Genomic DNA, 163,142 nt, shown 5'->3' on the forward strand with positions numbered 1-163,142 from the left:
CACCGCAACGAGCCGAAAAACTAATCGTTCCAACAGGTCACAGAAAGCCGCAAGTAGACAGCGATCCAGCGCTTTAAACGGAACCCCGCCGACCGGAGCCAGCGGGGCCTTGAAATGCTGTTTTCAAACAGCCTGTCTGTGAGGCAACAGGCTTCTTTGAGAACTTCCTGAGAGTGTCGATGTTCCGCCCGAAAAACAAAAAGCCCAAGGCCTCGAGGTAGCGGGCGATGGGCCCAAAAAGACGCCGCCGAGGCCTTCGTGCATGCTTTCGACAGTTGACCAATTGGAACAAATACCGGCCTCGCGCGTAATCGGTGCGCAAACTGGGGAGATTAACAAATGTATGTCGGGGCGGTTCTGGTCGTTGAGGACGAGCCGCTAATCCTGCTCGATCTCGAATCGGTGTTAGAGGAAGCCGGCTTCGAAGTAGCGTCGGCCCCAGATGCCGCACAGGCTATCGCGGCTTTCGATGCAGCCCCGGACAAGTTTAAGGGCCTCATTACAGACGTCCGCCTAGGGGCCGGCCAGTCCGGTTGGGAGGTAGCCAGGCATTTGCGGCAAGCCAACTCAACCATTCCCGTGATCTACATCAGCGGAGACAGCGCCATTCACTGGGGCGCTGAGGGTGTGCCTAGTAGCGTGATGATCACGAAGCCGTTCGTCCTGGCCCAGATCATCACGGCTCTTTCCACGCTGCTGAACGAGCAGCCGACCATCGACCCAAATAACTCTACATCTCTTTGACGTTGGTCGTATTCGGCTGCTGCCAACAAAAGAGCCCGCCATCGGGAACGATGGCGGGAGCTTGGGTGGCTGCTCGGTGAGGGGAGCCGAGCAGGATCAGAACTTCCACCGTCTGCAACGGGTTCCAGCCTGGCACGCAAAAAAGCCCGCCACCTTTCGGCAGCGGGCCAGCTTTGGCGGAATCACTGGGTACAGTGATCTCGCCGAACGTCGTCGGTGCGAGATTGTTCCAACGGTCAGGAAAAATGCCCGCCCGAAATGGGATACGGGCGGGCAGGGTCTGGAGTGCGCCGGGATCAACCAGCATAGGGTCAACGATCGGCGCAATGGCCGGTTGCCGCTCATTTAGAAAATTTGAATTTTCGGATAGCGGCCTATAATTCGTCAGCCGGCAAAACCCACCCCTCTTTGCCGGTAGGCCCGGCGGTCAGTCCCCGAGCCCCCCGCTATGGCCGCCGGACCACGCGCTACAACGCGGCCTTGAGCGCGCGGTCCTGCCAGCGGATTGTGTTCACCCAGAAGCGGACAGTCAGACTTTCTGTCCATCACCAGGGCCACGCCCGGAGCCGCGAAGGGCATTCCCAGCCACGACATCGACGGCACCGTGCCTCATCGAACGTGACGAGTGTCAACTTGGGTCGTGAGCCGAAATTCAAATTTAGACACTCGGCTCATGCCGCGCCAGCGCACTTCCTGGAACCAGATCCATCGCCCCGCATTCTGTTTGGATGGGTAGGGTTGAAGGAGCGCAGCGTGAAGGCTTTGTTGGGAATCGCCGGAGGTTTCTTGCTGACGCTCGCGGTCTTCGCCAGCGGCCTTGCATTCGCCGCATGGCTTCTCGCGGCCAAGCCCGTGCAGCAAGCATCGCCCAGCACCAGCGTCGCTGATCTGTGGACCAGGGACGCGCGGCCTGTGAAGACGGCGGCACAGTCCTTCGAGCGCATTCCGGCTGAGCAGGCTGAGATACCCGACGCCTCCGCCATGGCGAAAGCGCTACCCGACCCCATCGTGACTTCCGCCGTCCAGCCTTCGACAGGCGAGGTCAAGGCAACAACGGCCGAATTGCCGGCCGCCCATGTCGAATGGTGCGCGAGCCGCTACCGGTCCTACAACCCCGAGGACAACAGCTACAGGTCTTACACAGGGCGGCAACGCCCATGCATATCGCCCTATTCCGCCACAGCGCAGCCGCCCGATGCCGTCAGCTACGTTGAGGCAAACGATGCGTCGATGAATGGATACGTTCCGACGGATGAGTGGGCGACGGCGGAGGGCAGCCCCCAGCTTTCGTCCGACCACATTGACTATTGCTTCAGCCGTTACCGCTCCTTTCGGCCCGAAGACAACACCTACCAGCCCTATTCCGGCGGCCCGCGCAGGCAGTGCCAATAGCGCTGGTCGCTCAATCTCTCCATGAACGCAAAAGGCCCGCCACCTTGGGTAAAAGGTGACGGGCTCCAAAGTCGCCAGCAGAGGGACATTAGCTGGCAGAGAGGTAACTTTCTGCAGAAATATTAGTTGCGTCTAAAATAATAAACTCGCCTTTGGCTAGCCCGCCGGCCGAAGCCAGCGGGCGTGGACGACGTTCTTAGCGTCGGGAGATGAGCAAGCAGAGCTCGCGGAGGTCGCGATCATAGGAGCCAGAGCTGCTCAGCACGTCCGCGCAGCGCTTCTTCATCCGCGCTAGTTGGCTGTCAGGCATGTCGGCGACGACACGTGTCAGCCTTGCCCTGCTGGGATTGGACGCGATGCTCGAGTTCGTCGGATTGGTTGGATTGGTGCCAACGCCGGCACCAACGCCGGTCCCTACCCCTGCACCGACGCTATTGGCCCCTCCTATATTCGCACCGGCACCGGCAGTGACGCCGCCAGTCCCGCCGACATTGGCGCCAGCACCTGCATTGACGCCATTGCTGCCACCGACAGAAGCACCGAGGCCAGCGCTGGCTCCATTGGAACCGCCAACATTTGCGCCGCCGCCAGAGCTAACCCCGCCGCTGCCGCCGACTGAGGCGCCTGTACCAGCGTTGACCCCGCCTCCACCGCCAACTGAGGCGCCAACGCCAGCATTGATACCGCCGCCGCCACCGACTGACGCGCCGGCTCCGACGCCTATGCCCGCAGTATAAGCCGGGAACGACAATGAGATTGCAAGTATGCTGCCAGCCAAGGTCTTGGCCAGACTTCTGTTCAGGGAGTACATGCGATCCTCCTTGGTTGCCTTAAACAGCCGTGAATGACTGTGCAGGAACAACTTGCGAAGGGCACATTAGCGCCATCGCATAAAAACTTACTCGGGAGCATGGCTTTCGAACCATCAATGCAGCTGTCTCAATTTGATTCGAACCTTCGGCAATAAAAAAGGCCCGCCGCCTTTCGGCAGCGGGCCGGGGTCTGGCATAGGCCTCGCCCCGCCCGGGGCGGACAAACTCGGCCAGCCAGCCTGTGACCGCGCTTTCGGAAAAAGCCCGCCACACCATTCGGCGGGTGGGCAAGAGGCAGCAAATGGGAGGTGATCGGGGTCACCTTTGCCGCGTATCAGAACGCCGGGCGGCAGGCATAGTTCCATATGGCTGGCGCCCTACTCTCAAGGCAATGCGTCACCTTCGAAGCGCGAGATCCATGGCCTTCTCCAAGTCGTCGTCGAAAAACGGTTTGGCCAGGCGGGTTGCGGTCGTCTGTGTCCCGGAAGGAAGCTCGGCATAACCCGTCGCGAGAATTACAGGCAGGTGCGGGCGCTCGGCTCTAACCAGATCAATCAGTTCGACGCCGGTCATGCCTGGCATAGCATGATCCGTGATGAGCAAGTCCAGCTTCGGCTCCCCCCTGAGTACTTCCAGCGCACGTACCCCTGAACTTGCTTGGGAAACGGAATGTCCAAGATCCTCCAGCATCGCGACGGTGTTCATCAGCACCAGAGCATCGTCGTCGACAGCCAGGATTGTAAGTGGTTGCCGGTTCGTGCCGGGCATCTGCGGAGCAGGCGTGTCATCTGCAGGCCGCGACGACATCGCCGCCGGGAGCCAAATTTCCACCTTGGTGCCGGCACCGGGTCGACTGTCAATCATAAGCCGGCCTCCGGACTGTTCGGAATAACCTTGCGCCATCGCGAGGCCTAGGCCGGTCCCTTTACCTACGCCTTTCGTCGTGAAGAACGGTTCGGTCGCACGGGAAAGTGTCGCGGCATCCATCCCTTGCCCTTCGTCTTTCACGGAAAAGCGGACGTAGCGACCGGCTTTAGCTTGTGATCGTTGAAGACGTCCAGTTCTTCAGCGTGAGCGCTTATAACAAGCGATCCTCCAGAGGGCATGGCGTCGCGCGCGTTGACCGCGAGATTTAGAAGCACGGACTCCAATTGGTTGGGGTCAGTGACGACATTAGGCAGTGACAACGGAAATTGGGTTAGGATTGCGATCGTCGGACCAATTGCCCTTTCAAGCATATCCGTCATCCCACGCACGAGATCGGGAATCGAGACCGTTTGTTGATCGAGATCCTGGCGGCGAGCGAACGCCAGCATCCGCTGGGTGAGCGTTGCTCCTCTAGCAGCGGCTTGCGACGCGTTATCCAAAAGCGAGAGAAGCCTGGAATCATCCGAGACGCGTCTACGTATCATGGAGAGGCTGCTCTGGATCACCATCAGAAGATTGTTGAAGTCGTGCGCTACGCCTCCGGTAAGCTGGCCAATGGCTTCCAATTTCTGGACCTGAAAGAGCTGTTCTCGTGTTTGCTCCAGCTCCCTTAGCGCCTTGCTGCGCTCCGTCACGTCGCGGGTGATCTTCGCAAAACCGATCAGTTCCCCGCCCTCATTTCGAATTGCATCGATGATGACATGGGCCAAAAATGTGCTGCCGTCTTTGCGCACACGCCAAGCTTCGCGCTCGAAACGCCCCTCCTTGGCAGCAGTTGCAAGACTCTCTTCCGGAGCGCCGGCCTTTCGATCGGCCTCGGGATAAAAGCGCGAGAAATGCTCGCCAAGAATTTCGTGCGCCTTATAGCCTTTGATCCGCTCGGCGCCCAGGTTCCAGCTGCTCACAAAACCCTTCGGATCCAACATGTAAATGGCGTAGTCAGCGACGCTCTGGACCAAAATCCGGAACTGTTCTTCGCTGCTCCTCAGCGCTTGTTCAGCGCTTTTCCTTTCCGTTAGGTCTCGCGTGATCTTTGCAAACCCGACGACTTCGCCATCTGTGCCGCGGACGGGATCGATAACAACATGCGTCCAGAACTCGGTGCCGTCCTTGCGGACGCGCCAGCCCTCGGCTTCGAACCGACCTTCCGTTGCAGCCGTCTTCAGCGCCATTTCGGGCAAACCCGCAGCTCGGTCGGCCGGCTTGTAGAATGTGGAAAAATGCTGGCCAATGATTTCGTCAGCGGTGTAGCCCTTGGACTTCTCTGCGCCTGGGTTCCAGCTGATGACTGTCCCGTTCACGTCGAGAAGATACACCGCGTAGTCGGTAATCGATTCAACAAGCACACGAAACCGATCCTCGACCGGCAGAGACGAGGCCGTCCGTACGATGGGGGACTTTTGCAAAAGGTGCTGCTCCAAACGTCAACTAGCTGAAACGCTATGAAGCGCTTCCGGTTCCGACATCAAGGATCAACGAAATGGCGCTTGAACGAAGCGCTGTATCCGCAGCGGCACCGGTGCCAGCCATCATTTCGCGACTTGCTGGCTACCGCTCAGTCGACCTCGATAATCTTTCGTCCTGGTGTCTTGACGGCGCCTCGACGGCGTTTGGCCGGAGCCGTCTTTTCGACAGACGCTTCCACGGAAAGGCGCTGCTCTCGCAGTCGCGCCGTCTTGGCATCTCTCGCTAGGCGCTCAGCCTCGATCGTCAGTTTCGATTCGCGATCAGCGCGCTCAATCCGTTCCTTGTCGACGCGTCGTTGGGTCATGAAAGCCTCCACCGCCAGAGACCATGAATTCCTAGCCGGCAAAAATGTTCCTAAATCCATCAGCTGGTCGACTGACGCGGCTCGCTCACGCCAGTTTCGTCAACTTCCGCTTCCATCTGGTCGCCGACCAACCTGGCCTTGTCCGCGCCGATGATGGGTTCACCATCAAATCCCTGCAGCCATGCATCGGCGTATTCGTCCCAGACCTCGGGCACCACGCGCTCCTTGCCGTCCTTTCGAGCCTGCACGCCGTACATCCAAGCGTAGGTGATGCGCTCCTGGTCCTTCTTAGCCAGGGCCATTTTCGTCTACCTCCACTCCTCTCCTCGCGAACCCGAAATGCCCGCCTCGGTTTGTTTTGCCCCACCCCGAGACGGGCTGTGGAAGCTGTAGAGGCAACTTCCATGCCTTGGCCACGGGAGCAAACCAAGGCACAGTCAAAACTTCACTCCAATGAGAATGTTCCTCGGCGAATATTAGCAATCTTTTGACAGCCAAACCGACCGGTCCAGAGCGCGGTCGCCACTCTCCGAGCCATAAACAGGGTGCGCCGATCAATGCCAGTTTATCGCTGACCGTCCGGAACAAAGCCGACTGGCGCAGGTTAGGCCCTTAGCACATGTGTGCACAAACAAGGACCTATCCCATGAAAACCCGCCTACTTTTGGCCTCACTGGCCACAGCTACAGCTATGTCTTTCGCCCTGCCCGCCCTTGCTGCCGACAGCGCGCAAGACTTTGTCGACAAGGCCGCGGCAGGCGGAATGTTCGAAGTGGATTCCAGCAAGGTTGCCGAAACCAAAGCACAGGACCAGAGCGTCAAGGACTTCGCGCACAAGATGATTGACGATCATGGTGCGGCCAACGCCAAGCTCGAGACAATCGCCGGCGAGCAGAAGCTAACAGTCCCGAAGGAACTGGACGCCAAGCACAAGGGCGATGTCGATACTCTGCAAAATGGCAAGGATCCGATCGACACACCCTACGTCCAAATGCAGCGCGATGCGCATTCCGATGCGGTCAAGCTGTTCGAGAGCTACGCCAAGGATGGCGACAACGCTCAGCTGAAGACCTTCGCCCAGGAGACAATCCCGACACTGAAGATGCATCAGGAAATGATCGAAAAGATCGCGTCCAAGATCGATGACAAATCGGCGGCCACCTCCTCGACGACCCCGGCCGTAGCCACCACCGACACCGCGAACCCCTCCGCTCCCGTTCCTGGTGCGAACAGCTTCACCGAGGATCAGGCCAAGGATCGCATTCAGGACGCCGGCTTCTCCGATGTGTCCAAGCTGGCCAAGGATGATCAGGGCATCTGGCGCGGCCAGGCGAACAAGGGCGGCAAGACCACGGCAGTAGCGCTCGACTACCAGGGCAACGTCGTTGCCGGCACCAACTAACCAAACAGAAATCAGGAGATCCAAAATGAAAACCGTGACCGGACTATTCGACAATTATGACGACGCTTCCGATGCCGTTGGCGAACTGGAAGCGACGGGCATTCCGCATTCCAACATCAGCATCATCGCCAACAATGCGGACAACCGGCGCGACCATGACGAATCCAAGGCTGCGGACGATGCAGCGGGCGGCGCCGGACTTGGTGCCGTTGTCGGCGGCGCTGGCGGACTGCTGACCGGGCTTGGCCTCATGGCCATCCCGGGCGTTGGTCCGGTGGTGGCCGCCGGATGGTTGGCTGCCACTGCAGTCGGTGCGGTTGGGGGCGCCGTCGTCGGCGGCGCTGCCGGCGGCATCGTCGGAGCCCTCACTGATTCCGGCGTCGCAGAGGACGATGCCCACGTCTATGCAGAGGGTGTGCGTCGTGGCGGCACGTTGGTCACCGCCAAGGTAGACGACCCGCTGGTGGCAAACGCCGAAAGGATTCTGGGGCAGACCAAGTCCGTGAACCTGGAAGAGCGTCGTGGAGAATATCGGGCCGGCGGATGGACAGGTTTCGACGCCGATGCCGAGAACTACGCCTCGAATGAAATTGGGCGAGACGGCGCTCGTCGCGTCAATCGCATCTAACCGCGCGAAACTTCCCGGCCGGAACTTCGACCTTTCGGCCGGGAAACCTTCTTGGCATCAAGCCTTGTCGGTCTTACCCAGCCAAAGAGCTTTTGAGCTAACGCATCAAACCGGCTGCGCGCAGAGCGTCCTCAATCACCTTGGTAATGCCTGTGGCCGAACCGCCGCGAGCATCAGGCTGAGGCGCCTTTGCGGCATCGGCGCGTACTGCTCGCGGATTTTCCGCAGGTGCATAAGTCCTCACTGCTTTGCCCGCCGATCTTCCCGGCGCTTCCCCAGATCTGGCTTCAGTTCGGCTTGTAAGACCCCAGAAATCCGCAATATGGCGTGTTGATGAAATGCCGACGTTCAGCATGAATGGGGCGGCAACGCCCAAGCCATCATCACCGAGCGTCTGCAGTGGCGTGCCATGGCCCATGCCGGCAATCGTGTATTTCTCGATCAACTCCTTGCCGTCCGCGCCGCACCACACCTGACGTATCTGTCGATCGACCGTTTCTTTTCGGGTGGGGCTGGCGCCCACGCCGTGAACCGCTTGCCATTGGGCGAGAATGGAATCCGCGTTCGACGCGACCACGGTGGTGTCGGCCGCGCCCTGCCAGATTGAAATCTTCGGCCAAATCCCTTTGTGGGGCGAAGCTTCCGCAAGGCGCCTTTGAAGTTCAGCCTTCGAAGGGCCCCCATGGCCACGCATACGATCGAAGGCTTCCGGGATCGTCGACGCGCTGCCGTAGGCGAGCCCTGCTATGATTGCGCCGCCAGCGAACACTTCCGGATATGTTGCCAACATTGCCGCCGCCATGGCGCCGCCGGCGGAAAGACCCGTGATAAAAATGCGCCGGTCGTCGAGGCCATGCTTTGTCACCATGGCTTGGATCATCTGGCGGATGGAGAGCACTTCTCCACGGTCGCGCCTGATATCTTCGGGCACGAACCAGTTGAAGCAAAGATTGGGGTTGTTGCCGCGCTGCTGCTCCGGAAACAGCACTGCAAAACCCTGGTCGGTCGCCAGCTTCGACCATCCAGATCCATGATCGTACCCATCCGCCGTCTGCGTGCAGCCATGCAGGACGACAACTAACGCCGCTCCCCGCGGGAGATTCTCAGGTGCGTAGAAGCGCCCACGCAAGGCACCGGGATTGGATCCGAAACCGGCTATGTCGGACAAGCGGTCGTCGCGGTGCGCGGACAAACCCGGCCGGCCACGCATAGCGGTCAGGCGAGTGATTGTATCTGAGAGGTTTCGCAAATCGAGATCCTTAGCCGCCAGGGTGACGAAAACCGCGCACGATAATGCACAGGCAACAACATCGTTGCTGCACTGCACAATAGCAAGCTTACGTGAGGTCATAGTCCAGCCGGCTCATGAGCGGCTCCGGTCGGCCAAATCGACTTTGTACGGAACCCCGAGCCCTCGCGTTGGAGCCCAATTGGACGGCATTCGGCTTATTCGAAGGAACCAAAGTCGCGGGAAGAGCTTCAATCATTGAGCGCCCCGACAGCGCGCATCGGACATGCAGGAGGAACGAATGGGGTTTTTCGGCAAGGTGTTCTCGGGCCTAACCGGCAGGAGAGCCGATGACAAAAAGACCACAGGGGACATGCGCAAGGCGACAGGCGCCGGGCCAGCCATAGCGGCGCACTCCAAGGACGCAAGAACCTCCGCTGCCACCGGGCAAAACCAGCAAGCCGCGCGGAAGAAGGCGCAGAAGTAACGACGGAAATGGCTTGATGCCATGCACGGGCACCTGCCTTGCGCAGTGGCAGAGGGGAACCGACCTGCGAGTTTGTTGTTGTCCTTCACACACCGGAGACAGCACCATGCCGAAGGACCAGACCAAATCCCAGGATTCCGACCGCGAGGCGATGCACCTCGCCGAGACGACCGACGTGTCGCCGAAGCAGGCGAAGGATCTTTTGCGCGAGCATGGCGGCGACAAGAAAAAAGCCACCGAAAAGGCCAAGAATTTCAAGGCTGAGGGATAGCGGTGCAAGCGGCGCACAAAGGCAAGTTGACACTTGGTCAGGCCAAACGGTCTTTTGCCGCATTGGCCGCCCAAACGGGCATCCCGGTTGAGTATGGCGCAGAGTGAGGCGCTATGCCAAGGCCGATGAAGAAGCCGGTTCCGAGAGCACCCGGTTTCTGCTTGGCCAGGGCCTGCAACTGGTCGCGAATGAGATCGAGCCCGCCCGACGGCAGCAAACAGCCCAGATAGGCGACATGATCCGCGACTGTGACAGGATCCACGACGAAACCATAGATCGAAATGAGGGCCGCCAGCGCCGGAAAGCGATTAACCCTTCGGAGGCGAATGCCCCCGAGGGGATGGTAGCGCTTGCTCAGTTCCTTATTGGATGCACTCGGAAAGAGCCAGCCACTGGACTGCACCCCTGTGGCAGGCTCGTCAGGCATTACCGGCCCCGACCGAGCAACGCGTCAGCGCGGCGCCACCAACTGAACTTGTCTATCTCGTCGTTCTCCTGAGATGGCCCGATGTTGCTAGCGGAATTTAACCCAACTTCACCTTCGGCTCGCGCGCCCACCAGCGCAACTCTCCAAGCCTTGCAACAAAGCCCGAAATATCCTTGGCCGATCCAAGGGAGATAACCGCCTCATCTTCGACAACTCCGACCTTAGACAACAGCGGAGCTGCCGCCTCGACGAAGCCGATGAACTTGCAATGCGCGAACGCATCCGCGACGAAGTCGCGGGCGGTCGATTCCTTCATCAGGTCGTCCATCGCAGGCTTTGCCGGCAACAGCGCGATGGCGTCGTAGAGAACCGATGGCGCGCCCGATATCATCTGGTGCGCATCGATCCAGCTGCCGTCGCTGGCCTTGGCCCCGCCGACCTTCGGCGCGATGATCTCGAAGCTTGCGCCAGCCTTGGTCAACGCCTGCTGCATGCCCTTCAGCAGGCCGGCGTCTGTCCCGTCGGTCACCAGGATGCCGAGCTTGCGACCTTCAAAACGACCAGGTCCGTTCTTGAGGATGCTAAGCGAATCCAAAGCTGCGAGATCCCGGCGCGTTGCCACTGCCGCATCGGCAGGCTTCGGCATAGCCTTCAGACCGAGCGCGTCCGCCACCTTGCCGGCCAGCCCATCGTCGATGTTCAGAAGGTGGGAAACGATGCGCTCGCGAATGACCGGGGTTTGCACCTTGCTCAGCTCAAACGTGAGCGCCGAGGCGATGTGCGCCTGCTCTACGGGGTGCTGACTGATGTAGAACTGGCGTGCCTGGCTGTAGTGATCGGCAAAGGTTTCAGACCGCAACCGGGCCTTTGGGCCAGCTTCGACTTCGTCAAAGGACCGGGCACCCCTAGCGGGCGATTCACGTGGTCCTTCGTCCCATGAATTCGGCTGGTAGTTGGCACGCCCGACCGGGTTGCGCATCGCCATGTGTCCATCCTGTTGAAAGTGATGGAAGGGACATTTGGGTGCGTTGATCGGAAGGTGGGTGAAGTTGGTGCTGCCCAGCCGTTTGATCTGCGTGTCGAGGTAGGAGAAATTTCGGCCCTGCAGCAGCGGGTCGTTCGAAAAGTCTACGCCGGGCGGCACGTTCTGCGTCATGAACGCGACCTGCTCGGTCTCGGCAAAGAAATTGTCGGGCATACGATCGAGCACAAGACGGCCAACCGCGATCGGCGGCAGCACCTCCTCGGGGATGAGTTTGGTGGGATCGAGGATATCGAAGTCGAAGCTGTCGGCGAGCGCCTGATCAAACAGCTGCAGTTGCAGTTCCCATTCGGGGAAGTTGCCGGCGTGGATGGCGTCCCACAGGTCGCGGCGATGGAAGTCGGGATCCGCGCCGTTGATCTTGACCGCTTCATTCCAGGCGACGGACTGGAGACCGAGCTTCGGCTTCCAGAGGAACTTGACGAAGGTCGATTCATCGTTGGCGTTGAGCAGCCGGAACGTGTGAACACCAAAACCTTCCATGAAGCGCAGGGAACGCGGGATCGCCCTGTCTGACATCGCCCACATGATCATGTGCATGCTTTCCGGAGTGAGCGAGATGAAGTCCCAGAAATTGTCATGCGCTGTCTGCGCCTGCGGGAAGTCGCTGTTGGGCTCTGCCTTGGCGGCGTGGATCAAGTCGGGAAATTTGATCGCATCCTGGATGAAGAACACCGGCATGTTGTTGCCGACGATGTCCCAGTTGCCTTCTTGCGTATAGAGTTTGACGGCGAAGCCACGCACATCCCGGGCAAGGTCGGCAGAACCCTTGTTGCCGGCAACGGTGGAGAAGCGGACGAAAGCCGGTGTCTTTTCGCCGGCGCGCTGGAAGATGTCGGCACGCGTGTATTTCGCCAGCGATTCATAGGTTTCGAAATAGCCGTGCACACCATAGCCACGGGCATGGACGACGCGTTCGGGGATCCGCTCGTGATCGAAATGGAAGATTTTTTCGCGGAAGTGAAAATCTTCGAGCACGGTCGGTCCACGTGGGCCGATCCTGAGCGAGTTCTGGTCGTCCGCAACCGGCCCGCCCTGGGCCGTTGTCAGCACCGGTGTCGAGCCGGATGCGACCTGATGCAGTTCTCCGCCAACGCCACGCGCCAGTTTCTGATCATGAATTGTCGCAGCCGTCCCGGCCGATTTGGATGTTTGCTTCGCCATGCTGGAAATCCCTTGAGGTGAACGCGCAAGCTGCACTGCTTGCTCAATGTCCCGAATGGATTTGCGTTCCTTCTCGATTCCAGATCCTTAAACGACGAAGGCCGCCCGGTTTTGCCGGCGGCCTTTCATTGCCCTCAAAGGGCGAATGCGGTCAGAAGTTCTTGTTGATCGCGGCTGCCGTCTTTTTTGTCGCATCCTTGACGGCGGACTTCGCCTCGCTACGCCTTCTGAACCTTGCCGTTGGCTTCCCGCGCGGCGGCCTTCAGCCCACAGATGGTCATTGCCGACGGCCTTGCCGACGCCTTCCTTGGCTTTGCCTACTGCCTGATTGGCGCGACCCGAAGCCTAGTCGCTGGTGCTTCCCATGGAATTTTCCTCTTCCCGCCTGGCTTCTTGGCGGTACGACGACGTTTGAAACCGGAGAAGGCTGCTCGGCAGATAGGCGCTGCTCTCGCAGCCGCGCCGTCTTGGCCTCTCTCGCCAGACGCTCAGCCTCAATCGTCAGTTTCGATTCGCGATCAGCACGCTCAATCCGTTCCTTGTCGACGCGTCGATGGGTCACGAAAGCCTCCTTGGCCGACCGACCTGAATTCTCGTCCGGCTGAAATGTTCCTTCACCGGATCGAGACGGTAAGCCCGGCGGCGACCCTACGGTTTACGGGCAGTCAGAATGTGTGCTTCCCGCAATAGCGACGCCCAGCTGTGCACACCCAAGAATGCGATTAGCTCGCGGGCTTGCGTTTCCGTGATGCCAGTTTCATAGGCGACGCGCGACAGGATCGTCCGGCTTGCTGGGCGCTTTGCCCTGTTCGTCAGTCATCATCGTGTCCCTTGACGACCCAACGACAGGGCAGAGGCAATGGTTCCTTCGCCGGAATGACTCGCTAATCCTATCCGGAAGCGTACACTTCCTTTGGCGCTCGATATTGCAAGGCAATGGGCGCTTGGAAGAGTCGATCACGCTTTCGCCCTACTCGGTAAGGGATTGCGGATATGAGGACTCTCTGGGGCATTGCCGACCCCGAACAATTGACTGCACTCGCTAAGCTCTTAGAGGAATACGCCCAGGACATGGGTATCTCCGGCGATCAAGAAGCACGCGACCGTTTGGCCGAGCGTATCCTCGCACTGTTCAACCAGGGTGCGACACCTCAGGAAATCAGACGGCGCCTGAATTCCAGTCCCGCAGCGCCTTCGCCTTAGGTCGTCCGGCCGCGGGTGGGTGTTGGTAACGAATCGAGGAGTGAAGGCTCATCGGTCTTCTGGGAGGGATTTGCAGCCGGCAGTTCACCTTCTGGCGTCAGCTTGTCGACTGCTTCGGGCAAGTCTTTCGTGATCCTGGCAATCAACTCATCGCGCGACAGACCGGTCTGCATCGAAAGAGAAGTGAGGGTGTCCTCGTCTATTGCCGTTTCCACGTCTTTCGGTTCGATCGGCTCGTTGGGTCCGGTACGAACCCACGAATCTACCTTCGACCCGACTCCTGCATTTCTGAAGCGGTCTAGGATGTCTCCAAGCGCCGTTCCGGACACACCCTTGGACAGCTGATCCATAAGCCCGCCTTGCGGGTTGTTGGGATCGCGATTTCCTGCACCGCGGATCAAGTCGCCGATCTTGTCGCGATTTTGGTAAGCCAAAATGCCGAGCATTGCGACAGCCAGTCTTCCCAGATTTGCCATTGTTTTCCTCCCTTAGGTCACAAAGGAGAAGGTTCCGTGCTCGTAAAGGTTCCCTCTGTTCGATCCCGGTAGACTTTTTCACACGAGTCCCGCGCTGGCCGGTCTCCTCCCGAACGCGTGGCGCAGTTTCGCCTCGCCCTCACATGACGGACCCGAGCGGTGAGGCCTGGCTTGACCCACTCGACGCTTGGGTCCGCCACCGCGGCAGGAATACCCGCGGGCCGTTCGGCACGACCGCGCTATGGACGCCTGAAGTCGCCGTGTCTAATGCCCCCGGGTCGCTTCCGGCGCTCGCTCGCCGAAGAGCTTCCGAGCGCCGCCGATCGCATCGCGGGCCATCGCAAGCCAGGCGTCCAGGTTGCGCACTTAAAGGCTCTCTAATAAAACATTGATCAGATAAACGAAGGGCCAGCATATGACCGACGAAGCCGAACATCGCGCCGTTGAGCTGGCTGAACTAACCGTCGAAATTGTATCGGCATTTGTAAGCAACAACTCAATACCAGCAGCAAGTCTGCCGGACCTGATTGCCTCGGTTCACCGGTCATTGTCCGGCCTAAGTCAGCCAGCGCCACCCGAGCCGCAGAGACCAGCGGTCAATCCTAACAAGTCCGTGTTTCCCGATTACATCGTAAGCTTGGAAGACGGCCGCAAGTTCAAGTCCATGAAACGGCACCTCGGATTGCTCGGCATGACACCAGAGGAATACCGCGCCAAGTGGAGCTTGGCGCTTGATTATCCAATGGTCGCCCCGAATTACGCCGCGAAGCGATCAGCCCTGGCGAAGGAATTTGGTTTGGGCCGTAAGGCTGCGCCTGACGCGCCAGCCACTAAGGGGCCCGGGAAGCGGAAGGCGAAGTGACCCGTCTAGCTATCGCCGAAGATCTTGAAAGCGCCGCCGGCGGCGCTGGCGTGAGGCTCAGGAAGGCTTAGGCTCGGGTTCAGGAGGCGGCGCGTCGGGTCGGGGCAATCAGACGATTGCTCACACGGAGAGGGCCTATCGCCAACGCCGCCATAGCGTTCCACAAGTTTGCGAAGCCGTAGGCGAAGGCGGACAGAAGCGCCAGGATAACCACCATTCGGACGGCCATACGGGATTGTAGCAGCATCATCCCGCGTTGGATGCCGCAATCCGCCGCGCTAACGCCGACCCACAAGATGCTGCGAGACGTGGTCGGCTAAGCGAAAACGGAGTCTGGTTTCCTCTTTTGTGTCTTGGCCATGGAACCAGCCGAGCTCGCTTCCGTTGCTGTAGGGCGAGTCTACCGACAGAGGGATAAACCGTTATGAAAACATCTACATATGCAGTTATCGCGCTGCTCGCCAGTGCGCTTTTGGTATCGGCCTGCGCAAACACGATCCGTGGCGTCGGCAAGGATGCCGCCAACACCGTCAACGCTACCCAGAACGCCGGCAAGAGAGTTGCCACCGCCGCGAACTAGCCTCGCGGTGCTCTGCCTACGTGAAATGGCCGCCATGATTGGGCGGCCTTCTTCTTTTTCAGGCCGAAGCGGGGACGGGCACCTGCCACGTCGGAAAAAATCTAGAGGGATGCTAATGTTGCCTCAAGTCGTTCCACCGCCCGCTTTGTCCATGGTGGTTTGGCGAGCCTGTTGTCTACCTGCTGCGACGTGGTTTGGCGGCGGCCAGCTTGTCTCGCTTGCCCTCTCTAGTTCCAACAATCTGATGTAGTAGGTATCAAAGGCCTCGCTGTTCTTTCGCTCCTTTCTCAGGAGATAAGGATACGACAGCGCAAAGGCCAAAATCGTGATCAAGCAGATCGGGCCCGCCATGTGGTTGCTGCCTGCAAGCCAATAGAAAACTGCAACCACACTGCCGGCTATCGCCGCCTGCTTGCATTGGCGTTTGCTGTGATCACCCTTCCGGGGGCGCTATGGGCGTCCACCCCGCCTATATTCGCCGGGATCCATAAAGTTCCCTGACCACAAGTTACGTTTGAGAATGCGGGCTTCGCGCTCTTCGGCAAGGTATCGAGGCGCTTGTTTGTCGGCGACCGCCAATCCGTGTTTCACCAGGTCGCGTCCGAGATCGATGCTTCCAACGAAGCAGACGCCGACATCGTTGTCATAGCGGTCCTTGCCTTCGATGGTGCAGGATACATCGCTGGAGGCAATGAGATGGCGAATGTCGCGCATACCTGCCGCAGGGCCAGATTTTGTCAGCGGCATCAAAACACGCCTGCGAAAGTTCGGGGGCATCGATACCGAGCAATTGAACGCGTTTTTTGTCATGCCAAAGCGTGTCGCCGTCATGAGCAAACCAATGCTCTACTGCGGACACAGGGCCACAGGTGACCACGAAGGCGAGAGCGAGGATTAACCTACCCACGGCTAAGCCCAAATGAATGTGATTATTGCGCCCTTCTCGACGTATTGTTAAGCTTGGATCACGCGAACCGAATGGCAAAGATGAGGCTAACATCAGGCTATGGATAATCTGTAAATGAACCTCCTCAACGCTTCGCGTTCGGCGTAATTTCCTCAACCCGCAGCTTGTCGCCGATCTCCTTTGCTAGAGCGAACGCCTTCTCCTTGTCTTTCGTGGTCAGCACCGTGCGCCAATGCGGCTTCTCGAACACGCTCCACATAGGTTTGTCACCTCCCTGAAAAGCCCGCGTCTCGTTGCGGAAAACGCGGGCCGATCAGGTGGTGCATTTTCCCGATCTTCGGCCAGGGATGGGGTCAGCATCGCCAGCCGCAAGCACCAACTTTTAGAGGTCGCTAATGTTCCGTCAAGGCCTGGGGGCCGCACCTGATCAAACCGCAGATTTTGCGGAATAAAGCCCGCTGCTTAACGGTGACTGGCCTCTTCAAGGCACGAGAACGCGAGGTACCCACCCTCATGGCACTTGAACAAATTCTGGTCTTGTCTGCCGTGGTTAACCATGGGCTCCTGCCTTGCTCGCCATATCCAGCAGCGCGGGCATTGAGGCGTATCGTCTATAAGGGGCTGATACGTATCTAGGCGGGCACAGGCAGCGACCTTGTCGTCCAGATCGGATTCCAGTTTTGCCTTGGCTTCATCGTGCAGGTCCAGCCGGCCTTCTTCTTCTCGTCGAAAGCCAACCGTTCGGCGTCGCGCGTGAGGGTTTCCCTGAAGCGGAACATTGCTGATGGAGTGCAAATGACGCACGCGGAATGCAAGATGGCCCTATGAGGTACACCCGAATGAGGTACAGCGAGCCTCACGGTGGCGGGGGCTTTTCAATTTAATTCGCACACGGCCATTTGAATTGCGGCGCGGACCCATACTGATTACTTGCCCGGCATGGTCAAGATGAAGCTCACGATCTGGATCGTGCTGGCGGTAGTAATCGTGGTCGGCATATATCTGTTTTTACAAGCGGACGCGCCCGATTGGTCATCGCGCCTTTGATCGCCGCAACCCAGCCGTAGGGGGCGCACCGATACGGGCCCCAGGAACCCATTGTTGTTAGGGCCGTTGACTATGCATGACCCAACAATTTGGTGGGGTGCCTATCAAAGGCGTCCGTGGTGTTCGCGTCGTTCATACCGTTCTGGAAATGTGCGATATCCTCACAGACGGCGATTGGCCATCTGGCGGACCTAAGTTCCTCGCCGCTCTGGCCGCCCTGGTAGAGGAACGTGTCGGCCGATGCAGCCCGAAACAGGTTCGAATTGCATTCATTAGCGCGGCGCTGGAAGCCGATGTGCTACCGGAAGCATTCATGCAGAATTGACGTCACTTCCTGCGAAGGGCCAGCAATCTCCCCACCGCTGGGAGGGTTGAGACACTTCTAAGCTTCATCGCACGTCTAAGCACTTCGTCCACATTGGCAAATGCGAACCCATCGCCATCGGAGGGAGATGAAAAAGCGCCCATCATACGCCGTCTACAGGCCGCCAATGGTCGGGTTTCCGTTTCTGGCTGTCATTCTGGCGGTTGACGGTACAGCTACGGCCCGACCATTTGAAACGGCTGAAGACGCCGCTGCCTTCAACAGGCTGATGGCAGAGATTGAGCATTCCGGCAAAACAGGGAATTGACGATATCCCCACACCACGAAGTCGCGACCGCACCATATGACTCGCTAACGGACTGTCGGAAGCGTACAATTCTTTGTCGCTCGATCTAGCAAGGCAACGAGCGCTTGGAAGCCAAATCAGGTGCTCCCGCCCAACTGCGCTGGGAGGCATTATGGCTCAAGTCGAGAGATGCGATCTCGTTTCCGCCTTCGATTGTGATGTCATTCGCGAGGCGTTCAAAAAGTCCGTCGTCGAAGAAAGCATTCCAGCCGATCAATGGCGCAATCATGCCGCAAGGCTGATCCGCGCTTTCACCGGAGTGGAGGATATTGACCCGTCCATGCTGGACTGGGTAGCGCGGAAGTAGGCGCTACCCAGCCGTAGGGGCCGCACCGGTCCTGTGGTGTTCCACGGAATAAATTCGACTCCCGTCCCGTCACTTCCCGCACCGCCTTCAACAGCACCTCATGTAAGACGCGAGTCTGCCGGCAGTGCTCGCAATGCGGCGATATGAACGGCTCCACGATGCTCCAGTGCAGCGCTTCCGCTGCCACCATGGCGCACGGCGTCGTCTTGCCAACGCCAGCTCCGATCTCGATGAAGTTGGCTACTGCCGAAGTCGAGAAAGGCCGAACCTCCTTCACCCACCTATGTGCCGGTTGCCACAATGTCGAGCCACAGGGTGGGACCAAGACGGGGCCGAACTTGTGGAGCGTCGTCGGCCGCGATAAGGCCTCTACGGCAAAAATGCGTTACTCCGACACCTTGCTGGGCTGGGAAGGCGTGTGGACTTACGAGGACCTGAATAAATATCTGCTTGAGCCCATGGTCACTACGCCGGGCGTCTACATGGAGATGCCTGGTGTTCCGGACGAGACCGAACGGGTCAACGTCATCGCCTACTTGCGCACACTCAGTGACAAGCCGATCCCGCTGCCCTAACCCGGCCTACCGGTCGATCTGGGTCTCTGAAAAAGCAAAAGCCCGCCACGGAGGAAGCCATGGCGGGCCCCGAGATGGCGGAGCTTGTGTGGGTGCTCGTGGAGTGACTGCCGAGCAGGATCAGAACTTCCACGTTCTGCAACGGGTTCCAGCCCTCGCGCACAAAAAAGCCCGCCACCTTTCAGCAGCGGGCCAGAGACGTGGAGTGCTGGGCATCAAGCCAGCATAGGTAAACGAGCGGCGTAATGGCCGGTTGCCGCTCATTTAGAAAATTTGAATTTTCGGATAGACCGCCTATAATTCGTCAGCCGGCAAAACCCACCCCTCTTTGCCGGTAGGCTCGGCGGCGGTCAGTCCCCGAGCCCCCCGCTATGGCCGCCGGACCACGCGCTACAACGCGGCCTTGAGCGCGCGGTCCGGGCGCGGCACACCTGCCAGCGACACTACTGTCCCGGCTCGCAAGCGGATTTGCGTTCACCCAGGCGCGAACAGATCAGACTTTCTGTCCATCACCACACCGCGAGCTGCAGCTCTCTGTTCTCCGATCAACAATGGGCCAGTGGCGAAAAATCGGATCTGGCCAGCACTCCAGCTATCCTGGCAAAGCTGACAAACGCCCGTCGCGCCTGTTCGGTCGTCATTTGCCCGGCGATTGCGGCGTTGCAGCTCCTCACCGCGCAGCTGTACACCGGTCCCCGACGGGCCTTCGGCCATTGATTCAAGAATACGGGCGCCTCCCGCACCGAGTTGATGTCGTGTCTCACGTCATTGGTCTTAACCTGCACGGGGGCAAGAAAAGCCAAACTGGTCATTTGTTACCTCCCTGGGGTTGCAAGGTTGATTCAGCATCCCTTGACGGCTCTCTTTCGTTTGAGACTGTTGGATGTCATTTGACCATCCTCGCTATCTGCGAGAGCCGGGGCTCAACGATCCCGGCCCTCCTTCGCGACCGTCATTTGCTGCCATTGATTGCAATGCGCTTAGCGTTTACCTGCGCCACTTTGGTCTTCGGCAGTGTCACGGTAAGCACACCGTTCCTGAACGTGGCCGCCACTTTGTCTTCTTCAACCTCACGGCCGAGACTGAAGCGCCGCTCAAAGCGCCCATAACAGCGTTCGCTGAACTGGCGGTCCTTATCCTCGGTCTCTGCTTTCTTCTCGCCGCGAAGCGTCAGAACGCCGTCATCCAGCATGACCTCGACGTCGTTTTCATCAAGGCCCGGGATTTCGGCCGTCACGCGGATTTCCTTATCGGTTTCCGAGAACTCCACGCTTGGCCAAGTGCCGTTAAGAGGGGGCACGCGGCCCAGAACCGAAGGCGTGTCAAAACCGCGGAACACCTCGTCGAATAGCCGGTTGACATTGCGGTGTAACGACAGGAACGGATCCATGTCGTCACTGCGATAAATGCGCGGTGCCTGGCTGCCGCCACGGCTCCAGGGAATCAAGTCACGTACGCTCATTTGTCCTTCTCCTTTTCGTTTTATGGTCGCACCCAGACTCCACCCACGACAGGACGGGATGTCTGCTGCAGGCCGACCAACAAAGATCAGGCCGCGCTTTCAATGTGCTTGGAGGCCGCCTTCTTGTCGGTCTCGACATTAATCGCGATGCGGCGCGGCTTCATCTCCTCGGGAATCTGCTTCTTGAGGTCGATGATCAGCAGACCGTTTTCGAGCGTTGCCCCGACAATGGTCACATGGTCGGCAAGTTCGAAGCGACGCACGAACGACCTCAACGCCAAGCCATGATGGAGGTACTGAACCTCGTCGTTATCTGTCTTGGCGCCCTCGATCACGAGCATATTTGGCTCCTGCGTGATCGTAAGCTCGTCTTCACCGAAACCGGCGAGCGCGAGGACAATGCGGTAGGTGTCTTCGCCGAGCTTGGCAATATCGTAAGGCGGCCAGCTATCCGCGTTCTGCGGGGGGCTGGCGTTTTCAAGCAGGTTGAAGATGCGGTCAAAGCCGATGCTCGACCGATAGAAGGGGGAAAAGTCCAGGTTCGTTCTCATAACTACATCCTCGTTGGAGCAACATAGATACGAGGGAACGCCAAGAAGCCTGGCGCTCCCTGACACATCGGCCCCTTACGTGGCGACCGACGAGAATGAATTGGGAATTGACTTCCGCCGCGTCAAGAGGGTCCGCCAAGGCAGTTTCGCGACCGCCTTCAAATGGCTGGGTGGCAAGCGTTCCATCGAATACCCATCTGCTCGCTGGTATTTCGAACGGAGGAAAAGGATGACCATGACACGCCAAGACGTTGTCTCGGTCCTCGGATCCATAGACGGCGTGACGATTGCGGAGATCATCGCGTCCGGTGCCTCGCTCGAGGAATTGAGAGAGGCGTGGGCCTGGGCCTTTGGTGATGAGGCGCTGATGAGCCAGGGGCGACCGCTGCCGGGAACCCGGGTAGCAGCGCTAATCGACCTTATCGAGCCCGATGACTAAGGCGACCTGGCAGATCCGGCCCAGGTGCATCCGGGCGAAGCGTGAAGATGCCGCCGGCGGCTTGCTATTCAGGCAGACGCGCTTAATCCCGCGATCCGCTTGGTAGTTTGTCTGTGCTGACCGCACCTATATGAACAGACAACGAAAAGGGACTCGGCTTTCCGCTCCCCATGCCCCGGTGACGAACCGCTTTGATGCTGCGGCGGTAGATTGCTGCCACAGTATTAACCCTGACTATCTAAAGATGGTCTACTTTGCTGATCTTCGGCCCTGTCATCCAGTGCGGCGCTGCGGGCAGATCCTCGATGACGGCGACCCTGCGTGCCCAGATCGTAAAGGCCCTGTTCGCCGCCTCGACAGGCTTCCGGCCATCGTACGCGGAGTAGCATGCATCCGACGCCGCAGCGTGGAGGAGGCCGCGCCTTTCAACCGGCCATTCTTCCAGAAACTCTATCGCATCCATGACACAGCCGATCTTTTGGACAACATGGCCCTCGTCTCTTACGAAAACCGGTTGTTTGAACGTCGCGCTTTCCATAGTGACCTCCCTTCAAATCATGGGGCAACCGGATCCTGCCTCACCGTGCGCGGCTCCTACAAACGAGGCCGGTGAGCTTGGCGAACGCCACGGCAAACCGCGGGGGAAACGGGATATCAAAGAGCATCGTTTCCATGCGATCCTTCCGCTCCTGCTCAACTCGACATCCGGCAAGCCGCGCTGGACACATAAAAAGATTGGAAACGCCTCTTTTCAGTTCAAGGGGAGCGGACCCGATGCCGGCAAATGAATTGTGAAGATGCCGTCTTACGCGGGCTCGCAGCACGCGGTAGTTTTCGCAGCGAGGGCATGGAGTCAACGGCGCAGTGTTCTTCGACAAAGTTCGTTCCACGATGGTCTCTGTTCCTAACAATATCCTTGGCGTCTTTGGTGTTGTCGTGACCCTTTCGGGACTCAACTGCAAAAAATTCGCGGAGTTCGGACCGAATCTCCAGACCTGAAAATCGCGCGCCCTGGCAAAATAGCTCCATAAATTCAGTCGCTAGCACTCTGAAATGCCGAGTGCCAAAATTTTTCGGCCACCTCTTGAAACTCAAACATGCAAAACTCGGTCGATATGCGCGCGATGCCTGTAGAAGGGTCGCGGCGCCCCGCACCTGCCCGATATTGCCGGTCCGGTGTGGAGGAACTTTTAAAAATCTGTTTGTCCTGAAGGAGAACGACATGACGTTCCGTCCACTGCATGACCGTATCCTGGTTCGCCGCATCGAGGTCGAGGAGAAGACGGCCGGCGGCATCATTATTCCCGACGCTGCCAAGGCGAAGCCGCAGGAGGGCGAAGTCGATGCGAGACGTGGTCGACTAAGCGAGAGCGGCGTATAATTCGCCAGCCGGCGAGTGCCCCAACCCCGCGCCGGTCAGGCCCGGTGATCTTACCCCAACCCGCCCATGACCACCGGGCCGCCATCACGAGAAAAACCTCGCTGGTGACAAATCTATATTACATTAGAGATCACGCAATTGAGACTGAAGTCCTTGGCTTCCCGGCTCTAAAGACCCACGACCGCGCTATGGACGCCTGAAGTCGCCGTGTCTAATGGCCGGCTCGACGGACATGCTCACGGCGGCCTGTAGGCCGCTTCCTCTTCGAGTTTCCCAAGTTTTTCCCTGATCTCCTCCGGCTCGGCATGCTCTAATCCAACCACGTCGTTTCTGGTTTCCTCCAGTGAAACGATGATCTCATCGAGTTTGGCGTGGATGGCGGCGGTGTCGCGATAGCCTTGTATAAGGACGACACCAGTGATCACGATGGCGGCAACCGATAGGGCATAAGTAACCACATTTGTCAGTCCAAAGGGCACCAGGGCGGTGCACAATACCATGGCTATGAGCATCACGTAGAAACCCGGTGGCCGAGATAGAAAGTCGGCCGCCATGAAAAGGAACCGATTCATATCCTGGCCAAAGTCAACAAGGCGATCATTGGAAATCCAATTTAACGTTGAGAATGGGAAAAACGCAGGCGTAAATTCACGCTCAAACGTCCGGCGGGAGCGAGCCCGGTGGCCTCCCCATTTCCTGCGCACAAAGAACTGCCAGCCAGTCGGCCGACCTAATGCTGGCTGGTCGCCTCCGAGTGGTTGGGCTATTCGGCTGCCTGCAGATTGATTTTGTTTTCCGCCATTTCGGTGAGCTTGCGATCGGTCGCCTGCTCTTCCTTCAGGTTCTTGGCCAGCACATTGGCGCAGTCAGTACGGCCTAGCTGCTTCGCCCAGGCGATGAGCGTGCCATAACGTGTCATCTCGTAGTGCTCGACGGCCTGTGCTGATGCAATCAGCGCCGCATCGAGAACCTCCTTGTCGTCGACGTCGCCGCTCACATCGTCGGCTTCCTCGAGAATGCCGTCGATTGCAGGGCAGTTGACCTCCTTGGCCTTGACGCCATGCAATTCGAACACCTGTTCGACGCGCTCGATATGGCCCCTAGTCTGGTCCAGGTGTTTTTTGAATCCGGCTTTCAATTGCGGGTCGGTTGCCTTGTCGATCATCTTCGGCAGCGCCTTTTCGATCCGCTTTTCAGCGTAATAGATGTCGCGCAGCGTGTGCACGAAGAGATCGTCGAGTGTTTTGATGTCCTTCGAAAAGAAGCCCATGGCCTTGCCTTTCATTGCTCTTAATTTGATTTCGGTGGCGAGTTTACGCGCCACCCGCTAAGACCGGGATTGGCCCGGCTTGCGTGGTCAACGTGCCGATAGCGGAGGGGTTCCTCCCGGGACGAAAGGTCAGTGCTTTTTTCGAAAACCTGCGATCCTCCGATAAGGAGCCTTTGTCTCGTCACACGTTAAGGGCAGCCTCCGTCTCGAAGAAAATATTCTTGGCTCATCGTCTTGCTGCTACTGTCTTCAAAGGCCGATGCGGGAGCCGAAATCATTGCCGACAGCGTCCCCAAATGGAGTTTGGTTTTTCTCAAGAACGGTTGGAACTCACGCTTACCCTTTTCGTTCAGATCGTTTCAAAAGGAGAAATGGCCATGCCACGAGGCGACAAATCGAAATACACAGAAAAGCAGGAACGCAAAGCCGACCACATTGCCGAAGGCTACGAGAAGCGTGGGGTTTCCGAGAAGGAAGCCGAGCGCCGGGCATGGGCAACTGTCAACAAGGACGATGGCGGCGGTAAGAAAGAGGGCGGCTCCGGCCGTGGCAAGCACACAGGTCATCCCGCGGCCCACAAGGGCGGTGAAGCTGGCGGCAAGGCATCCGCCGCGCGCTCTGCTGCGAGCCGCTCGCAGTCGGCGAAGAAAGCTGCGGCCACGCGCAAGCGGAATGGCGAACATCGAGCCCATTGACCGCGACTTGAACCCCTCGAAAACTCGGCGCCCCTTTGATTGACCACGCCCGATCGGTCGACGATCCAGTTCAGGCGTATTTCAAACCCAGTTCGAAAGAACCGTCTCCATCTCCACGGTCTCGACCTGCTGTGCGAACCTCTGGTGATAGACGGTGAGCAGTGCGTCATGCGTTGCATCTGAAGAACTGCACAGTGCGTCTGTGACTAGGACCACGCGATAGCCGAAATCGATGGCACCGAGCACCGTTGCCAGAACACACACATCGGTTTCGCCGCCGGTGATGACTAGCGTGTCGACGTCACACTCCCTCAGAAAGGATTTGAGGCGACCTTCGAACCAAGGCGAGTAAATGCACTTATCGATGACGGCAGCTGGCGGGCAGTAGCTGGCCAATGTCGGCAAGAGTTCGATCATATCGGGACCGATATTCTCGACCGTCATCGATGCCCAGCGCTCGTAGTAGCGTTTCCATGTCCCCACACCCTGCCCCGGCTTCAGCGCAGGCAAAAAGCGCGTGAAGACTGTCTGCGGCGCGCGTCTCTCTACCAACCTCTCGATCTGCGGGAGTACGCGGGTGATCCAGGGAGTCGCCCAACCCGATGGCTCAGCAAACAACCGCTGCATATCAACACAGATATGCATGGATCGCTCGCCCAAGGGACCATATGCCAGACCTGGCATTGACATCAGCACCTCCCGACCAACGGTGCCTTCTTGATTACTCCCCACCGCGGTCAAGGACACGAAACGTCACTTGTGCGGACTCGTTCCTAAGCCAGGTACAAGGAACCGACTCGGCGAGCCGGCGTCGCAGAGGTTGTCCTGAAGGTCTGGGGCTCTGCCGGGAGGGCTAACGGGCCTGCCGCTCGCCGGGCGAAAGAGCAATACCCCTCCACGAAGCTCGCGCGACGAGGCGTCGAACCGCGGAAGCGATTTTCGGGTCGAAACGCAGTCACTTCTGGTCGATCGTCTCGACAGCGTCAAAGACCCAGTGGCCCTGCTCAATTTAGGATCGACCAGTCTGGACGCGTTGCGCTGCGTGAACTTGCTCTGCAATCTTGGCCGCCCAGTAGAAAATGCTCACTGCGACTGTCAGGAGCTGACTCGGACGACCAGCATTCTTTTGTGTCATCCGCAGTAGTCGCTTCCACCTCCTGCTTGATGTCCCGCCACGACGTCAAGCCCGAACGCAGGCGCGACGCACCGAACCCGCAAAAAACCAGGCACTGACGGGACTTTGCGGGCAAGGCAGCCGACTCCTGCGCCCAGTTCGGCGACCTGCCGCTAAGGAGCTTGTTCTGCGGGTTCCGCTGCCTCTCGACATCGAGAGTGTCGCGTTTCGCTTCAGCGTGCGCGAGGACATACACGGACGGCGCGTCCCAGGCGCCGAGGGTATCTTGCCGCCTGTTATCTTGAGTGGCGACCTCGGTATGCCCTCGCCTAAATCGTACTACCGGGCGTCACCTTAGCTGGAAAAACTTCCTCAACGCCAAAGCGGGGGACCAACGAAGCCAATAGCCCCCGCCAAATCGTGTTCTACATCCCTCCGAAAAAGGTCAAATGGATTTAGCTGTCTCAGGTGACCTCAGTGCCACATCCTCTCTCTGAGCCATCTGAAAAACCTGTTTTCATTGATCGTCCGGCGCACTCTTGCAGCAGCCCATTGCCCTCGCATCGTGGTCCCGACATGACAACTGCAGACGATATCGTGCAATTGCCAATCTGTCAGTTCGAAGAAGCGCTTTGCTTCCCCATAGGTATCATTCTTCAGGCCCAGTGAACGCAGTATTGGATCCTCGAAGGCCACCGTGATCGGCGAGTTCTCACTGCGTGCTGCGTCGCGGTCTTCCCCCCTCTGATGCTCAGTGCCGGTAAGCGCTCCTAGGCGCCGCTCGGGATGTTCTTCCAGCAGGTCTGCCCAGCGCTCCATGCGCTGCTGCCGGGTCATGATCGGGTATGTCGAAAAGGGTTCCACTTCTGCGATTGTCTGCAGCTGGTCTAGGGTTTGGTGTTTCATAATCGGCTCCTTTGATCGAAATCCCCTTCCCAACAAAAATTATCGCGCCCGGACGCGCTGACAAGAGCAGGCAGACGGCATCTCAACAGACAATCGCGGTTGCCAATTTTGACTGACACTTCGCATTGTGGGGCAGTCGGAGAAAACTCCTTAGCCTCGCAGGCGGGACCGTCGATTCATCCTTCATCGTTTGGGAAAGATCGCCCTTGGCGCCCGCGCCGATGACGCGGGCTACGTGCGGCTTCACGGCCCTGATGGCTGGTACCGGCACGACTACGAAGACAGCTAACAGATTGGGCCGACAAAATCCGAGCCAGCGGCGCAAAGAGAGCCTGGGTTTATTTCAACAACGACTATGAGGGCTTTGCGCCGAAGAATGCCCTTGCAATGCGGCGCTTGCTAAAGAAACATACCTCAGACTGCGCTTCCCGTTGCCAATCCGGAAATCCGCCCCCGTGAGTAGCCAAAGTGCGACTGCCATGAGCCAAGGTTGCGCGCCAGGTCCGCATAATTTGCAGCGTCGCTGGACGGTTAAATGTGTGATCTAGGAAGGCGTCCTCATTCCGGACAGCACCTTCTTCTTCATCGATTATCCAGCAAACCTGCCAGGAAGGCGCGTTGAAGCGCTGCGAAATCTGAGTTCTGCACAGCGTGCTGGAAAAAGCCGCCATGATGTTGAGGATTTACTCGGGGCGGTCGCCACCATCGCTCGCACCCCTCATGTAATCGCTAACCGCAGCCATAACCGCTAGGAACGCAGCAGAGTATCTAGCGAATCCGAAGGCCTGAGCCGCCACAAGCTTTGCGCCATGCAAATGCTGACTGAAAAATTCGGAGGCTGCTTCCTGGACTTCGCCCGACGCTTTCCCGAACAGCTTACGTTCCGTTGCGGTTGGATCAAACGACCGGGCAATCACGTGGCCAATCAACAACCCTCCAACTGAACCGGCGAGCACCTTGGTCCGAGCGGCGTTGGTGACGGGCTGTCGTGAGGGTTTCGCCCTTGGAATAGTCGCCCCGCCCGGGCCATCCGGTGCCAGATGTGTTTCAGTCGCCCAAGGAAATCCATTGGGGTTCGTCGGCGGTTTGCGGCTGTCAACACTTCTTCTGCCCGCATCAAATACCGCCACCGCGCCGAGTGCTACTGCAGCCGCAGTGCCGCCGTTTTCTTTGATGGCGTCTGACACACCACTCACCGCCTCGGCTACCTTGTCCTTGGCATACCGCGTAGTCACGTCGACCAAATGCCGGGGTTGCAAGCGGCGGCTTATTTCACTGACCGGGCCGAACAGGGCCTGACGTTCGGCCCTGCTTTGCGCCATGATCTCGTGGAGGTCATCGTTGTGTGGTGCCATAGCGTATCCCCTGCTTCAATGCGGCTATATCGCTTCGCACCTGATTTACGGTCTCGACGGGAGTGATGGTCCAGCCGATAAGCGCCCGCTTCGCCAGGTGAAGGGAGAGCAAACCTCCGCCAAACAAGACGATGCCAACTGCCAAGCAGGCGACTATGGGGCTGATGCCAAGATGGATCATCACCAGAATCAAGAATTGGACCATGGCAAACGATGCCAAGACAAACAGGGCAACAGCCGCTATCCCACAGGCGCCGGACGAGACGATTGTGGAAGTCTTGCTCTTCATTTCCGCCTCTAGCAGGCGCAAATCCAACCGGATCAACGATGCGAATTTTTCGAGCGCCTCGTTGACGATGCTGCCGAAGGGCCGGCGATCGATACCATCGTCCATCTAAGCAAGCCTCTCAGGAACGATCCGAGCTTCGCATGAGGCGGGTCAGCATCACGCCGGCGAGGATCCCGACTCCAAAGAACGCCGCCGGTTGGCGCTGCGCGAATTTCGTAACGGAGTCGAGCAGTTCGCCGACGTTGCGGTCTCTGACGTCGGTGGAGATTCGTTCCACACCTTCCGCTGCACTCCGCACCATGCTCGCGACCTGAGGCGATTGTTTTTCGATCCCGTCAGCGGCCTCCTTGACGGAGTGCGCGATGTTGGCAATCGCATCGGCTCCGGCAGTCTTGTTGGACTCGACCGCTTCCTTGAACGCACCAGCGGCGTCGGAAGCGACAGAGCCGGCATAGTCCTTAGCGTCGGTCGACACTGAGGCCGCAGCGCTTTTCAGGTGGGCGGCTGTCTCGGCCGCGCTCGTCTTCAATTTGCCGAGCGCCTCCTTGCTTTTGCCGGCACGGTTGGCATCAGCTTGCCATTGATTCTCGTTGGACAGACCCGATCCGAGAAAGTCGTTTGTGTCTGACGTGTTCACGATGTTTCACTCCTGTTGTGTAGAGTGGAACTTCGCCACAAGCCTGCGGTTCCTGCGTTTGCAGAATAATCCTGTTGCGCCTGCCCAGCGCCGCGAACGGCATTGGAGGCGGTCCTAACGTCTAACCAATCACCTCTGTCGGAAATGACATCGCGAGCAATCGACAAGGCTTACGCAGCGCTTCTTGCGAGCTCGCCAACTGGTACAAATCAATCCGGGGCGGAAGGATCTAACATGAAGCGGGTATCGGCTCGCCACCGTCAATTTTTCAGAGGGAATGCTCGACCATTCCCAGCACCAAGAAATCCTGGCCACGGAAGAGCCGTGCGTCATGCGACCGGGCTGAACGATCTGGCGCCTTTCTCGTTTTGGCGCACCGTCACATCTCATCAGTGGAATCACGGGGAACAAAGCTCGGCCGTCTTGGATACGTGATAGGGCCCGCGCCAAGGAGGGACCGATGGCGCGGGCCGGCCTATGTTTGCACATCAGCCTGCGACGGAGCCAAGCAGCGGCATCCGAAGCACTAATTCAACTATCCGGAATTGCTAATGTTCCGCCTTCGCGATTCTCGCCAACCAGCATTCCCTCTAACTGGCTCGCGTCACGATCGACGCGAGCCAGGCCGAAAGCTCTACTTGCCAAGAATTATGCGCTGCTTGTCGCGATTCTGGGCATAGGTGCCCTTGTCGTAGGCGGCCTGCGCTTCGAGCTGCGCCTTCGTAAGGTTTGTATAGAGGTAGCGGTTGCCGTTCTTGTCGGTCATGAACTTCAGCTGCTCCATTCCAACCGCGACCGACTTTTCTCCGATGCCAAGGAAACCACCGACGTCGACAACGATGGCATCAACCTTCTTGTCTGTGCTCAAAACAACGTCGCCGATCTCTCCAACCTTGGCATCATCGGCGCCGTACACGGTGGTTCCGATCAAATTCTCCGCGCTGATCTTATCCGCTGGCATCTCGGTCAGCGCCGACTTGTCAATGGCGGCGGTGGCGGTGTTGTCAGTGGCAACCGCAGGCGCGGCAGTGGGGGTGGCGACTGTGTCATAGGCCTTGGTGTCGAAGTTGGCCTGGGCCTGGAGATCTTCCTTTGTCGTCTTGGCGACCAACCACCGGCTGCCGTTCTTCTCAACCCATTCAGCCTTGCTGAAATCATAAGCGACGTTCTTTTCGCCAATCCCCAGGAAGCCTCCTACACCAATGATGATGAACTTGGCTTTACCGTCCTTGGCGAGAACAATGTCATTAACGTCACCGATCTTCTCGGCATTGTCTGCAGCACTATTGTAGACCGCAGTGCCCATGATCTTGCTCACGAGGCTCCCGTCAGGGGCCATCACAGGCTCGGTTGCAGCAGCATTTTGCGTTGTGTTGGCAGGCTTTGTGGCATCTTCAGAATGGGCGCCCGATACCAGCAGGCCTGATGACAGCAGCGTGACCACGGCGGTGGTGGTCAAAAGTTTGCGGATCATGGTATGTTTCCTTGTGCGTTTCGTTGATGCACGCCGCGCTCGGCTGAACCCGTGCAAGGCGGCTGGGCGCGGCATCTATGCACAGTGACAACGAGCCTCTCGTGGACAAGTTCCGTTTCCGCAGACCTGTGGTCTGCGCGTTGATATGGATTTTCCCGAACATGCAAGTCCGGGCCGAGATCGAGTTGAGCGGCGAGCTTGCCCTACCGTGCCTTGATTGCCTTAGACTGGTGAAAGATGCTCTCGATGAGATCCTTTTCGCGGAATGGCTTGCTTAGTAGGGGACGTCCGACGGCCGATCGGCAATCGCGCTAGCATACCGCTAGCCAATCCGAGATCGGGCCGCCCTGGGCTGTGGGCCAGAACGTCTGTTTTTGCCGGCAGCAATCTTATGCAGGTCCCGCCCTCCCTTCGAACTAGGGTTTGGTCGTGGGCGCACCATCGGGGTTAGGAAACGACTGCCTGTCGGACCCGTGCGACATGCTTGATTGAACTTGCGCCGAAAGGGGCGAATGTTCGAAAAGTTCAATCTCGAGATGTTGGATCTGCCTGAGGCTTCGCTACGCGGCTCGGGGCCACTGCTTCTGTTGCATGGCCACCCCCGACCTGCATGGTGGAATCGTTCTCGATCTGTCGGCAATGAACCATACGTCATTGACCCCGTGTCCCGCGCCGCTGAAGTCGAGGGCGGTGCATTGCTTGGGCATCGAGCAAGTGGAGGCAGCAGCTAACCGGCGCATGGCAGACCTCCAGCCGATGGGCAGGCGCGGGAAACCGGAAGAGGTAGCTGCTCTTGTGTGCTTCCTCTTGTCCGATCAGGCTAGCTTTATTACTGGAAGCTACCATCTGGTGGACGGGGCTTACACCGCCCACTAGGTGGATGGTCGCGTCAAAGCGCAGAACGACGAGCAAGCGTGGCGACCCAATTGAGCTTGTCAGCCTTCTGGGTGGCCGCAATTGGTCGCTCATGCGAGAAGCCAGGTTGCTGAGCCGAGCCGCTGGACGGCGCTATACGATTACAGGCAAGGCAGAACACGGGGTTTTCCTCTGACTGGTCTATACCATCCCCGCGCAACCCAACCCCTCCGCCGCTCGTTGACCCATGTTGGTTGATCCCCAGCACTCCAAGCCCGTTGCCGAAAAGTGGCGGGCTTTTTTGTGCACAAGAAGGGAACCTGTTGCGGAAGGTGAAGTTCTGATCATGCTTGGTCCCCTCAACCAGGCACAGAGAAAAAGGCCCGTCACGGCTTCCTCCGTGGCGGGTCTTTTGCGTTCCTATGGCCGGGTTGCTAGGCCATCTAATCAACGAGCACGATGAACGGTCTGTGCTTCGGCCGTTCGTGCCAAATGACCTGTCGCAGATCGCGCATGTCGACCATCTGGCCGCAGATTGGACAGGGATTTGTCCTGTTCGTCGGAACGGTCGCCCCCGTGACGCTTACCAGGAATTGGCGGTCCAAGGTCGGATAGCCTCGTCATCTCGCTCGAACATCCTGTCGCGGTAAAGGTTCCGATCGGCCGCCCGGTCGATACCGCGACTTCAGGATCGGCCGTGAAGAGATTGGCGCCACGGCCGCGTAGCTTCAGCAAGATCGAGCTGTCTATGTGGCTATGAAGCCTCCTCAAGCCGAGCTCGTTGTAGACATGGCCGGTCGAGCCGGGATTGATGCCCGATATGACGACAGTCGACGCGCCGCTGTTGAATGCATAGAGCACAGCGTTGATGCCGTTCGAAAACTTCCGTGCATTGTCCAACTCGCTGTGGCGCGTGCCCATGACCGCCTCGTGCAGGGCAATGCGCTGGTACGTGCTAGACAGAACCACCACGGCAGATGCAAACTTGGTAATGAGAGCCATCCGCTCAAACGTCGCTGACGTCGGGATGTTCCGTCAAATGGTTGCGCCAGTTGGGACGGGCTAGGGTTGGCGCGGGCCAAGCGGACATCGCGATTTTGGGTATTCTGGATCAGGATACCATGAGGAAGGTAATGATTGTGGTTCAGAGTAATGGAAAACTGGCCCGGTCGCGGCCCAGACGACCACTGGCGCCAAGGATAGCGCAAAAGCCCAAGTGCGCCCAGTTGCGTGTGCGACCGCGTTGGCGACCAGATTGAACGTCTTTTCCATTTTTACGGCTCCAACGCTCCTGCCATCGGCGCCAACAACCCGTTGGACATGCAAGCGTTCCGGATGGAACCTCCGGGTTGAGCCGCACTGGACCACCACGCTCTGTAGCCGAAGCGGTTAGCGCATTCTTGCGAACGTATTGACGGGCTTAGTCCATGATTGCCCGGCGCCGCCGTTCGTTAATAGCCCCCTATAATCGGCAGGATCTCTCCGGTGATGTAGCTCGAACATTGCGGCGACGCCAAAAAGACATAGGCCGGGGCGATTTCTTCCGGCTGTGCCGGCCGCTTCATAGGTGTTTTCGCGCCGAACTGCGAGACATCGTCGGCCTGCTTTTCAGACGGGTTGAGCGGTGTCCACACCGGCCCCGGAGCCACTGCATTGACGCGAATGCCTTTGCCGATAAGGTTGCCTGACAGCGCTCTTGTGAAGGCGTGAATACCGCCCTTGGTCATCGAGTAGTCGATCAGTTCTTTCGAACCGTCTATTCCGGTTATAGATCCCGTATTGATGATTGCTGAGCCGGCCTTCATATGCGCCACCGCCTCTTGGGCCATGTGGAAATAGCCGTAGAGGTTGGTCTTCAAGGTGGTGTCGAAATGCTCCTCAGTCAGGTCGGCAAAATCCATTGAATGAACCTGGAATGCTGCGTTGTTTACGAGCACGTCGAGGCCTCCCAGTTCCTTGACCGTGTTGGCCACAGCTCTGCGGCAGAAGGTTCGATCCGCGACATCTCCTCGGATGGTGATGCAGCGGCCGCCTTCGTTTTCCACCGAGTGTTTCGTTACCTCGGCGTCGCCATCCTCCGACAGATAGACGATCGCAATGTCTGCGCCTTCGCGCGCGAAAAGGACGGCGACCGCACGCCCAATGCCGGAATCACCTCCGGTGACCAGCGCCACCTTGCCCTCGAGCTTGCCAGAGCCGCGCCAGAACGGTGCATCGTATAGCGGCGCCGGCTTGATTTCTGCTTCAGGGCCGGGTTTCGGATGATGCTGCTTTGGAAAGGGTGGCGCCGGGTATGCTCGCGCACCGGCCTGCATGGCGCCGTCGGATGTCGATTTTGGTTTCATTCGATCGTCGGCGTCGACCTTGCGCTGTATTCGCCGCTGTTTTCGGACGGTCGCTGACGTGTCGGTTTTCTTATCGCTCGGCATCGATGTCTCCTCAGTTGCGGAGGAACAACGTGCGTTTTAGGAAAAGGTTGGCTGTGCCAATTGGAAAAATGCTCGCTGAGCGCCCGATACCAGCAGCCTGTCCAATGGAGCCTGGAAAACCCGCCGCCGCGACCTTGGTTGTTCGCCGCGCCATCAGTTGCACCAGCCAAGGCCGCCTGGTCCCGTTCCGTTCGGCATAGCGGATGACTGCCATCGCTCCGACGACGAGCAGCTGGCGCAGGTAGCGATTACCTGCCTTGGAGATGCTGCTGAGCTTCTCCTTGCCCCCGCTCGAGTTTTGCTTCGGCACGAGCCCGATCCAAGCCGAGAGGCATCGCCCCGACTTGAATGCGTGCGGATCGGCGACGGTCGCAACGAACGCACTCGCCAGCAGCGGGCCAACGCCCGGAATCTCCATCAACCTGCGACGTTCGGTCTCTCGCGCACTCGCACGGACCCGGCGATCGTTTTCGAGGATCTGTTCCTTCACGACACGAAGCTGTGCTTCCAGCATCCTCAGGCAAAGCCGTGCGTCGGCCGGTATCCTGGCATCGTTCTCGTCGTTGATGACCACGAGAAGTTGCTCAATTCCATTACGCCCGATCGGCGCCACGACCCCGAACTCGGATAGGTGCGCCCGCAACGCGTTCGATATCTGTGTCCGCTGGCGGTTGAGCATCAATCGAACCCGGTGCAGCATCATCACACTCTGCTGCTCGGGCGACTTCACTGGCACGAAGCGCATAGTCGGTCGTGTCACGGCCTGCAGATGGCTTCTGCATCTGCAGCATCATTCTTCTGCCGCTTCAGATAAGGCTTCACATACTGTGCCGGCAGCAGCCGCACATCATGGCCACGTGCAGTCAGTTCTCTCGCCCAATAATGCGACGAACTGCAGGCTTCGATTCCGACCAGGCAACGCGGCAGGCTCTCAAAGAACGGCAGCACACGCCCACGCGTCAACTTCCTGCGAACTGCAACCTCACCAGCCGCATCCACGCCGTGGACTTGAAACACGGACTTCGCAATATCCAGACCGACCGTCATAACGTTGCTCATCATAGCGCTCCTCCATCTCTGATCCCCCGAACATACCGCAGGGAGGGAGGAGAGCCGTCCACCGCATCACAAGCGGACGATCCGGTTCTAACCGACGTCTGCGGTAAGCTGTCGTTCGGAAACCAACCCACAATCGGTCGTCGCACTTGTCAAAGGTGCCTCCCGTACGAGTGCCGACCTCATCGTTGGCGACTAGCTCAGTGTCAGATCTTCACAAACCGATAGGCGAAGCGATCGGTCTGGCCCTTGATCGAGGGATCGAACACCTTGATCGAATGCTGATCGTCCTTGTTCGCGAGCATGGTGCTTTCCGCGTCCAACACGAAGCCGGCCGCCTCGACCTCCTCGCGAACGGATGCAGGGTCGATCCGATGCAGCGCCTGAGTATCGCTCGTGCCCGACCCAGCGGCGGCGGCGTGGTCGACGATGACGTAGGACCCACCGGGCTTAAGCCGCTCGTAGACAGCTCGATTGAAGTCGGCCGCCGTCGCACCCTTGTTCTGGATTAGGGCGGTGTGGAGATCGTGGTAGAACAGGTGCAGCCACAGCACATCCGCTGGCTGTGTGGCCTGCGGCATCGCGACGAGGTCCGCTGAGACGGCTTCTACGTTCTCTCGGCCCGGCTCCTTCGCGAGCGTCCGCATGCGCCCAACCGGATCGTTCTTGAAGTCGGCGACTTCGGCCGGCACGAAGCTGTAGACCCGACCTTCGGGGCCCACGACGTCGGAGAACAGGCGCGTCCAATCGCCGTCGCCTGGATAGACGTCAATGACAGTGGAGCCCGCATCTACACGTGCGAACCGGATCAACTCGGATACCTTGGATTGGTCGTACATCGGAATCTCCTTTACGGTTGGGCATTAGACGAGCGCGTGGCGTACAACGGGGCGATTTTCGGCTGATCTAACGTCGACCCCGAACCGATGGCCGAAGATGGCCAGCGCTGTGCAGTCCCGGCCGCGCCCACCTGCGCGGCGCGCGCCAGTGCTTGTGTGTCGACGTATTCCCGGATGTTGGTCAGTCTACCGTCCCGGACGGTGATGGCGAAGATCCAGTCGTCCTCGAACGTCTTGTTCGTGGCTTTGATCTTCCCCCTCGCGAAGCCGACGACCAGCACCCGGTCCCCCTGCGCTACGAATTCCCGGGGTTCGGTGGACGTTTCTATCGACTTGGATGCCGTCTCAAGCAAATCCGCCAGCCCGGCGTGTCCATGGCGTGTTCCGGCCAGCGGCCAGTCCTCGCCCGGAATGATCCACTCGATGTCTTCGGCGGCCAGCGCAAGCAGAGCCTCCCTGTCGCCACGGCCGATCGCGGCGAAGAAGTCCTTCACGGTCTGGATGTTCTTCTCGATGCTCATGGGGATTTCTCCATTTCGCACGGATCGCATCGCGCTCGATCCGATCCGTGCATCGCAGCTCTGCTGGTGGGCACGTCGTGTTCATCAGGCGAACTTGACCAGGTCCTTGAAGACCAGATGACCCCAGCTGTTTCCGCGCCTGGACTAGCAGCCCACCTTCCGACAGCCCGCCAAGTTTGATCGGCGAGAAACCGAGCTTTTCCGCGAGCGCAGCAATCTCCGCCGCGGCAGCGTCATCGTCGCTCGCCAGCAACACGACTCTCCTGCCACCATGCACGGCCGGGTCTTGGTCAAGGGTGGCAGCGATCAAATGGTTGAAGCCCTTGACCAACCTTGCACCTGAGAAAGTCTGCGCGATGAATCTGGAAGAAGGCTGTCCTTCCAGTTCCTCAGGAGGCACGCCGTAGGCATTGGTCACATCGACGATGGTCTTCCCTTGCCAGGTTGACAGCGCCTTCGCGACATCTGGGTTCGCTTCGAAACGGGCAGCCAAAAAGATGATGTCCGCCTTGACCGCTTCCGCCAGTGTTTTGGGGAGGATCGTGGGTCCGATCGCGGCCGCGTCGGATGCAAAGCTTTCCGGATCGCGCGTGGTCGCAACGGATACTTCGATGCCCTTGCGGGCAAACGCCTTGGCGAGAGCGTGACCGATCTTGCCGAAACCGATAATTGCGTAGCTCATAACGTTCTCTAATCTTGTGCTGCCCAGTTCAGACCTGGGCCATGCCGCCATCGACCGCGAGGTCGACGCCGGTGATGAAAGAACTTTCGTCGGAGGCGAGGAACGTGACCGCAGCCGCAATTTCCTCCGGTTGGCCTCTGCGACCCATCGGTATCTGTGAAGCAAACTGGGCGGCCGCTTGCTCGGCTTGCTCAGGGGTGAGGCCCGTCGTCGTCTCTAGCGCGGGAGTCTCGATCGGTCCGGGGCTCACCGTATTCACGCGAATTTGGCGGTCTTTCAGCTCCAGTGTCCAAGCGCGCGCGAAGTTGCGAACAGCCGCCTTGCTCGCGGCGTAGGCGCTAAATCCGGGCACCCCCAACACGTTCGCGACGGAAGATGTCAGGATGATCGAGCCGCCGTCTTTGAACAGGGGAAGGGCCTTCTGCACCGTAAAGAACAGACCCTTCACGTTCACATCGAAGGTCTGATCAAAATGTGCCTCAGTGGCGACCGCGAGCGGTGCGATTGTCCCTGCGCCCGCGTTCGCGAAGAGAATGTCGATGTGACCATGTTTCTCTTTCACGACGGCATAGAGGTGGTCCAGATCTTCCAAGCGCGATACGTCGCCGACGACCGTCGTAACGTCTCTCATGATGAAGGTAGCGGCCTCCTTCAGCTCTTTCTCTCTTCGCCCGGTGATCACGACGTGCGCACCTTCTTCCACGAAGCGCTTGGCTGTCGCTAACCCGATCCCACTGCTTCCGCCCGTGATGACCGCGATTTTACCCTCGAGTGCTTTCATGATCTTTTGTCTTTCGCTGTGTGTGAGCTAGGTACGGAACCGCGCCGAGGTCAGAGTTGGGCCAGGCCGCCGTCGACGGCGACTTCGCTGGCGGTCATGAAGCTGCTGTCCGGCGACGCGAGGAAGGCGGCCACGGCTCCGATCTCCGCCGGGTCGGCCATGCGCTGGAGCGGGGTCATCGCGCCGTAGGCCTTCTGCCCCTCCTCGCCCAGCGCCTCCTTCGCGAGCTCGGTCGCCGTCGCTCCGGGCGATAGCACGTTTACGCGGATGCCAGTGCCCTTCAGGTCCTCGGCCCAGGTCCGCGCGAGGTTGCGCACGGCCGCCTTGCTCGCGCTGTAGGCAGTGAATCCCGGGGCGCCCGTGGTGCCGGCGCTCGATCCGGTCAGGATGATCGAACCGCCCGGGCCCATCAGCGGCAACGCCTTTTGGACCGTGAAAATCGTACCTTTCACATTGGTGTCGAAGGTTTCGTCAATGTGCTGGGCGGTCATCTGACCGAGCGGGAGCGGGCCTCCGGCCCCGTGGCGAAGACGATGTCGAGGCTTCCGCGCTCGTGCTTCACCGCCGCGTAGAGCCGGTCGAGGTCGGCCTCATCCGAGACCGAGCCTTTCACCGCGCGGGCATTGGGCCCGAGGTCCGCCACAGCGGCGTCGAGCGCTTCCTGTCGGCGGCCGAAGATGAAGACGAAGGCGCCCTCCTCGACGAATCGCTTTGGTGCGGCGCGGCCGATGCCGGTAGCGCCGCCGGTGATGACGGCGGTCTTTCCATTCAATCTGGTCATGACGTGCATCCTTCCAGGCTTCCGCCTTGGTCATTCGGGAACGCCCCGAAGACCTTCAAGATGGGGCTGCCGGGCTCAGGCTTTGAGTGAGGAAGCACGCACACCGGTGGTGCGAAATCGATCCGGTATGGCTATCAACGGCAGCCGCGACGATAAGGTTCCGCTGCTCGGGATTGGGCCCGCTCGTTGACAAGTGTTATGGGGGCCGCCCTGTACTGTTGTACGATAGGGTAGGGCTTGGTAGGCGCACCGCACGGTGCGGGATTGCACCATGATCGACTGGGATGACGTTCGCTACTTTCTTGCCGTCGCGCGTGGAGGCTCGGTGCGGGCTGCCGCCGAGCGCTTCGGTGTGAACCACTCGACCGTGCTGCGACGCATCGCCCAGCTCGAGGAACGCCTCGGGGTGCACATGTTCGAAAAGCTGCCKTCGGGCTACCGCCTGACGGCYGCGGGCGAGGAGGTCCTCGAGTTCGCGGACCAGATGGAAGCGTCGTCGCACCTGCTGGAGACGCGCGTCTTCGGGCGCGACCAGAGCGTGCGCGGGCTKCTGCGGGTGACGCTGGCACCGCCCCTCGCGACACACCTGCTCATGCCGGACTTCGCCGATTTCGCKMGTYTGCATCCGGACATCGAGATGGARATCTTGTCGTCCGGCGAGCTGGCAAATCTGACCAACCGAGAGGCCGACGTCGCGATCCGCGTCGTCTACGACCGCAAAACCCTGCCGCTCAATCTTCACGGCCTGAAGGGACCGGAGCTGTTCGGCGGCGTCTACATGTCTCGCGATCGACTAGCCGCGTGGCGTGCGGGCGCGCCTGATCCCATCCGCTGGATCGTCATAAGCATTCATGGAATTCCGGATTGGGCCAGCGAGGGTGAGGTTCGCACGACGGGGGTTCCATTCAGGACCACGGACGCCGAGGCGCAGATCGTTGCTGTACGGCAAGGGCTCGGCATGACGACACTGCCGTGCTTCGTTGGCGATGCCGACCCCCTACTGGTGAGGGTGCCGGGTACCGATCTGCACATGTACGGAACGCTCTGGCTTCTCACGCAGGGGGAGACACGCAAGACGAAGCGCGTGCGGCTCTTTACCGAGTTCGTATCCCGCAGGCTCGCCGCGTACGCTCCACTTCTCGCGGGGCTGAATGGAGGCGAGAACTTACGCCGACCCCGGCTTGATGACGATCCGACGATGTACCGATGAGCACCCCTTCGGGACGATCAAGCGCATGTCGGGCGGTGGAAGGTTCCTCACCAGGGGCTTAGGGCGGTGAAGTCGAAGCGGCGCTCTCAATCCTCGCCTTCAACATCCTCCATGCCGTGAACGCCGGAGGCTATCACGACACGCAGGTGCAGCGGCCTGCCTTGCCGGGCAAGCGCTGATATCGGAGTCCCAGCGGACCGAAGATGTGCTATGATCGGCTCCGCGCGGGGCCATGACCGGAACTCGAAAACGGAAAACTGTCCCTGGTCGCCATGGTTTGTTAATCGGGTGCCCGGATTGTGAATTCGAGGCGGATTGAAGCGCGACCCCAAAAAGGCCATGCTTTGCCCGGAAAGATCGAGTCTACGCCAATCCCGCTGACGCGGAGATGGCGCCTGGCTGAAAGGGATACGATGCAGCAAGGACGTGCGCGCTGGCTGACAAGGCTGGCAATTGTGACAGGCATGGCGATCTCGGCTTTGCCGGCCTATGCCAAGCAAACCGCCGAACCGGTCAAGATCACGTCGTTCTCGGGTGCCTATCTGGCCGCCCGGATCGCCGAAGGCGACAACGACCTCGACAGCGCCATCGCCTATTACAAGCAGGCATTGGCCTTCAATCCGAGCGACACCGGACTGCAGCAGAGCCTGATGCTGTCGCTGATCGCTCAAGGGCGCTTCGACGAATCCCTGGTCTATGCCGACAAGCTCAAGGAAGTTCCCGATGTCGAGCGCTTCTCGCGCCTGGCGCTGGCGGTCGACTCCTTCCACAAGAAGGATTTCACCAAGGCACAGTACTGGCTCAAGCTGTCGCTGGAATCCGATCTCGACCGGCTGATCTCTGGCGTCATGTCCGGCTGGGCCCAACAAGGCGCCGGCCAAGCCAGCGATGCGATGGCGTCCATCGACAAGTTGCAGGGGCCGGACTGGTTCGGCCTGTTCAAGTCCTTCCATCGCGCGCTGATCGCCGACGCGTCGGGCATGCCCGAAAAGGCCGAGGCGATCTACGCCGCGACGATGCAGGATACGGCCGCCGGTGGTGCGGCTCCCGAAACCTGGATGCGCAACGCCCAGGCCTACGCGTCGTTCCTGGCCCGCAAGGGCGACAAGGACAAGGCACTGTCGGTGCTCGATCAGGCCGAGGCGTTTGCGCCGGGCAAGCTGGAAATCGTCGCCTTGCGCGACAAGATCAGCAGGGGTGACAAGGTTGCGCCGTTCGCTGCCGGCCCGTCGGACGGTGCGTCTGAGATCCTGCTTAATCTCGCCACGGCGCTCAATCGCGGCGGTGGCGAGCCATTCGTCCGTCTTTACCTGCAGTATGCCCTGGCCCTGAAGCCTGACAGCGACGCAGCCCTGGTGCAACTCGCGGCCGTTTCCGAACAGTTGAAGGACGGCGAGGGCGCCATCGCGCTCTATCGGCGCATCCCCGACTCTTCGCCGTTGAAAGAGCTTTCGGACCTGCAACTCGGCCTCAACCTTGCCGATCTCAATCGCCAGGACGAGGCGATCACCCATCTGAAGGCTTTCGTCGACGCGCATCCCGACGACATGCGCGCCTATCTGGCGCTCGGCGGCGTCTATTCGTCGAAGGATGATTTCCGCTCGGCGGCCAATCTCTACGACAAGGCAGTCACGGTGCTGAAGACGCCGACTGCCGCCAACTGGAACATCTTTTACCAACGCGGCATCGCCTATGAGCGGCTAAAGGAATGGCCCAAGGCCGAACCGAGCTTCCGCAAGGCGCTGGAACTGTTCCCCGACCAGCCGCAGGTGCTGAACTATCTCGGCTATTCCTGGGTCGACATGAATACGAACCTCAAGGAAGGCCTGGCGATGATCCAGAAGGCCGTCGATCTCAGGCCGAGCGACGGCTACATCGTCGATTCCCTGGGCTGGGCCTATTTCCGCCTCGGCCGGTTCGATGACGCGGTGCGCGAGATGGAACGCGCGGTGTCGCTGAAGCCGGAAGATCCGGTTCTCAACGATCACCTCGGCGACGCCTACTGGCGTGTTGGCCGCAAGCTGGAAGCCACCTTCCAGTGGAACCAGGCGCGCGACCTGAAGCCGGACCCCGATGTGCTGGCCACATTGCAGCAGAAGCTGATGAAGGGCCTGCCGCCCATCGAGTCCAACACCGCGCAGGAAACCCCGAAGGTCAAGCCCGAGCCGGTGCCAGCCCCGAAGGGGTGAAATCGCTTCTTGAAATGCAAACGGGGCTCTTTCGGAGCCCCGTTTTCGTTTGGACGTCCATCCGTCCTAAAACTCAACACGCGCCAGTGCGCCGGAAACTGCCTCAGAACATCTTCCGGTAGACGATGAACCCGGAGCGTTCGCCGACCTTGTCATAGAGCTTCATCGCCGTGTGATTGGTCTCATGCGTCAGCCAGTACACCCGCCCCGAACCGGCGGCCTGGGCACGCTCGTAGACGCCCTCTATCAGGGCCCGGCCGATGCCTTTGCCGCGCGAGGCCTCTGTGGTGAAAAGGTCCTGCAGGTAGCAATTGGGCGAGATCGCCGTGGTGCTGCGGTGAAAGAGGTAATGCACGAGGCCGAAAAGCTGTCCCTCGCTCTCGGCAACCAGCGCATGCATCGGCTCATAGGCATCGAAGAAGCGCGACCACGTCATCGCGGTGATCTCGCTTGCCAGCGCCGTGTCGCCCGAGCGGCCGTAAAATGCATTGTAACCGTCCCACAGCGGCATCCATTGGTCGAAATCCTGCCGGGCGATGGGACGGATGATGGTGGAACTGGGCATGATTGAACCTGTTGTCCTGACACTTTGCGGCATGAGCAGACCGCAGGCGCCCATGCCCGGCAATGGGCCAGTCGCTCGCAAAGCTTTCAACATGATCGGCGGGCTCGTTAGGTCCGCACAGGTGCGCCTTGCTTGACGCTACGCCGCCGGGTCTCTAGGACGTGCCGGCAAGCTAGCCTTTGCTGCCGAGGCCCCCGTGACGATTGAAATCCCGACGATTGAAATCCCCGCCCATATGCACCCCAGCCGCTCGTTCCAGGGGCTGATCCTGACCTTGCACAATTATTGGGCGAACTATGGTTGCGTCATCCTGCAGCCCTACGACATGGAGGTCGGCGCCGGCACCTTTCATCCGGCGACGACGCTGCGCGCGCTCGGGCCAAAACGCTGGAACGCCGCCTATGTCCAGCCGTCGCGCCGCCCCAAGGATGGCCGCTATGGCGAGAACCCGAACCGGCTGCAGCATTATTACCAGTACCAGGTGATCCTGAAGCCGAATCCGCCGAACCTGCAGGAGCTCTATCTCGGCTCGCTGGCGGCGATCGGCGTCGATCCGCTGCTGCATGACATCCGCTTCGTCGAGGACGACTGGGAAAGCCCGACCCTGGGCGCCTGGGGGCTGGGCTGGGAGTGCTGGTGCGACGGCATGGAAGTGTCGCAGTTCACCTATTTCCAGCAGGTGTGCGGCATTGAGTGCGCCCCGGTGGCGGGCGAACTGACCTATGGGCTGGAGCGGTTGGCCATGTATGTGCAGGGCGTCGACAATGTCTACGACCTCAACTTCAACGGCCGCGAAGGCGCCGACAAGGTCACCTACGGCGATGTCTTCCTGCAGGCCGAGCAGGAATATTCGCGCCACAATTTCGAATACGCCAACACGGCGATGCTGCTGCGCCATTTCGAGGACGCCGAGGCCGAGTGCAAGGCGCTGCTCGATGCGGGTGCGCCGGCGTCCAACGACAATCTGCCGATGCACCGTATGGTCTTCCCGGCCTACGACCAGTGCATCAAGGCCAGCCATGTCTTCAACCTGCTCGACGCGCGTGGCGTGATTTCGGTCACGGAACGGCAGAGCTATATCTTGCGGGTGCGCAATCTGGCGAAGGCCTGCGGCGAGGCGTTTTTGAAGACGCAGGCCGGTGGACTGGCGGCCTGAGTTCAGGCACGCTTCATCACCTTGAGGCAAGCGTTGATCGGCAGCACGTTCTGACCGCTGGCACCGTCGATCGTGCGCAGTGCCTGCCGTACGCCCGGCATCGAGAAGGCGCCGTGAGCCTGCGCGGTGAAGCAAGCGCTAAGCGCGAGGATCTGCAGAAGTCTGGATGCCGTTTTCATGGTCGTTTAGCCAATAGTTCCCTACCTGAGCGTGGGTCGCTTCAGCGCTGCGTTCGGTTCATGGAAATCTTTGATCGAAGGACGGGCGGGTTCGCCTCGTCCCGACAGGGCGGCCAAAATTTCCGGAAAGGGTGACAGCGGCCAGCCGAGTTGCTATGCCCCGCGCGGACCATCTTGCCGCGTGAGCCCCATCCATGCCTGACCTGCTTCTAGAACTTCGCTCCGAGGAAATCCCCGCACAGCCGCGCGCCCGCAGCGCCGAAGGCGCGAGGACGCGCAAAGAGGGAGAAGGCGTGCGGGTGGAGAAACTCTGATGCCGGATTTGTTGCTCGAACTTCGCTCCGAGGAAATCCCCGCGCGCATGCAGCGCAAGGCGGCGGGTGATCTCAGGAAGATGCTGACCGATGGTCTGGTCGAGGCGGGGCTGACCTATGAGGCGGCGCGCGAGTACTGGACGCCGCGGCGTCTGGCGGTCGATATCAGGGGCCTGACCGCGCGCTCGAAGGATATAAGCGAGGAGATCAAGGGACCGTCGACGACGGCGCCCGAACAGGCAGTCCAGGGTTTCCTGCGCAAGGCCGGGCTTTCGTCGATCGCCGAGGCGCATGTCCATTCCGACCCGAAGAAAGGCGATTTCTACGTCGCCCACATCTCGAAGCCGGGCAGGGCATCGGAAGAGATCATCGCCGAACTGGTGCCGGGCATCATCCGCGGCTTCCCATGGCCAAAATCGATGCGCTGGGGGCCGGCCTCGGCCAAGCCCGGCTCGCTGCGCTGGGTGCGGCCGCTGCAATCGATCCTGTGCACCTTCGGCCCGGAGACCGAGGAACCGGTGGTGGTCGATTTCGAGATCGACGGCATCCGTTCGGGCAACATCACCTATGGCCACCGCTTCCATGCGCCTGGCGCCATTACGGTGCGCCGCTTCGACGACTATGTCTCAAAGCTGGAGGCGGCCAAGGTCGTGCTCGACGCCGACCGGCGCAAGGAGATCATCCTTGCCGACGCGCGCAATCTCGCCTTCGCCAACGGGCTCGATCTTGTCGAGGACGAAGGGCTGCTGGAGGAAGTCTCCGGGCTGGTCGAATGGCCGGTCGTGCTGATGGGCGAGTTCGAGGAGGCTTTCCTGGCCATTCCGGCCGAAGTGATCCGGTTGACCATCCGCGCCAACCAGAAATGCTTTGTCACGCGGCCGCAGGGTGCTGCCGAGGGTCTTTCCAATCGCTTCATCCTCACCGCCAACATCGAGGCCAAGGATGGCGGCAAGGAGATCGCCCACGGCAACGGCAAGGTGGTGCGCGCCCGGCTGTCCGATGCGCTCTATTTCTGGTCGACAGACCAGGGCGATTTGCCGGACCTCCATCAGCTCGCGGCATCGGCGGAAAAATTCGGGCTAAATCTCAAGAAGCCGCTCGACCAGCGCATGGCGCGCCTCGACCATCTCGGCGTCACCTTCCACGCAAAGCTCGGCACGCAAGGTGAGCGGGTGGAGCGGATTGCCCGGCTTGCCGAGGAATTGGCGCCGATCGTCGGCGCCGATCCCGCGCTGGCGCGCCGCGCCGCAGTTCTGGCCAAGGCCGATCTCACCACAGAAGTCGTCGGCGAATTTCCCGAACTGCAAGGCGCCATGGGCCGCAAATACGCGCTGCTTCAGGGCGAGCATGCTTCGGTCGCCGCGGCGGCGGAAGAACACTACAAGCCGCAAGGCCCTTCCGACCGTGTGCCGAGCGATCCGGTATCGGTCGCTGTCGCGCTAGCCGACAAGCTCGACACGCTTGTCGGCTTCTGGGCTATCGACGAAAAGCCGACAGGGTCAAAAGATCCCTATGCGTTGCGTCGAGCAGCGCTGGGTGTGGTCAGGATCATACTGGAAAACAGGGTCACGCTTTCCCTGGGCGACGCTATTGCAGCGGCAGTCTCCTCGGCGCTCGCCGCATATGAACGACTGGGCGAGGGGGCTGAGAGCCGTGGTGTGGTCGCGATGCTCGATTCCCGTATTCGCGACTACAAGGGGGCAAGCCAGCTGTTGTCGGAAGCGGGCTTGATCTCCAGGTTGTTGAAGGGCGGGCTGGCCAACGCAAGTTCGGAAACCTTTGGCTCCGCCGATCAGGAACGAGAGTTTTTCGATGGCCAGCGTGTGATGGAACTGGAGGCATCTCTGTCGCCATTCATCGCCGACCTCCTCGCCTTCTTCCATGACCGCCTGAAGGTGTACCTGCGCGACCAGGGCGCGCGGCATGATCTGATCGACGCCGTCATCACACCGCAGTCGGACGACCTGCTGCAGATCGTGCGCCGTGTCGAGGCGCTTGGTTCTTTCCTCAACACCGAGGACGGCAGGAATCTGCTCGCCGGCACCAAGCGCGCGGCCAACATCCTGGCCGCCGAGGAGAAGAAGAAAACGGCGGTCGCCAAGACTGTTGAGCCGGCGCTGTTTCGCGAGGATGCCGAGAAATCGCTGTTTGCGGCGGTGAATCAGACTGAGAAGCAAGCCGGCGAAGCGATTCAAAACGAAGACTTTTCCGGTGCCCTGCTGGCGCTTAGCGTGTTGCGCGAACCGGTTGATTCATTCTTTGAGCATGTTCTCGTGAATGATGAGGACGAGGCCGTGCGCGCCAACCGCCTGGCGCTCCTCGCCCGCATCCGGGCGGCCACCGGTCAGGTCGCGGACTTCTCGAAAATCGCTGGTTGAGGCCTGAAATATTCTGAAGATGGGCCCTTCGAGCCGGCTTACAGTCATATGACGATGATCTCTCGGTGGCAAAAGGGACATGTTCCCCAACCCACGGAGGCTTCCATGAATTCCGATCACGAAATCGAAGTGACAGAAGAAACCCCGGCTCCCGCCGAGGCGCTTGAATCCGCTTCCGAAACCGCCCTCGATCACGCTGCCGCCGCCACGGTCGAAGCGGCCGATCTGTCGGATGATGACGAAGACGGCGACGATGAAGAAGGCGAAGAGTCTGACAAAGACGACGCCGAAGCCGCCACGCTCTCGGATGACGACGAAGATGAAGAAGACGAGGAAGACGAGGACGAAGACGACGCCGATGACAGCGTGAAGGCTGAAGGCGACGAAAAGAAATCCGAAGAAGAAGAATCCGAAGACGACGAGTCCGAAGAAGGCGAAGACAAGGAAGAAGCCGCCTGATTTTAGGCCGCCGATCTATTGATTGATGAAAGGGCGGCGCTGACGCGCCGCCTTTTCTGTCAGATGCCGACCTGTCAGTCTTCCCGGAAGCTGACTGGGTCAGGCTTCCCGGAAGCTGACGGGTCAGTCTTCCAGAATGCTGACGCGCACGCTGTTTTCGTAGACGTCGACCTGGATCAGCGGCTCGCCATTGACGATGGCGCGCTTGGTCGAGGAGCTCATCGCGCCGGAGCGCTCCAGCATGCGCTGCAAATCGGCGCGCTGGTCGTTGGTCCTGAACCAGCCATCACCCTCGTCATCGCGGTCGCGACGGTGGAATTTGTGCCAGTTGGCGCGGTCCTGCCGTACGATCTGCGCCGCAGTCTCCAGTGCATAGCCGTCACTCGCCTGATGATCCCGATCGGAAATGCGCGCGACATAGGATCCCAGCATGTCATCGGCTTGGGCCGCGCCGGCGCCAAACAAGGACGCCAGCAGAAGCCCGGCCGCAGTGACGGTTTTGAATTTTCTCATGATCAGCCCCCCTTACCCCAAATGACAAAAACCCGTCTACCATGGCCGCTTGACGAAATTCGGACAGTGGCACCCAGCGGCGAAGAACCAGGACGGGTTTGCCTGCCAATGGTGCGCCGGGCGCCAGACCCCAGTCAAGTCGCAGTCCAGCCTCTAATTGGCTTTGCTGACCCCGCGAACGGGCTGGGTTGTTGCTCGTGCGGGTGCTTTCGGTGGCGAGGCCGAGTTTGTGCCGGCGTCTCCCGCAGGGGCGGCGGAGGCTGTAGCCGTCGCCGGCGCAGGTGCGGTACCCGTCGCCGGCGCGGTGCCCGTCTCTGGTGCTGCGGCTTTCGCCGAGGCGGCGCTTGGCGCCGGCGCCGAGAAGGCCGGACCGACGATCCCGCCGCGAATGACCATCGGGTTCTGCTCAAACCCACGCCTGGCCTCCGGCTTGTCGGTGATCGCCGACACCTTTTCATAAGTGACGTCGGGCTGCGCTTCGCCGAGCCCCACCATCGATTGCACATTGCTGGCCTTGGCGGTTTCGGCGGTCTTCAGCGGTTTGGCGGCATCGAGCTTGATGATGGATGGCGTCGAGGAGGGCACGCCGGGGAAAACCAGCGACGAGGCCTGTGCCCCGCCGGTCGTCACCACAAAGACAATCCCCAGCAGCATACGCACAGACACGATGATCGCTCCCCTTTGCCCAGAAGCCGCACAGTAGCGGGCCGGAATTGATGCCGGCTTTCGCGGGAACGTAGCATTTTAGCGATTGATAAATCGCCAATGCCCAGATTGCCCGACAGCGACTTGTCGCAACAGCCGACTTGCCCAACAGCCGTCATCGTACTACGCAGCCGGCATTTGCGAGGTGACGAGAGTGGCTGAAATACTTGCCGTCGGCGAGGCGCTGGACCGGGCGCTGGCGCTGCTCCGGGACGGCGATGTCGTCGCCATCCCGACCGAAACGGTCTACGGGCTTGCCGGCGACGCCACCAACGGCATCGGCGTGGCGCGCATTTTCGAAGCCAAGGGGCGGCCCCGCTTCAACCCGCTGATTGCCCATGTCGCCGACATGGCGATGGCCGAGCGCATAGCGCTGTTTGATCCGCTGTCAAAGAAACTGGCGCTTGCGTTCTGGCCGGGTCCGCTGACGCTGGTGCTGCCGCAGCGACCCGGCAATGGCATCCACCCGCTGGTCACGGCCGGGCTCGATACGATTGCCTTGCGCATGCCAAGAGGCTTTGGCGGCGACCTCATCGCCCGCCTCGGCCGCCCGCTTGCCGCGCCCAGCGCCAATTCATCCGGCAAGATCAGCGCGACCACGGCGCAAGCGGTGGCGGCGGATCTCGGCGCACGCATAAAGCTGGTGGTCGATGGCGGAGCGACGCCGGTCGGGCTGGAATCGACCATCGTCAAGGCCGAAGGGGAAAGATTGCGGCTGCTCCGGCCCGGTGGCATTGCCGCCGAAGACATCGCGGCGGCAATCGGCATGGGGCTCTTGCGTGGCGGTGCCGCCGGCGTCGAGGCGCCGGGTATGCTTGCCTCGCACTATGCGCCTGACGCCGCGATGCGGCTCAACGCCGGAACAGTCGGTGAGGGCGAAGCCCTGCTCGGCTTCGGCAGCCAGCGAGCCGAAGGCTGGCGACACGCCGCCGCGTTCGTCAATCTGTCCGAGACAGGCGACCTGCGCGAAGCGGCGAGCAATCTTTTCGCTTGTATGCAGGCACTCGACAGCAGCGGCGCACGGATTATCGCCGTCGAGCCGGTTCCCTTCGACGGGCTTGGCGAGGCGATCAACGATCGGCTCTCGCGCGCCGCCGCCCCTCGTGACAACATCTTGGCAGCAACGTAGTTTTCCCCATGACCGAAATATCAGAGAAACTCGATCCCGCTCTCATCGATCGCTTCGCGGCGATCGTCGGTGACAAATACGCGTTGCGCGACGAGCAGGACATCGCGCCTTACCTCACCGAGCGGCGCGGGCTTTGGCATGGCACGACGTCGCTGGTGCTCCGGCCGGGCAGCGTTGAGGAAGTCAGCCAGATCATGCGGCTGGCAACCGGGACGGGAACGCCAGTCGTGCCGCAAAGTGGCAATACCGGACTGGTCGGCGCCCAGGTGCCGGACAGATCCGGCCGCGAGATCGTGCTGTCGCTGTCGCGGCTGAACCGCATCCGCGAGATCGATGTCTTGTCCAACACGGTGACGGTCGAAGCCGGCGTCATCCTGCAGACGCTGCAGGAAGCTGCTGATGGCGTCGACCGGCTGTTTCCGCTGTCGCTGGCCGCGCAAGGCTCCTGCCAGATCGGCGGCAACCTGTCGTCCAATGCCGGCGGCACCGGCGTGCTTGCCTATGGCAATGCGCGCGAACTCTGCCTTGGGGTTGAAGTGGTGCTGCCGACAGGCGAGGTGTTCGATGATTTGCGCAAGCTGAAGAAGGACAATACCGGCTACGACCTGAAAAACCTGTTCGTCGGCGCCGAGGGCACGCTAGGCGTCATCACAGCCGCCGTGCTCAAGCTGTTCCCGAAACCGAAGGGGCGCGAGGTGGCTTTCGTCGGCCTGTCATCGCCGCAAGCAGCGCTCTCCCTGTTCAGCCTGGCGATGGACCGCGCCGGAGCAGCGCTCACCGCCTTCGAACTGATCGGCAGGCGCCCGTACGACTTCACCCTGGCGCATACCCAGGGCGTGGTGCGGCCGCTGATCGAAGATTGGCCGTGGTATGTGCTGATGCAGATTTCGTCCGGCCGCTCATCGGAGGATTCGCGGGCATTGATCGAGGAGGTGCTCTCGACTGGTCTCGAACAGGAGTTCGTCGGCGACGCAGTCATTGCCGCAAGTCTTGGGCAGGGCGATGCCTTCTGGAACTTCCGCGAGCTGCTGCCCGAGGCGCAGAAGCCGGAGGGCGCTTCGATCAAGCACGACATTTCCGTGCCGATCGCTTCGATCCCGCGCTTCATCGAGGAGGCCGCCGGGGCGGTGGCGTCGGTCAGTGCCGGCGCCCGCGTGGTCTGCTTCGGCCATATGGGTGACGGCAATCTGCACTATAATATCTCGCGGCCCGTCGACGGCGACGACGAGGCGTTTCTCGCTCTCTATCATCCAATGAACAAGGCCGTGCATGACGTGGTGCGCAGCCTGCACGGTTCGATCTCGGCCGAGCATGGCATCGGCCAGTTGAAGAGGGACGAACTGATCGCCACCGCGCCACCGATGGCGATCGAGCTGATGCGCCGGGTGAAGGCTGCCTTCGACCCAGCCGGCATCATGAATCCCGGTAAGGTTATCTGATCCTTTCGGCATCTTGTGGCTGGTGGCATTCCGATAACCATCCCGCAGATCAGCAAAATTTAACCGACTTTCTTAAGCGGGGCGGTAAGGTGCCCGCGCTACTGTCTGCTCACAAACGAGGCTGGAAAAACCGGCCCGGAGAGAACCGGACACCGGCTCTCAGGAGACAGACAGGAAGGCACTCTATGAACACCGGACTGAAGCCAGTCTGGGCCGGACGCAACATGCGTCTCGACCCATTCCGCCTGCCGCAAGTGGTGAGCTACGCCACACGCGACGACTACGGCGACGTGACCTTTACCATCGACAAGCGGGGCGCAGTGATCCGCCGCATGCTCGAGATGAGCGGTTTGCCGGCGATCATCGCGCTGCCAGCCAATGCGTTTCGCGGCGTCGCCGCCCGTGCGATGGAGGATCCGGACGGCAATGTTACGGTGACCCTGGAACTCCTGCACAACGATCCGATGCTGTCGGTGCCGCTGCTGGTGGCCGATGATCTCGAAGATGTCGCCGCCGACTGGCGCGCCTGGGCCGACGCCTACCGTCTGCCGATGCTCTTGATCGAATCGGACGGCGTTGCCCGTACCCTGGAAGAATCGCTCGGCGCCGCCATCAAGACGCTGCCGCCGCAGGATCGTCGCAAGGGCCGCGTTTCGCACATGCGCCGCCCGCGCTTCCTCGCCCGCCGCAGGGCCGGCGATCTCGGTCTCAGGCTGGTCATCGACGGCCAGGAGATCATTTCGCGCGAATAGGAAGAGCTTGGCGCGTTCTTTCTTCTCCCTCTGAGGGAGAAGGAAAAAAGCCGCTAAACCAGTGGCTTCAACGCCACCCACACAGCGCCGCCGATCAGGCCAAGGAAGATCAGCCAGCCGACCTGGTTGTTCGACCGGAACAGCCGCAGGCACTGGTCGGGATTGTCTATATCCAGCACGGCGATCTGCCGGGCCATATGGGCGCCGGCGGCGATCAGCCCGGCCAGCGCCACCACCGGAGCCTGTGCCGACGCGAAGGCGATGGCGAAGCAGACCAGCGTGCCGCCATAGAGCCCGACAAGCCATGACTTGGTGTTGTCGCCGAACAGGCGTGCCGTCGAGCGTACGCCGACAATGGCGTCATCTTCCTTGTCCTGATGCGCATAGATCGTGTCATAGCCGATCACCCACAGGATCGAGCCGATATAGAGCATGATGGCGGGCCCATCGAGATCGCCGAACTCGACCGCCCATCCCATCAGCGCACCCCAGGAAAAGGCAAGGCCTAGAACCAGTTGCGGCCAGTTGGTTATCCGCTTCATGAACGGATAGACCGCGACGATGGCCAGCGAGCAGATGCCGAGCAGAATGGCGAAACTGTTGAACTGTATGAGCACCACCAGGCCGATCAGCGCCTGCAGGACAAGAAACACCCATGCCCGCCGGCGCGTGGTCTTGCCCGACGGCAGCGGTCGTGACCGCGTCCGCTCGACCTTGTTGTCGATGTCCTCGTCGACGAGGTCGTTGTAGGTGCAGCCGGCGCCGCGCATGGCGATGGCGCCGATCAGGAAAAGCACGAGATACAATGGCGCCGGCAGCAGCGAGAGCAGCGGATCACCGGGACGTGGATAGGCGCTCGCCGCAAGTGCCGCCGACCACCAGCACGGCCACAAAAGCAATTGCCAGCCGATCGGCCTGTCCCACCGGGCAAGCTGCGCATAGGGCCATATCGAGCGCGGCAGCACGCGATAGACCCAATGGCCGTTCGGTGCATCGGCGACACGGCCCTGGGCCGCTTTCGACTGGATCGGTTCCATGCTGCTGGATTGGCAGCAGACTGGAAGGCCGTCAAGCAGTCTCGCTTGCGGACGCGAAGATGTCATGAGAGGCGAACCAATCCTTCGCGACCTCGATGAACGCCAGCGCCGCATTGGAGACGCGCTGGTGCGTGTCATAGGTGAGCAGGATCCGCTGCATGGGCAGCGGATCGGACAACCGTTTGCAGACGAGCGGCAGGCCGTCATAGCTGCGGTCGCCATGCGGGCGGGTGTAGCTGACGGCGACTCCGAAGCCATTGGCGACCATGCTGCGCTGGAGCTCGAACGAACTCGTCGTTGTGTCCGCCACCGGGGAGAGACCGCGGCTGCGGAACAGGTCGAGCATGTGCTGCCAGCTGTGCGGCTGGTCTGTCGTGATCAGCGGATAGGCGGCCAGATCCGCAAGGCTGACCTCGGAACGATCCGCTAGGGCATGGCCTGCCGGCAACAGCGCATGCGGCCGAAGCTCGCGCAGCAGGATGCGGGCAAAATGTGTCGGCAGGCTGAGGTCGTAGGTGAGGCCGAGATCGATGGCGGCGTCGCCGAGCCGCCGCCCGAGCGTTTCGAACGTCTCGTCGCGAACGACAATTTTCACGGCCGGATAGCGTTCGGAGAAGGCGCGGATCAGGGCCGGCGCAAAGAAAGGCGCCAGGTCCTCGAAACATCCCAGCACCAGTTCACCGCCGACGGCCGATTTGCTTGAACCCAGGCCGACGAGTTCGTCCGTTTCGGTGAGAACCTGTCTTGCCTTCGCCACGACAGCGCGGCCGAACGAYGTCGGCGACACGCCGCTGCCTCGCTGGCGGACGAACAGCTTCTGGCCGAAATTCTTTTCGACAGCGTCAATGGCCACCGAAACCGAAGGCTGCGAGACGTTCAGCATTTTCGCGGCGCCGGTGACGCTGCCATGACGCGCAACGGCGACCAGATAACGCAGCTGCGTGAGGGTCACATTCATAGGGTGATCCTATATATCAAATGAGAAGTTATTATTTTACTGAATGAAAGCGGGTTGCGATAGTCGGTCATTCCAAGAGGAGAACGCGATGGCTTCCCAGACTGAGACCCAGACAATCGACGCCCAGATCATCGACGCAAAGACGATCGCCGATTACCAGCGCGACGGTGCGGTTTGCATCCGCGGTGCTTTCAAGGGTTGGGTCGACACAATTGCCGCCGGCATCGAGCGCAACATGCAGAACCGCAGCGCCACCGCGTCTGATATCGCCAATGGCCGCGGCAGTTTCTTCGACGACTATTGCAACTGGGAGCGCATTCCCGAATTCGTCAGCGTGGTGCGGGACTCGCCAGCCGGCGAACTGGCAGCGGCGGTCATGCAGTCGCGCACCGCGCAGTTCTTCCACGATCACGTTCTGGTCAAGGAACCCGGCACGCAGAAGCCGACGCCCTGGCACCAGGACATCCCCTACTACTTCGTTGATGGCCGGCAGACGGTGAGCTTCTGGATCCCCATCGATCCGGTGAAGGAGGCGACGCTGCGCCTGATCGCCGGCTCGCACAAATGGGACAAGATGATCCTGCCGGTGCGCTGGCTCGACGACAGCAATTTCTATGCCGGCGACGGCGACTATCTGCCGGTGCCGGACCCGGACAAGGATCCGTCGATGAAGGTGCTCGAATGGGAAATGGAACCGGGCGACGCCATCCTGTTCGACTTCAGGACCGCGCATGGCGCGCGCGGCAACATGACCTCGGCACGGCGCCGGGCATTGTCACTGCGCTGGGTCGGCGACGATGCGCGTTATGTCGAGCGGCCGGGACGCACCTCGCCCCCCTACCACGGCCATGGCATGCAGCCGGGACAGAGGCTGCGCGAGGACTGGTTCCCGGTCATCTTCCAGGGCTGAGCGGCAGCCAGAAAATCGTCGGCGGTGTGCACCGCCGATTTTCGGCAGGGGTAACGTTCCCGTGCGCAAATCCGATCAAAGCACCCTGATGCCTTGACCCATCGTGCAGAGAGCAATAGCGGGTGCTCTGCAGGTTAATAGGCATCACGAGGTGGCCATGAACGTTCTTCTTCTCGGCTCCGGCGGCCGCGAACATGCGCTCGCCTGGAAGATCGCCGCGTCGCCGTTGTTGACAAAGCTCTATGCGGCTCCCGGCAATCCGGGCATCGGCGGCGAGGCCGAGTTGGTGAAGCTGGACATTACCGATCACGAAGCTGTTGCCGCCTTCTGCAAGGACAAGAAGATCGACCTCGTCGTGGTTGGCCCGGAAGGGCCGTTGGTCGCCGGCATCGCCGACGATCTGCGTGCGCAAGGCATTCGCGTCTTCGGACCTTCCAGGGCTGCCGCCCGGCTGGAGGGCTCGAAGGGGTTCACCAAGGATCTCTGCGCCAGATACGACATCCCCACCGCCGCCTATGGCCGTTTTGGCGATCTGGCGTCCGCCAAGGCCTATGTCGAAAAGACCGGCGCACCGATCGTCATCAAGGCCGACGGCCTGGCGGCAGGCAAGGGCGTTACCGTCGCCATGACGCTGGACGAAGCACTGGCGGCGCTCGATGCCTGTTTCGAAGGGTCCTTCGGCGCCGCAGGCGCGGAAGTGGTGGTCGAGGAATTCATGACTGGCGAGGAGGCAAGTTTCTTCTGCCTCTGCGACGGCACCACAGCGCTGCCCTTCGGCACCGCGCAGGACCATAAGCGCGTCGGCGACGGCGATGTCGGCCCCAACACCGGCGGCATGGGCGCCTATTCACCGGCGCCGGTGATGACGCCGCAGATGATCGAACGCACCATGCGCGAGATCATCGAGCCAACCATGCGCGGCATGGCCGAACTGGGCGCGCCTTTCGCCGGCATTCTCTTCGCCGGGCTGATGATCACTGACAAGGGGCCGAAGCTGATCGAATACAACACCCGTTTCGGCGACCCGGAATGCCAGGTGCTGATGATGCGGCTGAAGGACGATCTGCTGGTCCTGCTCAATGCGGCAACCGACGGCCAGCTTGCACACACTTCGGTGCGCTGGCGCGACGAGGCCGCACTGACCGTGGTCATGGCGGCCAGGGGCTATCCAGGCACGCCGGAAAAGGGATCGGTCATCCGCGGCGTCGAAGGCGCGGCGGGCGACGGCGTCCAGATATTCCACGCCGGGACGGCCATCAACGGCGGCGCGCTGGTTGCCAATGGCGGCCGCGTCCTCAACGTCACGGCATCAGGCGCAACGGTCGGCGAGGCGCAGAAACGCGCCTACGCCGCGCTCGACCGGATCGATTGGCCGGATGGATTCTGCCGTCGCGACATTGGCTGGCAGGCCGTGGCACGCGAGCAGGCAGACTAAAGTTCTGCGACGGTAGCTTATCGCAAACCGCGATCGATCTCGGTCGAAGCGGTGCTGAGCGGATCGGCGGCGGCAAAGGCGGCGTCGAGTTGCAACGGCGAACGCTGTTCGGTCCGCTTCCAGGCGACATATTGGACAATGCCGAAAGTCGGCCGCTGCGGCACGGTCTTCACGACAGGCATGCGGAATCCGTCCCGGAACTTCGTCCAGCGCGTGCCCAGCGCCGCGACCATATCCTCGAAGGTCGGCGGCGCCGCCACCGAGGCGTAGGTGATCGTGACATTGCCGGCGAGGCCGGCTTCGCGTGAGACCGGCAGCGGTATCGAGGCGAGATAGTCAGGCGGCACGTCGATGAGACCACCGAAAGGCCATTGCGCGCGCAGCGTGGCGGCGTCCGTCGGCGCGACATTGACGTCGATGTCCTTGGGCGTGCCGGCGACCCTGTAAGGGCAGCGGAGCCGGCCGCAATTGGCTTGCGCCGAGAACTGCCACAGCGCGTAGCCCTGCCAGTTGCCCATCGGAAAATGCACGTCGATGTCGGGCTTGTAGCGGGCATACCAGAGCGGCAGCCGCGACAAGAGCCGGTACCTGTAGCTGTTGTCGGCAATGTACTGGGCCGTCTTGCCATTGGAGTAGAGCACCGGGAAGCGGCCGATGCGCCGATGCACCTGGCGCACGAACTCCTCGGCATCTTCGAGCGACATCCACTGCGAAGGATCATTGCCCTCGATGTCGAGAGCCAGCAGGTCGTCAGGCGCGGGTTCGGCGAAATCGAGGAAATTATTGGCCTGTTCGACCGGATTGCCGGGGCGGGCGAGGTGATAGGCTCCCCATTTCAGGCCGAGCGCCTTGGCGACCACCTTGCGTGTCTGGAACAGTTCGCGCGTCACCGCGTGGCGTTTCCACAGCGCCTTGCACAACTTCACCTCGGTGTCGTCGCCGAAACAGAAATAGGGTGGCGGCAATCCGTCGGATGCCTTGTTGATGAAGCCGACGATCCGCTTGTCGGTGGCAAGTTGGGCCCAGTCGATGGAATTGTACTCGTAGGCGTCGACGACCAGGGCGCGGTCAGCGTTCTTCCACGGCTCGGAAAAATCCGAGGCTTTTGCCACTGATATCAGAGCCATCATCGCCGCGAGAGCGATCGCTGAGCGGCGTAGAAGATGCGCCGGCGTTTTCAAACAGGGAATCCCCGTTAACCAAAGACAAATTCTGGACCGCTATGGTTAAGGAAATGCTTCCGCGGGGCTGGCGCCGGCAAAGCTATCGTCTGATGAGTGGCTGAAATTCAAACGGGTCTGGCGCCGGCTCTTGCCGCAGCGTGCCCTCGGCGACGCGTTTGCGGTGATGTGCGAGGGAGCATTGCGGCGAGCATAATATGCCGCGATCCGACCAGTAGGCGGCGCCGTTTTCCAGTCTGCCCTGATGGTACGAGAACCCTGCCGCGCGATAGGGCAGGCCGCATTCGATGCATCGATAGGCATCAGGTCTGGCAAGCATGGGTGGTTCCGGTCTGTCGGTTCGGGTCTGTCGCCGGTCGACTTGATCCGGCGTCGATTGAATTTAATACGTGTCGGCGCGATTGCAAAATCCACGTGACAAAGTTTGACGTTTACGTAAAAAATGCCTGTTCGGTATAGCGAATGTTCACAGGTGTTTTCGTGTGTTCGCACTAGTACCTTGAATCCATTGCATTTTATGCCTCGGTACCCTATGCAATGTTCGCGTGTGTTCACACGTGCCCGGCATTGTGCAGGTGCATTTTGTGGGGTAAATCGTGGGGTAGAAGGATTTGACGTTATGGCAAGGGGCATCAATCGACTGACAGACCGAGAGGTCAAAGCGTTCAAGGGGCCGGGCAGAATCGCCGACGGGGGAGGGCTTTATTGGAACGGCGCGACCTGGGCCTTCCTTTACACGTCCCCCGTCACGGGGAAGCGTCGCGAGGCCGGACTAGGATCGGTCACGCTTGCTCAAGCGCGTGAGAAGGCCAAGGGGTATCGGGACGTACTGGCCACAGGCGCCGATCCCATTCAAGCTGTGAGACAGGCGAAGCAGGCCGGTGTCACGTTTGGGGAATTGGCTGCCGACACACTGACGGTATTGAAGCCGAAGTGGCGTCATGTCCAGCGCGAGGTCACGAAGTGGGATCGAGCAATCGAAGCCTGCAAGCCCATTGTGAACACGCCAGTCAAGGATGTTAGCGTTGACGACATAACGGGCGTGCTGAAGCCGTTCGATGATCGAGTTCCGCAGAAGCGTTTCGTGCTGTCTGTCATTCGGCGAGTGCTCGATGTCGCGGTCGCCAAGGGCCTGCGCGCTGGCAACCCTGCCGTCGCCCGCATCATGGACAAGGTCACACCGCTCGATCACACGACCAAGCACAATGCGTCGCTCCCGTACCGTGAGGTGCCAGGCTTTGTGAAGGGGCTGCAAGCCAAGGACACGATTGCATCCCGCTGCCTTGAGTTCATCATCCTGACAGGGGTCCGCAAGACCGAAGCCACCGAGATGACCTTCGCCGAGGTCGATCTGGCTGAAGGCGTTTGGCACATTCCCGCGTCCCGCATGAAGGCCAAGAGGCTGCACGACGTGCCGCTAACCGAGAGGGCTCTCATCATTGTCATGGAACAGCAACTGCGCCACCCGCAGTCGAAGTACGTGTTCCCCGGCAGTCGCGGGCAAAAGACAGCCGAGCACCTGTCGGCCAGCGCCTTTCTGCATCTGACGCCCGATGGCGTGACCGTCCACGGCTTCCGCTCATCGCTGCGCGAGTTCCTTGGCGACGAGACGGACGTGTCCTACGAAACCGCCGAGGAAACGATTTCCCACCGGGTTGGCGATCGCACCGCGTCGTCCTATCGTCGCGCTTCGGGCCTCGCCAAGCGACTGGCTGCATTGACGTATTGGCACGACTTCGTTTTGTCGAAAAACGTCGGACACCCCAAGATCGCGCAACCACTTCAACTGGTTCAGGAGGCCGCAATATGACTGCCCCCACAAATGCTCCCGAAACGCTGAACGTAACTGACGCACTCGCGCTGTTTGGGGGCGGTCGAACGCGCTTCTACCAGCTCCGCAAACTGCTTGGCGTACAACGCATCCCAACGTCGAATGAACACCGGCCCTTCTACCGGCGCGAAGACATACTGGCGATGAAGTATGCAGCGCCTCCTGAAAGCGGACTGATCGAGGGCTCTCCCGAATGGATCGCCGAGATGCATCGCCGCGCGAAAGAAGCCGCTGAGGCGGGGGGCGAACCGGGACTGTAGGGTCGCAGACGGTAGAAACGCGTTTCGTTGTCGGGGTACCTCGCATACGTCGCGACGACGCGAACCTGTCACGCCGCACTGTCTGACGGGTACGCACCCCCTTGCCCATCATCGAACACCCCATGTGGGCAGCCTGGCGCTGATCTTGTTGCGAACCGATCGAGTTCCTACCTGCTTGTCGCAAAGCGGAGGAGATACCGATCATGACACTGGACGATCTCGACAAGATTCTAGGCGAGCTTGAGCCTGGCAAAGGCGCTCGCGTTCCGTATGACGTTTACGGATTGCTGTTCCCACCCGGCGAGCCGGATGATGGAGCGCGAGGCCGGGCTAAAAACTTCGCTAATGCGCGCAACGTCAAAATAGACAATCGCGCAGACGATAATGCGGTGTGGTTCTACAAGGAAGGTTGATGGCGCGCGCCTTTTCGTAAATTTTACGAATCTGCGTTTAAGCCTGCGGTGTCGCGGTAGCTGGCGCACTAATCGAGGTGGCGCAGCGCTTTTTCGGCGTCGGGCATCAGTGCGCTATAGCGTTTTGGCGGCGAGCGACTTTCGTAGGTTTGTAGGATGCTCATAGGTGGCGGGTTCCCCTACGAGATTATTAGGTAAAATCAATCAGTTATGTGTATATATAGGTGTGTGTGTTGGGGGATACATGTAAGCATGAAAACGTATTATTTAGGCCCACAGGGAGGGGTGACCTATCGACCCTATCGACCCTACGAGCCGCGCCTCTTTCGCGAAAAGCGACCAGCGCAAACTATGCCAATGCGCCACAACGCCCCTGTATGACTTCGACATCGTACAGGGCGATTTCACGCTAGCTCGCACCTTTGATCCTGCGATACCTGTTCATCAACGTCTGCGAATCCACCTTGTAGACGATGCCTCGCATGTTGTGCTGCTCGCGGGTCGAGGCAGCGGCAACCTCCATGACGCCATCGGCGATCAACAATCCTATGGTGTCAGCTACCAGTTGCGCCTTGCCCTTGCCAACTTGTGGCGTGAACTGCTGACCAGTGGCCATGTCGAGGAACCATCCATGGGCGACATACCCGTTCCGTCGGCCAAGGGAGGTCAGTCGCGAGTTGGTACTGGTCGGAAACCGCTCCTGGAGCGCTATGATCAATCGCGACACTCGCTGCTCATCGCCACGGCCGATCTCGCCAGCTACGAACTTGTGGTGGAGCATTGAGCGTTCGGCGAAAACCGTCACGAGCGCCCACTTCATATGCTCGTCACCAATGATCGGCTTCGCATGGTTATCGGCAATCGCGAGTGTCGCTGCGATGGTCCACGCCTGCGCATCTGACCGATTAAACAAGTTATACCGAAGGCGATCGGCATACCGTGAAAGGCGCTCCATCACTTCGGTACGGTAGGCCCGTAAACGCCCGTGAGCTTCAGGTGAAATGCATACCTCCGTCAACGTCGGTTCAGTAGCCGCAAAACCGTTATGCGTTGCTGCATGCTTCACCAGCGGCGAAAGAGCCGTGACCAATTCGACACTGAATTCTCGGGCCATCTTCTCGTTGAACGGTCCGCGCCAATTACGTGTGCTGTCCCAGACGTTGAAGCGTGAGAGAAGGCCATCTTCCGATGCTACCTCGTCAATGGCGCCGTAGAAGCGCTCCGGCTGCCCTTCGGCGATGACCGTGAGCGATGGCATTATGCAGAACCCACTGCTGTCCTCTTTCTTTGAGTGGACGTGCGGTTGAATTCTGCCATCGACGCCGCTCTTGAAGCGCATATCAAGGAGGGCTTTCTTCTTCCCCGATCCATGCGAGTCGCTTTGCGACATGTCTTCGAACAGGAAGGAGGCCTCGTTAAAGATGCACTTCTGCCGCGGGGCATTACTCATATGCTTGTAGATGGCCGGTTCCGATGCGAACGATGTCGGGCCGTGAATACCTGCCGCCACCGCGACGTTCATCCCCAAGTGCGCCGATAGTTGTGTCTCAAGTCGGTTCGTCGCCTTAACCAATGATTCCTTACTGCCACCGGTTTCGAGAGGCGTCATGATGTAAATATTCACGCCCATTCCGTTGACGTGGTAGCTGCGCTGCGCATAGCCAGCGACCTCAGCAATCGCCGACGCAATCGCGAGCGTCTGATTTGGGTATGGCATCATCAGATAAGTCTCGTATGCCAGACGCCCAGTGACACCCGGAGGCCAGGTCATGACGAATGCTGGCGTGGTATCGTAAGCGCGCCTTAGGTGCTCGGCGTCTGCATCCTCGACGGACTGCGGTGCTTCGTAAATCGGCGGGGGTGGTGGCGGGATTGTATCGGCGGCCAAAGCCGCCTGCCGTGCCAGTTCGTAGGGGTCACCTGACATGGGTCACCCTTGACATGCGAGGGCATTATGTATATACATATCAAAGCCTTGAACTACCCCGTCCACATGACGCTGCTAACGTCGGGCGGGGTTTTTCTTGTGGCGTTGAAGGATTTTGATAGCGGTCAGTTCGCAAGCGCCATAACGGCCGACCGCGCCGACGGATTCTACTCAGCGGCTGTCGCGAGGGCAACTTTACGATACGGCTTGCCTGCTACCTCGGTGCCCAGCATCGGCACGCACCACACCACACCGTCAATGGTATGTTCGCTGATCGTTGGCGCTGTCGGTATCGCACACAATGATGGCGCGTCGTCGCGCGGCACAAGAGCGATCTCGTACCCCGGCGCGAGATATCGAACCATCTTGTCGAGCGTGCTGATACTCGGTTCCTTAAGGCCGCCACGGACAAACTGATACAGCGTCGCGGATGCTATATCCATCACTAGGCCAACTTCGCGGAAACAACGCTGATCCATGTCCGTAAAGATCTTGCGCAAGCGGGCAACAAGATCATCCTTATTCGCGGCGTCAGAAAGATATGATGGTGTATTTCGGTCAATGCATGGAAGCATTGGTTTAAACCTTTCGTCGTGCTTACGATTTATTTAATCGATCATAGGGTATGCCCTTGCGAACGTCAACATGAATTGTTAATATACTGCAATGTATCGCCGTAATATAGTGTAAAATTGCTGATAAATCGAAGGGAAATACTGCCAATGTCAACCAAGCGCAAAAAGTATGAAGACCTGCTGAAAATGGCGCCTCGACATCTCCTAAACGCCATCACCTGCGCGATAAAATGCCTGAGAGTATCGCTTGCCCGATATTCGGGATCATGCTGATGTTTGATCGAAAGTTTCCCGTTGCACTGAAACCTGCCGATCACGAGCACGCGTCGGCCTTCATTCGGTTTGAGAATTGTCAGGACGTGCTCATTGCTTTCCATGTGGACGATAAGAGCTTCTCGATCAGTCCAATTCGAGAGACGGACAACTCATGGGCATGGACTCAAAAGTGCGACACCTACCCTCCACTGCCAAATAGTGATGTGCGTTGGCTAAGGGGATGGAAGAAGCAGATCGCGTTCGGCAAAGGCACAGTGCAGTGAGGACCCACACCATGACCGTCTTCGCCCAAATCCTCGACCCACCATTCTTTCACGTATACCCGCTGCCCCTGTCAGCATACGGCGTCAGGAAGGACCTGCCTTTCGAGGCCGAGCACGTCATCCAATACGCCCGCTGTGAACGCGAGGTGATGGCGCAGGTCAGCGAGATCAACCTCGATAGACTCGGCCACCTCGACGTCTACATCGACATCTTGCAGGGCGATTGCGGCGTGCAGGGACTTTGCGCCGGCAACTCGGTGTGGGTTCAGTTCCGTCTCAGCGATTGCGCGCCGCATGTCAGGCCCGCCATGCTGCAAAACCTGCTTGATTTGCATCTCGCCGCAGGCGTCAACTTGCGCACGATGCAGCATCAGAACGAAATCCTTCACAGGCCTTTCCGCATGTCAGTGGCGGTGCCTTGTCAGTGATCGACCGCCCACACAGCAGCGATCCAGTCGCCCTCGCCGAGCAGGCAGTCCGTGACGCGCTCGCACGGGACGCATTCGTACAGGCGCGCATCGACAGCATGCCGGCGCAACTGCGGGCCTTCCCACACTGGGGGTTCTATCGTGCTGACAAGGCCCCGCGATCCGCGACAGGCATCAAGTTCTCAATCAACGACCCGGCGTCCTGGGCGGCGTATGACACCCTGCGCACAGCGCGCTTGCCGGATGGCGTAGTAGGCCCGACCTTCGTCCTGACTGACGCCCTTAATCTAACAGTGATCGACCTCGATGACCCCGAGCGCGCCTATGCCCGCGATGACCTCGACATCACACCCGAGCGCAGGCAGTTCTTGATCGATGCGGCGAACGAATGGATCCGGCGCATACTGATTTGGGCAATCGCTGCCGGTGCGTGGATCGAGCGTTCCAATTCAGGGAAGGGTTGGCACATTCTGGTCTTCGGCCCAGCACCGGAAGCTAAGTACGCGATTGGTCTTGTCGGGCACATCTATCGCGTCGGCCACGTCCACATGACCGGCGATCTGCATCCGCAATCGGCATCGATAATCCCACATGCTCAACCCGCGCTGGACGAGCTGATCGCCTTTGCGCTTTCCCGCGATCTGATAAGGCCGATAGTCGGAAGCGATGGCAATGACGCCCCTGTACGTGAGGGAAATGGTAGGCGTCTCGATCTCACCGACGCTCAATGCATTGAGACGCTCAACAGCTTGGGTCGTAAGTTGCTCGACGGTCCGGGGCAGGGCAACTGGTCAGACGAAACGTATCGTCTGATCCTCGACCTCGACAAGATCACGGGCGATCCGGTGCAGGTGCACCGCATCCTGTTTGCCTCCAAGCGCATTCGCAGCGCCGGTACGGCGGCCAACGGTCGAGACCGTTATGAGCGAACCGACGAACAGTTCGGCGTCATGCTGGCCAAGGCGCGCGCAAAGAACGATAAGCGTTCGGCACTCTACGAATGCATCGACGGTGTCTGGCAACTTCGTACAGGGGGCATAACCTTCGATGCCGCCTCAGTGAAACCCCGAAAGCAGGAACCTAACCCATGACCCGTGCTTCAATATTCGCCCCAATTCTTGGGATCGCAATTTGTGCCATTCTGACTATGTGGCACGCCTACCAACACGTCTTTTCATTCGACATCAAAGGCGCGATGGGCGGGTATATCCACGGCGACATCCTGCTGCTGTTGATTGGTTTGGTTCTGTGCGGCGTGCTGTACATTGTCTCTGGGCGCATTCCTGACTGACTCTTCGACCCTCGACCTCAAACCCGATCGCATCACCCTGCGGTCGGGTTTTGCGTTGCGTACCACTCACAGGGAACCCCTTGACCGTGTTTCGATGTCGCGACGTACAATCGTACCCCCATGCGTTGCTAACCCTCACGCCGACCGCGCCCGCGCCGACGCATACAGCGTCCCACAGTCGACCTCCCTGTGTCGCGCGACATGCGGGCGCGCCCCCCAACATGCTCGCTCGCTGTGGGCGACGGACGACAGGGCTCTAGGCGCTCTGGTCAATAGTTGCCGATTCCGGTAACTGTTCCAACGGCGTGGGGGAGAGACAAAGTTGTCCTATTCAGTTCGTCACCAAATATTTGTCAGTTCGACGTTTACCGACTTAGTCAGTGAACGAGCCGAAGTCATTCAAGCGATCTGGGAGCTCGACTGTATCCCAACCGGAATGGAAGCATTCGTGGCCTCCAATGAGAGCCAGTGGGATGTGATCAAGCGAGTGATCGATGAATGTGACTACTACGTGCTAATAATAGGCGGCCGCTACGGTTCAGTTGCCGACGAGGGAATAAGCTATACCGAGAAAGAGTACAGATATGCCAAGAAAATTGGGCTTCCTGTGTTGGCTTTCGTTCACGGTAAGCCGGATGAGATTCCAGTTGGAAAAACCGAAAAGGATGAGAAATCGCGCCGGCAGTTGGAAGCCTTCCGAACTGAGGTAATGACTGGTCATCCGATCAGGAAATGGGCCAGCGCATCCGAGCTAGGTGGCCTCGTTTCGCGGTCGCTGGTTCGCGAAATCAGGGTCAATCCGCGTCCAGGTTGGATTAGAAATGACGGGTCGTCACCAATTGCGCTTTTGGAACAAATAAGCAAATTGACCGACGAGAACCGGCAATTAAGAGAAGCCGTCGGAAGTCAAGACTCAAGTGATGAAGACGAAACCCTTGAGTCGGGGACTGATCAAATCGAAATCAGGGGCTCTCGAACAATAAGGAGCCAGATCTCCGGATTTGATACCAAGTCTACGAAATGGACGGCGAAAGTATCGTGGAATGACATATTTCGCGACATTGGCCCCGCGCTGATAAACGAGACAACGGAGGGAGATCTTCAAAGCCTACTAGCCCGGTTCAACGGTTACGACCCCGAACCAGAGGGGTGGGAATTGTTCGGCCGCGCGTCCATAGAACTAGAATCGTGGAATGAGGTGATAGTTCAATTTCGGGCGCTCGGTTTGATTGATCAAGGAATCAAAAAACGAGGGGTGAACGACAGGGGAAGTTATTGGCGCATCACTGCAAAAGGCGACAAGGCCCTAGTCAACCTTTTGGCCCGGCGGCGAAAGCCTGATCCCAACAACGACTTCAAGGATATTTTGGGCTGAAGGCCAACTCTAACAAGGTGGCTTACCGCAGTGGATGGACATCTCACGGCTGCTAAACATGCCTTCATTGCGCTGGTGCTTGCAGCTGCGGCCTTCATTTATCTGGCAATTGGAGAGATACAAAGAAACGTAGATTACGAAACTAAATTGCAGCTGTCACTTATTTTGGCTGCTCGCGATATTGCTGCCGGTATGTATAAAACACAACCGGCCACGGATAAAGATATTTCCAATTTTTCTGACGAGTTAGGAGATCAATACCGAAAGCTCTATATAACTGCTTTGAAAAAAAGGGCCGCGAAGACAGGGGAGATTCCTGAATTAACCGAGATTATGAAAAGTTTCGGAGCTGCTAAGAACGATTTGGGAGTAATCATACGCGATATACCGTTGCCATACTCGAGATTAAGAAAGTGTGACGCACTTTTAATACAACCAGATACATATTTCTTTTTCTACAACGTAAATTTTTCGTATTTTTCCGATTTGGGTGAAATATATAGTCGCAACGTGAGATACCTGATCTTCAACAATTATTGCCAAGAGCATGGGTATAAGAGATTCTTTGCACTAATTGTTCCGTCCAGCAGTGGTACGACGAGTTTGGCGCTGCCGCGATCAGCATTGTCCATATTTCCCGGAATTTTTCGTTTGGTAGAAGGGGCCAAATTATATTTAGCCAAGGAAGATAAGGAAAAGTTGCTACCGGATAGAGTTAAGAAAGGTTTTCCCTATGATGAAGATTTATATGTATTAGACATTCGGGCGATTGAGCTTATATCTATAGATATGCTTGGAAAGATTGACGGTAAATATTATTCTGTAGATGAACTGTCTAAATCATTGATCAATATGTACGATAAAGATCACATCAGAACCTCTCTTGGTGGGATAGAATTCAGTTCTCTCGATTTTTTAAGGATCGTTCCGGTATGGATGTTTCTAGTATCTTATTATTATTGGCGTCAACTTCGAGCATTGCAAGCGCAGAGCCTAGACGATCAAACATGGGCGCCGCTAGATACAGATGATTTGATTGGGGTGGCCGTTTCGTATCTGTGGGCTTTTACGCCGGCGATAGCAACGGCGTTAGTCTACGCAATGTACCCGTCGGTTTTCAAATTGGGAGCAGTTATTTTTGGTTACGAGATATCCCCAATCGGGGTATTGAAATGGCAGTTGAAAGAATCGCAACCATTCGCAAGTTACCAAAAAGATTACATTGCAATAGCAACTCTGTGTGCCCTCGCCTTGAACGCTCTTACGCTATACCTGTGCACGGTCTTATCGATTAGTATAATAAAAAGACACCAAAAGGTTTCGATACGCAAAACTATTAATAATATATCACGTAATGTTTGGATTTTGGTGCGACGTTGGCGACACTAAGACGTCAGGATGAGCGGATAGGTTGCAACCGAGCTAGGCACTTCCTTCTGTCTCACGGGTCCTCTAGCAGCCTATCTCCGCTGCGATGATCGGCAGCATGGTGACGGTCGGCCGGAAGGGATCAACGTACATGAGCCCGTCTGAACCGCGTCCGATATGATGCGACAACCACGCATTGAGCGCCTCGTTAGGGTGCGACGGCAATGGGGTGCCTTTGTCGAGGTAGTCGGTCACATCCGCGACATCGGCCTTGAGTGCCTTGGCAAGCACGTCGGCGGGCCAACCAGCTTCTTTGATCGCCAGATGCACCATGGTTGGGCCCACCCAGGTCATGCGCGCCTCCGAATACCGAACATGCCGCCGGGTTCGACACGTGCAGGGGTCGGCGTTGCAAGGCGTGGGTCAACGAGCGTCGGCAGCGCGTCCTGCGGAACGCGTTCGGGCGCATAGTCACCTAGTGGGTGCGGGTGTACCGGGCCGACAGGCAGATCGGTACACGCCAGCGGCAGGGATTTGACCTCGGGCGCAGCGGGACGAATGCGTCGCCAATTATTGTCAATGCCGCTAAGCGAATATTCGCCCCGCAGGAAGCCAGCGATCATGTCCAGCTGTTCGTCGGTGATCGCGCCGCCGGCCTTGAAACGTTCGATGATCACGGGCGAAATCTTCGTCGCCTCGACTATCATAGGAACAGGATAACCCTCCACGTTCAGCGTTGCGCGGATTCGGTTGGCACCTTGGCCAAGGCGACTTGCGCCCAACGGCTTCTCGATGGTGCCTTGTATCTGGGTCATTTGGGTTCCTCTTCGGGAAGGGGTTGGGTGTCGGCCTCATACAGTGGCGCGACGGGCTCCGGGCACTTGGGTTCGATGCCGCAGGTGTTGGGGTTCTGTGCGAACGTGCTGTCCGCCGGCCTGATGTCGCTGTGGGGTGAAGGCGTGACTAAGTGAATCTTGATCATAGCAAGGCCTCGAGCAGCCTGATGTGACGCTGGATGGCTGCGAACTTTTGGACGATGGTGTCGGTGTATGCAGCTTGCGCCTTGATGAACGGGGTGAGATCGATTGGGTTGTACGGCGCGCGGGTCACCACCACGGTCTCGACGTTGCAAGGGTTGTTGGTGATGCTGAGTTCGGTCAGACTAGCGCGCGTCACCTGCGCATAGGCGGTTTTGCCTTTGCCGATGATCTCATATGCTTCGAGCTTACAGCCGACGCTGAACGCCTTGTACTCAGCATACCTATCCTCGACTACGACCTCGGCCCACATACCTTGCGGGCGCCATTCGAGATTCAAGATGCGCCCCGCTGGTTCGTAGGCCCGCCCGAGTTCGCCATCACGGTGCGAAGCAAATAGGGGCGGCATGGCCTTGGGGATGACAATTGACTTGTGCTGGAAGGCGCAATCTTCTTGGTCGATTGCCGGGGTTGATGCCCATCCAGCGAGGCGGATCATTTAGGCCAAACCTCGGCGAATGGCATCCTTGACCTGCCTCGCATGTGCCCTGCCGTCGAATTTCTCGGAGGGGTCGTAGATATCAGCCTTGGCCCGGTCGAGGTCGCGCTGCATACGGAGCGCGTTCGCCTTGATCATGTCGGGGTCACTGTCGGGCGGGCCACCTGCACCGTCACTCTTTAGGCGTGCGAGTTCGACGCGTACTTGTTCACTGGTCAATCGGGCCATTTTTGTCCTCATGGAAATTGGCGGGGCCTGCCGCGCTACAAGAGTTTGGCAGGCCCCGTTTGTCGCGCTCGACGGTAGGAGACCCGAGCACCCGGAGCGCGGTCTTGTCGCTCATGCGAGCGATCGGAATCGGGGCACCGAACAGGATCATGCCTGCGAATGGTGGGATGGGTGTTATTGGATTTGTTTGCATCTGATCACCTTGCCCCGCAGTGCACCTTGTCGGGGTGGGACGCCGCATTTCCGTCAGCAACGCGGCGTCCCGGGGACGATGGGTGCAGTGCAACGTGACAATGACAGTATAACTGCCATTATGTCAATGTAGATTCTCGTTGCCATCCGCAAAAATACAGTAAGACCGCGTTGCGGGCAACATTTATACTATGTTACACACGGGTAGCACTTACGTACAGGGGCGATCCCGTGCCATTCCCTATGGTCTTTAATGCCTGTATCTTGATTGATATGCCCGCTGGGCCGGTCGAGTATGACGCCAAGTTTTGCAGGAAGGTCATTGACCACTTGGCAACAGGCGTCGGCATCCTGTCCTTCGCCCGCGAGATCGGCGTGACGAAGAAGATCATCAACGTATGGGCGAAAGAGCATCCCGAGTTCAGCGATGCATTGGAACGGGCGCATGCCGCGCGTGCTGCCTATTGGGAAGATCAAATCATCGCCTGTACCAAGGCCGGCAAACCGTCCACAGGAGCGCAGTGGATGCTGAAAAACATCGATCCGGATGAGTACAAGGACAAGACCGAAATCCAGTCCACGAACTTCAACATGAACGTAAATCGAGATGACACCCGAAAAGCAATCGAAGGCAAGTTTGCTCGCATCATGGAGCATCGAGCAGCAGAAGAAATTCCTCGACAGCTTGACCCCGGATGAAACCGAGTACCTTGAGCATGACTGGTCGTTTTGGGGCCGTCCCGATCAGCAGATGCCGACGATACGGGGCTGGTTCATCTGGTTGATCATCTCGGGCCGCGGTTGGGGCAAAACCCGTACTGCGGTCGAGAACATATCGCAGATGCTTCGCGGACCGACGCCTCACATGGCTCCAAAGGGCGCGCCGAAGTTCCTGACCATCATCGCAGACTCGCCAAAGGACATGCGCGAGTACTCGATTGAAGGGCCTAGCGGGTTTCTCAACGTCGGCCCTGCTGCATACCGCCCGCTGTACGAGCCATCCAAATCGACATTGACGTGGGCGAATGGCGCAAAGGCCGTACTGTATTCCGCTGAGGATCCAGAATCGTTGCGCGGTGCCTCGGGGTCATTCTTCTGGTGGGACGAGCTAGCGAAATCACGCTACGCCGCGCTCGGGTGGGAAAACCTCATGTACGGTATGCGCGAAAGCAATCCGCGCGGCATCGTCACGACGACACCGAAACCACTCGCGCTACTCAGGGCGTTGATTGCCAAATCATCGACCATCGTCACCAAAGGCTCGACGTGGGACAACAAGGAAAACCTGTCCGGCGTGTACTTCAAAGAGGTCATCGCCCCGCGCGTCGGAACACGACTGGGTAGGCAGGAAATCGATGGCGAGATTCTTGAGGAATTCGAGGGCGCGCTTTGGGATTCCAACGTCTTCGACAAGCACCGCGTGACGCTTGCGCAGGTCCCGGATTTGCAGCGGGTTGTAGTCGCGGTCGATCCATCAGGCGGTGGCGACTTGAAGGGAATCATTGCGGCAGGCCTTGGCGTTGATGGTCGCGGATATGTCCTTGCTGATCGAACGTGCGCTCTGCCTCCGAACGGGTGGGGCAGGCGGGCAGTCACCACCTATTCCGAGTTCATGGCCGACTGCATCGTTGCCGAGGTCAATTTCGGCGGTGAAATGGTCCGCCACGTCATCGCGACTGTTGACGAGAAAGTGCCATACAAGGAGTTGCGGGCATCGCGCGGTAAGGTAGCTCGCGCCGAACCGGTATCCGCCCTGTACGAGCAAGGCCGCGTGTCGCACGTCGGCACGTTCAACGAGCTTGAAGATCAATGCACCCAAATGACCAGCAACGGCTTTGAAGGTGATGGATCGCCCGACCGTGTGGACGCGCTCGTATGGGCGCTGACCGAACTGATGCTTGGCGAGCACGACGATTCCGACAACTGGGAAATGGTCCAGGTCGCGGACGGCACCTTCGACTGGCGTCGCAAGGGCACTCACATACAGAGGCGCGAGAGTGCTTCTGCAGAGGACATGCTGAACGCTCTTGCATCAGACGCTTCGCCCAAGCCGCGTCCGTTCAACGCCTTCCAGCAGAAGATCGACGAACTTGATCCATCGCTCTACGGGATGTGGAACGGGCGAGCTTGGGTGATCAGGTCGCAGGAAACGCCTTATAGGTAGAGGTGCGAGGGGCAACAAGCGCCACCCCTCGCGTTAGTCAGTTAAAGGGCGTACTCAGGAATCGGCTGCCTCTGAGGCTCCTGATCTTTGACCCATTGGTCCTGTTCATTCACCCACTGGGGAACTGGGGGAGCATTCGGATCGAAAGGCTCAAGCGGTTCATCGACCTCAAGGATATTCAAAGGGCCTGATTTGCCGATGATCTGCAAGCGTACGCCGCGCTCTTTAACGGCGCTTATCAACTTGTCGTAGAGTTGGGGATCGTCCTTTAGGTGTTGTCGCAGCAGATCGCGAAGCACGCTGATGTCGTCCTTGGTCATCACCGGCTTATTGGAAGGCTTGGGTATGGGGTCGGGTTGTGGCTTTTTGTCAGGCACGGGTTTTGGTTTCGGCGGTTGCTTGAGTATCTCCTTCATCCGTTTGTGCGACACGGGACCCGCTTCTGCTTCCTTCAATGCCTTCTCTACCTGCTCAGGCGTGTTCTGCTGGCGCGATAGGTCGATGAGCGAGGAGAGAGGCAGATTCGTAAAATCTACGATTCCCCTGCCTTCGCAAAAAAGGGCTATGCGCATGTAATTTCCGACAGTGGGAATAGACAGAACGCGAAGCTCTTCTCTGACCCATTCAAGCCACACGTGCTCGTTTAGGTCAGCCTTGATGTCGAGTAGGATCCTGCCGATCCTGACCCGGCTCCCTGACTCACGCCCGAGTAGACCGTGGATCTCGGCGACTTGCGGCTTGAGCGCTTCGCGCCATTTATCATTCAGAAGCTTCGCCTTCTTCGAGGCTTTGAAGTTTCGGCCACGTGTTTTCTTCACCATTTCAATTCTCCTTGCTTGGTTGTCATTCGCAAAGGCAGGGTATTTGAGCTAAGCCATTGAAACAAATCAAGATTTTGGCTTGAACAGCTCCGAACATGTGGAGACATTGGTGAACACAGGTGAACACTCGACCTGCGGGCCGGATGGTTGGTTTGAAATAGTCTGAAACAATTGGTGATCGGGGCGTTCCGCTGGGGTAGCTAGTGGCTGGCGTAGCGGCTCGTGCTAGATGTTGTGCATTCGTACAGGGGCGCGTTGTGGGGTGACCCAGAACCCCATTTCTTTAACATATTGAGTGTGTTCAGGAATAAGTGTTCACACGACGTTTACGTAAAAAGAAGATGGTAGGCCGCCGCTGAAAGGCGGATGGTTTTGCGGCAGTGCGGGTCCTAGGATCGGTGGGCCTATATCAGGAGGAGGGAGCGGCATGTATCGGGCACCGGTCGAGGATATCGCTTTCACGCTCAAGCACGTGGCTGGTCTCAAGTCCGCCCTTGATGCCGGCACGTTCGGCGATCTCGGCGAGGATCTGGTCGATGCCGTTCTTGGCGAGGCCGGCCGCTTCGCCACCGACGAAGTCGCGCCACTCTACAAGATCGGCGATGAGCAAGGTGCGGTGCTGAAGGACGCTATCGTCACCACGCCGCGCGGCTGGAAGGAACTCTATCGCCGCTGGATCGACGGCGGCTGGAATGCGCTGTCCGGGCCCGAGGAGTATGGCGGCCAGGCGTTGCCGACCATGCTTGGCGTTGCAGCGCTCGAAATGTGGAACTCAGCCGCCATGGCCTTCGGCATCGGCCCAACGCTGAGCATGGGCGCTGTCGAGGCGCTCGACAAGCACGCCTCTGAGGCACTCAAATCGAAATATCTTGAAAAGCTCGTCTCCGGCGAATGGATGGGCACGATGAACCTGACCGAGCCGCAGGCCGGCTCGGATCTCGCTGCCTTGCGCGCCCGCGCCGAGCCGGTGGGTGATGGCACCTATCGCATCTTCGGCCAGAAGATCTTCATCACCTATGGCGAGCACGACTTTACCGACAACATCATCCATCTGGTTTTGGCGCGGCTGCCCGATGCGCCGGCCGGCACGCGCGGCATATCGCTGTTCCTGGTGCCGAAATTTCTGGTCGGCGACGATGGATCGCTGGGCACGCGCAACGACGTCTTCTGCTCCGGCCTGGAGCACAAGCTCGGCATCCACGCCTCGCCGACCTGCACCATGATCTATGGCGATGGCTTCGGGGGCGCTGCGCCTGGCGCCATCGGCTGGCTGATCGGCGAGGAGAACAAGGGCCTGGCCTGCATGTTCACCATGATGAACAACGCCCGCCTTTCCGTCGGCATGCAGGGTGTCGCGGTCGCGGAAGCCGCCACGCAGAAGGCGATCGCTTATGCCAATGAGCGCCGGCAAGGCAAGGCGGCAAGCTACGCCGGCGCCGGCATGGCGCCGATCGTCCATCATCCCGATGTGCAGCGCACGCTCCTGACCATGAAGGCGCTGACGCAGACGGCCCGCGCCATCAGCTACTGCTGCGCCCATGCCATCGACCTGGCGCGCGTATCGGCCGGCGATGAGGCGGCGCATTGGCGCGACCGTGCCAATCTGCTGACGCCGCTGGCCAAGGCTTTCTCGACCGATGTCGGCGTCGAGGTTGCCTCGCTCGGCCTCCAGGTGCATGGCGGCATGGGCTTCATCGAGGAGACCGGCGCGGCGGCATTCTACCGCGATGCGCGCATCGCACCGATCTATGAGGGCACCAACGGCATCCAGGCGATTGATCTGGTCATGCGCAAGCTGCCGCTCGGCGGCGGCGAACACGTGCATGGCTTCATCGACGAACTGGCGGCGGTCGCCAATGCCGTGCGGACATCGAATCTCGAGGGTTTCGGCCGCACCGCCGATGCTCTCGACAAGGCCCTCGGTGAGCTCAGCGAAGCGACCCGCTTCCTGCAAAAACGGTCCGTCGATGGCCGGTCGGACGAGGCGCTGGCGGGTGCTACGCCCTATCTCAAGCTGATCTCGCTGGCTGCCGGCGGGGCCTATCTGGCGCAGGGCGCGCTTGCCGATCAGGGCCGTATCGCGCTTTGCCGCTTCTTCGCCGAAAACCTGCTCGGTGAGGTCAGTGCCCTGAAGGACCGCGTTGTCGATGGCGCCGAAAGCCTCGCCGCTGCCGGCAAGGCGCTCATCTCTGCCTGACGTTCACAAGGAAAAACCCGTGACAGACCATATCCTCGTCGAGCGCCAGGGCGCCATCCAGATCATCCGCATGAACCGCCCGGACAAGAAGAACGCCTTGACGCGCGCCATGTATGCGAAAATGTCGGCCGCTCTGGCCGAAGGTGACGCCGACCCGGCGATCCGCGTCCATGTCTTCCTGGGCGTGCCCGGCGCCTTCTCCTCCGGCAACGATCTTGCCGATTTCATGGTCGTCGCCACCGGTGGCGACGGCGGCACCGAGGTCTGGGACTTCCTGATGGCGCTGGCCAAGGTCGAGAAACCCATTGTCTCCGGTGTCGACGGCATCGCGGTGGGCATCGGCACGACGCTCAACCTGCATTGCGACTTGACCTTCGCCACGCCGCGCACCGTGTTCAGGACGCCTTTTGTCGATCTCGGACTGGTGCCCGAGGCGGGCTCCAGCCTGTTGGCGCCGCGCATCCTGGGGCAGCAGGGTGCTTTCGCACTGCTCGGCCTCGGCGAGGGCTTTTCGGCCGAACGGGCGAAAACCGCCGGCCTGATCTACGATGTGGTCGAGGAAGACGCGCTGGAGGCCTCGGTGCTGGCGGCGGCCGGCCAGATCGCGGCCAAGCCACCTCAGGCCTTGAAGATCGCGCGCGACCTGATGCGCGGCTCGCGCGACGACCTCCTCGCCCGCATAGGCGAGGAAAGCGAACATTTTCGCGAACGGCTGAAATCAGACGAGGCGCGCGCCGCGCTCACGGCGTTCATGACCAGGAAGAGGGCCTGAACCTCCCTTTAGGGATAAAGCCTCGTCTTGTCCCAACCGCCTTTTGCATCACGCGAAAAGACCACCCGGTCATGTAGCCGAAACGGCCGGTCATGCCAGAACTCGATGGTCGTGGGCACGATGCGGAAGCCCGACCAATGCTTTGGCCGTGGAATTTCGCCGATCGGATAGCGCGCTGTGTATTCGGCCACCGCCTTTTCCAGCGCAAAGCGGCTTTCCAGCGGCCGCGACTGTTTCGAGGCCCAGGCGCCGATACGGCTGCCGCGTGGCCGCGTCGCGTAGTAGGCGTCGGCTTCGGCGTCGCTGACGATCTCTACCGGGCCGCGAATGCGCACCTGGCGGCGCAGCGACTTCCAATGGAAGCACATCGCCGCCTTCATGTTGCCAAGAATCTCCTGGCCTTTGGCGCTCTCGAAATTCGTGTAGAACACAAACCCGCCTTCATCGAACCCCTTGAGTAGAACCATTCGCACATCCGGCATGCCGTCGGCATCGACGGTCGCCAGCGCCACGCCGTTTGGGTCGTTCATTTCGCTCTTGGTGGCGTCCTCCAGCCATGCGGCAAAGAGCCGAAACGGCTCCGCCGCCTCGGTAAAGTCACTGCTTGTTAACTCTGTGTCACTCATAGTTTTTCTCAAATCGTTACGAGGCGGGGGAGGTTGCAGATTGTCGCGTATCGCGCAAGCTTTTGACAGCAGGCAAAGCGGCCTAATTGCTTCAGCCAGCGCCAAAGCCGCGATCATGATGATCGCTCTGCCGCTTGCCGCCTGCGGCGCTGGTGGCTTCAGCCTGGAAAAAGCAGAAGTCGACCGCTCGATCCTGACCAGCAGCACGTCCGTCCCCTCCGCGCCGGTGAGTTCGGATCGCGACTCCGACCAGACGACGATCGGCAATGCAGTGTCCTCGGCCGATATCGAGCAGCTCGGCGGACAGGCCGTGCCGTGGGCGAATGCAGGCACCGGGTCGCGAGGCTCCATCACCGAACTGGCGGAATCAAAGGACAAGGGCCAGACATGCCGCCGTTTCAGGGCCTCGCGCGAGAGCTTTGATGGCGTTGCCATGTTCGAAGGCGAACTTTGCCTGGCCAGCGCCGGCGGCTGGCACATGCAGGACTTCAAGGCGCTCTGATTTTCCGTTTTTGATATGCTGCTCGGCCACTGGAATTTCTTCCTATGCGAGCGCATATAGGGGGCAACCAGAGACTCACTCCTTTTCCAGGGCAGTAAGCATGCGCGACCCCTATGAGGTGCTGGGCGTTGCCAAGAACGCATCGGCCAAGGACATAAAATCGGCCTACCGGAAACTCGCCAAGAAGCATCATCCGGACCAGAATCCGAATGATCCCAAGGCGAAGGACCGTTTTGCTGCGGCCAACCAGGCCTACGAGATCGTCGGCGACGAAAAGAATCGGGCCGCATTCGATCGCGGCGAGATTGATGCCGACGGCAAGCCGCGTTTCCAGGGCTTTGAGGGCGCCGCCGGTGGCGGTGATCCGTTCGGCGGGTTTCGCCGGCAGCAAGGGGCCGGTGGTTCACGCTTCGAATTCCGCTCCGGCCGTCCGGGCGGTGATCCGTTCGATGGCAACAGCGATATTTTCAGCCAGATTTTCGGCGACGCATTTTCGGGCGCGCGCGGCCCCGGCGCGGGCGACCGCCGCCAGCCGGCGACCGCTGCCGACCTGAATGTGACGCTCGACGTCACCATCGAGGAGGCGGCAACCGCCGAGAAGGTGACGGCGATGTTCCCCGACGGCCGCAAGGTGGCGGTTAAGCTGCCGGCGTATGTCGAGGATGGCCAGACCATCCGGCTGAAGGGGCAAGGCGAGCAAGGGCCGGGCCAGCCGGGCGATGCTCTGGTCAAGGTCCATCTGCGCCGGCACCCGCGCTACCGCATCGAGGGCCGCGACCTGCATGCAGATCTGCCGGTGACGCTGGCGGATGCGGTGCTCGGCGCCAAGGTGCCGGTCGAGACGCCGACCGGCAAGCTCGCGGTCAACGTTCCCGCCTGGTCGAACTCGGACAAGGTGCTGCGGCTGAAGGGCAGGGGCCTGCCGGAGAAAGCCGGCGGCCATGGCGATCTCTACGCCCATGTGCGGATCATGCTGCCGGAAGGCGGCGATAGCGCGCTCGAAGCGCTGCTGCGCAGCCAAAAAGGCTGATTGGCGGCTTTTGTCCCCCGAACTGTCCGGTTTGAACGCTTGAAGGGGCAGTGTGCCTGTGCGATAGGGCACTCCACAAAGCTGAAAAATCTTGCGGAGAGCGCTGACATGGCGGGTGGACAGGGCCTTATGGCCGGCAAGCGCGGCCTTATTCTTGGCGTCGCCAACAACAGATCGATCGCCTATGGCATCGCCAAGGCGTGTGTCGACCATGGCGCCGAGATCGCGCTCACCTACCAGGGCGAGGCGTTCAAGAAGCGTGTCGAGCCGCTGGCGGCCGAACTCGGCGCGTTTGTCGCCGGCCATTGCGACGTCACCGATCCGGCCAGCCTGGACGAGGTTTTCGCCAGTGTTGCCAAGCATTGGGGCAAGCTTGATTTCCTCGTCCACGCCATCGCTTTTTCCGACAAGGACGAGTTGACCGGCCGCTACGTCGAGACGACGCGCGACAATTTCCTGCGCACCATGGACATTTCAGTCTATTCCTTCACCACCATCGCCAAGCGTGCCGAAGCATTGATGAGCAATGGTGGCTCGCTGCTGACGCTGACCTATTACGGCGCCGAAAAGGTCATGCCGCACTACAACGTCATGGGTGTCGCCAAGGCGGCGCTCGAGGCCAGCGTGCGTTATCTCGCGGTCGACCTCGGCGCCAAGAAGATCCGCGTCAACGCCATTTCTGCGGGCCCGATCAAGACGCTTGCCGCATCAGGCATCGGCGACTTCCGCTACATCCTGAAGTGGAACGAATACAATTCGCCGCTGAAGCAGACGGTGACGCAGGAGGAAGTCGGCGATTCCGGCGTCTATTTCCTGTCCGATCTGTCGCGTGGCGTCACCGGTGAAGTGCATCACGTCGATTCAGGCTACCACGTGGTCGGCATGAAGGCCGTCGACGCGCCGGATATTTCGACGGTCAAGGATTAACGTCCACCAACCGTCGTCCGTCCCGACCCCGTACCGGAAGACCTGATGTACCCGCTGGTTTATATCGTGCGCCACGGCCAGACCGCGTGGAACGCCGAATCCCGGCTTCAGGGGCAGGCCGACACCGACCTCAATGCGCTTGGCCGCGAGCAGGCGACCGGAAACGGTCATCGGTTGGCCGAGGTGGTGCAAAATCCCGCGGATTTCGATTTCGTCGCCAGCCCAATGAAGCGGACGCGCGAGACGATGCAGCGCATCCGCGCCGCGATGAAGCTCGATCCGGATGCCTACCGAACCGATCCTCGCCTGGTCGAAGTCAATTTCGGCGATTGGCAGGGTTTTACCTATGCCGAGCTCAAGACGCGGTATCCAGGCGCGCGCCGGACACGCGCGCTGGACAAATGGAACTTTCAGCCGCCCGGCGAGGGCGCTGAGAGTTACCAGATGCTGCTCGAACGGGTGAAACCCTGGTTCGACGCGATCCAACGCCAGACGATCTGCGTGACGCATGGCGGGGTCATGCGGGCTCTGTTTCGCTTCGTGCTTGGAGTGGCGGAGGACGAGGCAGCGAACCTGGAGATACCGCAGGACCGCGTGCTCAGGCTGCAGGGTGACCGCCTGGAGTGGCTGTCGCAGTCCTAGCCAGGACGCTTGCCTAGCCAGGACGCTTGTTCATCCCAGGGTTTGGAAGGCTCCCAACTCTTGACCCGGTCGTTCCGATGAACGTGTCATTCGATGAAGGTCACCACACCCGTTTCAAGATTATAGATTGCCGCGACGATCTTCAGCTTCCCGGCCCCGGTGAGATCGGCCAGGAGCTTGCTTGAAGCAGCCAGGCGCCGCACAGTCCTGCGCGCGCTCTCCCTGGCGGTGTTGTCGACGAAATCGCCTGCCTCGCTCCGCGCCGCGATCGCCGCAGGCAGGATCGGTTCGATCATCGGGCCGATCGCGCCCGGATAGGTCGCGTTCTTGGTGACCACGTCGCAAGCCGCCTTGACGGCACCGCAGCTGGTGTGCGCGAGGACGACGATCAATGGCGAGCCGAGCACCGCCGCGCCGTATTCGACCGTGCCGAGCGTCGCGGTGTCGGCGAGGTTGCCGGCATTCCGGGCGACGAATAGCTCTCCAACGCCTTGGCCGCCGAAGATCAACTCGGGCGGAACGCGACTGTCGGCGCAACTGATGATGGTAGCCCAAGGCGCCTGATGCCCGGCGACAGCCTTCCGCTGCGCGGCAAGGTCGATCGAGCACAGTTCCGGGTGGCTGACATAGCGCTCGTTGCCGGATTTCAGCGCGGCGAGCGCTGCATCAGGGGACAATGCCGGCGCAGCACTCTCTGCCGCACGCGCGGACCACGAAGCTCCACCAAGACCGATCGCAACGAGCCCCGCCGCGCCGACCTTGAGGAAATCCCTCCGGTCGACCCCTTCGCCTTCGCAGTCGCTGCACATTGTTCGGTCCCCGCTCGCATCTTCCACTTGATGGCTGGATCTGCGCGCAGAGATTGCTACCAACGGACTGCGTTGGCAAGCGCGCCGTGCGGGGCCGGAAGGCGCTTATTCGGTGTCGGGCAATTGCATGTCGGTGACGATGTTTTCGCCATTGGTCTCATCGTAAGCGATGACGACATCCATGCCCGGCTTCAGCGAGTCGAGGTCTGTCTCGGCATTCAGCTTGTAGGACTTTCCGTCATCCAGCGTCAGCGTCGCCGTGTCCTTGTCGATCTTCTTGATCAGGCCTTCGGTCTGTCCGGCGAAAGCGGCGGTGGAAAGCAGCAGCGTGGCGGCTACGGCGCCAATCAGGGTACGCATAATCGTTCCTCGTTATCATTGCACCGGCATGGGCGGCGGCAGGCGATGGAAGAGAGCAGAAACCAACCGAATGTGTCAAAACTAAATCCGCCAGATCACAGTTTGACCACTGTGAAAAACGCCAATAGAAGGCGGGCCACGGCGCCGAGCGTCCTCCTGGAGCGCGAAGGACGCCGTGGCACTTTTTGATTTGCGCATGATCCCTTGCGAGAACGGCTTCGTTTTTCGGGTCATGTGCTAAGCTGGCTCCGATGCCGGGCAGGGTCATTTCATGTCTCACAACACGTTCGGCCACCTTTTCCGCGTCACCACCTGGGGCGAAAGCCACGGCGCCGCACTCGGCTGTGTGGTCGACGGCTGTCCGCCCGGCATCCGCTTCACTCTGCGAGACATCCAGGCCGAGCTCGACAAGCGCCGGCCGGGCCAGTCACGCTTCGTGACCCAGCGCCGCGAACCCGACGAAGTGAAAGTGCTGTCGGGCTTCATCCTCGACGAGGACGGCGAGACGATGATCACCACCGGCACGCCGGTCTCGATGCTGATCGAGAACGTCGACCAGCGCTCGAAGGACTATGGCGAGATAGCCCGCCAATACAGGCCGGGCCATGCCGACTACACCTATGACGTCAAATACGGCCTGCGCGATTATCGCGGCGGCGGCCGCTCCTCGGCCCGCGAGACGGCGGCACGCGTCGCGGCCGGGGCCCTCGCCCGCAAGGTGGTGCCCGGCATGGTGGTGCGCGGCGCGCTGGTGTCGATGGGCGAAAAGTCCATCGACCGCGCCAACTGGAACTGGAACTTCATCGGTGACGCGGAAAATCCGTTCTTCACTCCCGATCCGGCGTCCGTTCCCGTCTTTACCGAGTATCTCGATGGCATCCGCAAGGCGGGGTCCTCGGTCGGCGCGGTGATCGAGATTGTTGCCGATGGCGTTCCCGCCGGCCTCGGCGCGCCGATCTACGCCAAGCTCGACCAGGACATTGCCTCCGGCCTGATGTCGATCAACGCGGTCAAGGGCGTCGAGATCGGCAACGGTTTCGAGGCCGCCCGCATCACCGGCGAGCAGAATGCCGACGAGATGCGCATGGGCAATGACGGCAAGCCGGTGTTCCTGTCCAACAATGCCGGCGGTATCCTCGGCGGCATCTCGACCGGCCAGGCGATCATCGCCCGTTTCGCCGTCAAGCCGACCTCGTCGATCCTGACGCCGCGAAAGTCGATCGACAGGGACGGCAACGACGTCGAGATCATGACCAAGGGCCGTCACGATCCCTGCGTCGGTATCCGCGCCGTGCCGATCGGCGAGGCGATGGTTGCCTGCGCCATTGCCGATCATTATCTGCGTCATCGGGGACAGACAGGTAGGGGAGTAGGGGAGTAGGGGAATATGTCACGCTACCCGCCCGAGACAGCCATTTTTTCCTTTTCCCTACTCCCATACTGCCCTACTCCCTTATTCCCCTGCGAGTGAAACGAGCGCCTATGCCTTACGATCAGAAGAAAATCGTCGAAGCCTTGCGCGCTTTCGAGCGCGGCGAGATCGTCGTTGTCATGGACGATGATGGACGCGAGAACGAGGGTGACCTGATCGTCGCCGCCGTCCATTGCACGCCGGAGAAGATGGCGTTCATCATCCGTCACACCTCCGGCATCGTCTGCACGCCGATGCCGCGCGAGGAGGCCAAGCGGCTCAACCTGGCGCCGATGGTGGCCGACAATGATTCCGCCCACACCACTGCCTTCACCGTCAGCGTCGATTTCAAGCACGGCACGACAACAGGCATTTCGGCCGAGGACCGCACGCTGACCGTGCGCAATCTCGCCAACGGCAATGTCGGCGGCTCGGATTTCGTCCGCCCCGGCCACATTTTCCCGCTGATCGCGCGCGAAGGCGGCGTGCTGATGCGCTCGGGTCATACCGAAGCCGCGGTCGATCTGTGCAAGCTCGCCGGTCTGGCACCGGTCGGCGTCATTTCGGAACTGGTCAATGACGACGGCACCGTCAAGCGTGGCCCGCAGGTCTCGGCCTTTGCTGAAGAGCATGGTCTCAAACAGGTTTCGGTCGCCGACCTCATTGCCTACCGGCAACGCAAGGAAACGCTGGTCGAACGCGTGGCTTGCTCGGAAATCGACACGCTCGGCGGCAAGGCGCAGGTCTTCACCTACACGCTGCCCTGGGACCCCATGCATCACGTCGCCATTGTCTTCGGCGACATCCGCGACGGCGAGGAGGTGCCGGTGCGCCTCCATTCCGAGGATGTGGTGACCGACGTGTTCGGCACCAGCCACCGGCTCGACGGCATCATGAAGGCGATGGGCGAGCGCAGGCGTGGCGTCATCGTCTACCTGCGCGAGGGCTCGGTCGGCGTCGCCCATCAGGAGCGCAAGCGGCCTGCGAGCGGCGACCGCGAGGATCACGAAGAGGCGCGCCGCCGTGAGAACGAATGGCGCGAAATCGGCCTCGGTGCGCAGATCCTCAAGGATCTCGGCATTTCCTCGATCAATCTGATCGCTTCGCGCGAACGCCACTATGTCGGTCTCGAGGGCTTCGGCATCCATATCGCCAAGACCGAGATTCTCTGAAGGGCAACTGCTGGGGATAGAGCCCAGTCTGTTTGAAACCGGGCCCTTCGGGGGATCATTCGGCGGGAACGGCGCCTGCTTCACATCCTTCCAAGGCGCATTCAGGCGTGGCCAGGCTGCGCTGACCAAGCAACACGGTGACCAGCGCGATCGTGCCGGCCGCAACCGACACCCAGAATCCGTTCTGGGCGCCGAACGCATCCACCACTGAGCCGGCCGCGAACGAGCCCAGGGCCATGCCGATGCCGATCCCGGTGGTCACCCAGGTGATGCCCTCGGTCAGCATCGCCTCCGGCACATGCCGTTCGATCAGGCCGAACGCCGTGATGAAGGTCGGCGAGATCGCCACGCCGCTGACGAAGACGGTCAACGCCAGCAGCGGCACCGTGCCGGCGGTGAGCGGCAGCAAGGTGCTCAGCGCGATGATGGCGATTGCGATGGCAAGCTGGCGTTGCAGCGGTGCTTTCAGGTTGAGCGCGCCGACGATGATGCCGAGCACGAACGATCCCAGCGCGTAGACACCAATGACTAGGCTTGCGGCGCCTGGCTGGCCAAGTTCCTTGGTGATCGCCACGGTGCTCACTTCCGTCGTCGCGAAGGTCGCGCCGATGAAGATCAGGGCAAAGGTGATGATCTGCACCGGCCGCAGGCGGATTGCCGAGCCGCGCGACCCATGTTCCACCGGCCGCACTTGCGGCTCGGTTGAGCGCTGCAAGATGAACGCCGTCGAACCGAAAGCGAGAAACAGCGTGCTCGCCAGCATTCCCGCTTCCGGGAACAGGGCGGCACTCAGGCCGACCGACAGCGATGCGCCGGCAATGTAGACCAGTTCGTCAGCAGCCGACTCGAAGGCGAACGCGGTGTTCATCTCCGGCCGTCCGCGAAAAATCTCGGTCCAGCGTGCGCGCACCATTGCCGGGATGCTGGGCATCGCCGCCGCCAGCAGCGCCGACACGAACAGCGTCCATACAGGCCAGTCCTGATTGGCCGCCGCAATCAGGACCGCGAAAGCGAGCACCGAGATGATCGTGGCGGGCACGACGATCCGCGTCTGGCCAAGGCGATCGACAAGCCTTGATATTTGCGGCGCCACGAAAGCGTTGGCCAGCGCGAATGTCGCGGAGACCGCGCCGGCCAGCCAGTATTCGCCACGCGTCTGCGACAGCATCGCCACGATGCCGATTGGCGCCATCGCGATCGGCAGCCGCGCCATGAAGCCCGCTGCTGCAAAGCCCTTGGCGCCAGGGGCGCGAAAGATCTCCGAATAGGGATTTTGCATGGTCCGGTTCCTCGACAAGGACGGATTCGACAATTACATACGATGCGTATGATTGTTAGATAGATCATACGCGGCGTATGTCAATTGGCATACGAAGCGTATGTTGGTAGGTCCAGGAGCCATGCACAAACCTCGCAAGGAGATGATCGCAGAGACGCGCGCCAAGTTGATCGCGGCCGCCCGGCATGCCTTCGGCACGATCGGCTATGCCCAGGCGTCGATGGATGATTTCACCGCTTCGGCCGGGCTGACACGTGGTGCACTCTATCATCACTTCGGCGACAAGAAGGGCTTGCTGCAGGCGGTCATCGCCGAAATCGACGGTGAGATGGCGGCGCGCGTGAACGAAGTGGCGTCGAGAGCACCGACCCGCTGGCAGCATTTCGTCGACGAATGCACGACCTATATCGAAATGGCGTTGGAGCCGGAAATCCAGCGCATCATGTTCCGGGATGGCCCGGCCGTGCTGGGGGATCCTGCACAATGGCCGAATGCCAATGCATGTGTCGGTTCAATGACCGATCATCTGACCAGGCTGCAGGAGGAGGGCGTGGTCGTTCCCAGCCTCGACCCCGAGACTGCCTCGCGGCTGATCAACGGGGCGAGCAGCCAGGCAGCGCAGCGGATCGCCAATTCGAGCGACCCCGAAGCGACGTCGAAGAAGGTGGTGGCGGCCTTCAAGCAGTTGCTCGAAGGCTTGCTCAAGAAGCAGGGTTCCCAGCCGGTCTGAAATCCCCTTGCTGGTCTGGCGCGCCACTCCCACGATTGACAACAGCCGGTTTCAGCGCATCCTCTCGCGCCATCTCTGAGGGGAGATTCGGGGCATGTGGGATTTCGATATCAGCAGGTCGGTGTCCATCATGATGCGGACCTGGCCCTTCATTGTCTTTCGCATGATCGTCTATTTCGGCATCACGCTGGCCTATATCGTGGCGACCGGCACGGGCGCCTCCGTTGGCTACGGCGTTGGCCATATTTCCGCCGATCCCGACGGGCCGCTGTCCTTTGCCTTGTGGGGCGGCGTGGTCGGCTTCGGCGTCGTCTCGATCGCCGTCTACTGGATCCGGGAATACATCCTCTATGTCGTCAAGGCCGGCCATATCGCCGTCATGGTCCATCTGGTCGACGGCCGCGACATTCCCGACGGCCAGGACCAGATTGCCTATGCCAAGGACATCGTGACCCAGCGTTTTGCCGAGGCCAACATCCTTTTCGTCGTCGGCCAACTGGTCAAGGGCGCCATTCGCGCCATCACAGGGCTGCTCGGCGGCATCGCCGCCTTCCTGCCGATCCCGGGCTTGAACGGCCTGGTCAGCTTCGTCAACACGGTGATCCGCCTGTCGTTGACCTATGTCGACGAGATCATCCTCGGCTACAACATCCGCATCAATTCATCCTCGCCGTTCGAGACTGCCCGCCAAGGCGTCGTGCTCTATGCCCAGAACGGCAAGATCATGGTCAAGAACGCCGTTTGGCTGGCGGTCATCATGTGGGGCGTCTCGTTTGTCATTTTCCTGCTGATGCTGGCGCCCGCCGGCGCGATTCTTTTCTTCATGCCCGGGCAGCTTGCCGGCTGGGCCTTCGTGCTCGCCATCGTCTTCGCCTGGGCCTTCAAGGCGGCGTTCATCGAACCATTTGCCATCGCCTGCCTGATGCAGGTCTACTTCAGGACCATCGAGGGCCAGGTGCCCGATCCCGCCTGGGACGCCCGGCTGGCCGAGGCGTCGTCGAAGTTCAGGGAACTCAAGGACAAGGCGCTGGCCTCCTTCGGCGGTTCGCGCTGGGGCACGGCCGGCGCGACGCGCTGATCGGCAGTGGTCGCCGGCGCGGCATCGACCCCGTTGAGGCGCGCCACGGTCGATTTGAGCAACGCTTCACCTTGCCCGCAAAAGGTCTCGCTCATGATCAGTTCCGGCAGCGGCAAGCGGCGGCCCCAGCCATGCGCTTCGAGGTCCGGCTTTGGCGCGAACTCGGAAACACGGCCGACGCAGAGATAGGCGACCGGCGTAACATGCTCGGGAATTGACAGCAGGCTTTTCAATGCCTGCGCCTCGATGATGCTGACCCAGCCGACCCCGACACCCTCGGCGCGCGCCGCCAGCCAGAAGTTCTGCACCGCGCAAACCGTGCTGTAGAGGTCCATCTCCGGATTGTGCCAGCGCCCCAGCGGCGAACCCTTCGAACGCTGCCGGTCGCAGGTGATGCAGATGTTGAGCGCGCTTTCGCAGATGCCTTCCAGCTTGAGCTTGCGGTAGAGCGCCTGTCGTTCTTCCGCGATGGCCGGCAGTTCCTGCTCTCGCGCCGCCAGGAACAGGTCACGCACTTTTTCCCGTCGCTCGGCATCGCGAATGACGATGAAATTCCAAGGCTGCATGAAGCCGACCGACGGCGCATGGTGCGCGGCAAGCAGCAGCCGCGCCAGCACCTCATCGTCGAGCGGGGCTGGCAGGAAATGGCCGCGCACGTCGCGCCGCGTGAACATGGCGCGATAGACCGCATCGCGCGCACTCTGGTCAAATCCGTCGCCAACAGAGGCGGTCATGTGTGTTGGCATCGCGTGTCCCCTTGCGATTGCTGTGGATGTCTTCCGCCTGACCATGCGGATGACGATGCCTGCCAGGCCGGTCTTCTGGCTTGGGATCAACCCGCGTCCGGTGCCTTCCCGTCATCGACAGTGGCATTTACCGGCGCGGTCCCCCTTACAGCGTTGGGCACGCCACGGAGTTCAACCGTGTTCCCGATTCTCCCGCTTGCGGCGGGCACCAGGCAGTGGCGGCGACCTTACGCCGAAGCGCTGACGACGCCAATGCCTGCAGCGACACCAATGGACGCATGTGTGATTTTCCCCAGCCATCAGGCCACAACGCATGGCCATCGCGACGTCGGGGCACTAGATAGGGAAGATGACCACACGTCTCTATACCCATCCGATCTTCCTTGAGCACATCACGCCCCCCGGTCACCCTGAGCGGCCGGATCGCTTGCGCGCCATCGAGCGGGTGCTTGACGATGAAGCTTTTGTCGCGCTCGATCGCATCAAGGCGCCGGAAGGCGACGAGGCCACCATTCTCTACGCGCATCCCGCCGATTTCGTCGCCCGCGTCCGCGCCGCCATTCCCGACGAGGGCATCGCCCGCATCGACGCCGACACGTCAGTCAGCCCGAAGAGCTGGCAAGCGGCGATAACCGCGATCGGCGCCGCCAACGCCGCCGTAGACGATGTCTTTGCCGGCCGCGCCGACAACGTCTTCGTCGCCGCGCGGCCGCCCGGCCACCATGCCGAAAAAACCACGGCCATGGGCTTCTGCCTCTTCAACACGGCGGCGATCGCCGCGCGCTATGCGCAGAAGAAACATGGCGTCGAGCGCGTTGCGGTCGTCGACTGGGACGTCCATCACGGCAACGGCACGCAGGACATTTTCTGGGACGATCCGTCGGTGCTCTATTGCTCGACGCACCAGATGCCGCTTTATCCCGGCACCGGGGCGAAGAGCGAGACCGGCGCCGGCAACATCGTCAACGCGCCGCTGGCGCCGCAGACCGGCAGCGAGGTTTTTCGCGATGCCTTGCTGTCGCGTATCCTGCCGGCGCTCGACAATTTCGCGCCCGACCTGATCATCATTTCGGCGGGGTTCGACGCGCACCATCGCGATCCGCTGGCCGAGATCAATCTGACCGAGGATGATTTCGACTGGGCGACCGGCCAGCTGATGCAGCGCGCCACACGCCACAGCGGCAACCGGCTCGTCAGCCTGCTCGAGGGTGGCTACGATCTGCAGGGACTGGCATTTTCGGTCGCCGCCCATGTCGGGCGACTGATGAAAGGGTGAATGATGGCTGGAGAGACCAACGAAGACGTCAAGGCGATGAGCTTCGAGCAGGCACTCGACGCGCTGGAAAAGATCGTCGATGATCTGGAGCGTGGCGACGTGCCGCTCGACCAGTCGATCAGGATCTATGAGCGCGGCGAGGCGCTGAAGGCGCATTGCGACCGGCTGCTGAAGGCCGCCGAGGACAAGGTCGAGAAGATCAGGCTGTCGCGCGACGGCAAGCCGGTTGGAGCCGAGCCGCTCGACGCCGACTGAGTCATGCTTCCCGAACGATGGTCTTGCCTCACCGGCTTTTGGACATGATCATAGTCGAGGATAGCAGCCGTCCCGATTGAAACGGCTTCAGGACAAGAGGAGGTTCGGAAACGATGTGCAGAAACATCAAGACCCTGTTCAATTTTGATCCGCCGGCAACCAATGACGAGGTGCGCGACGCCGCACTTCAGTTTGTCCGCAAATTGAGCGGAACGACGCGACCTTCGAAGCAGAACCAGCACGCCTTCGATCATGCGGTCGAAGCCATCGCGGCATCGGCGCGTGAGCTTCTCGATTCCCTCGAAACCCATCAGCATCCTCGCAATCGCGAAGAGGTGGCCGCCAAGGCGCGCGCGAAATCAGCGATCCGTTTTGCCTGATGCGACAAGCAGGCACGGCCGCTGACAAGGAGAGTCCATGAGCTTCTTCCCCGGGAAAGACCCTGAAGTCGGCGACGCCTTTGCCAGCGACCAGATCGAGCTGATGGTCATTCCGAACGCCAAGGACATCGGTGGTTTCCAGGTACGCCGCGCATTGCCGACCGCCAAAAGACGGCTCGTCGGGCCTTTCATCTTCTTCGACCGCATGGGCCCGGCGATCCTGCGCGCGGGCCAGGCGCTCGATGTCCGTCCGCATCCGCATATCGGGCTGTCGACGGTGACCTATCTGTTCGACGGCAAGATCAGGCATCGCGATTCACTCGGCACCGAAATGGTCATCCAGCCCGGCGACGTGAATTTGATGACCGCTGGCCGCGGCATCGTCCATTCCGAGCGCACGCCGGAGGAATTGCGTGGCGCGCCGATGTCGGTCTCCGGCCTGCAGACATGGCTGGCACTGCCGGACGGCAAGGAGGAAGTGGCACCGGTTTTCGAGAACACCGCTGCCTTGCGCCTCCCCGAGATCGATGCCGAAGGCGTCACCGGGCGCGTCGTCATCGGCGACTTCCAGGGACTGCGGTCGCCGGTGAGGGCTCACTCCGAGACGCTTTATGCCGACCTCAGGCTGGCGCCGGGCGCCAGCGTGAAAATCCCGGCCGATGCGGAAGAGCGCGCCATCTACACGCTGGAGGGCGACGTTTCGATTTCAGGCGATGTTTTTCCAGCCGAGCGACTGCTGGTGTTCCGGCCAGGCGACGAGATCGTCGTATCGTCGGAAGGCGGCGCCCATTTCATGCTGTTCGGCGGCGCCTCGCTCGGCTCGAAGCGTTACATCTGGTGGAATTTCGTCTCGTCCTCCAAGGAGCGCATCGAACAGGCCAAGCAAGAATGGAAGACGGGCCGCTTCGATATCGTTCCTGGCGATGAGGAAGAATTCATCCCGCTGCCGGAAAGCTGATGCATGTCGCCCAAAAGTGACCCGGTTTTGGGAGAACGACATACATAAGGCAAAGACCTAAAGCCTGATCCGCGTCACTGACACGCATTTACTTTCGCCGGCCGGCGGCCTATCTCGCCCATGAACAGAAAGCCTGAGTAGGCCTACCCTTGAACGCAACGCCGCATACGCCCCTTCTCGACAAGGTCCGCATCCCGGCCGACCTGCGCACGCTTGCCGAGAGCGAATTGCCGCAACTGGCATCCGAGCTTCGTGCCGAACTGATCGACGCGGTGTCCCACACCGGCGGCCATCTTGGCGCCGGCCTTGGCGTGGTCGAGCTGACAGTCGCGCTGCATTATGTCTTCAACACCCCGGATGACCGGCTGATCTGGGATGTCGGCCACCAGGCCTATCCGCACAAGATCCTGACCGGCCGTCGCGACCGTATCCGCACCTTGCGCCAGGAAGGGGGCCTGTCCGGCTTCACCCGCCGCGCCGAGAGCGAATACGATCCCTTCGGTGCCGCTCACTCCTCGACATCGATATCGGCCGGCCTCGGCATGGCCGCCGCCCGCGATCTCTCCGGCGGCCGCAACAACGTCATCGCCGTCATCGGCGATGGTGCCATGTCGGCCGGCATGGCATACGAGGCGATGAACAATGCCGGCGCGCTCGATGCCCGGCTGATCGTCATCCTCAACGACAACGACATGTCGATTGCGCCGCCGACCGGCGCGATGAGCGCCTATCTGGCGCGTCTGGCCTCGGGCAAGACCTATGTCGGCCTGCGCGACTTCGGTAAGAAACTGACCTCTTATCTCGGCAAGCGCGCCGACCGTGCGATCACCCGGGCGGTCGAGCATGCACGCGGCTACGTCACCGGCGGCACGCTCTTCGAGGAACTCGGCTTCTATCACATCGGCCCGATCGACGGTCACAACCTCGAGCATCTGATCCCGGTCCTGAAGAACGTCCGCGACAATGGCGAAGGCCCGGTGCTGATCCATGTCGTCACCCAGAAGGGCAAGGGCTACGCGCCGGCTGAAGCCGCCGCAGACAAGTATCACGGCGTCAACAAGTTCGATGTCATCACCGGAGCGCAGGCGAAGGCGCCGGCCAACGCGCCGGCCTACACCAAGGTCTTCGCCGAAAGCCTGGTTAGGGAAGGCCGCGAGGACGACCGCATCGTCGCCGTCACCGCAGCCATGCCGAGCGGCACCGGCCTCGACCTGTTCGGTGAAGCATTTCCCTCGCGGATCTTCGATGTCGGCATCGCCGAACAGCACGCGGTGACCTTCGCCGCCGGCCTCGCCACCGAAGGTTACAAGCCGTTCGCCGCGATCTATTCGACCTTCCTGCAGCGCGCCTACGACCAGGTCGTCCACGACGTCGCGATCCAGAAACTACCGGTGCGCTTTCCCATCGACCGCGCCGGCTTCGTCGGCGCCGATGGCGCCACCCATTGCGGCGCCTTTGACACCACCTTCCTGGCAACCTTGCCCGGTTTCGTGGTGATGGCAGCAGCAGACGAGGCGGAACTGCGCCACATGGTGCGCACCGCGGCAAGCTATGATGACGGCCCGATCGCCTTCCGCTATCCGCGTGGCAACGGCGTCGGCGTCGACATGCCGGAGCGCGGCGCGGTGCTCGAAATCGGCAAGGGCCGTATCGTCAGGGAAGGCACCAAGGTGGCACTCCTGTCCTTCGGCACGCGGCTGCAGGATTGCCTGATCGCCGCCGAGGAGCTTGGCGCGGCCGGGCTTTCCACCACGGTCGCCGATGCCCGTTTCGCCAAGCCGCTCGATGAGGATCTGATCCGCCGGCTGGCCCGCTCGCACGAGGTTCTGGTGACGGTGGAAGAGGGCGCCGTCGGCGGCTTCGCCAGCCATGTGTTGCAGTTCCTCGCCCATGAGGGCTTGCTTGAAAGTGGCCTGAAGGTACGCCCGCTGGTGCTGCCCGACGCGTTCACCGACCACGCCAAGCCGGAAAAGATGTATGCCGATGCCGGGCTTGATGCCGCCGGCATCGTGCGCACGGTGTTCGTCGCGCTTGGCCATACAGCCCGCGCCCAGCGCGCCTGAATCAATATCTCAAGGGCTTGAATCAGTTTGCCGGCTTGATGCTTTAACGCATTGTTAACGCTGCCGTTTGGCGCTTTGCTTACCGTGTCTCTTGGACGTTTTTCAACGGCGCCCTGCTAGATCGTGACCAGGCAGGGAGACAAAAACAATGAGAACGCTTCTGTGCGGCGTGGCGCTTTCAGCGGTCATCGTCGCGCCGGCCGCCGCCGAAACGCGCTATGATCGCAGTCTCGAAAAGGCGGCCATGGGCATCATCGCCGGCAAGATGGGCGATATTCGCGGCGGCTTTTCCTACAAGCAGGTGCCGCAACTGGTTGTCCTGCCGGACCCTGTGCCAGCGCCGGCGCCTGCGACCGAGCATCCGGGCGAGCAGGCTTCGGGAAATCGGGATGACGGTTTGTCTCCAGCCGTCGATCGCCGGGTTTCGCGAACCATTTTCAAGAGCATGCCGCCGTCCAAGCGCGGCGCGCTTTAGAACCACATGTCGCGCACGCAGCGGCCATCGCGCGGCAGGTCGTCGTAAGTGTCGAGGCCATCGAAATGGTCGATCGGCAAGTCGGCGACGGCCTCCGGCGGCGCAAGCCTTACATTGACGGCGATTCGAGTGCGGCCAGTGGCGCTGGAGCCCAAGCCACGCCAGGCGAGCACGCAAGCGCAAGTGGGACAGAACAGGATCTCAAGCGAGGGCGTGTCCTTTCCGGGGCGCGTGTAGCTTTTCATCGGTCCCGCGACGCGGATGCGTTCGTCGACATAGTCGTAAGCCCAGAGCGCGCCATAGCGACGGCAACTGCACGCGGTGACCGGACCGGGATCACCCTCCAGGGTCCAGTGGGTCGCACCACAGTGGCAGGTTCCTGTCAGCATTCGTCCTTCCTCGTTCGGACAGTACGGCGCTCCTGCTTGGTATTGTGCCGGGCCGATGCGATGCTCGCAAGCGGCGCAGCGGCTTGAAGTGTTCGCATGCTTTCGAACGATGTTCCTTGTCCCGCCCCAATATCCTTGCCTTCGCGACCGGCTTTCGCCATGAAGGCCAATGAACTCGCCTCTGCCAGCCAGCCCCCGCCAGCGGCTCGACGACCTGCTCGTCCAGCGGGGCCTTTTTGCCAGCCGTTCGCGCGCCCGCGACGCGGTCGAGCGTGGCACGGTGATGGTGGACGGCGTCATAGCCCGCAAGCCCGGCCAGAACGTTTCGCCGCAATGCCTGATCGCCATCGATGATCCGGCGCAGGGCTATGTGTCGCGTGCGGCGCTGAAACTGATCGGTGGGCTCGACCATTTCGGCCTCGATCCCGCCGGCCGCGAGGCGCTCGACATCGGCGCCTCGACCGGCGGCTTCACCCAGGTGCTGCTCGAGCGCGGCGCGGCCCACGTCACCGCCATCGATGTCGGGCATGGCCAGATGCATGCCGATATCGGCGGCGATCCGCGCGTAACTGTCATCGAGGGCCTGAACGCGCGCGATCTCACAGCCGATGATCTGGCCGGCCGGATCCCGGATTTCGTCGTTTCCGACGTCAGTTTCATTTCGCTGAAACTGGCGCTGCCGCCGGCGCTTGGCCTTGCGAAGGCTGGTGCCGGTGCCATGTTTCTGGTCAAGCCGCAATTCGAGGCCGGCCGCGAAGCAATCGGCAAGGGCGGCCTGTTGAAGGATCCCTACGACGCCGCCCGTGTCGCCGGCCTGCTGCAGGATTGGCTGGACGCTGTTCCAGGCTGGCGTTCGCTGGGCCTGCATTTGTCGCCGATCGAAGGCGGCGACGGTAATCGCGAATTCCTACTCGGTGGGATCAAGGATCGATGAGCGCGCGATTCAGCATCAGGAAACTTGGCGCCCAGGGCGACGGCATCGCCGAGACCGAGAGCGGCGATCTGTTCATTCCCTTCACACTACCCGGGGAGGTCGTCACCGCCGCGCGCGAAAAAGACCGTGCCACGCTGATGGCGGTGCTAGAGGCTTCGCCGCTGCGCATCGATCCCGCCTGCCGCCATTTCACCGAATGCGGCGGTTGCGCGCTCCAGCATTTCGAAGCCGCAGCCTATCGCCAATGGAAACGCGAAAAGGTGGTGCACGCGCTGAAGGGCAAGGGCATCGATTGCGACATCGGCGAACTGGTCGCCTGCGCGCCGCACACGCGCCGCCGCGTCGTGCTCGCCGCGCGACGCACCGACACAGGCATGCTGCTCGGCTTCAATCGCCATCTGTCGCCGGAAATCATCTCGATATCGGAATGCCCGATCTCGCTGCCCGAGATCGTCAGCGCGTTCGATCGGCTGAAGGCGCTCGCCGAACTGGTGTGCGCCACCACCAAATCGTTCCGGCTGGCGGTCACCGTGACCGGGTCGGGCCTTGACGTCGCAGTCTACGAGTCCGGCAAACTGGGCGAACACCAGCGTCGGATCGCCTCCAACTTCGTATTGGCTCAGGGATTTGCCAGGCTGTCCATCGATGACGAGATCATCATCGAGCCAAGGAAGCCTGTGGTCATGTTCGGCAATGTCGCGGTCGCCGTGCCGCCGGGCGCCTTCCTGCAAGCGACCGAGGCCGCCGAACAGACCATGGCCGATATCGTCGGCGGACATCTGAAGCGCGCCAAGAAGGTCGCCGATCTGTTCGCCGGCTGCGGCAGCTTTGCCTTGCGGCTGGCAGAGAAGTCGGAAGTCCATGCGGTCGAAGGCGATGCGCCAGCCCTTTCGGCGCTCGACCGGGGCTCGCGCTTCGCGACCGGCCTGAAGCGGGTGACAGGCGAGCGCCGCGACCTGTTCCGCCGGCCGCTGACCTTCAAGGAATTGAATGGCTTCGACGGCCTGGTGTTCGACCCGCCCCGCGCCGGCGCCGAGGACCAGTCGAAGCAGATCGCACGCTCGGACGTTCCGTTTGTCGCGGCCGTATCCTGCAATCCGGTCACGCTGGCTCGCGACCTGCGAATCCTGCTCGACGGCGGCTACACCTTGAAAAGCGTGACGCCGATCGACCAGTTCCTGTGGTCGCCTCACGTCGAGGCCGTGGCGCTACTGGAGAAGCCCAAACGAAGGCGGTAGCGCTGTTGGCATTTCCCTCGGCTCAAGCGCGAACCAAAATGATCACATTTTCTTGAGGTTTCCGCGTCGGGCGGGTTTGCCGAAATCGCGCCGCGAAGCCGCCTCTTTGCGCCCGTCTATTTTGGAAATCACTGGAGGAAGGAACCATCCTGCTCCATCACCGTTTCCATACTTGGTGGCCAGAAATGCGGACGCTCCAGAAATTCCTAGGCTTCTTCCTCCTCTTCATTTTCGTGGCCGCTTCGGTGACCGGTGCCCTCGCGCAGGGCGAAAAACGCCTCGCTTTCGTCATCGGCAATGCGGCCTATCCGTCTAGTGCGCTAGCGACGCCCGCCAATGATGCCGGGCTGATCGGCCAGACCTTGCAGGCAGCAGGGTTCGATGTTGTCGGTGCCCGCGACGTCGACCAGGAATCGCTGCGCGGCGCGCTGCGCGATTTCCTTGGCAAGGTTTCTGCTGCCGGTCCCGACGCGGTCGTCTTCATCTATCTCGCCGGCCATGGCGTACAGTTCGAAGGCGAGAATTACTTCTTGCCTGTCGATGCCCAGATCGCCAATCCAACCGACGTCCCGCTTCAGGGGATGCGGCTCTCCGATGTCACCAAGTCGCTGGCTGGACTGCCGACGAAGGTCAATATCGTCGTGCTCGATGCGGCGCGGCCGAATGCATTCCCGCAGACGAACCGGCCGCTGGCCGGAGGTCTCGCACTGGTCGATCCCGATCCGAACATGCTTGTTGCGTTCAATGCCGCCCCGGGTACGGTCGCGCCTGAAGGCAAAGGTCCATACGGTGCCTTTGCCCAGGCGCTGGCGGAGATGATGCGCGAAGGCGGCCTGCCGCTTGACGATGTCTTCGATCGCACGCGCCTGCGCGTCAACGAGGTGACCCAGGGCGCGGAAGTTCCGTGGAGCGCCTCAAAGATCACGGCGCCCTTCGTCTTCTTCGACCGGGCTCCGGACGCGCCCGCGCCCAGGGTCTCGGAGGCTGAGTCCCAAGCCAACCGGACCAGAGAGATCCGCGACTTCGACGCCCGCGACGCCTATGTCGCGGCCCTCGACCGCGACACGCTCAGCGGTTACGAGGATTTCGTCGGCGCCTACCCGCGCGATCCAATGGCCAAGCGCGTGCGTGCCATCATCGCTGCTCGGCGCGAAGCAATCACTTGGCGCGAAACCTGGCTCCGGGACACCCCGGAAGCCTACTGGTCCTACCTCGATCGCTATCCGCACGGCCCGCATGCCTGGGATGCCCGCCGCCGTCTGGAGCATTTCGACGCAGCGCTGGAGCCGCCGGAGGATTTTGCCGTCTATGACTACGACATACCGCCGCCGCCACCGGAAGAGATCATCTATGTCGACCGGCCCGTGCTCTATTTCGACGATCCCGATTTCGACTTCGAGCCACCACCGCCTGTCGCGGTGATCTTCCTGCCGCCGCCTCCGCCGGATTTTGTCGTGTTGGCGCCGCCGCGGCCGGCAGTCGATGTCTTTGTCCTGCCGGTGCCGGTCTTCGTGCCGGTGCCGGTGTGGGTCAACCCGCCGCACAACATTGCGCCGCCGCCCGACAACGTCATCTTCAACAACATCCACAACACGACCGTCATCAACAACACGACGATCAATACCGAGAACAATCAGGCAGGGCAGGGCGGCGGCCTCACCACCGGCCAGAAGCTGACCGGCGCCGCTGTTGGACTGGGCGCCGCAGCGCTCGCGACCAAGGTGGCGCTGCCGCCGCTGCTGCATAAGAAGGCCGTGCTCTCTAACCAGAACCCTGCCGCTCCGGGCAAACTCGGCCAGGGTGTGACGCAAGGCCGGCAGCCTCCCGGCGCAAAGCCGGTCTCGAAGACGCTCTCAACTGATCACACCCTGCCGGGAGCGAACGGCAAGACGCTGCCACTCGTCAACGGCAAACCGCCGGTGCTCAAAGGCCAGAATTTGCCAAACAACAAAAATTTGCCCAACAACAAGTCCAAGAAGCTGCTTGGCAAGCAAGGCACCTCGGGCGGCAACCAGCAGGCTACGGGAAATGCCGGCGCTGCCGTTACCGGACAGGGCAATGGCCGGCAGAACGGAGCCGGCAATGGGCAGGGCAAGAACGGCAAGCTCAACAAGCTGCCGACCGTCAACGGTGCACCGGCCGGGCAGCGCCCGAACGTGCAGGAGAGGATCAAGAAGAACAATCCAGCTGTCTTCTCCGACCAGGGTGGCGGCAAGCCGAAGAAGTTGACGCGCAAGGATCTGTCCGCCGGCCAGGCCGTTGTCGGACCGAGCGATCAGGCTCCGGGAAACGGGAACAAGAAGTTCCGCAAGCCGCAGAACGGCGGTGGAGGTTCCGCCGGCCCGCAAGTCAACGTCCAGCGGAATTTCAAGGTCAACAAGCCGAACGAGAATCCGCAGCGCCAACTCAAGCTGCAGGAGAAGCCGAACGTGAGGGTGTTCTCCAAGCCGCAGAAGCCGGAGTTCCATGCTCAGCCCAGGCCCCAGGTCCAGGAGCGGCGTCCGCCGCAACAGCAGCCCAATCAGCAGCCGCCGCGAGGCAACAAGAAGCCTGCCTGCGGACACCCGGGCAAGCCTCCATGCAAGCAGTAGGCAGGAGTGAGGCAGGGATTGCCCGCCGGTCGCCGGGCACCGAACCTTCAAAAAGCTGAAGCGCTCTGGTCTGGCAGGCCGCTCAGTCTACCAGCTTGGAAACATTCGTAAGGGTTTTCGACGTGCCGCCCCGTTGGTTGATCGACACCCATGTGTTTGGGTTCTGTTGGGACTGGCGTTTGAGGAAGTAATAGCCCGTCGCATTCCAAGGTCTGATCTCATCCACCAGATTGTCCAGGACAAGATCGCCCTTGTCGGTTTTCACCGTCAGGATGGTGTGGCCTTCATTGTCCAGGTCGCGCACCACGGTCATCAGCAGCGCCTGCCGGGGGAATCCCGCCTCCAGAAGAAGCTTGCGCTTGTAGAGGGCGTAGATCTTGCAGTCGCCCTTGCCGTCCACGGGGTAATCCCAATGGTCCACCATCGTGCCCCAGTGGTCGAAATTGCTGACCGGTTTGATGAAGCTGTTCGCCTTCTGATTTATCCGCTTGAGGATGCGCAGGTTCTGCGCGGTCAGCTTGACATTCGCGGCAGGCAGAGCGGGCACCTTGCACTCTTTTGGTCGGCGATGGCAGAAATCGACCCAACCGTAGGGGACGCTGGTGCTTGCACCGACGGTGGCAGAGCGCAGCCCTTGCAGGGAAGATTGCGTCGATCGCGACTTGAACAATGTCGACTGTGCTTCCGCCGGACTGGCCTGCAGCGATGTCGCACCAATCAATGAAACGAAGCCAAGTAGGAAAGAGGAAGTGAGAACGCCGGGGACATGCCGCATTGCCAAAACACCGCCGCAACCAGGAAGCTGGTGCTGCGTTCGTGCGCAAAAGGCAGCCCAGGCAGTTAGAGACTTAATAATTTCTTAACGTGGATTGTGTTCGCTTCAAGGTGCCGACATGGATTCGGCTGGAATGCGCCGTCTTTGGCCCAGACCTCCACAGAGTCGAGCAACATTGCGGCACCCGATTCCGCCGAAATGCCGGCGCCTGTCAGGATGAAGATCTTGGCTCTGGGGCATGGTCGGCTGCACCCCGGAAAACACCGCTTGGATGGCGATGTTTCTGGGATATGCCGATCATTCAAACCCGCGTGCCGCCCACCGTCATCTGGTTCATTCGGAGATGCGGTTGGCCGACGCCGACCGGGACGCCCTGTCCGCCCTTGCCGCACATGCCGATGCCGGTATCGAGCTGCATGTCGTTGCCGATCATGGAAACACGGTGCATGGCGTCCGGCCCATTGCCGATCAGCATCGCGCCCTTGATCGGCTGCGTCACCTTGCCGTTCTCGATCATGTAGGCCTCGGTGCAGCCGAACACGAACTTGCCCGAGGTGATGTCGACCTGACCGCCGCCGAAGGAGACGGCATAGATACCGTTCTTGACCGAGGCGATGATTTCGCCCGGCTCCCTGTCGCCCGCCGTCATGAAGGTGTTGGTCATGCGCGGCATCGGCTGGTGGGCGTAGCCTTCGCGCCGGCCGTTGCCTGTCGCAGTCATGCCCATCAGCCGTGCGTTCTGGCGATCCTGCATGTAGCCAACCAGTCTGCCGTCCTCGATCAGCACGTTGCGGGCCGTCGGGGTTCCTTCATCGTCGACGGTGAGCGACCCGCGCCGCTCCGGCATGGTGCCGTCGTCGACGACGGTCACCCCCTTGGCGGCGACCTGCTGGCCCATCAGGCCGGCGAAGGCTGAGGTCTTCTTGCGGTTGAAGTCACCTTCGAGCCCATGGCCGACGGCCTCGTGCAGCATGACGCCCGGCCAGCCGCTGGACAGCACGATGTCGAAGGTGCCAGCCGGCGCCGGTATGGCCTCGAGATTGACCAGCGCTTGCCTCAGCGCCTCCTTGGCGGCGTGCTTCCAGCTGTCCTCGACAAGGAAGTCGCCGAAGGCCTTGCGTCCGCCCATGCCGTAGGAGCCGCTCTCCTGGCGGTCGCCATCGCCGACGACGACAGAAACGTGGACGCGGACCTGCGGGCGGATGTCGCGCACAACCTGGCCATCGGCGCGCACGATCTCGACATGCTGCCAGGATGAGGACAGCGAGGCAGAAACCTGGCGCACGCGAGGATCCTCGGCGCGCAGCCAGGCGTCGATTTCCTGCAGCAGCTTTGCCTTGACCTCGAAGGAGGGGGAGGGGATCGGATTCTCTTCGCCATAGAGATGGCGGTTGGTGCGGGCCGGCGCCGCGGCCAGCGTGCCGGAATAGCCGCCCTTGACGGTTGAAACAGCGTCGGCGGCGCGCAGCAGCGAGGCCTCGGAAAGGTCGCTGGAATGGGCATAGCCGCTGGCTTCGCCAGCAACGGCGCGCAGGCCAAACCCTTGGTCGGTGTTGAAGTTGGCGGTCTTCAGCCGGCCGTTGTCGAACATCAGCGCTTCGCTCTCGCTGTATTCGAGAAACAGTTCGCCGTCGTCGGCGCCATTGATGGTCTCAGTGACGATCTGCTTGATGCGATCGTCTGAAATGTCGAATTGGCCGATCAGGCTGTTCATGGCGCGTCCGTTCACAGGAGGAATGCTTCTTTGCCACGATGTAGGCGCGAAGAGGCGCCGAGACAATCGCCCGGCCGCATTGTGAAGACAAATGCGATTGTCGACAGCCCGTCAGGATGGATGTCAGCTTCTTGGCGGCATCACCACGGCCAACCTTGAGGAACAGTTCTCGAACTGGGGTTCAATGGCCAGTGACATCGACGACTTCATCAACCAAATGTGACGTCGACGTTGGATCCGTCGCAAGCGCCGAGGTCTCAGGGCAGGGCGGCGAAACCGTCGGCGAAACCCTTGAGGTCGACGGGGATGCCGATGCCTTCTTCCGGGGTCTGGAAGACGATGAAGGTGGCCGATGTGCCGGTCTTCAGCGTGTCGAGCAGCGGCTTTTCGAGAATGACTTCGGCATAGCAGCCATCCTGGAAGCAGCGCACGAAATAGGCGCGGCCGATGTCCTTGCCGTCGACGTTGAGGCCAAGACCGTTGGGCAAAAGCACGCCGAGCGGCGCCAGCACGCGCAGGATCTCCGCCTTGTTGTCGGCTGTGCGCAGCACGACCACCGACAGCCCCATCTCTGGACGGTCCTCGGCGACGACGTTCTGCATCATCACGCATTGCTCGGAGGTGGCGCCGGCCGGCGTGTCGCAGATGATCGACCACGCGCCATGCGTCGAGCGGACGGTGCCGCTCGGCTGCGCGGCATTGGCCTGGCTGGACAAGCCGACAACGGGCTGGCCGATAACGGACGGGCCGATTGCGGACAACGCGGCGAGAAAGATGACCTTTGCCAAGATTCTCGAAAGCGCCAAGATTCTCGAAAGCGCCAAGATTCCCAAAAGCGCAAGTCTCGAAAGCCAAGAGTTCATGACGGCTCCATTGCGAATCACGGCACTTTAAGCCGCGCCAAAGCCAAGTAAAGGACGAGACCGCAACCGGTCTGTCCCGAAACAGCCAATACGGCGCTTTTCCTAGCCAATTTCGCCCGAATTGCGACGGTCGGCACGCCCGGCCCGCAGGAATGTGGCCATGGTCGATCATATGCGATTCGGGACCGTTGCCGTTGCCTTGAAAGGCACATCCGGGCTTGCGCGCAAAAATGCCGCACGGTTTCGCCCGCTCCTTTCTTGCGGAGGGAAAAAGAGTATGGTTTGAACCACCTTGAGACTGTCGGGATTCCCGTCCTGGCATTGTTCGATATTCTCGTGGGCACAGCCTCGAGGAACTGGGAGACGATGAGGGCGATGAGAAAATTCCTAGCAGGCGCAAGTGCCGCTGCCACGTTTTTCGCCGGCGCATCCGCCCATGCCGATCAGCCCAGGGACTGGGAGACCGGCTTCCAGGCGCCGGCGACCGATATGATGCGGCAGATCGAGTGGTTCGGGAACTACACGATGTGGTTCATCGTCCCGATCACCATACTGGTGCTGTGCCTGCTTGCGTATTGCATCCTCAAATTCCGCGCGAGCGTGAACCCTGTTCCCTCCAAGACCAGCCACAACACGCTGATCGAGGTGATCTGGACCGTCGGCCCGGTCGTCATCCTGCTCTGCATCGCCATTCCTTCGTTCCAGCTGCTGACGGCGCAATACACGCCGCCGGAAGACGCAAAGCTGACCGTCAAGGCGACCGGCAACCAGTGGAACTGGGACTACGAATACCAAACCGAGAACACGATTTCCTTCAACTCCGCGATCCTGCAGGAAGCCGACCGGGCAGCTGCGGGCAAGGAAGATCGCAAGATCTATCCGCGCCTGCTCGCCGTCGACAACGAGATGGTTGTGCCGGTCAACACCATGACCCGCGTCCTGGTGACCGCAACAGACGTGATCCACTCCTTCGCCATGCCGTCGTTCGGCATCAAGATGGACGCGGTTCCCGGTCGCACCAACGAGACCTGGTTCAAGGCCGACAAGGAAGGCCTCTACTATGGCCAGTGCTCGCAGCTCTGCGGCAAGGATCATGCTTTCATGCCGATCGCCATCCGCGTCGTCTCCGATGCGCAATTCAAAAGCTGGCTGGCGGAAGCCAAGACCAACCTGCCCGGGGCCAACAAGGCGCTGATGGCTGAGGTCGACGGCCAGAACAAGGTAGCGGCCGCCGGCAACTGATGCCGCGGCCAATAAAAGATCAGGGAACGGAGCGGAACATGGCAGACGCTGCAGCTCACGACGACCACGACCACAAGCCGTATCACGGCTGGGTCCGGTGGGTGTATTCCACCAACCACAAGGACATCGGCACGCTCTATCTGATCTTCGCGATCTTCGCCGGCATCGTCGGCGGTGCCTTGTCGGTCGCCATCCGCATGGAGCTGCAGGAGCCGGGGATCCAGATTTTCAGCGGCCTCGCGCAAATGGTCTACGGCATGAACGGTGACGCCGCGATCGACGGCGGCAAGAGCATGTACAACGCCTTCGCCACCGCGCACGCGCTGATCATGATCTTCTTCATGGTCATGCCGGCCCTGATCGGCGGTTTTGCCAACTGGATGGTGCCGATCATGATCGGTGCGCCTGACATGGCCTTCCCGCGCATGAACAACATCTCGTTCTGGCTGCTGCCGCCGGCCTTCCTGCTTCTGATCGCCTCGGCCTTCATGCCGAGCGCGCCTGGCGCCTTTGGCGTCGGTGGCGGCTGGACGCTTTATCCGCCGCTGTCGACTTCGGGCCAGCCCGGGCCGGCGATGGATCTGGCGATCCTGTCGATCCACATTGCCGGTGCCTCGTCGATCCTTGGCGCCATCAACTTCATCACCACCATCTTCAACATGCGTGCGCCCGGCATGACGATGCACAAGATGCCGCTGTTCGCCTGGTCGGTGCTGGTCACCGCTTTCCTGCTGCTGTTGTCACTCCCGGTGCTTGCCGGCGGCATCACCATGCTCCTGACCGACCGCAACTTCGGCACGACCTTCTTCGCGCCCGACGGCGGCGGCGATCCGATCCTGTTCCAGCACCTGTTCTGGTTCTTCGGTCACCCTGAGGTCTACATCCTGATCCTGCCGGGCTTCGGTATCATCAGCCACATCGTGTCGACCTTCTCGAAGAAGCCGGTGTTCGGTTACCTCGGCATGGCTTACGCGATGGTCGCCATCGGCGCGGTCGGCTTCATCGTCTGGGCCCACCACATGTACACGACCGGCCTGTCGCTCGACACGCAGCGCTATTTCGTCTTCGCCACGATGGTCATCGCGGTGCCGACCGGCGTGAAGATCTTTTCCTGGATCGCCACGATGTGGGGCGGATCGATTTCGCTGAAGCCGCCGATGCTGTGGGCCCTGGGCTTCATCTTCCTGTTCACTATCGGCGGCGTCACCGGCGTCCAGCTGGCCAATGCGGGTCTCGACCGCTCGCTGCACGACACCTATTTCGTGATCGCGCACTTCCACTACGTGCTGTCGCTGGGCGCGGTCTTCGCCATCTTCGCCGGCTGGTACTACTGGTTCCCGAAGATGACCGGCTACATGTATTCCTTCGCCATCGCCAACACCCATTTCTGGGTCACCTTCGTCGGCGTCAACCTGATCTTCTTCCCGCAGCATTTCCTCGGTCTTGCCGGCATGCCGCGCCGCACCATCGACTATCCCGACGCGTTTGCCGGCTGGAACATGGTGTCGTCCTACGGTTCGTATATCTCGGCCGTCGGCGTGGCGATCTTCCTCTACGGCGTGTTCGAGGCATTCCAGAAGAAGCGGGTCGCCGGTGCCAATCCGTGGGGCGAAGGCGCCACGACACTGGAATGGCAGCTGCCTTCGCCGCCGCCCTTCCACCAGTGGGAGCAGCTGCCGAAGATCAAGTAAGGCGGCAGGCTCCATGGAATCGAAACCGCCGGCCTGCCGGCGGTTTTGGCCAAACGGAACGATGGACTTGAGTACGCATGGCCCTAGTCGACGAAACCAGCATTGACGAAGCGGGCTTCCGCATGTCGGAAGCGACGGCGGGCGATTTCTTCGCCCTGCTGAAGCCGCGCGTCATGTCGCTGGTGGTGTTCACCGCCTTCGTCGGATTGGTCGCGGCTCCGGTGACCATCAATCCGTTGCTGGCGGTGATCGCCATCCTGTCGATCGCCATTGGCGCCGGGGCCTCCGGCGCGCTCAACATGTGGTACGATGCCGACATCGACGCGGTGATGACGCGCACCGCCTCTCGTCCGGTGCCGGCCGGCCGTATCCGGCCGGGCGAAGCGCTTAGTTTCGGGCTGGTGCTGTCGGTGCTGTCGGTGATGACGCTGGGCGTGCTGGTCAACTGGCTGTCGGCGACGCTTTTGGCCTTCACCATCTTCTTCTATGCGGTCGTCTATACGATGTGGCTCAAGCGCTGGACGCCGCAGAACATCGTCATCGGCGGCGCCGCCGGTGCCATTCCGCCTGTTATCGGCTGGGCCGCGGTAACCGGGAGCGTCAGCCTGGAAAGCTTTGTCCTGTTCCTGATCATCTTCCTGTGGACGCCGCCGCATTTCTGGGCGCTGGCGCTGTTCAAGTCCGAAGATTATGCCCGCGCCGGCATTCCGATGATGCCGAACGTCGCCGGCCAGGCTTCGACCCGCCGCCAGATCTTCGCCTATGCGCTGCTTCTGGCGCCGGTCGGCGTGCTGCCATGGATCCTGGGCTACACCACGCCGGTCTATGGCGTGGCCGCCGTGCTGCTTGGGTTGGGTTTTGTCTGGTACGCGTGGAAAGTGCTTGGCATGACCGACGATGACCGCGTGATGAAGCCGGCCAAGGCCTTGTTTGCCTATTCGTTGCTCTATCTCTTCGCCATCTTCGCTGCCTATCTCGCCGACAGCGTCGTCGAGCGCGCGCTTGCCATGGGTGGAGCATGACCATGATCGAAGAAAAGCTCGAGCTGGTCACGCTGACCGAGCGGCAGAGGAAAGCCAGACGCAATCGTTCTGTCGCCATAGGCCTGGCGCTAGCGGTGCTGGTGATCATTTTCTACATCGCGACGATCGTGAAATTCGGTCATCACCCCGGCTCGATGTGAGAACACGATGAGCCAGGTGACCGCCAGCTGGAAGAACACCAACCGCGTCGTCGCGTTTGTCTGCCTTGCCTTCTTCGGCGGCATGATCGGCATGGCCTATGCCGCAGTGCCGCTCTACAAGATGTTCTGCCAGGCGACGGGCTATGGCGGCACCACGCGACGCGCCACGCAGCAATACGCGAACCGGGTGCTCGACCGCGACATCGTTGTCCGTTTCGACGCCAACATCGCCGGCGTGCCCTGGGATTTCCAGCCGGTCGATCGTTCGATGACGATGAAGATCGGCGAGACCGTGCAGGCGCACTATCAGGCCACCAACAAGTTCGATCGCCCCGTTACCGGCCGCGCCACCTTCAATGTGCAGCCGGAACTGGCGGGCCCCTACTTCAACAAGGTCGAGTGTTTCTGCTTCACCGATACGACTTTGAAGCCCGGCGAGACGCTGGACATGCCGGTCGTGTTCTATGTGGATCCCGATATCGTGAATATACCGGAACTGAAGGACGTGAAGACAATCACCCTGTCCTATACGATGTTCCCGGTCGAGAAGAGCAAGCCGGTCGCGTCATCAGTGCCGGTCCAAGGCAGCAGCAAGACAATTTCGAATACCGAAGCAAATCTCGGGGGTTGATATGGCAGACGCGCACGCAAAACCACACCATGACTACCATCTCGTCGACCCGAGCCCATGGCCGTTCCTGGGGTCCATCGGTGCGCTGGTGACCGCAATCGGCGGTGTCGCCCTGATGCAGTATCTCAAGGCCGGCGACTTCCCGATCTTCGGCTTCAACATCGCCAATCCGTGGCTGTTCTTCATCGGCCTGGCGATCGTTCTCTACACCATGTTCGCCTGGTGGTCGGACACGATCAAGGAAGCGCATGAGGGCCATCACACGCGTGTCGTGTCGCTGCACCTGCGCTACGGCATGATCATGTTCATCGCCTCCGAGGTGATGTTCTTCGTCGCCTGGTTCTGGGCCTACTTCGACGCCAGCCTGTTTCCGGGCGAGGTGCAGCAATACGCGCGCACCGCGTTTACCGGCGGTGTCTGGCCGCCGAAGGGCATGGAGGTTCTCGATCCCTTCCACCTGCCGCTCTACAACACCATCATCCTGCTGCTGTCGGGCACCACGGTCACCTGGGCGCACCATTCGCTCATCCATGGCGATCGCAAGGGGCTGATCAACGGCCTGGTGCTGACCGTCGGCCTCGGCATGCTGTTCACCATGGTGCAGGCCTACGAGTACATTCATGCTCCGTTCGCTTTCAAGGATTCCATCTACGGCGCCACCTTCTTCATGGCGACCGGCTTCCATGGCTTCCACGTCATCATCGGCACCATCTTCCTCTTGGTCTGCCTGATCAGGGCGATGAAGGGTGATTTCACCCCCAAGCAGCATTTCGGTTTCGAGGCGGCCGCCTGGTATTGGCACTTCGTCGACGTTGTCTGGCTGTTCCTGTTCTCAGCGATCTATGTCTGGGGATCGGCCGGCGCGGTGATCGAAGCCCACTGATTTCGACCCGCAGGGATGGAGCCCCATCCCAATTCATCGGGATGGGACAGGCTCCAGGGATTTCGAGAAGGCGGCCGCGGCGACGTGGCCGCCTTCTTCATTTCGGCGCAATGATCGCCGATCGATGGCCGATGCGGCTAACTCTTCTCTGTGCCATTTACGCGTGCATGATTGCCACAGCGCCGGCCCTTGCTGGCGAGAAAGTCGATCTGGTGCGTGTCGACAAGTCGGACCGGCGGCTGGAGTTGATTGGCGGAGGCAAGGTCCTGCGAAGCTACAGCATCGCGCTCGGCGGCGATCCGCTTGGGCACAAGCACCAGGAGGGCGATCAACGCACACCGCAGGGGCGCTATGTCCTCGACTGGCGCAACCCGAACAGCATCGCCCACAAGTCGATCCATATCTCCTATCCCAATGCCGACGATCTGGCCGCCGCGACGACACGCCATGTCGATGCGGGAGGCATGATCATGATCCACGGCCAGCCAAACGGTTTCGGCTGGTGGGGCTGGCTGCTTCAATTGGTCGACTGGACCGACGGCTGCATTGCGGTTACGGACTCCGACATGGACGAAATCTGGGCAATGGTGGCCGATGGGACGCCGATCGAGATCGAGCGGTAAGCAATGAGCGACGACAAGGCGATCTGGCCGCCGATCGATCCAATCTCGGCCGGCTTGCACGGCCGCTGCCCTCGCTGCGGCGAGGGGCAGCTGTTTTCCGGCTTCCTCACCGTTGGCAAGCGCTGCACCAATTGCGGGCTCGACTATTCCTACGCCGATGCCGGCGACGGACCGGCGGTCTTTGTCATCCTGATCATCGGTTTCATCATCGTCGGCCTGGCGCTCTGGGTCGAAGTGACGCTCAGCCCGCCGCTCTGGCTGCATCTGCTGCTCTGGATTCCTCTGGCTGTTGCGCTGTGCCTGACGGCGCTTCGGCTGATCAAGGGCGTGCTGCTCACACTGCAATACCGCAACAAGGCGGCCGAAGGCCGGCTGGATCGCGGCGAATGAGCGAGGCATCCGTTGGAGCTGGCGGCCGCTCGCGGCCAAGGACGGCATTGCTGCTTGGCCTTGGCTTGGTGCTGTTTTTGATCCTGCTGGCGCTCGGCACCTGGCAGGTCCAGCGTCTGCACTGGAAGGAAGGTCTGCTGCAGACCATCGATCAGCGTACGCACTCGGCGCCGCAGCCGCTCGCCGAGGTCGAAAGGGAATTCGCCTCGACCGGGGACGTCGACTATACGCCGGTGACCGTCAGCGGCACCTTCCTGCATTCCGGCGAACGGCATTTCTACGCCACCTGGGAAGGCGAAGCCGGCTTCAACGTCTACACGCCGCTGGCCCTCGACGATGGCCGCTTCGTGCTGATCAATCGCGGCTTCGTGCCCTACGATCTCAAGGATGCCACCAAGCGCGCCAACGGGCAGGTGACGGGCAAGGTGACGGTCACCGGCCTCGCCCGCAATCCGCTGCCGGCAAAGCCGTCGATGATGCTTCCCGACAACGACGTGGCGAAGAACATCTTCTACTGGAAGGACCGCGACGCGATGGCGGCGAGCGCCGGGCTGCCGGCGGGCGCCACGCTGGTGCCGATCTTCATCGACGCCGACAAGACGCCGAATCCGGGCGGCTTGCCGGTCGGCGGCGTCACCATCATCGACCTGCCGAACAGCCATCTGCAATATGCGATGACCTGGTATGGCCTCGCCGCCGCACTCGCCGCCGTGCTCATCCTGCGGCTTCGCCGCCCCTTGAAAGAGGAATGAAGGCGACCGCCGCCCCCTTGCACTTGACAGGGCAGGGGTAGGCACCTCATTTCGGCTTTGATCAACCGGCCAGGATTTAATGCTTCAGACAACCACCAAGCCCCCCCTGACGATCCGGCTCTGCCAGCCGCGCGGCTTTTGCGCCGGCGTCGACCGCGCCATCCAGATCGTCGTGCTGGCGCTGAAGAAATATGGCGCGCCGGTCTATGTTCGCCATGAGATCGTGCACAATCGCTACGTCGTCGAGGGACTGCAAAGCCTTGGCGCCGTCTTCATCGAAGAACTCTCCGAGATTCCCGCCGAACATCGGCAGTCGCCGGTCGTGTTCTCGGCCCACGGCGTGCCAAAATCGGTGCCGGCGGACGCGCAGGCCCGCAACCTCTTCTATCTCGACGCCACTTGCCCGCTGGTCTCGAAGGTCCACAAGCAGGCGATGCGCCACCAGCGGCTTGGCCGCCATGTGCTGCTGATCGGCCATGCCGGACATCCCGAGGTGATCGGCACCATGGGCCAACTGCCGGACGGCGCGGTGACGCTGATCGAGACCGAGGCTGATGCCGCGAAGCTTTCGCCTGCCGATCCGCAGGCGCTCGGCTTCGTTACCCAGACCACGCTGTCGGTCGAGGACACCGCCGGCATCATCCGCGCCTTGCAGGATCGTTTTCCGCAATTGCATGCTCCGGCGGCGGAATCGATCTGCTACGCCACCACCAACCGCCAGGAGGCGGTTAAGGAGACCGCTGCCGGCGCTGATCTCTACCTGATCGTCGGCGCACCCAATTCCTCCAATTCGCGGCGACTTGTCGAAGTGGCGGAGCGTGCCGGCGCCTCGATGTCGCTTCTCGTACAGCGCGCTGCCGAGATTCCGTGGAATGACATCGCCGGCATCTCGACGCTTGGCCTGTCGGCTGGAGCGTCGGCGCCGGAGATCATCGTCGACGAGATCATCGACGCGTTCCGCCAGCGCTTCGACGTCACCATCGACCTGGCCGTCACGGCCACGGAAACGGAGGATTTTCCGGTCATGCGGGTACTGCGCGATGTCGAACTGACGCGAGCCGACATGGCTTTCGTCAATGGAGCCGCGTAAGGCACATGGCGGTCTATACCGACGTTGCCGAAGGCGAACTCGGCGCATTCCTGAAGCAATATCCGGTCGGTAATCTCCTGTCCTACAAGGGCATCGCCGAAGGCACCGAGAACTCGAACTTCCTGCTGCACACCTCCAGCGGCTCGTACATCCTGACGCTCTATGAAAAGCGCGTCGAGAAGGCGGATCTGCCGTTTTTCCTCGGGTTGATGGGCCATCTCGCCAAAAAAGGCGTTTCCTGCCCGCTGCCGGTGACCGCGCATGACGGCAGCGTCATCGGCACGCTCGCCGGCCGGCCGGCGGTCATCATCACATTCCTCGAAGGGCTTTCACTCCGGCGGCCGACATCGACGCATTGCGGCGAGGTCGGCAAGGCCCTGGCGGCCCTGCATCTGGCCGGAGCCGATTTCTCGATGACGCGCCCGAACGCGCTCGCCATCGACGGCTGGCGCAAGCTTTGGAACGCCGCCCGCGACCGCGCCAACGAGGTTGAGCCGGGCCTTGCGGCCGAGGTCGATGCCGACTTTGGCGACTTCGAGCGGAACTGGCCGAAGGACCTTCCCCAAGGCATCATCCATGCCGATCTTTTCCCGGACAATGTCTTCTTTCTCGGCGAGAAGCTTTCCGGCCTGATCGACTTCTATTTCGCCTGCGACGACCTCTACGCCTACGATGTCGCCACCTGCCTCAACGCTTGGTGCTTCGAGAAGGATTTTTCCTTCAACCTGACCAAGGGCAAGGCATTGCTGGCCGGCTATCAGAGCGTGCGTCCCCTGAGCGACCAGGAAAAGGCGGCGCTGCCGATGTTGGCGCGCGGCTCGGCGCTGCGCTTCATGCTGACCCGGCTCTACGACTGGTTGACCGTTCCCAATGGCGGGCTGGTGATGAAACGCGATCCGACCGAATATATCCGCAGGATGCGATTCCATCGGGCGATCAGGTCTCCTTCGGAATATGGATTGGCCTGATATGGGGTATCATGAGCAAACACGTTGAGATCTTCACCGACGGCGCCTGTTCGGGCAATCCCGGCCCTGGCGGCTGGGGCGCGATCCTGCGCTTCAACGGCACCACCAGGGAGCTTTCCGGCGGCGAGGCGGAGACCACCAACAACCGCATGGAGCTTCTCGCCGCCATCTCGGCGCTGAATGCGTTGAAGGAACCCTGCACGGTCGACCTTCACACCGACAGCAAATACGTCATGGACGGCATTTCCAAGTGGATCCACGGCTGGAAGAAGAACGGCTGGAAGACGGCCGACAAGAAGCCGGTCAAGAACGGTGAGCTCTGGCAGGCGCTGGATGAGGCCAACAGGCGTCACAAGGTGACCTGGAACTGGGTCAAGGGCCACGCCGGCCATGCCGAGAACGAGCGCGCCGACGAACTCGCGCGCGAGGGCATGGCGCCGTTCAAGAAAGGCCCGGTCAAGCCCGCTGCTGCGCCGAAGCTAGTTGCGCAGGCAAAACAGCCGGTAGCAGCGAAGGCGCGGCGCTCGACCCAGAGTTATTAAACTCAGGAGCAGGTCAGCACTCTCAGGCAGGGATCTTCGATCATGCCGATCCTGTATTATGTCACCCATCCCCAGGTTCAGGTCGATGCCAACATTCCCGTGCCGGAATGGGGGTTGTCCGACATCGGACGAGCGAGAGCGGTTGCAATGCTCGACCAGCCCTGGATCGGCTCGATCCGGCGCATCGTGTCGTCGGCTGAACGCAAGGCGCTGGAAACCGCCGAAATCCTCGCAACACATCTCGGCCTTGCCATCGAGGTGAGGGAAAGGATGCATGAGAACGACCGATCGGCGACGGGGTTTTTACCGCCGCCGGAGTTCGAAGCGGTCGCGGACCAGTTCTTCGCCAACCCTCATGACAGCATTCGCGGATGGGAGCGGGCCATCGATGCCCAGCATCGCATCGTGAGCGAGGTCGACGCCGTGCTTGGCGCCGCCGACGCGGGCGACATTGCCTTCGTGGGTCATGGCGGCGTCGGAACGCTGCTTCTGCTCGCCCTTAGCGGTCGGCAAATCGGCCGCGAAGCGGATCAGCCGGCGGGCGGCGGTAATTACTTCGCGTACGACCTCGGCGCACGCCGCCTTGTCCACGGATGGCAGCCGATCGACGCACCGGCGCAGCGTCGCGACGACTAACTTCGCTTCAGCGGATCAGCAGCGCCGTGCCGTAAAGCCCGAGCGCGAACAAAGTGTGCGACACCAGGTTGAGGGCGCGGATCTGCATCGGTTTGGGCCGTTTCGAGGCGGCCCAGCCGGCACCCATGCCAGGCGCCAACAGGAACCAGCCGGCACCGACGGTGACGATGCCGAGGATGAAGGCCGGCAGGAAGGTCGGCGCCGCCAGCCATGCCGTTCCCGCCAGCGCGACCAGCATGATGCCGTAGACGATGCCGACAAGATAATGAAATGCCCAGCCCAGCGCCACTTCCTGCGCGTACGGCTTTGCATCGCCGATATCGTCGTGGAAGACCTTGCCTTCCCTGAGATGCCACACCCAGCGGCCGACCAGGCCCCAGTTCGGTCGTGGCTGGGCAAACACCGTGTTCAGGAAAATCGCCCAGATGTCCATCAGTGCCGTGGCGCCGATGCCGATCGCGATACTGCGCCAGAAGATGTCAGACATCGTCGCGGTCCCCCCAAAGCTGTCGGGCGAGGGGACTTTGCGGTCCCTGGCCTAACGCTGTCGCCAATATTGTTAGAGCTGTCCCAGAATATGAGCCGCGCCGGACTCGTCGACGCCGGGCTTGGTCTCGACATTGAGCGCCGTGACCTTGCCGTCATCGACGATCATCGAAAACCGCTTCGAGCGCAGTCCCATGCCGGCTGCGGAAAGGTCGTTGTCGAGGCCGACCGCCTTGGCGAAGTCACCGCTGCCATCGGCGATGAACAGGATCTTGCCTTCGCCGCCGGTGAAGCGCGCCCAGGCGCCCATGACGTGGACGTCGTTGACCGAAACGACGGCGATGGTATCGACGCCGCGTGCCAGGATGGCGTCATGGTTCTCGAGATAGCCGGGCAAATGGTTGTTGCTGCAGGTCGGCGTGAAAGCGCCCGGAACACCGAAAAGCACAACCTTCTTGCCTGTGAAAATCTCGGCCGACGTGATCGGCTTCGCGCCGTCGGCGGTCATCGTCTTGAAGGTCACATCAGGCAGCTTGTCGCCAACGGAAATGGTCATGAGTTCCTCGTCTGGGAAAATGGGGGAGGTCGTGTGATTGCGTAGCGAACTCGACGGCCCTCTGCAACCGTCAAGGAGCGGCCTCAGTCCATGTCGCCCAAAAAGTGAGCAGCGGTTTTGGCACTACGACATGGACAAAGAGAGGGCCAAGTGCGTCGCATGATCCGTTCAATGCGAAGCGCTTTAAGGAAACGGCAAGAGCCCTTCGACGGCGCCGGTCGAACTCGTCAGCGTATAATGAAGCCCGCCATCCGTCGGCGTTGTCGACGGGCGGTCGAGGATCGGCACGGTGAAGATAAGCTTGCCGTCCTTTTCGCTGCGGGCAGGGGTGCCGAACATATAATCCCGCTCGCCGGCGACAAAGAAATCCGCCGCCTCCGGATCGCCGGGAAAGCTCGCCTCGACAACCAGCGTCTCGTGGTCACCCGGCAGCACGTTGATGCCGAAATCGGACCTTGCGGGTGTGGGCAGCGCCGCGAAGCTCGCCTTCACCAGCGCCGTGTCTTCGGCGTTGTCCGGGTCGGAGCCGGGGTCGACCGTCAGCCGCGTCTGCACCGGAATGCAGATCGTTTCGCAAATGCCGAGAAAGATGTCGGCGTCGATGACGGCTGGATCTTTGGCCGCCGACAGGGTGAACACGACCGGCAGCGAAACCGGATAGTCGTAGCCTGCCCATTTGCCATAGCCTTCATCATGACGCTGCGGCGCCGGGAAGGAAAGCTGGGCGTCGGCGATGTTCGTGCTGGCTGAAATGTCGAGCTGCGGCGGCACGCCCGCGTCGCCCGGGTCACGCCAGTAGGTCTTCCAGCCGGGCTTGAGCGCTATGTCGAGAGCGCCCTGGATGCGGCCGGCGGCATCGGCCTTGCCGCTCGTCACCAGCCGGACCTTGCCGCCTTCGCTGTTGTACCAGGACGATGAAGAGGCGGCGGCGGGAAGAACGGTTGCCGATCCGATGGCAGCGGCGAGCAGCAGGATTTTCAAGCTTTGCATGGCGGTGATTTGATCGTCCGTTCGTGGCCGCGCAATGTCTTCATGACCTTGCCGGTATCATATTTGCGTGACCTCGAGGGAAGAATGCTCTGCCTGGTCACATAGGCTTTGGTCGAATCCCGCACGGTGCATCTTTTCGGCGCTTTGGAAACGCGTTACCTTTGCTGTCATGGACTTGTTGCGCCACAAGAAGACAGCCGCCAGCCGCGGTTTCCTCGACGATCAGTTCCTGATTGCCATGCCCGGCATGAAGGACGATCGTTTCACGCGCTCGGTCATCTACGTCTGCGCGCACAGCGATGAAGGCGCGATGGGGCTGATCATCAACCAGACACAGCAGATGCTGTTTCCGGATCTGCTCGTGCAACTGGGCATCATGAACGAACAGGAAGCGATCCGCTTGCCGGCGCAGGCTCGCGATTTCGTCGTGCGCAATGGCGGGCCCGTCGATCGCAGCCGGGGCTTTGTCCTGCATTCGGGCGACTACCGGGTGGAATCGTCGCTGACCGTTTCGGACGACATCTGCCTGACCGCGACCGTCGACATATTGCGCGCAATTTCGTCTGGCCGTGGACCCCGTCACGCGCTCATGGCGCTCGGCTATTCGGGTTGGGGCGCCGGCCAGTTGGAGACCGAGATCGCCGAGAATGGCTGGCTGACTTGCCCGGCCAACGCCGAGCTTCTGTTCGACACCGACATTGAGCGCAAGTACGACCGCATCCTCGCCTCGATCGGCATCGACCTCGCCCATCTCAGCCTCGCCGCCGGACACGCCTGAGCCTCATCACAGAGGTCTCAGGCTTGCGTCAGCGGATACTGTTCCTTCAGCGTCTTCAGCACCTGGTCGCCCGGCATCGGCGCGCCGAACATGAAGCTTTGCACATATTCGCAGCCCATCTGGCGCAGCTCCAGCGCGTCGCGTTCGTCCGAAATGCCCTCGGCGACCACGGACAGTCCGAGTTCATGCGCCATGTTGACCATGGATTTGAGCAGCACCGCGCGTTTGGGGGTGTTGTCGTCGACAAAGCTCTTGTCGATCTTGATCGTGTCGAAGGGGAAACGCGTCAGATAGGCCAGTGAGGAATAGCCGGTGCCGAAATCATCCAGCGACAGGCCGATGCCGAGCTGTTTCAGCTTGGTCAGCACATGGGCCGTCTGCTCGGGATTATCCATCACCAGCGATTCGGTGAGCTCGAGCCGGAAGCAGCGCGGCTTCAGATTGGCGCGTGCGATGACCGAGCGGACGTCGCTGACCAGGTCGCGGCGGATGAGCTGGCGGCTGGACAGGTTGACCGAGACCGACAGCGGCGCGTCGCCGATCTGCTTTTGCCATCCGGCAAGGTCCTCGGCCGCCTGCTGCATGGCGAACAGGCCGAGCTGCACGATCAGCCCGCAGCTTTCGGCGACCGGGATGAAATCTGCCGGCGGGATCATGCCGCGACGCGGATGGTCCCAGCGCAGCAAGGCCTCGAAGCCGGCGACGCTGCCATCCTCCAGCCGCACGATCGGCTGATAGGCGAGCGTGAATTCGCGCCGCTCGATGGCGCGGCGCAGGTCGGATTCGAACTGCAGCCTGTCGGTGCCGACGGTGCGGAAGGCCGGGCGGAACGGCTCGATCCTGTCGCCGCCGAAGCGCTTGGCCTGATGCATGGCAAGCTCGGCGTCCTTGACCATGTCCTCGGCCGACATCTGCGTCGAGTTCCAGGTGATCAGTCCGATCGATGCGGTCAGCACGATCTCGCGCTTGGCAAAGGTGATCGGGTTGTTGATGGCATGCTTGATGGCGTCAGCGACGGCGGCGATGCGGGACGGATCCTGCTCGGACAACAGCATTAGTGCGAACTGATCGCCGGCAAAACGCGACAGCGAATCCTTCGGCTTGAGCAGCCGGTGCAGCCGGCGCGCAATGGTCAAAAGGATGGTGTCGCCAGCCGAGATGCCGAGCCCGTCATTGACCTGCTTGAAACGGTCGATGTCGATGACGAAGACGGTCGGGCGCACTTTTTCTTCGGTGCGGGCGATCGAGATGACCGCTTCCAGCCGGTTCATCAACAGTTCGCGGTTCGGCAGCCCGGTCAAATTGTCGTGCACGGCGTCGTGCAGCAGACGCTCCTCGGATTTCTTCTGCTCGGTGACGTCGACCATGGTGCCGACGCAGCGAATTACTTCACCGTCCGACCCGATCACCGGCCGCGCGCGCAGCGAGAACCAGTGATAGTGGCCGTCGGCGCCGCGCAGGCGGAAGTTCTGCGACACCCGGCCGCGCCGGTGTTCCAGCACCACGTCGAGCGTCGTGCGGAAGGTGTCGCGGTCGTCGGCATGCAGCACCGGCAGCCAGTTGCGTGCGGCACCGCCAAGGCTGTTTGGCGCCAGGCCGAGCTGGATGCTGACATCGGGCTTGGTGACGACGCGGTCGCGCAGCACGTCCCAGTCCCACACCGTATCGCCCGATCCGGCCACTGCCAGCGCCTGCCGCTCGAGGTCGGAGAACAGGCCCTGGTGCAGCGCGCCGCCGGCAAAGGCGTGCTGCATGACGGTGAAGCCGATCAGAAGGATGATCAGGATCAGCCCGCCACCCAATGCCGGCTGGGCGATGTCGTTGTCGAGCATGCCGGTGATCGCCATCCACGACCCGCACAGCCACAACAGCACCATGACCCAACTGGGCACCAGCATGATGGCGCGGTCGTAGCCGCGTATGCCGAGGAAGATGATCAGGCCGAGCCCGGTCAGCGCGGTTGCGGCGAAGGACAGCCTTGCGATGCCGGCGGCGACCGCCGGGTCGACGATGGCGACGCCGGCGATCAGCAGCAGTCCAAGGATCCAGACCAGCGCGCCATAGCTGAAATGGCCGTGCCATCGGTTGAGGTTGAGATAGGCGAACAGGAACACCACGAAGGTTCCCGCCAGCGCCACCTCCGTTCCCGCTCGCCACATCTGCTCGTTGCCGGGCGAGATCTCGATGATCTTGTTGAGGAAGCCGAAATCGACGCAGATATAGGCCAGCACCGCCCAGGCGAGTGCCGCGGTCGCCGGGAACATCGAGGTTCCCTTGACCACGAAAAGGATGGTCAGGAACAGAGCCAGCAGGCCGGCGATGCCGATGACGATGCCGCGAAACAGCGTATAGGAATTGACCGAGTCCTTGTAGGATTCCGGGTCCCACAAATAGACCTGCGGCAGTTTCGGCGAAGCCAGTTCGGCGATGAAGGTGATCACCGTGCCCGGATTCAGCGTCACCCGGAACACGTCGGCGTCGGGGCTGGTCTGGCGGTCGAGAGCGAAGCCCTCGCTGGGGGTGATCGCGGCGATGCGCGTCGAGCCGAGATCGGGCCAGAAGATGCCGGAATTCACCAGCCGGAAATGCGGCGCAACGATCAGCCGGTCGAGCTGCTGGTCGGTGGTGTTGGCCAGCGCGAAGACGGCCCAGTCGCCGGTCGAGCGCGCATCATTGGCCTCGACCTCGATGCGCCGCACGATGCCGTCCGGTCCGGGAGCGGTCGACACCTGGAAATTCTCACCCTGGTTCCGGTAGATCTCGACGGCGCCCGAAAGGTCGAGCGCGACGTCGTCGCGGGCAATCTTGATCGGTTCGACGGCGAAGGCCGACGATGCCGCGCACAGCGTCAGGATTGTCGCGAGGACAAAGGCGAACAGCGGCCCGTTTCGCAGGAAATTCGTCAAAATCAGTCCTTCGTTCCAGCGCCCGGCGGATCGTCCGAGATCCGGGCGTAGAGGTAGTGGTCCTGCCAGATGCCGTTGATCCTGAGATAGGATCGCAGAAGTCCTTCGCGCCGGAATCCGGCTTTTTCAAGCACGCGGATCGACCGGGCGTTGTCGGGAATACAGGCCGCTTCGATCCGGTGCAACCTCAGCGTATCGAAGGCGAAGCGCGTCACCACCTTGACCGCGTCGGTCATCAGGCCACGACCGCCAAAGCGTTCGCCGATCCAATAGCCGACATGGCCGCTTTGCGAGACGCCATGGCGTATGTTGCCGAGCGTGATGCCGCCCGCCAGCTTGCCGCTGCTCTTTTCGAAGATGAAGAAGGCGATCGCTGTTCCCTGCGCATAGTCTTCGCGGTAGCGGCTGATGCGCAGCCGCCAGGCGGTGCGGTCGAGTTCGTCGGGAGTCCAGCGTGGCTCCCATGGCTCGAGAAAGGCACGGCTTTCGCCACGCACCGCCGCCCATTCGCGATAGTCATTCGTGAAGGGCACGCGCAGCATGACGTGGTCACCCTTCAGCGCCGGCAGGTCACGGCGAAAGAAAGGGAGCGCGAACACGACGCTTTGAGGGGCTTAGACGGCGAGCTTGCGGGTCGCGGTCTGCGTGCCTGCAAGCGAATCGAGGATCGCCTCGTATGGCGCCAGCGTACCCACAGGCCCGACAGCTGTAAGCGTCGGCTTGGTCGAGAACAGCCGCGACGACAGGTCGGTCAGCCGCTCGATCGTGAGCGCCGACAGCCGTTCCATCAGTTCCTCCTTCGCGATCGGCCGGCCGAACAGAAGCAGCTGCCGCGCGATCTGCGAGGCGCGGCTGGCCGGGCTTTCGGCGGACATGATCAGCCCGGCGCGATATTGGGCGCGCGCCCGGTCGAGTTCTTCCTGCAGGATCTTCTCGCCGGCCTTCTGCAGTTCGTCGATGATGACCGGCACCAGTTCGGCGATGTCGCTCTGGCCGGTCGCGGCATGGACGCCGAAAACGCCGGTGTCGGAAAAGCCCCAGTGGAAGGCATAGACCGAATAGCACAGGCCACGCTTTTCGCGGACTTCCTGGAAAAGACGCGACGACATGCCGCCGCCGAGGATCATCGACAGCACCTGCGAGGCATAGAAGTCGCGCACATGATAGGCGCGGCCCTCGAAGCCCAGCACGATCTGCGCGTCCATCAGGTCGCGGTCCTCACGGAAGTCGCCGCCAACATATTGCGCATATTGCGGGATGGTGCTGTCGGCCTTGCTGCGGAAGCCGCCGAGTTGCTTTTCGACCTCGCGCACGAAATTGTCGTGCTTGATGTCGCCGGCAGCGACGATCACCATGCGCTCGGCGCCGTATTGCCGCTCGATGAAATCGTGCAACTGCTTCGAGGTGAAGGATTTGACGGTTTCCGGCGTGCCCAGGATCGAGCGGCCGATCGTCTGGTGGCGGAAGGCTGTCTCGGTGAAACGGTCGAAGACGATGTCGTCGGGCGTGTCGTGTGCGGCGCCGATCTCCTGCAGGATCACATGCTGCTCGCGTTCGAGCTCCTGCGGGTCGAACTCGGACTCCTGCAGGATGTCGGCAAGAATGTCGACGGCCAGCGGCACGTCGTCGGAGAGCACCCTGGCATAGTAGGAGGTGGTCTCGACGCTGGTGGCAGCGTTGATCTCGCCGCCGACGTCCTCGATCTCCGAGGCGATTTCGAAAGCGCTTCGCCTTTTCGTGCCCTTGAACGCCATGTGCTCGAGCAGATGGGCCATGCCATGCTCTTCGTCACGTTCATTGCGGGCACCTGACTTGACCCAGGCACCAAGGGCAACCGATTCGATGCTTTGAAGGGTTTCGGTGGCGACTGTCAGGCCGTTCGACAGACGGCTTACCTCAACACCCATATGGCTACTACTCCCTAACGCGCCGCCCGCGCGCGGCGGCCGACGTAATCTTCCACCATTTTCAGGTCGGATGGAAGTACCGTGTATTTTTCCTCCGATGTCATCAACCCACCTAGCCATGCGGGCAGTGCGGGCGAGACGCCGCTGGCGGCTTCGACGGCGGCCGGGAACTTTGCCGGATGGGCGGTACCCAGCACCACCATCGGCACCGCGCCTGAAGCCTTGCCCGCCGCCACATGCACGGCTGCCGCGGTGTGCGGATCGAGCAGGTAGTTGCTGCCGGCGAGCGTCGAACGGATGGTGGCGGCGACTTCGTCCATGGTTGCGCGGCCGGCGTCGAATTCCGACCGCATCCCAGCGATTTGCTGGGTTTCGATGGTGAAAGCGCCCGACTGCTTGAGACTGTCCATGTAGCGCCGCACTGTCGCGGCGTCACGGTTGGAAGCCTCGAACAGCAGGCGTTCGAAATTCGACGACACCTGGATGTCCATCGACGGCGAAGTGGTCGCAAAGACGCCTTTGGTGCGGTATTCGCCGGTTGCGAAAGTGCGCGCCAGGATGTCGTTGTCGTTGGTGGCGATGACCAGCCGCTCGATCGGCAGGCCCATCTTCTTGGCGGCGTAGCCGGCGAAGATATCGCCGAAATTACCTGTCGGCACCGTGAAGGAGACCGGCCTGTCCGGCGCGCCCAGCGACAGCGCCGAGGAGAAATAATAGACGATCTGGGCCATGATGCGGGCCCAGTTGATCGAATTGACGCCCGACAGCGCAACCCGGTCGCGAAAGCCGTGATCGTTGAACATGTCCTTGAGCAGGCCCTGGCAATCGTCGAAATTGCCTTCGATGGCCAGCGCATGAACATTTTGCGCGGTCGACGTCGTCATCTGCCGCTGCTGCACCGGCGAGACGCGGCCATGCGGGAAGAGGATGAAGATGTCGGTGCGGCTGCGCCCGGCAAAGGCATCGATGGCGGCCCCGCCGGTATCGCCCGAGGTGGCGCCGACAATGGTGGCGTGCTGGTCGCGTTCGGCGAGCACATGGTCCATCAGCCGGGCCAGAAGCTGCATCGCCACGTCCTTGAAGGCGAGCGTCGGCCCGTGGAAGAGTTCCAGTATGAAGGTGTTGGGGCCGATCTGCACCAGCGGGCAAACGGCCTCGTGGCGGAAGGTGGCATAGGCTTCGCGGACCAGGCGCTCGAAGACGGGCGCCGGGATTTCGTCGCCAAGGAAGGGCGACAGCACGCGGATCGCAAGATCAGGATAGGCAAGGCCGCGCATGGCGCGGATCTCGGCAGCGGAAAACTGCGGCCACTCGCGCGGCACGTAAAGCCCGCCGTCGCGCGCCAGTCCGGCCAGCACGGCGTCGGAAAATCCAAGCACGGGCGCTTCGCCGCGGGTACTCACATAGTGCATGTCACAAATCCGTTACCGCTGGGTTTTCCGTTCACCACAAGGTGGTTAATTTCTGCGCTGGCTCAGTCGCATTTTTGCCGCGCGGTTGATATACGTCACCAGCTTTGCGAGAGGGAAGTGCAGTTTCATGGCGTTTCGTACATTCAGTGGCCGCTTTCTGGCGGGTCTTGCGCTTACCGGCTTTATGCTCGCCGCCGCCGGCTGCCAATCGAGCGACAATGGCATCCTGGACCTCGGCTTCGGCAAGAAGGATCCGACAGCGCCGCCGCCGCCACAGGATCCCAAGGTCCTGTCCAGCCAGTTGCAGGCCTATTGCCCCAGAGTGACGGTGCGCGACGGCACGGCCTTCTTCAACACCTATGCCAAGGGCGTGCAGAAGCCCAAGTCGAAGCCCATGCGCAAGCCGAGGAACCAGGCCGAGGCCGAGCAGCAGGCGCAGGAGGCGCAGGCCGCGGCCGACGCGGCCGCGACCGCGCCCGATGAGTCTGCGAACATCATCTACCAGGCGTCGATCAGCGACGTGACCCGCGATTGTCTGCGCGCCAACGGGCAGTTGACGATGAAGATCGCGGTCGCCGGCAAGGTTGTGCCCGGACCGAAATTTTCCCCCGGCACCATCACCATGCCGATCCGTATCGCGGTGATGCATGGCACGGATGTTCTCTACTCGCAGATCCATCCGTATCAGATCCAGGTCACCGACCCGTCGGTCGCGACGCAGTTTGTCTTCACAGATTCCAATGTCGTCGTACCCGAACCGTCGGCGCAGGACTATCAGGCCTTTGCCGGATATGATGAAAACGCGCCGAAGGGGACGACGGACAAGCCGAAGAAGAATCGCAAGAAGAAGGCTGTCGAGACGAACTAGTCTCGCGTTGCCACGCACGTCTCTCAGGCGTCAGCCGACCACTCCGACAGCGCGGCGATCACGCTTTTCAGCTCTGCCCAGCGGCGAATGACCGTCTCGGCGCCGGCTTCCGTCAAGGCGTCGGCATGGCCGGGGTAGCTGTGGCCGGCGCCGGTGAAGCCGATCACGCGCATGCCGGCCGTCCTGGCGCCGTGGACGCCGTGCACAGAATCCTCGATGACGAATGTGTTCGCCGGGTTGGCGTTGAGTTTCTCCGCAGCGAACAGGAACACGTCGGGCGCCGGTTTGGTCTTCTTGCTTGGTATCTCCAGGGCCGAAAAGATCCGGCCGGCGAAATACGGCAGCAGCTGCACTTTCTCCAGCATGAATTCGATCCGCTCGGAACGCGAATTCGAACAGACGCAGTGCGGCACGGTGACCGCGGCGACCGCCTCGCGCGCGCCGTCGATGGCGCGGACGTCGCTGCGCAACTTGCGATCAACGAGGTCTTCGGCGCGGTCGATCAGCGAGGCCTGGAACGGGATGCTGGATTTCTCCTCGACCCGCATCATGATGTCCTTGAAGGTCAGTCCGGCGTAGGTCTCGGCGAGTTCCTCAGGCGATATTTCGTAGCCGGCCAAGGTCAGCAGTTCCGCCTCGACCCGCGCGGCGACGATTTCGGAATCGACGAGGACGCCGTCGCAATCGAAGATGACAAGGTCTGGCTGGGGCATGGTGATCCGGACGGTTGGGAGAAGGAAGGGCCAGGGAAGGCTCAGGCGGCGCGGCATACACCAACAGGGCCGCCTTCGCAAATTTGGAGATCCGCGGTGGCCTTCACCGAATATTTACGCTGATCGGTAACCATAACAGAGAGTAAAACTGTAACGCGTGCCTTGGGTGTCAGAATGTCTGCCGTGCGTCTTCTCGACGAGCTATCCCACGCCCCCCAGCAATCCGAATGGCTGGACACGATCCTCAAGGGTGACTGCGTTGCCGCGCTCGATCGGCTGCCGGAAAAGTCGATCGACGTCATTTTCGCCGATCCGCCCTACAATCTTCAGCTCGATGGTGACCTGCACCGGCCCGACCAGTCGAAGGTCGATGCCGTCGACGACGATTGGGACCAGTTCGAGAGCTTCGAGGCCTACGACGCCTTCACCCGCGCCTGGCTGCTGGCGGCGCGGCGGGTGCTGAAGCCCAATGGTACCATCTGGGTCATCGGCTCCTATCACAACATCTTCCGGGTCGGCGCCAAGATGCAGGACCTGGGCTTCTGGATCCTCAACGACGTCGTCTGGCGCAAGACCAATCCGATGCCGAATTTCCGTGGCCGCCGTTTCCAGAATGCGCATGAGACGATGATCTGGGCGTCGCGTGACCAGAAGGGCAAGGGCTACACCTTCAACTACGAAGCCATGAAGGCCTCGAACGACGACATCCAGATGCGCTCCGACTGGCTGTTTCCGATCTGCACCGGCGGCGAGCGGCTGAAGAACGACAATGGCGACAAGCTGCATCCGACGCAGAAGCCGGAAGCGCTGCTCGCGCGCATCATGATGGCCTCGACCAAACCCGGCGACATCGTGCTCGACCCCTTCTTCGGCTCAGGCACCACCGGCGCAGTGGCCAAAAGGCTTGGCCGCCATTTCGTCGGCATCGAGCGCGAGCAGGCCTATATCGATGCCGCCAACGAGCGCATCGACGCGGTGCGGCCGCTGGACGGCGCCGACCTGACCGTACTCACCGGCAAGCGCGCCGAGCCGCGCGTCGCCTTCGTCAGCCTCATCGATACCGGGCTGGTGGCGCCAGGTGCCACGCTCTACGACGCCAAGAAGCGCTGGGCGGCCAAGGTGCGCGCCGACGGCACCGTGGCGATCGGCGACAGCGCCGGCTCGATCCACAAGATCGGCGCCGAAGTGCAGGGCCTGGATGCCTGCAACGGCTGGACCTTCTGGCACTATGAGCGCAGCGGCGGCCTGACCCCGATCGACGAGCTTCGCCGCATTGCCCGGCTCGGCATGGAGCGGGCAGGGGCCTGAACCCCTGCCAATTGCCACCATTGTCGCTGACTCAAGGTATCAACGGATCGCCGGAAGCGATTCAAATCACGCCATGATTCCGAGGCGTTCAAGGTCTGCCTGAAGCGTCTTGGCATCGGTGAACAGCACCGCTTGCCAGCCGGCCGCCTTGGCGCCGTCGACGTTCTTCTGGCTGTCGTCGATGAACAGCGTGGCCGACGGCTCGAGCCCGAACGCGGCGACGTGATGATCGTAGATGCCGCGATCCGGCTTGATCATCCTGACTTCGCCGGAGATGGTGACGCCGCGTGGCCGTTCGAGAAAATCGAAGCGTTTGCGCGCCTCGGCCAGCGTGTCGGTGGCGAAATTGGTCAGCATGGTCACGTCGTGGCCGCTCTCGATAAGGCCGACCATGATGGCGACACTGTCGTCATAGGCGTGCGGCACCATGTCGTGCCAGTAGCGACGAAAATTGCGGATGTTTTCCGCGTGATCGGGATGCTCCGCAATCAGCAGCGCCTCGGCCTCTTGCCATGTCCGGCCGCGATCCTGCTCGATGTTCCAGTCATGCGTGCAGACATTGTCGAAGAACCACTTTCTCTCTTCGGCATCCGGAATGAGGCGGCTGAACGGAATATTCGGATCGTAGTGGATCAGCACTCTGCCGATGTCGAAAACGATGTGGCGGATTTCAGTCATGGGGCCTCTTTGCACTGTGTGGCGACGGTTTTTTCGTCGCGCCGGGTATCGCAGCCTCGATTGCCTTTTTCATGACAGTGGGCAGTGCTTCGCCTGAAATGTCCGAAGGCAGCGACCAGAAATGGCCGGCCGGCGTCTCGCCGTTCGTATGGGCAAGGAACACGTCGAGCTCGAGCGAGAAATGGGTGAAGACATGGGCGATCCGCCCCGTGGGCTTCCAGTTGCCGGGAAAGGGTGCCGCCGCTTGCGTGGTGGCGCCGTCGATCCGCGCTGTCCAGGCGGTCGTCGGCACTTCGGTCATGCCGCCAAGCAGGCCTTTCTCCGCCCGTTTGCGCAGCAGAATGGCACCGTCGCCCCGCACGGCGACGAAGGCCGCACCGCGCCGCAGCGGCTTGTCGGCCTTGGGCAGCCGCACCGGGAAATGTTCGGGGTCACCTGAAACGACCGCGCTGCAATCCTCGCGCAGCGGGCACAGCATGCAGCGCGGCCGGCGTGGCGTGCAGATCGTGGCGCCGAGATCCATCATCGCTTGGGCGAAATCGCCCGGTCTTGTCCCTGGCACCATGCACTCGACATGGGCGCGTATCTCGGCCTTGGCTTCGCTCAGCGGCGTTGTGATCGAAAACAGCCGGGAGATGACGCGTTCGACATTGCCGTCGACGACGGCGGCGGGGCGGTCGAAGGCGATCGCCGTGATCGCCGCCGATGTATAGGCGCCGATGCCGGGCAGTTCCCTGAGGCCGGCCTCCGTGTCGGGAAACCGGCCGCCGCGCTGGGCCACAAGATCGGCGCAGGCCTTGAGATTGCGCGCGCGGGAATAGTAGCCGAGCCCGGCCCAAGCCTTCATCACGTCCTCGGTCGGCGCCGCGGCAAGCGCCCCGACATCAGGCCATTTCTCGACGAAGACGCGAAAATAGGCCTTCACCGCTTCGACAGTCGTTTGCTGCAGCATGACTTCGGACAGCCAGATGCGGTAGGGATCGGGCATCACGCCGCGCGCGTGCTCGCGCGGCGTGATGCGCCACGGCAACTCGCGATGATGCACATCGTACCAGCCGAGCAGGCGCGTCGCGATGTCGGCACCGAATGGGGGTGTGGTCTTGCGGGTCTGGTCTGCTGGTGCCATTGATCGGGAATTGGCCTTGGCCGATGCTGGTGAGGCTGGAGAACGTACATGGCAGGGAGAACGCCCTACGGCAATCCCGTCCCGGTCAGCGATCTTGCGACCAAAATCCTCGACCCGGTGCTGCGCAAGCGGGCCGGCATTTCGATCGGCCTCGTCCAGTCGTGGGAAGAGATCGCCGGACCACGCCTTGCCAGCCGCTCGCGTCCCGAAAAGATCCAGTGGCCGCGCCGCATGCATGAAGACGATCCGTTCGAGCCGGCGGTGCTGGTCATCGCCTGCGAAGGCATGGCGGCGCTGCATCTGCAGCACGAAACCGGCGAGATCATCAACCGGGTCAACGCCTTCCTCGGTTTCACCGCCATCAGCCGGATCAGGATCCTGCAGAAGCCGGTGACAGCGGACCAAGGAAAGCGCAAACCGACCTTCAGGCCGCTGACCGCGGCCGAGAAGTCGAAATTGTCCTCGACCGTCGGCCTGGTCGACGATGATGGGCTGCGCGCCTCGCTGGAAAGGCTCGGCGCCACCATTCTGGGCGAAAGGAAGTCATAGATTTGTCGTCAATATCTCGCATTCGTGATCGCCCCTGTCAGGTTTGGCGATTGGATTGGGGATGGAGATGCCTTAATTCGCGCCAACTCTCGCCTTTTCGTGCCTTTGCATTGCAAAATTCAACTCTTGTCAGGTGATTCGTATGAACCGTCCCCCGTTTGGCCAAAGCTTGTCTCGCAGAAACGTCCTGACTTCGCTGGCCGCCATTCCGGCGGTCGCCCTGCTCGCCGCCTGCAGCGACTCTGACGAGCAAGCCAAGGCGGCGGATGTAAAGCCCGCGGACCCGGCCGCGCCTGCGAAGCCGGCCACGCCGGCCGCCGCGACTGCACCGGAAGCCCAGGGCACCGTGGATATGGCGGAACTGCTGAAGCCGGGTGCGCTGCCCGACAAGCAGCTTGGCAAGGACGACGCCAAGGTGACCATCGTCGAATACGCCTCGATGACCTGCCCGCATTGCGCGCATTTCGCCGAGACCACTTTTCCGGACCTGAAGACCAAGTACATCGACACCGGCAAGGCCCGCTACATCCTGCGCGAATTCCCGTTCGATCCGAGCGCCGAAGCCGGATTCATGCTGGCGCGCTGCGCCAAGGATAACTATTTCCCGATGGTGGACGTGCTGTTCAGGCAGCAGGCGAACTGGGTTGGAGTGCCCAATACCAAGGATGCGCTGCTGCAAATCTCCAAGCTCGCCGGTTTTACACAGGAGTCCTTCGAGGCCTGCTTGACGGACCAGAAACTTCTGGACGATGTGAGATCGGTCCAGAAGCGCGGCGCCAATGAATTCAAGGTCGACTCGACACCGACCTTCTTCATCAACGGTAAGACCTACAAGGGGGCGATGTCGATTGCGGAAATGTCGGCCATCATCGACCCTCTGCTCTGACGCTCAGGCAGCATCGAAGCGGCCGCGCCCGGCGCCGGTCGCCCATTTGCCTTGCCGTGGAAACCGCGGCACATCTTTGCTGAATCCGCTTAGCGGGCGGCGCGAATGAAGTTTTCGCGCCTTCGCCTCCTTGGTTTCAAGTCCTTCGTCGAGCCCGGCGAGTTCGTCATCGAACGCGGCCTGACGGGCATTGTCGGGCCGAATGGCTGCGGCAAGTCGAACCTGGTCGAGGCGCTGCGCTGGGTAATGGGCGAAAGCTCCTACAAGAACATGCGCGCGTCCGGCATGGACGACGTCATCTTTTCCGGTTCGGGCACACGCCCGGCACGTAACACCGCCGAAGTCACGCTTTTCCTCGACAACAGCGACCGCTCGGCGCCCGCTGCCTTCAACGATGCCGACGAGTTGCAGGTGTCGCGCCGGATCGAACGTGAGGCGGGCTCGCTCTACCGCATCAACGGCAAGGAGGCGCGCGCCAAGGATGTGCAGCTCCTGTTCGCCGACCAGTCGACCGGCGCGCGCTCGCCATCGATGGTCGGGCAGGGCCGCATCGGCGAGCTGATCCAGGCCAAGCCGCAGGCGCGCCGCGCCTTGCTCGAAGAGGCCGCCGGCATTTCCGGCCTGCACACCCGTCGCCACGAGGCCGAGTTGCGGCTGAAGGCGGCCGAGCAGAACCTGGAGCGCCTGGACGACGTCGTCGGCGAGCTGGAAAGCCAGATCGAAAGTCTGAAGCGCCAGGCGCGCCAGGCGTCACGCTTCAAGAACCTGTCGGCCGATATCCGCAAGGCGGAAGCGACGCTGCTGCATCTGCGCTGGACACTGGCCAAGACACAGGAAGGCGAGGCGCGCTCGGCGCTGGCTGTTGCCACCGCCCTGGTCGGTGACCGCGCCGCAGCCCAGATGGCCGCCGCAAGGGAGCAAGGCATTGGCGCCCACCGCCTGCCGGAGCTGCGCGACGCGGAAGCCGCCGCTGCCGCCGCCTTCCAGCGCCTGTCGATCGCCAAGTCGCAGATCGAGGAGGAAGCCGGCCGCATCCGCGCCCGTCAGGGCGAACTCGAGCGTCGGCTGCAGCAGCTCGACGGCGACATTGCGCGCGAGGAACGCATGGTCCGCGACAATGCGGATATTCTTGAGCGCCTTCGCACCGAAGAAGCCGCGCTCAATTCCGAAAATGCCGGTGCCGCCGAGCGCGAAGCCAGCACCCGCGCGGCTTTCGAACACGCAGCATCGACGCTTTCGGCAAGCGAAGCCCAACTCGCCGCGCTGACCGCCGAGCGGGCCGAGGCTGCCGCCTCGCGCAACCAGATCGAACGGACGCTGCGCGACACCGCCGAGCGCCGCGATCGTTTCGGCCGTCAGCTTGCCGATGTCGACCGGGAACTGTCGGATATCCTCTCCAAGGTCGCCGGCCTGCCGGATCCGGCCGAGAAGCGCATGCTGGTGGAACAGGCGATGGCGCTGCTGGATGAGGCAGAGGCTGCCGTAGCCGAGGCCGAGCAATCGGTCATCGATGCCCGCGCCGCCGAAAGCGCGGCCCGCCCGCCGCTGCAGGACGCCAGGGCCGAGCTGGCGCGCATCGAGACCGAGGCACGCACGCTGACCAAGATCCTGAATGCCGCCAGTGGCGATCTGTTCCCGGCTGTGCTGGAGCAGATCAGCGTCGAGCGTGGCTTCGAGACGGCGCTGGGTGCTGCGCTTGGCGAAGACCTCGACGTGCCGCTCGACCGCAGCGCACCGGTGCATTGGGGCGAAAGCGAGATCCAGCCCGGCGACGCGGCTCTGCCTGAAGGCGTCAGGAGCCTTGCCAGCGTCGTTCACGCGCCGGCACAGCTTGCCCGCCGCCTGGCGCAGATCGGTATCGTTGTATCAGGCGATGGCCGCCGGCTGCAGGCGCTTCTTGCTCCCGGCCAGCGGCTGGTCAGCCGTGAGGGCGCGCTCTGGCGCTGGGACGGCTTTACCGCCAGTGCCGATGCGCCCACCGCGGCCGCGCAAAGGCTGGCGCAGAAGAACCGGCTGGCCGAACTCGATGCCGAAGCGGTGCAGGCGACGCTCGTCCTGCGCCAGGCCGAGGAGGCACTGGCCCAGGCCGAACAGGCGCTTCGCCTTGCGAGCGAGACCGAGCGCAACGCGCGCCAGGCCGGGCGTGACGCCCAGCATCGGCTGGACGCCGCCCGCAACGCGCTGGCCGAGGCTGAAAAGGCCGGCGGCGAATTGGCGAGCCGGCGCGCGGCCCTCGATGAGGCGCGCGCCCGTATCGTCGACAGCCATGAGGAGACTTCGGCGGCCTTCGCCGAGGCCGAAATGCTGCTGCAGGACGCGCCCGATCTCGGTGATTTGCAATTGCAGCTCGAACAGTCCGCGGCCAATGTCGCCCGCGACCGCGCCACGCTTGCCGATGCGCGTGCCGTGCATGAGGGGCTGCGCCGCGAAGCCGAGGCGCGCACGCGCCGGCTCAATGCCATTGGCGCCGAGCGTAGCAACTGGCTGGAGCGGGCCGAAAACGCCTCGACGCAGATCGCATCGCTTGGCGAACGCAAGGCCGAGGCCGAGGCCGAACGCGAGCGACTGGCCGATGCGCCCGATGAAATCGACGCCAAGCGGCGCGCCTTGCTCTCACAGTTGACGGAGGCCGAGACCTTGCGCAAGGCGGCCGCCGACCGTCTGCAGGAAGCGGAAAACCGGCAATCCGAAATGGACAAGGCGGCCACCGGCGCCATCCAGTCGCTGGCCGAGGCGCGCGAGACCCGCGTCCGCGCCGAAGAACGGCTGACGGCAGCCGACGAACGCCGGCTGGAGGTGGAAGCGCGCATCCAGGAAACGCTGAACACGCCGCCGCATCTGGTCATCCGCCATACCGGTCTGGAGGCCGACAGCCCGATGCCCGAAATGGCCGAGATCGAGCGCCAGCTCGACCGGCTGAAGATCGAGCGCGAACGGCTCGGCGCCGTCAATCTGCGTGCCGAGGAAGAGCAGAAGGAGCTTTCCGACCGGCTGGAGACGATCGTGTCGGAACGCGAGGACATCATTGAGGCGATCCGGAAGCTCCGGCAAGCGATCCAGAGCCTGAACCGCGAAGGCCGCGAGCGGTTGCTTGCCGCCTTCGACGTGGTTAACAGCCATTTCCAGCGACTGTTCTCGCATCTGTTCGGCGGCGGCACGGCGGAATTGCAGCTGATCGAATCCGACGATCCGCTCGAGGCCGGGCTTGAAATCCTGGCCCGCCCGCCCGGCAAGAAGCCACAGACCATGACGCTGCTGTCCGGTGGCGAGCAGGCGTTGACGGCGATGTCGCTGATCTTTGCCGTGTTCCTGACCAATCCGGCGCCGATCTGCGTGCTCGACGAAGTCGACGCACCGCTCGACGATCACAATGTCGAGCGTTTCTGCAATCTGATGGACGAGATGGCCGCGACCACCGAGACGCGTTTCGTCATCATCACCCACAACCCGATCACCATGGCGCGCATGAACCGGCTGTTCGGCGTCACGATGGCCGAGCAGGGTGTCAGCCAGCTGGTCTCGGTCGACTTGCAGGCCGCCGAAGCGATGCGCGAAGCGAGCTGAGCCGTCACGCGACGCGCCGGCGATCTATAGCGCGTCGCGTTGAAGCGGATTGAGGCGACGCGCTTTAAGCCTTTGTTTTATGCATGTCGTTGCCCCAAGCTCGGGGCCGCTTTTGGGCGACATGCATCAAAAATAGGTTCTCGGCTCGACAAGGTTCTTCTGCTGGCGAAGGTAGAAACAATAGAAGCCGAATGCAGCAGCGAGCCACATGAAGGCCTCGCCGATCGCCAGCCGATTGTTCGAATTGCTGAGGACGGTGAGGGCGAAGAAGACCAACGTTGAGATGTAGCAGGACCATACGGCCGGAGCGACAAGCTTGGCCCGCACGGCCAGCACGACCTGCCTGGACGACCAGGCGTAGAGAAAGCCGAAGAACGCCAGCCCGACCACGCCGTAGCGCACGGCTATCTCCAGATAGCCGTTGTGGAAGACGTTGAAGATCATGGGGTGGTAGGTTCTGTTCTGCCATTCGGTGAGCCAGCTGGAACTGGCTCCGAAGATCGGGTGGCGTTTCCAGACCTCGATCGCATCGGCCCACAGCATCAGCCGTTCCCTGGCCGCTAAGGGAACCGTATTGCTGGCGATGGCGCGGTCGAAGGCCGGGAGGACGCCATGGCTCAATGCATCCGAAACCAGGTTCTTGACGAAGATCATGGTGTCGCCGGCGGTGGACCAGAAGATGTTGTGCATGGCGACAACGCTGGCTGCAACGATTGCCAGCACGCCGCCTCCGATCATCAGCTCGCGGCGATGACCTCTCGCCAGCGTCATGATCGCCAGCAGGAGCAGGACGAGCGCGAGCGCAAGCCAGACGCCCTTCGACCGCAGCGCAACGATGTTGGCGAAGGCAAACAGCAGGACGGCTGTCGACAGCGCCCAGTGCAGGATCCTGGATACCTTGTTCAGGTCCGTTCTTTGGGCCGTGTATGCCATGAATTGCAGCGTGCAAAGGAAGATGAAACCAGCCGCCACCGACGCGTGAATGGGATTGTTGAAGAGCCAAGGCTCCGGTCTGGTTCCGTGAAGGATGTCCGAATAGCCGGTGTCCGCCGCCAGGAAGACAAGACTGAGGACCATGAACCAGAGGACGAGCTGCCCAGGCCGCCTGACAAACAGCAAGAGGGCGAAGCCGGTCGTCGCATAAAACAGCGGAAACAGGTAGATGCCTTCGGCGGCACCCAGCTGGTGGGTGCCGAAATAGACGATCGCCAGTCGGATGAAGACATAGAGCGACCAACCCAGGCAGAGACCGCCGACCCATCCGATCAGTGGCTTGCTGTAGGTCCACAGGTCCTGCCTGAACCAGCGGATGGCTGCGACCGCGGCGAGCGCTATCCCCGCGAAGCGGTAAGTGTCAGCCTCGCGCCAGACCGCGGAGGCCATGGCGAGAATGGCGAATGCCGCAAGGACCAGAAGCACTGTGTAGCGCGGCGCGTCGGCCCTGGCATAATCCGGAATTTCGCGCGGCAAGGGCGGCCGCAGCAGGACGTGATGCAGGCGGCTCAACTCGTCCTTGGCCCGGAACGCCCCGGCGTCCAGCCGGCTCGGCCAGGCAAGCCGCGCGAATTTGTAGCTGCCCGAGGGGCCGGCTATGCCGGAAATCTTGCTGCTGGCGGCGAAGCCGAGCACGTTTTTGCGGACCGAATAGACTTTCAGGCCGGTATCCCAAAATCGTTCGAGTGCGACGTCCCACGGCATTTTCATCACCGCGAGCGCCGACAACAGCCCTTGCGCGCCCTCCCGCGTCACCAGATAGGCCGCGGCCGAGCCCTGCGGGCCATGCAGCGCGCGACCGATCTCGTCGCCTTCCGTCGTCTCGACGGCGCGCATGAAGAAGCTCATGCGATGGTTGTTTAGCTTGATGACGTCGAAATCCGGCACCGCGGCGATGATGGCCTGGATGCGCCGCATGGTGTTTTCGCTGAAGAGGACGTCGTCCTCGACAATCAGGCCATAGGCGCTGCCACCGGCCAGGAACGTTTCCAGCGCCTGGATGTGGCTGCGGTAACAGGCATATTCGCCGGGCAGAATGTCGCGCCCGCTCAACTTGCGCGCGGTTGGAAGATCGATCTCCGTCCAGTCCGCCTTGGCAAGCGCGCGGCCGTCGATAGCCGCAATGCGCTGCAAGGTCAGGCCGGCCGCTTCGGAGCTGGCGAGCAATTCGCTCCAGCGACCGGTCTCGCGATCGAGGTTGATGGCGAAGATGGGAAGGTTCATTGAAGTTCCATTTTGACCGCCACCCGTCTTGGTGGAATCTTCGATGACCTTGTATGGAAAAGGGGGAGATGTTCAAGGCTATACTGTTGAGGCCATGTCCATGCTTTCGAACGGCCAGCTTGAAGAGATCGTCCGAGTTCGCGTGAGCCATCACATGGCCGCCACGCACCATGGTCGCTGGAAAGGCAGTGCCGAGTGGCGGACAATGCACAAGCCCTCTGTGCATGACCATGAAACAGGTGATTGCGGCCAACGTACGATCAAAAAGCCGAAGAACACGATCGGACGCCAAATCGGAATCTCTCGGCGCTCGGCGTTTCCTACGGTTGGCTTGTCCGCAACGATTGACCCTAGCGCAACAAGGCCGGCGCGTCCGCTTGCGGGGGGGTGCGGGACGGACGCGCCGACGTCACCAACAACGCCGAGCCATCTTTCTGACTCGCACGACCGCGGTCGGTACGCCGGCAGTCATGCCGTTGCCTCGCCGAGATGGTCTTAGGTTGTAGGTCCGGTCCGGAGGGTGGGACCGCCGCGAAAACATAACATCCGCGCAGGTGACTTGGCTGTTCCACACAGAACAGTCTTCAACGGTCCCTGTCCCTCAGGTGAGGATTGTCGTGCAGGACCACGTTCAGGAGGGAGTTATGAACCTCCAGATTTCCATTGTAATGGATGAACCCGAGCTTGCGGAACTTGTTCATGAACGTGCTAACGCGCGACCTGGTGGTGCCGACCATCTCCGCGAGCGTCTCCTGGCTTATCTTCGGGATGACAGGCTGAGGGTTCCCCTCCCTGCCAAAGTTTGCCATCAGAAGGAGCAACCTCGCCAGACGCTTCTCACTCGAATTGAAAAGCTGGTCTACCAGGTCCTCTTCGACGCGGGCGTTCCTCGCCAGCAAATAGGACATGAACATCTCTGAGAACTTCGGCTCCTCCCGAAGCACCCGCGTGATTGATGCTTTATCAAGCCGCGTAATGACGCTGTCCAACATCGCGGAAACTGTAGCCAAGCGCAGCGGCTGGCCGGACAAGCAGCCTTCGCCGAAGAAGTCCCCGCTCTCATGGAGAGCGACGATCGCTTCCTTGCCCTGCTCCGATACGATGCAGACTTTGACCTTGCCCTTCTGGATGTAGAAGACGGCATCCGCCGGGTCGCCCTGCGAATAGACAGTCTGATTCTTGCGATACGTCGCCACAGTCCTCCCGCCGTCGACCGTATTGAGGAAGACGTTGACGTTGAATGGGCGCTTGTCGGTCCTAGCCACGACGGGTCTCAACTTCGGTAAGGTGATATTTTAGCGCAGGTCGCGCGTTCGGAAAATCACCTGGATTAATGAGGGCAGCCCGCTTCGGCGGCTGTCATGCCACACGTGTGAACTGGCCCTGGTCATTGACCAGACAGATCATAAATCGCTGCGGCCCTATCCGAGAGATGATGATGTTCCAGCATGGACCCGGAAAAATATGGCTGGGGTTCCTGGAAGCTTTTCGAACTTTCTGGGTCGCGCCTCAGCCCGAGTTGCGGGTGCTTATGGACAAAGTAGGATACTAGATTCGGCTTTTGATAGTGCGGAAGGCATCGACTTCCTGAGTTCTCTGCGGTCTGAACGGCAACTTTGCGCCCAATGGTAGTCGTTCCGACTAGTGGTACAGTTTCCTAAAAGCGGACGCTCAGACAGCAGTCACGTCGCCTTCGCCGCGTCCGCTGGCGTCGTCCTAGCTTGGTGGCCGTTTTAAAGCACCGAGCGGCCGAGACTTAGGGCTCCTTCCACGTCGCCCGGAATATCCTCGACCAACATGGAAATCGCAGCACTGATTTCGATCGCGACCATGGCTTGTTCGGTCACATTGCTGTCGGCGGCATGTTTGACAAGCAGCATGCCATATTCTTCGCTTTCGGCCTTGAGCCTTTCCGCTGCAGCCAATGGGTCAGCCTCCAAAAAGCAGCGATCTACAGCCAGACGCCTGACCAGCCATTCAATTGCGCAAAGCCGATCATGTCCCTCTGGAAATCCTACCATGTTTCACGCCCCCCTGGCTCAGGTCTTTCTTCTGGCTCCAGGGAACTCAAGTGGCGAAATGGCGGCATCTCTGGGACCGAACGTGATGTCTACCCAATCGTCATCCTCTGGATGACTGTCGACGAATTCGATCTTCGTGATTGTTCTGCCTTCACTGACGAATTGGGCAAACATCTCGTGCACATACTCCTTGATTACGGTCTCCTGTTCAGGCTAACCACATCCTAGGCAGCGGCGCCGCCAATACCAGCCAGCAGCCTTCTCGGCGTCGAAGGCCGCCTTTTCAAAGATGCCCTGTTTCCCGTACCAAATCACCGTGTAGGCCATTGCGAAAACGCTCCCTCGGCAGGCTAGCTGAAGCCCGGTTGACGCGGCCCGCAGCGGCCCAAGGAACGCCGGCCCTAAACGATTGTTCCCCATCCGCCAGAGGCGCGGGCTTTTCCCGAAAAGTTGGAAGGGGTCGTTTATTTCTTCGGCGTCTGGGGTGGCGATAGCGTGACATAAGGTGTCCTCGGCTCCTTGCCGGGCTCCCGGTAAAACGGGGCCAGCTCGCCGGGTGGTCCGAGCGACTTGATGTAGAGATAGATGGAACGCAAGTCGCTTTCGCTCATGGCTTTGACTTGGTACCAGGGCATCGGAGGCAGATTGACCTTGTTCTTGAGGTGGTCGACCCATTTGTCCTCGTTAAAGCCCATCGCCGAGTCCCTGAGGTTTGCTGCGTAGGTCGTCCCCCATGGACCCTGCCAGCCAATGGAAGAGCCTTTCAATGCTTTCTCCGGGTCGATTTTCCCATCGGCTTCACGGTATCCTTCCGTGTGGCAGAAATGGCAGCCGCCTATGATCGAAATATACAAACCGCGTTCGATGGAAGCCTCGTCTGCCGCCAGTAGGCTGGATGGCACGATGCACAGAGCAACGGCTGCACACAGATCGATTGTTCGCATATTCCGCCGCCCTCCCCATGACTGAAACCCGATAGGTGAATAGCGGCCCGACAGTCTCTCGGGGTGACCTACTAGCTGCCTGGCCTCACCGGCTCTGTCACTGCCGGCTGGCATAATATTAGCAGTTTCTTATAGGACCGCTCGTGCTAATTTTGGAGGCGAACGAACCGCTGCAACCAGGAGAACTTATCTCCACAGGAACGCTGACCGAAGCAATGCCGGTCAGGGCAGGGGACGTATGGAGCGCAAGGTTTGGCGGAATTCCGGTGTCGCCCATAAAGTTGAGGATAGAATAGCTCAGACCGAGCACCCCAGGCTACTTCTCCGTTAGACTTCTTATAACGAAGAGCCGATCAGGCACTGTGTCCCCCCTAAGCCAATGTTGCTACGCTTGGGCGGGAGCGCAGCACTCGATAATCGTCCAGCCGCGAGCCGCAAGTGTCTCGACCTCCCCTCGCCGAATGTATCCTTGCGCATCGCCAGAGACAGCAAGTGGGTCGGCGGGTCAGTGCGACATAATGGAGCTTGAGGCGCCAGAGCATGCGGGGGTCTTTGAAGACCTGCCTGCCCCTGCGGTTTTTCGAAGATCCGCCCGATTTCGTGCCTAGCAACCACTGTTGAGCTCGCTCAGGTGGTGGTTGTGGGGAGCACGAAGGCCTGATCACCTGCGCCTGGCGACCCCTAGCGGTCATTCGATCCAAGCAAGATCAATTCTTGCCTCGGGATGGGCACGGCCGCCATGTTTCAACGTCTGACGACAGCCGTACTTCCCCTAACAATCAGCCTGATGGCGAGTTCGCGATGTCTCAGATGCAGTCGCTGCGACGGCGATGCCAAGATATAGTCGGCGGCAATCCGACCCATGTCGCGCGCGGGCACCTCCAGTGTAGTCAGTTCCGGCGAGGTCAGTTCCGCAATCTCCAGATTGTCGAACCCGACAACCGAGACCTCCTCCGGGACTGCGATGCCTTCGGCGCGGCAGTATTTGATGGCGCCGGCGGCCAAGATATCACTGCCGCAGAATACCGCGGTCGGTCTTCTGGCGCCGTCCATCAGCCGCTGCATGCAGGTGCGGCCGTCATCCAGTCTGTAGGCTCCCTCCACGACCGGAACCAAGCCTCGATCGATGCCTGACCGTTCGAGTTCATTCAAGAAACCGTCGCGGCGTCCTGCAGCGCGATCATTGTCCTGGGTGATGCCGGCGATCATCCCGAATTTGGTGTGGCCGAGGTCGAGCAGGTAACGGGCGGCTGTCCGTCCGGCCTTTTCGTTGTCGAACCCCACGGCCGCACCCGCCTCTGTCGCCTTTGACGTGTAAGTGTACACATAGTTGATGCGCTTCTGTTCGAACATGGCCAGAGTGGCTGGCCGATGCGTTGACCCGACAAGAACCACAGATTCGACGCCGCGCTCGACCAGCAGACGTGCCTGCTCGTATTCAAGATCGATGTCGTAGCCCGAGGTGTTGATGATGAGCGAAACGTCTTTTTCGGAGAGCCGCGCCTGAAGTCCATCGACCATCGTGGCATAGATGGCGTGGTCCAATGTGGGGATGATCGCGCCGACCAACCTTGTCCGGGTCGACCGCAGAGCTCTGGCGGAACCATTGGGCACGTAGCCGAGATCGCGCGCCGCCCGGACAACACGGTCCCGCACGACCTCGTTCACGTTGGGGTTGCCATTGAGCACGCGGGAGACGGTAGCCGGCGAACAGTTCGCAAGCCTGGCCACATCAATCAGCTTTGCGCCGCCATCCTCGATATCCATTGAGCCTCGAATCCGACGGTTTTCGAGAAACCGTTTTCCTGATGACACACTTCTTTTCTGAAGGCTACACCATCTTTCTTTGAGAAAGCGTTTCAAATTAGGCTTGACAGCTATAAGAAAAGGCGTGAAAACGATTTCACAAATGCGCAACTTATAGCGCAGAACCAAGGGAAGAGAAATGCTCAGCGGCATCAAAGTCGTCAGCTTCTGCCATTTTCTGCAGGGTCCTGCAGGCGCCCAATATCTCGCCGACATGGGAGCGGATGTCGTCAAGGTCGAACCTATCGATGGCGCCCATGAACGCCGCTGGTCGGGTGCTGACGTTTACGTGGAAGGAGTCAGCGGCTTCTATCTCTGCGCCAACCGCAACAAGCGCTCCATCGGCATTGATCTGAAGAGCACCGAGGGCAAGCAAGTCGCCCGACGTCTGATCGCCGGCGCCGATGTGGTGATGGAGAATTTCCGGCCGGGCGTGTTCGCCAAGCTCGGCTTTGACGATGATGCACTCCGGGACATCAATCCCAATCTGATTTTCGCCTCGGCGAGCGGTTTTGGCGCAACAGGCCCGATGGCGACGAAGCCCGGCCAGGATCTTCTCGCCCAGGCGCGTTCCGGCCTAATGAGCGTCACCGGAACTCCGGAACGTGGCCCCACGCCGGTCGGTGCGGCGATCGTCGACCAACATGGCGGGGCATTGCTGGCGATGGGCATTCTGGGTGCGCTGGTGCGCCGCTTGCGGGATGGCAAGGGGACTCGTGTCGAGGCAAGCCTGATCAACTCGGCGATCGACCTGCAGGGCGAGGCGCTGGTCAATTACTTCGCCGGCGGCATGACCCGCGAGGTGCTCAACCGCGAGGCGAATCTGGCGACGTGGTTCCATGCCGCGCCCTACGGTGTCTATCCTGCCTCCGATGGCCATGTGGTGGTGTCGCTTTGCGATTCTTCCGTGCTGGCCGAAGCGCTCGACAGCGACGGTCTGCGCGAGGTAGTCGGTGTCGACCGCTACGTCGAACGCGATGACTATGCTCGCCGGCTCGCCAGTGCCACGGCCCGGTTCGCGGTGGCCGAACTCGCCGAGCGCTTTGACCGCCATGGCATCTGGTGGGCGCCCATCAATTACTATGACGATCTGCTGGCCGACGCGCAGCTCAGCCACGCGCAAGTGTTCCGGCAGGTGAACGTGCGTGGCCGAACGATCCACCTGGTCAACCATCCCAACCGCTACGACGGCGAGGTGCCCGCGCTGCGATACCTCGCTTTGGAGATCGGCGAGCACACGCGCGAGATCCTGGATGAGCTTGGCTATGCCGATGACGAGGTTCAGCGGCTGCTGGCGTCGAAGGCCGTGATCGCATCCCGCGAAAAGGACGATGCAGTGGCAAGGAAGGCTTCGTGATGCTGGAACAGGTCTCCCCGGCTGCAATCGGTGTTGCTGTGCCCGAGCACGCAGCCTCCATCAACCGCGGACTTGCCATTGTGACGGGTGGCCGTCGCGGCATCGGCCGAGCCATCTGTTGTGAACTCGCGCAGGCGGGTTTCGATATCGCTGTGGTCGACATAGTCGACGATGAGAATGCCAGCGAGACAGTCAACCTTGCCCGCACGCACGGACGAAATGCCGCCTTTTATCGCAAGGACATATCCGAGACCTCGGACAATGCGGCGTTGATAGAGCGCATTGAAGCCGATCTGGGGGCAACCACGTGCCTGGTCAACAACGCCGGCGTCCAGGTTTCCGTGCGCGGCGATCTTCTCGATGTTACCGAGGAGAGCTTCGACCGGCTGGTCGGCATCAATCTGCGCGGCACGTTCTTCTTCACCCAGGCCGTAGCGCGCGCGATGATTTCCCAGCCGCAAGCCCGGCTCGAACGCTCGGTGGTGACGATCACCTCTGCTAACGCAGGCTTGGTCTCGCCGGAAAAGGGGCCGTACTGCATATCCAAGGCCGGACTGTCGATGGCTTCCCAGCAGTTCGCCATTCGTCTGGCGGACGCAGGCATCCGAGTGCACGAGATTCGCCCAGGCCTGATCCAGACCGATATGACCGCCGATGTCTACGATAAGTATTCGGGGCAGGTCGAGGCCGGACAACTCTCGGCAATCAGGCGGTGGGGGCAGCCCGAAGACATCGCCCGCGGCGTGGCGACGTTGGCCATTGGCGGCATGCCCTTCAGCACCGGGGACATCTACCACATCGGCGGCGGCATGCAGATGCATCGCCTGTGAGCTTTTTTTGAGGGATCGAGAAAACGATTTCTCGAATTGGGAGACGACGTGATGAAGGACGCAGTTCTCGAAATGCGCGGCATCCACAAGCGCTTTCCGGGTGTGTATGCGCTGAACAATGTCAGCTTCGCCGTCAGCAAGGGAAGCGTGCACGGCGTCATCGGTGAAAACGGGGCCGGCAAGTCGACATTGATGCGCGTCCTGTCTGGCGCGTTCTTGGCCAACGAAGGTGAAGTGGCCATCGACGGAGATGTGGTGGCGGCGCCGACGCCTGAGCGGATGCTCGAGCTCGGAATCGCGGTCATCTATCAGGAGCTTGCCCAGGCTCCGCATCTTACGGTGGCTGAAAATATTTTTCTCGGTCGCCTGCCGAAAACGCGTCTGGGCACGATCGACTGGCGCCGGGCGAAAGCCGCAGCTCAGGATGTGCTCGACAGGCTTGGCTTCCGTGTCGATCCGGCAGCGCGCATCGACACGATCAGTGTCGCGCAGCGCCAGATGGTCGAGATAGCCAAGGCGATTGCCCGCGAGGCTCGCATCGTGGTGCTCGATGAGCCGTCCGCTGTTCTCGGCGACTCCGAGCTTGAACATCTTTTCAAGACGATCCGGCGGCTGAGCAGCGAACACGGCGTCTCGTTCATCTACATCACCCATCGCCTCAAGGAGCTCTATGAGATTTGCGACGAGGTCACCGTGCTTCGGGATGGCCAGGTCGTTGCCTCGATGCCGCTTGGCCAGACGACCACGGCCGATCTCATCCGCCATATGGTCGGGCGCGAATTCAAGGACGTATTTCCACCGCGCTCGCAGCCCGGCGACGAGATCCGCTTAGACGTACGCAACCTATCGCGGAACGGCGTGCTGAAGGATATCTCCTTCAATGTCAGGCGCGGCGAAATCGTCGGCATCTGCGGTCTTGCCGGAGCGGGCCGGACCGAGGTGCTGCGCGCTATCGCCGGCGCCGATCCGATCGACGGCGGCGAGATCAGGATCGACGGCCAAGTGGTCGCTATCGACGGGCCGCGTCGGGCACTTGCGCATGGCGTCGGCCTGCTGCCCGAGGATCGCAAGACAGAGGGGCTGTTCCTCGACCAGTCGGTGGCATTTAACGTCACCGTTTCCCAGATGGCGCCGTTGACCCGCAGTGGCCTGATCAGTGGCTGGCGCGAGCACGAGGCTGTCTCCCTGTTCATCCAGCAGATGCGCATCAAGACGCCGAGCCCCAGCACCAAGGTCCGCACCTTGTCGGGCGGCAATCAGCAGAAATGCGGCATCGCCCGTCAACTGCATGCGGGAACGGAAATCCTGCTGGTCGACGAACCGACGCGCGGCGTCGACGTGGCAGCCAAGCGCGAAATCTACGACCTGCTCGCCGAACTGACATCCAAGCGCGGCGCAAGCGTCGTGATGGTCTCGTCGGAATTGCCGGAAATCCTTGGCCTCTGCAATCGCATCATCGTCATGCGCGAGGGCGCCATCTCGGCGGTTCTAGAAGGCGAGGACGCAACCGAGGAAACAATCATGGCCCATGCGGTTTGGCAGTGAGGAACGACATGAGCACGCGCAGCTATCACCAATTTATCGGCGGGCGGTTTGTCGATGGTTCGGGTTCCGGTTCGATCGAGCGCCGGTCGCCGGCCACAGGTGACGTGGTCGCCCGCTATGCCGATGGCACGCCCGAAGATGTCGATCTTGCCGTCGAGGCGGCGCGCATCGCCTTTGAGGAAGGGCCGTGGCCGCGTATGAGCGGCATGGAGCGCGCCGAGGTCCTGAACCGTCTTGCCGATCTGATCCGCACCAACCGCGACCGGCTGGTCAGGATTGAGGTCGAGGAGGTCGGCAAGCCAGTTCGTTTTGCGCGCGGCGATATTGATGGTGCAGCCGGCCTGACACGCTATGCAGCTTCGCTGGCCATGCAGATGGCGGGCCTGACCTACACGAACATCGGCGATGGCAAGACGGCGCTGATCAGCCGCGAGGCAGTGGGCGTCGTGGCGCTGGTCACGCCATGGAATTTCCCGGCGCTGATCCTGGCGCAGAAAGTCCCGTTCGCTCTGGCTGCCGGCTGCACTGTGGTGCTGAAGCCATCGGAGTTCACGTCAGGCTCAGCCTTCGAGATCGCCGCGCTGGCGAGCGAGGCCGGCGTGCCGGCCGGCGCCTTCAATGTCGTCAGCGGTTATGGCGCAACCGCCGGCGACCACCTGACCGGGCATGCGGGCATCGACTTCGTTTCCTTCACCGGTTCGACGCGCACCGGCAGCCGTGTGGTCGGCAACACGTCCCGTCATCTGGTCAAATCCTCGGTCGAACTGGGCGGCAAATCGGCCAATATCGTCTTTGCCGATGCGGATCTGGACGCCGCGGCGGACGGCGCGCTGATGGGCGTGTTCTTCAACAATGGTGAGTGCTGCGTTTCGGGTTCTCGGCTGTTCGTGCAGTCCGCCATCGCCGACGACTTCATCGCCAAGGTGGTCGCGCGCTCCCGCAAGATGAAGGTCGGCGATCCGTTCGACGACGACACGGATGTCGGCGCGCTGATTGATCGCAACCATCTGGCCAAGGTGACCGGCTTCGTCAAAAGCGGGATCGAGGAAGGCGCCCAACTGGTGCTCGGCGGAAACGCAGCGGCAGGGGCGGTCGGTCATTTTCACGAGGCGACCATTTTCGACCGGGTCGAACCGCATATGACCATCTTCCGCGAAGAGATCTTTGGCCCGGTGCTCAGCATCACACGGTTCGATACGGTGGATGACGCGGTGCGGTTGGCCAATGACACTGCCTATGGTCTGTCCAACTACATCTGGTCGAAGAATATCGACACAGTCCTGACCGTCGCCAAGCGGCTGAAAAGCGGCTGGGTGCAGGCCAACACAATCATTGACGGTGCGCCGCAGCTGCCGCTCACCGGGGTGAAGGGATCCGGCTTCGGCTACGAGATGGGCCAGGCGGGCTTTGAAGAGTTCACCCAACTCAAGACGCTTCTCATTCAGACCGGGCCGCGCGCTCCGGTGTTTCCGGTCTGAGGCGGGTGATGACCATTCCGCGCCTCATCGTCACCGATGTCGACCGCACCTTGCTGACGCATGACCATGCGTTGCCGCAGCGTGTGGCAGACGCGCTTCGCGAGGCGCGAGAGGCTGGCATCACGATTGTTCTGGCAACGGCGCGCTCGCCGCTCGGGGTAAAGCCCTATGCGGAGAAGCTTGGGATTGCAGGCCTCGCCATCTGCTTTAACGGTGGCTGGATCGGTAATGTCTCGACCGGCGTTGCGCTGTCCGAGCAGCGGATCGGTCGCACCGATGCGCTGTACACCATGGCCACGGCGCAAGCGGCGGGCGTTCGACCGATGTGGTTCACCGGCCAAGCCATTCACGCACTTGCCGAAGACCCGATCATCGCACGCGAAGCCGGCGTGACCGCAGAGCCTTTGATCGTGGCGAAGGCGCTCGAAGACCTACCGGGGGAACCGGGCAAGATCATGTGTGTCGCCGCGCTGCCCACAGACCGTGAAGCCTTTGGAGCTCTGCGCGTGCAGCTTGGCGGGTGCCTGTCGGTATCGGGTTCGCATCCACGTCTGCTCGAGATCGGTCCGCTCGGCATCTCCAAGAAGACTGCCATCGCGACCGTTGCGGCCGAACTCGGAATGGCGGCGCAGGACTGCGCCGCGGCCGGCGACGCCGAGAATGATCTCGAGATGCTGGCCTGGGCCGGAACGGCGGTCACGGTCGAAAACGCGGTCCCGGAAGCCAAGCGGCTCGCGCATTTCGTTGGACCATACTGCGACGAGGGCGGGCTGGCCGATGCGGTGGCCTGGCTGCTGCAACAGCAATCGACCCTCGCAATGGCGCACGAATCGGGAGGAAGGAATGGCTGAGATGACAACGGGACAGGGATTGGCGTCGATCCGGCCGGGGTCGGTGGGTCGGTTGCGAGGCTGGGCGCAAAGCCTTGGCCTGCTCTGGGTCCTGATCGTGTTGTGCGCCTTCGCGGTGTATCTGTCGCCGAGCTTCATCCAGACCGGCAACATGTTGAATGTCGGCCGCCAGGTCGCGCTGTTTGGCATCGTCAGCGTCGGCATGACCTTCGTCATTCTGACACGCGGCATCGATCTTTCCGTCGGTTCCATCGTCGGTGTCGTCGCGGTTGCCACCGCGCTGATGCTCTCATCTGGCGTTCCAATCCCGCTGGCGATGATTGCGGCGCTGGGGATGGGAGCCCTGTTCGGCGCCATCAACGGAGCTGGCGTCGTTTTCTTTGGCATGCCGCCCTTCATCATGACCCTCGGCACGCTGGTGATGGGGCGCGGCATTGCCATGACCATTGCCAACGGCGAGCCGAAGACGCTTGGCGATGCTTCGGATGCCTTCTCCTATCTGGGCAGCGGTTTTCTCTTCGGCATTCCCGTACCGATCTGGATCTTCGTTGCCATAGCCGCCGCGGCTTTCGTTGTCCTGCGACACACGCCTTTCGGTCGCCAGATCTACGCGGTCGGTTCAAACACCGAGGCGGCGCGGCTTGCCGGCATCAACGTGCCGCGCGTGCTGATGTCGGTCTATGCCATCTCCGGCGTGTTGTCGGCGCTGACCGCCCTGGTTTTCGTCTCGCGGCTGACCGTTGGTGAGCCCACCGCCGGCACCAATCTCGAACTCGAGGCCATCTCGATTGTCGTCATCGGCGGCACCAGCCTGTTTGGCGGCGAAGGCGGCGTCATCGGCACCGTGATCGGCGCCGCAATCATTGCTGTCATGGCTAATATATTGAATTTACTAGGCATATCGCCATTCACGCAGCAGATCGTGAAGGGCGCCATCATCATCGCCGCGGTGATGTTCGAGGTCTACCGTCACAAAAGACGGTCCTGACATCCATGCGCGGCAGCACTTGCCAGACGGGCCGGCCGTCGCGCTTTGGAGCCTGAAACGAAAAACAATGGAGGAGTGAAAAAATGACCAGTCGCAGACATTTCCTACGCACCACAGCACTTGCCGCCACCCTGGTACTTGGCGCCATGATGCCGGGCGCGGTCCTGGCTCAGGACAAGATCAAGATCGGCTTCAGCCAAGGCACCATGAACCATCCTTGGCGCGTCGCCATGGTGGAGGGCAACAAGAAGTACGCCGCTGAGCATTATCCGGATGTCGATCTCATCGTTACCGACGGCAACAACGATGCTTCCAAGCAGGTGGCAGACGTCGAAAGCCTGATAGCACAAGGCATCAAGGTGCTGATGATCTCGCCGCTGACCGAGCAGGCACTGACCCCGGTCGTCAAGGAAGCAATGGATGCCGGGATCAAGGTTGTGACTCTCGACCGCAAGGTCAACACGCCTGTGACTGTTCATGTCGGCGGCGAGAACCTGCCGCTCGGCGTTGGCGCGGGCGAATTCCTTGCCAAGAAACTGAATGGCAAGGGCAACATCATCGAGTTGCAGGGGACGGCTGGGGCATCGGCCACCATCGATCGCAACAAGGGGTTTGCGGAAGCGATCGCAAAGCACCCGGACATGAAGGTGGTCGCATCGCAGAACTGTGACTACACCCGCGACAAGGCGGTGAAGTTCATGGAAGACATGGTGCAGCGGTTTGGTCCAGGCCAGATCCAGGCGGTATACGCGCACAATGACGAAATGGCACTCGGCGCAATCCAGGTGCTGGAGGCCGCCGGCCGGCTCAATGAAGTGGCGGTGGTCGGTATCGACGGCCAGGAGACGGCTTTCGAGGCGGTCAAACAGGGCAAGCTCGCCGCAACCTTCGTTTATCCGTTCGTGGCGCCGGAAGGCATCGAGACCGCTTACAAGGTGGCCAAGGGTGAAGAGGTCCCGGAGACGATCACCTTGCCGACGGTTTCAGTGACCCCGGACAACATCGCCGACATGATCGGCAAGGGCTTCTAAGTCCTCCCTGGGCAACGGGACGCCGCACTGACGCGGCGTCCCGAATTTCAAATAGGATCTGAATGATGAGCGACAAGAAACCGTTTGCTGCCCACGGCGTCATTCCCGCGTGCCTGATGCCGTTCACCACCGATCTGGCTGTCGATGAGAGCGCATACCGCAAGCACCTCGCTGACGTCTCCTCGGTCGAAGGCATTTCCGGCATCACCATCAACGGTCATGCGGCCGAAGTGCACGCGCTCACCATCGACGAGCAATACCGCGCGATAGTGGTAACCAAGGATGTGTTGCAGGATCAGGTTCCGACCATTGTCGGTGTCTACACAAACTCCAGCCTCGAGGCCGCGCGCATCGCCGCTTATGCTGATCGGGCGGGTGCCGACGCGCTGCTGGTTTTCCCGCCGGACTTCATGACGCTCGGTGGGCATCTGCGCCCAGAGATGATCGTCGAGCATCTGAAGCGCATCACCGATGCTTCGAACCTTCCTATCATCCTGTTCCAGTATCCGCTGGCATCGAACCTTGCCTACCCGCTGCAGACATTGCTCGACCTCTGCCGTCGTTTTCCCTCGATCGTCGCGATCAAGGACCAGTGCGGCGATGGCAATTTGCATGAACGCCAGATCCGCGAATTGAAAGCGCTCGACCGTCCGGTCAACACCCTCACCACCCACAGCGCCTGGCTGCTCGGCTCGCTGGCGCTTGGCTGCGACGGGCTCTTGTCGGGCGCCGGCAGCGTCATCGCCAGCCTTCAGGTTGCGCTGTTTCGCGCCGTGCAGGCGAACGATCTCAAGACTGCCAAGGCGATCAATGACCGCATCTATCCGACGGTGCGGGCCTTTTATGACGCGCCGCTTCTCGATATGCACAATCGCATGAAAGAGGCGCTGGTGGTGCTCGGGCGACTGGACGAAGCTCACGTCCGGCCCCCACTGATGAAGCCAAACCCCGCCGAGATCGAGAAGATCCGGGGACTGCTGAATGCTGCCGGATTGAGCGCGGAGACGCTTTACAGGAAGGTCGCCTGATCGATGATGGACCGCCTCGTTCAGGCAGTGGAACCGGCGCCCGGCATCCGACTGCTGACGCTCAACCGGCCGGACAAGCTGAACGCGTTGTCCAAAGCGCTGCTGGCCGAATTGAGCCACCTGCTCTCTGGCTACGACGCCGACACGGAGGTCGGCTGCGTGGTGCTGACGGGTGCCGGTCGCGCCTTTGCGGCAGGCGCCGACATCTCTGACATGCTGGAACGCGGGGTCGCCTCCTATGCCGACCCGGAACGGCTGGCATGCTGGCGCGCCATTGAGGGCTTCACCAAGCCGATTATCGCCGCCGTGAATGGCTATGCGCTGGGCGGGGGGCTGGAGCTTGCGCTGCTGTGCGACATCGTCATTGCCTCGCAAGCAGCTCAATTCGCGACTCCTGAAATCAAGATCGGCTCGTTTCCCGGCGATGGCGGCACGCAGCGTCTGCCACGCCTCGTCGGCAAATCCTTTGCCATGCAGATGGTCCTGACCGGCGACATGGTCGATGCGAGCCTCGCCGAGCGCAAAGGATTGGTCAGCGAAGTCGTGGAGGCCGACAGGCTCCTGCCACGGGCGCTGGAGATCGCCGCTGCGATCGCCGCCAAGTCGGTTGCCATCACGCCCTATGCCAAGAAGGCCGTTCTGGCAGCATTCGAAACAGAACTGCAAAGCGGGCTCGAGATCGAGCATCGGCTGACTGTCGAGGCATTCGGCAAGGAGGACCGGATTGAAGGGCTGCGAGCCTTTGCCGAGAAACGGGCGCCGGCCTTCAGGGGCAAATAGGATTTAGGAGCAATGTCCGCGGTCGGGTTTCGTCGCGCTGACGGGAAGGCGCCTTCGGGCGAGTGGAGGCAGACTATGTGGGATTACATCATTGTCGGCGCGGGCTCGGCCGGTTGCGTGCTGGCAAACCGCCTGTCCGAGGATCCTGACGTCAAGGTCCTGCTGCTGGAGGCTGGCAGCCGGGATTGGAACCCGATGATCCATATTCCTGGCGGCATCGGTAAGCTGTTTGGGCCGGGCGTCAACTGGCGGTTCCACACGGTGCCGCAGAAGAACCTCGACAACCGCTCCATCTGGTATCCACAAGGCAAGACCCTTGGCGGCTCAAGCTCGATCAACGCGATGATCTACATCCGATGCCAAAAGGAGGACTACGACAATTGGGCAGCACTCGGAAATGACGGTTGGGCTTATGAGGATGTCTTGCCCTATTTCCGTAAATCCGAGGACAATGATCGGCTCGCCAATCGCTATCACGGGCAGGGCGGTCCACTTGCAGTTTCGGATCAGGTCGGCCCGCACCCATTGACCCGGGCCTTTGTCCGCGCCGTGCAACAATATGGCCTGCCGTTCAATCCCGACTTCAACGGCGACACCATGTATGGCGCCGGCTTCTACCAGGTCACCTGTCGCGATGGCCGCCGCCGCTCGTCCGCTGTTTCCTATCTGCATCCCGTCAGCAGGCGGCCCAATCTGACAGTCAGGACCCATGCCCGGGTCACAAGGATCGTTGTCGAGAACGGCCGCGCCGTCGGCGTCGAACTGTCCGAGGGCAAATCGCGGAAAGTGTTGCGGGCCGAAAACGAGGTGATCGTATCGGCAGGAGCCATCAATTCGCCGCGCCTGCTGATGCTGTCCGGTATCGGACCGGCCGACGAGTTGAAAGCTCTCGGGATCGCGACGATCGCCGATCTCAGCGGTGTCGGGCGGAACCTCCAGGATCATCTCTGCACCAACGTCCATCTGACGCTCAAGGACCCGATCAGCTATGACGGCCAGGATCGCTATCCCAAGGCGCTCCTGCACGGCATTCGCTGGCTGCTCTATCGCAATGGCCCTGCCGCCTCGGTGATCGTTGAGGGCGGCGGCTTCTTCCAGAGTGAGGGAGCGAAGCGGCCCGACCTTCAGATTCACATCGCGCCAGCGATGGTGGTGCGCGGCGGCCAGACGCGGCTCGACGGGTATGGTTTTACCATCAACTCGACATTCCTTCGGCCACGTAGCATCGGCTCGGTGAAGCTGCGCTCGTCGAACCCCGCCGGCGAGCCGCTGGTCGACCCCAACTATCTATCCGATCCCTACGATCGCGGCATGGCACTGAAATCAGTACGGATCATCCGGGAGGTGCTGGCGCAAAGTGAAATCGCGAAGTTCGTCAAGGTCGAACGGCTGCCTGGGCCGGCTGCGAAGACCGACGAGGAACTGATGGCCTACATCAGGCAGTATGCCTGCTGCGACTATCACCCTGTTGGCACCTGCAAGATGGGCGTCGACGAAACCGCAGTCGTCGATCCCGAACTGCGTGTGCGCGGACTCGACGGGTTGCGGGTGATCGACTCCTCGATCATGCCAGTCCTGATCAGCGGCAACACGAATGGGCCGACGATGATGATCGGCGAAAAGGGCGCCGATCTGATCAAGGGCGTCCGGTCTGCGCATGCCCGCCACATGATCGCAGCCGTTGCGTAAGTCTTCGGAGACCAGGCCGATGCAATTTCTTGTTTTGTCTCGACGCCGAACGGACCAATTCAGCGACGCTGATTTCGAACAGCTGGTACCCAGCGAGGGGGCACAGGCCCGCCATCTCTATAGCATCGGCTTCACGCGCCAGATCTGGCATCGCGGTGATATGCCCGGTGCGTGCCAGATCGTCGAGGCGAGGGACGAGATCGAGGTTCGCGAGATGCTGGCGACGTTGCCGCTGGCGAGGGCGGGGACGCTTGACTTCGAAATCGTCCCGCTGAAACCCTACGCTGGTTTCAATCTGCCATGAGGCCCACTGTTGTTCCTATGCAGTCGCACCGAGGTCCGATTATGGCGCGACGCGTCAGCAACGTCGTTGCGGCTGAGATGGGGTCGCCAGCAAAATGGCGCCTTTCCCGCTAGTTAATTCTGGAACCGGACCGCCTGCTTTCGGCCCAAACCGGTCGTCAGATAGTTCTACAATTCGCGATCGACTGGGGTTCCTGGAAGCTTTTCGAACTTTCTGGGTCGCGCCTCAGCCCGAATTGCGGTTGCTTATGGACAAAGCGGGATACTAGATTCGGTATTTGGATAGCATTGATGGCATCGACTTCTAGCACGTGCGCCAGATAGCGCGTGAGCACGAACTGCCAGCGTGCTACGTTTTTTGTCGGCGGCTTTGCTTCCATACCGGACCTAGAGTTCAGCTCACTGCGTTGGCTCTAAACTAGATATTCTCGCACTGTTGGAAAAGGTGCAGTACCGCTAGTGGAGCGTTATCCGAACAATAGAAATCCGCACGCAGTTTCCATACACCAACACCGGAGAATGCCGTTTGGCCAGGTGGCATTCGCGGACTATGCGGAAAACGGTCGTTTGCCGAACACAGTTGGTAGAGGGAAACGAACCCGAAACAAACCTTCTCTGAATCTGTGTGATCAATGGGCACCATTGGTACAGTTCAAGACCTAGCTCTGGACGTCCGAAATGCGCCTCTAGGTGAACTCGTCTCCGCCCCAGAAGCAGACGTCGTGGATGGCCATTCAGCCGGACCGCTCGCTTGGCCAGTTCGTAGCCACGCTTCGGGGCCAGAACCCGATGACCTTGCATCAGGGCGAAAATACTACGATATCGGAGACCAAACGCCGTCTGATTGGCTCGCGCCAATTCAGCTGTTCCCACCCATACTGGCGCGATGAATGACCTTCCAACCCGACGATATGGAATCAGAAAGGCTGGTTTCAGTCCGTAGACAGTCATGAAGCGAACGTCAGGATCCGGTCAGATCCTGACGTTGCCCACGCCGCTCATTAATGTCCGCTCGCGAAGATTTGCATCCAGAAGCTGCGAGTCTGCCAGCGGCCCAAAGCTGTCGGTCAGCGATGCGCCTCAATGCAGTCTTTCAGGGCCTCTCAGTGCTATCTCCAAACCAGACATTTCCAGTTTATTGCGGGTCATGCGCGCCGCTCAAGGTTCAATCGCTAGTCTTCAGAATCGCACCGTCTCCAGCGACGAAGATTGCAATTAGGCTCGCGCTTTCGGTGCTACTGGCATTCTCGCTGACTAGATGTTCACTGCCGGCAGGCTCAAAAAAGGTCTCGCCTGCTTTGTAGGTTTTTGAGGGGCCGGTCGCAGAGTTTTCAGAACGGATCGTTCCCGACAACACGTACGCTAGCACCGATCCCGCGTGGTGATGCTTGCCGGATTTGCCGCCTGGCGGGTAGTCGACGCGCAGGACGGTCAGTGTCTGTCCGGGAAGGTTTGGCAATTTTCCTGCAAAGACTGGAGAGACTTTGTCGTCGTCTGCGTGGACAGTAAGGGTGTACCCTAGGCAAAGGGTCACACTTGCCGCGACGATCGTAAGTTTTCTTTTAAGGCGCATCGGATCTCCATCAGTTGCTAATGTTGAGGACAATCTTGCCGTCTGCGCGAGGTCGCGTTCCCTCGAGCATTTCATGGGCCAACTCCGCCTCGCCAAGGGAGAGGACTGTGCCCACGCGTGATCTGATCGAACCGCTGTCGATGAGGCCGGCGATCATATCCAGACATTGCGTCGTCACATCGACCAGGAAGAACGACGCGCGGACCCTGTAGCGGGCTGCATCGGCCTGGTCGGGAACCGAAACGGCGGAGATCAGACAGCCGCCTGGCTTGAGAACCTGGAATGAGCGACGCTGAGTATCTCCGCCCACCAGATCGACAACCGCATCAACGCCGCTAACCTTTGTTTCGAATTGACGGGACTGGAAGTCGATCACCTCGTCTGCACCGAGTTCGCCGAGGTAGGCGAGGTCTCTGGCACCGCCTGTCGCGATAATCCGCAATCCGGCCTGCCGTGCGAACTGAACAGCGAACGAACCAACGTTGCCTGCCGCGCCATGAACCAGCACGGTGTGACCGCGTTGCAGCTGGGCGTGGTCGAAAAGCGCCTGCCATGCGGTAACGGCGATCACTGGCACCGCCGCAGCCGTGACGTCCGTCACGCTGCCGGGCTTCCGCGCAAGCATGCTAGCCGATGCGACGGCGAACTCGGCATATGCTCCCGTGAACTGCCTGTTTGTGACGCCAAACACAGAGTCGCCGACCCGGAATGCCTCGACGCCCTGTCCAACCGCCTCGACGAGCCCGGATAAATCCGATCCAAGCGTCAATGGCAGGGGCTGCGGCAATGCACTCTTGCCGGCACGTATCCAACCGTCCCACGGTCCAACACCGGCGGCTGCCACCTTTACGAGAACTTCTCCCGGGCCGGGCCGTGGGCGGGCAATTATCTCCAGCGTTATGACTTCGGGTGGACCAAACCTGTGGACGCGGCAGGCCTTCATAGTTGGCATATAGGCGGATGGCGGCGATGACCTATCCTCGTCCATCGGACTATTGCCGTTCCTGGAACGAGATCGGATAGGCCTCGTTGCGCAGCGTCAGCATCGGATCGGCAGGATCGATCCCAGAATGTGGCTGGCCGGGCAGGAACAGCGTACCTTTGTCTGCAGCCGCCTGATCGGCGACGATCTTCGTGATTGTAATCGAACCGAGTTTTACCAGCCTGCGCTGCTCAGGCCAGGCGATTGATGGATCTTCTATCTTGTCACCGTCCTCGGCAATCTGTGCATACCAGTCGAAGCCTATCGGCTGCGCAGCGATGCGCTCGAGAATCTCCTCGCGGAGATAATTGGGTCCTTTGGTCGCGAGATCCGCGGCTGTTAGGTAAAGTTCGCCGGCCTGCGGAATGAGCCGGTAGCGCACGTGCACGGCCTTGCCGGCGGCATTTTTATAGGTGAAAGCGTTGACGCCAAAAAATGCCGTAGTGGCGTAAGATGCTGGCGGCGGCTTTTGCGTCGACACGAAAGTCTTGGCGATCGGATGTGTCTCTAGGAACTGTTCGATCGGGTTTGGGTGAGCCACTCCCGGGCCGCTTGCGCCGATGTCGCGCAGGAATACCGCGAACTCATCGCTGGTGGCGACCGGAAACCCATTGAAGCTGTGGGACACGACATCGACCTCGTCGCCGTCTTCTGCTTTGATCTTGAACGCGAAGCCGCGCGGATTGGCTGCGCCAATCGTGTCGGGAATCTCGGGTATGCCTGTGAAGTCGGAAAACCGGGCGACCACCGGCAGACTTTTTCCGGAGAAGATCAATGCCTGGCTGAGCGTCTCGGCTTCCGCAGATGCGGTGAAAGTGCCTTCCAGCAGGATCCCCTTGGCGTGGACGGCGCGAGCATGATGCTCGCCAAATGCTGAATGCAGGGCGTTGACCAGATCCTGCGCTGATTGATTTGGCGGAATTGGCGGTGCCGCAGGGGCTTCCGCCGCTAACGTGGTTCTGCTCACCGCGGCCACTACCAGTGCGGCGGCTCCAAGCCACCTAGTGAGGCGCCTACCAATTTTGGTTTTCTTTTGCACGAAAATCCTCCCTGACCGTGCTGAGCGCACGCAATCGGGGCAATCCTCGTTCCTCCGTTTTCAGCCGTATTGCCCGTTTTCGTTGCACTTGGCGAATTTGCGCACGAAGCTCTGCTTAGACGAGGCGATCTGTCGAGTCATGCTTCCTACGCCGCCAAGCGCCTGGAGATATGCCGACAAGGCGGCTGAAGACGCGGGTGAAGTGGCTCTGGTCAGCAAAGCCGCAGGACAGCGCAATCGCTACAAGCGACATCCCGGTGTTAGTGAGCGCATTCTTGGCTCGGTCGACGCGCCGTTGCAGTAGCCAACGGTGTGGCGGCAGGCCGGTCGAAGCCCGAAAGGCGCGGGCAAAATGGCTGGGCGACAGCCCGCATTCATACGCCAGCCACTCGGGGGAAATATCGCCCTCGATATGCGCATCGAGAATTTCCATGGCACGTCTCAGCTGCCAAGGTGCTAGTCCGCCACGGGCCGGCAGGGCTTTCATCGATCCGTAGCGGTGCGCGACATGCGCCACGACGGCCAACGTGACATAGTCGATGAATAGCCGGCTTGCCTGATCCGGTGCACTGAATGCTGGCATCAAAGCAGCGCTTAGCGCCTGCATAACGGGATCGTCTGCGCCGCGGCCATGCTCATGGACGAGATCTCCGATACGCGCCACGCCGGCATTATCCGCAACTGCGTTAAACGCCGCGCGCGGGATATAGAAATGCAGCGCGTCCATTGGATTGTTGACGAGCATAACAGGGGCAAGCCTCAGGTCGATGAACGTCGTTTGTCCGGCCAGCACTGGCGCCTCCCGAACAGCTTTGCCGTCCTCCCAGAGGCGGAAGCTTGGATTGTCCAGCATGACGTAGCTTGCAAAATAGGCGTCTACCACCGGCTGGGGGTCCGACAATTCATTGGTTGGTGAATATTGCCGCAAGTAAGTTGCGGCTACCTCCGATTTGCGAAGGGTTTTCGATACCAGTGCTGGGGCTTCTTTTGCCCCGAAACGCTTGGCGAAATCTCGACCGTACGCTTCGCCGCTCCTCATCAAAGCCCTAGCCCCGGCGAAACGTGCATAGTCCACCCTGCGAAAAACCAGACTCCCAGCTTACACAGGATTTAGCTCGCCTGGCGAATTATCAGCGCGCGCTGCTGATTTAGCCGGCGGCGTGAACGTTTTAATACAGGTTTCGCAAGGATTTGGGTGCGTCGGAGCCGACATGGCCTACCAAGCTGATAGCGGCTGTAGTTTCTTCCTCGGAGCCGAGGCCGGCTACGACAGCGGCGATGCCTTCACCCTCAATGTTCGCGGCGGATTGCAGATACCCCCTAGGCGCCAACCACATTGACCCAAGAAGGAAAAGGAAGTTCACCAGTTGCAAGGGCGATGAGATGTGATGGCGAACCGGTCATACCGGGAGCTGGGATAACCCGTGCGAATGTCGTGGGCGTCATTGCCCGCAAAGCAGAGTGGGACCTGACTCGCGGATACCATCAAGGCCAGCGGTCAACATGAACGACTGCATCAACAGGCCGGACAGAAGACCGCACCTGACCCAATCGTCAAAACGTCAAATCACCCCTTGCATCGCGGGAGCCATCCACAGAAGACATTGCCGGCGACGAGGCTTGACGGTCGCGGTCGCGGCGCAAGGATCAGTCGAGGCTGATCCGCGTTCCTTGGCGCCGTTGAGCAGCCGCTGGGGCACCAACAATCAATCCGCCCCGCAGGCATTCAACCGGCCCCGCCAGCAAGACTGAAGCCTGCTCGACGTATGTAACCGCGAGCCCAGGCCTCGCATCAGCCAGAATCTCCTGGACTTGGCGGAGGGATGAAGATGCGCCCGCCAGTCGATTTCGACCTCGCCCTCGTCCAATCGGTCACGCCATATGCGCAGCGAATACGGCGAAAGATGCAGCGCAGCGGTGTATTCGCGAACGCCATGCCGCTCCAGTTCATGGCTTCAACATGCATGGCCCAGAACGCCTGGACACCACGGTTGCGAACATCCGCGCTTATCGCAAAGCGCCGCCGAGTTCCCTTTTTCTGCCGCTTCGCTCGCTCTTCCAGGCGCTTCTGACGGCGCAATTCCGCCTGCTTACGGGCCGCGTCGTTGCCCGCAAAGTACTTCAGCCAGCGATCAAGCGTGTCCTTCGTCAGGCGATGCACGCGGCAATATTCCGTCCGGGTCAGACCGCTGCGCTGCCACGCCTCGACGTGAACCACCCAATAGGATTGCCGCGCCTTGTTCTCGAAATGTCTCAAATTCACCGGAGATCCTCCATGCTACGAAGGAGCCCGACATGTCGCGCAAATGCACTACTCAATCTGGGTGCAGAGACCGGACGCTTACATACAACCGATTAAGATTGCCGCCCGTAATCGGGGCGGTCGCATGGAAGGGCTGCAAAGCTGTGTGTCAGCCGCGGCTCCGCTGGCGATGGTCGGCAGTTCGGCGGCACATTCTGCACCTGTCAAACAGCGCAGGAGGCGGACGATGGAATTCTTTTGTGGACTGGACGTGGCGATGGACGAGACAGCGGTTTGCGTCGTCGACGACGAGGGCGCGGTGCATCTGGAGGCGGCGGTGGTGACCGATCCGGAAGCGATCTTCGGAATCCTCAAGCCCTTTCTCGGGCGACTTCGCCGCGTCGGCCACGAGGCAGGCTCGCTGTCGCCCTGGCTGCATCCGGAACTCAAGAAACTTGGCCTGCCGGCCATCTGCCTGGAGACGCAACACGTGCGCGCCGCGATGTCGGCGCAGCGCAACAAAACCGACAAGGCTGATGCACTCGGCATCGCCCACATCATGCGCACCGGCTGGTTCCGCCAGGCTTATATCAAGTCGGAAAGCTGCTATCGAACGCGGCTTCTGCTGACCCACCGGCGCAATCTGAAGGCTAAGTTCCTCGACCTGGAGAACGCCATCCGCCATTCGCTGAAGTCGTTTGGCATCCGTCTGGGCAAGGTCGGACGCGGAGCCTTCGATCTGGCGGTGCGGGTGGCAGTGGCGAACGATCCGCTGTCGAGCGAGCTGATGGACGCGATGCTGTCGGCGCGCGCGGCACTGTGGAAACAGTACTGCCGCCTGCACGATCTCGTCGTCAAAACGGTGGCGCGCAGCGAACCGTGCCGGCGCTTCATGGCCATCCCCGGCGTCGGTCCGGTGACGGCGCTTTCGTTCATGACGGCGATCGACGATCCCACCCGCTTCCACCGCTCGCGCGACGTCGCGGCCTATTTTGGCCTGACCTCGCGGCGCTGGCAGTCAGGCACCTCGATCGACGTTCAGGGCCGCATCTCCAAGGCCGGCGACGCGGACGTGCGGCGCGCACTCTACGAAGCGGCGTCAGGTTTGATGACGCGCTTCAAGGGCAAGGACAGGGTCAAGAGCTGGGGCCGGGACATCGCCAAACGCTCCTGCCACCGCAAAGCCTGTGTCGCGGTGGCACGCAAGCTGGCGGTGATCATGCACGCCATGTGGAGCGATGGAACGTTCTACGTCGGCGATCCGGCCGCGAGTGAGGACGCCGCCGAGCGGCGCGCCCATGTCAAGGACCGCAAGCTGCTGGGAGCGCATCGATGAGCAGTGCGGCGGCATTTGAAACGCATGGCGCCGGCCCGCTGACCGACGCCATCTGAACAAGGGAGATCCGCTCCGGCGGATGAGGACCGATGCAGACCAGGAACGACGGAACGCACGTTATCCTGCCTGCGGCCGCGCCGATCGACAGACGGCCGGACCGCGCTCGATTGCCTGTGACGATGCTCCGTCAGTCCGATGGAAAAGTGCGCCACGATGGTTCGAGCGCTGCACTCATGCAGCCAAAACAGCCCGTCGCAGAGCGCGGAAGATTGCACGGCGCATCGGAACTCAACGCCAGAACGCGGAATCGTAGCGCAGAGCATAGATTCGTATATTATCGCATCCTGAAGGAGGAAAGACGATGGTTACAAAGTATCGCCAAAAACAACCGATTAAGATGGCAGGATAAAAGGCCGCACATTGCGCGGCGGACGGGTCTTTGTTTTTCAATGCGTTAGATAGTGATTTCGCAATGTACGCATGTTTACTGCACCTTGCGAGAATGTCGATTTCTCAGCTATCCCCGTGAGTTAGTGCAATGTGCGGGAGCCGTTTCCGCACTTTGATGAGGATGAGGCCGGGAAAGGGGCGTAGTCAGGGACGGCGCTGAGGCAGCCTCTCGCCGGCACACAACGAGGTGGTGGATAGTCAAAGTCGAACCGCGTCGACCTGGCCTGCGGTGGCTAGCGATGGGCGGCCGGTTCGGCTGCCGGGAGAGAGGCTTACTACGGACCCGATTGCCGACATCGCCAGCGTCGGCCGTAAGATAGCGGCCGAGCGCTGGCTTGCCGGCTGGCGCCATCTTCCGTACTGCGGATGCGTAGGCTTCACGGTCCCGATGGAAAGAGCGCAGGCGATACGTCCGCCACCAAATCCAAGCGTCCACCGGAGGGTTCGTCGGGCCGCCATCCGCCGGCGCTGCGCATCGCCTGGCTGTCCTGACTGTCGTCTGCCAGTAGCCTCTCCATCCTGACAGGAACGCGTAAACCATCGTGTTACGGTCTAGCCGGCTTAGGTCACTGGCTTAATAGGCTTCAAAGCAAATGGAGAGTCCGCCACGTCTAGGATCAACCGCCGCGCCTTGCTCCTCCATTCTGGCAGCGCAGTCGTCGCCTCAACAGTTGCGGCAACGGCGCTCTGTACCGAACCGCCAGGTCAAGACCGAGGACCGTCCGATAGTCTGCAAGCGCTGATGGAGGCGCATAAGCTATGCTGCGTTCGCTGAAGCCCTGCATCACAAGGGCGGTGGCCGCAGCCAGTCCGACAGAGCGAGCCGGGAGGAGGAGAGGGCGTTGCTCGCCATCTGCGGCTACCCTGCAGTTGGGGAGGCGGACTGCCTAGCCAAGGCTCGGTATCTTTTAGAAATCGAGGGGAGGTGTGAGCTCGACTTGGCAGAGCATATGCAGGCCGTTCTCCGCTCTGCGACGTGGAGGGGATGAAGCGACCGAGGCGCGGTCGGTCAGCGACTGAATGTCTGCTATGCGCCGCATGTCGGCCCTAGAGATTTGCTTAGCCGCTGCCTCAAAGCAGACGCGGCTGACAGGGCTGGACGTCTTGATTGCGCCAGGTCTGGCGCTTCGCCGACCTGTCTCGAACGACTCGGGTCGATCCTATGCGGACCATCCGACCAATGGCTCGGGGCTATCTTCCCTGTGCTTAACGGCTCTATGTTGAGAAGGACGGCACTGATCTGGCTGCAGTAGGCTGGATAGAGGGAGCACGACGTGAGTGAGACCCGGAAAATAGCAGCGATCCTGGTCTCGGATGTGGTCGGCTACAGCCGGCTCGCCGGCGCGGACGAGGATCGCATCCTGGCGCGGCTGCGGGCGCTGCGGAGCGATCTGATCGATCCGACGATCGCCGTGCATCATGGTCGCGTGGTCAAGCGCACCGGGGACGGAGCCCTCGTCGAGTTCCGCAGCGTCGTGGAGGCCGTGCGCTGCGCCATCGAGGTGCAGAATGGCATGGTTGAGCGCAATGCCGGGCTGCCGCCGGACCGCCGCATCGACTTTCGCATCGGCATCCATCTGGGCGATGTCGTGGAGGAGCGCGACGGCGATCTGATGGGCGACGGCGTCAATATCGCCGCGCGGCTCGAAGGCATTTGCGAGCCTGGCAGCATCTGTCTCTCCGAGCAAGCATACTGGCAGGTCAAGGCGAGGCTCGATCTCGCAATCAACGATCGCGGCGCGGTGCAACTCAAAAATATCGCCGATCCGGTCCGAGTTTATTCGCTGCAAGTCGGAGTCCCCGCTCAGGCGAAGCCCGCGACACCTGCGGAGCCCGCTGTGCCGGAGAAGCCTTCGCCACAGCTCGCGCCGCCCGACAAGCCTTCAATTGCCGTGTTGGCGTTCCAGAACATGAGCGGCGATCCTGAGCAGGAATATTTCGCCGACGGGATAACCGAGGATGTGATTGCCGACCTCTCTAAGGTCAGCGGCCTGCTGGTGATCGCGCGCAACTCCAGCTTCACCTATAAGGGCAAGGCTGTCGACGTGCGGCAGGTGGCCCGTGAACTCGGTGTCCGCTCAGTGCTCGAAGGGAGCATCCGCCGCGCCGGCAACCGTGTAAGGATCACCGCACAGCTGATCGATGCGGAAACCGGCGGACACCTTTGGGCCGACCGCTTCGATCGCGAACTCAGCGACGTCTTCGAGGTCCAGGACGAGGTCACCCGGCGGATCGTCGACGCGCTGATGATCAAACTGAGCCCGAGCGAAGCCGCGATGCTTGGTGCTGTCAAAACAACCAGCAGCAAGGCACACGACTTTTTCCTGCTCGGGCGCGAGGCGCTGTGGGGGGCCATCAGGAACCGCGACGTGTTCGAGCGCTCGATCGACCTGTTCGCGCAAGCGATCGCCCAGGATTCGAGCTATGGCGAACCCTATGCCGGCCTCGCAATGGCCGAGGTGCTCAACTGGCAGTTCCATTGGACGGATGGCTGGAGCGAGTCGCTTGAAAAGGCTGAGCGCGATGTCGAGTTAGCCCTGCAGAAGAGTCCGCAGGTTGCCTTCGTGCACTATGTCGCCTCGGTCTTCTACTTATGGAAAAAGGATCTCGACCGATCCGCGGCTGAAGCGGACGCGGCGCTGAATCTCAATCCGAACTACGCTCAGGCGCACAACTCGCGCGGCATCGTCAACATCTATGGCGGCCAGCCCCTCGCGGCTATTCCCCATATCGAACAAGCCATCCGGCTCGATCCCGCGTTGAAGCAGCTGTACATCCACTTTCTCGGCTCCGCCTATCTTGTCGCCGGCAAATTCGAAGCTGCCACGGCGCTGTTCAGGGAGCGTATACAGCTCGCCCCGAAGACCGACCTCTCTCGCGCCTTTCTTGCTGTCGCGCTCGGCCATTTGGACAAGGCCGAGGAAGCCGGCCGGGTCTGGCGCGAACTGATGGAGATCAATCCGAAATACTCCTTTGCCGAGCATGTTGGACGGCTCCCCTTCCGCGATCAAGCCGACGTTGACCATCTGTCCGAGGGCCTCAGCAAAGTTGGCCTCCCGGCTTAAATGCAAATTGGAATCGAGCTGTCTGTCTTGCAGAAAGACATCGTCTCGGGTCTCCTTCCTGTGCTTCAAAAAATACGGGGCGTCTAACCCGCGACGAAATTGTAGGCTGAGCAGGATCGGTGCTGTCCGTGCCCCTGATGCGGCCAAGCCGGCTGTCCCCACCGGGGTTAGATAACGACCATGCCCACGTCCACCTGAACGTCCGGTTTTCACGGTCCGCACCGTGAAGCTGCCAGTCCGCTTCTGATGCGGTGGACGGCTCTCCTCCCTCCCTGCGGTATGTTCGGGGGATCAGAGATGGAGGAGCGCTATGATGAGCAACGTTATGACGGTCGGTCTGGATATTGCGAAGTCCGTGTTTCCAGTGCACGGCGTGGATGCGGTTGGTGAGGTTTCCGTTCGCAGGAAGCTGACTCGTAGGCGCGTACTGGCGTTCTTCGAGAGCTTGCCGCGATGCTTGGTGGGGATCGAGGCGTGCAGTTCATCGCATTACTGGGCTCGCGAGCTGATCGCACGTGGCCACGATGTGCGACTACTGCCGGCACAGTATGTGAAGCCCTATCTGAAGCGGCAGAAGAATGATGCTGCAGACGCAGAAGCCATCTGCGAGGCCGTGACACGACCGACTATGCGCTTCGTGCCGAGCGCACGGCGCTACCTTGTCGACGGCTACGCCGCGCTGCTCATTCAAGCGGGAACGGCGGTTTCATCGCGGCTTCGCCAAGCTGCAAATTCGTTTAACATCATTCGCATCGAGCACCCACGGATCACGGTCGAATGTCGGGCCTGGCAGCCTTCGCAGTCCGGGTTCGAAATCTCAGCCAGTTATTCTTTTCGGCACGGTCCAACCGGGTGGGAACCTGGGGATAGCGGTTAAGCGATGCCGACTTGGTAGCTTCTGCGCTGCCTTCAGCAGGTTTAGCGGCTTAGCAGGAGTTGTGGTAATATGCCTTAACGGTCGCGTAGCAATCGCAGGAGCTTTCCAACAGGCGCGGCCTCCAGTGCAGTATCTCTTGGAGGCGCTTAACCGCACGAATGGCCCTATGGAAGGCGTCTACGCTTTTCAGTCGGGGGATTCCAACTACGCAAATCTTCGGTGGAGCCACAAGGGCGTTACGCCGGTTGCTTATGATAGCGCCGGGCCGGCGGGCAGTTGCTCTTCCACCTGATCTCGAAGCTCTATGAACGCACCTCGATCATCATCACCACCAATCTTGCCTTCGGGGAATGGCCGAGCGTCTTCGCTGGCGATGCCAAGATGACCACCGCGCTGCTCGACCGCCTCACTCACCACTGCGAGATCGTCGAGACCGGAAACGAGTCCTGGCGCTTCAAAAGCCGATCTCAAAGCTAAAGCCGAAAAGCTAATCAGCCGCGCCCGATCAGGCTGTGCAACCCCGACCAGCTCCGCCTGATCGGGCGCTTACCGGCGTGCCTCCCACAACCGAAAGCCGGGGTCCCTTTTGCGCGAAAATACGAGGTCCGATTCCGCGTCATTGACAGCCAACGGCAGCGGCACCAAATTCGCTGGGCCGGCCGCCGGGATTTTGATCGGAACGCAGAAAACGAACTCGAGCCGGTGCACGTCGGGAGATTTGTGATGCACTGCCACATCCTTGAGCACGAGGTCGTGGGATGATGTCTGTGGTCGAGGTTTTGCCTATTGTGGAGGATGCCAAGTGAAGTCCCGATGCGGTCGGTTGCAACGGTCGCTGTCATTCATTTTTTTGGCGGATTTAATCTTGCTCGCGGCTCCGGCCGGCGCCGCCGACGCGTCCGGCCAAGCAGGTAGCTCAATCTGGCAGTGGGATCACCTCACTGGGGACTGGAATGGCGACCGGACGGCGCTTGAGGACAAAGGCATTAAGTTCACCCTCGATTACGTGAGCGAGGTCATGGATGTGGCGGGTGGCGGCATCCGCCAGGGCGCGACCTACGAAGGACGATTCGACGTCAACTTGGACCTCGATTTTGAGAAGATGGGTCGGTGGCAGGGTGGATCTGCCCATGTGACGGTGTATCAAATACACGATCTCAATGATCGCAATGTCGCCGCTGAGGTTGCCAGCCTCGGCGATCCGAGTAACATCGATGCGGTTCCGACGACGCGGCTCTTCACCGCCTGGGTCCAGCAAACGTTTGCAGACGGCAGTTTTGTCAGGTTGGGGCAGGTTGCGGCGGACGAGGATTTCGCAACGAGCAATTCAGCCGGGAAATTGCTAAACGGTGCGTTTGGATGGCCTGTGCTGAATGCCTCGGATTTGCCGAGCGGCGGACCGGCCTATCCGCTTGCGACGCTCGGTGTGGTTTCAGCCGTTTACCTCAAGCCGAAACTTGTCGTGCGCAGTGGGCTTTTCAGCGGCGACCCGGCCGGACGAGATTGCCAAAACGATCCGCAGGTTTGCAACCTACACGGCACCACCTTCAGTTCGGCCGGTGGCGCCCTGCTGATGGCCGAACTGGCGTACGAACTCAATCCGGACGGTGCTGCGGACGGGCCATCGGTTTCTTACAAGCTCGGCGGCTGGTATCACACCAGCACGTTTGCCGATGAGCGATATGGCCTGAGCGGTTCGGGCAGTGTGGTGCCGCTCGCGTCGCCTCAAGCGGTGGGTTCGGTCATGCATTCGGGGAACTGGGGTGTCTACGCGCTGGTCGACCAGACGCTGTTTGAGGGAAGCGGCACCAAAGTCGGTGGCTTCTTGCGCGGGCAGTTGGCGCCTTCTGACAGGAATCTGGTCGCGTGGGGTGTCGACGTAGGCCTGGCCTTTACGGGCCTATCGCCAACGCGCAAAGACGATACGTTGACCGTTGGCGTTAGTCATTCAGCTATCAGCCATGCGGCATCGAATCTTGATAGAGACACCGCAACCGAAACAGGCACAGCGTATCCGATACGTTCCGGCGAGACCATATTCGAGGTGAATTACGACTTCGTCGCGGCACCATGGTGGAATATTCAGCCGGATTTCCAGTACATTGTCCATCCCGGCGGAGGAGCTGCGGATGATGCGACCGGCCAGGCAATCCCCAACGCCCTCGTTGTTGGAGTCAGAAGCACCATCGACTTTTGAACTGCTCTCGCCGGAGTGACTCGCACGCGTTCGTTACATCAGATTTAAGGGAGCAATAAGCTTGGATGGCCGCTATGAGGTGCCAACGGAACGGCTGCTCTTAACATTGTCTTCCCGAAAAGCTGCCCGTCCACTTCCGGCCCCAAACGCGACGTCCGAGTAGTGGCTTGGCGATGTCCGGAGCTGGTGCAAGCCGGACCTGGCAAGAGATGGCATAGTTGTGGTCTTGTTTGGACAGGCGAGCGAACCGCAAAACTGGCGGCAGCAAGGCCGGCGCTAGACCATTGATATTGCTGTCGTCAAAACCTAGGGATTTTTAGCGCTACTCCCCAGCTTCGGAGAATGATCGGCGTTCAGAGAGCAATTTGCACGCTTGGGGCGCTGCGGCACTCCCCAGCCTTTGGCCACACACCCTGCAAACGCTGGGCTACCGGGAAGCCATGAGGGGACCGGAGAATTGTTTGGACTTTGAAGGTGGTAGCGGGAAGGGTGCTGGAGACTAACCTTCTCCGTTTTGGGAACCTTGAATGAGTGCAGAGCTGAGCTTCGCTCAGGGTTCAGTTTAGCGCCCCGCTGGCCAGAAACCCGCGGGGCGTCTACTCGTTGAGCAACAGGATGGCCGGCCGCTTCACACGTGCGAATACTTCGTTGCCACATCAGCCTAGCTGCAGCTAACACTATTGCAATTACAGAGCATCGGGCGGTGTTAACCAGTAATACTTAGCTGCCTCGAGCGGCGACGTGAGCAGGCCTCGGGCTCACCAACGCCAAGGTAGCCGCGGGAGCAGCTGTCGTATCGCCATCTGAGAGAGCACCGCAGACTGGCAGTGGAACTGGGGATGCCTGCCACAGCGGCAGCCCGGTCGATACCGCGACTTCAGGATCGGCCGTGAAGAGATTGGCGCCACGGCCGCGTAGCTTCAGCAAGATCGAGCTGTCCATGTCGCTATGAAGCCTCCTCAAGCCGAGTTCGTTGTAGACATGGCCGGTCGAGCCGGGATTGATGCCCGATATGACGACAGTCGACGCGCCGCTGTTGAATGCATAGAGCACAGCGGTGATCCCGTTCGAAAACTTCCGTGCATTGTCCAACTCGCTGTGGCGCGTGCCCATGACCGCCTCGTGC

At 61.0% G+C, this 163,142-nt stretch carries 157 protein-coding genes, 11 pseudogenes and 1 riboswitch; of the genes and pseudogenes, 91 read left to right on the top strand and 77 right to left on the bottom strand.

What is annotated here, in order from left to right; genetic code table 11:
- Positions 1-339: 339 nt before the first annotated feature.
- A complete protein-coding gene (locus AC1D2G_RS16885; RefSeq protein WP_477226469.1) occupies positions 340-744 on the top strand; it encodes a response regulator in 405 nt (134 codons plus the stop codon).
- Here AC1D2G_RS16885 and AC1D2G_RS16890 read toward each other — a convergent pair.
- On the bottom strand, positions 731-1,051 hold the full coding sequence (locus AC1D2G_RS16890) for a hypothetical protein (protein ID WP_477415429.1): 321 nt from the start codon (positions 1,049-1,051) through the stop codon (positions 731-733). The two genes, AC1D2G_RS16885 and AC1D2G_RS16890, sit on opposite strands and share 14 nt — an antisense overlap.
- Positions 1,052-1,482: 431 nt before the next feature.
- On the opposite strand from AC1D2G_RS16890, the gene AC1D2G_RS16895 reads away from it, so the two are divergent.
- On the top strand, positions 1,483-2,136 hold the full coding sequence (locus AC1D2G_RS16895; RefSeq protein WP_477415431.1) for a BA14K family protein: 654 nt from the start codon (positions 1,483-1,485) through the stop codon (positions 2,134-2,136).
- A 1,208-nt stretch (positions 2,137-3,344) separates the two neighbouring features.
- Here AC1D2G_RS16895 and AC1D2G_RS16900 read toward each other — a convergent pair.
- The 3 genes and pseudogenes from AC1D2G_RS16900 to AC1D2G_RS16910 form a co-directional block, all read right to left on the bottom strand.
- A pseudogene (locus tag AC1D2G_RS16900) lies at positions 3,345-5,266 on the bottom strand (hybrid sensor histidine kinase/response regulator).
- Between the two features lie 164 nt (positions 5,267-5,430).
- Positions 5,431-5,646 carry a hypothetical protein gene (locus AC1D2G_RS16905; RefSeq protein WP_477226468.1) on the bottom strand — a complete coding sequence of 72 codons (216 nt, stop codon included), beginning with the start codon at positions 5,644-5,646 and terminating at the stop codon, positions 5,431-5,433.
- Positions 5,647-5,705: 59 nt separating this feature from the next.
- Positions 5,706-5,948, bottom strand: coding sequence for a hypothetical protein (locus AC1D2G_RS16910; RefSeq protein WP_477226467.1), 243 nt, complete (start codon positions 5,946-5,948; stop codon positions 5,706-5,708).
- A gap of 344 nt (positions 5,949-6,292) precedes the next feature.
- Between AC1D2G_RS16910 and AC1D2G_RS16915 the strand changes: the two genes are divergently transcribed.
- Together AC1D2G_RS16915 and AC1D2G_RS16920 are read left to right on the top strand one after the other, a co-directional pair.
- On the top strand, positions 6,293-7,048 hold the full coding sequence (locus AC1D2G_RS16915; RefSeq protein WP_477415433.1) for a DUF4142 domain-containing protein: 756 nt from the start codon (positions 6,293-6,295) through the stop codon (positions 7,046-7,048).
- A 25-nt stretch (positions 7,049-7,073) separates the two neighbouring features.
- Complete coding sequence (locus AC1D2G_RS16920; RefSeq protein WP_477415435.1) at positions 7,074-7,676, top strand: hypothetical protein; 603 nt, start codon at positions 7,074-7,076, stop codon at positions 7,674-7,676.
- Between the two features lie 97 nt (positions 7,677-7,773).
- Here the strand turns inward: AC1D2G_RS16920 and AC1D2G_RS16925 are convergent, their stop codons facing one another.
- On the bottom strand, positions 7,774-8,925 hold the full coding sequence (locus AC1D2G_RS16925) for an extracellular catalytic domain type 1 short-chain-length polyhydroxyalkanoate depolymerase (protein WP_477415598.1): 1,152 nt from the start codon (positions 8,923-8,925) through the stop codon (positions 7,774-7,776).
- Between the two features lie 572 nt (positions 8,926-9,497).
- Between AC1D2G_RS16925 and AC1D2G_RS16930 the strand changes: the two genes are divergently transcribed.
- Complete coding sequence (locus AC1D2G_RS16930) at positions 9,498-9,662, top strand: hypothetical protein (protein ID WP_477226464.1); 165 nt, start codon at positions 9,498-9,500, stop codon at positions 9,660-9,662.
- 37 nt (positions 9,663-9,699) lie between these two features.
- Here AC1D2G_RS16930 and AC1D2G_RS16935 read toward each other — a convergent pair whose 3' ends face one another.
- The 4 genes and pseudogenes from AC1D2G_RS16935 to AC1D2G_RS16950 all read right to left on the bottom strand — a co-directional run bounded on the left by AC1D2G_RS16935 (position 9,700) and on the right by AC1D2G_RS16950 (position 13,974).
- Positions 9,700-10,089, bottom strand: a complete 390-nt coding sequence (locus AC1D2G_RS16935; protein WP_477415436.1) for a hypothetical protein — start codon at positions 10,087-10,089, stop codon at positions 9,700-9,702.
- Positions 10,090-10,186: 97 nt separating this feature from the next.
- Positions 10,187-12,295 (bottom strand): catalase, encoded by a 2,109-nt coding sequence (katE, locus tag AC1D2G_RS16940; protein ID WP_477226463.1) that lies wholly within the window; start codon positions 12,293-12,295, stop codon positions 10,187-10,189.
- Between the two features lie 151 nt (positions 12,296-12,446).
- Positions 12,447-12,661, bottom strand: a pseudogene (locus tag AC1D2G_RS16945) (CsbD family protein).
- Between the two features lie 833 nt (positions 12,662-13,494).
- Positions 13,495-13,974, bottom strand: a complete 480-nt coding sequence (locus AC1D2G_RS16950) for a YidB family protein (protein ID WP_477226461.1) — start codon at positions 13,972-13,974, stop codon at positions 13,495-13,497.
- Positions 13,975-14,389: 415 nt separating this feature from the next.
- On the opposite strand from AC1D2G_RS16950, the gene AC1D2G_RS16955 reads away from it, so the two are divergent.
- On the top strand, positions 14,390-14,836 hold the full coding sequence (locus AC1D2G_RS16955; protein ID WP_477415438.1) for a Ros/MucR family transcriptional regulator: 447 nt from the start codon (positions 14,390-14,392) through the stop codon (positions 14,834-14,836).
- Between the two features lie 424 nt (positions 14,837-15,260).
- Positions 15,261-15,416: an entericidin domain-containing protein gene (locus tag AC1D2G_RS16960; protein WP_111547486.1), complete on the top strand. Its 156-nt coding sequence runs from the start codon at positions 15,261-15,263 to the stop codon at positions 15,414-15,416.
- Between the two features lie 450 nt (positions 15,417-15,866).
- Here AC1D2G_RS16960 and AC1D2G_RS16965 read toward each other — a convergent pair whose 3' ends face one another.
- Positions 15,867-16,163 carry a thermonuclease family protein gene (locus AC1D2G_RS16965; RefSeq protein WP_477415439.1) on the bottom strand — a complete coding sequence of 99 codons (297 nt, stop codon included), beginning with the start codon at positions 16,161-16,163 and terminating at the stop codon, positions 15,867-15,869.
- 284 nt (positions 16,164-16,447) lie between these two features.
- A complete protein-coding gene (locus AC1D2G_RS16970; protein ID WP_477308377.1) occupies positions 16,448-16,582 on the bottom strand; it encodes a hypothetical protein in 135 nt (44 codons plus the stop codon).
- 864 nt (positions 16,583-17,446) lie between these two features.
- On the opposite strand from AC1D2G_RS16970, the gene AC1D2G_RS16975 reads away from it, so the two are divergent.
- From AC1D2G_RS16975 to AC1D2G_RS16990, 4 genes are all read left to right on the top strand, one after another.
- Positions 17,447-17,695: a DUF982 domain-containing protein gene (locus AC1D2G_RS16975; protein WP_477308375.1), complete on the top strand. Its 249-nt coding sequence runs from the start codon at positions 17,447-17,449 to the stop codon at positions 17,693-17,695.
- A 127-nt stretch (positions 17,696-17,822) separates the two neighbouring features.
- Complete coding sequence (locus AC1D2G_RS16980; RefSeq protein WP_477308373.1) at positions 17,823-18,002, top strand: hypothetical protein; 180 nt, start codon at positions 17,823-17,825, stop codon at positions 18,000-18,002.
- A gap of 151 nt (positions 18,003-18,153) precedes the next feature.
- Positions 18,154-18,348: a hypothetical protein gene (locus AC1D2G_RS16985; protein WP_477308371.1), complete on the top strand. Its 195-nt coding sequence runs from the start codon at positions 18,154-18,156 to the stop codon at positions 18,346-18,348.
- Positions 18,349-18,491: 143 nt separating this feature from the next.
- Complete coding sequence (locus tag AC1D2G_RS16990) at positions 18,492-18,923, top strand: c-type cytochrome (RefSeq protein ID WP_477415441.1); 432 nt, start codon at positions 18,492-18,494, stop codon at positions 18,921-18,923.
- Positions 18,924-19,468: 545 nt separating this feature from the next.
- Here AC1D2G_RS16990 and AC1D2G_RS16995 read toward each other — a convergent pair.
- From AC1D2G_RS16995 to AC1D2G_RS17005, 3 genes are all read right to left on the bottom strand, one after another.
- Positions 19,469-19,735, bottom strand: a complete 267-nt coding sequence (locus AC1D2G_RS16995) for a DUF982 domain-containing protein (protein ID WP_477415443.1) — start codon at positions 19,733-19,735, stop codon at positions 19,469-19,471.
- Positions 19,736-19,875: 140 nt separating this feature from the next.
- Positions 19,876-20,385 carry an Hsp20/alpha crystallin family protein gene (locus AC1D2G_RS17000; RefSeq protein WP_477415445.1) on the bottom strand — a complete coding sequence of 170 codons (510 nt, stop codon included), beginning with the start codon at positions 20,383-20,385 and terminating at the stop codon, positions 19,876-19,878.
- A gap of 86 nt (positions 20,386-20,471) precedes the next feature.
- Complete coding sequence (locus tag AC1D2G_RS17005; RefSeq protein WP_477415447.1) at positions 20,472-20,936, bottom strand: Hsp20 family protein; 465 nt, start codon at positions 20,934-20,936, stop codon at positions 20,472-20,474.
- Between the two features lie 229 nt (positions 20,937-21,165).
- Between AC1D2G_RS17005 and AC1D2G_RS17010 the strand changes: the two genes are divergently transcribed.
- Positions 21,166-21,375 (top strand): hypothetical protein, encoded by a 210-nt coding sequence (locus AC1D2G_RS17010; RefSeq protein ID WP_477227062.1) that lies wholly within the window; start codon positions 21,166-21,168, stop codon positions 21,373-21,375.
- Positions 21,376-21,613: 238 nt separating this feature from the next.
- On the opposite strand, the gene AC1D2G_RS17015 is transcribed toward AC1D2G_RS17010, so the two are convergent.
- Positions 21,614-21,913 carry a DUF982 domain-containing protein gene (locus AC1D2G_RS17015; RefSeq protein ID WP_477415449.1) on the bottom strand — a complete coding sequence of 100 codons (300 nt, stop codon included), beginning with the start codon at positions 21,911-21,913 and terminating at the stop codon, positions 21,614-21,616.
- A gap of 684 nt (positions 21,914-22,597) precedes the next feature.
- On the opposite strand from AC1D2G_RS17015, the pseudogene AC1D2G_RS17020 reads away from it, so the two are divergent.
- Positions 22,598-22,723, top strand: a pseudogene (locus AC1D2G_RS17020) (co-chaperone GroES); the annotation flags it as partial.
- Between the two features lie 269 nt (positions 22,724-22,992).
- On the opposite strand, the gene AC1D2G_RS17025 reads toward AC1D2G_RS17020, so the two are convergent.
- Both AC1D2G_RS17025 and AC1D2G_RS17030 read right to left on the bottom strand, forming a co-directional pair.
- Positions 22,993-23,328: a low affinity iron permease family protein gene (locus AC1D2G_RS17025; protein ID WP_477415451.1), complete on the bottom strand. Its 336-nt coding sequence runs from the start codon at positions 23,326-23,328 to the stop codon at positions 22,993-22,995.
- Positions 23,329-23,519: 191 nt separating this feature from the next.
- On the bottom strand, positions 23,520-24,026 hold the full coding sequence (locus AC1D2G_RS17030; protein ID WP_477415453.1) for a YciE/YciF ferroxidase family protein: 507 nt from the start codon (positions 24,024-24,026) through the stop codon (positions 23,520-23,522).
- A gap of 377 nt (positions 24,027-24,403) precedes the next feature.
- Here AC1D2G_RS17030 and AC1D2G_RS17035 point away from each other — a divergent pair, with 377 nt between their 5' ends.
- Complete coding sequence (locus tag AC1D2G_RS17035) at positions 24,404-24,721, top strand: plasmid stabilization protein (protein ID WP_477227061.1); 318 nt, start codon at positions 24,404-24,406, stop codon at positions 24,719-24,721.
- Between the two features lie 81 nt (positions 24,722-24,802).
- Here AC1D2G_RS17035 and AC1D2G_RS17040 read toward each other — a convergent pair whose 3' ends face one another.
- Together AC1D2G_RS17040 and AC1D2G_RS17045 are read right to left on the bottom strand one after the other, a co-directional pair.
- The gene (locus AC1D2G_RS17040; protein ID WP_477415454.1) at positions 24,803-25,411 is read right to left on the bottom strand and encodes a cysteine hydrolase family protein; all 609 of its coding nucleotides are present in this window, start codon (positions 25,409-25,411) and stop codon (positions 24,803-24,805) included.
- An 898-nt stretch (positions 25,412-26,309) separates the two neighbouring features.
- The gene (locus tag AC1D2G_RS17045) at positions 26,310-26,741 is read right to left on the bottom strand and encodes a hypothetical protein (RefSeq protein ID WP_477415456.1); all 432 of its coding nucleotides are present in this window, start codon (positions 26,739-26,741) and stop codon (positions 26,310-26,312) included.
- Positions 26,742-27,047: 306 nt separating this feature from the next.
- Here AC1D2G_RS17045 and AC1D2G_RS17050 point away from each other — a divergent pair, with 306 nt between their 5' ends.
- Positions 27,048-27,200, top strand: a complete 153-nt coding sequence (locus AC1D2G_RS17050; protein ID WP_477415600.1) for a hypothetical protein — start codon at positions 27,048-27,050, stop codon at positions 27,198-27,200.
- A 224-nt stretch (positions 27,201-27,424) separates the two neighbouring features.
- Here AC1D2G_RS17050 and AC1D2G_RS17055 read toward each other — a convergent pair whose 3' ends face one another.
- The 4 genes from AC1D2G_RS17055 to AC1D2G_RS17070 form a co-directional block, all read right to left on the bottom strand.
- A complete protein-coding gene (locus AC1D2G_RS17055) occupies positions 27,425-28,096 on the bottom strand; it encodes a hypothetical protein (RefSeq protein WP_477400086.1) in 672 nt (223 codons plus the stop codon).
- Entirely contained in the window at positions 28,077-28,490 is a 414-nt protein-coding gene (locus AC1D2G_RS17060) for a phage holin family protein (protein ID WP_477226452.1), read from the bottom strand. Before AC1D2G_RS17060 ends, AC1D2G_RS17055 begins: the two co-directional genes overlap by 20 nt.
- 13 nt (positions 28,491-28,503) lie before the next feature.
- A complete protein-coding gene (locus AC1D2G_RS17065; protein ID WP_477226451.1) occupies positions 28,504-29,022 on the bottom strand; it encodes a hypothetical protein in 519 nt (172 codons plus the stop codon).
- 634 nt (positions 29,023-29,656) lie between these two features.
- Complete coding sequence (locus AC1D2G_RS17070) at positions 29,657-30,496, bottom strand: PRC-barrel domain-containing protein (RefSeq protein ID WP_477415458.1); 840 nt, start codon at positions 30,494-30,496, stop codon at positions 29,657-29,659.
- Positions 30,497-31,135: 639 nt separating this feature from the next.
- On the opposite strand from AC1D2G_RS17070, the gene AC1D2G_RS17075 reads away from it, so the two are divergent.
- The gene (locus tag AC1D2G_RS17075) at positions 31,136-31,372 is read left to right on the top strand and encodes an SDR family oxidoreductase (protein ID WP_477308105.1); all 237 of its coding nucleotides are present in this window, start codon (positions 31,136-31,138) and stop codon (positions 31,370-31,372) included.
- Positions 31,373-31,798: 426 nt separating this feature from the next.
- Here AC1D2G_RS17075 and AC1D2G_RS17080 read toward each other — a convergent pair whose 3' ends face one another.
- The 9 genes and pseudogenes from AC1D2G_RS17080 to AC1D2G_RS17120 form a co-directional block, all read right to left on the bottom strand.
- Positions 31,799-32,272 carry a hypothetical protein gene (locus tag AC1D2G_RS17080; RefSeq protein ID WP_477415460.1) on the bottom strand — a complete coding sequence of 158 codons (474 nt, stop codon included), beginning with the start codon at positions 32,270-32,272 and terminating at the stop codon, positions 31,799-31,801.
- Positions 32,273-32,413: 141 nt separating this feature from the next.
- Positions 32,414-32,623, bottom strand: a complete 210-nt coding sequence (locus tag AC1D2G_RS17085) for a low affinity iron permease family protein (protein ID WP_477415462.1) — start codon at positions 32,621-32,623, stop codon at positions 32,414-32,416.
- A 179-nt stretch (positions 32,624-32,802) separates the two neighbouring features.
- The gene (locus AC1D2G_RS17090) at positions 32,803-33,780 is read right to left on the bottom strand and encodes an SDR family oxidoreductase (protein ID WP_477415464.1); all 978 of its coding nucleotides are present in this window, start codon (positions 33,778-33,780) and stop codon (positions 32,803-32,805) included.
- A gap of 10 nt (positions 33,781-33,790) precedes the next feature.
- Positions 33,791-34,842: pseudogene (locus AC1D2G_RS17095) on the bottom strand (IS110 family RNA-guided transposase).
- A 200-nt stretch (positions 34,843-35,042) separates the two neighbouring features.
- A complete protein-coding gene (locus AC1D2G_RS17100; RefSeq protein ID WP_477308921.1) occupies positions 35,043-35,675 on the bottom strand; it encodes a class I SAM-dependent methyltransferase in 633 nt (210 codons plus the stop codon).
- Positions 35,676-35,785: 110 nt separating this feature from the next.
- Positions 35,786-36,196: pseudogene (locus AC1D2G_RS17105) on the bottom strand (nuclear transport factor 2 family protein); the annotation flags it as partial.
- Positions 36,197-36,280: 84 nt separating this feature from the next.
- Positions 36,281-36,878, bottom strand: a pseudogene (locus tag AC1D2G_RS17110) (NADPH-dependent F420 reductase).
- Between the two features lie 28 nt (positions 36,879-36,906).
- Positions 36,907-37,659 carry an SDR family NAD(P)-dependent oxidoreductase gene (locus tag AC1D2G_RS17115; protein WP_477415466.1) on the bottom strand — a complete coding sequence of 251 codons (753 nt, stop codon included), beginning with the start codon at positions 37,657-37,659 and terminating at the stop codon, positions 36,907-36,909.
- 50 nt (positions 37,660-37,709) lie between these two features.
- Positions 37,710-38,440: pseudogene (locus AC1D2G_RS17120) on the bottom strand (SDR family NAD(P)-dependent oxidoreductase).
- Between the two features lie 271 nt (positions 38,441-38,711).
- Between AC1D2G_RS17120 and AC1D2G_RS17125 the strand changes: the two are divergent.
- Together AC1D2G_RS17125 and AC1D2G_RS17130 are read left to right on the top strand one after the other, a co-directional pair.
- Complete coding sequence (locus AC1D2G_RS17125) at positions 38,712-39,650, top strand: LysR family transcriptional regulator (RefSeq protein WP_477415468.1); 939 nt, start codon at positions 38,712-38,714, stop codon at positions 39,648-39,650.
- A 413-nt stretch (positions 39,651-40,063) separates the two neighbouring features.
- Positions 40,064-41,839, top strand: coding sequence for a tetratricopeptide repeat protein (locus tag AC1D2G_RS17130; protein ID WP_477415470.1), 1,776 nt, complete (start codon positions 40,064-40,066; stop codon positions 41,837-41,839).
- Between the two features lie 103 nt (positions 41,840-41,942).
- On the opposite strand, the gene AC1D2G_RS17135 is transcribed toward AC1D2G_RS17130, so the two are convergent.
- Positions 41,943-42,404: an N-acetyltransferase family protein gene (locus AC1D2G_RS17135; protein ID WP_477415472.1), complete on the bottom strand. Its 462-nt coding sequence runs from the start codon at positions 42,402-42,404 to the stop codon at positions 41,943-41,945.
- 235 nt (positions 42,405-42,639) lie between these two features.
- Here AC1D2G_RS17135 and AC1D2G_RS17140 point away from each other — a divergent pair, with 235 nt between their 5' ends.
- A complete protein-coding gene (locus AC1D2G_RS17140; protein ID WP_095091899.1) occupies positions 42,640-43,560 on the top strand; it encodes a glycine--tRNA ligase subunit alpha in 921 nt (306 codons plus the stop codon).
- Positions 43,561-43,562: 2 nt separating this feature from the next.
- Here AC1D2G_RS17140 and AC1D2G_RS17145 read toward each other — a convergent pair whose 3' ends face one another.
- A complete protein-coding gene (locus AC1D2G_RS17145) occupies positions 43,563-43,739 on the bottom strand; it encodes a hypothetical protein (protein ID WP_477415474.1) in 177 nt (58 codons plus the stop codon).
- A 313-nt stretch (positions 43,740-44,052) separates the two neighbouring features.
- Between AC1D2G_RS17145 and glyS the strand changes: the two genes are divergently transcribed.
- Positions 44,053-46,431, top strand: a complete 2,379-nt coding sequence (gene glyS, locus AC1D2G_RS17150) for a glycine--tRNA ligase subunit beta (RefSeq protein WP_477415476.1) — start codon at positions 44,053-44,055, stop codon at positions 46,429-46,431.
- Positions 46,432-46,536: 105 nt separating this feature from the next.
- Positions 46,537-46,890 carry an ATPase gene (locus tag AC1D2G_RS17155; protein WP_477415478.1) on the top strand — a complete coding sequence of 118 codons (354 nt, stop codon included), beginning with the start codon at positions 46,537-46,539 and terminating at the stop codon, positions 46,888-46,890.
- Positions 46,891-47,013: 123 nt separating this feature from the next.
- Here AC1D2G_RS17155 and AC1D2G_RS17160 read toward each other — a convergent pair whose 3' ends face one another.
- Both AC1D2G_RS17160 and AC1D2G_RS17165 read right to left on the bottom strand, forming a co-directional pair.
- On the bottom strand, positions 47,014-47,403 hold the full coding sequence (locus AC1D2G_RS17160; RefSeq protein WP_477415480.1) for a hypothetical protein: 390 nt from the start codon (positions 47,401-47,403) through the stop codon (positions 47,014-47,016).
- Between the two features lie 153 nt (positions 47,404-47,556).
- Positions 47,557-48,069 carry a hypothetical protein gene (locus AC1D2G_RS17165; RefSeq protein ID WP_477415481.1) on the bottom strand — a complete coding sequence of 171 codons (513 nt, stop codon included), beginning with the start codon at positions 48,067-48,069 and terminating at the stop codon, positions 47,557-47,559.
- Positions 48,070-48,262: 193 nt separating this feature from the next.
- Between AC1D2G_RS17165 and AC1D2G_RS17170 the strand changes: the two genes are divergently transcribed.
- The 3 genes from AC1D2G_RS17170 to AC1D2G_RS17180 all read left to right on the top strand — a co-directional run bounded on the left by AC1D2G_RS17170 (position 48,263) and on the right by AC1D2G_RS17180 (position 51,428).
- Positions 48,263-49,237: an L-threonylcarbamoyladenylate synthase gene (locus AC1D2G_RS17170; RefSeq protein WP_477415483.1), complete on the top strand. Its 975-nt coding sequence runs from the start codon at positions 48,263-48,265 to the stop codon at positions 49,235-49,237.
- A gap of 8 nt (positions 49,238-49,245) precedes the next feature.
- Positions 49,246-50,676 carry an FAD-binding oxidoreductase gene (locus tag AC1D2G_RS17175; RefSeq protein ID WP_477415485.1) on the top strand — a complete coding sequence of 477 codons (1,431 nt, stop codon included), beginning with the start codon at positions 49,246-49,248 and terminating at the stop codon, positions 50,674-50,676.
- A gap of 185 nt (positions 50,677-50,861) precedes the next feature.
- Positions 50,862-51,428 (top strand): DUF6101 family protein, encoded by a 567-nt coding sequence (locus AC1D2G_RS17180; RefSeq protein WP_095091904.1) that lies wholly within the window; start codon positions 50,862-50,864, stop codon positions 51,426-51,428.
- 53 nt (positions 51,429-51,481) lie between these two features.
- On the opposite strand, the gene ubiA is transcribed toward AC1D2G_RS17180, so the two are convergent.
- Complete coding sequence (ubiA, locus tag AC1D2G_RS17185) at positions 51,482-52,465, bottom strand: 4-hydroxybenzoate octaprenyltransferase (RefSeq protein WP_095091905.1); 984 nt, start codon at positions 52,463-52,465, stop codon at positions 51,482-51,484.
- 31 nt (positions 52,466-52,496) lie between these two features.
- A complete protein-coding gene (locus AC1D2G_RS17190) occupies positions 52,497-53,423 on the bottom strand; it encodes a LysR family transcriptional regulator (protein ID WP_477415487.1) in 927 nt (308 codons plus the stop codon).
- An 88-nt stretch (positions 53,424-53,511) separates the two neighbouring features.
- Between AC1D2G_RS17190 and AC1D2G_RS17195 the strand changes: the two genes are divergently transcribed.
- Both AC1D2G_RS17195 and purD read left to right on the top strand, forming a co-directional pair.
- Positions 53,512-54,333, top strand: coding sequence for a phytanoyl-CoA dioxygenase family protein (locus AC1D2G_RS17195; RefSeq protein WP_477415489.1), 822 nt, complete (start codon positions 53,512-53,514; stop codon positions 54,331-54,333).
- A 157-nt stretch (positions 54,334-54,490) separates the two neighbouring features.
- The gene (purD, locus tag AC1D2G_RS17200; protein WP_477415491.1) at positions 54,491-55,768 is read left to right on the top strand and encodes a phosphoribosylamine--glycine ligase; all 1,278 of its coding nucleotides are present in this window, start codon (positions 54,491-54,493) and stop codon (positions 55,766-55,768) included.
- A 17-nt stretch (positions 55,769-55,785) separates the two neighbouring features.
- Here purD and AC1D2G_RS17205 read toward each other — a convergent pair whose 3' ends face one another.
- Positions 55,786-56,898, bottom strand: a complete 1,113-nt coding sequence (locus tag AC1D2G_RS17205; RefSeq protein WP_477415602.1) for a glycoside hydrolase family 25 protein — start codon at positions 56,896-56,898, stop codon at positions 55,786-55,788.
- A 133-nt stretch (positions 56,899-57,031) separates the two neighbouring features.
- Entirely contained in the window at positions 57,032-57,268 is a 237-nt protein-coding gene (locus tag AC1D2G_RS17210) for a hypothetical protein (protein ID WP_477415493.1), read from the bottom strand.
- 300 nt (positions 57,269-57,568) lie between these two features.
- Between AC1D2G_RS17210 and AC1D2G_RS17215 the strand changes: the two genes are divergently transcribed.
- The 3 genes from AC1D2G_RS17215 to AC1D2G_RS17225 all read left to right on the top strand — a co-directional run bounded on the left by AC1D2G_RS17215 (position 57,569) and on the right by AC1D2G_RS17225 (position 59,453).
- Entirely contained in the window at positions 57,569-58,759 is a 1,191-nt protein-coding gene (locus AC1D2G_RS17215) for a tyrosine-type recombinase/integrase (protein ID WP_477415495.1), read from the top strand.
- Entirely contained in the window at positions 58,756-59,040 is a 285-nt protein-coding gene (locus AC1D2G_RS17220) for a hypothetical protein (RefSeq protein WP_477415497.1), read from the top strand. The genes AC1D2G_RS17215 and AC1D2G_RS17220 overlap by 4 nt, the downstream gene beginning before the upstream one ends.
- 203 nt (positions 59,041-59,243) lie before the next feature.
- On the top strand, positions 59,244-59,453 hold the full coding sequence (locus AC1D2G_RS17225; RefSeq protein ID WP_477415498.1) for a hypothetical protein: 210 nt from the start codon (positions 59,244-59,246) through the stop codon (positions 59,451-59,453).
- 409 nt (positions 59,454-59,862) lie between these two features.
- Here AC1D2G_RS17225 and AC1D2G_RS17230 read toward each other — a convergent pair whose 3' ends face one another.
- Positions 59,863-61,380 carry a YfjI family protein gene (locus AC1D2G_RS17230; RefSeq protein WP_477415500.1) on the bottom strand — a complete coding sequence of 506 codons (1,518 nt, stop codon included), beginning with the start codon at positions 61,378-61,380 and terminating at the stop codon, positions 59,863-59,865.
- A gap of 167 nt (positions 61,381-61,547) precedes the next feature.
- Positions 61,548-61,880: a hypothetical protein gene (locus AC1D2G_RS17235; protein WP_477415502.1), complete on the bottom strand. Its 333-nt coding sequence runs from the start codon at positions 61,878-61,880 to the stop codon at positions 61,548-61,550.
- Positions 61,881-62,227: 347 nt separating this feature from the next.
- Here AC1D2G_RS17235 and AC1D2G_RS17240 point away from each other — a divergent pair, with 347 nt between their 5' ends.
- The 6 genes from AC1D2G_RS17240 (at position 62,228) to AC1D2G_RS17265 (ending at position 66,977) form a co-directional block, all read left to right on the top strand.
- Complete coding sequence (locus AC1D2G_RS17240) at positions 62,228-62,494, top strand: hypothetical protein (protein WP_477415504.1); 267 nt, start codon at positions 62,228-62,230, stop codon at positions 62,492-62,494.
- Between the two features lie 11 nt (positions 62,495-62,505).
- Positions 62,506-62,922, top strand: a complete 417-nt coding sequence (locus tag AC1D2G_RS17245; RefSeq protein WP_477415506.1) for a hypothetical protein — start codon at positions 62,506-62,508, stop codon at positions 62,920-62,922.
- Complete coding sequence (locus tag AC1D2G_RS17250) at positions 62,913-64,013, top strand: hypothetical protein (RefSeq protein ID WP_477415508.1); 1,101 nt, start codon at positions 62,913-62,915, stop codon at positions 64,011-64,013. The genes AC1D2G_RS17245 and AC1D2G_RS17250 overlap by 10 nt, the downstream gene beginning before the upstream one ends.
- The gene (locus AC1D2G_RS17255) at positions 64,010-64,213 is read left to right on the top strand and encodes a hypothetical protein (RefSeq protein ID WP_477415510.1); all 204 of its coding nucleotides are present in this window, start codon (positions 64,010-64,012) and stop codon (positions 64,211-64,213) included. Before AC1D2G_RS17250 ends, AC1D2G_RS17255 begins: the two co-directional genes overlap by 4 nt.
- A 322-nt stretch (positions 64,214-64,535) precedes the next feature.
- Positions 64,536-65,588 (top strand): DUF4062 domain-containing protein, encoded by a 1,053-nt coding sequence (locus AC1D2G_RS17260; RefSeq protein ID WP_477415512.1) that lies wholly within the window; start codon positions 64,536-64,538, stop codon positions 65,586-65,588.
- A gap of 30 nt (positions 65,589-65,618) precedes the next feature.
- The gene (locus AC1D2G_RS17265) at positions 65,619-66,977 is read left to right on the top strand and encodes a hypothetical protein (protein ID WP_477415513.1); all 1,359 of its coding nucleotides are present in this window, start codon (positions 65,619-65,621) and stop codon (positions 66,975-66,977) included.
- Between the two features lie 63 nt (positions 66,978-67,040).
- Here the strand turns inward: AC1D2G_RS17265 and AC1D2G_RS17270 are convergent, their stop codons facing one another.
- The 4 genes from AC1D2G_RS17270 to AC1D2G_RS17285 all read right to left on the bottom strand — a co-directional run bounded on the left by AC1D2G_RS17270 (position 67,041) and on the right by AC1D2G_RS17285 (position 68,660).
- Positions 67,041-67,310, bottom strand: a complete 270-nt coding sequence (locus tag AC1D2G_RS17270; RefSeq protein ID WP_477415515.1) for a hypothetical protein — start codon at positions 67,308-67,310, stop codon at positions 67,041-67,043.
- Positions 67,307-67,771, bottom strand: a complete 465-nt coding sequence (locus AC1D2G_RS17275) for a hypothetical protein (RefSeq protein WP_477415517.1) — start codon at positions 67,769-67,771, stop codon at positions 67,307-67,309. Before AC1D2G_RS17275 ends, AC1D2G_RS17270 begins: the two co-directional genes overlap by 4 nt.
- A 163-nt stretch (positions 67,772-67,934) precedes the next feature.
- Positions 67,935-68,432 carry a hypothetical protein gene (locus AC1D2G_RS17280; RefSeq protein WP_477415519.1) on the bottom strand — a complete coding sequence of 166 codons (498 nt, stop codon included), beginning with the start codon at positions 68,430-68,432 and terminating at the stop codon, positions 67,935-67,937.
- Complete coding sequence (locus AC1D2G_RS17285) at positions 68,433-68,660, bottom strand: hypothetical protein (protein ID WP_477415521.1); 228 nt, start codon at positions 68,658-68,660, stop codon at positions 68,433-68,435.
- Between the two features lie 423 nt (positions 68,661-69,083).
- Between AC1D2G_RS17285 and AC1D2G_RS17290 the strand changes: the two genes are divergently transcribed.
- A complete protein-coding gene (locus AC1D2G_RS17290) occupies positions 69,084-69,551 on the top strand; it encodes a hypothetical protein (RefSeq protein ID WP_477415523.1) in 468 nt (155 codons plus the stop codon).
- Positions 69,460-71,016 carry a DNA-packaging protein gene (locus tag AC1D2G_RS17295; protein ID WP_477415525.1) on the top strand — a complete coding sequence of 519 codons (1,557 nt, stop codon included), beginning with the start codon at positions 69,460-69,462 and terminating at the stop codon, positions 71,014-71,016. Before AC1D2G_RS17290 ends, AC1D2G_RS17295 begins: the two co-directional genes overlap by 92 nt.
- Before the next feature lie 41 nt (positions 71,017-71,057).
- On the opposite strand, the gene AC1D2G_RS17300 is transcribed toward AC1D2G_RS17295, so the two are convergent.
- The gene (locus AC1D2G_RS17300; RefSeq protein ID WP_477415527.1) at positions 71,058-71,837 is read right to left on the bottom strand and encodes a hypothetical protein; all 780 of its coding nucleotides are present in this window, start codon (positions 71,835-71,837) and stop codon (positions 71,058-71,060) included.
- Between the two features lie 427 nt (positions 71,838-72,264).
- Here AC1D2G_RS17300 and AC1D2G_RS17305 point away from each other — a divergent pair, with 427 nt between their 5' ends.
- Positions 72,265-74,034 (top strand): acyl-CoA dehydrogenase, encoded by a 1,770-nt coding sequence (locus tag AC1D2G_RS17305; protein WP_477415529.1) that lies wholly within the window; start codon positions 72,265-72,267, stop codon positions 74,032-74,034.
- A 19-nt stretch (positions 74,035-74,053) separates the two neighbouring features.
- Positions 74,054-74,806 (top strand): crotonase/enoyl-CoA hydratase family protein, encoded by a 753-nt coding sequence (locus AC1D2G_RS17310; protein ID WP_477226011.1) that lies wholly within the window; start codon positions 74,054-74,056, stop codon positions 74,804-74,806.
- 8 nt (positions 74,807-74,814) lie between these two features.
- Here AC1D2G_RS17310 and pdxH read toward each other — a convergent pair whose 3' ends face one another.
- Positions 74,815-75,432: a pyridoxamine 5'-phosphate oxidase gene (gene pdxH, locus AC1D2G_RS17315; protein WP_477226012.1), complete on the bottom strand. Its 618-nt coding sequence runs from the start codon at positions 75,430-75,432 to the stop codon at positions 74,815-74,817.
- A gap of 40 nt (positions 75,433-75,472) precedes the next feature.
- Here pdxH and AC1D2G_RS17320 point away from each other — a divergent pair, with 40 nt between their 5' ends.
- From AC1D2G_RS17320 to AC1D2G_RS17335, 4 genes are all read left to right on the top strand, one after another.
- On the top strand, positions 75,473-75,934 hold the full coding sequence (locus AC1D2G_RS17320; protein ID WP_477415531.1) for an RT0821/Lpp0805 family surface protein: 462 nt from the start codon (positions 75,473-75,475) through the stop codon (positions 75,932-75,934).
- 100 nt (positions 75,935-76,034) lie between these two features.
- Positions 76,035-76,964, top strand: a complete 930-nt coding sequence (locus AC1D2G_RS17325; protein WP_095091913.1) for a DnaJ C-terminal domain-containing protein — start codon at positions 76,035-76,037, stop codon at positions 76,962-76,964.
- Between the two features lie 108 nt (positions 76,965-77,072).
- Positions 77,073-77,891 carry an enoyl-ACP reductase FabI gene (gene fabI, locus AC1D2G_RS17330; RefSeq protein WP_477226013.1) on the top strand — a complete coding sequence of 273 codons (819 nt, stop codon included), beginning with the start codon at positions 77,073-77,075 and terminating at the stop codon, positions 77,889-77,891.
- Positions 77,892-77,936: 45 nt separating this feature from the next.
- On the top strand, positions 77,937-78,533 hold the full coding sequence (locus AC1D2G_RS17335) for a histidine phosphatase family protein (RefSeq protein ID WP_477415533.1): 597 nt from the start codon (positions 77,937-77,939) through the stop codon (positions 78,531-78,533).
- A gap of 86 nt (positions 78,534-78,619) precedes the next feature.
- Here AC1D2G_RS17335 and AC1D2G_RS17340 read toward each other — a convergent pair whose 3' ends face one another.
- Positions 78,620-79,342 carry a carbonic anhydrase gene (locus AC1D2G_RS17340; protein WP_477415535.1) on the bottom strand — a complete coding sequence of 241 codons (723 nt, stop codon included), beginning with the start codon at positions 79,340-79,342 and terminating at the stop codon, positions 78,620-78,622.
- 105 nt (positions 79,343-79,447) lie between these two features.
- Positions 79,448-79,702: a DUF1344 domain-containing protein gene (locus AC1D2G_RS17345; RefSeq protein ID WP_095091917.1), complete on the bottom strand. Its 255-nt coding sequence runs from the start codon at positions 79,700-79,702 to the stop codon at positions 79,448-79,450.
- A gap of 271 nt (positions 79,703-79,973) precedes the next feature.
- On the opposite strand from AC1D2G_RS17345, the gene aroC reads away from it, so the two are divergent.
- Together aroC and ribB are read left to right on the top strand one after the other, a co-directional pair.
- Entirely contained in the window at positions 79,974-81,083 is a 1,110-nt protein-coding gene (aroC, locus tag AC1D2G_RS17350; protein ID WP_477415537.1) for a chorismate synthase, read from the top strand.
- 101 nt (positions 81,084-81,184) lie between these two features.
- On the top strand, positions 81,185-82,285 hold the full coding sequence (gene ribB, locus AC1D2G_RS17355; RefSeq protein ID WP_095091919.1) for a 3,4-dihydroxy-2-butanone-4-phosphate synthase: 1,101 nt from the start codon (positions 81,185-81,187) through the stop codon (positions 82,283-82,285).
- Between the two features lie 55 nt (positions 82,286-82,340).
- Here ribB and AC1D2G_RS17360 read toward each other — a convergent pair whose 3' ends face one another.
- Positions 82,341-83,564, bottom strand: coding sequence for an MFS transporter (locus AC1D2G_RS17360; protein WP_477415539.1), 1,224 nt, complete (start codon positions 83,562-83,564; stop codon positions 82,341-82,343).
- 121 nt (positions 83,565-83,685) lie between these two features.
- On the opposite strand from AC1D2G_RS17360, the gene AC1D2G_RS17365 reads away from it, so the two are divergent.
- Together AC1D2G_RS17365 and AC1D2G_RS17370 are read left to right on the top strand one after the other, a co-directional pair.
- A complete protein-coding gene (locus AC1D2G_RS17365) occupies positions 83,686-84,294 on the top strand; it encodes a TetR/AcrR family transcriptional regulator (protein ID WP_477415541.1) in 609 nt (202 codons plus the stop codon).
- Between the two features lie 94 nt (positions 84,295-84,388).
- A complete protein-coding gene (locus AC1D2G_RS17370) occupies positions 84,389-85,372 on the top strand; it encodes a hypothetical protein (protein WP_477415542.1) in 984 nt (327 codons plus the stop codon).
- 116 nt (positions 85,373-85,488) lie between these two features.
- On the opposite strand, the pseudogene bluB reads toward AC1D2G_RS17370, so the two are convergent.
- A pseudogene (gene bluB, locus AC1D2G_RS17375) lies at positions 85,489-86,163 on the bottom strand (5,6-dimethylbenzimidazole synthase); the annotation flags it as partial.
- Positions 86,164-86,166: 3 nt separating this feature from the next.
- Positions 86,167-86,346, bottom strand: a riboswitch (cobalamin riboswitch).
- Between the two features lie 121 nt (positions 86,347-86,467).
- Between bluB and AC1D2G_RS17380 the strand changes: the two are divergent.
- The 6 genes from AC1D2G_RS17380 to AC1D2G_RS17405 all read left to right on the top strand — a co-directional run bounded on the left by AC1D2G_RS17380 (position 86,468) and on the right by AC1D2G_RS17405 (position 91,525).
- Positions 86,468-87,394, top strand: coding sequence for a histone deacetylase family protein (locus AC1D2G_RS17380; protein WP_477307390.1), 927 nt, complete (start codon positions 86,468-86,470; stop codon positions 87,392-87,394).
- A 3-nt stretch (positions 87,395-87,397) separates the two neighbouring features.
- Positions 87,398-87,649 (top strand): exodeoxyribonuclease VII small subunit, encoded by a 252-nt coding sequence (locus AC1D2G_RS17385; protein WP_477415604.1) that lies wholly within the window; start codon positions 87,398-87,400, stop codon positions 87,647-87,649.
- Positions 87,650-87,762: 113 nt separating this feature from the next.
- On the top strand, positions 87,763-88,029 hold the full coding sequence (locus AC1D2G_RS17390) for a DUF2277 domain-containing protein (RefSeq protein WP_095091923.1): 267 nt from the start codon (positions 87,763-87,765) through the stop codon (positions 88,027-88,029).
- 37 nt (positions 88,030-88,066) lie between these two features.
- A complete protein-coding gene (locus AC1D2G_RS17395) occupies positions 88,067-88,987 on the top strand; it encodes a pirin family protein (RefSeq protein WP_477307388.1) in 921 nt (306 codons plus the stop codon).
- Positions 88,988-89,136: 149 nt separating this feature from the next.
- The gene (gene dxs / locus AC1D2G_RS17400; RefSeq protein WP_477307386.1) at positions 89,137-91,050 is read left to right on the top strand and encodes a 1-deoxy-D-xylulose-5-phosphate synthase; all 1,914 of its coding nucleotides are present in this window, start codon (positions 89,137-89,139) and stop codon (positions 91,048-91,050) included.
- Positions 91,051-91,198: 148 nt separating this feature from the next.
- Entirely contained in the window at positions 91,199-91,525 is a 327-nt protein-coding gene (locus AC1D2G_RS17405; RefSeq protein ID WP_477415544.1) for a hypothetical protein, read from the top strand.
- On the opposite strand, the gene AC1D2G_RS17410 is transcribed toward AC1D2G_RS17405, so the two are convergent.
- Positions 91,522-91,914, bottom strand: a complete 393-nt coding sequence (locus AC1D2G_RS17410) for a GFA family protein (RefSeq protein WP_477415546.1) — start codon at positions 91,912-91,914, stop codon at positions 91,522-91,524. The genes AC1D2G_RS17405 and AC1D2G_RS17410 overlap by 4 nt on opposite strands.
- Positions 91,915-92,083: 169 nt before the next feature.
- Here AC1D2G_RS17410 and AC1D2G_RS17415 point away from each other — a divergent pair, with 169 nt between their 5' ends.
- The 3 genes from AC1D2G_RS17415 (at position 92,084) to AC1D2G_RS17425 (ending at position 96,677) form a co-directional block, all read left to right on the top strand.
- A complete protein-coding gene (locus tag AC1D2G_RS17415; protein ID WP_477307380.1) occupies positions 92,084-92,848 on the top strand; it encodes a TlyA family RNA methyltransferase in 765 nt (254 codons plus the stop codon).
- A complete protein-coding gene (locus AC1D2G_RS17420) occupies positions 92,845-94,086 on the top strand; it encodes a class I SAM-dependent RNA methyltransferase (protein WP_477226027.1) in 1,242 nt (413 codons plus the stop codon). Before AC1D2G_RS17415 ends, AC1D2G_RS17420 begins: the two co-directional genes overlap by 4 nt.
- A 185-nt stretch (positions 94,087-94,271) precedes the next feature.
- Entirely contained in the window at positions 94,272-96,677 is a 2,406-nt protein-coding gene (locus AC1D2G_RS17425) for a caspase family protein (RefSeq protein WP_477415548.1), read from the top strand.
- An 82-nt stretch (positions 96,678-96,759) separates the two neighbouring features.
- Here AC1D2G_RS17425 and AC1D2G_RS17430 read toward each other — a convergent pair whose 3' ends face one another.
- From AC1D2G_RS17430 to AC1D2G_RS17440, 3 genes are all read right to left on the bottom strand, one after another.
- On the bottom strand, positions 96,760-97,452 hold the full coding sequence (locus AC1D2G_RS17430; protein ID WP_457153668.1) for a transglutaminase-like cysteine peptidase: 693 nt from the start codon (positions 97,450-97,452) through the stop codon (positions 96,760-96,762).
- A gap of 301 nt (positions 97,453-97,753) precedes the next feature.
- Positions 97,754-99,166 carry a metalloprotease TldD gene (tldD, locus tag AC1D2G_RS17435; protein WP_477307374.1) on the bottom strand — a complete coding sequence of 471 codons (1,413 nt, stop codon included), beginning with the start codon at positions 99,164-99,166 and terminating at the stop codon, positions 97,754-97,756.
- Between the two features lie 257 nt (positions 99,167-99,423).
- On the bottom strand, positions 99,424-100,029 hold the full coding sequence (locus AC1D2G_RS17440) for an invasion associated locus B family protein (protein ID WP_477307372.1): 606 nt from the start codon (positions 100,027-100,029) through the stop codon (positions 99,424-99,426).
- A gap of 375 nt (positions 100,030-100,404) precedes the next feature.
- On the opposite strand from AC1D2G_RS17440, the gene coxB reads away from it, so the two are divergent.
- From coxB to AC1D2G_RS17505, 13 genes are all read left to right on the top strand, one after another.
- Positions 100,405-101,271, top strand: coding sequence for a cytochrome c oxidase subunit II (gene coxB / locus AC1D2G_RS17445; protein ID WP_477307370.1), 867 nt, complete (start codon positions 100,405-100,407; stop codon positions 101,269-101,271).
- Positions 101,272-101,309: 38 nt separating this feature from the next.
- Positions 101,310-102,962, top strand: a complete 1,653-nt coding sequence (gene ctaD, locus AC1D2G_RS17450; protein WP_095091932.1) for a cytochrome c oxidase subunit I — start codon at positions 101,310-101,312, stop codon at positions 102,960-102,962.
- A 77-nt stretch (positions 102,963-103,039) separates the two neighbouring features.
- Positions 103,040-103,984: a heme o synthase gene (locus tag AC1D2G_RS17455; RefSeq protein WP_457154103.1), complete on the top strand. Its 945-nt coding sequence runs from the start codon at positions 103,040-103,042 to the stop codon at positions 103,982-103,984.
- A 2-nt stretch (positions 103,985-103,986) separates the two neighbouring features.
- Positions 103,987-104,145 (top strand): hypothetical protein, encoded by a 159-nt coding sequence (locus AC1D2G_RS17460; protein ID WP_095091991.1) that lies wholly within the window; start codon positions 103,987-103,989, stop codon positions 104,143-104,145.
- Between the two features lie 7 nt (positions 104,146-104,152).
- A complete protein-coding gene (locus tag AC1D2G_RS17465) occupies positions 104,153-104,776 on the top strand; it encodes a cytochrome c oxidase assembly protein (RefSeq protein ID WP_477415550.1) in 624 nt (207 codons plus the stop codon).
- Position 104,777: 1 nt separating this feature from the next.
- A complete protein-coding gene (locus AC1D2G_RS17470; RefSeq protein WP_477415552.1) occupies positions 104,778-105,659 on the top strand; it encodes a cytochrome c oxidase subunit 3 in 882 nt (293 codons plus the stop codon).
- Between the two features lie 131 nt (positions 105,660-105,790).
- Positions 105,791-106,282, top strand: coding sequence for a L,D-transpeptidase family protein (locus AC1D2G_RS17475; protein ID WP_477415554.1), 492 nt, complete (start codon positions 105,791-105,793; stop codon positions 106,280-106,282).
- A gap of 3 nt (positions 106,283-106,285) precedes the next feature.
- Positions 106,286-106,672, top strand: a complete 387-nt coding sequence (locus AC1D2G_RS17480; RefSeq protein ID WP_095091936.1) for a DUF983 domain-containing protein — start codon at positions 106,286-106,288, stop codon at positions 106,670-106,672.
- Complete coding sequence (locus AC1D2G_RS17485; RefSeq protein ID WP_477415556.1) at positions 106,669-107,424, top strand: SURF1 family protein; 756 nt, start codon at positions 106,669-106,671, stop codon at positions 107,422-107,424. The genes AC1D2G_RS17480 and AC1D2G_RS17485 overlap by 4 nt, the downstream gene beginning before the upstream one ends.
- Positions 107,425-107,503: 79 nt before the next feature.
- On the top strand, positions 107,504-108,514 hold the full coding sequence (gene ispH / locus AC1D2G_RS17490; RefSeq protein WP_457154415.1) for a 4-hydroxy-3-methylbut-2-enyl diphosphate reductase: 1,011 nt from the start codon (positions 107,504-107,506) through the stop codon (positions 108,512-108,514).
- Between the two features lie 5 nt (positions 108,515-108,519).
- A complete protein-coding gene (locus AC1D2G_RS17495) occupies positions 108,520-109,482 on the top strand; it encodes a homoserine kinase (RefSeq protein ID WP_477415558.1) in 963 nt (320 codons plus the stop codon).
- Positions 109,483-109,493: 11 nt separating this feature from the next.
- A complete protein-coding gene (gene rnhA / locus AC1D2G_RS17500) occupies positions 109,494-110,024 on the top strand; it encodes a ribonuclease HI (protein ID WP_477415560.1) in 531 nt (176 codons plus the stop codon).
- Between the two features lie 42 nt (positions 110,025-110,066).
- On the top strand, positions 110,067-110,660 hold the full coding sequence (locus AC1D2G_RS17505) for a histidine phosphatase family protein (protein ID WP_477415562.1): 594 nt from the start codon (positions 110,067-110,069) through the stop codon (positions 110,658-110,660).
- A 7-nt stretch (positions 110,661-110,667) separates the two neighbouring features.
- Here the strand turns inward: AC1D2G_RS17505 and AC1D2G_RS17510 are convergent, their stop codons facing one another.
- The 3 genes from AC1D2G_RS17510 to AC1D2G_RS17520 form a co-directional block, all read right to left on the bottom strand.
- On the bottom strand, positions 110,668-111,147 hold the full coding sequence (locus AC1D2G_RS17510; RefSeq protein WP_477415564.1) for a DUF2938 domain-containing protein: 480 nt from the start codon (positions 111,145-111,147) through the stop codon (positions 110,668-110,670).
- Between the two features lie 72 nt (positions 111,148-111,219).
- Positions 111,220-111,702: a peroxiredoxin gene (locus AC1D2G_RS17515; protein WP_457153621.1), complete on the bottom strand. Its 483-nt coding sequence runs from the start codon at positions 111,700-111,702 to the stop codon at positions 111,220-111,222.
- Positions 111,703-111,885: 183 nt separating this feature from the next.
- Complete coding sequence (locus AC1D2G_RS17520; protein ID WP_477415566.1) at positions 111,886-112,692, bottom strand: protein-disulfide reductase DsbD domain-containing protein; 807 nt, start codon at positions 112,690-112,692, stop codon at positions 111,886-111,888.
- 169 nt (positions 112,693-112,861) lie between these two features.
- Between AC1D2G_RS17520 and AC1D2G_RS17525 the strand changes: the two genes are divergently transcribed.
- Entirely contained in the window at positions 112,862-113,470 is a 609-nt protein-coding gene (locus AC1D2G_RS17525; RefSeq protein WP_091576862.1) for a YqgE/AlgH family protein, read from the top strand.
- Between the two features lie 17 nt (positions 113,471-113,487).
- Here AC1D2G_RS17525 and AC1D2G_RS17530 read toward each other — a convergent pair whose 3' ends face one another.
- From AC1D2G_RS17530 to thrC, 4 genes are read right to left on the bottom strand one after another with little or no spacing between them, the layout of a single operon-like run.
- A complete protein-coding gene (locus AC1D2G_RS17530) occupies positions 113,488-116,376 on the bottom strand; it encodes an EAL domain-containing protein (RefSeq protein ID WP_095091946.1) in 2,889 nt (962 codons plus the stop codon).
- 2 nt (positions 116,377-116,378) lie between these two features.
- Positions 116,379-116,975, bottom strand: coding sequence for a GNAT family N-acetyltransferase (locus tag AC1D2G_RS17535; protein WP_095091947.1), 597 nt, complete (start codon positions 116,973-116,975; stop codon positions 116,379-116,381).
- Between the two features lie 15 nt (positions 116,976-116,990).
- Positions 116,991-118,283 (bottom strand): M16 family metallopeptidase, encoded by a 1,293-nt coding sequence (locus tag AC1D2G_RS17540; RefSeq protein ID WP_095091948.1) that lies wholly within the window; start codon positions 118,281-118,283, stop codon positions 116,991-116,993.
- A gap of 14 nt (positions 118,284-118,297) precedes the next feature.
- Positions 118,298-119,695 carry a threonine synthase gene (gene thrC / locus AC1D2G_RS17545; RefSeq protein ID WP_477415568.1) on the bottom strand — a complete coding sequence of 466 codons (1,398 nt, stop codon included), beginning with the start codon at positions 119,693-119,695 and terminating at the stop codon, positions 118,298-118,300.
- 127 nt (positions 119,696-119,822) lie between these two features.
- Here thrC and AC1D2G_RS17550 point away from each other — a divergent pair, with 127 nt between their 5' ends.
- A complete protein-coding gene (locus AC1D2G_RS17550) occupies positions 119,823-120,563 on the top strand; it encodes a hypothetical protein (protein WP_477415570.1) in 741 nt (246 codons plus the stop codon).
- Positions 120,564-120,586: 23 nt separating this feature from the next.
- On the opposite strand, the gene AC1D2G_RS17555 is transcribed toward AC1D2G_RS17550, so the two are convergent.
- Positions 120,587-121,276, bottom strand: coding sequence for an HAD family hydrolase (locus AC1D2G_RS17555; protein WP_477415572.1), 690 nt, complete (start codon positions 121,274-121,276; stop codon positions 120,587-120,589).
- A gap of 174 nt (positions 121,277-121,450) precedes the next feature.
- Here AC1D2G_RS17555 and AC1D2G_RS17560 point away from each other — a divergent pair, with 174 nt between their 5' ends.
- On the top strand, positions 121,451-122,584 hold the full coding sequence (locus tag AC1D2G_RS17560; protein WP_477415574.1) for a DNA methyltransferase: 1,134 nt from the start codon (positions 121,451-121,453) through the stop codon (positions 122,582-122,584).
- Between the two features lie 66 nt (positions 122,585-122,650).
- On the opposite strand, the gene AC1D2G_RS17565 is transcribed toward AC1D2G_RS17560, so the two are convergent.
- Together AC1D2G_RS17565 and mutY are read right to left on the bottom strand one after the other, a co-directional pair.
- On the bottom strand, positions 122,651-123,262 hold the full coding sequence (locus tag AC1D2G_RS17565; RefSeq protein WP_477415576.1) for an HAD family hydrolase: 612 nt from the start codon (positions 123,260-123,262) through the stop codon (positions 122,651-122,653).
- Positions 123,255-124,388 (bottom strand): A/G-specific adenine glycosylase, encoded by a 1,134-nt coding sequence (gene mutY / locus AC1D2G_RS17570; protein ID WP_477415578.1) that lies wholly within the window; start codon positions 124,386-124,388, stop codon positions 123,255-123,257. Before mutY ends, AC1D2G_RS17565 begins: the two co-directional genes overlap by 8 nt.
- 48 nt (positions 124,389-124,436) lie before the next feature.
- On the opposite strand from mutY, the gene AC1D2G_RS17575 reads away from it, so the two are divergent.
- The 3 genes from AC1D2G_RS17575 (at position 124,437) to smc (ending at position 129,387) form a co-directional block, all read left to right on the top strand.
- Complete coding sequence (locus AC1D2G_RS17575) at positions 124,437-124,937, top strand: DUF721 domain-containing protein (RefSeq protein WP_477394133.1); 501 nt, start codon at positions 124,437-124,439, stop codon at positions 124,935-124,937.
- A gap of 142 nt (positions 124,938-125,079) precedes the next feature.
- Complete coding sequence (locus AC1D2G_RS17580) at positions 125,080-125,823, top strand: DsbA family protein (protein ID WP_095091955.1); 744 nt, start codon at positions 125,080-125,082, stop codon at positions 125,821-125,823.
- 105 nt (positions 125,824-125,928) lie between these two features.
- The gene (gene smc / locus AC1D2G_RS17585) at positions 125,929-129,387 is read left to right on the top strand and encodes a chromosome segregation protein SMC (RefSeq protein WP_477415580.1); all 3,459 of its coding nucleotides are present in this window, start codon (positions 125,929-125,931) and stop codon (positions 129,385-129,387) included.
- Between the two features lie 126 nt (positions 129,388-129,513).
- Here the strand turns inward: smc and AC1D2G_RS17590 are convergent, their stop codons facing one another.
- The 5 genes from AC1D2G_RS17590 to AC1D2G_RS17610 all read right to left on the bottom strand — a co-directional run bounded on the left by AC1D2G_RS17590 (position 129,514) and on the right by AC1D2G_RS17610 (position 136,528).
- Positions 129,514-131,604 carry an O-antigen ligase family protein gene (locus AC1D2G_RS17590; protein WP_477415582.1) on the bottom strand — a complete coding sequence of 697 codons (2,091 nt, stop codon included), beginning with the start codon at positions 131,602-131,604 and terminating at the stop codon, positions 129,514-129,516.
- 584 nt (positions 131,605-132,188) lie between these two features.
- Positions 132,189-132,869 carry a Crp/Fnr family transcriptional regulator gene (locus tag AC1D2G_RS17595; RefSeq protein WP_477415584.1) on the bottom strand — a complete coding sequence of 227 codons (681 nt, stop codon included), beginning with the start codon at positions 132,867-132,869 and terminating at the stop codon, positions 132,189-132,191.
- Positions 132,870-133,337: 468 nt separating this feature from the next.
- Entirely contained in the window at positions 133,338-133,529 is a 192-nt protein-coding gene (locus AC1D2G_RS17600) for a hypothetical protein (protein ID WP_477226041.1), read from the bottom strand.
- Between the two features lie 560 nt (positions 133,530-134,089).
- A complete protein-coding gene (locus AC1D2G_RS17605; RefSeq protein ID WP_477226043.1) occupies positions 134,090-134,569 on the bottom strand; it encodes a hypothetical protein in 480 nt (159 codons plus the stop codon).
- A 744-nt stretch (positions 134,570-135,313) separates the two neighbouring features.
- Complete coding sequence (locus tag AC1D2G_RS17610; protein WP_477226044.1) at positions 135,314-136,528, bottom strand: LacI family DNA-binding transcriptional regulator; 1,215 nt, start codon at positions 136,526-136,528, stop codon at positions 135,314-135,316.
- Here AC1D2G_RS17610 and AC1D2G_RS17615 point away from each other — a divergent pair.
- The 11 genes from AC1D2G_RS17615 to AC1D2G_RS17665 all read left to right on the top strand — a co-directional run bounded on the left by AC1D2G_RS17615 (position 136,515) and on the right by AC1D2G_RS17665 (position 148,256).
- A complete protein-coding gene (locus tag AC1D2G_RS17615) occupies positions 136,515-137,732 on the top strand; it encodes a CaiB/BaiF CoA transferase family protein (protein WP_477304514.1) in 1,218 nt (405 codons plus the stop codon). The genes AC1D2G_RS17610 and AC1D2G_RS17615 overlap by 14 nt on opposite strands.
- Positions 137,732-138,562, top strand: a complete 831-nt coding sequence (locus tag AC1D2G_RS17620) for a 3-ketoacyl-ACP reductase (protein ID WP_477304830.1) — start codon at positions 137,732-137,734, stop codon at positions 138,560-138,562. Before AC1D2G_RS17615 ends, AC1D2G_RS17620 begins: the two co-directional genes overlap by 1 nt.
- Before the next feature lie 51 nt (positions 138,563-138,613).
- Positions 138,614-140,107, top strand: a complete 1,494-nt coding sequence (locus AC1D2G_RS17625; protein ID WP_477304516.1) for a sugar ABC transporter ATP-binding protein — start codon at positions 138,614-138,616, stop codon at positions 140,105-140,107.
- An 8-nt stretch (positions 140,108-140,115) separates the two neighbouring features.
- Positions 140,116-141,585: an aldehyde dehydrogenase family protein gene (locus AC1D2G_RS17630; RefSeq protein WP_477304518.1), complete on the top strand. Its 1,470-nt coding sequence runs from the start codon at positions 140,116-140,118 to the stop codon at positions 141,583-141,585.
- A gap of 8 nt (positions 141,586-141,593) precedes the next feature.
- The gene (locus tag AC1D2G_RS17635) at positions 141,594-142,436 is read left to right on the top strand and encodes a Cof-type HAD-IIB family hydrolase (protein ID WP_477304520.1); all 843 of its coding nucleotides are present in this window, start codon (positions 141,594-141,596) and stop codon (positions 142,434-142,436) included.
- Complete coding sequence (locus tag AC1D2G_RS17640; RefSeq protein WP_477226049.1) at positions 142,429-143,424, top strand: ABC transporter permease; 996 nt, start codon at positions 142,429-142,431, stop codon at positions 143,422-143,424. The genes AC1D2G_RS17635 and AC1D2G_RS17640 overlap by 8 nt, the downstream gene beginning before the upstream one ends.
- Before the next feature lie 83 nt (positions 143,425-143,507).
- A complete protein-coding gene (locus AC1D2G_RS17645; RefSeq protein ID WP_010909835.1) occupies positions 143,508-144,455 on the top strand; it encodes a substrate-binding domain-containing protein in 948 nt (315 codons plus the stop codon).
- 65 nt (positions 144,456-144,520) lie between these two features.
- Complete coding sequence (locus tag AC1D2G_RS17650; protein ID WP_477304522.1) at positions 144,521-145,483, top strand: dihydrodipicolinate synthase family protein; 963 nt, start codon at positions 144,521-144,523, stop codon at positions 145,481-145,483.
- 3 nt (positions 145,484-145,486) lie between these two features.
- Complete coding sequence (locus tag AC1D2G_RS17655; RefSeq protein ID WP_477304524.1) at positions 145,487-146,263, top strand: enoyl-CoA hydratase-related protein; 777 nt, start codon at positions 145,487-145,489, stop codon at positions 146,261-146,263.
- Between the two features lie 75 nt (positions 146,264-146,338).
- Positions 146,339-147,952, top strand: a complete 1,614-nt coding sequence (locus AC1D2G_RS17660; protein WP_477226052.1) for a GMC family oxidoreductase — start codon at positions 146,339-146,341, stop codon at positions 147,950-147,952.
- Positions 147,953-147,971: 19 nt separating this feature from the next.
- A complete protein-coding gene (locus AC1D2G_RS17665; RefSeq protein WP_477226053.1) occupies positions 147,972-148,256 on the top strand; it encodes a muconolactone Delta-isomerase family protein in 285 nt (94 codons plus the stop codon).
- Between the two features lie 1,164 nt (positions 148,257-149,420).
- Here the strand turns inward: AC1D2G_RS17665 and AC1D2G_RS17670 are convergent.
- From AC1D2G_RS17670 to tnpA, 5 genes are all read right to left on the bottom strand, one after another.
- Complete coding sequence (locus AC1D2G_RS17670) at positions 149,421-149,828, bottom strand: cupin domain-containing protein (RefSeq protein ID WP_477304526.1); 408 nt, start codon at positions 149,826-149,828, stop codon at positions 149,421-149,423.
- A 10-nt stretch (positions 149,829-149,838) separates the two neighbouring features.
- Complete coding sequence (locus tag AC1D2G_RS17675; protein WP_477304832.1) at positions 149,839-150,771, bottom strand: NADP-dependent oxidoreductase; 933 nt, start codon at positions 150,769-150,771, stop codon at positions 149,839-149,841.
- 49 nt (positions 150,772-150,820) lie between these two features.
- Entirely contained in the window at positions 150,821-151,849 is a 1,029-nt protein-coding gene (locus AC1D2G_RS17680) for a catalase family peroxidase (RefSeq protein WP_477304527.1), read from the bottom strand.
- Between the two features lie 115 nt (positions 151,850-151,964).
- Complete coding sequence (locus AC1D2G_RS17685) at positions 151,965-152,888, bottom strand: helix-turn-helix domain-containing protein (protein WP_477399648.1); 924 nt, start codon at positions 152,886-152,888, stop codon at positions 151,965-151,967.
- Between the two features lie 753 nt (positions 152,889-153,641).
- Positions 153,642-154,112 carry an IS66 family insertion sequence element accessory protein TnpA gene (gene tnpA, locus AC1D2G_RS17690; RefSeq protein WP_477304531.1) on the bottom strand — a complete coding sequence of 157 codons (471 nt, stop codon included), beginning with the start codon at positions 154,110-154,112 and terminating at the stop codon, positions 153,642-153,644.
- A 226-nt stretch (positions 154,113-154,338) separates the two neighbouring features.
- Between tnpA and AC1D2G_RS17695 the strand changes: the two genes are divergently transcribed.
- The 5 genes and pseudogenes from AC1D2G_RS17695 to AC1D2G_RS17715 all read left to right on the top strand — a co-directional run bounded on the left by AC1D2G_RS17695 (position 154,339) and on the right by AC1D2G_RS17715 (position 162,016).
- Positions 154,339-155,427: an IS110 family RNA-guided transposase gene (locus tag AC1D2G_RS17695; protein ID WP_477304533.1), complete on the top strand. Its 1,089-nt coding sequence runs from the start codon at positions 154,339-154,341 to the stop codon at positions 155,425-155,427.
- Positions 155,428-157,151: 1,724 nt separating this feature from the next.
- Complete coding sequence (locus AC1D2G_RS17700; RefSeq protein ID WP_477415586.1) at positions 157,152-158,942, top strand: adenylate/guanylate cyclase domain-containing protein; 1,791 nt, start codon at positions 157,152-157,154, stop codon at positions 158,940-158,942.
- A 313-nt stretch (positions 158,943-159,255) separates the two neighbouring features.
- A pseudogene (locus AC1D2G_RS17705) lies at positions 159,256-159,585 on the top strand (IS110 family transposase); the annotation flags it as partial.
- Between the two features lie 495 nt (positions 159,586-160,080).
- A pseudogene (locus AC1D2G_RS17710) lies at positions 160,081-160,296 on the top strand (ATP-binding protein); the annotation flags it as partial.
- Between the two features lie 388 nt (positions 160,297-160,684).
- The gene (locus AC1D2G_RS17715) at positions 160,685-162,016 is read left to right on the top strand and encodes a carbohydrate porin (RefSeq protein ID WP_477398170.1); all 1,332 of its coding nucleotides are present in this window, start codon (positions 160,685-160,687) and stop codon (positions 162,014-162,016) included.
- Positions 162,017-162,736: 720 nt separating this feature from the next.
- Here the strand turns inward: AC1D2G_RS17715 and AC1D2G_RS17720 are convergent.
- Positions 162,737-163,142: pseudogene (locus AC1D2G_RS17720) on the bottom strand (hypothetical protein); the annotation flags it as partial.

Source organism: Mesorhizobium sp. P2_C7, from assembly GCF_056404515.1.

Bases quoted from the DNA above. Each gene is read 5' to 3' on its own strand.
- AC1D2G_RS17045 (WP_477415456.1), bottom strand. From the start codon at position 26,741: ATGAAACACCAAACCCTAGACCAGCTGCAGACAATCGCAGAAGTGGAA.
- AC1D2G_RS17035 (WP_477227061.1), top strand. From the start codon at position 24,404: ATGCCACGAGGCGACAAATCGAAATACACAGAAAAGCAGGAACGCAAA.
- AC1D2G_RS17300 (WP_477415527.1), bottom strand. From the start codon at position 71,837: ATGGTGAAGAAAACACGTGGCCGAAACTTCAAAGCCTCGAAGAAGGCG.
- ispH (WP_457154415.1), top strand. From the start codon at position 107,504: ATGCTTCAGACAACCACCAAGCCCCCCCTGACGATCCGGCTCTGCCAG.
- AC1D2G_RS16985 (WP_477308371.1), top strand. From the start codon at position 18,154: ATGGCTCAAGTCGAGAGATGCGATCTCGTTTCCGCCTTCGATTGTGAT.
- AC1D2G_RS17430 (WP_457153668.1), bottom strand. From the start codon at position 97,452: ATGCGGCATGTCCCCGGCGTTCTCACTTCCTCTTTCCTACTTGGCTTC.
- AC1D2G_RS17415 (WP_477307380.1), top strand. From the start codon at position 92,084: ATGAACTCGCCTCTGCCAGCCAGCCCCCGCCAGCGGCTCGACGACCTG.
- AC1D2G_RS17380 (WP_477307390.1), top strand. From the start codon at position 86,468: ATGACCACACGTCTCTATACCCATCCGATCTTCCTTGAGCACATCACG.
- AC1D2G_RS17055 (WP_477400086.1), bottom strand. From the start codon at position 28,096: ATGGCACCACACAACGATGACCTCCACGAGATCATGGCGCAAAGCAGG.
- AC1D2G_RS16970 (WP_477308377.1), bottom strand. From the start codon at position 16,582: ATGTGGAGCGTGTTCGAGAAGCCGCATTGGCGCACGGTGCTGACCACG.
- AC1D2G_RS16930 (WP_477226464.1), top strand. From the start codon at position 9,498: ATGCCGAAGGACCAGACCAAATCCCAGGATTCCGACCGCGAGGCGATG.
- AC1D2G_RS17345 (WP_095091917.1), bottom strand. From the start codon at position 79,702: ATGCGTACCCTGATTGGCGCCGTAGCCGCCACGCTGCTGCTTTCCACC.
- glyS (WP_477415476.1), top strand. From the start codon at position 44,053: ATGCCGGATTTGTTGCTCGAACTTCGCTCCGAGGAAATCCCCGCGCGC.
- AC1D2G_RS17195 (WP_477415489.1), top strand. From the start codon at position 53,512: ATGGCTTCCCAGACTGAGACCCAGACAATCGACGCCCAGATCATCGAC.
- AC1D2G_RS17245 (WP_477415506.1), top strand. From the start codon at position 62,506: ATGACCGTCTTCGCCCAAATCCTCGACCCACCATTCTTTCACGTATAC.
- AC1D2G_RS17270 (WP_477415515.1), bottom strand. From the start codon at position 67,310: ATGACCTGGGTGGGCCCAACCATGGTGCATCTGGCGATCAAAGAAGCT.
- AC1D2G_RS17540 (WP_095091948.1), bottom strand. From the start codon at position 118,283: ATGGGTGTTGAGGTAAGCCGTCTGTCGAACGGCCTGACAGTCGCCACC.
- AC1D2G_RS17385 (WP_477415604.1), top strand. From the start codon at position 87,398: ATGGCTGGAGAGACCAACGAAGACGTCAAGGCGATGAGCTTCGAGCAG.
- AC1D2G_RS16905 (WP_477226468.1), bottom strand. From the start codon at position 5,646: ATGACCCAACGACGCGTCGACAAGGAACGGATTGAGCGCGCTGATCGC.
- aroC (WP_477415537.1), top strand. From the start codon at position 79,974: ATGTCTCACAACACGTTCGGCCACCTTTTCCGCGTCACCACCTGGGGC.
- AC1D2G_RS17305 (WP_477415529.1), top strand. From the start codon at position 72,265: ATGTATCGGGCACCGGTCGAGGATATCGCTTTCACGCTCAAGCACGTG.
- AC1D2G_RS16890 (WP_477415429.1), bottom strand. From the start codon at position 1,051: ATGCTGGTTGATCCCGGCGCACTCCAGACCCTGCCCGCCCGTATCCCA.
- AC1D2G_RS17005 (WP_477415447.1), bottom strand. From the start codon at position 20,936: ATGAGAACGAACCTGGACTTTTCCCCCTTCTATCGGTCGAGCATCGGC.
- AC1D2G_RS17480 (WP_095091936.1), top strand. From the start codon at position 106,286: ATGAGCGACGACAAGGCGATCTGGCCGCCGATCGATCCAATCTCGGCC.
- AC1D2G_RS17590 (WP_477415582.1), bottom strand. From the start codon at position 131,604: ATGAACCTTCCCATCTTCGCCATCAACCTCGATCGCGAGACCGGTCGC.
- AC1D2G_RS17205 (WP_477415602.1), bottom strand. From the start codon at position 56,898: ATGATGGCTCTGATATCAGTGGCAAAAGCCTCGGATTTTTCCGAGCCG.
- AC1D2G_RS17215 (WP_477415495.1), top strand. From the start codon at position 57,569: ATGGCAAGGGGCATCAATCGACTGACAGACCGAGAGGTCAAAGCGTTC.
- AC1D2G_RS17000 (WP_477415445.1), bottom strand. From the start codon at position 20,385: ATGAGCGTACGTGACTTGATTCCCTGGAGCCGTGGCGGCAGCCAGGCA.
- AC1D2G_RS17630 (WP_477304518.1), top strand. From the start codon at position 140,116: ATGAGCACGCGCAGCTATCACCAATTTATCGGCGGGCGGTTTGTCGAT.
- AC1D2G_RS16935 (WP_477415436.1), bottom strand. From the start codon at position 10,089: ATGCCTGACGAGCCTGCCACAGGGGTGCAGTCCAGTGGCTGGCTCTTT.
- tldD (WP_477307374.1), bottom strand. From the start codon at position 99,166: ATGAACAGCCTGATCGGCCAATTCGACATTTCAGACGATCGCATCAAG.
- AC1D2G_RS17550 (WP_477415570.1), top strand. From the start codon at position 119,823: ATGGCGTTTCGTACATTCAGTGGCCGCTTTCTGGCGGGTCTTGCGCTT.
- AC1D2G_RS17115 (WP_477415466.1), bottom strand. From the start codon at position 37,659: ATGAAAGCACTCGAGGGTAAAATCGCGGTCATCACGGGCGGAAGCAGT.
- AC1D2G_RS17220 (WP_477415497.1), top strand. From the start codon at position 58,756: ATGACTGCCCCCACAAATGCTCCCGAAACGCTGAACGTAACTGACGCA.
- AC1D2G_RS17575 (WP_477394133.1), top strand. From the start codon at position 124,437: ATGGCAGGGAGAACGCCCTACGGCAATCCCGTCCCGGTCAGCGATCTT.
- AC1D2G_RS17025 (WP_477415451.1), bottom strand. From the start codon at position 23,328: ATGAATCGGTTCCTTTTCATGGCGGCCGACTTTCTATCTCGGCCACCG.
- rnhA (WP_477415560.1), top strand. From the start codon at position 109,494: ATGAGCAAACACGTTGAGATCTTCACCGACGGCGCCTGTTCGGGCAAT.
- AC1D2G_RS17405 (WP_477415544.1), top strand. From the start codon at position 91,199: ATGAGAACGCTTCTGTGCGGCGTGGCGCTTTCAGCGGTCATCGTCGCG.
- AC1D2G_RS16885 (WP_477226469.1), top strand. From the start codon at position 340: ATGTATGTCGGGGCGGTTCTGGTCGTTGAGGACGAGCCGCTAATCCTG.
- AC1D2G_RS17240 (WP_477415504.1), top strand. From the start codon at position 62,228: ATGTTTGATCGAAAGTTTCCCGTTGCACTGAAACCTGCCGATCACGAG.
- AC1D2G_RS17515 (WP_457153621.1), bottom strand. From the start codon at position 111,702: ATGACCATTTCCGTTGGCGACAAGCTGCCTGATGTGACCTTCAAGACG.
- fabI (WP_477226013.1), top strand. From the start codon at position 77,073: ATGGCGGGTGGACAGGGCCTTATGGCCGGCAAGCGCGGCCTTATTCTT.
- AC1D2G_RS17075 (WP_477308105.1), top strand. From the start codon at position 31,136: ATGAACCATACGTCATTGACCCCGTGTCCCGCGCCGCTGAAGTCGAGG.
- ubiA (WP_095091905.1), bottom strand. From the start codon at position 52,465: ATGGAACCGATCCAGTCGAAAGCGGCCCAGGGCCGTGTCGCCGATGCA.
- AC1D2G_RS17275 (WP_477415517.1), bottom strand. From the start codon at position 67,771: ATGACCCAGATACAAGGCACCATCGAGAAGCCGTTGGGCGCAAGTCGC.
- AC1D2G_RS17525 (WP_091576862.1), top strand. From the start codon at position 112,862: ATGGACTTGTTGCGCCACAAGAAGACAGCCGCCAGCCGCGGTTTCCTC.
- AC1D2G_RS17230 (WP_477415500.1), bottom strand. From the start codon at position 61,380: ATGTCAGGTGACCCCTACGAACTGGCACGGCAGGCGGCTTTGGCCGCC.
- AC1D2G_RS17555 (WP_477415572.1), bottom strand. From the start codon at position 121,276: ATGCCCCAGCCAGACCTTGTCATCTTCGATTGCGACGGCGTCCTCGTC.
- AC1D2G_RS17440 (WP_477307372.1), bottom strand. From the start codon at position 100,029: ATGAACTCTTGGCTTTCGAGACTTGCGCTTTTGGGAATCTTGGCGCTT.
- AC1D2G_RS16955 (WP_477415438.1), top strand. From the start codon at position 14,390: ATGACCGACGAAGCCGAACATCGCGCCGTTGAGCTGGCTGAACTAACC.
- AC1D2G_RS17295 (WP_477415525.1), top strand. From the start codon at position 69,460: ATGACACCCGAAAAGCAATCGAAGGCAAGTTTGCTCGCATCATGGAGC.
- AC1D2G_RS17620 (WP_477304830.1), top strand. From the start codon at position 137,732: ATGCTGGAACAGGTCTCCCCGGCTGCAATCGGTGTTGCTGTGCCCGAG.
- AC1D2G_RS16950 (WP_477226461.1), bottom strand. From the start codon at position 13,974: ATGGCAAATCTGGGAAGACTGGCTGTCGCAATGCTCGGCATTTTGGCT.
- AC1D2G_RS17340 (WP_477415535.1), bottom strand. From the start codon at position 79,342: ATGTGCAGCGACTGCGAAGGCGAAGGGGTCGACCGGAGGGATTTCCTC.
- ribB (WP_095091919.1), top strand. From the start codon at position 81,185: ATGCCTTACGATCAGAAGAAAATCGTCGAAGCCTTGCGCGCTTTCGAG.
- AC1D2G_RS17180 (WP_095091904.1), top strand. From the start codon at position 50,862: ATGAACACCGGACTGAAGCCAGTCTGGGCCGGACGCAACATGCGTCTC.
- AC1D2G_RS17130 (WP_477415470.1), top strand. From the start codon at position 40,064: ATGCAGCAAGGACGTGCGCGCTGGCTGACAAGGCTGGCAATTGTGACA.
- AC1D2G_RS17565 (WP_477415576.1), bottom strand. From the start codon at position 123,262: ATGACTGAAATCCGCCACATCGTTTTCGACATCGGCAGAGTGCTGATC.
- pdxH (WP_477226012.1), bottom strand. From the start codon at position 75,432: ATGAGTGACACAGAGTTAACAAGCAGTGACTTTACCGAGGCGGCGGAG.
- AC1D2G_RS17640 (WP_477226049.1), top strand. From the start codon at position 142,429: ATGGCTGAGATGACAACGGGACAGGGATTGGCGTCGATCCGGCCGGGG.
- AC1D2G_RS17135 (WP_477415472.1), bottom strand. From the start codon at position 42,404: ATGCCCAGTTCCACCATCATCCGTCCCATCGCCCGGCAGGATTTCGAC.
- AC1D2G_RS17010 (WP_477227062.1), top strand. From the start codon at position 21,166: ATGACCATGACACGCCAAGACGTTGTCTCGGTCCTCGGATCCATAGAC.
- smc (WP_477415580.1), top strand. From the start codon at position 125,929: ATGAAGTTTTCGCGCCTTCGCCTCCTTGGTTTCAAGTCCTTCGTCGAG.
- AC1D2G_RS17325 (WP_095091913.1), top strand. From the start codon at position 76,035: ATGCGCGACCCCTATGAGGTGCTGGGCGTTGCCAAGAACGCATCGGCC.
- AC1D2G_RS17605 (WP_477226043.1), bottom strand. From the start codon at position 134,569: ATGCGAACAATCGATCTGTGTGCAGCCGTTGCTCTGTGCATCGTGCCA.
- AC1D2G_RS17655 (WP_477304524.1), top strand. From the start codon at position 145,487: ATGATGGACCGCCTCGTTCAGGCAGTGGAACCGGCGCCCGGCATCCGA.
- AC1D2G_RS17670 (WP_477304526.1), bottom strand. From the start codon at position 149,828: ATGCGCCTTAAAAGAAAACTTACGATCGTCGCGGCAAGTGTGACCCTT.
- AC1D2G_RS17580 (WP_095091955.1), top strand. From the start codon at position 125,080: ATGAACCGTCCCCCGTTTGGCCAAAGCTTGTCTCGCAGAAACGTCCTG.
- AC1D2G_RS17390 (WP_095091923.1), top strand. From the start codon at position 87,763: ATGTGCAGAAACATCAAGACCCTGTTCAATTTTGATCCGCCGGCAACC.
- AC1D2G_RS17635 (WP_477304520.1), top strand. From the start codon at position 141,594: ATGACCATTCCGCGCCTCATCGTCACCGATGTCGACCGCACCTTGCTG.
- AC1D2G_RS17225 (WP_477415498.1), top strand. From the start codon at position 59,244: ATGACACTGGACGATCTCGACAAGATTCTAGGCGAGCTTGAGCCTGGC.
- AC1D2G_RS16975 (WP_477308375.1), top strand. From the start codon at position 17,447: ATGACCCAACAATTTGGTGGGGTGCCTATCAAAGGCGTCCGTGGTGTT.
- AC1D2G_RS17675 (WP_477304832.1), bottom strand. From the start codon at position 150,771: ATGAAGGCCTGCCGCGTCCACAGGTTTGGTCCACCCGAAGTCATAACG.
- AC1D2G_RS17495 (WP_477415558.1), top strand. From the start codon at position 108,520: ATGGCGGTCTATACCGACGTTGCCGAAGGCGAACTCGGCGCATTCCTG.
- AC1D2G_RS17520 (WP_477415566.1), bottom strand. From the start codon at position 112,692: ATGCAAAGCTTGAAAATCCTGCTGCTCGCCGCTGCCATCGGATCGGCA.
- AC1D2G_RS17070 (WP_477415458.1), bottom strand. From the start codon at position 30,496: ATGATCCGCAAACTTTTGACCACCACCGCCGTGGTCACGCTGCTGTCA.
- AC1D2G_RS16980 (WP_477308373.1), top strand. From the start codon at position 17,823: ATGAAAAAGCGCCCATCATACGCCGTCTACAGGCCGCCAATGGTCGGG.
- AC1D2G_RS17645 (WP_010909835.1), top strand. From the start codon at position 143,508: ATGACCAGTCGCAGACATTTCCTACGCACCACAGCACTTGCCGCCACC.
- AC1D2G_RS17695 (WP_477304533.1), top strand. From the start codon at position 154,339: ATGGAATTCTTTTGTGGACTGGACGTGGCGATGGACGAGACAGCGGTT.
- thrC (WP_477415568.1), bottom strand. From the start codon at position 119,695: ATGCACTATGTGAGTACCCGCGGCGAAGCGCCCGTGCTTGGATTTTCC.
- AC1D2G_RS17395 (WP_477307388.1), top strand. From the start codon at position 88,067: ATGAGCTTCTTCCCCGGGAAAGACCCTGAAGTCGGCGACGCCTTTGCC.
- AC1D2G_RS16965 (WP_477415439.1), bottom strand. From the start codon at position 16,163: ATGCCGCTGACAAAATCTGGCCCTGCGGCAGGTATGCGCGACATTCGC.
- AC1D2G_RS16915 (WP_477415433.1), top strand. From the start codon at position 6,293: ATGAAAACCCGCCTACTTTTGGCCTCACTGGCCACAGCTACAGCTATG.
- AC1D2G_RS17090 (WP_477415464.1), bottom strand. From the start codon at position 33,780: ATGCCGAGCGATAAGAAAACCGACACGTCAGCGACCGTCCGAAAACAG.
- AC1D2G_RS17425 (WP_477415548.1), top strand. From the start codon at position 94,272: ATGCGGACGCTCCAGAAATTCCTAGGCTTCTTCCTCCTCTTCATTTTC.
- AC1D2G_RS17280 (WP_477415519.1), bottom strand. From the start codon at position 68,432: ATGATCCGCCTCGCTGGATGGGCATCAACCCCGGCAATCGACCAAGAA.
- AC1D2G_RS17255 (WP_477415510.1), top strand. From the start codon at position 64,010: ATGACCCGTGCTTCAATATTCGCCCCAATTCTTGGGATCGCAATTTGT.
- AC1D2G_RS17420 (WP_477226027.1), top strand. From the start codon at position 92,845: ATGAGCGCGCGATTCAGCATCAGGAAACTTGGCGCCCAGGGCGACGGC.
- AC1D2G_RS17175 (WP_477415485.1), top strand. From the start codon at position 49,246: ATGACCGAAATATCAGAGAAACTCGATCCCGCTCTCATCGATCGCTTC.
- AC1D2G_RS17160 (WP_477415480.1), bottom strand. From the start codon at position 47,403: ATGAGAAAATTCAAAACCGTCACTGCGGCCGGGCTTCTGCTGGCGTCC.
- AC1D2G_RS17460 (WP_095091991.1), top strand. From the start codon at position 103,987: ATGATCGAAGAAAAGCTCGAGCTGGTCACGCTGACCGAGCGGCAGAGG.
- AC1D2G_RS16960 (WP_111547486.1), top strand. From the start codon at position 15,261: ATGAAAACATCTACATATGCAGTTATCGCGCTGCTCGCCAGTGCGCTT.
- AC1D2G_RS17100 (WP_477308921.1), bottom strand. From the start codon at position 35,675: ATGTACGACCAATCCAAGGTATCCGAGTTGATCCGGTTCGCACGTGTA.
- katE (WP_477226463.1), bottom strand. From the start codon at position 12,295: ATGGCGAAGCAAACATCCAAATCGGCCGGGACGGCTGCGACAATTCAT.
- AC1D2G_RS17335 (WP_477415533.1), top strand. From the start codon at position 77,937: ATGTACCCGCTGGTTTATATCGTGCGCCACGGCCAGACCGCGTGGAAC.
- AC1D2G_RS17030 (WP_477415453.1), bottom strand. From the start codon at position 24,026: ATGGGCTTCTTTTCGAAGGACATCAAAACACTCGACGATCTCTTCGTG.
- AC1D2G_RS17410 (WP_477415546.1), bottom strand. From the start codon at position 91,914: ATGCTGACAGGAACCTGCCACTGTGGTGCGACCCACTGGACCCTGGAG.
- AC1D2G_RS17145 (WP_477415474.1), bottom strand. From the start codon at position 43,739: ATGAAAACGGCATCCAGACTTCTGCAGATCCTCGCGCTTAGCGCTTGC.
- AC1D2G_RS17560 (WP_477415574.1), top strand. From the start codon at position 121,451: ATGTCTGCCGTGCGTCTTCTCGACGAGCTATCCCACGCCCCCCAGCAA.
- AC1D2G_RS17210 (WP_477415493.1), bottom strand. From the start codon at position 57,268: ATGCTTGCCAGACCTGATGCCTATCGATGCATCGAATGCGGCCTGCCC.
- AC1D2G_RS17685 (WP_477399648.1), bottom strand. From the start codon at position 152,888: ATGAGGAGCGGCGAAGCGTACGGTCGAGATTTCGCCAAGCGTTTCGGG.
- AC1D2G_RS17660 (WP_477226052.1), top strand. From the start codon at position 146,339: ATGTGGGATTACATCATTGTCGGCGCGGGCTCGGCCGGTTGCGTGCTG.
- AC1D2G_RS17085 (WP_477415462.1), bottom strand. From the start codon at position 32,623: ATGGAAAAGACGTTCAATCTGGTCGCCAACGCGGTCGCACACGCAACT.
- mutY (WP_477415578.1), bottom strand. From the start codon at position 124,388: ATGGCACCAGCAGACCAGACCCGCAAGACCACACCCCCATTCGGTGCC.
- AC1D2G_RS17475 (WP_477415554.1), top strand. From the start codon at position 105,791: ATGCGGCTAACTCTTCTCTGTGCCATTTACGCGTGCATGATTGCCACA.
- AC1D2G_RS16910 (WP_477226467.1), bottom strand. From the start codon at position 5,948: ATGGCCCTGGCTAAGAAGGACCAGGAGCGCATCACCTACGCTTGGATG.
- AC1D2G_RS17285 (WP_477415521.1), bottom strand. From the start codon at position 68,660: ATGGCCCGATTGACCAGTGAACAAGTACGCGTCGAACTCGCACGCCTA.
- AC1D2G_RS16995 (WP_477415443.1), bottom strand. From the start codon at position 19,735: ATGACCAGTTTGGCTTTTCTTGCCCCCGTGCAGGTTAAGACCAATGAC.
- AC1D2G_RS17610 (WP_477226044.1), bottom strand. From the start codon at position 136,528: ATGCCGCTGAGCATTTCTCTTCCCTTGGTTCTGCGCTATAAGTTGCGC.
- AC1D2G_RS16990 (WP_477415441.1), top strand. From the start codon at position 18,492: ATGAACGGCTCCACGATGCTCCAGTGCAGCGCTTCCGCTGCCACCATG.
- AC1D2G_RS17080 (WP_477415460.1), bottom strand. From the start codon at position 32,272: ATGGGCACGCGCCACAGCGAGTTGGACAATGCACGGAAGTTTTCGAAC.
- AC1D2G_RS17470 (WP_477415552.1), top strand. From the start codon at position 104,778: ATGGCAGACGCGCACGCAAAACCACACCATGACTACCATCTCGTCGAC.
- coxB (WP_477307370.1), top strand. From the start codon at position 100,405: ATGAGAAAATTCCTAGCAGGCGCAAGTGCCGCTGCCACGTTTTTCGCC.
- AC1D2G_RS17370 (WP_477415542.1), top strand. From the start codon at position 84,389: ATGTGGGATTTCGATATCAGCAGGTCGGTGTCCATCATGATGCGGACC.
- AC1D2G_RS17650 (WP_477304522.1), top strand. From the start codon at position 144,521: ATGAGCGACAAGAAACCGTTTGCTGCCCACGGCGTCATTCCCGCGTGC.
- AC1D2G_RS17510 (WP_477415564.1), bottom strand. From the start codon at position 111,147: ATGTCTGACATCTTCTGGCGCAGTATCGCGATCGGCATCGGCGCCACG.
- AC1D2G_RS17615 (WP_477304514.1), top strand. From the start codon at position 136,515: ATGCTCAGCGGCATCAAAGTCGTCAGCTTCTGCCATTTTCTGCAGGGT.
- ctaD (WP_095091932.1), top strand. From the start codon at position 101,310: ATGGCAGACGCTGCAGCTCACGACGACCACGACCACAAGCCGTATCAC.
- AC1D2G_RS17465 (WP_477415550.1), top strand. From the start codon at position 104,153: ATGAGCCAGGTGACCGCCAGCTGGAAGAACACCAACCGCGTCGTCGCG.
- purD (WP_477415491.1), top strand. From the start codon at position 54,491: ATGAACGTTCTTCTTCTCGGCTCCGGCGGCCGCGAACATGCGCTCGCC.
- AC1D2G_RS17140 (WP_095091899.1), top strand. From the start codon at position 42,640: ATGCACCCCAGCCGCTCGTTCCAGGGGCTGATCCTGACCTTGCACAAT.
- AC1D2G_RS16920 (WP_477415435.1), top strand. From the start codon at position 7,074: ATGAAAACCGTGACCGGACTATTCGACAATTATGACGACGCTTCCGAT.
- AC1D2G_RS17665 (WP_477226053.1), top strand. From the start codon at position 147,972: ATGCAATTTCTTGTTTTGTCTCGACGCCGAACGGACCAATTCAGCGAC.
- AC1D2G_RS17455 (WP_457154103.1), top strand. From the start codon at position 103,040: ATGGCCCTAGTCGACGAAACCAGCATTGACGAAGCGGGCTTCCGCATG.
- AC1D2G_RS17365 (WP_477415541.1), top strand. From the start codon at position 83,686: ATGCACAAACCTCGCAAGGAGATGATCGCAGAGACGCGCGCCAAGTTG.
- AC1D2G_RS17155 (WP_477415478.1), top strand. From the start codon at position 46,537: ATGAATTCCGATCACGAAATCGAAGTGACAGAAGAAACCCCGGCTCCC.
- AC1D2G_RS17040 (WP_477415454.1), bottom strand. From the start codon at position 25,411: ATGTCAATGCCAGGTCTGGCATATGGTCCCTTGGGCGAGCGATCCATG.
- AC1D2G_RS17360 (WP_477415539.1), bottom strand. From the start codon at position 83,564: ATGCAAAATCCCTATTCGGAGATCTTTCGCGCCCCTGGCGCCAAGGGC.
- AC1D2G_RS17015 (WP_477415449.1), bottom strand. From the start codon at position 21,913: ATGGAAAGCGCGACGTTCAAACAACCGGTTTTCGTAAGAGACGAGGGC.
- AC1D2G_RS17060 (WP_477226452.1), bottom strand. From the start codon at position 28,490: ATGGACGATGGTATCGATCGCCGGCCCTTCGGCAGCATCGTCAACGAG.
- AC1D2G_RS17485 (WP_477415556.1), top strand. From the start codon at position 106,669: ATGAGCGAGGCATCCGTTGGAGCTGGCGGCCGCTCGCGGCCAAGGACG.
- AC1D2G_RS17505 (WP_477415562.1), top strand. From the start codon at position 110,067: ATGCCGATCCTGTATTATGTCACCCATCCCCAGGTTCAGGTCGATGCC.
- AC1D2G_RS17625 (WP_477304516.1), top strand. From the start codon at position 138,614: ATGAAGGACGCAGTTCTCGAAATGCGCGGCATCCACAAGCGCTTTCCG.